The 229,481-nt window shown below is 70.1% G+C and carries 212 protein-coding genes, 1 tRNA gene, 1 pseudogene and 1 riboswitch (2 of these 215 cut by a window edge); of the genes and pseudogenes, 89 read left to right on the top strand and 125 right to left on the bottom strand.

Annotated elements, in window-relative coordinates:
* Positions 1-218 carry the end of a DMT family transporter gene (locus tag ACU6WY_RS04750; protein WP_483821312.1) on the top strand. Its footprint begins 718 nt before the window's first position, so only the last 218 of its 936 coding nucleotides appear in the window; the start codon falls outside the window, past its left edge; its stop codon occupies positions 216-218.
* 55 nt (positions 219-273) lie between these two features.
* Here ACU6WY_RS04750 and ACU6WY_RS04745 read toward each other — a convergent pair whose 3' ends face one another.
* The 3 genes from ACU6WY_RS04745 to ACU6WY_RS04735 all read right to left on the bottom strand — a co-directional run bounded on the left by ACU6WY_RS04745 (position 274) and on the right by ACU6WY_RS04735 (position 2,679).
* Positions 274-834, bottom strand: coding sequence for a YceI family protein (locus tag ACU6WY_RS04745; protein ID WP_483821311.1), 561 nt, complete (start codon positions 832-834; stop codon positions 274-276).
* Between the two features lie 146 nt (positions 835-980).
* Entirely contained in the window at positions 981-1,346 is a 366-nt protein-coding gene (locus tag ACU6WY_RS04740; RefSeq protein WP_483821310.1) for an FKBP-type peptidyl-prolyl cis-trans isomerase, read from the bottom strand.
* 163 nt (positions 1,347-1,509) lie between these two features.
* The gene (locus ACU6WY_RS04735; protein WP_483821309.1) at positions 1,510-2,679 is read right to left on the bottom strand and encodes a PrsW family intramembrane metalloprotease; all 1,170 of its coding nucleotides are present in this window, start codon (positions 2,677-2,679) and stop codon (positions 1,510-1,512) included.
* 81 nt (positions 2,680-2,760) lie between these two features.
* Between ACU6WY_RS04735 and ACU6WY_RS04730 the strand changes: the two genes are divergently transcribed.
* The gene (locus tag ACU6WY_RS04730) at positions 2,761-3,627 is read left to right on the top strand and encodes a fumarylacetoacetate hydrolase family protein (RefSeq protein ID WP_483821308.1); all 867 of its coding nucleotides are present in this window, start codon (positions 2,761-2,763) and stop codon (positions 3,625-3,627) included.
* Between the two features lie 21 nt (positions 3,628-3,648).
* Here ACU6WY_RS04730 and ACU6WY_RS04725 read toward each other — a convergent pair whose 3' ends face one another.
* Positions 3,649-5,112 (bottom strand): aspartate ammonia-lyase, encoded by a 1,464-nt coding sequence (locus tag ACU6WY_RS04725; protein ID WP_483821307.1) that lies wholly within the window; start codon positions 5,110-5,112, stop codon positions 3,649-3,651.
* Between the two features lie 124 nt (positions 5,113-5,236).
* Complete coding sequence (locus tag ACU6WY_RS04720) at positions 5,237-6,136, bottom strand: phosphodiesterase (protein ID WP_483821306.1); 900 nt, start codon at positions 6,134-6,136, stop codon at positions 5,237-5,239.
* 125 nt (positions 6,137-6,261) lie between these two features.
* On the opposite strand from ACU6WY_RS04720, the gene ACU6WY_RS04715 reads away from it, so the two are divergent.
* Entirely contained in the window at positions 6,262-8,376 is a 2,115-nt protein-coding gene (locus ACU6WY_RS04715; protein WP_483821305.1) for a S9 family peptidase, read from the top strand.
* A 195-nt stretch (positions 8,377-8,571) separates the two neighbouring features.
* Here the strand turns inward: ACU6WY_RS04715 and ACU6WY_RS04710 are convergent, their stop codons facing one another.
* The 3 genes from ACU6WY_RS04710 to ACU6WY_RS04700 all read right to left on the bottom strand — a co-directional run bounded on the left by ACU6WY_RS04710 (position 8,572) and on the right by ACU6WY_RS04700 (position 13,293).
* A complete protein-coding gene (locus ACU6WY_RS04710; RefSeq protein ID WP_483821304.1) occupies positions 8,572-9,417 on the bottom strand; it encodes a hypothetical protein in 846 nt (281 codons plus the stop codon).
* 414 nt (positions 9,418-9,831) lie between these two features.
* Positions 9,832-10,860 carry a 6-phosphofructokinase gene (locus tag ACU6WY_RS04705; protein ID WP_483821303.1) on the bottom strand — a complete coding sequence of 343 codons (1,029 nt, stop codon included), beginning with the start codon at positions 10,858-10,860 and terminating at the stop codon, positions 9,832-9,834.
* Between the two features lie 276 nt (positions 10,861-11,136).
* Complete coding sequence (locus ACU6WY_RS04700; RefSeq protein WP_483821302.1) at positions 11,137-13,293, bottom strand: DEAD/DEAH box helicase; 2,157 nt, start codon at positions 13,291-13,293, stop codon at positions 11,137-11,139.
* 243 nt (positions 13,294-13,536) lie between these two features.
* Between ACU6WY_RS04700 and ACU6WY_RS04695 the strand changes: the two genes are divergently transcribed.
* Positions 13,537-14,907 carry an MFS transporter gene (locus ACU6WY_RS04695; RefSeq protein ID WP_483821301.1) on the top strand — a complete coding sequence of 457 codons (1,371 nt, stop codon included), beginning with the start codon at positions 13,537-13,539 and terminating at the stop codon, positions 14,905-14,907.
* Between the two features lie 20 nt (positions 14,908-14,927).
* Here ACU6WY_RS04695 and ACU6WY_RS04690 read toward each other — a convergent pair whose 3' ends face one another.
* The 5 genes from ACU6WY_RS04690 to ACU6WY_RS04670 all read right to left on the bottom strand — a co-directional run bounded on the left by ACU6WY_RS04690 (position 14,928) and on the right by ACU6WY_RS04670 (position 18,137).
* Positions 14,928-15,872 (bottom strand): bifunctional riboflavin kinase/FAD synthetase, encoded by a 945-nt coding sequence (locus tag ACU6WY_RS04690; RefSeq protein WP_483821853.1) that lies wholly within the window; start codon positions 15,870-15,872, stop codon positions 14,928-14,930.
* The gene (locus ACU6WY_RS04685; RefSeq protein ID WP_483821300.1) at positions 15,869-16,288 is read right to left on the bottom strand and encodes a hypothetical protein; all 420 of its coding nucleotides are present in this window, start codon (positions 16,286-16,288) and stop codon (positions 15,869-15,871) included. Before ACU6WY_RS04685 ends, ACU6WY_RS04690 begins: the two co-directional genes overlap by 4 nt.
* Positions 16,289-16,369: 81 nt before the next feature.
* Positions 16,370-16,738 carry a hypothetical protein gene (locus ACU6WY_RS04680; RefSeq protein WP_483821299.1) on the bottom strand — a complete coding sequence of 123 codons (369 nt, stop codon included), beginning with the start codon at positions 16,736-16,738 and terminating at the stop codon, positions 16,370-16,372.
* Positions 16,735-17,628, bottom strand: coding sequence for a tRNA pseudouridine(55) synthase TruB (truB, locus tag ACU6WY_RS04675; RefSeq protein ID WP_483821298.1), 894 nt, complete (start codon positions 17,626-17,628; stop codon positions 16,735-16,737). Before truB ends, ACU6WY_RS04680 begins: the two co-directional genes overlap by 4 nt.
* Positions 17,628-18,137 carry a nucleoside/nucleotide kinase family protein gene (locus tag ACU6WY_RS04670; protein ID WP_483821297.1) on the bottom strand — a complete coding sequence of 170 codons (510 nt, stop codon included), beginning with the start codon at positions 18,135-18,137 and terminating at the stop codon, positions 17,628-17,630. The genes truB and ACU6WY_RS04670 overlap by 1 nt, the downstream gene beginning before the upstream one ends.
* A gap of 55 nt (positions 18,138-18,192) precedes the next feature.
* Between ACU6WY_RS04670 and ACU6WY_RS04665 the strand changes: the two genes are divergently transcribed.
* The gene (locus ACU6WY_RS04665; RefSeq protein WP_483821296.1) at positions 18,193-19,059 is read left to right on the top strand and encodes an HhH-GPD family protein; all 867 of its coding nucleotides are present in this window, start codon (positions 18,193-18,195) and stop codon (positions 19,057-19,059) included.
* A gap of 28 nt (positions 19,060-19,087) precedes the next feature.
* On the opposite strand, the gene ACU6WY_RS04660 is transcribed toward ACU6WY_RS04665, so the two are convergent.
* The 9 genes from ACU6WY_RS04660 to ACU6WY_RS04620 form a co-directional block, all read right to left on the bottom strand.
* Positions 19,088-20,083 carry a lysostaphin resistance A-like protein gene (locus ACU6WY_RS04660; protein WP_483821295.1) on the bottom strand — a complete coding sequence of 332 codons (996 nt, stop codon included), beginning with the start codon at positions 20,081-20,083 and terminating at the stop codon, positions 19,088-19,090.
* A gap of 135 nt (positions 20,084-20,218) precedes the next feature.
* Complete coding sequence (rbfA, locus tag ACU6WY_RS04655; RefSeq protein ID WP_483821294.1) at positions 20,219-20,683, bottom strand: 30S ribosome-binding factor RbfA; 465 nt, start codon at positions 20,681-20,683, stop codon at positions 20,219-20,221.
* A 67-nt stretch (positions 20,684-20,750) separates the two neighbouring features.
* Positions 20,751-23,561, bottom strand: a complete 2,811-nt coding sequence (infB, locus tag ACU6WY_RS04650; RefSeq protein ID WP_483821293.1) for a translation initiation factor IF-2 — start codon at positions 23,559-23,561, stop codon at positions 20,751-20,753.
* A 93-nt stretch (positions 23,562-23,654) separates the two neighbouring features.
* Complete coding sequence (locus ACU6WY_RS04645; RefSeq protein ID WP_483821292.1) at positions 23,655-23,906, bottom strand: YlxR family protein; 252 nt, start codon at positions 23,904-23,906, stop codon at positions 23,655-23,657.
* Between the two features lie 33 nt (positions 23,907-23,939).
* Positions 23,940-24,929: a transcription termination factor NusA gene (gene nusA, locus ACU6WY_RS04640; RefSeq protein WP_483821291.1), complete on the bottom strand. Its 990-nt coding sequence runs from the start codon at positions 24,927-24,929 to the stop codon at positions 23,940-23,942.
* A 282-nt stretch (positions 24,930-25,211) separates the two neighbouring features.
* Positions 25,212-25,814, bottom strand: a complete 603-nt coding sequence (locus ACU6WY_RS04635) for an HD domain-containing protein (RefSeq protein WP_483821290.1) — start codon at positions 25,812-25,814, stop codon at positions 25,212-25,214.
* Positions 25,815-25,924: 110 nt separating this feature from the next.
* Positions 25,925-28,429, bottom strand: a complete 2,505-nt coding sequence (locus ACU6WY_RS04630) for a glycogen/starch/alpha-glucan phosphorylase (protein WP_483821289.1) — start codon at positions 28,427-28,429, stop codon at positions 25,925-25,927.
* 96 nt (positions 28,430-28,525) lie between these two features.
* Positions 28,526-30,364: a lipase family protein gene (locus ACU6WY_RS04625; RefSeq protein WP_483821288.1), complete on the bottom strand. Its 1,839-nt coding sequence runs from the start codon at positions 30,362-30,364 to the stop codon at positions 28,526-28,528.
* Between the two features lie 49 nt (positions 30,365-30,413).
* The gene (locus tag ACU6WY_RS04620) at positions 30,414-31,235 is read right to left on the bottom strand and encodes an aldo/keto reductase (RefSeq protein WP_483821287.1); all 822 of its coding nucleotides are present in this window, start codon (positions 31,233-31,235) and stop codon (positions 30,414-30,416) included.
* Between the two features lie 152 nt (positions 31,236-31,387).
* Here ACU6WY_RS04620 and ACU6WY_RS04615 point away from each other — a divergent pair, with 152 nt between their 5' ends.
* From ACU6WY_RS04615 to ACU6WY_RS04605, 3 genes are all read left to right on the top strand, one after another.
* A complete protein-coding gene (locus tag ACU6WY_RS04615; RefSeq protein ID WP_483821286.1) occupies positions 31,388-33,958 on the top strand; it encodes a metallophosphoesterase in 2,571 nt (856 codons plus the stop codon).
* A 93-nt stretch (positions 33,959-34,051) separates the two neighbouring features.
* Positions 34,052-34,675, top strand: a complete 624-nt coding sequence (locus ACU6WY_RS04610) for a hypothetical protein (protein ID WP_483821285.1) — start codon at positions 34,052-34,054, stop codon at positions 34,673-34,675.
* Between the two features lie 95 nt (positions 34,676-34,770).
* Entirely contained in the window at positions 34,771-36,240 is a 1,470-nt protein-coding gene (locus tag ACU6WY_RS04605; protein WP_483821284.1) for a hypothetical protein, read from the top strand.
* Positions 36,241-36,306: 66 nt separating this feature from the next.
* On the opposite strand, the gene ACU6WY_RS04600 is transcribed toward ACU6WY_RS04605, so the two are convergent.
* The 3 genes from ACU6WY_RS04600 to ACU6WY_RS04590 all read right to left on the bottom strand — a co-directional run bounded on the left by ACU6WY_RS04600 (position 36,307) and on the right by ACU6WY_RS04590 (position 39,823).
* Complete coding sequence (locus ACU6WY_RS04600; protein WP_483821283.1) at positions 36,307-38,103, bottom strand: proline--tRNA ligase; 1,797 nt, start codon at positions 38,101-38,103, stop codon at positions 36,307-36,309.
* Between the two features lie 71 nt (positions 38,104-38,174).
* Positions 38,175-39,293 (bottom strand): hypothetical protein, encoded by a 1,119-nt coding sequence (locus ACU6WY_RS04595; protein WP_483821282.1) that lies wholly within the window; start codon positions 39,291-39,293, stop codon positions 38,175-38,177.
* Complete coding sequence (locus ACU6WY_RS04590; protein WP_483821281.1) at positions 39,290-39,823, bottom strand: RNA polymerase sigma factor; 534 nt, start codon at positions 39,821-39,823, stop codon at positions 39,290-39,292. Before ACU6WY_RS04590 ends, ACU6WY_RS04595 begins: the two co-directional genes overlap by 4 nt.
* 107 nt (positions 39,824-39,930) lie before the next feature.
* On the opposite strand from ACU6WY_RS04590, the gene ACU6WY_RS04585 reads away from it, so the two are divergent.
* Complete coding sequence (locus ACU6WY_RS04585; protein WP_483821280.1) at positions 39,931-40,746, top strand: NADH:ubiquinone oxidoreductase subunit 4 (chain M); 816 nt, start codon at positions 39,931-39,933, stop codon at positions 40,744-40,746.
* Between the two features lie 45 nt (positions 40,747-40,791).
* Here the strand turns inward: ACU6WY_RS04585 and ACU6WY_RS04580 are convergent, their stop codons facing one another.
* Positions 40,792-41,982, bottom strand: coding sequence for a benzoate/H(+) symporter BenE family transporter (locus ACU6WY_RS04580; RefSeq protein WP_483821279.1), 1,191 nt, complete (start codon positions 41,980-41,982; stop codon positions 40,792-40,794).
* A 26-nt stretch (positions 41,983-42,008) separates the two neighbouring features.
* A complete protein-coding gene (gene ispG, locus ACU6WY_RS04575; protein WP_483821278.1) occupies positions 42,009-43,160 on the bottom strand; it encodes a flavodoxin-dependent (E)-4-hydroxy-3-methylbut-2-enyl-diphosphate synthase in 1,152 nt (383 codons plus the stop codon).
* Between the two features lie 203 nt (positions 43,161-43,363).
* Here ispG and ACU6WY_RS04570 point away from each other — a divergent pair, with 203 nt between their 5' ends.
* Positions 43,364-45,301, top strand: coding sequence for an anthranilate synthase family protein (locus ACU6WY_RS04570; protein WP_483821277.1), 1,938 nt, complete (start codon positions 43,364-43,366; stop codon positions 45,299-45,301).
* Between the two features lie 81 nt (positions 45,302-45,382).
* Here ACU6WY_RS04570 and ACU6WY_RS04565 read toward each other — a convergent pair whose 3' ends face one another.
* Positions 45,383-46,699, bottom strand: coding sequence for a M50 family metallopeptidase (locus tag ACU6WY_RS04565; protein ID WP_483821276.1), 1,317 nt, complete (start codon positions 46,697-46,699; stop codon positions 45,383-45,385).
* Positions 46,700-46,787: 88 nt separating this feature from the next.
* On the opposite strand from ACU6WY_RS04565, the gene ACU6WY_RS04560 reads away from it, so the two are divergent.
* The gene (locus ACU6WY_RS04560) at positions 46,788-48,446 is read left to right on the top strand and encodes a Mur ligase family protein (protein WP_483821275.1); all 1,659 of its coding nucleotides are present in this window, start codon (positions 46,788-46,790) and stop codon (positions 48,444-48,446) included.
* A gap of 403 nt (positions 48,447-48,849) precedes the next feature.
* Here the strand turns inward: ACU6WY_RS04560 and dxr are convergent, their stop codons facing one another.
* Positions 48,850-49,932 (bottom strand): 1-deoxy-D-xylulose-5-phosphate reductoisomerase, encoded by a 1,083-nt coding sequence (gene dxr / locus ACU6WY_RS04555; protein ID WP_483821274.1) that lies wholly within the window; start codon positions 49,930-49,932, stop codon positions 48,850-48,852.
* A 9-nt stretch (positions 49,933-49,941) separates the two neighbouring features.
* On the bottom strand, positions 49,942-50,907 hold the full coding sequence (locus tag ACU6WY_RS04550; RefSeq protein ID WP_483821273.1) for an FKBP-type peptidyl-prolyl cis-trans isomerase: 966 nt from the start codon (positions 50,905-50,907) through the stop codon (positions 49,942-49,944).
* A gap of 158 nt (positions 50,908-51,065) precedes the next feature.
* On the opposite strand from ACU6WY_RS04550, the gene ACU6WY_RS04545 reads away from it, so the two are divergent.
* From ACU6WY_RS04545 to dhaM, 4 genes are all read left to right on the top strand, one after another.
* Positions 51,066-51,767: a lysophospholipid acyltransferase family protein gene (locus ACU6WY_RS04545; RefSeq protein WP_483821852.1), complete on the top strand. Its 702-nt coding sequence runs from the start codon at positions 51,066-51,068 to the stop codon at positions 51,765-51,767.
* A gap of 87 nt (positions 51,768-51,854) precedes the next feature.
* Complete coding sequence (dhaK, locus tag ACU6WY_RS04540) at positions 51,855-52,850, top strand: dihydroxyacetone kinase subunit DhaK (protein WP_483821272.1); 996 nt, start codon at positions 51,855-51,857, stop codon at positions 52,848-52,850.
* Positions 52,847-53,488: a dihydroxyacetone kinase subunit DhaL gene (gene dhaL, locus ACU6WY_RS04535; RefSeq protein WP_483821271.1), complete on the top strand. Its 642-nt coding sequence runs from the start codon at positions 52,847-52,849 to the stop codon at positions 53,486-53,488. The genes dhaK and dhaL overlap by 4 nt, the downstream gene beginning before the upstream one ends.
* Positions 53,485-54,210 carry a dihydroxyacetone kinase phosphoryl donor subunit DhaM gene (dhaM, locus tag ACU6WY_RS04530; RefSeq protein ID WP_483821270.1) on the top strand — a complete coding sequence of 242 codons (726 nt, stop codon included), beginning with the start codon at positions 53,485-53,487 and terminating at the stop codon, positions 54,208-54,210. Before dhaL ends, dhaM begins: the two co-directional genes overlap by 4 nt.
* Positions 54,211-54,226: 16 nt before the next feature.
* Here the strand turns inward: dhaM and ACU6WY_RS04525 are convergent, their stop codons facing one another.
* The gene (locus tag ACU6WY_RS04525) at positions 54,227-55,192 is read right to left on the bottom strand and encodes a sugar-binding transcriptional regulator (protein ID WP_483821269.1); all 966 of its coding nucleotides are present in this window, start codon (positions 55,190-55,192) and stop codon (positions 54,227-54,229) included.
* Between the two features lie 111 nt (positions 55,193-55,303).
* Here ACU6WY_RS04525 and ACU6WY_RS04520 point away from each other — a divergent pair, with 111 nt between their 5' ends.
* The 3 genes from ACU6WY_RS04520 (at position 55,304) to glpK (ending at position 59,500) form a co-directional block, all read left to right on the top strand.
* Positions 55,304-57,022, top strand: a complete 1,719-nt coding sequence (locus tag ACU6WY_RS04520) for a glycerol-3-phosphate dehydrogenase/oxidase (protein ID WP_483821268.1) — start codon at positions 55,304-55,306, stop codon at positions 57,020-57,022.
* Between the two features lie 122 nt (positions 57,023-57,144).
* Positions 57,145-57,903 carry an MIP/aquaporin family protein gene (locus ACU6WY_RS04515; RefSeq protein WP_483821267.1) on the top strand — a complete coding sequence of 253 codons (759 nt, stop codon included), beginning with the start codon at positions 57,145-57,147 and terminating at the stop codon, positions 57,901-57,903.
* A gap of 85 nt (positions 57,904-57,988) precedes the next feature.
* Positions 57,989-59,500, top strand: a complete 1,512-nt coding sequence (glpK, locus tag ACU6WY_RS04510) for a glycerol kinase GlpK (protein WP_483821266.1) — start codon at positions 57,989-57,991, stop codon at positions 59,498-59,500.
* Between the two features lie 87 nt (positions 59,501-59,587).
* Here glpK and ACU6WY_RS04505 read toward each other — a convergent pair whose 3' ends face one another.
* Positions 59,588-60,067: a hypothetical protein gene (locus tag ACU6WY_RS04505; RefSeq protein WP_483821265.1), complete on the bottom strand. Its 480-nt coding sequence runs from the start codon at positions 60,065-60,067 to the stop codon at positions 59,588-59,590.
* Between the two features lie 36 nt (positions 60,068-60,103).
* Complete coding sequence (locus ACU6WY_RS04500; protein ID WP_483821264.1) at positions 60,104-60,574, bottom strand: OsmC family protein; 471 nt, start codon at positions 60,572-60,574, stop codon at positions 60,104-60,106.
* 72 nt (positions 60,575-60,646) lie between these two features.
* On the opposite strand from ACU6WY_RS04500, the gene ACU6WY_RS04495 reads away from it, so the two are divergent.
* Complete coding sequence (locus tag ACU6WY_RS04495; protein ID WP_483821263.1) at positions 60,647-61,630, top strand: asparaginase; 984 nt, start codon at positions 60,647-60,649, stop codon at positions 61,628-61,630.
* A gap of 6 nt (positions 61,631-61,636) precedes the next feature.
* On the opposite strand, the gene ACU6WY_RS04490 is transcribed toward ACU6WY_RS04495, so the two are convergent.
* The 16 genes from ACU6WY_RS04490 to prmC form a co-directional block, all read right to left on the bottom strand.
* Positions 61,637-63,169, bottom strand: coding sequence for an APC family permease (locus ACU6WY_RS04490; protein WP_483821262.1), 1,533 nt, complete (start codon positions 63,167-63,169; stop codon positions 61,637-61,639).
* A 46-nt stretch (positions 63,170-63,215) separates the two neighbouring features.
* Positions 63,216-63,989 (bottom strand): PP2C family protein-serine/threonine phosphatase, encoded by a 774-nt coding sequence (locus ACU6WY_RS04485; protein ID WP_483821261.1) that lies wholly within the window; start codon positions 63,987-63,989, stop codon positions 63,216-63,218.
* A 216-nt stretch (positions 63,990-64,205) separates the two neighbouring features.
* Positions 64,206-64,901, bottom strand: a complete 696-nt coding sequence (locus ACU6WY_RS04480) for a large exoprotein (protein ID WP_483821260.1) — start codon at positions 64,899-64,901, stop codon at positions 64,206-64,208.
* A 102-nt stretch (positions 64,902-65,003) separates the two neighbouring features.
* Complete coding sequence (locus ACU6WY_RS04475; RefSeq protein WP_483821259.1) at positions 65,004-65,753, bottom strand: YaaA family protein; 750 nt, start codon at positions 65,751-65,753, stop codon at positions 65,004-65,006.
* A 70-nt stretch (positions 65,754-65,823) separates the two neighbouring features.
* Positions 65,824-66,084: a F0F1 ATP synthase subunit epsilon gene (locus ACU6WY_RS04470; protein WP_483821258.1), complete on the bottom strand. Its 261-nt coding sequence runs from the start codon at positions 66,082-66,084 to the stop codon at positions 65,824-65,826.
* A gap of 1 nt (position 66,085) precedes the next feature.
* Positions 66,086-67,534 (bottom strand): F0F1 ATP synthase subunit beta, encoded by a 1,449-nt coding sequence (atpD, locus tag ACU6WY_RS04465; RefSeq protein WP_483821257.1) that lies wholly within the window; start codon positions 67,532-67,534, stop codon positions 66,086-66,088.
* Between the two features lie 22 nt (positions 67,535-67,556).
* The gene (locus tag ACU6WY_RS04460; RefSeq protein WP_483821256.1) at positions 67,557-68,456 is read right to left on the bottom strand and encodes a F0F1 ATP synthase subunit gamma; all 900 of its coding nucleotides are present in this window, start codon (positions 68,454-68,456) and stop codon (positions 67,557-67,559) included.
* Positions 68,457-68,480: 24 nt separating this feature from the next.
* A complete protein-coding gene (gene atpA / locus ACU6WY_RS04455) occupies positions 68,481-70,112 on the bottom strand; it encodes a F0F1 ATP synthase subunit alpha (RefSeq protein WP_483821255.1) in 1,632 nt (543 codons plus the stop codon).
* A gap of 61 nt (positions 70,113-70,173) precedes the next feature.
* A complete protein-coding gene (locus ACU6WY_RS04450; RefSeq protein ID WP_483821254.1) occupies positions 70,174-70,965 on the bottom strand; it encodes a F0F1 ATP synthase subunit delta in 792 nt (263 codons plus the stop codon).
* Positions 70,965-71,522 (bottom strand): F0F1 ATP synthase subunit B, encoded by a 558-nt coding sequence (locus tag ACU6WY_RS04445; RefSeq protein WP_483821253.1) that lies wholly within the window; start codon positions 71,520-71,522, stop codon positions 70,965-70,967. The genes ACU6WY_RS04450 and ACU6WY_RS04445 overlap by 1 nt, the downstream gene beginning before the upstream one ends.
* Before the next feature lie 29 nt (positions 71,523-71,551).
* Positions 71,552-71,791 (bottom strand): F0F1 ATP synthase subunit C, encoded by a 240-nt coding sequence (gene atpE / locus ACU6WY_RS04440; RefSeq protein ID WP_055834851.1) that lies wholly within the window; start codon positions 71,789-71,791, stop codon positions 71,552-71,554.
* Positions 71,792-71,834: 43 nt separating this feature from the next.
* A complete protein-coding gene (atpB, locus tag ACU6WY_RS04435; RefSeq protein ID WP_483821252.1) occupies positions 71,835-72,638 on the bottom strand; it encodes a F0F1 ATP synthase subunit A in 804 nt (267 codons plus the stop codon).
* Positions 72,639-72,791: 153 nt separating this feature from the next.
* Complete coding sequence (locus ACU6WY_RS04430) at positions 72,792-73,253, bottom strand: Cg1360 family ATP-synthase-associated protein (protein WP_483821251.1); 462 nt, start codon at positions 73,251-73,253, stop codon at positions 72,792-72,794.
* Positions 73,250-74,404 carry an MraY family glycosyltransferase gene (locus ACU6WY_RS04425; RefSeq protein ID WP_483821250.1) on the bottom strand — a complete coding sequence of 385 codons (1,155 nt, stop codon included), beginning with the start codon at positions 74,402-74,404 and terminating at the stop codon, positions 73,250-73,252. Before ACU6WY_RS04425 ends, ACU6WY_RS04430 begins: the two co-directional genes overlap by 4 nt.
* Positions 74,401-75,141, bottom strand: a complete 741-nt coding sequence (locus ACU6WY_RS04420) for an L-threonylcarbamoyladenylate synthase (RefSeq protein ID WP_483821249.1) — start codon at positions 75,139-75,141, stop codon at positions 74,401-74,403. The genes ACU6WY_RS04425 and ACU6WY_RS04420 overlap by 4 nt, the downstream gene beginning before the upstream one ends.
* 39 nt (positions 75,142-75,180) lie before the next feature.
* Positions 75,181-76,065 (bottom strand): peptide chain release factor N(5)-glutamine methyltransferase, encoded by an 885-nt coding sequence (gene prmC / locus ACU6WY_RS04415; RefSeq protein WP_483821248.1) that lies wholly within the window; start codon positions 76,063-76,065, stop codon positions 75,181-75,183.
* A gap of 99 nt (positions 76,066-76,164) precedes the next feature.
* On the opposite strand from prmC, the gene cysK reads away from it, so the two are divergent.
* On the top strand, positions 76,165-77,103 hold the full coding sequence (cysK, locus tag ACU6WY_RS04410; RefSeq protein ID WP_483821247.1) for a cysteine synthase A: 939 nt from the start codon (positions 76,165-76,167) through the stop codon (positions 77,101-77,103).
* A gap of 1 nt (position 77,104) precedes the next feature.
* Positions 77,105-77,674 carry a serine O-acetyltransferase EpsC gene (gene epsC / locus ACU6WY_RS04405; RefSeq protein WP_483821246.1) on the top strand — a complete coding sequence of 190 codons (570 nt, stop codon included), beginning with the start codon at positions 77,105-77,107 and terminating at the stop codon, positions 77,672-77,674.
* A gap of 6 nt (positions 77,675-77,680) precedes the next feature.
* Here the strand turns inward: epsC and ACU6WY_RS04400 are convergent, their stop codons facing one another.
* Positions 77,681-78,088: a hypothetical protein gene (locus ACU6WY_RS04400; protein WP_483821245.1), complete on the bottom strand. Its 408-nt coding sequence runs from the start codon at positions 78,086-78,088 to the stop codon at positions 77,681-77,683.
* 39 nt (positions 78,089-78,127) lie between these two features.
* Between ACU6WY_RS04400 and ACU6WY_RS04395 the strand changes: the two genes are divergently transcribed.
* Positions 78,128-79,531 carry an amidase gene (locus ACU6WY_RS04395; protein WP_483821244.1) on the top strand — a complete coding sequence of 468 codons (1,404 nt, stop codon included), beginning with the start codon at positions 78,128-78,130 and terminating at the stop codon, positions 79,529-79,531.
* Positions 79,532-79,681: 150 nt separating this feature from the next.
* Here the strand turns inward: ACU6WY_RS04395 and prfA are convergent, their stop codons facing one another.
* The 6 genes from prfA to lysA all read right to left on the bottom strand — a co-directional run bounded on the left by prfA (position 79,682) and on the right by lysA (position 87,901).
* The gene (gene prfA / locus ACU6WY_RS04390; protein WP_483821851.1) at positions 79,682-80,758 is read right to left on the bottom strand and encodes a peptide chain release factor 1; all 1,077 of its coding nucleotides are present in this window, start codon (positions 80,756-80,758) and stop codon (positions 79,682-79,684) included.
* 18 nt (positions 80,759-80,776) lie between these two features.
* Positions 80,777-82,954 carry a transcription termination factor Rho gene (gene rho / locus ACU6WY_RS04385; protein WP_483821243.1) on the bottom strand — a complete coding sequence of 726 codons (2,178 nt, stop codon included), beginning with the start codon at positions 82,952-82,954 and terminating at the stop codon, positions 80,777-80,779.
* A gap of 154 nt (positions 82,955-83,108) precedes the next feature.
* Positions 83,109-84,041 carry a homoserine kinase gene (gene thrB, locus ACU6WY_RS04380; protein WP_483821242.1) on the bottom strand — a complete coding sequence of 311 codons (933 nt, stop codon included), beginning with the start codon at positions 84,039-84,041 and terminating at the stop codon, positions 83,109-83,111.
* Entirely contained in the window at positions 84,038-85,120 is a 1,083-nt protein-coding gene (gene thrC / locus ACU6WY_RS04375) for a threonine synthase (protein ID WP_483821241.1), read from the bottom strand. Before thrC ends, thrB begins: the two co-directional genes overlap by 4 nt.
* A 1-nt stretch (position 85,121) precedes the next feature.
* Positions 85,122-86,453, bottom strand: a complete 1,332-nt coding sequence (locus ACU6WY_RS04370) for a homoserine dehydrogenase (RefSeq protein ID WP_483821240.1) — start codon at positions 86,451-86,453, stop codon at positions 85,122-85,124.
* Positions 86,450-87,901, bottom strand: coding sequence for a diaminopimelate decarboxylase (gene lysA / locus ACU6WY_RS04365; RefSeq protein ID WP_483821239.1), 1,452 nt, complete (start codon positions 87,899-87,901; stop codon positions 86,450-86,452). Before lysA ends, ACU6WY_RS04370 begins: the two co-directional genes overlap by 4 nt.
* A 238-nt stretch (positions 87,902-88,139) precedes the next feature.
* Here lysA and ACU6WY_RS04360 point away from each other — a divergent pair, with 238 nt between their 5' ends.
* On the top strand, positions 88,140-89,246 hold the full coding sequence (locus ACU6WY_RS04360; RefSeq protein ID WP_483821238.1) for a hypothetical protein: 1,107 nt from the start codon (positions 88,140-88,142) through the stop codon (positions 89,244-89,246).
* 9 nt (positions 89,247-89,255) lie between these two features.
* Here ACU6WY_RS04360 and ACU6WY_RS04355 read toward each other — a convergent pair whose 3' ends face one another.
* From ACU6WY_RS04355 to ACU6WY_RS04315, 9 genes are all read right to left on the bottom strand, one after another.
* A complete protein-coding gene (locus ACU6WY_RS04355) occupies positions 89,256-90,026 on the bottom strand; it encodes an LmeA family phospholipid-binding protein (RefSeq protein WP_483821237.1) in 771 nt (256 codons plus the stop codon).
* A gap of 2 nt (positions 90,027-90,028) precedes the next feature.
* The gene (locus ACU6WY_RS04350) at positions 90,029-91,693 is read right to left on the bottom strand and encodes an arginine--tRNA ligase (RefSeq protein WP_483821236.1); all 1,665 of its coding nucleotides are present in this window, start codon (positions 91,691-91,693) and stop codon (positions 90,029-90,031) included.
* A 39-nt stretch (positions 91,694-91,732) separates the two neighbouring features.
* Positions 91,733-92,542 (bottom strand): transglutaminase-like domain-containing protein, encoded by an 810-nt coding sequence (locus tag ACU6WY_RS04345; protein ID WP_483821235.1) that lies wholly within the window; start codon positions 92,540-92,542, stop codon positions 91,733-91,735.
* Positions 92,543-92,586: 44 nt separating this feature from the next.
* Complete coding sequence (locus tag ACU6WY_RS04340; RefSeq protein WP_483821234.1) at positions 92,587-93,147, bottom strand: hypothetical protein; 561 nt, start codon at positions 93,145-93,147, stop codon at positions 92,587-92,589.
* Positions 93,144-94,268, bottom strand: coding sequence for a serine/threonine-protein kinase (locus ACU6WY_RS04335; protein ID WP_483821233.1), 1,125 nt, complete (start codon positions 94,266-94,268; stop codon positions 93,144-93,146). The genes ACU6WY_RS04340 and ACU6WY_RS04335 overlap by 4 nt, the downstream gene beginning before the upstream one ends.
* Before the next feature lie 35 nt (positions 94,269-94,303).
* The gene (locus ACU6WY_RS04330) at positions 94,304-94,558 is read right to left on the bottom strand and encodes a DUF6458 family protein (protein WP_483821232.1); all 255 of its coding nucleotides are present in this window, start codon (positions 94,556-94,558) and stop codon (positions 94,304-94,306) included.
* Positions 94,559-94,763: 205 nt separating this feature from the next.
* A tRNA-Arg gene (locus tag ACU6WY_RS04325) sits at positions 94,764-94,836 on the bottom strand.
* A gap of 87 nt (positions 94,837-94,923) precedes the next feature.
* Positions 94,924-95,094, bottom strand: coding sequence for a hypothetical protein (locus ACU6WY_RS04320; RefSeq protein WP_483821231.1), 171 nt, complete (start codon positions 95,092-95,094; stop codon positions 94,924-94,926).
* A gap of 85 nt (positions 95,095-95,179) precedes the next feature.
* Entirely contained in the window at positions 95,180-95,611 is a 432-nt protein-coding gene (locus ACU6WY_RS04315) for a hypothetical protein (protein WP_483821230.1), read from the bottom strand.
* Positions 95,612-95,746: 135 nt separating this feature from the next.
* On the opposite strand from ACU6WY_RS04315, the gene ACU6WY_RS04310 reads away from it, so the two are divergent.
* Positions 95,747-96,148 (top strand): DUF5684 domain-containing protein, encoded by a 402-nt coding sequence (locus ACU6WY_RS04310; protein ID WP_483821229.1) that lies wholly within the window; start codon positions 95,747-95,749, stop codon positions 96,146-96,148.
* A 60-nt stretch (positions 96,149-96,208) separates the two neighbouring features.
* Here the strand turns inward: ACU6WY_RS04310 and ACU6WY_RS04305 are convergent, their stop codons facing one another.
* From ACU6WY_RS04305 to ACU6WY_RS04295, 3 genes are all read right to left on the bottom strand, one after another.
* Complete coding sequence (locus ACU6WY_RS04305; protein WP_483821228.1) at positions 96,209-96,496, bottom strand: hypothetical protein; 288 nt, start codon at positions 96,494-96,496, stop codon at positions 96,209-96,211.
* Positions 96,493-99,084, bottom strand: coding sequence for a bifunctional lysylphosphatidylglycerol flippase/synthetase MprF (locus ACU6WY_RS04300; RefSeq protein WP_483821227.1), 2,592 nt, complete (start codon positions 99,082-99,084; stop codon positions 96,493-96,495). Before ACU6WY_RS04300 ends, ACU6WY_RS04305 begins: the two co-directional genes overlap by 4 nt.
* A gap of 168 nt (positions 99,085-99,252) precedes the next feature.
* On the bottom strand, positions 99,253-99,609 hold the full coding sequence (locus ACU6WY_RS04295) for a hypothetical protein (protein WP_483821226.1): 357 nt from the start codon (positions 99,607-99,609) through the stop codon (positions 99,253-99,255).
* A 171-nt stretch (positions 99,610-99,780) separates the two neighbouring features.
* Between ACU6WY_RS04295 and ACU6WY_RS04290 the strand changes: the two genes are divergently transcribed.
* Positions 99,781-99,936, top strand: coding sequence for a hypothetical protein (locus ACU6WY_RS04290; protein ID WP_483821225.1), 156 nt, complete (start codon positions 99,781-99,783; stop codon positions 99,934-99,936).
* Positions 99,937-99,957: 21 nt separating this feature from the next.
* Here ACU6WY_RS04290 and ACU6WY_RS04285 read toward each other — a convergent pair whose 3' ends face one another.
* From ACU6WY_RS04285 to ACU6WY_RS04250, 8 genes are all read right to left on the bottom strand, one after another.
* Positions 99,958-101,433 carry a phytoene desaturase family protein gene (locus ACU6WY_RS04285; RefSeq protein WP_483821224.1) on the bottom strand — a complete coding sequence of 492 codons (1,476 nt, stop codon included), beginning with the start codon at positions 101,431-101,433 and terminating at the stop codon, positions 99,958-99,960.
* The gene (locus ACU6WY_RS04280; RefSeq protein ID WP_483821223.1) at positions 101,430-101,933 is read right to left on the bottom strand and encodes an SRPBCC family protein; all 504 of its coding nucleotides are present in this window, start codon (positions 101,931-101,933) and stop codon (positions 101,430-101,432) included. The genes ACU6WY_RS04285 and ACU6WY_RS04280 overlap by 4 nt, the downstream gene beginning before the upstream one ends.
* A gap of 136 nt (positions 101,934-102,069) precedes the next feature.
* A complete protein-coding gene (locus ACU6WY_RS04275) occupies positions 102,070-103,251 on the bottom strand; it encodes a GAF domain-containing sensor histidine kinase (protein WP_483821222.1) in 1,182 nt (393 codons plus the stop codon).
* Between the two features lie 62 nt (positions 103,252-103,313).
* Entirely contained in the window at positions 103,314-104,639 is a 1,326-nt protein-coding gene (locus ACU6WY_RS04270) for a hypothetical protein (protein WP_483821221.1), read from the bottom strand.
* 128 nt (positions 104,640-104,767) lie between these two features.
* Positions 104,768-105,091, bottom strand: coding sequence for a DMT family transporter (locus tag ACU6WY_RS04265; protein WP_483821220.1), 324 nt, complete (start codon positions 105,089-105,091; stop codon positions 104,768-104,770).
* Between the two features lie 10 nt (positions 105,092-105,101).
* Positions 105,102-105,165, bottom strand: a riboswitch (guanidine-III (ykkC-III) riboswitch).
* Between the two features lie 47 nt (positions 105,166-105,212).
* Positions 105,213-106,085, bottom strand: a complete 873-nt coding sequence (locus tag ACU6WY_RS04260) for a CPBP family intramembrane glutamic endopeptidase (protein ID WP_483821219.1) — start codon at positions 106,083-106,085, stop codon at positions 105,213-105,215.
* Entirely contained in the window at positions 106,082-106,801 is a 720-nt protein-coding gene (gene trmB / locus ACU6WY_RS04255) for a tRNA (guanosine(46)-N7)-methyltransferase TrmB (RefSeq protein ID WP_483821218.1), read from the bottom strand. Before trmB ends, ACU6WY_RS04260 begins: the two co-directional genes overlap by 4 nt.
* A gap of 74 nt (positions 106,802-106,875) precedes the next feature.
* Positions 106,876-107,709, bottom strand: a complete 834-nt coding sequence (locus ACU6WY_RS04250) for a DUF3097 domain-containing protein (protein WP_483821217.1) — start codon at positions 107,707-107,709, stop codon at positions 106,876-106,878.
* A gap of 124 nt (positions 107,710-107,833) precedes the next feature.
* Between ACU6WY_RS04250 and ACU6WY_RS04245 the strand changes: the two genes are divergently transcribed.
* From ACU6WY_RS04245 to ACU6WY_RS04230, 4 genes are all read left to right on the top strand, one after another.
* On the top strand, positions 107,834-109,888 hold the full coding sequence (locus ACU6WY_RS04245; RefSeq protein WP_483821216.1) for a TPM domain-containing protein: 2,055 nt from the start codon (positions 107,834-107,836) through the stop codon (positions 109,886-109,888).
* 92 nt (positions 109,889-109,980) lie between these two features.
* Positions 109,981-110,733, top strand: coding sequence for a PspA/IM30 family protein (locus ACU6WY_RS04240; protein ID WP_483821215.1), 753 nt, complete (start codon positions 109,981-109,983; stop codon positions 110,731-110,733).
* Positions 110,734-110,794: 61 nt separating this feature from the next.
* Positions 110,795-111,610: an arginase family protein gene (locus ACU6WY_RS04235; RefSeq protein WP_483821214.1), complete on the top strand. Its 816-nt coding sequence runs from the start codon at positions 110,795-110,797 to the stop codon at positions 111,608-111,610.
* The gene (locus ACU6WY_RS04230) at positions 111,607-112,062 is read left to right on the top strand and encodes a Fe-S oxidoreductase (RefSeq protein ID WP_483821213.1); all 456 of its coding nucleotides are present in this window, start codon (positions 111,607-111,609) and stop codon (positions 112,060-112,062) included. The genes ACU6WY_RS04235 and ACU6WY_RS04230 overlap by 4 nt, the downstream gene beginning before the upstream one ends.
* Before the next feature lie 21 nt (positions 112,063-112,083).
* On the opposite strand, the gene ACU6WY_RS04225 is transcribed toward ACU6WY_RS04230, so the two are convergent.
* The 3 genes from ACU6WY_RS04225 to ACU6WY_RS04215 all read right to left on the bottom strand — a co-directional run bounded on the left by ACU6WY_RS04225 (position 112,084) and on the right by ACU6WY_RS04215 (position 113,848).
* Positions 112,084-112,548, bottom strand: a complete 465-nt coding sequence (locus ACU6WY_RS04225; protein WP_483821212.1) for an SIP domain-containing protein — start codon at positions 112,546-112,548, stop codon at positions 112,084-112,086.
* 83 nt (positions 112,549-112,631) lie between these two features.
* Entirely contained in the window at positions 112,632-113,342 is a 711-nt protein-coding gene (locus tag ACU6WY_RS04220; protein WP_483821211.1) for a tyrosine-protein phosphatase, read from the bottom strand.
* Positions 113,339-113,848 carry a carboxymuconolactone decarboxylase family protein gene (locus ACU6WY_RS04215; RefSeq protein WP_483821210.1) on the bottom strand — a complete coding sequence of 170 codons (510 nt, stop codon included), beginning with the start codon at positions 113,846-113,848 and terminating at the stop codon, positions 113,339-113,341. The genes ACU6WY_RS04220 and ACU6WY_RS04215 overlap by 4 nt, the downstream gene beginning before the upstream one ends.
* A 91-nt stretch (positions 113,849-113,939) precedes the next feature.
* On the opposite strand from ACU6WY_RS04215, the gene ACU6WY_RS04210 reads away from it, so the two are divergent.
* The 8 genes from ACU6WY_RS04210 to ACU6WY_RS04175 all read left to right on the top strand — a co-directional run bounded on the left by ACU6WY_RS04210 (position 113,940) and on the right by ACU6WY_RS04175 (position 121,473).
* Positions 113,940-114,857 (top strand): alpha/beta fold hydrolase, encoded by a 918-nt coding sequence (locus ACU6WY_RS04210; RefSeq protein WP_483821209.1) that lies wholly within the window; start codon positions 113,940-113,942, stop codon positions 114,855-114,857.
* Positions 114,858-114,994: 137 nt separating this feature from the next.
* Positions 114,995-116,506, top strand: coding sequence for an ABC transporter substrate-binding protein (locus tag ACU6WY_RS04205; protein WP_483821208.1), 1,512 nt, complete (start codon positions 114,995-114,997; stop codon positions 116,504-116,506).
* Positions 116,503-117,453 carry an ABC transporter permease gene (locus tag ACU6WY_RS04200; RefSeq protein WP_483821207.1) on the top strand — a complete coding sequence of 317 codons (951 nt, stop codon included), beginning with the start codon at positions 116,503-116,505 and terminating at the stop codon, positions 117,451-117,453. The genes ACU6WY_RS04205 and ACU6WY_RS04200 overlap by 4 nt, the downstream gene beginning before the upstream one ends.
* Positions 117,450-118,319 (top strand): ABC transporter permease, encoded by an 870-nt coding sequence (locus tag ACU6WY_RS04195; RefSeq protein WP_483821206.1) that lies wholly within the window; start codon positions 117,450-117,452, stop codon positions 118,317-118,319. The genes ACU6WY_RS04200 and ACU6WY_RS04195 overlap by 4 nt, the downstream gene beginning before the upstream one ends.
* Positions 118,316-119,140, top strand: a complete 825-nt coding sequence (locus ACU6WY_RS04190; RefSeq protein WP_483821205.1) for an ATP-binding cassette domain-containing protein — start codon at positions 118,316-118,318, stop codon at positions 119,138-119,140. Before ACU6WY_RS04195 ends, ACU6WY_RS04190 begins: the two co-directional genes overlap by 4 nt.
* Positions 119,137-119,928 carry an ABC transporter ATP-binding protein gene (locus ACU6WY_RS04185; protein WP_483821204.1) on the top strand — a complete coding sequence of 264 codons (792 nt, stop codon included), beginning with the start codon at positions 119,137-119,139 and terminating at the stop codon, positions 119,926-119,928. Before ACU6WY_RS04190 ends, ACU6WY_RS04185 begins: the two co-directional genes overlap by 4 nt.
* 185 nt (positions 119,929-120,113) lie before the next feature.
* A complete protein-coding gene (locus ACU6WY_RS04180; RefSeq protein ID WP_483821203.1) occupies positions 120,114-121,172 on the top strand; it encodes a M4 family metallopeptidase in 1,059 nt (352 codons plus the stop codon).
* A complete protein-coding gene (locus ACU6WY_RS04175) occupies positions 121,159-121,473 on the top strand; it encodes a protealysin inhibitor emfourin (protein ID WP_483821202.1) in 315 nt (104 codons plus the stop codon). Before ACU6WY_RS04180 ends, ACU6WY_RS04175 begins: the two co-directional genes overlap by 14 nt.
* 46 nt (positions 121,474-121,519) lie before the next feature.
* Here ACU6WY_RS04175 and ACU6WY_RS04170 read toward each other — a convergent pair whose 3' ends face one another.
* The 3 genes from ACU6WY_RS04170 to ACU6WY_RS04160 all read right to left on the bottom strand — a co-directional run bounded on the left by ACU6WY_RS04170 (position 121,520) and on the right by ACU6WY_RS04160 (position 123,394).
* Positions 121,520-122,131 (bottom strand): N-acetyltransferase family protein, encoded by a 612-nt coding sequence (locus tag ACU6WY_RS04170; RefSeq protein ID WP_483821201.1) that lies wholly within the window; start codon positions 122,129-122,131, stop codon positions 121,520-121,522.
* Positions 122,132-122,210: 79 nt separating this feature from the next.
* Positions 122,211-122,903, bottom strand: a complete 693-nt coding sequence (locus ACU6WY_RS04165) for a uracil-DNA glycosylase (protein WP_483821200.1) — start codon at positions 122,901-122,903, stop codon at positions 122,211-122,213.
* On the bottom strand, positions 122,900-123,394 hold the full coding sequence (locus ACU6WY_RS04160) for a phosphoribosyltransferase (protein WP_483821199.1): 495 nt from the start codon (positions 123,392-123,394) through the stop codon (positions 122,900-122,902). Before ACU6WY_RS04160 ends, ACU6WY_RS04165 begins: the two co-directional genes overlap by 4 nt.
* A 78-nt stretch (positions 123,395-123,472) precedes the next feature.
* Here ACU6WY_RS04160 and ACU6WY_RS04155 point away from each other — a divergent pair, with 78 nt between their 5' ends.
* Complete coding sequence (locus ACU6WY_RS04155; protein ID WP_483821198.1) at positions 123,473-124,972, top strand: MFS transporter; 1,500 nt, start codon at positions 123,473-123,475, stop codon at positions 124,970-124,972.
* A gap of 10 nt (positions 124,973-124,982) precedes the next feature.
* Here the strand turns inward: ACU6WY_RS04155 and ACU6WY_RS04150 are convergent, their stop codons facing one another.
* Positions 124,983-125,753, bottom strand: a complete 771-nt coding sequence (locus tag ACU6WY_RS04150; protein WP_483821197.1) for an SDR family oxidoreductase — start codon at positions 125,751-125,753, stop codon at positions 124,983-124,985.
* A gap of 151 nt (positions 125,754-125,904) precedes the next feature.
* On the opposite strand from ACU6WY_RS04150, the gene ACU6WY_RS04145 reads away from it, so the two are divergent.
* Positions 125,905-127,227 (top strand): bifunctional o-acetylhomoserine/o-acetylserine sulfhydrylase, encoded by a 1,323-nt coding sequence (locus ACU6WY_RS04145; protein ID WP_483821196.1) that lies wholly within the window; start codon positions 125,905-125,907, stop codon positions 127,225-127,227.
* A 98-nt stretch (positions 127,228-127,325) separates the two neighbouring features.
* On the opposite strand, the gene ACU6WY_RS04140 is transcribed toward ACU6WY_RS04145, so the two are convergent.
* A complete protein-coding gene (locus tag ACU6WY_RS04140) occupies positions 127,326-128,024 on the bottom strand; it encodes an SDR family NAD(P)-dependent oxidoreductase (protein ID WP_483821195.1) in 699 nt (232 codons plus the stop codon).
* A 96-nt stretch (positions 128,025-128,120) separates the two neighbouring features.
* Between ACU6WY_RS04140 and metX the strand changes: the two genes are divergently transcribed.
* Positions 128,121-129,326 carry a homoserine O-acetyltransferase MetX gene (gene metX, locus ACU6WY_RS04135; RefSeq protein WP_483821194.1) on the top strand — a complete coding sequence of 402 codons (1,206 nt, stop codon included), beginning with the start codon at positions 128,121-128,123 and terminating at the stop codon, positions 129,324-129,326.
* 61 nt (positions 129,327-129,387) lie between these two features.
* On the opposite strand, the gene ACU6WY_RS04130 is transcribed toward metX, so the two are convergent.
* The 4 genes from ACU6WY_RS04130 to ACU6WY_RS04115 all read right to left on the bottom strand — a co-directional run bounded on the left by ACU6WY_RS04130 (position 129,388) and on the right by ACU6WY_RS04115 (position 133,338).
* Positions 129,388-130,668: an MFS transporter gene (locus tag ACU6WY_RS04130; RefSeq protein ID WP_483821193.1), complete on the bottom strand. Its 1,281-nt coding sequence runs from the start codon at positions 130,666-130,668 to the stop codon at positions 129,388-129,390.
* An 86-nt stretch (positions 130,669-130,754) separates the two neighbouring features.
* Positions 130,755-131,081, bottom strand: coding sequence for a thiamine-binding protein (locus ACU6WY_RS04125; protein WP_483821192.1), 327 nt, complete (start codon positions 131,079-131,081; stop codon positions 130,755-130,757).
* 9 nt (positions 131,082-131,090) lie between these two features.
* The gene (locus ACU6WY_RS04120; RefSeq protein WP_483821191.1) at positions 131,091-132,395 is read right to left on the bottom strand and encodes a hypothetical protein; all 1,305 of its coding nucleotides are present in this window, start codon (positions 132,393-132,395) and stop codon (positions 131,091-131,093) included.
* A gap of 85 nt (positions 132,396-132,480) precedes the next feature.
* On the bottom strand, positions 132,481-133,338 hold the full coding sequence (locus ACU6WY_RS04115) for an ADP-dependent NAD(P)H-hydrate dehydratase (protein WP_483821190.1): 858 nt from the start codon (positions 133,336-133,338) through the stop codon (positions 132,481-132,483).
* Positions 133,339-133,367: 29 nt separating this feature from the next.
* Between ACU6WY_RS04115 and ACU6WY_RS04110 the strand changes: the two genes are divergently transcribed.
* Positions 133,368-134,426, top strand: a complete 1,059-nt coding sequence (locus ACU6WY_RS04110; RefSeq protein ID WP_483821189.1) for an NADH:flavin oxidoreductase/NADH oxidase — start codon at positions 133,368-133,370, stop codon at positions 134,424-134,426.
* Between the two features lie 39 nt (positions 134,427-134,465).
* On the opposite strand, the gene ACU6WY_RS04105 is transcribed toward ACU6WY_RS04110, so the two are convergent.
* Entirely contained in the window at positions 134,466-135,527 is a 1,062-nt protein-coding gene (locus ACU6WY_RS04105; RefSeq protein WP_483821188.1) for a hemolysin family protein, read from the bottom strand.
* Complete coding sequence (locus tag ACU6WY_RS04100; protein WP_483821850.1) at positions 135,524-136,855, bottom strand: hemolysin family protein; 1,332 nt, start codon at positions 136,853-136,855, stop codon at positions 135,524-135,526. Before ACU6WY_RS04100 ends, ACU6WY_RS04105 begins: the two co-directional genes overlap by 4 nt.
* A gap of 162 nt (positions 136,856-137,017) precedes the next feature.
* Here ACU6WY_RS04100 and ACU6WY_RS04095 point away from each other — a divergent pair, with 162 nt between their 5' ends.
* Complete coding sequence (locus ACU6WY_RS04095; protein ID WP_483821187.1) at positions 137,018-137,995, top strand: glycoside hydrolase family 76 protein; 978 nt, start codon at positions 137,018-137,020, stop codon at positions 137,993-137,995.
* On the opposite strand, the gene guaB1 is transcribed toward ACU6WY_RS04095, so the two are convergent.
* On the bottom strand, positions 137,985-139,439 hold the full coding sequence (guaB1, locus tag ACU6WY_RS04090) for a GMP reductase (RefSeq protein ID WP_483821186.1): 1,455 nt from the start codon (positions 139,437-139,439) through the stop codon (positions 137,985-137,987). The genes ACU6WY_RS04095 and guaB1 overlap by 11 nt on opposite strands.
* Positions 139,440-139,578: 139 nt before the next feature.
* On the opposite strand from guaB1, the gene ACU6WY_RS04085 reads away from it, so the two are divergent.
* Positions 139,579-143,247 (top strand): multifunctional oxoglutarate decarboxylase/oxoglutarate dehydrogenase thiamine pyrophosphate-binding subunit/dihydrolipoyllysine-residue succinyltransferase subunit, encoded by a 3,669-nt coding sequence (locus tag ACU6WY_RS04085; RefSeq protein ID WP_483821185.1) that lies wholly within the window; start codon positions 139,579-139,581, stop codon positions 143,245-143,247.
* 63 nt (positions 143,248-143,310) lie between these two features.
* Here the strand turns inward: ACU6WY_RS04085 and ACU6WY_RS04080 are convergent, their stop codons facing one another.
* The 4 genes from ACU6WY_RS04080 to ACU6WY_RS04065 form a co-directional block, all read right to left on the bottom strand.
* Complete coding sequence (locus ACU6WY_RS04080) at positions 143,311-144,615, bottom strand: alpha/beta hydrolase (protein ID WP_483821184.1); 1,305 nt, start codon at positions 144,613-144,615, stop codon at positions 143,311-143,313.
* Positions 144,616-144,760: 145 nt separating this feature from the next.
* Entirely contained in the window at positions 144,761-146,059 is a 1,299-nt protein-coding gene (locus tag ACU6WY_RS04075; RefSeq protein ID WP_483821183.1) for a GNAT family N-acetyltransferase, read from the bottom strand.
* A 59-nt stretch (positions 146,060-146,118) separates the two neighbouring features.
* Positions 146,119-146,361 (bottom strand): zf-HC2 domain-containing protein, encoded by a 243-nt coding sequence (locus ACU6WY_RS04070; RefSeq protein ID WP_483821182.1) that lies wholly within the window; start codon positions 146,359-146,361, stop codon positions 146,119-146,121.
* On the bottom strand, positions 146,358-146,951 hold the full coding sequence (locus tag ACU6WY_RS04065) for a sigma-70 family RNA polymerase sigma factor (protein ID WP_483821181.1): 594 nt from the start codon (positions 146,949-146,951) through the stop codon (positions 146,358-146,360). The genes ACU6WY_RS04070 and ACU6WY_RS04065 overlap by 4 nt, the downstream gene beginning before the upstream one ends.
* A 100-nt stretch (positions 146,952-147,051) precedes the next feature.
* On the opposite strand from ACU6WY_RS04065, the gene aroA reads away from it, so the two are divergent.
* Genes aroA through bcp form a run of 3 tightly spaced genes read left to right on the top strand, consistent with a single transcriptional unit; the run spans position 147,052 to position 149,927 of the window.
* A complete protein-coding gene (gene aroA, locus ACU6WY_RS04060) occupies positions 147,052-148,395 on the top strand; it encodes a 3-phosphoshikimate 1-carboxyvinyltransferase (RefSeq protein WP_483821180.1) in 1,344 nt (447 codons plus the stop codon).
* Between the two features lie 3 nt (positions 148,396-148,398).
* Positions 148,399-149,457, top strand: a complete 1,059-nt coding sequence (gene rsgA, locus ACU6WY_RS04055; RefSeq protein ID WP_483821179.1) for a ribosome small subunit-dependent GTPase A — start codon at positions 148,399-148,401, stop codon at positions 149,455-149,457.
* Complete coding sequence (gene bcp / locus ACU6WY_RS04050) at positions 149,454-149,927, top strand: thioredoxin-dependent thiol peroxidase (RefSeq protein ID WP_483821178.1); 474 nt, start codon at positions 149,454-149,456, stop codon at positions 149,925-149,927. Before rsgA ends, bcp begins: the two co-directional genes overlap by 4 nt.
* An 87-nt stretch (positions 149,928-150,014) precedes the next feature.
* Here bcp and ACU6WY_RS04045 read toward each other — a convergent pair whose 3' ends face one another.
* A complete protein-coding gene (locus tag ACU6WY_RS04045; RefSeq protein WP_483821177.1) occupies positions 150,015-150,395 on the bottom strand; it encodes a histidine kinase in 381 nt (126 codons plus the stop codon).
* Between the two features lie 214 nt (positions 150,396-150,609).
* Between ACU6WY_RS04045 and ACU6WY_RS04040 the strand changes: the two genes are divergently transcribed.
* Entirely contained in the window at positions 150,610-150,858 is a 249-nt protein-coding gene (locus ACU6WY_RS04040; protein WP_013583608.1) for a WhiB family transcriptional regulator, read from the top strand.
* A gap of 137 nt (positions 150,859-150,995) precedes the next feature.
* Here the strand turns inward: ACU6WY_RS04040 and ACU6WY_RS04035 are convergent, their stop codons facing one another.
* Positions 150,996-152,492: a sensor histidine kinase gene (locus tag ACU6WY_RS04035; RefSeq protein ID WP_483821176.1), complete on the bottom strand. Its 1,497-nt coding sequence runs from the start codon at positions 152,490-152,492 to the stop codon at positions 150,996-150,998.
* A gap of 213 nt (positions 152,493-152,705) precedes the next feature.
* On the opposite strand from ACU6WY_RS04035, the gene ACU6WY_RS04030 reads away from it, so the two are divergent.
* Positions 152,706-152,987: a helix-turn-helix domain-containing protein gene (locus tag ACU6WY_RS04030; RefSeq protein WP_483821175.1), complete on the top strand. Its 282-nt coding sequence runs from the start codon at positions 152,706-152,708 to the stop codon at positions 152,985-152,987.
* Positions 152,988-153,331: 344 nt separating this feature from the next.
* On the opposite strand, the gene ACU6WY_RS04025 is transcribed toward ACU6WY_RS04030, so the two are convergent.
* Positions 153,332-154,057 (bottom strand): hypothetical protein, encoded by a 726-nt coding sequence (locus ACU6WY_RS04025; protein WP_483821174.1) that lies wholly within the window; start codon positions 154,055-154,057, stop codon positions 153,332-153,334.
* A 60-nt stretch (positions 154,058-154,117) separates the two neighbouring features.
* Here ACU6WY_RS04025 and ACU6WY_RS04020 point away from each other — a divergent pair, with 60 nt between their 5' ends.
* Positions 154,118-154,291 carry a hypothetical protein gene (locus ACU6WY_RS04020; RefSeq protein WP_483821173.1) on the top strand — a complete coding sequence of 58 codons (174 nt, stop codon included), beginning with the start codon at positions 154,118-154,120 and terminating at the stop codon, positions 154,289-154,291.
* 130 nt (positions 154,292-154,421) lie between these two features.
* On the opposite strand, the gene ACU6WY_RS04015 is transcribed toward ACU6WY_RS04020, so the two are convergent.
* The 3 genes from ACU6WY_RS04015 to ACU6WY_RS04005 form a co-directional block, all read right to left on the bottom strand.
* The gene (locus tag ACU6WY_RS04015) at positions 154,422-154,643 is read right to left on the bottom strand and encodes a hypothetical protein (protein ID WP_483821172.1); all 222 of its coding nucleotides are present in this window, start codon (positions 154,641-154,643) and stop codon (positions 154,422-154,424) included.
* A gap of 89 nt (positions 154,644-154,732) precedes the next feature.
* A protein-coding gene (locus ACU6WY_RS04010; RefSeq protein WP_483820421.1) for an IS3 family transposase occupies positions 154,733-155,910 on the bottom strand; the annotation gives its coding sequence in 2 pieces (ribosomal slippage) (positions 154,733-155,641 and positions 155,644-155,910; 1,176 coding nt in all).
* A gap of 61 nt (positions 155,911-155,971) precedes the next feature.
* Positions 155,972-156,403 carry a hypothetical protein gene (locus tag ACU6WY_RS04005; protein WP_483821171.1) on the bottom strand — a complete coding sequence of 144 codons (432 nt, stop codon included), beginning with the start codon at positions 156,401-156,403 and terminating at the stop codon, positions 155,972-155,974.
* 323 nt (positions 156,404-156,726) lie between these two features.
* On the opposite strand from ACU6WY_RS04005, the gene ACU6WY_RS04000 reads away from it, so the two are divergent.
* A protein-coding gene (locus ACU6WY_RS04000; RefSeq protein ID WP_483821170.1) for an IS3 family transposase occupies positions 156,727-157,964 on the top strand; the annotation gives its coding sequence in 2 pieces (ribosomal slippage) (positions 156,727-157,012 and positions 157,012-157,964; 1,239 coding nt in all).
* A gap of 91 nt (positions 157,965-158,055) precedes the next feature.
* Positions 158,056-159,651 (top strand): hypothetical protein, encoded by a 1,596-nt coding sequence (locus tag ACU6WY_RS03995; RefSeq protein WP_483821169.1) that lies wholly within the window; start codon positions 158,056-158,058, stop codon positions 159,649-159,651.
* Between the two features lie 300 nt (positions 159,652-159,951).
* Here the strand turns inward: ACU6WY_RS03995 and ACU6WY_RS03990 are convergent.
* Positions 159,952-160,116: pseudogene (locus ACU6WY_RS03990) on the bottom strand (helix-turn-helix domain-containing protein); the annotation flags it as partial.
* Positions 160,117-160,195: 79 nt separating this feature from the next.
* Here ACU6WY_RS03990 and ACU6WY_RS03985 point away from each other — a divergent pair.
* The 3 genes from ACU6WY_RS03985 (at position 160,196) to ACU6WY_RS03975 (ending at position 162,995) form a co-directional block, all read left to right on the top strand.
* Complete coding sequence (locus tag ACU6WY_RS03985) at positions 160,196-161,260, top strand: peptidoglycan-binding domain-containing protein (RefSeq protein WP_483821168.1); 1,065 nt, start codon at positions 160,196-160,198, stop codon at positions 161,258-161,260.
* 104 nt (positions 161,261-161,364) lie between these two features.
* Positions 161,365-161,910 (top strand): ABC transporter ATP-binding protein, encoded by a 546-nt coding sequence (locus tag ACU6WY_RS03980; protein ID WP_483821167.1) that lies wholly within the window; start codon positions 161,365-161,367, stop codon positions 161,908-161,910.
* A gap of 32 nt (positions 161,911-161,942) precedes the next feature.
* Complete coding sequence (locus ACU6WY_RS03975) at positions 161,943-162,995, top strand: ABC transporter permease (RefSeq protein WP_483821166.1); 1,053 nt, start codon at positions 161,943-161,945, stop codon at positions 162,993-162,995.
* Between the two features lie 545 nt (positions 162,996-163,540).
* On the opposite strand, the gene ACU6WY_RS03970 is transcribed toward ACU6WY_RS03975, so the two are convergent.
* Positions 163,541-164,104 carry a hypothetical protein gene (locus tag ACU6WY_RS03970; RefSeq protein ID WP_483821165.1) on the bottom strand — a complete coding sequence of 188 codons (564 nt, stop codon included), beginning with the start codon at positions 164,102-164,104 and terminating at the stop codon, positions 163,541-163,543.
* Positions 164,105-164,946: 842 nt separating this feature from the next.
* Here ACU6WY_RS03970 and ACU6WY_RS03965 point away from each other — a divergent pair.
* From ACU6WY_RS03965 to ACU6WY_RS03940, 6 genes are all read left to right on the top strand, one after another.
* Entirely contained in the window at positions 164,947-166,038 is a 1,092-nt protein-coding gene (locus ACU6WY_RS03965; RefSeq protein WP_483821164.1) for a hypothetical protein, read from the top strand.
* A gap of 5 nt (positions 166,039-166,043) precedes the next feature.
* A complete protein-coding gene (locus tag ACU6WY_RS03960; protein ID WP_483821163.1) occupies positions 166,044-166,550 on the top strand; it encodes a hypothetical protein in 507 nt (168 codons plus the stop codon).
* Positions 166,551-166,618: 68 nt separating this feature from the next.
* The gene (locus ACU6WY_RS03955) at positions 166,619-166,924 is read left to right on the top strand and encodes a hypothetical protein (protein ID WP_483821162.1); all 306 of its coding nucleotides are present in this window, start codon (positions 166,619-166,621) and stop codon (positions 166,922-166,924) included.
* Positions 166,925-167,072: 148 nt separating this feature from the next.
* Positions 167,073-167,351 carry a hypothetical protein gene (locus ACU6WY_RS03950; RefSeq protein ID WP_483821161.1) on the top strand — a complete coding sequence of 93 codons (279 nt, stop codon included), beginning with the start codon at positions 167,073-167,075 and terminating at the stop codon, positions 167,349-167,351.
* 195 nt (positions 167,352-167,546) lie between these two features.
* On the top strand, positions 167,547-167,975 hold the full coding sequence (locus ACU6WY_RS03945) for a hypothetical protein (RefSeq protein ID WP_483821160.1): 429 nt from the start codon (positions 167,547-167,549) through the stop codon (positions 167,973-167,975).
* Between the two features lie 210 nt (positions 167,976-168,185).
* A protein-coding gene (locus tag ACU6WY_RS03940; RefSeq protein ID WP_483820421.1) for an IS3 family transposase occupies positions 168,186-169,363 on the top strand; the annotation gives its coding sequence in 2 pieces (ribosomal slippage) (positions 168,186-168,452 and positions 168,455-169,363; 1,176 coding nt in all).
* A gap of 74 nt (positions 169,364-169,437) precedes the next feature.
* Here the strand turns inward: ACU6WY_RS03940 and ACU6WY_RS03935 are convergent.
* Positions 169,438-169,719 carry a hypothetical protein gene (locus ACU6WY_RS03935; protein ID WP_483821159.1) on the bottom strand — a complete coding sequence of 94 codons (282 nt, stop codon included), beginning with the start codon at positions 169,717-169,719 and terminating at the stop codon, positions 169,438-169,440.
* Positions 169,720-169,979: 260 nt separating this feature from the next.
* Between ACU6WY_RS03935 and ACU6WY_RS03930 the strand changes: the two genes are divergently transcribed.
* The gene (locus ACU6WY_RS03930) at positions 169,980-170,441 is read left to right on the top strand and encodes a hypothetical protein (protein ID WP_483821158.1); all 462 of its coding nucleotides are present in this window, start codon (positions 169,980-169,982) and stop codon (positions 170,439-170,441) included.
* A 319-nt stretch (positions 170,442-170,760) separates the two neighbouring features.
* On the opposite strand, the gene ACU6WY_RS03925 is transcribed toward ACU6WY_RS03930, so the two are convergent.
* Entirely contained in the window at positions 170,761-171,465 is a 705-nt protein-coding gene (locus ACU6WY_RS03925) for a DUF3800 domain-containing protein (protein WP_483821157.1), read from the bottom strand.
* Between the two features lie 434 nt (positions 171,466-171,899).
* Here ACU6WY_RS03925 and ACU6WY_RS03920 point away from each other — a divergent pair, with 434 nt between their 5' ends.
* Entirely contained in the window at positions 171,900-172,667 is a 768-nt protein-coding gene (locus tag ACU6WY_RS03920; RefSeq protein ID WP_483821156.1) for a YfbU family protein, read from the top strand.
* Positions 172,668-172,780: 113 nt separating this feature from the next.
* Entirely contained in the window at positions 172,781-173,077 is a 297-nt protein-coding gene (locus ACU6WY_RS03915; protein WP_483821155.1) for an Rv3235 family protein, read from the top strand.
* Positions 173,078-173,096: 19 nt separating this feature from the next.
* On the opposite strand, the gene ACU6WY_RS03910 is transcribed toward ACU6WY_RS03915, so the two are convergent.
* Both ACU6WY_RS03910 and secA read right to left on the bottom strand, forming a co-directional pair.
* Positions 173,097-174,323 (bottom strand): pyridoxal phosphate-dependent aminotransferase, encoded by a 1,227-nt coding sequence (locus ACU6WY_RS03910; RefSeq protein WP_483821154.1) that lies wholly within the window; start codon positions 174,321-174,323, stop codon positions 173,097-173,099.
* A gap of 111 nt (positions 174,324-174,434) precedes the next feature.
* Positions 174,435-177,236: a preprotein translocase subunit SecA gene (gene secA, locus ACU6WY_RS03905; RefSeq protein ID WP_483821153.1), complete on the bottom strand. Its 2,802-nt coding sequence runs from the start codon at positions 177,234-177,236 to the stop codon at positions 174,435-174,437.
* A gap of 183 nt (positions 177,237-177,419) precedes the next feature.
* On the opposite strand from secA, the gene ACU6WY_RS03900 reads away from it, so the two are divergent.
* Positions 177,420-178,730 carry a hypothetical protein gene (locus ACU6WY_RS03900; protein WP_483821152.1) on the top strand — a complete coding sequence of 437 codons (1,311 nt, stop codon included), beginning with the start codon at positions 177,420-177,422 and terminating at the stop codon, positions 178,728-178,730.
* Positions 178,731-178,789: 59 nt separating this feature from the next.
* On the opposite strand, the gene hpf is transcribed toward ACU6WY_RS03900, so the two are convergent.
* The 5 genes from hpf to mtrA form a co-directional block, all read right to left on the bottom strand.
* On the bottom strand, positions 178,790-179,452 hold the full coding sequence (gene hpf / locus ACU6WY_RS03895; protein WP_483821151.1) for a ribosome hibernation-promoting factor, HPF/YfiA family: 663 nt from the start codon (positions 179,450-179,452) through the stop codon (positions 178,790-178,792).
* A 93-nt stretch (positions 179,453-179,545) separates the two neighbouring features.
* Positions 179,546-180,232 carry a ComF family protein gene (locus ACU6WY_RS03890; protein ID WP_483821150.1) on the bottom strand — a complete coding sequence of 229 codons (687 nt, stop codon included), beginning with the start codon at positions 180,230-180,232 and terminating at the stop codon, positions 179,546-179,548.
* Positions 180,233-180,323: 91 nt separating this feature from the next.
* Positions 180,324-181,982, bottom strand: a complete 1,659-nt coding sequence (locus tag ACU6WY_RS03885; RefSeq protein WP_483821149.1) for an LpqB family beta-propeller domain-containing protein — start codon at positions 181,980-181,982, stop codon at positions 180,324-180,326.
* Positions 181,979-183,664, bottom strand: coding sequence for an MtrAB system histidine kinase MtrB (mtrB, locus tag ACU6WY_RS03880; RefSeq protein WP_483821148.1), 1,686 nt, complete (start codon positions 183,662-183,664; stop codon positions 181,979-181,981). Before mtrB ends, ACU6WY_RS03885 begins: the two co-directional genes overlap by 4 nt.
* Before the next feature lie 7 nt (positions 183,665-183,671).
* The gene (gene mtrA, locus ACU6WY_RS03875) at positions 183,672-184,352 is read right to left on the bottom strand and encodes an MtrAB system response regulator MtrA (RefSeq protein WP_483821147.1); all 681 of its coding nucleotides are present in this window, start codon (positions 184,350-184,352) and stop codon (positions 183,672-183,674) included.
* 161 nt (positions 184,353-184,513) lie between these two features.
* On the opposite strand from mtrA, the gene ACU6WY_RS03870 reads away from it, so the two are divergent.
* From ACU6WY_RS03870 to ACU6WY_RS03835, 8 genes are all read left to right on the top strand, one after another.
* Positions 184,514-185,806 (top strand): glycerophosphoryl diester phosphodiesterase membrane domain-containing protein, encoded by a 1,293-nt coding sequence (locus ACU6WY_RS03870; protein ID WP_483821146.1) that lies wholly within the window; start codon positions 184,514-184,516, stop codon positions 185,804-185,806.
* Positions 185,803-186,477, top strand: a complete 675-nt coding sequence (locus tag ACU6WY_RS03865; RefSeq protein ID WP_483821145.1) for a DUF4129 domain-containing protein — start codon at positions 185,803-185,805, stop codon at positions 186,475-186,477. Before ACU6WY_RS03870 ends, ACU6WY_RS03865 begins: the two co-directional genes overlap by 4 nt.
* A complete protein-coding gene (locus ACU6WY_RS03860) occupies positions 186,474-187,652 on the top strand; it encodes a DUF4350 domain-containing protein (RefSeq protein ID WP_483821144.1) in 1,179 nt (392 codons plus the stop codon). Before ACU6WY_RS03865 ends, ACU6WY_RS03860 begins: the two co-directional genes overlap by 4 nt.
* 92 nt (positions 187,653-187,744) lie before the next feature.
* Positions 187,745-188,674 carry an AAA family ATPase gene (locus tag ACU6WY_RS03855; RefSeq protein WP_483821849.1) on the top strand — a complete coding sequence of 310 codons (930 nt, stop codon included), beginning with the start codon at positions 187,745-187,747 and terminating at the stop codon, positions 188,672-188,674.
* Positions 188,674-189,975, top strand: a complete 1,302-nt coding sequence (locus tag ACU6WY_RS03850; RefSeq protein WP_483821143.1) for a DUF58 domain-containing protein — start codon at positions 188,674-188,676, stop codon at positions 189,973-189,975. Before ACU6WY_RS03855 ends, ACU6WY_RS03850 begins: the two co-directional genes overlap by 1 nt.
* Before the next feature lie 130 nt (positions 189,976-190,105).
* Positions 190,106-191,128, top strand: coding sequence for a 3-oxoacyl-ACP synthase III (locus ACU6WY_RS03845; protein WP_483821142.1), 1,023 nt, complete (start codon positions 190,106-190,108; stop codon positions 191,126-191,128).
* Positions 191,125-193,770, top strand: coding sequence for an alpha/beta fold hydrolase (locus ACU6WY_RS03840; protein WP_483821141.1), 2,646 nt, complete (start codon positions 191,125-191,127; stop codon positions 193,768-193,770). The genes ACU6WY_RS03845 and ACU6WY_RS03840 overlap by 4 nt, the downstream gene beginning before the upstream one ends.
* Positions 193,767-194,726 carry an NAD-dependent epimerase/dehydratase family protein gene (locus ACU6WY_RS03835; RefSeq protein WP_483821140.1) on the top strand — a complete coding sequence of 320 codons (960 nt, stop codon included), beginning with the start codon at positions 193,767-193,769 and terminating at the stop codon, positions 194,724-194,726. The genes ACU6WY_RS03840 and ACU6WY_RS03835 overlap by 4 nt, the downstream gene beginning before the upstream one ends.
* 187 nt (positions 194,727-194,913) lie before the next feature.
* Here the strand turns inward: ACU6WY_RS03835 and katG are convergent, their stop codons facing one another.
* The 3 genes from katG to ACU6WY_RS03820 all read right to left on the bottom strand — a co-directional run bounded on the left by katG (position 194,914) and on the right by ACU6WY_RS03820 (position 198,699).
* Positions 194,914-197,172, bottom strand: a complete 2,259-nt coding sequence (katG, locus tag ACU6WY_RS03830) for a catalase/peroxidase HPI (RefSeq protein WP_483821139.1) — start codon at positions 197,170-197,172, stop codon at positions 194,914-194,916.
* Complete coding sequence (locus tag ACU6WY_RS03825; RefSeq protein ID WP_483821138.1) at positions 197,169-197,630, bottom strand: Fur family transcriptional regulator; 462 nt, start codon at positions 197,628-197,630, stop codon at positions 197,169-197,171. The genes katG and ACU6WY_RS03825 overlap by 4 nt, the downstream gene beginning before the upstream one ends.
* 73 nt (positions 197,631-197,703) lie before the next feature.
* Positions 197,704-198,699 (bottom strand): stage II sporulation protein M, encoded by a 996-nt coding sequence (locus ACU6WY_RS03820; RefSeq protein ID WP_483821137.1) that lies wholly within the window; start codon positions 198,697-198,699, stop codon positions 197,704-197,706.
* A gap of 16 nt (positions 198,700-198,715) precedes the next feature.
* Between ACU6WY_RS03820 and ACU6WY_RS03815 the strand changes: the two genes are divergently transcribed.
* On the top strand, positions 198,716-199,558 hold the full coding sequence (locus ACU6WY_RS03815; protein ID WP_483821136.1) for an RDD family protein: 843 nt from the start codon (positions 198,716-198,718) through the stop codon (positions 199,556-199,558).
* Between the two features lie 7 nt (positions 199,559-199,565).
* Here the strand turns inward: ACU6WY_RS03815 and ACU6WY_RS03810 are convergent, their stop codons facing one another.
* The gene (locus tag ACU6WY_RS03810) at positions 199,566-199,772 is read right to left on the bottom strand and encodes a DUF3499 family protein (RefSeq protein WP_022878762.1); all 207 of its coding nucleotides are present in this window, start codon (positions 199,770-199,772) and stop codon (positions 199,566-199,568) included.
* Positions 199,773-199,901: 129 nt separating this feature from the next.
* On the opposite strand from ACU6WY_RS03810, the gene ACU6WY_RS03805 reads away from it, so the two are divergent.
* Positions 199,902-200,333 (top strand): hypothetical protein, encoded by a 432-nt coding sequence (locus ACU6WY_RS03805; protein WP_483821135.1) that lies wholly within the window; start codon positions 199,902-199,904, stop codon positions 200,331-200,333.
* Positions 200,334-200,346: 13 nt separating this feature from the next.
* Here the strand turns inward: ACU6WY_RS03805 and ACU6WY_RS03800 are convergent, their stop codons facing one another.
* From ACU6WY_RS03800 to manA, 4 genes are all read right to left on the bottom strand, one after another.
* Positions 200,347-201,744: a DUF5719 family protein gene (locus ACU6WY_RS03800; RefSeq protein WP_483821134.1), complete on the bottom strand. Its 1,398-nt coding sequence runs from the start codon at positions 201,742-201,744 to the stop codon at positions 200,347-200,349.
* Positions 201,741-204,590: a glycosyltransferase gene (locus tag ACU6WY_RS03795; protein WP_483821133.1), complete on the bottom strand. Its 2,850-nt coding sequence runs from the start codon at positions 204,588-204,590 to the stop codon at positions 201,741-201,743. The genes ACU6WY_RS03800 and ACU6WY_RS03795 overlap by 4 nt, the downstream gene beginning before the upstream one ends.
* A 91-nt stretch (positions 204,591-204,681) precedes the next feature.
* The gene (locus ACU6WY_RS03790) at positions 204,682-205,005 is read right to left on the bottom strand and encodes a WhiB family transcriptional regulator (RefSeq protein WP_483821848.1); all 324 of its coding nucleotides are present in this window, start codon (positions 205,003-205,005) and stop codon (positions 204,682-204,684) included.
* A gap of 140 nt (positions 205,006-205,145) precedes the next feature.
* Positions 205,146-206,300, bottom strand: coding sequence for a mannose-6-phosphate isomerase, class I (gene manA, locus ACU6WY_RS03785; protein ID WP_483821132.1), 1,155 nt, complete (start codon positions 206,298-206,300; stop codon positions 205,146-205,148).
* 61 nt (positions 206,301-206,361) lie between these two features.
* Between manA and ACU6WY_RS03780 the strand changes: the two genes are divergently transcribed.
* Genes ACU6WY_RS03780 through ACU6WY_RS03765 form a run of 4 tightly spaced genes read left to right on the top strand, consistent with a single transcriptional unit; the run spans position 206,362 to position 212,037 of the window.
* Positions 206,362-207,762, top strand: a complete 1,401-nt coding sequence (locus tag ACU6WY_RS03780) for an O-antigen ligase family protein (RefSeq protein ID WP_483821131.1) — start codon at positions 206,362-206,364, stop codon at positions 207,760-207,762.
* Positions 207,759-209,105, top strand: a complete 1,347-nt coding sequence (locus ACU6WY_RS03775) for an O-antigen ligase family protein (RefSeq protein ID WP_483821130.1) — start codon at positions 207,759-207,761, stop codon at positions 209,103-209,105. Before ACU6WY_RS03780 ends, ACU6WY_RS03775 begins: the two co-directional genes overlap by 4 nt.
* Positions 209,106-209,155: 50 nt before the next feature.
* Positions 209,156-211,069, top strand: a complete 1,914-nt coding sequence (locus ACU6WY_RS03770) for a glycosyltransferase (RefSeq protein WP_483821129.1) — start codon at positions 209,156-209,158, stop codon at positions 211,067-211,069.
* Between the two features lie 2 nt (positions 211,070-211,071).
* The gene (locus ACU6WY_RS03765; protein WP_483821847.1) at positions 211,072-212,037 is read left to right on the top strand and encodes a glycosyltransferase family 2 protein; all 966 of its coding nucleotides are present in this window, start codon (positions 211,072-211,074) and stop codon (positions 212,035-212,037) included.
* On the opposite strand, the gene ACU6WY_RS03760 is transcribed toward ACU6WY_RS03765, so the two are convergent.
* The 3 genes from ACU6WY_RS03760 to glf all read right to left on the bottom strand — a co-directional run bounded on the left by ACU6WY_RS03760 (position 212,022) and on the right by glf (position 214,752).
* Positions 212,022-212,762 (bottom strand): ABC transporter ATP-binding protein, encoded by a 741-nt coding sequence (locus tag ACU6WY_RS03760; RefSeq protein WP_483821128.1) that lies wholly within the window; start codon positions 212,760-212,762, stop codon positions 212,022-212,024. The two genes, ACU6WY_RS03765 and ACU6WY_RS03760, sit on opposite strands and share 16 nt — an antisense overlap.
* Complete coding sequence (locus tag ACU6WY_RS03755) at positions 212,762-213,553, bottom strand: ABC transporter permease (protein ID WP_483821127.1); 792 nt, start codon at positions 213,551-213,553, stop codon at positions 212,762-212,764. Before ACU6WY_RS03755 ends, ACU6WY_RS03760 begins: the two co-directional genes overlap by 1 nt.
* A 62-nt stretch (positions 213,554-213,615) precedes the next feature.
* The gene (gene glf, locus ACU6WY_RS03750) at positions 213,616-214,752 is read right to left on the bottom strand and encodes a UDP-galactopyranose mutase (protein ID WP_483821126.1); all 1,137 of its coding nucleotides are present in this window, start codon (positions 214,750-214,752) and stop codon (positions 213,616-213,618) included.
* A 153-nt stretch (positions 214,753-214,905) separates the two neighbouring features.
* Here glf and ACU6WY_RS03745 point away from each other — a divergent pair, with 153 nt between their 5' ends.
* The 8 genes from ACU6WY_RS03745 to ACU6WY_RS03710 are packed head-to-tail and all read left to right on the top strand — an operon-like array spanning position 214,906 to position 224,623.
* Positions 214,906-216,822 (top strand): DUF6541 family protein, encoded by a 1,917-nt coding sequence (locus tag ACU6WY_RS03745; RefSeq protein WP_483821125.1) that lies wholly within the window; start codon positions 214,906-214,908, stop codon positions 216,820-216,822.
* Complete coding sequence (locus ACU6WY_RS03740) at positions 216,816-218,021, top strand: glycosyltransferase family 4 protein (protein ID WP_483821124.1); 1,206 nt, start codon at positions 216,816-216,818, stop codon at positions 218,019-218,021. The genes ACU6WY_RS03745 and ACU6WY_RS03740 overlap by 7 nt, the downstream gene beginning before the upstream one ends.
* Complete coding sequence (locus ACU6WY_RS03735; RefSeq protein ID WP_483821123.1) at positions 218,018-219,217, top strand: glycosyltransferase family 2 protein; 1,200 nt, start codon at positions 218,018-218,020, stop codon at positions 219,215-219,217. Before ACU6WY_RS03740 ends, ACU6WY_RS03735 begins: the two co-directional genes overlap by 4 nt.
* A complete protein-coding gene (locus tag ACU6WY_RS03730; RefSeq protein WP_483821122.1) occupies positions 219,217-220,353 on the top strand; it encodes a glycosyltransferase family 4 protein in 1,137 nt (378 codons plus the stop codon). Before ACU6WY_RS03735 ends, ACU6WY_RS03730 begins: the two co-directional genes overlap by 1 nt.
* Positions 220,350-221,615, top strand: a complete 1,266-nt coding sequence (locus ACU6WY_RS03725) for a lipopolysaccharide biosynthesis protein (RefSeq protein ID WP_483821121.1) — start codon at positions 220,350-220,352, stop codon at positions 221,613-221,615. Before ACU6WY_RS03730 ends, ACU6WY_RS03725 begins: the two co-directional genes overlap by 4 nt.
* Positions 221,616-221,661: 46 nt before the next feature.
* Positions 221,662-222,720: a glycosyltransferase family 4 protein gene (locus ACU6WY_RS03720; RefSeq protein ID WP_483821120.1), complete on the top strand. Its 1,059-nt coding sequence runs from the start codon at positions 221,662-221,664 to the stop codon at positions 222,718-222,720.
* A gap of 37 nt (positions 222,721-222,757) precedes the next feature.
* Positions 222,758-223,639: a glycosyltransferase family 2 protein gene (locus ACU6WY_RS03715; RefSeq protein ID WP_483821119.1), complete on the top strand. Its 882-nt coding sequence runs from the start codon at positions 222,758-222,760 to the stop codon at positions 223,637-223,639.
* Positions 223,640-223,681: 42 nt separating this feature from the next.
* Positions 223,682-224,623: a UDP-glucuronic acid decarboxylase family protein gene (locus tag ACU6WY_RS03710; RefSeq protein ID WP_483821118.1), complete on the top strand. Its 942-nt coding sequence runs from the start codon at positions 223,682-223,684 to the stop codon at positions 224,621-224,623.
* Between the two features lie 126 nt (positions 224,624-224,749).
* Here ACU6WY_RS03710 and ACU6WY_RS03705 read toward each other — a convergent pair whose 3' ends face one another.
* Together ACU6WY_RS03705 and ACU6WY_RS03700 are read right to left on the bottom strand one after the other, a co-directional pair.
* A complete protein-coding gene (locus tag ACU6WY_RS03705; protein WP_483821117.1) occupies positions 224,750-226,012 on the bottom strand; it encodes an ABC transporter ATP-binding protein in 1,263 nt (420 codons plus the stop codon).
* A gap of 2 nt (positions 226,013-226,014) precedes the next feature.
* Entirely contained in the window at positions 226,015-226,932 is a 918-nt protein-coding gene (locus ACU6WY_RS03700; protein ID WP_483821116.1) for an ABC transporter permease, read from the bottom strand.
* Positions 226,933-227,088: 156 nt separating this feature from the next.
* Here ACU6WY_RS03700 and rfbA point away from each other — a divergent pair, with 156 nt between their 5' ends.
* The 3 genes in view from rfbA to ACU6WY_RS03685 are tightly spaced (at most 2 nt apart) and all read left to right on the top strand, a layout consistent with a single transcriptional unit that may run on beyond the window.
* Positions 227,089-227,958 carry a glucose-1-phosphate thymidylyltransferase RfbA gene (gene rfbA, locus ACU6WY_RS03695; RefSeq protein WP_483821115.1) on the top strand — a complete coding sequence of 290 codons (870 nt, stop codon included), beginning with the start codon at positions 227,089-227,091 and terminating at the stop codon, positions 227,956-227,958.
* 2 nt (positions 227,959-227,960) lie between these two features.
* The gene (gene rfbB, locus ACU6WY_RS03690) at positions 227,961-228,956 is read left to right on the top strand and encodes a dTDP-glucose 4,6-dehydratase (protein WP_483821114.1); all 996 of its coding nucleotides are present in this window, start codon (positions 227,961-227,963) and stop codon (positions 228,954-228,956) included.
* Positions 228,956-229,481: the 5' end (the start) of a sugar nucleotide-binding protein gene (locus ACU6WY_RS03685; protein ID WP_483821113.1), read on the top strand. The gene runs 887 nt beyond the window's last position; the window shows 526 of its 1,413 coding nt (coding positions 1-526); its start codon is at positions 228,956-228,958; the stop codon falls past the right edge of the window. The genes rfbB and ACU6WY_RS03685 overlap by 1 nt, the downstream gene beginning before the upstream one ends.

The raw sequence follows: 229,481 nt of genomic DNA, 5'->3' as shown, positions 1-229,481 counted from the left end.
GCATCGCGTACGTCTGGAACCAGAACACGCTGCGCGCGTGGGGACCGACGCGGGCGTCGACCGTCACGTACATCACCCCCGTCGTGGGAGTGACCCTCGGCATCCTCGTGCTCGGCGAGCGACTGACGTGGAACGAGCCGGTGGGGGCCGTGGTGGTGTTCCTCGGCATCCTGCTCGTCCAGGAGCGGGTGCGTCTGCGGCGCCGAGTCGTCGCGTGAGAACGACAACGGCCCCGGATGCCACAGCATCCGGGGCCGTTGAAGAAGAAACGCGTCAGGCCTGGAGCGAGAGCTGCAGGTCGAGCTCGATCGTGACGTCCTTGCCGACGAGCACGCCGCCGGTCTCGAGGGCGGCGTTCCAGGTGAGACCGAAGTCTTCGCGGTTGATGACCGTCTTGGCGGTCGCGCCGGCCTTGTAGTTGCCCCACGGGTCGGTGCCGAAGCCACCGAAGTCGAGCGAGAAGGTGGCGGGCTTGGTGATGCCGCGGATGGTGAGGTCGCCGTCGACGAGCATGTCGCCGCCTTCGAGGCGCACACCGGTGGAGCGGAAGTCCATCGTCGGGTAGGTCTCGATGTCGAAGAACTCGGCCGAGCGCAGGTGCTGGTCGCGGCCCTCGTCCTTGGTGTCGACCGAGGTGACATCGACGGACGCCTCGACGGTGGCCTCGAGCGGGTTCTCGGGGGCCACGATCGTGGCGCTCTTCACGCCGAACGTGCCACGCACCTTCGAGATCATCATGTGACGCACCGAGAAGGTCACCTCGCTGTGCGAGGGGTCGAGGACCCAGGTGCCCGCCTTGTAGCCGGGGATGTCGAGGGTGGTCGTGTCAGTCATTTCACTCCTTGAGTCTGGGGAGCCGGTACGGCGTCCTGCCGAGGTCCAACTCTCATTCATCCGAATGTATTCCACCATCGTGCAAAAACACGAACCCGAGGGGCCGCAGCTCCCTCGGGTTCGTGAACGTCCGGTGAAACGACCGGTCAGCCGACCTTGAGCAGGTCGATGATGAAAATGAGCGTCTTGCCGCCGAGGAAGTGCCCACCCGCGGGGCCGTAGGCCAGGTGCGGGGGAATCACGAGCTCGCGGCGACCGCCGACCTTCATGCCCGGGATGCCGTCCTGCCAGCCCTGGATGAGGCCACGGAGGGGGAACTGGATGCTCTCGCCGCGTCCCCACGACGAGTCGAACTCCTCGCCGGACTCGTACTCGACACCGGCGTAGTGCACGGTGACGGTGTCGCCGGGCTTCGCCTCGTCGCCATCGCCGACGATGAGGTCGCGGATGACGAGGTCGGAGGGGGCGGGGCCGCTGGGAGCGTCGAACTCCGGCTTGGTGCGATCAGTCATACGTCCATCCAAGCACGCGCGAGGCCGGAGGCAAGCCCCCGTGACAAGACTCAGCGCCCGGTGCCGCGGCGATGCCTGCGTGTCTCCCGAGCGCTGAGTTGGTCTGTATCGATGGTGCTCCGCCCGCCGGGCGGTGTCAAGACCCCCTCGCGCAGGGGCGGTATTACGGCGCCAGGAGCGCCGCGCGGGCCGCCGCCGTGCGCTCGAGGAGCGCCCGTTCCTGGGCCGCCGCGGTGGCATCGCGCCCCGAGAGCGCGCGCTGACGCGCGGTGGCGAGAGCCGTGGCATCCCGGATGAACGTCTTCATCTCCGCCGAACGGTCACCGGGCAGCGTGCGCGCCCACGCCCGCGCCGAGCGGCGACCCGGCGCCGTAGCCAGCATGTCGACCTCCTGGGCCGTGAACCACCCCGCGGCCGCGTACTCGCCCAGTCGCGCGCGCGTGACCCTCGCCTCCTCGCGACGCAGCATCAGGATGCCGAGCAGGAACAGCACGAACAGCGGCACCTGAAGGGTCGCGTAGAGCTCGAAGAAATTGAAGAAGGTCGCCGACCCATTCCACAGCGCGTGCAGGACGATCGCGCCGATCAGCCCCGGAAAGGCGTAACGCAGCGCGGCGCCGGTCGGCAGCGACCGACGCGCGGCGAGACCGAGCGCGAAACCCGTGAGGCTGGTGAACATCACGTGGGCGAAGGGCGAGAGCACCGCGCGCAGGAAGAACACCCCGCCCACCTGCACGGCGCCGCCCTCGATGAAGCTGATCGCGAAGTACTGCACGTTCTCGGTGAAGGCGAAGCCCGCGCCGATCAGCGCGCCGTACACGATCCCGTCGACCGGGCCGTCGAACGACCGGCGCGCACCGGCGTAGAGCAGGAGGAGTCCCAGGGCTTTGGCTACTTCCTCGACGATCGGCGCCTGGATCACGGAGCTGAAGGCGTCGCCGAAACCGGCCCCGAGAAGCGACAGGAGGGCGTCGACCCCGAGGGCGATGGCCACCGACGCGATCGCTCCCCAGGCCACCGCGAACACCAGGAGCCGCCGCGGCTCGGGCTCCCATCGATCGATCAGATGCACCACGAACACCACGACGGCGAAGGGGACGGCCGCCAGCAACACGCCCACGATGGATGCCGCCGGCCCGAGGAACCGCACGAAGTAGACCACCAACAGGGCGAGGACCGGCACCAGGAGGACCGCGACGATCCACAGGACGATGCCGCCGCGGCGCACACGCGGAGGAGCGGCGGAGGCGCCGGCGACGGAGGCCGGAGGGGCGTCGGAGATGCGCGCGGGCTCCCCCGGGCCGGGCTGCCACAGCGGGGACGGGTAGCTCATGCGCTCAGCCTAGGGGCGGGGCACCGCTCGCCCCCGGGGTTGCGACGACACGCCCGGCGCCTCGTTCGGTAGCGTGGGGGCATGCGTTTCGCCCACGTCCGATTCCCGGAGGCGGCGGATGCCCCTCGTCTCGTCAGTGTCCATGGCGAGGAGTACGCGTTCGTCGACGAGTTCTTCGCCGGCGCTCCCGCGACGCTCGAGCAGCTCATCGCCGGCGGCGACGCCCTCCTCGAACGGGTGCGGGCGACGGCGGACGCCGCCCCGCGACACCCGCTCGCCGGCGCGCGTTTCGCCTCGGCCGTGCTCGCTCCCCCGGCGATCCTCGCGGTGGGGCTCAACTACGCGGCGCACTCGGGAGAGCTGGGACTGAAAACGGATGCCGGACCCACGGTGTTCGTGCTGTGGCCCAATTCGCTCACCGCGCACGAGGCCACGACCTCGTGGCCCCGCGCGCTGAGCGAAGCCGTCGACTACGAGGCCGAGCTCGGCGTCATCATCGGCCGGCCCGGTCGCGACATCGCCGAGGCCGACGCGCTCGACCACGTGTGGGGGTACACCGTCGTGAACGACATCACGGCGCGCAACATCCAGTTCTCCGAGGCGCAGTGGTCGCGCTGCAAGTCGTTCGACGGTTTCACGCCGACGGGGCCGTTCGTCGTCACCGCCGACGAGATCCCCGACCCGCAGAACCTGCACATCTGGACCGTCGTGGACGGTCACACGGTGCAGGACGCCTCAACCGGTCAGATGGTGCGCTCGGTCGCGACGCTCGTGAACCGGCTGTCCGAGTCGGCGACACTCCTGCCGGGCACGCTCATCTCCACCGGGAGTCCGGGCGGCGCCGGGTACTCCCGCGATCCCCAGATCTTCTTGCGCGACCGTTCCACCGTCACGGTGGGCATCGACGGCATCGGCGAGCTGACGACCCACTGCCGCATCATCGACTGACGGCCGAGGACGCCGCCGGGGTCAGTCCTCCACGACGCTGTCGGCGGCGCGGACGATCGGGATCGCCTCCGTGATCGCCTGGAGCCCCGACAGTCGTGCGGGCGAGAGCTGCTTCGTCACCTCGTCGCGCGTCATGAGCCCCGCCTCGACCACGAGGTCGGCGACGTTGCGGTGCGTGAGCAGGGCGGTCTTCGCCAGGGCCGCGGCGGCGGCGTAGCCGATGAACGGCGTCAGCGCCGTGACGACGCCGACCGACGACCCCACCATCGCTCCGAGGCGCGCACGGTTCGCCGTGATCCCGTCGACGCAGTTCACCCGGAGGGTCCACATGGCCTGCCGCATCCAGGTGATCGATTGGAAGATCGAGTGCGCGATGACCGGCTCGAAGGCGTTGAGCTGGAGCTGGCCACCCTCGACGGCCATCGTGACCGTCATGTCGGCCCCGGCGACGGCGAAGGCCACCTGGTTGACCACCTCGGGGATGACCGGGTTCACCTTGCCCGGCATGATGCTCGACCCGGCCTGCCGCGGCGGCAGGTTGATCTCGCCGAGGCCGGCCTGCGGCCCGCTGGAGAGCAGTCGCAGATCGTTGCAGATCTTCGACAGCTTGATCGCGTTGCGCTTGAGCGACGACGAGAACGACATGAACGAGCCGGTGTCGCTCGTGGACTCCACCAGGTCGGTCGCGGTCTCGAGGTCGAGGTCGCTGATCTCGCGGAGGTGCCGGAGGACCGCCGAGGCGTACTCGGAGTGCGCCGTGATGCCGGTGCCGATGGCCGTGGCGCCCATGTTGATCTCGTACAGCAGGTACGCGTTCTCGGTGAGACGGTTGTAGTCCTCGCCGAGGGTCGTGGCGAAGCCGTGGAACTCCTGGCCGAGCGTCATCGGCACGGCATCCTGCAGCTGGGTACGACCGACCTTGAGGACGTCGTGGAACTCCTCAGCCTTGCCCAAGAACGACTGTCGCAGCAGGCCGAGTTCTTCCAGGAGGCTGCGCAGCGTCAGCGAGAGACCGATCTTGACCGCCGTCGGGTAGACGTCGTTGGTCGACTGGCTGCGGTTGGTGTGGTCGATGGGCGAGAGAAAGGCGTAGTCGCCCTTCTCACGTCCGGCCATCTCGAGCGCGATGTTGGTGATGACCTCGTTCGCGTTCATGTTGGTCGAGGTTCCGGCACCGCCCTGCATGACCCCCACCGCGAACTCGTCGTGGAACTCACCGTCGATCACACGCTGTGCGGCACGATCGATGAGGTCGGCCTTGTCGGGGTCGAGCACGCCGATCTCGCGGTTGGCGCGCGCCGAGGCTTGCTTGACCATCGCCAGGGCGCGCACGAGATCGGGGTACACCGAGATCGGTCGTTTGGCGATGGGGAAGTTCTCCAACGCCCGGGCGGTGTGGATGCCCCAGTAGGCATCGGCGGGGATCTCGAGGGAACCGAGCGAGTCGGTCTCGGTGCGGGTGCGCGTCATTGCGTCCAAAGCCATGGGGGATGTCCTCGTGGGTCGTCACGGCGGTCAGGGATGCCACGAGCCTAACCACCGCGCCGGTGACCGTCGTTCGACTCCTCGGCCTGTCGCGGGGGTGAGACGCTCCCCCGCGTACAGCGGGTCAGCGTTTGCGCGAGAACGCCTCGAGGCGCTCCTCGGGGGTCAACGCCGCCATGCGTTCCCGCCACTCCGGGGTGAAGTACCCCGACGGCTCCGCGTCGACGACCGGGACCACCGCGTGCGTGATCGTGTCGTCCCAGACGTGCACGAGGTGGAAGGACTGCCCGGCATCCATTCCGTTCACCTCGTCGGCGGGGCGGGCGAGATCCATCGTGTAGCAGGAGGCGGCCGACACGCTCACCGGTACCCCGGCGAAGGTTCCCGAGGTGGAGTAGTGCAGGTGCCCCGCGAGGATCGCGCGCACGTCGCTGCCGGCGATGGCCGCCGCGAGGCCGGACTGATCGCGCAGCTCGAGGATGTCGAAGAACGGGATGTGGGTCGGAAGCGGCGGGTGGTGAAGGGCCAGGATCGTGCCCAGCGGAGCCGGCTCGGCCAGTTCGGCGCGCAACCACTCGAGCTGCTCCGCGTCGAGGTCGCCGTGGTGCCAGCCGGGCACGCTCGAATCCAGCGCGATGAGCCGCAGGCCGCCGAGATCCCACACCCCGGTCACGGGCTCTTCGGTGGCCTCGGCATCCAGCAGCCCTGCCCGCAGCGCCGGACGCTCGTCGTGGTTGCCGGCCACCCACACCACCGGCGCCCCCAGGCGCGCGGCCCAGGGTTCGACGGCGGCGCGCAGCGCGCGGTAGGCCTCGGGTTCGCCGAGGTCGGTGAGATCGCCCGTGAAAACGACGGCATCGGGCCGCACCCCGGTCGCCTCCGCCGCCTCGAGCGTGCGACGCAGGTGCGCGGCGACGTCGTACCGCCCGCCCAGCAAGCGGTCGCCCGCCAGCAGGTGCGTGTCGCTGAGATGGAGGATCACGCGCCGCGCGGGAGCGTGCTGACCGAACTGCACCGATGCCATGCGTTCAGCCTACGAGGGGGTGCCGACACCGCGCTGCCCGTGCGGCGGCGTCGGACGCGCGGCGGCGTCGGACGCGCGGCGACGGCCTCGGTCCCGCCGCGGCGCGAGCGGACTACCGTGGAGAGGTGACCGACACCGACGCCCGCCCCGTCCCTCCCGTCGCCGCCCGCCGCCCCGCGGCGCGCACGCACCACGGCGACACCTTCGACGATCCGTACGAGTGGTTCCGCGCGAAGGACGACGCCGACGTCGTCGCCCACCTCGAGGCCGAGAACGCCTATACCGACACGCGCACCGCGCACCTGGCATCCCTGCGCGACGAGATCTTCGGCGAGATCAAGGGCCGCACGCTCGAGACCGACCTGTCGGTGCCCGCGCGCCGCGGCGAATGGTGGTACTACGGGCGCACCGTCGCGGGCGCGCAGTACGGCATCCAGTGCCGCGCGCCGCTGGCCTCCCCCGACGACTGGACGCCGCCGCTCCTCTCCCCCGAGCAGCCGGTTCCCGGTGAGCAGGTGCTCTTCGACGGCAACGTCGAGGCCGAGGGCACCGACTTCTTCTCGCTCGGCAGCTTCGAGGTCTCCACCGACGGCACGCGCATGCTCTACGGCGTCGATGTCGCCGGTGACGAGCGTTACACGGTGCGCGTGCGCGACCTCGTCACCGGCGAGACGCTCGCCGACGAGATCCCGGACACCTTCTCGGGCGCGACGTTCTCTCCCGACGGCCGCTTCATCGTCTACACGACCGTTGACGACGCCTGGCGTCCCGACACCGTGTGGCTGCACGAGATCGGCACCCCCGTGGATGCCGACGAGAAGCTGTTCCACGAGCCCGACGAGCGGTACTGGGTCGGCGCGGACTTCACCCGGAGCGACCGGTACCTGGTGATCGGCGTGGGGTCCTCGATCACCTCGGAGGAGCGCCTGATCGACGCCGACGACCTGCGCGGGGAAGCCCGCGTGGTGTGGCCGCGGCGCGAGGGCGTCGAGTACTCCGCCGAGCACGCGATCGTCGACGGGGAGGACGTTCTTTACATCCTCCACAACGACGGCGCCCTCGATTTCGAGCTCGTGCGGGTCTCGGCATCCGACCCCGAAGGCGCCCGCGAGACGGTGATCCCGCACCGCTCGGGCGAGCGCCTGCTCGGGGTCGACACCTTCCGCGACTGGGGCGTGGTGGCCTACCGCCGCGACGGGCTGGCGCGCCTCGGAATGCTGTCGTACGACGACGGCGCGGTCAGCGAGATCGCGTTCGACGAGCCGCTGTACAGCGTGGGTACCGGTGGCAACCCCGAGTGGGCGCCGCCCCTGCTGCGTCTGGGCTACGGCTCGTTCGTCACGCCCGGGACGGTCTTCGACTACGTCATCGACACCGGCGAGCTGCTGCTGCGCAAGCGTCAGCCGGTGCTCGGCGGGTTCGACCCCGACGACTACGGCCAGGCCCGGGCGTGGGCGACCGCCGACGACGGCACCCGTGTTCCGGTGTCGCTCGTGTGGAAGCGCTCGTTCGGCGCACCCGGCGCCTCGGCGCGCCCCGTGCACCTGTACGGATACGGGTCGTACGAGCACTCCATCGAGCCCGGCTTCTCGGTGCCGCGTCTGTCGCTGCTCGACCGCGGCGTGATCTTCGCCGTCGCCCACGTCCGCGGCGGTGGCGAGATGGGCCGGCAGTGGTACGAAGACGGCAAGCTGCAGTCCAAGCGCAACACGTTCACCGACTTCGTCGCGGTGGCCCGTCACCTCGTGGCATCCGGATACACCACGCCCGAGCGGCTCGTCGCCGAAGGCGGCAGCGCGGGCGGCCTGCTCATGGGTGCGATCAGCAACCTCGCGCCCGAACTGTTCGCCGGCATCCTCGCCGACGTGCCATTCGTCGACGCCCTGACGACGATCCTCGACCCCTCGCTCCCCCTCACCGTGATCGAGTGGGACGAGTGGGGCGACCCGCTGCACGACGCCGACGTCTACGCGTACATGAAGTCGTACTCGCCGTACGAGAACGTGCGCGAGGGCGTCGAGTACCCCCGCATCCTGGCCGTCACCTCGCTCAACGACACGCGCGTGCTGTACGTCGAGCCGGCCAAGTGGGTCGCGCGCCTGCGCGAAGTCGGTGCCGACGCGATGCTCAAGTGCGAGATGGTCGCCGGCCACGGCGGCGTCAGCGGCCGCTACAACGCCTGGCGCGAGCGCGCGTTCGAGCTCGCGTGGCTCCTCGACGTGCTGGGGCTCGCGGAGTAAAGCGGTTCCCGGACGCCCCGTCGCTGCGCGCGGCGGGGCGTTCGTGTGCGGAGGGGCGAACCTCGTCCCACTTACCGCAGACCATGTCCCAGATACTGCTGCCTGGAGGCCTGCCAGACCGCCACAAGTGGGACACGGGGAACAGCGAGCACCGGCAGGCGGCAGGCGGCAGGCGGCAGGCGGCAGGCGGCAGCATCACAAGCCGGGGCGCCAGCCGGCACGGACGAGCGCTGCACGGACCAGGGCCACGGCCTGGGAACCGTCGTTTCGGAGGTGGTGGTTGAGGATCCGCACGTGGTCCCATCCGGCATCCCGGATCGCAGCCCAGCGATCTGCGTCTCGGGCGAATTGGCGTGCGTCTTCGGCGTGGACGCGGCCGTCGTACTCGACTGCGACGCCCCACGCACGGTAGGCCAGATCTATCTCGGCGACGAAGACGCCGCCGGCGGTGGCGATATCGACGTTGATCTCCGGTTCAGGCAGCTCGGCACGAATCAGGAGCAGTCTGAGGTGCGTCTCGCGCGGCGACCTCACTCCGGGCCGACTCAGCGAATGGGCGAGGCGAAGGATGCCACCGCGCACGTCACCCATCGTCGCGATCTCGTGTTCGAGGTCATCCAGGGTTGCCAGCGGCCGCGGGCCAGCAAGGAGCGAGTCCGCGCCGGCCACGAGATCCTCGAGGCGCCAGAGTCGGCCGCATTGCCGCCAGGCCCGGACGGCATTCTCCACCGGCATCCCGTCAGGCCCGGATTCGATCGCGGGTTCGCGGATCTGTAGACGGTGGCCGACCACACCGCGGGTCCGTGGTTCGCGCGCCGGACGGTGCGTGGAGACGTGCAGCCGTGGGACGTAGGGCCAGGAGGGCGTGCTGAGGCCCCGCAGAACGAACGCGGTTTCATGGCTGAAGAACTGCCCTGGCGCCAACCGCGGCGCATATTGCCGACACTGCTCGAGGAGATCGTGAGCCGCGGCCAGCGAACGCGAGCGGATGCCATGAAACGGCGCCGCGAGGTCGGAGGCGCGAAGGCGCGCGGGAGTCACCCCCTCCTGCCGCGCGGCGCGGACGTGGAAGGAAGCGGGAAGCGAGGGAGGAAGGGGGTGAAGCCGAGCCATGCTCCAGCGTCGCCGCCCCCGCCCGCACGGAGCCGCTCTCCACAGCGGAGGAACACGCCTCGCTCCCTGGGGAGGAGCCGCCCTTCCTCCCACCGCTCCGCGTGGGTCGCCCCACGACGCGACCTGCGCCCTCGACCGCGTCCCACATACCGCGTCCCACATCCCACATCCGCGTCCCACATATTGCTGCTCCGTGGCCTCGCATCCGACAAGGATGGGGACGCACTCTGTCGTAAGTGGGACGCGCAGGGATCGTCAGCCTGAATGACCGCACGCCCCAACCCCACACAGCACGATGCCCCGCCCCCGCGAGAGCGGGTCGGGGCATCGTGCGGACGTTGCTCAGCCGAACAGCGCGGCGGCCTCTTCGTAGCGGTAGAGGGGCACGGAGTTCAGCTCACCGAGAGCGTCGGCGAAGGGGACGCGCACGATGTCGGTGCCGTTCATCGCCACCATCTGCCCCCAGGCGCCGTCGTTCAGGGCGTCGGCGGCGTGCAGCCCCAGGCGGGTGGCCAGCACGCGGTCGAACGCCGACGGCGAACCACCGCGCTGGATGTGGCCCAGCACCGTGGCGCGCGTCTCGATGCCGGTGAGGCGCTCGATCTCGGGAGCGAGCAGCTCACCGATGCCGCCGAGGCGCGGGCGGTTGAAGGCATCGAGGCCCTTGTCGCTGAACGCCTCGTCCATGTCTTTGAGCTTGAAGCCCTCGGATACGACGACGAGCGGCGCCCGGCCGCGGTCGTGGGCGCGGGTGACCTGCTCGGTGATCTCCTCGATCGACATCGGCACCTCGGGGATGCAGATGACGTGCGCGCCCGCGGCGATGCCGGCGTGCAGCGCGATCCAGCCGACGTGGCGGCCCATGACCTCGGCCACCATGCAGCGCTGGTGCGAGTCGCCCGTGGTGCGTAGGCGGTCCATGGCATCCGTCGCGATGTTCACCGCGGTGTCGAAGCCGAAGGAGTAGTCGGTGGCGCGCAGGTCGTTGTCGATCGTCTTAGGCACGCCGAGGACGTTGATGCCGTCTTTCGACAGGCGGTCGGCAGCGGCGAGCGTGCCCTCGCCACCGATGGCCAGGATGCCGTCGATGCGGTGCCCGTACAGCGTCTTGGAGATGTTCTCGGCGCCGCCGCGCACACCCTCGTAGGGGTTGGTGCGGCTGGTACCGAGGATCGTGCCGCCGACCTTGGACAGCCCCTTCACCTCGTGCCGCGTGAGGGGGAAGAAGTCACCGTCGACGACGCCGCGCCAGCCATCGCGAATACCCACGAACTCGATGTCGTAGTTGGTGGTGCCCTTGAGCACGACACCGCGGATGACCGCGTTCAGCCCGGGGCAGTCGCCGCCGCTGGTCAGGATGCCGATCTTCATGGCTGAAATCCTCGCTGTGGTTCGGGTGGAGGGGGACGGCGCCGTTGCCGTCTTCGACCTTATCGCCGCGGGCGGGAACGGTGCCACACGGCGACGATCGGCACCGCGGATGCCGTGAACCGCGCGCTGCGGGGACGCGCCCTGCCCGAGCGGTGGGTCCGGACGTCGGAGGCGCGACCGCTCACCCCTGTTCGGGGCGCAAGCCGTGCGCCGGGGCGCACGACACGCGCCCCGATGCACGAGTCACGCCCCGGCGCCGCAACACGGACGTCAGGCTCAGCCGCCGAGCGCCTGCCGCAGCAGGTGCATGAGCGCGCTGAGCTGCACCGAGTCGCTCGAGCCGGGCTCGACGGCGAGGCCGTCGAGGGCGCGCTGCGCCAGGCCCTCCTTCGAGTCGATGAGCTCGGCGATCTTCGTGTCGATCGTGTGCGCGGCGATGATGCGCCACGCCGTGACGGGCTCACCCTGGCCGATACGGTGCACGCGGTCGATCGCCTGGGTCTGCTCCGCCGCGGTCCAGCTCAGCTCGGCCAGCACGACGTTGGAGGCCGCCTGCATGTTCAGCCCGACACCGGCCGCGGTGAGCGAACACACCGCGATGCCCACGTCGGGGTCGTTGTTGAACGCATCGATCGCGGCCTGGCGGACCGTCGAGGTCTGGTCGCCCCGCACCGACACCGCCCGGAGCCCGGAGGCTTTGAAGTGGGCCTCGGCGGCATCCATGACGTCGATGTGCTTGGCGAAGAACACGACCTTGCCGACCGAGCGCTGCAGCTGCACGGCGTAATCGGCGGCGAGCTGCGCCTTGGCCTGTCCGATGCGACGCACCATCGTGAAGACGTTCTCGGACCCGGCACCGGCGGCCTTGCTCTCTTCCAGCTCGCCGTGGGCGACCAGCCGCACGATGTCGTCGTCGATCTCGCCGGGCGCGAGGCCCCGATCGCCGCGCGCCTCGATGATGCGGCGGTACTTCGCGGCGAGGCGGGCACCGAGCTCACGCTCGGCGTGCCGGATCGAGCGGCCGTAGTCGTCGTCGAGCTCGACGGGGAGGTCGGCGACGAGCTTGTCGGGGAGGTCGGCGGCGACGTCTTTCTTCTTGCGCCGGACGATCCCCATCGAGATGACGGCCTCGCGCGCCTCGGGGTAGAACGCCTTGTCGGCGGGGGTCAGGCCCGTGGCATCCAGCTTCTCCATGAGCTCGGTGCCCGGCTTCTCGCCCGTGGTCCAGCCCAGGAAGCGCCAGATCGCGTCGAAGTCCTCGACGTCGTTGATCAGCGGCGTGCCGGTGAGCGCGAGCAGCAGCGGATCGCGGGTCTGCTGACGGACCCGGGATGCCAGAGCGAGCACGTTCTGCGAACGCTGCGACGACAGGTTCTTGATGAAGTGCGCCTCATCGACCGCGATGCCCTTGAGGCCGATCGACGACAGCCAGGACAGATGACGGTCGAGGATCTCGTAGTTGACGATGAAGACGTCGGCGAAGGCGTCGATGTCGGCGCCACTGCCCGAGATGACGGTGGCACGGCGGTGCGGCGTCCAGCGCTGCACCTCGCGGGCCCAGTTCATCTTGACGACGTTGGGCACGACGACCAGCAGCGGGTAGGCCTCGGCGACCGAGGCCGCGAGCACCGACTCGGCGGTCTTGCCCAGACCCGGCTCGTCGGCGAGCAGGAACGAGCGGTGCCCCTGGCGCACGGCCTCGAGGAACCGCGACTGGTGCGGCATGACCTCGAGTCCGCGCGGCGAAAGCCGATCGAACTCGGGGACGGGCGGAAGCTCCATGCTGGCCGCGGAGCCGCCGGCACCGGTTTCGAACGCCTTGTACAGGGGCCCCATGAGCTCCCAGCCGTCGAGGCGGCGGCGGGGGGCGTCGCCCGTGGCCCGCGGGGTGAGGTCGGGCGGGAGGAACGGGTTGGCCATCTGCCGGGCCTCGATCGAGGGCGGGATGACCTGCTTCTCGGCGAGCGCGGCGGGCACCACGGGAGCTGCGGCGGGAGCGGTGTCGGTGATGATGAGCTCGTCGGGCGGAAGCTCGGCACCGGACTCCAGCAGCCAGTCACGGCGCATGCGACGCGCGACCGGCGACGTGGCCTGGTCGACCTCGAGCAGCTGGATCAGCGAGGTGTCGCGCGCGGCGGTCTTGGCGAGGATCGTGGCCACACCGTCGAGACGCTTAAGCAGCTCGGCCCGCGCGGAATCGGTGATCTCGGTGTCGGCCTTCACCCGGGCACGCTCCTCGCGCACGAGGAAGGCGATCACCTGGAACTTGACGCGGTTGGTCGGGCCGAGTTTGCCGCGCTGGGCTTTGGCCTCGACCTCGCGCACCTTCCGGGCGAGGATCGGGATGACGGGTGCCTCGTCGTCGCGACGGGATGACGAGGTCTTCCTGCGCCGCTGGCTTGAGCCGCGGGCGGCGGTTGCCGTGGTCGGCATGCTCCTCCTGAGCGTGTCGTCCGGATCGAATCCGGAACGTCCCGGCGTAACGCCGGTGGATCAGTGACCCCGGAGAACGTCGCATGGCTCACCGCCGGAGCGGCAGTACCTACGACCCGCAACGCGTCTTCACCGGAACGGCTCGCAAGGGGGCGGGTGACGGGATCGCGACCAGTCTAGCGCCTCTGGGCACCGCCGACGTCGCCCGGATCCCCCCGACCCGCACCGCCGTACGCTGAGCCCATGGCCGAGCCGATGTCACGCGATCAGCGGGTGGTGCTGACCATCGCCGTCCTGGCATCCTTCGTGTCGTTCCTCGACGGCACCGTCGTGACCGTCGCGCTGCCCGCGATCGCCGACGAACTCGGCGGCGGACTGTCGACCCAGCAGTGGGTCGTGGACGCCTATCTCGTGACCCTCGGGGCGTTCATCCTGGTCGCCGGGTCGATGAGCGATCTCCTCGGGCGCCGACTCGTGCTGAACATCGGACTCGTGGGATTCGGCATCACCTCGATCGCGATCGCCGCCGCGCCCAGCGCCGAGTTCCTCATCGCCGCGCGCGCCCTCCAGGGCGTGGCCGGGGCCCTGCTCGTGCCGAGTTCCCTCGCGCTCATCACCTCGACCTTCCGCGGCGCGGCTCAGTCCCGGGCGATCGGTATCTGGACCGGCGCCACGACGGTGGCCATGATCGCCGGCCCTCTCATCGGCGGCGTGTTCGTCGACACGCTGTCGTGGCGGCTCGTGTTCCTGGTGAACGTCGTGCCGATCGGAGCGACGCTCTGGCTCCTCGCCCGCCTCGACCACCCCGACCATCGGCGCCCCGGCGCGCGGGTCGATGTGCTCGGGGCCGTGCTGTGCGCGGTGGGCCTGGGCGGGATCGTCTTCGCCCTCATCGAGCAGCCGAGCCTCGGGTGGGCCTCCCCCGTGATCTGGATGCCGGGCGCCGTCGGCCTCGCGGCATTCGCGGCGTTCCTCGTGCGCCAGCGCCGGTCACCCGACCCGATGATGCCGCTGGACCTCTTCCGCGCGCGCAACTTCTGGGCGGGCAACCTCGCCACCGTCTTCGTCTACGCGGCGCTGTCGCTGAACGGCTTCGTCGTGGGGGTGTATCTGCAGCAGGGTGCGGGGCTGTCCGCCACCCTCGCGGGGCTGGCGTCTCTGCCCAGCACCGTGCTCATGATCCTGCTGAGTTCGCCGATGGGAGCGCTGGCGGGCCGTTTCGGACCGCGCCTGTTCATGACGCTCGGGCCCCTCGTGATGGCCGCCGGTGCCCTGCTGCTGCTGTCGGTGCGGCCCGAGTTCGACTACTGGACGCAGGTTCTGCCCGGCGTGGTCATCTTCGGCCTCGGGCTGACCGCCACGGTCTCGCCGCTCACCGCGGCGGTCCTCGGTGCGATCGAGACCGAGAGGTCCGGCATCGCCTCCGCGGTCAACAACGCCGTCTCCCGGGTGGCGGGGCTCCTCGCGATCGCGGCGGTCTCGGCGGTCGCGGGCGGAGCACTCGACCTCGACGGGTTCCACCGCGCGGCGGTCGTCACGGCGGCGCTGATGGCGCTCGGCGGCGTGGCGTCGTTCCTCGGCATCCGCAATCGCACGCAGGCCCCGGCCGACTGATCGACGGGAACCCGCCCGGGTCAGCGCAGGATCTGGCGCGTGCGCTCGACGTCGTCGGCCATCTGCACGAGCAGGGCGTCGATGCCCTCGAACGCGACCATGCCGCGCACGCGCTCCACGAACCGCACCTCGACGTGGTGTCCGTAGAGGTCGAGGCCGGTCTCGTCGAGCACGTACGCCTCGACCTGTCGGTGGTGCACGTCGTCGAAGGTCGGGTTGGTTCCGATGCTGATCGCCGCCGGGTAGCTGACCCGCCGCGTCCCCTCGGCGTCGACGAGCCAGCCCGCGTAGACGCCGTCGGCGGGGACGAAGCCCTCGAGGTCGGCCGAGAGGTTGGCGGTGGGGTACCCGAGCGCACGCCCGCGCTTGAGCCCGTGCACGACCTCTCCCCACACCGAGGGAGCGCGACCGAGCAGACGCGACGCGGTCGCGATGTCGCCCGCGGCGAGCGCTTCGCGGATCCACGTCGACGACACGCGACGGTCGGCGTGCACCGCCCGCACGTCGTCGACGACGTCGACGCGGAAACCGTGCTCGGCGCCCATCCGCACCAGGAGATCGGGGTCGCCCGCTCCCCCGGCACCGAAGCGGAAATCGCGCCCCACGAGCACTGTCCGGGCGGCGAGGGCCTCCACGAGGATGCGCCGCACGAAGACGTCGGCCGGAACGGCGGCGAGGGTCTCATCGAAGGTCAGCAGCAGGGTGGCATCCACTCCGGCACGCTCGAGCAACTCGAGTTTCTGGTGCGGCCCGATGACGTCGGGCGGGCACTTCTCGGGCCGCAGCACGCTCAGCGGGTTTCGGTCGAAGGTGACCGCCACGACCTTGGCTCCATCGGCGGCCTCGACGCGCGCCCGATCGATCACCGCGCGGTGGCCGGTGTGCACGCCGTCGAACTTGCCGATGGCCACGACCGAGGGCCCGAAGTCCGCGGGCACCTCGCCCGGATCGCGGTAGACGATCACGACGACGTCTGGCGGTGCGTCACGAGCCACCACAGTCCGAGGAAGGGCAGCACGAGCGGGATGAACAGGTACCCGATGCCGTACCCCGACCACACGGTCGGGTGCTGGAAGAGCGCCGGCAGCAGGAGGCTGAGGGTGCCGACCACGATCACGCCGACGAGCTCGAACGCGATCGCGATCCACGCGACGCGGTACCAGGCGGAGCGCCCCGAGAAGATCAGCGCGAGGGTGGCGAGGATGTACACCACTGCCGCGAGAGCGGAGAGCGTGTACGCCACGGGCGCCTCGTCGAAGGCGCGGACGATCTGCACGAACGAGCGGCCGGTGGCGGCGAGCGCCATGATGCCGTAGACGATCACGAGGACGCGGCCGATGCCGGTCATCCCCCGGGTGCGGGTCGGAGTGCTGGATGCCATGACCTTCCGAGTCTAGTTCGCTCGGCGTCCGCTCTCGCGGTGTGTCAGCGCGTGACCCGTGCTCCGCGTCCGCCGGTGCGGTCAGGCCACCTGCACGGTCCAGATCACATGCATACGCCACACCATGACCGCCACGGCGAGCGCGGCGACCCCCATGATGACGGTGCTCCACCGGCTGCGTTCGATGAGCGCCCACGCCGCTCCCGCGGGGGGAAGGAGCGCGGCCGAGACGAGGTAGGTCCAGTACTCCAGGAGACTGCCCGTGGCCGGATTCCCGGCGAAGGGAGCCACGATCGCGACGACGATCTGCACGATCAGCAGCAGCTCGATGAGGGCGAGGGCGCCGACGGTGAGGTCGGACGGGCGGCGCCCGGCGAGACCGGCGATGATCGCGACGAGGCCGGCGAGCACGGCGACCCCCACCTGCGTGAGCGTGAACCAGAGGATCATTGGGCCGCCTCCCCGGGCATGTTCATGACGCTCTTGAGCTGCTGCCCGCGGCGTTCCACGATCCCCACGAGCGCCCCGTCGGGATCGATCGCCGCGGCGACGGCCCCGGTGAGCCGCCCTCCCCCGTCGATGCGCTTGCCGTGGCGGAGGTCACGCGCCTCGTCGGCGCCGACGGCCAGGGCGCCGACGACGGTCGCCGCCGCGGTGGCGGGATTCACCAGCGCGTCCTCGGCGATGTCGGCAACGGATGCCGCGGACCCGACGTCGAAGGCCCCGATGCGGGTGCGTCGGAGAGCGGTGAGGTGCCCGCCGACCCCGAGCGCGCGGCCGAGGTCACGCGCGAGGGCACGGATGTAGGTGCCGCTGGAGCAGTCGACCACCACGTCGAGAGCGATCGTCCCGTCCTGGCGGCGGGTCTCGCGAACATCGAAACGCGAGACGGTCACACGACGCGCCTTCAGCTCGACCTCCTCCCCCGCTCGCGCGAGGTCGTAGGCGCGACGGCCCTGCACCTTGATGGCGGAGACGGTGCTGGGCACCTGGTCGATCTGGCCGGTGAGGTCGGCGATGCCCGCGGCGATCGCCTCGTCGGTCACGGCGGCCACGACAGCGGCATCCGCTCGCCCTGTCTCGGTGCCGTCGGCGTCGTCGCTGTCGGTAGTGGCGCCGAGCAGAATGGTCGCCTCGTAGGTCTTGTCGGCACCCACGATGTAGGTGAGGAGCCGGGTCGCTCCCTCGACGCCGAGCACGAGCAGGCCCGTCGCCATGGGGTCGAGGGTCCCCGCGTGGCCGATCTTGCGGGTGCCGAGCGCGCGCCGCGCCCGCGCGACGACGTCATGACTGGTGATGCCCCCGGGCTTGTCGACCAGGAGGATGCCGGCGCGCACCATCAGCAGAAGTCCCCGAACACGCGGATCGGGTCGACCGGGTTCGAGTTCTCCACGATCGCGGCGGCGGCCACGCGCGGCCGGGCCTCGCGCAGGTAGTGGGTCTGGGCGTCGGTGCGGGCGGGGGGCTCCGACCCCACGGGCGGCGAGGACTCGAGCCACACCGACCAGTTCCACAGGCCGCGCAGGCCGGCTGTCAGAAGGAACGCTCCATCGACGACGAGCACCGCGTCGGCCGGGGCCGCGTCGGCGCTCACGGGCGGGAACGGCTCGCCCGACCGGAAGGGGACGACGAGCTCCGCCCGCACCGCCCCGGCCCGGTCGGCGGAGACCTCGCCGAGCGAGGCGCGGAAGACGGTACTGCCGTCGTCGCCGAGCGCCGCGGCGAGCCCCTCCGCGAACGCGGCCGCCCGCGCGGCGTCCAGCGCGTCGACGGCGACGACCACGCGTCCCGCGCGGGAGTTCTGACGCACCTCGTCGCGGAGGCTGCGGTGAAGGGACTCGAGCGACATGTCTCCAGCCTAGGCGCGGGCCCGGCGACCCTCGCGCCCGTTCTAGGCTGGAGGGATGCCAGGGATCGCCGCGCCGCTGATCGCGTGGTACCGCCACAACGCGCGCGACCTGCCCTGGCGCCGCACCGGCTTCGGGGCGTGGGGCACGCTCGTGAGCGAGTTCATGCTGCAGCAGACGCCCGTCGCCCGCGTCATCCCGCACCTCGAGGCGTGGCTCGAGCGCTGGCCGACCCCGGCGGATCTCGCCGCCTCGGCGCCGTCGGAGGCCGTCACGCGGTGGGCGAACCTCGGCTACCCGCGCCGCGCGCTCTGGCTGCACCGGGCGGCGGTCGAGATCCGCGACCGCCACGACGGGATCGTGCCGCGCGACGTCGAGGCGCTTCTGGCCCTGACCGGCATCGGCGACTACACCGCGCGCGCCGTCGCGGTCTTCGCCTACGGGGATCGGCATCCGGTCGTCGACACCAACACGCGCCGCGTCCTCGCCCGCTCCATCGACGGCGTCGCGCAGCCGGGCCCTCCGGGGAAGGCCGACCTGGCGCGCATGGAGGCGCAGCTTCCGACCGACATCGACGACGCCGCGATCGTGAACGCCGCGGCCATGGAGCTCGGCGCGATCATCTGCACGGCCCGGACGCCGAAGTGCGATGCGTGCCCGCTTGCGGCGCAGTGCGCGTGGCGAGCCGCCGGGTATCCGGCATCCGAAGACCGGCGGCGGCGCCAGCCGAAGTACGAGGGCAGCGATCGCCAGGCCCGAGGTGCGGTGCTCAAGGTGCTGCGTGACGCCGCGCCCGCCGCCGTGCGCCTCGACGACGTCGTTCCCGAGTGGCCCGACCCGGTGCAGCGCGATCGTGCGATCGACTCGCTCATCGCCGACGGGCTGGCCGAGGCCGAGGCCGGCGCCCTCTTCCTCCCGCGCTGAGCCTGCGGGCCCGGCCGGTGGCGAGGTGTCAGGAGTGCGGCATCCCCGACGCGGGCACCGGTGCCGCCCCGGGGCGCACGGGGTCGGGGCCGAGCCGTGCGTCGAGGCGGTCGGAACGGAACTGGCCGCTCAGGGCGAGCACCGCGATCACGACGACGAAGACGCCCCACATGACGATTCCGAGGGGGCCGGCGAGCACGGGCGACGGCGTCGCCGAGTCGGCCGCGACCACGAGGGCACCGAGACCGGCGGAGGCGTTGAACGCGCCGTGGGCGAAGACGGCCGGCCACACCGAGGCGGTCCGCAGCCGCGTCCACCCCAGCAGGATGCCGAACAGCACGCAAGCGACCATCATGAGCACGACGCCGAGAGGGTTGGGCTCGAGGAAGTTGTAGCCCAGCAGGATCAGCGGGGCGTGCCAGAAGCCCCAGAACGCGCCCGAGATCACCAGCGCCGGCCACACCCCGAGCGGCCGCAACGCCGGCAGCAGGAACCCGCGCCACCCGACCTCTTCACCGAAGGCGAACGGCGCGTTGATGATCGCTCCGATCGGAATCATCGCCAGTTGCAGGGCGACGAGCAGCTCCACCGGCGGCAGCGGAGTACCCGCGGGCACGGACGCCTCGAGAACCTGCCGGAAGCCCGAGAACGTCACGAGGTCGAAGCTCGCGCTCCCGAGGACTCCGACAACGACGAGTCCGACGGCCAGCAGCACCGGCGCGGCGACGATCACCGCCACGCACGTCCACACCGTGCGCGCGGCCGGACGCAGCGGCCACATGCCGAGTTCTCGCAGCACCGCTCGCGCCCCGCGACGACCGCGGGTCCGGCGCTGCACCCCGAGCGCCGCGAGCACCCCGAGGCCCGGGGTGAGCATCATCGCTGCGGCCGTGATGCCCAGGAGAGGGTCGGCGAGGCCCTGGCCGCGCAGCCACAGCGGGAGCGCGATCACCCACGACAGCACGACGGACGTGAGCGCGAAGACGAGGACGGCGGGCCAGTCGGGGCGAGACGAACGGTGCATGTCTCGACCCTAGGAAGGACCGGATGCCAGCACCTCCCCCGCGCGACGGAGACCGATGTGGTGAACCTCGCGCGAGAAGCGAACGGCCGGATGCCTCCCGCAGGGGTGGCATCCGGCCGTGTCGGTCGCGAAGGGTCAGGAGCGCTCGTCGTCCTCGTCGGTGTCGTCGTCCTCGTCGTCGAACTCGCGCGGCTTGACGTACGGGTCAGCTTCGCCGGCGTACGCGGCGCCCGCGGCGAGACCGGCGACCGACTGGTCCCGCTCTCGCGCCTCGCGCAGGAGAGCCGCGATGTGGTCGGCGTTCTCGGGGATGGCGTCGAGGATGAACTCCAACGACGGCGTGAGCCGGGTGTTGAGGTTCTTTCCCACCTCACTGCGGAGCATGCCGGTGGCCGACTTCAGCGCCGCGGCCGTATCGGCGCGGTGCGCCTCGTCGCCCATGACGGTGTAGAACACCGACGCGTGCTGGAGGTCGCCGGTCACGCGGACGTCGGTGATCGTCACGAACCCGAGCCGCGGGTCGCGCAGGCCCTTCTCGAGACGCTCCGCGAGAACCACGCGAATACGGTCGGCCACTCGGGCCTGTCTTTCCCCTGCCACTGCCTTCTCCTTCTCTGGGAGGACGGAGCGGGGGCCGCGCCCGAAGACGCGACCCCCGCTCGACGAATCAGCCGCGCGGCTTCTCGACCATTTCGGTGGTCTCGATCTCGTCGCCGATCTGGATGTCGTTGAACTTGCCCAGGCCGATACCACACTCGAAGTCCGTGCGGACCTCGGTGACGTCGTCCTTGAACCGGCGCAGCGACTCGATGGCCAGACCGTCGGCCAGCACCACACCGTCGCGGATGACACGAGCCTTCGCGTTTCGCGTGATCGTGCCCGAGCGAACGATGACACCGGCGATGTTGCCGAACTTCGAGGAGCGGAACACCTCGCGGATCTCGGCGACACCCGACTGGACCTCTTCGAACTCCGGCTTGAGCAGGCCCTTGAGCGACTGCTCGACGTCGTCGATCGCGTTGTAGATGACCGAGTAGAACCGCACGTCCACACCCTCGCGGGCGGCACGCTCGCGGGCCTTGGTGTCGGGGCGGACGTTGAAGCCGATCACGATCGCGTTGTCGATCGTGGCCAGGTTGATGTCCGACTCGGTGATCGCACCCACACCGCGGTGGATGATGCGCAGCTGGACGCTGTCATCGACCTCGATCTTGAGCAGCGACTCTTCGAGCGCCTCGACGGCACCCGACACGTCACCCTTGATGATGAGGTTGAGCGACTCGACCTTGCCCTCTTCGAGAGCACGGGTGAAGTCCTCGAGCGAGATGCGCTTGCGGGCCTTGGCCAGCTGGGCGTTACGCTCGGCGGCTTCACGCTTCTCAGCGATCTGGCGCGCGGTGCGGTCTTCCTCGGTGACGATGAAGACGTCGCCGGCACGCGGGACCGAGTTGAGTCCCTGCACCTGGACGGGACGCGAGGGGTAGGCCTCGTCGACCGCGTCGCCGTTCTCGTCGATCATCGCGCGAACACGGCCGTAGGCCGTACCGGCGACGATCGCGTCTCCGACGCGCAGCGTTCCCGACTGGATGAGCACGGTGGCCACCGAACCGCGGCCCTTGTCGAGCTTCGCTTCGATCGCGACACCGCGGGCAGCCTTGTTCGGGTTGGCCGTCAGGTCGAGCCCGGCGTCGGCGGTCAGCAGCACGGCATCCAGAAGCTCCTGGATGTTCGTGCCCTGGCGTGCCGAGACGTCGACGAACATGACGTCGCCGCCGTACTCCTCGGCGACCAGACCGTACTCGGTGAGCTGCTGGCGCACCTTGGCGGGGTTGGCGTCGGGCTTGTCGACCTTGTTGACCGCGACCACGATCGGCACGTTCGCCGCCTGGGCGTGGTTCAACGCCTCGACCGTCTGGGGCATGATGCCGTCGTCGGCCGCGACCACGAGGATCGCGATGTCGGTCACCTGCGCACCACGGGCACGCATGGCGGTGAACGCCTCGTGACCCGGGGTGTCGATGAAGGTGATCGCGCGCTCGATGCCCTCGTGCTCGGTCCAGACCTGGTACGCACCGATGTGCTGCGTGATGCCACCGGCCTCGCCCGCCACGACGTTCGTCTGGCGGATGGCGTCGAGCAGTCGCGTCTTACCGTGGTCGACGTGACCCATGACGGTGACCACGGGAGGACGGATCTCGAGGTCGTCCTCGCTCTCGGCCTCGAGTTCGGCATCGAGGTCGAGACCGAAGCCCTCGAGGAGCTCTTTGTCTTCGTCCTCGGGCGAGACCATCTGGATCTTGTAGCCGAGCTCGGCACCGAGGACCTCGAAGGTGGCCTCGTCGAGCGACTCGGTCGCGGTGGCCATCTCACCCAGGTTGAACAGGATGGTCACGAGCGTGCCGGGCTGCACGGTGTAGCCGCGCAGCGCCTCGAGCTTGTCCGCGAAGTCGGAGATGGAGGCACCGCGGCGGAGACGGATGATCTCGCCGTTGCCCTTCGAGACGTTGACGCCGCCGACGACCGGCGCCGACCGCATCTCGAACTCCTGCCGCTTCGCCCGACGCGACTTGCGCTGCTTGGACTTGCCGCCACCCTTACCGAAGGCACCCGCGGTACCACCGCCGGGGCCGCGACCACGGCCGCCGCCACCACCGGGGCGACCGGCGAAACCGCCGCCACCACCGGGGGCGCCACCGGGACGCTGGAAGCCGCCACCGGCACCGCCGGGACGACCGGGGCCGCCGGGACGCTGCTGGAACGGTGCACCGGGACGACCGCCGCCACCGGGACGACCGGCACCACCGGGACGCGGGGCGCCGGGACGCGGAGCGCCCGGACGCGGCGCCTGGGGACGCGGGATGTTCCCGGGCGTCGGGCGCTGGCCCATACCCTGCGCCGAAGCGAAGGGGTTGTTGCCCGGGCGCGGGCCGGCGGGACGCTGGCCCATGCCCTGCGAGGAAGCGAAGGGGTTGTTGCCGGGGCGCGAAGAGCCACCCGGACGCGGGGGCTGCGGGGTCGCACCAGCGGGACCGGGCTTGGGACCACCGGGCTTGGGGGGCGACGACGGAGCGGACTCCGCGGGGGTCGCCGGAGCAGAGGCCGCCGGAGCGGGCGCTGCCGGGGCCGCCGGAGCAGCCGGGGCCGGGGTGGATGCCGCGGGAGCCGGCTCCTTGGGAGCGGGGGCGCTCTTCGGGGCGGCGGGCTTCGCGGGTCCGGGCGTGGGGCCCGACGGACGCGCACCCGGGGTGGCCGCGGGACGCGCCGGACCGGGGCGGGCCGCGGGCGCGGCAGGCTTGGCATCCGACGAACCGGACGAGCCCTCGGCCGCGAGAGCGGCGCGGAGCTTACGGGCCACCGGGGGCTCGATGGTGGACGAAGGGCTCTTGACGAACTCGCCGAGCTCCTTCAGCTTCGCAAGCGCGACCTTGCTGTCGACGCCGAGTTCGGAGGCGATCTCGTGCACGCGTGGTTTTGCCACAATTCTCCTGTCTGAGGGCCTACCCCGGACAGGGCAGACCGTTAGTTGCGGACGGGTCTCATTTCGAGCCGTTCACTTCGTGTCCATAGCCGTTCAGCCGTTTCGCTGGAGGGTTGATTCGAAGGTCTGCGTGTCAAGCGGGCCTGACACACGCAATGCTCGTACGAAGGCGCGACGCGCGAGAGCTTTCCCCACGCACGCGTCCGTCTCGTGCACCCACGCACCCCGTCCCGGCAGGATCGCCCGCTCGTCTCTGACGAGCACCGACCCCTCCGCGACCACCCGCAGAAGCGAGGATCGGGGGGCACGTACGCGGCATCCGACGCACGTTCGTACTGGTTCCATCGTACACCTCGCCGTCGCCCGAGCGACGGACGCTCAGTTGTCTTCGAGGATGCTGTCGGGCTGGATGTCGATCTTCGCGCCGGTCAGCTTGGCGGCCAGACGGGCGTTCTGCCCCTCTTTGCCGATCGCCAGCGACAGCTGGTAGTCGGGCACGAGAGCGCGCACGGCCTTGGTCGAGGCATCGAGCACGAAGCTCGAGGTGACCTTCGCCGGAGACAGCGCGTTGGCCACGAAGCGCGGGAGCTCGGCGTCGTAATCGATGATGTCGATCTTCTCGCCCGCGAGCTCCTCGGTGACGGCGCGCACGCGGCGGCCGAGCTCGCCGATGCAGGCACCCTTGGCGTTGACGGTCGGGTCGTTGGCCTTGACCGCGATCTTCGAGCGGTGACCGGCCTCGCGCGCGAGCGAGACGATCTCGACCAGACCGGAGGCGATCTCGGGCACCTCGAGCGCGAAGAGCTTGCGCACCAGGCCGGGGTGCGTGCGCGACACGGTGATCTGGGGCCCCTTGGTGCCCTTGGAGACGGAGGTGACGTACACGCGCAGACGCGAGCCGTGCGCGTAGGTTTCGCCGGGCACCTGCTCCTCGGGCGGGAGGATCGCCTCGACCGTGCCGAGGTCGACGTGCACCATGCGGGGGTTCGGACCCTGCTGGACGACACCGGCGACGATGTCGCCCTCTTTGCCGCGGAACTCCCCCAGCACCGCGTCGTCGGCGATGTCGCGCAGACGCTGGCTGATGACCTGCTTGGCGGCGAAGGCGGCGATACGACCGAAGTCGTCGGGCGCCTGCTCCTCCTCGCCGATCACGACGCCCTGATCATCGAGGACGGGCGTGAAGATGCCGACGTGACCGCTCTTGCGGTCGAGCTCGGCGCGCGCACCCTCCGGGATCTCGCCGCTGGGCGAGATGTGCTTGGCGTAGGCGGTCAGGATCGCCTGCTCGATGATGCGCGCGAGTTCATCGAAGGGGATCTCCTTCTCGCGTTCGATCGTCTTCAGAAGTGCGAGATCGATGTCCACAAGACCCTCCGTATTCAGCTCTCGTCGGCACGAGCGGCGCCGACAACCCTCCTACGATACCCGGGATACCGCTCGCCTCGCGACCCGAGGAGCGGTTCCGGATGCCACCGCACAGGCGTTTCTCGGCATCCTGTCTCTCGCTCCCGCTGTGCGTAACTCCGGAGAGTCGGCGGGCACGTGGAGGCGGCCCCGCGTGATTCCGCGGACGGTGCCCGCAGGCCGACGAAGAACTCCGGAGTTCGGCACGCGGCACCCCGGTACCCGACCCCGCGCCGCACCGCGTCAGACGCGCTCGAGGGGATTCGCGGCCAGCTTCGCCCGCACTCCCCCGTCAAGGAGGCGCCGGGCGGCCGTGTCGGGCTTGCGGGCCGCCTGGTCCGCGACGCACGCGCCGAACTCCGCCGCGAGCGCTCCGCGCGGGTGCGCCCGGAGCACCTCCCGCACGAACTCCGGCGGGAGCGCGTCGGGCCGGGCGCCGGAGATGTCTAGCCCGGTCGCCGTCTCGAGCAGGTACCCCTCGGTATCCATCGCCGGATCCACCCGCGGCCAGTTGTGGCGCACGATCACCTCGAGCACGCGCTGGCGCCGCGCGGCCGCCCATCCCGCGCCCGCGGTGAGAGCGATGCCGACGTGACCGCCGGCGTGCTCGTACGACAGCGTGTGGTTGTCGAACTCGGTCACCGTGCCGATGTCGTGCAGAACCGCCGCGACGTACAGCAGCTCGTGGTCGATCCCGGTGATGCCGTCCACGCGGGCGAACGCCTCCGCCCACAGCCACGAACGCAGGGCGTGGTCCGTGATCGCGGGCGACTGGTAGAGCTGCGCCAGCTCCCGTGCACCGCGCGCGGCGGCGGTGTCGGGCGCGGACAGATCAGACAGACGCATGGCGGCTCCTTCGGGCGGGGCTGCAGGACCCCACTTCCACTCTGCCGACGCCGCCCGCGCGCCGCCGCCGCCCGACGGCCAGCCTCCGGCAGCTTCCTGCCAGAGCGAGCTCAGTTCACCGGCGAGGCGTGCCAAATGCGGTCGAGGTAGTCGCGCATCGCCCGGTCGGAGGAGAAGAAGCCGCTGCGTGCGACGTTGAGGATCGCCGAGCGCACCCAGGCGTCCTGATCGGCGTACGCCGCGTCGACGCGCTCCTGCGCGTCGACGTAGGAGCCGAAGTCGGCGAGCGCCATGAAGCGGTCCTCGTACAGCAGGTTCGACACGATCGGCTCGAACACCGAGCGGTCGCCGCCCGAGAACGCCCCCGAGGCGATGAGGTCGAGCGCGGCACGGAGCCGTTCGTCGCGCTGGTAGAAGTCGGCGGGGCGGTACCCCTCGGACCACAGCGCCTCGACCTCGGGCTCGCTCATGCCGAAGAGGAAGAAGTTCTCGTCGCCGACGAGCTGGCGGATCTCGACGTTGGCGCCGTCGTCGGTGCCGATCGTCAGCGCACCGTTGAGGGCGAGCTTCATGTTCCCGGTGCCCGACGCCTCTTTGCCCGCGAGCGAGATCTGCTCGGACAGGTCGGCGGCGGGGATGATGCTCTCGGCGAGGGTCACGTTGTAGTTGGCCGGGTACAGCACCTTCAACCGCCCCTGCACGCGCGGGTCGGCGTTGACCACCTCGCCGACGGCGTTGATGAGATGGATGATGCGCTTGGCCATCGCATAGCCGGGCGCGGCCTTCGCTCCGAAGAGGAACGTGCGCGGCTGTACCGTCTCGATCGGCACGCGGCCCGAGATGATGCCGTCGTACAGGCTCACGATGTGCAGCACCTTCAGCGTCTGCCGCTTGTACTCGTGCAGACGCTTGATCATGACGTCGAGGAGGTGGCTGTCGTCGATCGACGCCCCGTCGCGGGCCTCGAGCACCCGGCCGAGGCGACGCTTGTTCGACGCCTTGACCGCGGCGAACCGCTCGCGGAACTCGGGGTCGTCGGCGAGCGCCTCCAGGCCCCGCAGGCGCTCGAGGTCGACCGTCCACCCCGCGCCGAGCGCCTCGGTGATCAGGGTCGAGAGGTCGGGGTTCGCGAGGCGCAGGAAGCGCCGCGGGGTCACGCCGTTGGTGACGTTGGTGAACTTGTCGGGCCACATCTGCGCGAAGTCCTTCAGGACGTTCTCGCGCAGCAGCTGCGAGTGCAGCGCGGCGACGCCGTTGACCTTCGACCCCGCGACGGTGGCGAGGTAGGCCATCCGCACGGAGCGTGCGGGGTGCTCGCCGATGATCGACATGTTGCGGATCAGCATCTCGTCGTCGCCGAAGCGTTCGCGCACCTCGAGCAGGAAGGCGTCGTTGATGCGGTAGATGATCTCGAGGTGGCGCGGCAGGAGGCGTCCGAGCAGGTCGACGGGCCAGACTTCCAGCGCCTCGGGGAGCAGCGTGTGGCAGGTGTAGGCGAAGCACTTCTGCGTGATCGCCCAGGCGGCATCCCACCCCATCTTCTTCTCGTCCACGAGCACGCGCATGAGCTCGGGCACGCCGATGACGGGGTGGGTGTCGTTGAGCTGGAAGATCACGCGCTCGGGGAGCGCGTCGAGGTCGAACCCCTCGGGCAGCACGTTCTCGATGAAGTCCGCGATCGAGGCGGCGACGAAGAAGTACTGCTGCTGCAGCCGTAGCTCCTTCCCCTGGGGCGTGGAGTCCTCGGGGTAGAGCACCTTCGAGATGTTCTCGGCGAAGGTCTGCGCGCGCACCGACTGCACGTAGTCACCGGAGTTGAAGGTGTGCAGGTCGAAGGCGTCGGTGGCCACCGCGCGCCATAGCCGCAGGGTGTTGACGCGGCCGTTGTGATAGCCGGGGACCATCATGTTGTACGGCACGGCGAGGACGTTCCACGCGGGCACCCAGCGCGAGCGCTCGACGCCGTCGTCGTCGTAGGTCTCGGTGTGGCCGGCGAACGAGATCGTCTGCGCCGCCTCGGGGTGGGGGAAGTCCCACGGCGACCCCAGGCGCAGCCACGCGTCGGGCTGCTCCACCTGCTGCCCGTCGGCGAAGGCCTGGCGGAAGATGCCGTACTCGTACCGGATGCCGTACCCGATGGTGGGCACGCTCATCGTCGCGAGCGAGTCGATGAAGCAGGCGGCGAGGCGACCCAGGCCGCCATTGCCGAGGCCGGGCTCGATCTCGAGCGCGCGCATGTCATCGATGTCGATGCCGCACTGCGCCAGCGCCTCGGTCGCGATCTCGGTCAGGCGCGCCGCGAGCAGGTTGTTGTCGAGCTGGCGCCCCAGCAGGTACTCGGCCGAGAGGTAGCAGACGGTCTTGGCCTGCTGCCGCGTCTGCTGCGCCTGGTCGTCGAGCCAGCGCGCCATCAGGTAATCGCGAACGGTCCCGGCGAGTGCGAGGTAACGGTCATTGTCGTCGGATGCCGACAGCGCCACGCCCTGATCGAAGTTGAGGTTCTGCAGGAAGCGGCGGACGAATCCATCGACCGAGGCCGGCGGCGCGGCGACGGGCGCGAGCGCGAGCGGGTGGGTGGGGCGGAGCTCGGACGCGGAGGGAGTGTTCTCGGGCACGGTTCGACCGTAATCAGTCCCGTGCCCTCACGCCAAGGCACCACGGGAACGACACACGATCGTCACCGTCGCGCCGCACGCGCGACGCATCCGCGCTCAGCGCAGACCGCAGCCGTCGACGACCTGGGCGCGACGCTCGAACAGCCCCTTCGTCCAGTCGTAGAGCACCGGGAGGAACCGTGACTTCGGCAGGAGCGGACGGATGTGGTCGTAGCCGGCGTAGGTCGCCCAGCGCACCGCCTGCCCCTGGGCGCAGAGCCCATCGACGTAGTCGCGCTGCAGGCGCGGCGGGATCACCTCGTCGTCGGAACCCCATGCGACCAGCATCGGGCTGCCGAGCGGCCGGGTCATGGCGTTCTCGGCCAGGCGCCGTCCGAGCGCCCCGTCCGTGAGGTCGGCGCGGTAGAGCGGGCGGTCCTCCGAGACGCCGAGGGCGGCCAGCACCGAGACGACCACCCCGGGTTCACTCGGGCACCGCTGCGTCATCTCGAACACGATCGAGCGAGACCCCTCGGCGATGTAGTCGTCGAGGTCGACGTCGGCGTATGTCTCGGAGTAGGGCACGAGAACCCACGACGTCAGCACCGAGAGCAGGGCGTTCGGCGGCCCCGAGAGCAGTTCGCGGGCCAGAGCGGGCGGGTCGGCCACGGGGGCGATCACCGCGGTCCCGAGCACGTCGAGGCCGGGAGCGTAGTCCTCGGCGATCGCCGTCGTCCACAGCGCCGCGTGCCCGCCCTGCGAATGCCCCCACACCACGGTGTCGGGCGAGAGCACGAGATCGGTGCGCAGTTCGCCCGCGGCCAGCACCGCGTCGAGAGAGGACCGGGCCTCCCCCTCCCCGATGAGGTAGGGGTAGGTGCCGGGAGCCCCCTGTCCCGAGAAGTCCGAGGCGACCACCACCCATCCGGCCTTCAACGCCTGTTCCAGCGCCGGGATCGACCAGCGCGTGGCGGAGGCGTCGCGCAGGCTCGGGGCGCAGCCCTGCGCCACGCCGGTGGTGCCGTGATTCCACACGACCACGGGGCGGGGGCCCGGCGGCGGATCCGTCGGCACGATCACCAGGGCGCTCGCCACCGCCGGCTCGTCCACGGCGTCACGGGTCGTGTACAGGATGCGCGTCGCATTGCCGTTCTCGGGGGCGCGACCGAGGTAGTCGTCGGAGCGGATGAGGCGACCGTGGCCCGAGGGGAGCTCCGCGGGCGGATCGTAGAACGCGTCCACGACGGGCGCGCCGTCCTGCAGCCAGTCGTTGAGGAACCAGCCGCCGGCGGCCGTGACCACCAGCACCAGAGAAAGCGCGTACCGGCCCGCCGCAGCCCAGCGCGCACGCACGATCCGCCGACGCGCCCGGCGGGCGGCATCCTGAGACTCTCCCGCGGGACGCGGTCGACGGATGCCACGTGCTCCGCGCACGAACACGCCCAGGCCGAACACCACCGTGCGCAGACCGAAGATCACCGCCAGCACGAGCACCGTGACGTCGGGCCAGGTGAACGACAGCACGCCGAAGGCCAGCTGAGCGATCCCCCACGATCCCCGCAGCACACGCACGCTCGGAGCACCGCCGGTGAGCACACCACCGATCGAGGCGAGCCCGCCGATGATCAGCAGCACCGCCAGCACCGTCGGCAGCAGCTCCAGGCTGCGGCCGAGCCAGACCAAGACCCCGAGTCCGGCGACGATCCAGACCACCGCAACGATCCGGGGCCACCACCCCGCCGGGCGTCCCACGAGCCCGAGGACCCCGGTGACCACGGCGCTCACGCCGATGTAGAGGCCGAGCAGGACGATCGAGGTCAGCGGGCGCGTGACGATGAGGACGCCGAGAACCACCACGACCGCCCCCACGATGAGGAGGACGCGCGGCGGCGCTGTGCGCACGAGCTCGGGGAGAACGCTCCACCGCCGCGACAGAGATCGGGAGGGGGCGGGCATTCGGCAATGATAGACAGCCGCGCGGTCGACGAGCGCCGCGCCGGCACCGTCAGTCGAGGTCGGGGTCGCGTCCGGTGCGCTCGCCGGTCTCCAGCTCCGCGATGGCGGCGTGGTCGTCGGCGTCGAGCGCGAAGTCGAAGACGTCGCCGTTCTCGCGCAGACGCTCCAGCGAGACCGACTTCGGGAAGACGACGAGGCCCCGGTCGAGGTGCCAGCGGATCACGACCTGAGCCGGCGTCTTGCCGTACCGGGCACCGATGCGCGCCAGCGCGGGCTCGTCCAGCAGGCCGCCGCGGGCCAGCGGCGCCCACGACTCGGTGACGATGCCGCGGGCGGTGTTCCACTCCACCAGCTCGGACTGCGGGAAGCGAGGGTGAAGCTCCACCTGATTGACGGCGGGGGTCACCCCGACCTCATCACGGAGCCGGTCGATGTGGATCGCGGAGAAGTTGCTCACGCCGATCGCGGTGGCGCGTCCCTCCTCATGGAGGCGGACGAGGGCGCGCCAGGTGTCGACGTAGCGGTCGGCGCTGGGGATCGGCCAGTGGATGAGGTACAGATCGACACGGTCGAGCCCGAGCCGCCCGCTACTGGCGTCGAACGCGCGCAGGGTCTCGTCGAACCCCTGGTCGTCGTTCCACACCTTCGTCGTGACGAAGATCTCGTCGCGGTCCAGACCGCTTCGCCGTACCCCCTCGCCGACCTCTTTCTCGTTGCCGTAGAGGGCCGCGGTGTCGATGTGGCGATAGCCGGCGTCGAGCGCTCCGGCCACGAGATCCGCCGTCGCGTCGGCGGGCACCTTGTAGGTTCCGACACCCAGTTGCGGGATGCCGCGGCCGCCGGCGAGCGGGAGAAGGGGAGCGCTGATCATGCCTCCACGCTATCGCCGTCCCGTGACGGACGGGTCAGCCCTGGGTGACCTCGCGGCCACCCTTCGGACACCTGCGACCGGAACCGTCAGAGGGGTCACACCCGGACCTTCCTCATCTGTCGCACCCACCCCACACCGATCAAGGAGCATCCGTGGCACCCTCCACGCCCCACCCGATCACTCGATTCGCGCGTCGGTGCGTCGCAGTCGGCGCGACGGCCGGCCTCGCCGCCGGTCTGCTCGCCGCCGGGTCCGCCCCCGCGGCGATCGCAGCCCCCGTGGGCGAGCCCGGCGAAGACCTCGCCTCGCGGTTCACGCTCGCCGTCCTGCCCGACACGCAGTTCTACTCGCGGTACTCGTCCGACCAGTTCTTCCCGCGCTACGGCTCCGACCCCTTCGCCGAGCAGACCAAGTGGCTCGCCGCCCACGCCGACGAGCTGAACATCCCCTTCACGGCGCACCTGGGCGACATCGTCGACCGGGCCGGCACCCAGCGGGAGTGGGAAGCCGCCGACCGGGCGATGAAGGTGTTCGACGACGCCGACCTGCCCTACTCGATCCTCCCCGGTAACCACGACGTGCGCGACAGCGGCAAGTGGGACAACGAGCTGGATGCCGCCAATGAGCCGTTCACCCGCTGGTTCGGTCCGACGCGTGCGGCGCTGCAGTCGACCTACGAGGGGTCGGACCCGACCGGGCTGAGCCAGTACCACATCTTCGAGGCCGAGGGACAGCAGTTCATGTCGCTCGCGCTGTCGTGGCGCCCCTCCGACCAGACCCTCGCCTGGGCGCAGAGCGTGATCGACGCGCACCCCACCGTCCCGGTGATCCTGACGAACCACGCGCTCCTCAACGTCGCGGCCGACCAGACGTCGCCGCTGGAGACCGGGGACAGCGAGCGGATGTGGGAGAAGCTCATCAAGAGCAACGACCAGATCTTCATGACGCTGAACGGACACTTCCACGGCGCGACCCGCCAGGTGAAGACCAACGACTTCGGTCACCCCGTTCACCAGATCCTCATGGACTACCAGATGGCGTACGAGGGCGGCAACGGCTACCTCGGCCTGTTCGAGTTCGACCTCACCAACGACACCATCTCACTCGAGACGGCGTCGCCCTGGGTCACGTTCAAGCCGCAGGAGACGCTCACCTCATACGACCAGCCGCTCCTAGACGGAGTCCACCAGCGCTACACGCTCGACCTGGACTTCAGCGAGCGTTTCGCCGGCTTCGCGCCGACCTTCACCGCCGGGACGCCCGATGAGCCGTCGCTGAGCGCGGCGGCCCGTGGCATCCTGCTGGACGGCTTCGAGGGTCCTGACCCGATCACGACCGAACTCCCCGGCAACGAGCGCGACTTCGTCGAGGTCGACGGCACGCTCGCCCACTGGCGCTTCAACGGCACGGAGGGCGTCGTCACCGGCGACACCGTGATCGAGGACGTCGCCGGCGACAACGACCTCACCCGCCCCGACCCGGCCACCACGAACACCGTCGGCACCGAGTGGGCCGACCTCACGGTCGAGAACACCGACGTACACGGCTTCTCCTCCGACGGTGCCGCGGCGTGCTTCGACAACTCGTCGGGCTCGCGGTTCAGCTACCTCAGGACGGCCGCCGACGCCGCGATCAACGACGCCGATCTCTCCGACGGCTACACCATCGAGACCTTCGTCAAGATGGATGCCGACTGGACCGCCGCGGCCAACCAGTGGTCGAAGTTCCTCACCCGCACCGGCAACCGGTCGCAGATCGGCGTGCCGCGCACGCAGTGGGACTGGACCGCCTCCCCCAGCGCCCTGGGTATCTCGAACCTTCGCGAGTTCCAGTGGACCAGCCTCGACAAGAACGCCGGGCTCGGCGACCGCACGAACTGGTCGGGCGAGATCATGGTCGACACCTGGTCGCACGTCGCGGTCGTGAACGACCCCACCTCGCGCACGACGACCATGTACGTCGACGGCGCTCCGGTGCTGCGCAACGCCACCAACGTGGGCGGAATGGCCTGGCACGAGGGCCACTCCTGGATCCTCGGTGCCGACTGGGTCGACAACGCCGCTCGCAACGGCTGGCACGGCTGCGTGGGTGAGACCCGCATCATCGATCACGCCACCACGCCCGACCAGTGGCTGACCCAGCGCGCCGACCTCACCGGCCTCACGATCGACGAGGCCCCCGAGGGCACGCTCGGCTCCGACGTCTCGTCGGTCCGCTTCGCGGGCACCGGGTTCCCCGGCGCCGAGGTTCGCCTCGCCGCGGCCAACGGTGCGACGAGCGGAATCGCGCCGACCGAGACCGCCGTCCGGGCCGATGGCACGTGGGAGATGGAGGTGACCGACGGTGTCGCCGCCGGTCAGCACGACCTCGAGATCACGCAGGCCCTCGGCAGCCGCTCGGCCGAGGCACGTCCGGTGAGCTTCGCCATCGAGGAAGCCCCCGTCCTGGACGTCACCGCCAGCACGAGCACGCGCACCCTCGCCGGGAAGAAGTACCTCTCGGTGTCGGTGGTCAACAACGAGTCCATGCCCGTCACTATCACGATCGCGACGGACTACGGCACGAAGACCTTCCCCGCTGTGAAGCCCGGTGCGACGGCGAACGTGTCGCTGAACAGCCGCCTGGCCTCGCTCCCCGCCGGTGCGGCGACGGTCACCGTGACCGGCGTCGTCGGCGGCTCGCCCGTCACCCTCACTCAGACCCTGGCCTACGCCGCGTCCTGACACCCCGTGTCCGGGGGCCGGCCCATCGGGCCGACCCCCGGATCGAACCCCGCCCACCCCGGTGGGAACTTCGCATCCAAGGAGAAACCAGACATGAACACCCCTCGCGCACTGCGCTCCACCGTCATCGCCTTCGGCGCCGTCCTCCTCGTCGCAGCCGGAACGGCCGCGGCCTCGGCTGCCGAAACGAACCTGGGCGACCAGGACATCGACGTCAACGTCGAGATCAGCGAGATCGACCAGCCCGGCGTGCTCGCCATGACCGTCGCCGGTTCCGCGTCCACCGAGCTGAGCGAGAACGGCTCGACCGAGCTCGTCCGTCAGTTCACCGGCGCCCTTCCGACCGTCACCGTCACCGACACCCGCACCGCGGACGAGGTCCCCGCCGGGGCCGCCTGGTACGTCCTCGGATCGGCGAGCGACTTCGCCGGCCCCGACAACACGTCCATCAGCGCCGACCACCTCGGGTGGACCCCCGCGCTCGTCGAGGGTGCCGGCGAAGGTGAGCCGTTCATCTCGGTCGGCGGCGACGTCCTCGGCGCCGAGGACGGCGGCCTCGGTCTGGGCAGCGCCGACAAGGAGCTTCTGTTCCTCGGCGACAGCGCCGGCGCGGCCGGTGGACAGTGGAGCGCGACCGCCGGCCTGCAGCTGAAGGTCGGAGCCGACGTCGAGCCCGGCGCCTACTCGTCGGTCATCACCCTGTCCCTCTTCGAGTAAGCACACCGTTCGGCGGGGTCGGAGGGCTTCTGTGCCCTCCGACCCCGCCGCCCCATCCTGGCGCGCTCCCCGCGCCGTTCCGAGGTACTCCCCCCATGCACGCACTCTGGACTTCCGTCGCCGCCCCCGTTCTGGCGGCGTCTCTCGCGCTCTCCCCCCTTCCCGCCGCCGCCCTCTCCCCGGCGGCGTCCCTGATGACGGCCGCCCCCTCCGCCACTCCCGACTCGGCGGACGTGACCTGGTCTGTGCGCCCCGGTGACGCGGCCGGGTCCGACGGACGTTCGTGGGTCGAGTGGGAGGCTGACCCCGGGGCGGAGCGCACGGAGCATCTGGTCGTTTCGAACTTCAGCGACAGCGAGGTGGAGTTCCGCCTGACAGCCGCGGACGGCTACTTCACCGACACCGGGCGATTCTCCATGCTCCCCTCCGACCGCACCTCCACGGAAGCCGGCACGTGGATCACCCTCCCCGCCTCGGTCACGGTTCCGGCGGGCGGGTCCGAGGTCGTCCCGTTCACGATCGTCGTCCCCGACGACGCGAGCCCGGGCGACCACCCCGCGGGCGTCGCCGCGAGCATCCTGTCGGTCGGCTCCGGTGCGGTGGGTGTGGAATCCCGCATCGGCTTCCGCGTCATGACGCGCGTGACCGGAGAGCTCCGCGCCGAGATCGCGACGGGGATCTCCGGGGGCTTCGCGGGCTCGGTCAATCCCTTCGAACCGGGGAACCTCGAGGTCGCCTACGAGATCCGCAACACCGGCAACACGCGCCTTCGCACGCAGCCCACCGTCGCGGTCGCCGGCCCCTTCGGGCTGGCGGCGAGCGAGCAACTCGGCGAGGAGATCCTCGACATCGCCCCGGGCGAGACCCGCACCGGCAGCGTGCGGTTCGCGCGCACGTGGCCGCTGTTCTGGTACGACGCGCAGGTCACCGCCACTCCGGTCGCCGTCAGCGAGGAGCTCCGTGTCGCGGGAACGCAGACCTCGAGCGCGACGACCGGCGTCGCCGCCGTGCCGTTCTCGCAGCTGGTGACCCTGGCGATCGCGGTCGGCCTGCTCGTGTCGTGGCTCTGGCAGCGTCGGCGGAACAGGGCGAGCACCGCGCGTCTCATCGAGGCAGCGCGCGCCGAGGGCCGGGCCGAGTCCGCCGCCGACGGAACGGCTGGCGCCGCCACCGAGCCGAGCGTCGAAGCGGCCCCCACACCGGCGACACCGCCTCTGCGTCGACGGGACGCCCGCCCGTCTGCGTGGGCGATCGTCCTCCTGGCGATCGGCGCGTCCACACTGACGTTCCTCGGCACGTCCAGCACCGAGGCCTGGGCAGCGTCGCTGCACGATCCGGCGGGGGTGGAGGTGCGGGTCGACATCACACCGGCGCCGGCGGCCACCCCGTCGCCGGACTCCACGCCCACGCCCACCCCGACTCCCACGCCGGTCCCGACACGGTCGGATCCGGGATCGTTGCCAGCGACCGGCGGCGGGTTCGATCCGGGCCTGCTAGTGCTCGGCGCGACGCTCCTGGTCGCGGGGGTCGCCGGCACGGCATCCTGGCGGGCGCGTCGACGCTGACCAGAAACGCGTACGGCCCCCGCACCTCGTGCAGGGGCCGTACGACGTCGTACGCTCGTTCGATCCTCAGGCGGTCAGCCGGGCGACCGCCTCGGCCACCGGCAGCGTCTCGCGCTCCCCCGTGCGGCGGTCCCACAGCTCCACCTCGCCGTCGGCAGCACCGCGGCCGACGATGAGAATGCGCGGGATGCCGACGAGCTCGGCATCGCCGAACTTCACGCCGGGCGAAACCTTGGGGCGATCGTCGTAGAGCACGTCCAGCCCCGCGGTCTCGAGCTGGTCGGACACCGATGCCGCGAGATCGAAGGCCACGGCATCCCGGCCCGTCGCCACGACGTGCACGTCGAACGGGGCAACCGAGGCGGGCCAGATGAGGCCCCTGTCGTCGTTGTTCAGCTCGGCGATGATCGCGAGGATCCGAGTGACGCCGATGCCGTACGAGCCCATCGTCACGGTCGCGAGCTTGCCATTCTCGTCGAGCACCTTCAGTCCCAGCGCCTCGGCGTACTTGCGGCCGAGCTGGAAGACGTGGCCGATCTCCATGCCGCGCGCCAGCTCCACGGGGCCCGAGCCGTCGGGGGCCGGGTCACCCGGCCGCACCGTGGCAGCCTCGACGACCCCGTCGCCGACGAAGTCACGGCCCGCGACGAGCGAGTGCACGTGCTTCTGATCGATGTTGGCGCCGGTGATCCAGGCGGTGCCGTCGACCACGCGCGGGTCGAGGAAGTACCGGATGCCGGTCGCCGACTCCTCACCGAGCACGGCACCCTCGGGCGACCAGGGGCCGATGTACCCCTTCACCAGCAGGGGGAACTTCTGGAAGTCGGCCTCAGTGGCGGCCTCGACTTCGGCCGGGGCGAACGCCACCTCGACGCGCTTGTCGTCGATGTCGCGGTCGCCGGGGATGCCGACGACGACGATCTCGCGGGTGCCGTCGAGGTGCGTGAGAGCGAGCACGACGTTCTTGAGCGTGTGCGCGGCAGTCCACTCACCGGCCTCGGCGGTGGCGGGGCCCGCGATGCCGGGGGTCGGGGCGTCGAGATGCGCGTTGGAGTGGTCGACGAGCGTCGCGATCGTCGGGGTGTTCGGTGAATCGAAGATCACGGGCTCGGGCTGCCCCTCGATCGGCAGCGCCTCGGGCACGACCGTGGTGAACGCCTCGACGTTGGCGGCGTAGCCGCCGGCCGAGCGCACGAAGGTGTCCTCGCCGATCGGGGTCGGGTGCAGGAACTCCTCCGACTTCGATCCGCCCATGGCCCCGGCGTCCGCCGCAACGATGACGTATTCGAGCCCCAGACGCTGGAAGATGCGCTCATACGCGTCGCGCTGCGCCTGGTACGAGGCATCCAAGCCCGCGTCGGTCGCGTCGAAGGAGTACGCGTCCTTCATCGTGAACTCGCGGCCCCGCAGGAGGCCGGCGCGGGGGCGCGCCTCGTCGCGATACTTGTCCTGGATCTGATAGATCGTCAGCGGCAGGTCTTTGTACGACGAGTACAGGTCTTTCACCAGGAGCGTGAACATCTCCTCGTGCGTGGGCGCGAGGAGGTAGTCGGCGCCCTTTCGGTCCTGCAGGCGGAACAGCGCGTCGCCGTACTCGTCCCAGCGCCCGGTCTGCTCGTAGGGGTCACGAGGCAGCAGCGCCGGGAAGTGCACCTCGAAGGCGCCCGCGTTCGCCATCTCCTCGCGGACGACGGTCTCGATCTTGGCCTTGACCTTCAGTCCCAGTGGCAACCACGCGAAGATGCCCGGGGCGTTGCGACGGATGTAGCCGGCGCGCACGAGCAGACGGTGGCTCGTGACCTCGGCATCCGAGGGGTCTTCGCGAAGCGTGCGGAGGAAGTAGTTCGACAGACGGGTGACCACGGAGTCGAGTCTAGAGCGGTGGATGCCACGGACTCAGCCGAGCGCGGCGGAGGGAGTCGTCCAGACAATCCTTATACCGTCCGCAGAACGCGCTCGGCTACCGCAACCGCGCGCTGGAGGTCGAGGTCAAGGTCACCTCCGTGGGCGGCCACGTAGACGACGAGCACGTTCGTGCCGTCGCTGGCGACAAGGGAACGCCCACCGCCTCCATCTATGCCGTCGCTGGTGCTGACCCAGTACGCGGTTTCCGCGCCGGCAACCTCGACCGCCTCGCCTCCCGCTGCCGGAACAGTAGGCAGGTCGACTGCCCCACCGGGCACCACATGCGCCGACGCGGTCCACCGCGTGTCCCCGAAGAAGAATGCAATGTCACAGTCATTCGGAATCGATGAGAATTCCGCGGGCTTCACCGTCACAGAGTCGGCACCCAGCGCGGGGGCATCGAAAGCCGCGACCAAGTCTTCACACAGGAGTGGCGCCCACCAGTCCCCCGTTGGCGTCGCAGCGACGCCTACGGGGTAATCACCGATGCGCGAGACCGCAGCATCCAGCATCTCTTTCGAGCCCCGCTCAACGACGTCCAGGGGAGCCGACATCTCTACCCTCACAGTCATCGCGTTCACCGTCGCGATCCGGACGCACGTGATTCTGTCCACGAGATCGCAGCCCGGCTCGGCCAGCGGGCGGGTTGTCGGCCGTTCGACGCCCTCCGGAAAGACACTCACGGACAACAGAGCAGCCAAATACTCGCCCCGCGACGCCCATACACACGTCAGACCACCACGGACCGTCTCGATACCCGAACTCCAGCTGGAGCCGGCGAGGTACATGTCGTATCCCGTCGCGTTCGCAAGGATGCCAGGATCGGCGACGTTGTCGCACGCGCCGGCGAACGGCGCGATTCCGACGGGTACCGGCGTGGGAGTCAACGTGGGCGTTGGCGTGAACGTCCGCGTCGGCTCGGTCGTCGGAGTGAGACTTGGGCTCGGCGACGGAGTGGTCGCCACCGGCGGCGCGCTCAGCGTTGAGGTCGCGACCACTCCCCCGGCGATTGCGACCACCAGCACCGCGGCAATGGATCCCGCGATCCACGCGCCCCGGTGCGCACCGACCGGCGTGATCCCTCGCGCCCCGCCCACGATCCGTGCGCGCAAGGCGGCGCGCTCTTCGGGCGTCAGTTCGTCGTTCATGACCGTGCCCCTTCCAGAGCGATGTCGTTACGCAGCTTCGCTTTGGCTCGCGCCAGACGGGACTTCACGGTGCCCGCGGGGATGCCGAGAGCCTGCGCGACCTCGCGCTCCGCGTAGCCCTCCAGAACCGCCAGCACCACAACCGCCTGCTCCCGCTCGGGCAGCCGCTTCAGTGCGGCGAGGACGCCGCTGTCATCGTGCCCCGGCGGCGACACCACCGTCTCGGGCACCGGCGCGCGGTCCAGCAGCACCCGATACCGTCGGCTCGATCGCTCCAGGTTCCGCGCGCAGTGCGCCACTGTCGTCAGCAGCCACGGCAACGGGGATCCCTCGACCAGGCGCACCGACGCGCGCTTGCGCCACAGCTCGAAGAACGCCACCGCAACGGCATCCTTCGCGTCCTCCCGCGCTGTCAACAACCTCGAGGCATGCCGGAACAACCGCGCCTCGTGTCGATCGAACAGCGCGGCGAGCGCCAGCTCGTCGCCTTGGCGTACCCGGGCCCACAGCCCCGCGTCGTCATCATCCACACTCAGTAGTGTCCGCGTCCCGCGGATCGGTTCCCGCCGACACGGCCGGTTCGATAACGAATCGGCCACGCCCTCACCGCCCCCACCGCGCCCCCTAGGGTGAGCAGGTGCGCACCCGCTGGATCGTTCTCCTCACCGCCTCCCTCGCCCTTCTCGTGGGCGTGCTGACCTGGGTCGGCATCGGAGCCGTGGGCGGCGCGACCGGATGGTTCGGAACCGGAACACGCCAGCCCTCCGCGGAGTCCGGTAGCGACTTCACCGTGACCGGCACGTACGCGCTGCAGGCCGACGGCACTCTCGACCCCGAACCCGAAGGACGCGCACGCGAGGTGTGGGACGACTTCGTGCGCGTCGCGACGCCCGCCTTCGTGGCATCCGACATCACCGGGTACCAAACGAGCGACGACTCGGGTAGCGACACCCTGGCCTCTGTCACCAGCGACGAGGGCGACCCGACGAAATGGGTGTTCGCGGCGAACCTGGCCTACGCCGACGACGCCGACCTGCTGCTGTCGACGCTCGTGCACGAGTACGCCCATCTCCTGAGCCTCGGCATCGACGACGTCGACCCCGACGCCACCGAGTGCGACACCGAGTGGAGCGGGGCCGGATGCCTCCTCCCCGACTCCGACCTGGAGAGATTCGCCCAGCGATTCTGGTCCGGATACGACGACGCCCCCGCGCGCGACAACGTCGACTCCGACGTGGCCGGGGAGTTCTACGCGGCGCACGAGGGCGATTTCGTCAGCGACTACGCCGCGACCAACGCGTCGGAGGACTTCGCCGAGACTTTCGCCACCTACGTCCTCGAGCCCGACACCGACGCCGACTCGGTCATCGGCGAGAAGTTCGCGTTCTTCGCAGCCACGCCCGAGTACGCCGACGCGCGCGAACGCATCCGCGCCGAGTTCGGCCTGGACTGATCCCCCGCACTGCCGCGCCGACCACCGCAGCGCGCGAGCCGACGGTCAGGCCCGCCGCCGCCCGACGTGTTGAACGGTGCGCACGACGAGCCCGGCCACCAGCGCCCAGAACGCCGCGCTGACCCCGGCGACGGCGATCCCGGATGCCGCGACGAGGAAGGTGACCACGGCGGGGAGGCGCTCACCCGGGTCATCGATGGCCTGCTGCACCGCCGAGCCGAACGCGGCGAACAGCGCTACCCCGGCGACGGCGGGAATGACACCCGGCGGGGCGAGCAACACGATCGCCGCGAAGGCGGCGGAGAGCCCGCCGAGCACGAGGTACGTTCCGCCGGCCGAGACGCCGGCCACCCAGCGCCGTTGCGGGTCGGGGTGCGCGTCCGGACCGGCGGCGATGGCCGCGCTGATCGCGCCGAGGTTCACCGCGTGGCCGCCGGCGGTGGCGGCGAGCCCCGAACCGAGTCCGGTGACCAGCATGGCCGGGCGCCACGGGATCGTGTACCCGAGGCTCCGCATGACCGCGACGCCCGGCACGTTCTGCGAGGCCATGGTCACCACGAACAGCGGCAGGGCGATCCCGACGACCGAGCCGACGGTAAGCGTCGGGGCGGTGAACTCCAGGCGCGGCAGCAGGGTCGCGGCATCCGCGTCGACCCCGGTGCGGGCGAGCTCGATCGCGACGACGATGATCGCGGCGACGAAAGCCAGCGGGACCGCCCACCGGGGCACGAGCCGGGATGCCACGAGCCAGACGATCAGCACCGGCGCGACCCCCCACGGGTCGCCGACGAGCCCGACGAAGGGCGCGACGCACAGCGGCAGGAGCACGCCCGCGAGCATGGCCTGGGCGATCGACGGCGGAATGCGGGCGATGAGTGCTCCCAGCGGCGGGAACAGAGCGGTGCACAGGATGAGCGCCGCCGACACGAGGAACCCGCCCACGACGGCCGGCCACCCGCCCTCGACCGCGCCGGTGGCGGCCAGCAGCGCGACCCCCGGCGTCGACCACGCGATCGTGATCGGCATGCGGTACCGCCACGCCAGGAAAATACAGCCCACGCCCACCACGAGGGTGATCGCCAGCAGACCGCTCGCGGCCTGGGCGGGCGTGGCGCCGACGGTGCGCAGGCCCGTCAGCACGACGGCGAACGTACTCGTGAAGCCGACGAGCGCCGTCACCATCCCCGCGACGAGCGGGCGGGCGAGCGACACGGGGGCAACGGCAGTCTCCGACATGAGACTCCCGACGCTAGCGGACCGCGTCAGGCGGTGATGACCTGCGCCGTTCCCGGCGTGGCATCCGGACCCATCTCGTCGGCGAGGCGGTTGGCCTCCTCGATGAGCGTCTGCACGATCTCGGCCTCGGGCACGGTCTTGACGACCTGGCCCTTGACGAAGATCTGGCCCTTGCCGTTACCGGAGGCGACCCCCAGGTCAGCGTCGCGCGCTTCACCGGGTCCGTTGACAACACAACCCATGACCGCGACGCGGAGCGGCACCGTCATGTCTTTCAGTCCCTCGGTGACGTCGTCGGCGAGCGTGTACACGTCGACCTGGGCGCGCCCGCACGAGGGGCACGAGACGATCTCGAGCTTGCGCTCGCGCAGGTTGAGCGACTGCAGGATCTGGTGCCCGACCTTGACCTCTTCGGCCGGCGGCGCCGAGAGCGACACACGAATGGTGTCACCGATGCCCTCGGAGAGCAGGATGCCGAAGGCCGTCGCGCTCTTGATCGTTCCCTGGAACGCCGGGCCCGCCTCGGTCACGCCGAGGTGCAGGGGCCAGTCGCCGCGCTCGGCGAGGAGGCGGTAGGCCTTGACCATGACGATCGGGTCGTTGTGCTTGACCGAGATCTTGAAGTCGTGGAAGTCGTGCTCCTCGAACAGCGAGGCTTCCCACACCGCGCTCTCCACGAGCGCCTCGGGGGTGGCCTTGCCGTACTTCTCGAGCAGGCGACGGTCGAGGGATCCGGCGTTGACGCCGATGCGCAGCGACACCCCGGCGGCCTTGGCCGCGGCGGCGATGGCGCCGACCTGGTCGTCGAACTTGCGGATGTTGCCGGGGTTCACGCGCACCGCGCCGCACCCGGCGTCGATCGCCTGGAAGACGTACTTCGGCTGGAAGTGGATGTCGGCGATGACCGGGATCTGGCTCTTCTTGGCGATGATGTGCAGCACGTCGGCGTCGTCCTGCGACGGCACCGCCACGCGGACGATCTCGCACCCGGATGCCGTGAGCTCGGCGATCTGCTGCAGGGTGGCGTTGATGTTGGTCGTCGGCGTGGTCGTCATCGACTGGACGCTGACGGGAGCGTCACCGCCGACGAGGACCTTACCGACCTTGATCTGGCGCGTCTTCCGACGGGGAGCGAGGACCTCCGGTACGCGGGGCATCCCGATGTTCACTGCAGGCACGGGCCCAGCCTACGCCGCCGCACCCGGGCGAGGGCTGAGGGCGCTCTGTGATAGGTTCGGCGCCATGCACGCGTATACCTGCTGGTGGCCCACCGTCTAGGCGGTGAGCATGCGTGCGACAGACCGCCCTCCCTCGGGATCCGGGCGGTCTTCGTGTTTCCGGCGGCCGCTTTGGACCCTCGATCTCAGACGGAAGTACTTCGATGACCGGGCCCGACCCCTCCTCCCTGATCCACGACCTCCTCACCGGCGACGCACCGTTCGCGCTCATCGCGCGCGACGACGCGACCGTCGAGGTGCTCACCGGCACCGTGGTCGACGTCGATCTCTTGGCCGACATCCCGCTCCGTGACGCCCACGGCATCCCGCGCGAGGTGCTCGCGCTCGTCCCGTTCCGCCAGGTGCGCGAGCGCGGCTTCGTCTGCCACGACGACGGCGCGCCGCTGCGCTGCCTCGTGATCGACGAGCGGATGCCACTCCCCCGCGCCGAGGTCCTGGCATCCCTCCCGTCGGCCCCCGTGGCCCTCGAGGACGCCGGGTTCGACATCGACGACGAGGCCTACGCCGACATCGTCCGCCGGGTGATCGCCGACGAGATCGGCCGCGGCGAGGGGGCGAACTTCGTCATCCGTCGCGACTTCGTCGCCGGTGTCGACGCCGACCCGCGCGTCGCCGCGCTCACATGGTTCCGCGCGCTGCTCGAGCACGAGAAAGGCGCGTACTGGACCTTCGCCGTCGTGACCCCCGGCCACATCGCCGTCGGGGCGAGCCCCGAGGCGCACGTGAGCGCGCGCGAGGGCATCGTGACGATGAACCCCATCTCGGGCACGTTCCGTCACCCGCAGGGCGGCGCGACGTCGGAGACGCTCGCGGAGTTCCTGCGCTCGACCAAAGAGACCGAGGAGCTCTTCATGGTCGTCGACGAGGAGCTGAAGATGATGAGCGCCGTCTGCAGCGACGGCGGACGCATCACCGGACCGCACCTGAAAGAGATGTCTCGGCTGACGCACACCGAGTACATGCTGCGCGGGCGCAGCACGCTCGATCCGCGTGACATCCTGCGCGAGACGATGTTCGCGCCCACGGTGACCGGTTCTCCCATGCAGAACGCGTGCACCGTGATCGCCCGCCACGAGACGGCTCCGCGCGGCTACTACTCCGGCGTCGCGGCGCTCTTCACGCCGAACGGTGCTGCGGAGGGCGTGACCCACGACCTCGACGCCCCCATCCTCATCCGCACCGCGTATCTCGTCGACGGACGCCTGCGGGTGCCGGTGGGCGCGACCCTCGTGCGCCACTCCGACCCGTACGGCGAGGTCGGCGAGACGCACGGCAAGGCTGCCGGGGTGCTCGGTGCGATCGGGGCGATCCCCCGCGACACGGTCCCCGCACCCGACCCCGACGCCGATCCCGACGCGCCGGTCGCCCCGCGCCGCCCGCTCGCCGAGGATCCCGCGATCGCCGAGCTCCTGGCATCCCGGAACGAGCGTCTCGCGCCGTTCTGGATGAACCCGCAAGACCCCGACGGTTCGGGACCCTTTGCCGGGCGCACCGCACTGGTCGTGGATGCCGAGGACCGCTTCACCACGATGCTCGCGCACCAGCTGCGCCACCTCGGGCTCGACACCCGCATCGTGCACTGGTCCGAGACGACCGACGCCGACGTGGATGCCGCCGACCTCGTCGTCGCCGGCCCCGGCCCGGGTGACCCGCGCGACGACAGCGCCCGCATGGAGGCGATGCGCCGCGTCGTCTCCCGCCGTCTCTTCCGCCGCGCTCCCCTGCTGGCGGTGTGCCTGAGCCATCAGATCCTCGCCGATCAGCTGGGCATCGATCTCGCGCCCCTCGCGCAGCCGCACCAGGGTCTGCAGAAGAGCGTCGACGTATTCGGCGAGCCCGCCGCGATCGGGTTCTACAACACGTTCACGGCGCGCGTGGCCCCGGGGACGACCGAACGGGGCATGACGGTCGGTGCCGGATCCGACACGACCGACGTCGTCGCTGAGGTCGCCGCCGACGAGACCGGCGACGTGTACGCCCTGCGCGGCCCCGCCGTCGCGAGTGTGCAGGGCCACCTCGAGTCCATCCTGTCGCGCGACGGCATGCGCACCCTGGAGCGGCTGATCGCCCACGCGCTCTGACGCGCGCACATCTCCTGCAGATCCCCGTCGGGGAGCGGCCCAGCGCCGCGGACCGTGTCCGCAGCAGGAGTTGCGTGGCTCCTACAGCAGCTGGATCGGGTTGAAGACATCGGCGAGGAACAGGATGCCGCCCATACCGATGAGCAGCACGACGACCACGAAGGTCACGGGCACGAGCTTCGTGGCATCCACCGGCCGGGCGACCTTGCCGCGGATGCGCGCGAACCAGCGCTTCACCCCGTCCCACAGCGCCACCACGACGTGGCCGCCGTCCAGCGGCAGCAGCGGGATGAGGTTGAAGACGAACAGGGCGATGTTCAGCGATGCGAGCAGAGAGATGATCGCTTGCACCCGCGCGAGAACGGGCGCATCGACCGCGGCGAACTCGCCGGCCAGACGCCCGGCGCCCACGACGCTGAGCGGACCGTTCGGGTCGCGCGGCTGACCGGTGAACAGGTCGACCGCGGTGTCGTAGATGCGCACGGGGAGCTGCGTCATGATCTGCGCGACGGCGCCGACCTGCTGGATCGTCGCCTCGGGGCCGGCCCAGATCGGCTGCGGAACGAGCGCCTCCTGCGCGCGGAGTCCCGCGAAGCCCACCGTCTGGTACTCCGGGGTGCCGGCGGCGTCGACCACGGGCTGGCCGTTCTCGTCGGTCACCGCACGATCCGTGCGGGCGGGCGTGATCGTGACGGTCTGCTCGGCCCCGTCGCGCTCGATGACCACCGGCAGCGCCCGCTCCGGCGAGCGCTGAATGATCTCCGCCGCCTCGGCGAAGGTCGACACCGGGGTGCCGTCGACCGAGACGAGAACGTCGCCGGGAAGGATGCCGGCGGCCGCGGCCGGGGCGATCGGATCGGTGGGCGCGCACTCGGCGCGGTTCTCACTCGCCGGGATCACGCACTGCGACACCGACGCGACCGTGGTCGTGCCCGCCGCCACACCGATGGCGCTGACCGCGACCGCCGACAGCACGAAGGCCAGGAGGAGGTTCATCACCGGCCCGCCGAGCATGATGACGATGCGCTTCCAGACGGGGAGCTTGTAGAAGACGCGGTCGCCGCCGCCGATCATCGTCTCAGCGTTGGCGTCGCGGGCGTCTTGGATCATCGTCGCGAACAAACGCGAACGACGCGTGGGGGCCGCACCGTTCTCGGGTGCCGGCGGGTACATCCCCGACATCGAGATGAACCCGCCCAGCGGGAGGGCCTTGAACCCGTACTCGGTCTCGCCGATGCGGCGCGACCAGAGCGTCGGACCGAACCCGATCATGTACTGGCCGACCCGTACGCCGAAGAGCTTCGCGGGGAGGAGGTGCCCCAGCTCGTGCAGGGCGATCGAGACGGCGAGGCCGATCACGAGCACGAGCACGCCGATGAGGAAGGCGATCGCAGTCACCCGCCGACGATACCGCCACGGGCCTTGGAACCGCCCGTGCGGCGACGATGCGAAGGCTGTGGGGGGGGCGGGTGCGAGAATGGAGAGGATGCCGACCGACACGCCTTCCCACCTGCCGCCCGTCCTCCGGCCGGAGCACCCGCCGCGCCGCGATCTCGCGGAGCTGGCCCGCCGTTTCGGCGAGCGCAGCATCGGCGACGTCGAGGGAACCGTGCTCACCGGCATCACCCTGGCCACCGCCGACCTGCGTGCCGGAGAGGCCTTCGTCGCGATCCGCGGCGTGAACCGCCACGGGGCGGAGTTCGCTGCCACCGCTGCCGAGCGCGGCGCGGTGGCGGTCATCACTGACGATGCGGGCGCCGAGATCGCGGCATCCACGAGCCTGCCGATCGTCGTCGTCGACGATCCCCGCGCGCTCCTCGGTGACCTGTCGGCGTGGGTGTACGGCACGGGAGCCGACGACGACCTTCCTCAGCTGCTGGCCACGACCGGCACGAACGGCAAGACGAGCGTGTCGCACCTGCTCGAGGGGATCCTGGGGCAGCTCGGCGTCGTCACGGGACTGTCGTCGACGGCCGAGCGCCACATCGCGGGCGAGGTCATCGTCTCGCGTCTGACGACCCCCGAAGCCTCGGAGTTCCATGCCCTGCTCGCCCTCATGCGCGAGCGCGGGGTCGAGGCGGTCGCGGTCGAGGTGAGCGCGCAGGCGCTGACCCGGCACCGGGTCGACGGACTCGTCTTCGACGTCGCCGGCTTCACGAACCTCACGCACGACCACCTCGACGACTACGCCGACATGCGCGAGTACTTCGAGGCCAAACTCCCCCTCTTCCGCCCCGACCGCGCGCGCCGCGGCGTCGTGTGCCTGGATTCGGCAGCGGGGGCCGAGATCGCGGCGCGGGCCGAGATCCCGGTCGTGACGATCGTCACCCCCGCGATCGCCGACGACCCGACGGCCGAGGCCGACTGGACCGTCGACATCGTCGACGAGCGGCAAGACGGAACGGAGTTCACCCTCCGCGACCGCGCCGGCCGCTCCCTCACCACGGTCGTCCCGGTGATCGGACGCCACATGGCCGCCAACGCCGGCCTCGCGATCGTCATGCTGCTCGAGAGCGGCCACACGTGGGAGTCGCTGACGGCCGCCCTCGACGGCGGCCGGATCACGGCATCCCTTCCGGGTCGCACACAGCTCGTCTCGGGCCCCCAGGGCCCCGCGGTCTACGTTGACTTCGGTCACTCGCCCGACGCGTTCGAGAAGACCCTCGCCGCGGTCCGCCGCGTCACCCCGGGCAGGGTCGTGATGCTCTTCGGCGCCGACGGCGACCGCGACGCCACCAAGCGCCACGACATGGGACGGACCGCGGTCGACGGCAGCGACATCCTCATCGTCACCGATCACCATCCCCGCCACGAGAACCCGGATGCCATTCGCGAGGTGCTCATCGAGGGGGCGCGCCGCGCGCGGCCCGACGCGGAAATCCACGAGTTCTCGCCGCCCGAGCGGGCGATTCTCGAGGCCGTGGCCCTCGTGGGCGAGGGCGATGCGATCCTCTGGGCCGGTCCCGGTCACCAGGATTACCGCGATATCCGCGGTGTTCGCACCCCGTACTCGGCGCGCGAGCTCTCGCGCCGCGCTCTGCGGGCGGCGGGGTGGCCGGTGCCCGACCCGCAGTGGCCGGTTCCGTACCCCGCCGACGAGACGCCGTCCTCCGACCCCGAGCGTCCGGTCGACTTCCCCGCCTGACGGGGAGGCCGCGCCGTCACGGACGCCGCGGGTCCGCACAACTCCTGCGCCCCCAGCCCGCCGCGCACGCGGAGGGCTTCGGCATCCAATTCTGCCGGAGTTGTGCACGGGCCCGGCGTCCCGCGTGCCCGACGTCCCGCCGTCGCGCGGCCCGGCCCGGCCACCCGCACAACTCCTGCACGCCGGGCGCGGCGCGCGCCCCGGCCCGCCCGGCACCCGATTCTGCAGGAGTTGTGCGCGGGCCCGGCGTCCCGCGTGCCCGACCTCCCGCGTGCCCGACATCCCGCGGACCCGCCCGGCCCACCCCCACAACTCCTGCACGACGAGCGCCGCGCGCGCCCCGGCCCGCCCGAAACCCGATTCTGCAGGAGTTGTGCGCGATGCCGGTCGAGCCGCGTCAGGGTCAGTTCGCGGCGATGACGGCGTCCGCCGTGCGGCGGGCCCAGGACTCGGCCTCCGCGAGCGAGGCGCGGGTGAGGGCGGCGGGCGGCTCGTGGCGATCGACCACGCGCTCGATCACGTCGACAATGCCCAGGAAGCCGAGCCGCCCCTCGTGGAAGGCATCGACGGCTTGCTCGTTCGCCGCGTTGAACACGGCGGGGTAGGTACCGCCCGCCCGCCCGACCTTCTTGGCCAGGGCTACCGACCCGAAGGCCTCTTCGTCGAGCGGCTCGAAGGTCCACTGCGTGGCCGTGGTCCAGTCGAGCGGCGCCCCCACGCCCGAGATCCGGTGCGGCCAGTCCAGGCCCAGCGAGATCGGCAGGCGCATGTCGGGCGGCGAGGCCTGCGCGATCGTGGACCCGTCGAGGAACTCGACCATGGAGTGCACGATCGACTGGGGGTGCACGACGACGTCGATGCGCTCATAGGGCACGTCGAAGAGCAGATGCGCCTCGATGACCTCGAGCCCCTTGTTGACCAGGGTGGCGGAGTTGGTCGTGACGACCCGGCCCATGTCCCACGTGGGGTGCGCGAGCGCCTGCGCCGGCGTCACCTCGGTCAGGTCGGCGCGCGAGCGGCCCCGGAATGGACCCCCGGATGCCGTGAGCACGAGCCGGCGCACTTCTTCGGGCTCACCCGACCGGAGGGCCTGCGCGATGGCCGAGTGCTCGGAGTCGACGGGCACGATCTGCCCCGGGGCGGCGAGCGCCGTGACGAGGTCGCCACCGACGATGAGCGACTCCTTATTGGCCAGGGCCAGGGTGCGCCCCTCTTCGAGCGCCGCGATGGTGGGGCCGAGTCCGACCGAGCCCGTGATGCCGTTGAGAACCACGTCGGCATCGACATCGCGGACGAGCTGCTCGGCCTCGACCGCACCGAGAGCGACGTGTTCCACGGCGAACTCGGCCGCCTGTGCGCCGACGCCGGCACGGTCGCTCCCCGCGGCCAGCCCCACCACCTCGAAGCGATCCGCGTTCGCGCGGATCACCTCCAGGGCCTGGGTGCCGATCGAACCGGTGGAGCCGAGGATGACGACGCGACGCATCCGTTCAGCCTACTGAGCGGGCGTCTCCGCGTGCTGGACGCCGACGATGTCGACGACGAACACCAGCGGAGCGTTGGCGGGAATGTCGCCCTGACCGGCTTCGCCGTAGCCGTCCGACGCGGGCATGACCACGACGACCTGCGAGCCGACCTTCTGCCCTTCGAGAGCCTTGCGGAAGCCCGGGACGACGCCGGTGGTCGCGAACTGCGCGGGCGTGCCGCGTTCCCAGCTGGAGTCGAATACGGTGCCGCCCTCGTACAGGGCACCGGTGTACTGCACGATGACCTGGTCGCCCGGGTTCACCACGTCGCCGTCGCCACGGCGGAGGTTCTCGACCCGCGTCTCGGCGGGCGCCGGTGCGTCGGGCATCGTGATCGTGGGAGCGCCCGCGTCGTCGAACGTGACCGTGGGCATGCCCTCGGCGGGCGCGACCTCGTCGCCCTCGGCGCGGGTAGGCAGCTCTTCGATGGCGTCGGCCACCAGCACGAAGGCGGGCGACCCCTCGCCGAGCGCACCGGCGGGGAACGCCGAGACGGTCCGTGAGCCGATCGTGGCGCACTCGAGCGCCGCGCCGAAGATCTGCTGCGACGAGATGAGGGTGTCCATCCCCGCCGGCGACGTGGTCTGCGTCTCGAGCTGGACCTCGCCCGTGGACGCGTCGACGAGCGTGAAGTTGGCCCGCAGCACGTCGCCGGAGCGCACCTGCTCCCCCGAGCCCTCGATCAGCGTGCTGCGCTGAAGCCCTTCCGGCGTGAATCCGTCGGGCAGCGTGACGGCAACCTTGCCCTCGAAGTCGCCCGACACCTGCACGTCGCCGGAGACCGCCCCCTGGGAGAGCGCGCTCTGGCACTCGCCTGCCTCGGGCGAGCCGCTGGCGTCCGGGGTCTGGGCATCGTTCGACGAGCCAGTGCAGCCGGCCAGGAGGAGGACCGCGGCGGCGGCGACGGACAGGGAAGCGATCGGGCGGATGCGCACGGCGGACCTCTCGGAGACAACAGGGATGGCCCCATCATGCTCCATCCGGCTTTGGTGCCGCTGAGAGCCCTATGCGCGGCGACGCATGCGCCGCGCAGTAGCCTCTTCGGGTGAGTTCCGACGAGACCGAGGGCGTTCCGACCGTCCCCCCGAAGCAGATGGGCGCCGCGTACGGCCTCGGACGTTTCTTCATCGCGCCGCTCGCACGCGCGGTCTACCGTCCCCGCGTCGAGGGGCGAGAGAACGTTCCCCGCACCGGGCCCGTCATCTTCGCCAGCAATCACCTGTCGTTCATCGACTCCATCGCCATCCCCGTGGCCTCTCCCCGCCCCGTGCACTTCCTGGCGAAGTCCACGTACTTCGAGAAGTGGGCGTCCCGGCAGTTCTTCACCGCGATCGGCGCCATCCCCGTCGAGCGCGGCGCGGGAAAGGCCGCCCTCGACGCCCTCGACCAGCAAAGGGCGCTGCTCGAGGACGGGCGCGCCGTCGCCCTGTACCCCGAGGGCACGCGCTCCCTCGACGGGCGGCTCTACAAGGGCCGCACCGGCGTGGCCTTCCTGGCCCTGCAGACGGGCGCACCGGTCGTCCCGGTCGGTCTCATCGGAACCGACAAAGTCATGCCGGTGGGGGCGAAGATCCCCACGACGAAAGAGCGCATCACCGTGCGCTTCGGCGAGCCGCTCGACCTGTCGCCGCACGGTCCGGCGTCATCGGGCCGCGCGCGTCGGGGCGCCACCGACGAGATCATGGCCGCCATCCACGCGCTCAGCGAGCAAGAGCTCGCGAACGCCTACAACGAGGTCCCGGCGCAGAATCCCCTCGACCGCATCAAGCAGGTCTTCCCCCACGAACGCATCTGACCGGTCACCCTTGACGCGGCGGCTCGCGACGAGCATCGTCGGAAGGGGCGGGCCCGAACCCGCCACCGCCACGACGAGGAGGCACCCGTGAAGAAGTTCGTGAACGATCCGGCCGACGTACTGGCAGAGGCCCTGCGCGGAATCCACGCCGCACACCCCGAGCTGCGCATCGACACCGAGAACCGCGTGATCCTTCGCGCCGACCCCACGCCCGCGGGCAAGGTCGCGCTCGTCTCGGGTGGCGGCTCGGGGCACGAGCCGATGCACGGCGGGTTCGTCGGCCACGGCATGCTCGACGCGGCCGCCGCGGGCGAGGTGTTCACCTCTCCCACCCCCGACCAGGTGCTCGCGGCCACGCAGGCCGTCGACTCCGGGGCGGGGGTTCTGCACATCGTGAAGAACTACACCGGCGACGTGCTGAACTTCGAGATGGCCGCCGAGCTGGCAGCCGCCGAGGGCGTGCGTGTGGAGTCGGTCGTCGTCGCCGACGACGTCGCCGTGCAGGACTCGACGTGGACCGCGGGCCGCCGCGGCACCGGCACCACCGTCGTGCTGGAGAAGATCGTGGGCGCCCTGGCCGAAGAGGGTGCGGACCTCGACGCCGTCGCCGCCCTCGCCCGTCACGTCTCGGAGTCCGGCCGGTCGATGGGCGTCGCCCTGACCAGCTGCACGGTCCCGGCCGCCGGACACCCCACGTTCGACCTCCCCGACGATGAGATGGAGGTGGGGGTCGGCATCCACGGCGAGCCCGGGCGCTCGCGCGTGAAGCTCGCGACCGCCCGCGAGGTCGCCAAGATGATGGTCGATCCGATCGTCCACGACTTCGGCGAACCGGTCGGCCCCGCGATCGTGCTGCTGTCGGGCCTGGGCGGCACTCCCCTCATCGAGCAGTACCTGCTGTACGGCGAGATCGCGCCGCTCCTGGCCGAGGCGGGGGTCGAGGTGCAGCGCGTGCTCGTCGGCGATTACATCACGAGCCTCGACATGGCCGGAGCCTCGCTCACGGTGGTCAAAGCCGACGACGAGATGCTGCGCCTGTGGGATGCCCCCGTGGTCACGCCCGGCCTGCGGTGGGGCGCATGAGCGGGGCCGTCTCGACCGACGACCTGGTCGCCTGGATCCGCGCGTTCCGCGATGCCGTTCAGCAGCACCGTGACGAGTTGACCGCTCTCGACTCGGCGATCGGCGACGCCGACCACGGGTCGAACATGGCGCGCGGCCTCGATGCCGTCGTCGCCAAGCTCGACCCGCCGCCGGCCTCCCCCGCGGAGCTGTTCAAAACGGTCGGCATGACCCTCGTCTCGTCCGTCGGCGGTGCCAGCGGGCCCCTGTACGGCACGTTCTTCCTGCGAATGGGGCCGCCCCTGACCGAGGCCGACGGGGTGGATGCCGGAGCCCTCGGCGCCGCACTCCGCGCCGGGCTCGAGGGGGTCGTCGCCCGCGGCAAGGCCGAGGTCGGCGACAAGACGATGATCGACGCCTTGGACCCGGCCCTGACCGCCTGGGACTCCGCCGTCGCCGACGGCGCGGATGCCGCCGCGGCCGCCACCGCGGCCGCGGATGCGGCAGCCCGCGGCCGCGACGCGACCGAGCCCCTCGTCGCCCGCAAGGGGCGCGCGAGCTACCTCGGCGAGCGCAGCGCCGGGCACATCGATCCCGGAGCGTCGTCCTCGACCCTCCTGCTCGAAACGCTCCGCGACGTGTTGGCGGCGCGCGAGTGATCGGCATCGTCGCGGTCTCGCACAGCCGTCCGCTCGCCGAGGCCGCCGTCGACCTGGCCCTGCAGATGGGCGGCGACAGCCCTCCCGTCGTGCGGATCGCCGCGGGCGGCCCCGACGGTGACCTCGGGACGGATGCCACCGCCATCGCTGAGGCTCTCGACGCCGCCGACTCCGGCGACGGAGTCCTCGTGCTCATGGACCTCGGCTCGGCTCTGCTGAGCGCCGAGATGGCGTTGGAGTTCGCTTCCGCACCCGAGCGCGTGCGGCTGAGCCCCGCCCCCTTCGTCGAGGGGCTGGTGAGCGCGGTCGTGACGGCGGCGGCCGGAGCGTCCCTGACCGAGGTCGCCGCGGAGGTCGCGCGCGCCGCCGAGGCGAAGCGGAATCAGCTGGGTTACGACGACGAGGATGCCGTGACGGCCCCGACCGCGGAGCCCGACGCCGACGGCGAGGTCTCGTTCGAGACCACCGTCGTCAATCCGTCGGGGCTGCACGCGCGCCCCGCGGCAACGTTCGTCAAAGCGGCGTCGCGCTTCGAGGCCGACGTGCGCATCGCCGACCTCGACACCGGTTCCGACGCGGTCTCGGCGCGGAGCCTCTTGGCGCTCATGGCGCTCGGCATCCGCCAGGGCGCCCGCGTCCGGGTGTCGGCAACCGGCCCCGATGCGCATCCCGCGCTCGACGAGCTCCGCGCGCTGATCGACGACGGGTTCGGCGAGCGGTGACGAGGGCGGTGGCTGTTCAGCGCGTCACGCTGAGCAGTCGCCGCGCGAGGGCCTCCTCAACGACGAGCTCGGTGATCAGTCCCGCGGCGAGGGCACCGCGCAGACCATCGAGCTTCGACAGGCTCGACACGACGCAGAACCGGCGGGGGATGCGGCGGACGGTGTCGAGGTCCGGTCCGCTGGAGCGTGCGTTCAACTCGGGGATGTCGGACGACCCGTCGACGCGGTAGAACACCGTTGCACAATCGCCCACGACACCCTCGCGCTCGATGATCGCGCGGTCACGCTCGTCGAAGTAGTCGCCGCTGTAAACGTGCGAGGGCACGTCGGCGTGCGGGGAGCCGAGACCGAAGACGAAGAGCCCGACGCGCTGCTGGATCTCGAGCACGGACCGAACGGAGCGCTCGCGCCACATGGCCTGTTTCGTGCGCGAATCGTCGAACAGCGCGGGCACCGGAAACTGGTGCACCGACGACGACCACGCCGCCCCGAACCGCGACAGGATCTCGCCGGCGTACGGGATGCCGGAGGTGCGCAGGTTCGCCGCACCGTTCATCTGCACGATGTGGGTGTCGTGCACGTCCTTGGCCGGCACATGGCGGGCGATCGCCGACAGCGTCGATCCCCACGCGATCCCGACGGTCATCGATGACTCGATGCGTTCGACCAGGATGCGCGCCGCGGTCAACGCCGTGCGTTCGAGGCGCTCGGCTTCCGACGTGCGCGCGGGCGTCGGCACGACGTGAGCGGTGATGCCGAAGCGATCGGCGATGCGCTGGGCCATCTGCCCGCGGGCGTCGTCGGGCGGGCTGATGGAGATCGTCACCAGCCCCACGTCGCGCGCGTGCTGCAGCAGCCGCGATACCGAAGACCGCGAAACGCGCATCTCGTGGGCGATGGCATCCATCGTCAGGTCTTGCATGTAGTACAGCTGCGCCGCGCGCAGCGCGTCACGTGAGCGTTCTTCCGCCTGGGTCGCCATCACCCGTCCCTTCTCCTCTGCTCATTCTGCACGTTTGTTCAAGGGGCTTGCAACAACGTGCAGACGCGCGCATTCTGTTCGAGATACGCACAACGAAAGGTCGCAGTCGACATGTCGTCCCCCTCTTCTTCGCTTCGCGCCGATGTTCAGGCGCTCCGTGACGCCGAAGACCTCGACGTCCTCATCATCGGAGGGGGCATCAACGGCCTCGCCACCCTCCGCGACCTGGCCCTGCAAGGGGTGAAGGTCGCGCTCGTCGAGCGCGGCGATTTCGTCTCGGGTGCCTCTTCCGCCTCGAGCCACATGGTGCACGGCGGCATCCGCTACCTCGAGAACGGCGAATTCCGCCTCGTCAAGGAAGCGGTCACCGAGCGCAACGATCTCCTCAAGACCGCCCCGCACTACGTTAAGCCGCTCGAGACCACCATCCCGATCTACAAGACGTTCTCGGGCATCCTCTCCGCTCCCTTCCGTCTGCTCGTCACGCACGGCCGCGGCAAGCCGAACGAGCGCGGGGCCCTCCTGATCAAGGTCGGCCTCATCATGTACGACACCTTCTCGCGCGATGGTGGCACGGTTCCCCGCCACACGTTCCTCGGCAAGAAGAAGTCGCTCGCTGCGCTCCCGAAGCTCAACCCCGAGCTGGCCTACACCGCCACGTACTTCGACGCCTCGATGCACGACCCGGAGCGCATCGCCCTGGACGTGCTGCGCGACGGCATCATCGCCGGCGGCGGCCGCACGCAGGCGGTCAACTACGTTTCGGCCGTCGGCGCCGACGCGAACGGTGTCCGCGTGCGCGACGAGGTCTCGGGCGAGGAGTTCTCGGTCTCGGCCAAGGTCATCCTCAACACCTCCGGCCCGTGGACCGACCTCACCAACTCCGCCCTGGGCGCGCCCTCGGAGTTCATGGGCGGCACCAAGGGATCGCACATCGTGCTCGACAACCCCGAGCTGCTGGCGGCGACGGGCGGACGCGAGATCTTCTTCGAGCACTCCGATGGCCGCATCGTGCTGATCTACCCGCTGAAGGACCGCGTTCTCGTCGGCACCACCGACATCGACGCCGACCCGGCGACGCCCGTCGTGTGCACCGACGACGAGATCGAGTACTTCTTCGACCTCATCGGGCACGTCTTCCCCACCGTCGGCGTCGACCGCTCGCAGATCGTCTACACCTTCTCCGGCATCCGTCCCCTCCCCCGCCACGATGACACCGCGCCCGGCTTCGTCTCGCGCGACTACCGGATCGTCGACGACGAGATCGGCGGCATCCCCTCGATGAGCCTCGTCGGAGGCAAGTGGACGACGTTCCGCGCCCTCGCCGAGCACCTCAGCATGAAGACGCTGCAGAAGCTGCGCCGCCCGCACCGCGTGAGCACGCAGGGCCTGCCGATCGGCGGTGGCAAGGACTTCCCCGCTACGCCCGAGGCACGTCGCCGCTGGGTCGCCGCGCGCACGAATGCTCACTCCGCGGATCTCGTGGATGCCATGCTCGAGCGCTACGGCACGCGCGCCGACACGATCCTTGCGGCCCTGCCCGCCGAGCCGACGCCCCTCGAGAACGCTCCCGGCTACTACCGCGAGGAGCTCGCGTGGCTCGCGGCGAACGAGCAGGTCGTGCACCTGATCGACGTGCTGCTGCGCCGAACCCACCTCGCTTTCGTCGGCGGGATGACCGAGCGCACGCTCCGCGATGTCGCAGAGGCAATCGCGGAACCGCTGGCGTGGGATGCCGAGCGCATCGACGAGGAAATCGCGCGTACCACCGAGACTCTCCGCTCCGCGCACCGCGTGGACCTGTCCGAGGCGGGGGTCGCGCGAATCTGAGAGAACGTGCGGGCGTGCCATCTGTTGCACGCCCGCACGGCGGTCATAGGTTCGGATAAACCGAGCCGCACTACCGCCCGAGCCAAAGGCGATCGGGCGACAACAGAAAGGTCGATGACGACATGCAAGAAGTGAACTTGGGGCTGTACTTCCTCTCGGAGGTGGTTGGCACCGCCATGCTGCTCCTGCTGGGTTGTGGCGTGGTGGCCAACGTGGCCCTGGCCAAGACCAAGGGCAACGCCGGTGGATTCCTCCTGGTCAACTGGGGATGGGGCCTGGCCGTCTTCGCCGGTGTGATCGTCTCCGCCTACTCCGGAGCCCAGCTGAACCCCGCTGTCTCGATCGGCCTCCTCGTGGCGGGCAACATCTCGATCGTCCAGTTCTTCGTCGCCGTCGCCGCCCAGATGGTCGGCGCGATCATCGGTGCGGTCCTGGCCTGGGCCTCGTACAAGCAGCACTTCGATGACGAGCCCGACCCCGCCGCCAAGCTCGGCGTGTTCTCGACCGGTCCGGCCATTCGTTCGTACGGCTTCAACTTCCTCACCGAGGTCATCGCCACCTTCGTCCTGGTGTTCGTCATCTTCGGCTTCGCCGACTACGGTGTCGCCGACATCGGCGTCCCGGGTGGCCTCGGCGGCCTCTCGGCCGTCCCCGTCGCTCTGCTCGTGGTCGGTATCGGCGCCTCCCTCGGTGGCCCCACCGGTTACGCGATCAACCCGGCCCGTGACCTCGGCCCCCGCATCGCCCACGCGATCCTGCCCATCAAGGGCAAGGGTGGGAGCGACTGGGGCTACGCCTGGGTGCCGGTCGTCGGTCCCCTCGTCGGCGGCACGCTCGCCGGTCTCGTGGCTCCGCTCCTGCTCGGCCTGGGCGCCGTCTGATCTCCACGGGGGCGCCCACCGGCGCCCCCGCCCCGCCTGTCACCCACCCTCGAACCACCCGATAACCTGACAAAGGAGTCCATCCATGGCTGACTACGTCCTCGCCATCGACCAGGGCACGACCTCGACCCGCGCCATGATCTTCAACAAGTCCGGCGGCGTCGTGTCCGTCGGACAGAAGGAGCACGAGCAGATCTTCCCGAAGGCCGGGTGGGTCGAGCACGACCCGCTCGAGATCTGGCGCAACACGCAGGAAGTCATCGGCCTCGCGCTCAGCCGCGCCGACCTCACCCGCCACGACATCGTCGCGGCCGGCATCACCAACCAGCGCGAAACCGCGGTGGTCTGGGACAAGAACACCGGCAAGCCCGTGTACAACGCCATCGTCTGGCAGGACACGCGCACCCAGTCGATCGTCGACCGTCTCGCCGACGGTGACGTGGAGCGGTACAAGAGCATCGTGGGTCTGCCGCTCGCGACGTACTTCTCGGGCACCAAGATCGTCTGGATCCTCGAGAACGTCGAGGGCGCCCGCGAGAAGGCCGAAGCCGGCGACCTGATCTTCGGCACCACCGACACGTGGGTGCTGTGGAACCTCACCGGCGGTATCGACGGTGGCGTGCACGCGACCGACGTCACCAACGCCAGCCGCACCCTCTTCATGGACCTCGAGACGCTGCAGTGGCGCGACGACATCCTCGCCGACTTCGGTGTGCCGCGCTCGATGATGCCCGAAATCCGCTCCTCCTCCGAGGTGTACGGCACCGTCGAGTCGTCGTCGCTCCTGCGTGAGACGCCGGTCGCCGGCATCCTGGGCGACCAGCAGGCCGCGACCTTCGGCCAGGCCGCGTTCGACCCGGGCGAGAGCAAGAACACCTACGGCACCGGTAACTTCCTCATCTTCCAGACCGGTGAGGAGATCGTCCATTCTCAGAACGGTCTGCTCACGACCCTGGGCTACAAGCTCGGCGACCAGCCCGCGCGGTACGCCCTGGAGGGCTCGATCGCGGTCACCGGTTCGCTCATCCAGTGGCTGCGCGACCAGCTCGGCATCATCTCCTCGGCCCCCGAGGTCGAGGCGCTCGCCCGCACCGTCGATGACAACGGCGGCGTCTACTTCGTGCCGGCGTTCTCGGGCCTGTTCGCTCCGTACTGGCGTCCCGACGCCCGCGGCGCGATCGTCGGCATGACACGGTTCGTCAACAAGGGCCACATCGCCCGCGCGGCCCTCGAGGCCACGGCCTTCCAGACGCGCGAGGTGCTCGAGGCCGTCAACGCCGACTCCGGCGTCGACCTCACCGAGCTGAAGGTCGACGGCGGCATGACCGCCAACGACGCGCTCATGCAGTTCCAGGCCGACATCCTCGGCGTCCCGGTCGTTCGCCCGGTCGTCGCCGAGACGACGGCCCTCGGTGCCGCGTACGCCGCGGGTCTGGCCGTGGGCTTCTGGGACAACCTCGACGACCTCCGCGCCAACTGGCAGGAGGACAAGCGCTGGGAGCCCGACATGGACCCCACCGAGCGCGACCGCGAGCTGCGCCTGTGGAAGAAGGCCGTCACCAAGTCCATGGACTGGGTCGACGAAGACGTGCGCTGAGCACTCCCTCGCAGATCGAAACCCCGTCGGCTTCGCGCCGGCGGGGTTCCGTCGTTCCCACAGCTCAGGGCATCCGGATGCCAGAACTCAGCGCGCGGGCTTCGGGTAGGCCGCCCGCACGGCGTCGGACTGAAGGTAGTCCGAGACGCCGATGAGGAGGATCGCGAACAGGATCTGCTCGGTCACGACCCAGAACGGGTAGAGCCCGGGGATCGCCGCGAGCACGAGCGCGACGATCGGGAAGATGCGGCTGAACAGCTGCAAGCGCCGGAACGCCCAGTACCAGCCCGCTCGCGCCCGCCACAGGAAGTAGAACAGGGTCGTGGTGATGCCGAGCACCACCACGCAGCGCATCCACACGGCAAACCCGACGTCGTCGCCGCCCAGGGTCATCACGGCCGCGATGATGATCGTGGCGACTCCGAGGAGGAATCCCGCGGCGAGCAGGATCGTCACCGCGCGGAAGGCGCGGCGCACACGGGGATCGTCGGAGGGGGCGACGCGGTGATCGGCCTGACGACCGCCGGCCAGGCGGTCGAAGCGGCGCAGGGCGGGTTCGAGCTGCATGCGCTCACTGTACGACGGCTGCTCCCCGCCGCGGCGTCACGCCGCGGTGACCACGGGCTCGTGCCGAACCGGGAAGTTGACCGAGTTGGCGATGAAGCACCACTCCCGCGCCTGCCGGTGCGCGGCGACCGCAGCCTCGACCATCGACTCGTCGGCGACCACCACGCGCGGGCGCAGAAGGACGTCGGTGAAGGCTCCCCCGCTCTTGCCGTCCTCGAGGAGAGTGCCCGTGGCCTCGTCGCGGTAGGACACCACGACCACCCCCGTCGTCACGCACGCGTGCAGGTACGACAGCAAGTGGCATTCGCTCAGGGCCGCAAGCAGCAGTTCCTCCGGGTTCCACTTCGCTCCGTCGCCGCGGAAGGGCGTGTCGGCGGAGGCTTCGATCAGCGGCTTTCCGTCGACCTCCAGAGACACGGAGCGGTCGTACTCGCGGTAGCCGCTTGTGCCGGTCCCCCGGTCGCCGGTCCACGTCGCCTGCAGGTGGTAGTGGTGCTCACCGTTCATGCCTCCATCCTGCCCCGCCCGGGCCGCTCGGGCCCCCGACGCGACGAGATGACCGCCGGATACGATGGAGGGATGCCTGCTACACCCCCGGATGCCGTCGAACTCGCCGTCGTGGAACGGAGCGGTTTCATCGAATCGCGACACCACGGCGTCGCCGTCGTCCTCGCCCCCGACGGGTCGGAACTCCTCGCCCTCGGCGATCCCGCCGCCGCGTTTCTCCCCCGCTCCAGCATGAAGCCGCTGCAGGCGCTGGCGTGCCTGTCGGCGGGCGCCGATCTCGCGGGGGAGCGCCTGGCGCTGTCGATGGCGAGCCATGCGGGCACCGACCGGCACGCTCAGGTGGCGCGTGGCATCCTGCAGTCGGCCGGTCTCACCGAAGACGACCTCCGCTGCCCGGCCGCGTGGCCGAGCGACACGCAGACGCGCGACGACCTCGTGCGCGACCACGGCGTGCCGTCGCCGTTGCGCATGAACTGCTCCGGCAAGCACGCCGCGATGCTGCTGACCTGCGTCACCAACGGGTGGTCGACGGCCGACTATCTCGACGTGCAGCACCCGCTGCAGGCCCACATCCGCGAGGTCGTCGAGCGCCTCGTGGGCGAGCGCATCTCGACCACCGCGATCGATGGATGCGGTGCCCCCGTGTACGCGATGAGCCTCACCGCTCTCGCCCGCGCCATCCAGCGCATCGCGACGTCGTCCGAGCGCTCCCCCTTCGCCCTGCACCGCAGCGCCGGGGCGCTCGTGCGCGCGGTTCGCGAGAACCCGTGGACGATCGACGGCCCCGGACGGCCCGACACCATTGTGATCGAACGGCTCGGCGTGTTCTCGAAGATGGGCGCGGAGGGCGTCCAGGTCATGACCGCCCCCGACGGGACGACCGTGGCGCTGAAGATGCTCGACGGTTCGAACCGGGCGGGTCACGCCGTGGCGCTGCGCCTCCTCGAGCGCGCCGGTGGGCTCGAGGCCTCCGCCGTCGCCGACACGCTGGCTCTGCTGCCCCTGACGATCTCGGGCGGCGGACAGCAGGTCGGGGTCATCCGCTCCGCTGTCTGAGCGGGGTCAGATCCCCCCGTCGACCGACCGGGGATAGGTGATCGGCTCGTCGGGCACCAAGACCTCGGTCTCGCGGTTGAGGCTCTCCCCGCGGAAGAACGGCTTCGATCCCGGCATCAGATACCAGACGAGCATCAACACCACGCCGAGAGCGAGCGCCCCGATGCCGAGCACGAAGGTGCCACCGATCCCGAACAGCACGGTGTAGCCGTACTCGGGGTCGTACATGTCGATCGCGGACTGCACGAACGCGAACGTGAGCATCAGGGCACCCAGCAGGGGCAGGATGCCGCGGAAGAGGAGGTTCTTCCCCGACGTGAACAGATCGCGGCGGAAGTACCACACGCAGGCGTAGCCGGTGATGGCGTAGTAGAACGCGATCGCCAGGCCGAGCGACAGGATGGAGTCCTGCAGGATGTTGTCGCTGATGAGGGTCATGCCCACGTAGTAGACGCTCGCGACGATACCCATCACCAGGGTGGAGAAGGACGGCGTCTGGAAGCGGGGGTGCACCGTGCGGAACCGCGGCGGCAGGGCCTTGTACGCGGCCATCGAGAGCGTCCCTCGCGCGGTGGGGAGGATCGTGGTCTGCGTCGACGAGACGGCCGAGATGAGCACGGCCACCACGAGGATCCAGCCGAACGGACCGAACAGATCATCTTTCAGGGCGAGGAAGACGTCGTCGGCGTTCTCGGCGTTCGCCAGTCCCGCGCCGTCTTCCCCGACCCCGGCGTACATCATCGCCGCGACCGTGACCGAGACGTAGGTGCCGAGCAGGATCACGGTGGTCAGCAGCGCCGCACGACCCGGGATGCGCTTCGGGTCTTTCGTCTCCTCGTTCAGGGCGAGGCACGTGTCCCAGCCCCAGTAGATGAACAGCGCCAGGAGCACGGCCTCGGTGAAGCCGCTCCAGTCGGTGAACCCGAACGGGTTGAACCACTCCAGGTCGAGCGGGGTGGGGTTCGGCGCGGTGCCGTCGAAGAACTTCCACAGCGCCACCACCACGAACAGTGCCAGGACGAGGTACTGCACGCCCAGGAGCACGTTCTGGACCCGCTCCCCCAGCTCCACGCCCCGGTAGCTCACGTAGGTCATCGCCGCGATGAAGGCCACGCCGGTTGCCGTGACGAGCGGCACGTTCTCGGCCAGCGACCCGTCGCCGATGAGCGTCCAGAGATAGATCCCGGCGATCTGGGCGAGGTTGGCGAGCACGACCATTCCGGCCACGGCCACACCCCACCCTCCCATCCAGCCCACCCACGGTCCGAACGCCTTGGTGCCCCACGTGAACGTCGTGCCGCAGTCGGGCACGGCGTTGTTGAGCTCGCGGTAGGCGAAGGCGATGAACAGCATCGGGATGAACGCCAGGATGAAGGCGATCGGCGCCGAGGCGCCGACGGCGAGCACGACGAACCCAAGGGTCGCCACGAGCGAGTAGACCGGAGCCGTCGAGGCCAGACCGATCACGGTCGAGCCCCACAGTCCGATGGTTCCCGCGGCCAGGCCCTTGCCGGCCGTCCGTTCGGGTGCGGAGGTCATCTGCTGACCGTAGGAGCAGCGACGCTCCGCGGTCAAGTACCGGTTCTCAGGCGGCGCGGCGGGCGACGTCGAGCACCACGATGGTGATGTTGTCGCGTCCGCCGTTCTCGAGCGCCGCGGCCATCATGGATTCGACGGCAGCAGCCGGATCAGGGTTCGCCTCGAGGAAGTGACGGATGCCGAAATCGGTCAGTTCTTTCGTGAGCCCGTCGGAGCAGATCACGAAACGATCGCCGTCCTGCACCTCGAGGCGGAGGTAGTCGGGCTTCACACTGTCGCTGGGACCGACCGCGCGGGTGATCACATTGCCGTAGGGGTGGTTCTCGGCCTCTTCGGGACTGAGCCTGCCGGCCGCGATGAGTTCTTGCACGACCGAATGGTCGGTGGTGATCTGCACGATCTCCTCGTCGCGCAGCAGGTACACGCGAGAGTCGCCGATGTTCAAAGTCACCCAGTGCGGCTCATCGCCGCCGGTCTCGAGGTAGAGCCCGGTCAGCGTCGTCCCGGTGCCTTCGTCGGTGGTTTCGGGGTGCGAGACGATGTCTTTCACCGCGCGGCTGAGCGCCTTCTCGATGTGCTTGGGTGAGACGGTTCCGCCATCGACCACGGCACGCAGACGATCGACGGTGCTGGCGCTGGCGATCTCGCCGCCCAGATGACCGCCCATACCGTCGGCGACGACGAAAAGGGGGTACTCGGCCAGGACCGCATCTTGATTGACTTCACGACGCTTGCCGGTGTCGGTGCTCGCGGCCCAGGACAGGTCGACGGTGCCCCCGGCTACCGGAACGGTCCGTGTGTGCGTGGTCACCTCGGGCACGACAGATCCTCCGGTTGGCCGACAGCTGTGCCGGCGGGTGCGCACGGCCCTGCCATCCTAGTAGACGCCGAACCCTCGCCCGCCGACGCGCCGTGCCGGTCAGTGAGGCTCACCTCCACCGGGCGGGAGCGCAGGACGGTGCAGGGAGGCATTCCCCCACGCTACGCCCGAAACGCCGACGAGCTCCCCGGTATCGAGGAGCTCGTCGGTGCGTTCTTAGTCCTGGGGCGCGGGCGGCGGCGGCGTCGGACCCGCGGGAGGCGCAGGCGGCGGCGGCGTCGGACCCGCGGCGGGCGGAGCCGGCGGCGGAGTGGAAGGCTGTGCGGGCGGGGCGTATCCGCCCGCGGGGGCGCCATAGCCACCGGCGGGAGGACCCTGCACCTGCTGGTCGGGCTGCGCGGGGATCCCGTTCCACACCGTCTTGTCGGCGAGGAAGGTGTTCGCCCACGGGGAGGGGCGGATCGACGGGTTCCACGGCGAGGATCCGAAGGCCAGGATGCCGAGCCAGATGAGGTAACCGACACCCGGGATCAGCCAGAGCAGAAGGTACGGCCAATCCTTGCCGAACTTCAGGCCCAGACGGTAGGAGAACATCACCGTGGCCGCGACGCCGGCCAGGCCGATGATCCATCCGATGACCGGGATGCCCGTGAGCACGCCGGAGCCCACCGCGGCGATCAAATACGCCCACGGCGACAGGTCGCCCAGCTTCGCCGCGACGAGGGTGTTGTAGACGGGCACCCACGCGCGCCACTTTCCTTCCACACCGGCCTTTTCGAAGACCTTCATCAGCAGGAAGGACGAGATGATGTAGCCCGCCAGCGCGAAGATCAGGAGGAGGGGCAGGAACACGAGGAAGAACGCGAACGCTGCGAACCCGCCGCCATCGTCGTAGTAATAGGTGTCACCCATGTGGATTCCCTTTTCAGCGAGTGAGCGACGGGACATCCGCGTGCCCCGTACAGTGCCATCGTAGCGAACCTGAGTTTTCGCTGAAAGATCCAGGCCGGAACCTCAGACGACGAGAGCCATCTCTCCCGCGGAGAGGGTCCGGAACTCGAAGCCGTGGCCACCCGCCCACTCGCGAAGATCCTCGACGGACCGGAGATCGGCATCCGACCTCGACAGGGCCCGCGCGAGCTCGCCCTTCGCCTTCTTGTTGAAGTGATTCAGGGCCCGCACCGCCCCATCCGAACCCTCTGCCACCACGCGCACGTAGACAGCGTCGACCTCCGCGGGCAGCGGTCCGAGACCGACGTACGCCTCCGACCGCAGATCGAGCACGAATCCGGGGTCGCTCTCGCGGATCGCCCGGGTCACGGCATCCGCCCAGATCCGGCGAAGTGCGGCAAGCCCCGGGATCGACGTCCCCGCCGACAGCCGATACGCAGGGATCCCGTCGAGGGCCCCGACCGGGCCGAAGGGTGCGGAGTGGATGAGCACGTGTTCGCCCATCCACGCACGCGCATCGGAGTCGAGGGACGACGCATCGACGGCGTCGAAGAGCACTCCCGTGTAGCGGTCGATCGCGGGAAGCGTCGGCGCCGTCCACAGCGCCGCGTTGTCAGCGATCTCGTGGCGTCGTCGGGCGCTGAGCTTGAGCACGCGGGCGGCGGCCTCCTCGTCGGCGCTCAGAGCGACGAGCGCCTCGGTGACCTCGATGCGGTGCGAACGCAACGACGGCAGGGCGAGCGCGTCGAGGTCGAGCGGTGCGCCCGATCCGCCCGGGCGTTTGGTCTCGGACGGGGGAAGCAGGACAAGCATGGGACCTCAGCGGAAACGGCGACGCGCGTTGCCCGGCGAACCGGGCAACGCGCGTCGAACAGAAGGTGTGTCAGGAGACCAAGGAGGCGTGACCGGCGACGATCGTGAGCTCATCGTCTGCCATCGACAGGAACCCGTCCTGCGCGTTGGCGAGGATCTTGTTGCCGTCGACACCCGTGATGCGCACCTCGCCCTGGGCGAGGATCGCGAGCACCGGCTCGTGGCCCTGCATGAAGCCGATCTCACCCTCGACCGTCTTGGCGACGACGAGCGAGGCCTCACCGGTCCAGACCTCGGCGTCGGCCGAGACGAGGTTCACGCGAAGCGGCATGTCAGCCGTTCTCCTTCTGGATCTGCGCCCACTTGGCTTCGACGTCGGCGATTCCACCGACGTTGAAGAACGCCTGCTCGGCGACGTGGTCGAAGTCACCCTTGACGATCGCGTCGAAGGACTCGATCGTCTCCTTGATCGGGACCGTGGAGCCCTCGACGCCGGTGAACTTCTTGGCCATGTAGGTGTTCTGCGAGAGGAACTGCTGGATACGACGTGCACGCGACACGACGATCTTGTCTTCCTCAGAGAGCTCGTCGACACCGAGGATCGCGATGATCTCCTGCAGTTCCTTGTTCTTCTGCAGGATCTGCTTCACCGACGTGGCGACACGGTAGTGGTCGGCGCCGATGTACCGCGGGTCGAGAATGCGGCTCGTGGAGCTGAGCGGGTCGACCGCGGGGTACAGACCCTTCGACGCGATCTCGCGCGAGAGCTCGGTCGTGGCATCCAGGTGGGCGAACGTGGTCGCCGGAGCCGGGTCGGTGTAGTCGTCAGCGGGGACGTAGATCGCCTGCAGCGAGGTGATCGAGTGACCGCGCGTCGAGGTGATGCGCTCCTGGAGCACACCCATCTCGTCGGCGAGGTTGGGCTGGTATCCCACGGCCGAGGGCATACGACCGAGCAGCGTGGAGACCTCGGAACCGGCCTGCGTGAAGCGGAAGATGTTGTCGATGAAGAGCAGCACGTCCTGCTTCTGCACGTCGCGGAAGTACTCCGCCATCGTCAGCGCCGACAGCGCCACGCGAAGGCGCGTCCCCGGCGGCTCATCCATCTGACCGAACACGAGCGCCGTCTTGTCGAAGACACCCGCCTCTTCCATCTCGTGGATGAGGTCGTTGCCCTCACGGGTGCGCTCACCGACACCGGCGAACACCGACACACCACCGTGGTCCTGCGCGACGCGCTGGATCATCTCCTGGATGAGGACGGTCTTGCCGACACCGGCGCCACCGAACAGACCGATCTTTCCACCCTGCACGTAGGGGGTCAGGAGGTCGATGACCTTGATGCCGGTCTCGAACATCTGGGTCTTGGACTCCAGCTGGTCGAAGCTCGGCGCCTTGCGGTGGATACCCCAGCGCTCGGTGACCTCGATGGTCTCGCCGGGGGCGCCGTTGAGCACCTCGCCCGTGACGTCGAACACCTTGCCCTTGGTGACATCACCGACGGGGACCGAGATCGGGCCGCCGGTGTTACGCACCTCCTGGCCGCGGACGATGCCGTCCGTGGGCTTGAGGGCGATGGCGCGGACGAGGTCGTCGCCGAGGTGCTGAGCAACCTCGAGCGTGATCTCGGTCGACTGGTCACCGATGGTGATCGTGGTCTTGAGCGCGTTGTAGATCTCGGGGATCGCGTCGTGCGGGAACTCGATGTCGACGACGGGCCCGGTGACACGCGCGACGCGGCCGACGACAGCCGCGTCGGTCTTCTCGGCGGTGAGGCTCATGGCTTCTTCTCTCCTTGGGAACTTACTTGCCGGATGCCAGGGCATCGGCGCCGCCGACGATCTCGGCGATCTGCTGCGTGATCTCCGCCTGACGCGCGTTGTTGCGCAGGCGGGTGTAGTCGGTGATGAGCTTGTCGGCGTTGTCGCTGGCCGACTTCATCGCCTTCTGTGTCGCGGCGTGCTTGGCAGCGGACGACTGGAGAAGGGCGTTGAAGATCCGGCTCTGCACGTACACCGGCAGGAGCGCGTCCAGAACGGTTTCGGCGTCGGGCTCGAACTCGTAGAGCGGGTAGACGTCCGCGTGAGCCGGCGCCTCATCGGCCTCGAGCACCTCGAGCGGCAGCAGACGAACCGACTCGGGCGACTGCGTCATCATGCTGACGAAGCGGTTGTATACGAGGTAGATCTCGTCGACGCCCTCGTTCTCTCCCCCGGCGCGGTAGGCCTCGAGCACCGCATCCGAGATTTCCTCGGCGGTGGAGAACTGCGGAGTGTCGGTGTCACCCGTCCACTGCGCCACACTCGCCATCCGGCGGAACTGGAAGTAGCCCACGGACTTGCGCCCGACGAGGTAGAACACGACCTCCTTGCCCTGCGTCCGCAGCAGCTCGGCCAACTCCAGACCCTCGCGGAGGATCTGAGAGTTGAACGCGCCGGCCAGGCCGCGGTCGGAGGTGAAGATCACCACGGCCGAACGACGAATGTTCTCGCGCTCGGTCGTCAGCGGGTGGTCGATTGAGGAGTGCGTGGCCACCGCCGAGACGGCGCTCGTCACCGCCCGCGCGAAGGGCGACGCCGCGCGCACACGCGCCATCGCCTTCTGGATGCGCGAGGCCGCGATGAGCTCCATCGCCTTCGTGATCTTCTTGGTCGTCTGAGCAGAACTGATCTTCTGCTTGTAGACCCGCAGTTGTGCGCCCATGATTCCGTTCTCGTGTCGTCGCTGTTAGCGACGGCCCTTGACGATTCGCTCCTGGTTGACGTCGCCAGCCTCGGCCGCATCGACGTGCTCGGGCCCGACGACACCCTCGTCAGCACCCGGCTGGAACTCGAGGATGAACTCGTCGATCTTCTTCTCGAGCTCTGTGACCGTGTCGTCGCCCAGCACGTTGGTCTCGCGCAGGGTGTCGAGGACCGTGGAGTTGCGACGGAGGTAGTCCAGCAGCTCGCGCTCGAAGCGCAGCACGTCGGACACCTCGATGGTGTCGAGCTTGCCGTTGGTACCGGCCCAGATCGAGACGACCTGCTCCTCGACCGGATAGGGCGAGTACTGCGGCTGCTTGAGCAGCTCGGTCAGACGCGCACCACGGGCGAGCTGACGACGCGAGGCGGCGTCGAGGTCGCTCGCGAACATCGCGAACGCCTCGAGCGAACGGTACTGCGCGAGCTCGAGCTTCAGCGTTCCCGAGACCTTCTTGATCGACTTCACCTGTGCGTCACCACCGACGCGGGACACCGAGATGCCCACGTCGACAGCGGGACGCTGGTTGGCGTTGAAGAGGTCGGACTGCAGGAAGATCTGGCCGTCGGTGATGGAGATCACGTTGGTGGGAATGTACGCCGAGACGTCGTTCGCCTTGGTCTCGATGATGGGAAGACCCGTCATGGAACCGGCGCCGAGTTCGTCGGACAGCTTCGCGCAACGCTCGAGCAGACGCGAGTGCAGGTAGAACACGTCACCGGGGTATGCCTCGCGGCCCGGCGGACGACGCAGGAGGAGCGACACAGCGCGGTAGGCCTCGGCCTGCTTCGACAGGTCGTCGAAGATGATCAGGACGTGCTTGCCGCCGTACATCCAGTGCTGACCGATCGCCGAACCCGTGTAGGGGGCGAGGTACTTGAAGCCGGCCGGATCGGAGGCCGGGGCGGCGACGATGGTGGTGTACTCCATCGCACCGGCGTCCTCGAGGGCGCCCTTGACCGACGCGATCGTGGAGCCCTTTTGACCGATGGCGACGTAGATGCAGCGCACCTGCTTGTTGACGTCGCCCGACTCCCAGTTGGCCTTCTGGTTGATGATCGTGTCGATCGCGATGGCCGTCTTGCCGGTCTGGCGGTCACCGATGATCAGCTGACGCTGACCACGGCCGACGGGGATCATCGCGTCGATGGCCTTGATGCCGGTCTGCAGCGGCTCGTGCACGCTCTTGCGCTGCATGACGCCGGGCGCCTGCAGCTCGAGGGCACGACGCCCCTCCGTCGCGATCTCGCCGAGACCGTCGATGGGGTTGCCGAGCGGGTCGACGACGCGACCCAGGTAGCCGTCGCCGACGCCGACCGAGAGGACCTCGCCGGTACGAGTGACGCTCTGGCCCTCTTCGATACCGGAGAACTCGCCGAGCACGACGACGCCGATCTCGTGTTCGTCGAGGTTCTGGGCCAGGCCCAGGGTGCCGTTGTCGAAGCGGATGAGTTCGTTCGCCATGACGCCGGGCAGTCCCTCGACGTGAGCGATGCCGTCGGCCGCGTCGACGACGGTGCCGACCTCGGTCGCACCCGCGCCCGTCGGCTCGTAGGCGTTGACGAAGTCCTTCAGCGCGTCACGGATGACGTCGGGGCTGATAGAGAGTTCTGCCATTGTCTTCCTTCGTTCGTGGGGCGCGAGCCCCCAGATCTCCACCCGCTCGGGCGGCAAAGTCTTAGCCTGCGATGCGCTGGCGCAGGTCGGCGAGACGTGCGGACACGCTCGCGTCGATGACGTCGTCGGCGACCTGCACGCGCAGTCCGCCGACCACCGTCGGGTCGATGACGGTGTTCAGGGCGACCGCCGATCCGTAGCGCGCGCTCAGCGCGTTCTGGAGACGGGTCTGCTGTTCGGGCTGCAGAGGCGCCGCCGCGTACACGGTCGCGACGATGCTGGATCGCTGATCGGCAACGATCGCCGAGGCCCGGCGCAGCAGCGCGCGGACACGGCGTCCGTGCGCATTCTGCACGAGCGAAGAAACGATGAGCGCCGTCGCGGCACTTGCGCGGCCGTCGAGCAGCGTCGAGACGAGCGACGTCTTCGCGGACGGATCGCCCAGACGACCGCCCAGTGCCAGCTCGAGTTCGCCATTCGACGCAACCGTGCGGGAGAACTGGAACAGCTCACCCTCGATGTCGACGGACGAGTCCGCAACAGCGGCTGCGCGGACGGCGAGCTCTTCGAGCCCATCCACGAACTGCGAGGCCGAGGACCAGCGCTGCTGGGCCGCGCCGCGCAGGAGCGCAACGGTCGCCTCGCGGTAGGTGGAGCCGAAGACGGCCGTCACCAGGGCGGCGCGCGCCGCCGCCGGTGCCGACGAGTCGGACAGCGCGCCTCTCAGCTGCGCCGATCCGCTCACGGCGCCGACGGCCGCGAACAGCTCGCGGGCGACGTCGAGATCGACACCGGACGCCGCGGTGAGCGCCTCCGTCGTCGCGGTCCGCGCCTGAGTGGTCGCGCTGCCCATTACTGAGCCGCCTTCTCGGATGCCTCGAGCTCGGCGAGGAAGCGGTCGACGACGGCCTGAGCCTTGGCGTCGTCGGAGAGCGTCTCACCGATGACGTTGCCGGCCAGATCGACCGCAAGGGTTCCGACCTCAGCGCGCAGCGAGACCAGAGCGGTCTGACGCTCGGCTTCGATCTGCGTGTGCGCGGCAGCGGTCACGCGTGCCGCCTCGGAGGCCGCGTTCTCCTTGGCCTCGAGGACGATCTTGCGACCGTCTTCGCGCGCGGCTTCACGGATCTCGCCGGCTTCCTTGCGGGCCGCGGCGAGCTGAGCGGTGTACTCCTCGAGCGCGGCCTCGGCCTTGCGCTGAGCCTCATCGGCCTTGGCGATGTTGCCCTCGATGGCCGTGCTGCGCTTGTCGAGCACCGCCCCGATGCGCGGGAGCGCGTAGAACCACACGACCGCCGCGATGATGACGAAGCAGACCAGCGACCAGGTGATGTCATAGACGGCCGGCAGAAGCGGGTTCCCGCTGCTGTGGCCTTCTTCGGCAGCGACCGTGACAAGAGCGTTAAGCATCCTGTCTCCTTACTCGTGGATCGGGCGGATCAGAGCGCGCCGAAGATGAAGGGCGTAGCGATGCCGATCAGCGCGAGGATCTCGATGAAGGCGACACCGATGAACATGGTGGTCTGCAGGCGACCGGCGAGCTCGGGCTGACGGGCGGTCGACTCGATGGTCTTGCCGATCATGATGCCGAGACCGATGGCCGGGCCGATGGCAGCGAGACCGTAGCCCACGGTCGCGATGTTGCCCGTGACCTGAGCGAGAATCGTCGTTGCGTCCACTGAGGGTTTCCTTTCGTTGGGCGAACAGCCGGTCGGCTGCCCGTCAGTGCTCTTCCGCCACCGCGAGCTGGATGTAGACCGCGGTGAGGATGGTGAAGACGTAGGCCTGCAGGAGCGCCACGAACACCTCGAAGAGGGTGAACGCGAGCCCGAGCGTGAGGGTTCCTGCCGCCAACGGGGTCAGCCAGTTGAAGCTGAAGAAGAAGAAGTTGGTCGCCGAGAAGAACAGCACCAGCATGAGGTGGCCGACGATCATGTTCAGCAGCAGTCGCAGGAACAGAGAGACCGGGCGAGCGATGAAGACCGAGATCAGCTCGACGATCGCGATGATCGGCACGAGGTAGACCGGCACCCCGCTGGGCACGAGCGAGTTCTTCAGGAAATGACCGAACCCGTGACGCCGGATGCCGGCGTAGACGAACGCGATGTACGCCGTCAAGGCGAACACGAGCGGGGCGCCCGCGACCGAGGTACCCGGAATGTTCAGGAACGGGATGACGCCGGTGAGGTTGAGCGCGAGGATCGTGAGGAACATCGCGGTCAGCAGCGGCAGGAAGCGCTTGCCATCTTTCTCGCCGAGCACCTGGAAGGCGATCTGCTCGCGGATGAACCCGAAACCGAGCTCGATGACGCTTTGGAAGCGCCCGGGCACGACGGTGAGACGTCGCGTGCCCAGCACGATGATGAGCACCATGATCGCCGTCGCGAGCAGCTGCACCAGGGTGATGCGCGTGATCGCGAAGGGGGTGCCAGCGAACAGCAGCTCGGGCGGGAAAAAGTCCGAGATGGAGGGCGGGGAGAAGTAGGGCGCGTCAGCAGCGTGCGCGATCGTATTCGCCTGAGTCAACGGGGTGGCTCCAGCTTCTCGAACCGGGGTGAAACGGTTCGGGGAGGGTGGGAAACGGCTCTCCCCGGGGCCTCGGCGTCACCGCCGCACACCGGCCGAGGTGCGTAGGAATACCTTAGCAAAGATCCCGGGAATCGCGGCATCGAGACGTGGTCAGACCTCATCGGGCGCGCTCCGCTCGGGCAGAACGGTGTCGGATACCGCGGGAAGACGCATGCGCGAGATGACGACGACGTCGACGACGAGCGAGGCGACCGCGGTAGCGAGCAGGGCGAAGAAGAACACCGGCGCGACGACCCAGTCCATCCGAAGCAGGATGAGGAAGGCCACGATCACGAGGACGAACTTCAGCAACCAGCCGCCGAGCACCACGCCGAAGAAGATCTGCAACCAGGCGGGGTGACCATAGAAGCGGTTGGCCAGGAGAATGCTGATCGCCGTCAAGGCCGGGAAGATCGCGCCGACCGCCGCCCCCACTCCCCCACTCCAGGCGCCGTTCATGCCCGCCACGAGGGCACCGACGACCACGGCGGCGACGAGGACGACGACGGTCACGACGGCCGACCAGACCAGAGCGGCGCGCAGCACCGGGGTACTGGAGACGGGGGTGGTCATGAGGACTCCTCAGGGGCAGGGCGGCGCGCGAAGCGCCGGGACGGAAGCAGGGTGAGCACGATGCAGGCGGCGACGCCCACGATGCCGAAAGCGATGCCGATCGCGTAGTCTCCGGGCCAGCTCTGCTGCGTACCGATGTACATCAGCAGGACCGCCAGGCTCACGACCGCGGTCCAGCTGTAGAAGATGAGCACGGCATCCCGGTCGGAGTGACCCATGTCGAGCATCCGGTGGTGCAGGTGCTTGCGGTCGGGGGAGAACGGGGACTTCCCCGCCCACTGGCGCCGAACCACCGCGAGACCGAAATCGAGCAGCGGCAGCAGCACGATGACCACCGGCAACAGGATCGGAATGAACGCACCCAGGAGCTGGGAGCGGCCGATCTTCTCGGGGTCCAGCACCGCGGGGTCGAGCTGGCCAGTGATTGCGATGGCGGAACTGGCCATGAGCAGTCCCAGCATGAGCGCCCCGGCATCGCCCATGAAGAGCTTGGCGGGCGTCCAGTTCATCGGGAGGAACCCGAGGCAGGCCCCCACGAGGACGGCGGCGATGAAGGAGGCGAGGTTGAAGTAGGTGCTGGCTCCGGTGTCACGAACAAGGAGGTAGGAGTACGCGAAGAAGACGCCGTTCGCGATGAGGCACACGCCGGCGACCAGGCCGTTCAGCCCGTCGATGAAGTTGACGGCGTTCATGACCACCACGAGGGCGAACACCGTGAGGAGGAAACTCACCCAGCCCGACCCGACCGTGAGGGCGCCGATCGGCAGCGACAGGATCTGCAACTGCCCGAACCAGGCGATGATGCCGGCCGCGACGAACTGCGCACCCAGTTTGATCATCCAGTCGAGGTCCCACAGATCGTCGACCACGCCGACGACGACGATCAGCAGCACCGCGCCCAGGAGTGCCAGCACGGGACCGGGGTCGGTCCAGAAGATGGCGAAGTAGGGGTTGCGACTCGATAGAGCGAACGCCGCGACCACGCCGAGGAACATCGCCACCCCACCCAGGCGCGGCGTCGGCGTCGTGTGCACGTCGCGATCGCGGATGCCGGGGTACAGCCTGAAGCGCAGCGCGAGCTTCCACACCACCCACGACAGCGCGAGAGTCACCGCCGCCGTGAACAGGATGGTGAGGAGGTACTGGGTCACGGCCCGGGGGCCTCGGCATCCGGGGCGACGGTCGGAGCCGTCTCGACGCTCTCGGCGGGCGGAGCCGTGTCGGGGTCGGGCTCCAGCACGTCGCCGAGAACCTCCCTCAGGCGCGCCCGCGAGATCGCGCCCTCGCGCAGCACGCGCACCCGCGGCTCGGTACCGCCGACGAGGGTCGTCGCGTCGACGATGGTCGAAGCGATCCCCACGACGCTGGGGCCGGCGTCGAGGTAGACCGCGACGCTGTCTCCGAGCATGTCGCGGGCCTCGTCGATGCTCACCGCGGCCGTCATTCCGGTGCGGTTCGCGCTCGAAACGGCCAGCGGGCCCGTCTCTTCCAGGAGTTCGAGAGCGAGGTTCTGCGCGGGCATGCGAACAGCCACCGTGCCGTGCGTGTCGCCGAGGTCCCACGACAGCGACGGCTGGGCCGGGAGCACGATCGTGAGTCCGCCGGGCCAGAAGGCGTGCACCAGGTCGTCGACCGCGGGGGGGATCTCGGCCACGAGCGCCCGCAGGGTTCCGACGCCCGGGACCAGTACCGGCGGGGGCTGCTGGCGTCCGCGGCCCTTCGCCTCGAGCAGGCCCGAGACGGCACGCGCGTTGAAGGCGTCTGCGGCGATGCCGTAGACGGTGTCGGTGGGGAGCACGACGAGTTCGCCTCGACCGATCGCCTGGCGCGCGTGGCGCATCCCGGAGAGCAGTTGCGACTCGTCACGGCAGTCGTAGACGGGTGACATGTCGCGGCACAGTCTACCGACGCCGGGGACCGGCTGCGGTCAGGGACGGAGGGCGGTGGTGGCGCGGTCGCGGGTGGTGAGGTCGGGATGCGTCGCCGCTGCCCGCCATCCGTCGACGGTCAGGAGCTCGCGGATCGCGGCGCCCTGCCACTCGCCGTGCTCGATGACGATGACCCCTCCCGGGTGCGCGAGGCGGAGACCGACCCGGCTGAGCACGCGGACGGCATCCAGACCGTCCGGCCCGCCGTACAGAGCGGCCGGCGGGTCGTACAGGCGCACCTCCGGGTCGCGCGGGATCGCGTCGTCGGGCACGTACGGGGGGTTGGATGCCACGACCGAGACGGTGCCGTCGAGCTCGGGGAAGGCGCGGGCCAGGTCGATGAAGGCGAGATGGAGGTTCGTGGCGCCGACGCGAGCGACGTTCTCCTTCGCCCAGACGAACGCCTCGACGGAGTTCTCCGCCGCGTAGACGCGAGCGTGCGGGACCTCGGTCGCCATCGCGAGGGCGATCGCCCCGCTGCCGGTCCCGAGGTCGACCGCGATCGGCGCGGGCGAGGCCGCGGAGCCGAGGGCGTCGATCGCCAGCTGCGCCACCATCTCGGTCTCGGGGCGCGGGACGAAGACGCCCGGCCCCACGCCCAGCTCGAGAGAACGGAAGGGGGCGGTCCCGGTGAGGTGCTGCAGGGGTTCGCGCGCACAGCGACGCGCGATCAGCTCGTCCCACACGCGGGCGGCGGCTTCCGGCATCCGGTCGCCACGGATGGCGGCGGCCTGCACCCCGCCGCGCGAGGTGGACAGCACGTGGGCCAGGAGGAGTTCGGCGTCGACGCGGGGGTCGAGGATCCCGGCGGCGGCGAACCGGGCCGCGGCGTCGCGGACGACATCGGCGATGGGCGGGAGTGGGGAGGGTGCGGTCTCGGGCATGACGGCTCCCGAGCCTAGTCGTGCAGCGTCACACACGGGCCCGGCAGCCCCTGGCTCGCCTAGGATTGTCGCGTTCTGACCGACGGCGAAAGGCGAGCCATGCCCGGCATCCACTCCGACATCACCTCCGCGTTCGGCGACACCCCGCTGGTGCGCCTCAACCGCGTCGCGGAGGGCGCCGGGGGCCAGATCCTCGCGAAGCTCGAGTTCTACAACCCCGCCTCCAGCGTCAAGGACCGTCTGGGCATCGCCATCGTCGACGCCGCCGAGGCGTCGGGTGAGCTGAAGCCGGGCGGCACGATCGTGGAGTCCACGAGCGGGAACACCGGCATCGCCCTGGCCATGGTCGGCGCCGCACGCGGCTACAAGGTCATCCTCACCATGCCCGCCTCCATGTCGAAGGAGCGCCGCATCCTGCTGAAGGCGTTCGGGGCGGAGCTCGTGCTCACTGACCCGACCAAGGGCATGTCGCACGCGGTCGACGAGGCCAAGCGCATCGTCGCCGAGACTCCGGGCGCCGTCTGGGCGCGTCAGTTCGAGAACGACGCCAACCCCGCCATCCACCGCAAGACCACCGCCGAGGAGATCCTGCGCGACACCGACGGCAAGGTCGACTACTTCGTCGCCGGGATCGGGACGGGCGGCACCATCACCGGCGTCGGTCAGGTGCTCAAGGAGCGCGTCCCGGGCGTGAAGGTCGTCGCCGTCGAGCCCGCCGACTCCCCCATCCTCACCAAGGGACACCCCGGCCCCCACAAGATCCAGGGCATCGGACCCAACTTCGTTCCGGCGATCCTCGACCGCGACATCATCGACGAGGTCATCGACGTCGAGTTCGATGACGCGATCCGCCTCGCCCGCGAGACCGCGGCGAAGGACGGCATCCTCGTCGGCATGTCGTCGGGCGCCGCGATCTGGGCCGCTCTCGAGATCGCCCGCCGCCCCGAGGCCGCCGGCAAGAACATCGTCGTCATCATCCCGTCGTACGGTGAGCGCTACCTCTCCACCGCTCTGTACGAGCACCTGCGCGAAGACTGACGTGGGGGTCCTCTCGCGCGTCCGCGAAGACGTCGAGGCCGCCAAGCTCCGCGACCCCGCGGCCCGCGGCGGCCTCGAGATCGCCCTGCTCTACCCGGGGTTGCACGCGGTGTGGGCCCACCGCGTGTCGAACCGCCTGTGGCGGCGCGGTGTGCGGTTCCCCGCGCGCGCGATCTCGCAGGTGGCACGGTGGATGACCGGCATCGAGATCCACCCCGGCGCGACGATCGGTCGCCGTTTCTTCATCGATCACGGCATGGGCGTGGTCATCGGAGAAACGGCGGAGGTCGGCGACGACGTCATGCTGTACCACGGCGTCACCCTCGGGGGGCGTCAGCGCGAGGGTGGGAAGCGCCACCCGACCCTGCACGACGGTGTCGCCGTCGGCGCCGGGGCGAAGATCCTCGGGCCCATCACGATCGGAGCGCGCTCCCTCGTCGGCGCGAATGCCGTCGTGACGCGCGACGCGCCCGCCGACAGCGTCCTCGTGGGTGTTCCCGCCAAGGCCCGAGTGCGCCGAGTGAGCGAGGACACGCGCGCGCTGCTCACCGCCCCCGAGTACTGGATCTGATCGGGGTCAGCGCTTCTCGGGTGCGCTGGCCTTCGATCGACGGTCGATCAACACCACGGTCAGCACCCACGTGACGATCGCCGAGACGATCCACACCACGAGCGGCGCGAGGAACCAGGCGCCCACGGCGGTGATCCGGATGCCCGCGGACGGCAGGAAGGCGACGACCAGCAACGACGCGAACGTGGCGATGATCCCGATGCCGCCGAGTAGCAGCGGTGCGTGCTTCTCGGCGAGGCGGGTCGCCAGGGGTGTCGCGATGCTCTGCAGGATCGCGAAGACCACGATCGCCACAAGAAAGCCCCACCAGTCGAGCCACGAGATGCGGAATCCGTCGACGAGGAGGTCGGCGAGCACGAGACCCGCGGCCGCCGAGGCCAGATAGACGAGCACGCGCAAGAGCCGGGTCTTCATGATGCGAGGCTAGCGGAACGCCGGTCGTAGGCTCGATTCATGCCTGCGCTCCACGATCTGTCGCTCGTTGCCCAGGTCGAGGGACTCCAGCGGGGCGGGCTCTCCTCCGCCGAGCTCACCGACCATTACCTCGACCGCATCCGCCGGTTCGCCGACCTGGGCGCGTTCGTTGAGGTCACCCCCGACGCCGCCCGCGCGCGTGCGGGCGTGCTCGACGCGGGCGTCCCCGACGGCGTGCTCTGGGGCGTCCCCTCGGCCGAGAAGGACCTCGTCGCCCGGGCCGGGGTCGCGACCCGCTACGGCTCGCGCGCCCGAGCTCACCTCGTGCCCGCGGCATCCGACCCCCTCGCGTGGGCGATGGATGCCGCGGGTGCGGTGAGCCTGGGAAAGACGAGCACGTCGGAGTTCGGGCTGACCGGCTTCACCGAGCCGCTCATCCACTCCCCCGCGCGCGATCCCTGGCGTCTCTCGGCCGGCGCCGGCGGGTCGAGCGGCGGCGCGGCGGTCGCCGTGGCCGCGGGTCTGCTGCCGGCCGCGGTCGGATCGGACGGCGGCGGGTCGATCCGCATCCCCTCGGCGACGGTCGGGGTCGTGGGGCTGAAGCCGTCGCGCGGGCGCCTGCCGCTCGGGTCGGGCTTCGAGTCGCCCGACGGCCTGTCGGTCACCGGCCCCCTCGCGCGTTCGGTCGAGGATGCCGCCCTGCTCCTGGACGCCCTGGTCGGTCTCGCGCCGTTCTCGTACGCGACCGCCGCTCCCGGGGCGGGTCCCTTCGTCGACGCGGCACGCCGCGAGCGCTCGGGCCTGCGGATCGGGGTGACCACGGTGTCTCCCTGGGACGACGACGAGCACATCGTGCTCGACCCCGACGCGCGCGCGGCGTGGGACACGGCGGCCGCCTGGCTCGACGACGCCGGGCACGCCGTGGCGGAGGCGGCCTGGCATCCGTTCGGCTACGCCGCCCTGTTCCGCGTGCTGTGGCGCGCCAGCGCCGCACGCATCCCGCTGAGCGACGACGACATGACGCTCGTCGAGCCGCTGACCGCGTGGCTCGTCCGGGAGGGGCGCGCACTGTCGGCGCTCGACCTGCTCGGCGGGCTCTCGGCGGCGCGCGCGTTCGAACGGCGGACGATCGCCGACTTCGGGGCGTTCGACGCCGTGCTCACGCCCGCGCTCGCGCAGTCGCCGCGGCCGGTCGGGTGGTACGCCGGGCACGACCCGGAACGCACGTTCGCGATGCAGGTGGAGTACGCCCCGTACTCCAGCTTCGTCAATGTCGCGGGGCTCCCCGCGCTGACGCTGCCGGTGACGACCGACGCCTCCGGCCACCCGGTCTCAGTGCAGCTGATCGGCCGCCCCGGCGGGGAGGCGACGCTTCTGGCACTGGGGGCGCAGCTCGAGCAGCGCCGGGGATCCCTCCCCCACCCGCCCGTCTGGGACGCCTGAGGTTCCTCGGCCGATGAGGACCGCCGCGCCCGGGCCGGGGCGGTGTACCGCACAACTCCTGCAATCTGCGGGCTCCCGCGGCCGGAGCAGCGGCTCGCGACAGATCTGCCGGAGTTGTGCGGCCGAGACGGCCGATGCGAAGAGCGGGACTCAGCCCTCGGACAGAGCCGCGAGCCGTGCCTCTTCGTCGGCGCTGATCGCCGACTCGATAATGGGGCCGAGCGCGCCGTCCATGACCTGGTCGAGGTTGTAGGCCTTGTACCCGGTCCGGTGGTCGGCGATGCGGTTCTCGGGGAAGTTGTACGTGCGGATGCGCTCGGAGCGATCCATCCCGCGGATCTGCGAACGACGCGCATCGGCGGCCTGCGCGTCGCGCTCCTCCTGCTGTTTCGCCAGCAGTCGGGCGCGCAGCACGCGCATACCCGCTTCGCGGTTCTGCAGCTGCGACTTCTCGTTCTGCATCGACACGACGATGCCCGTCGGCACGTGCGTGATGCGCACCGCGGAGTCGGTCGTGTTGACCGACTGACCGCCCGGGCCCGACGAACGGAACACGTCGATCTTGAGATCGTTCGGGTCGATCGCGATCTCTTCCGGCTCATCGACCTCGGGGAAGACGAGCACGCCGGTCGTGGAGGTGTGGATGCGCCCCTGCGACTCGGTGGCCGGCACGCGCTGGACGCGGTGCACGCCGCCCTCGTACTTCAGGTGCGCCCATACCCCCTGCGCGGGGTCGGTCGAGGACCCCTTGATCGCAATCTGGACGTCTTTGTAGCCGCCGAGGTCGGACTCGTTGCGCTCGAGCATCTCGGCCTTCCAGCCCATGGATGCCGCGTACTGCAGGTACATGCGCAGAAGGTCGGCCGCGAACAGGGCGCTCTCCGCCCCGCCTTCGCCCGCCTTGATCTCCATGATCACGTCACGGGCGTCGTCGGGATCGCGCGGGATGAGGAGGCGCCGCAGACGCTCCTGACTCTCGTCGAGCCGCGCCTCGAGCGAGGGCACTTCCTCGGCGAACGCGGCATCTTCACGGGCGAGTTCGCGCGCGGCCTCCAAATCGTCGGATGCCGCCTGCCACGCCTCGTAGGCGTGCACGATGCGGTTCAGCTCGGCGTAGCGCCGGTTGACGCGTTTCGCGCGCGCCGCATCGGCGTGCACCGCGGGATCGTTGAGCTCGAGCTCGATCTCCCGGTGCTCGTCGAGCAGCCCGCGGACGGACTCGAGGATGCCGGAGTCGGACACGACTCAGCGGATGCCGTTGTCGTGCCCGTTGTCTCCGCGCGCGGGGGCCGGGATCGACTTCTGCATCTGGACGAGGAACTCGACGTTGGACTGCGTCTCTTTCATCTTGCCGAGCACGACCTCGAGCGCCTGCTGCGGGTCCAGGCCGGCGAGGGCGCGGCGCAGCTTCCAGGTGATCTTGACCTCGTCGGGCGAGAGCAGCATCTCTTCGCGACGCGTCGACGACGCGTTGACGTCGACCGCGGGGAAGATGCGCTTGTCGGCGAGCTGGCGGCTCAGGCGCAGTTCGCTGTTGCCGGTGCCCTTGAACTCCTCGAAGATCACGTCGTCCATCTTGGAGCCGGTCTCGACCAGGGCCGTGGCCAGGATCGTGAGCGAACCACCGTTCTCGATGTTGCGCGCGGCGCCGAAGAAGCGCTTGGGCGGGTACAGCGCCGAGGCGTCGACACCGCCGGTGAGCACGCGGCCGGAGGTGGGAGCCGAGAGGTTGTACGCACGGCCGAGGCGGGTGATCGAGTCCAGCAGCACGACGACGTCGCGACCGAGCTCGACCAGACGCTTGGCGCGCTCGATCGCGAGCTCGGCGACGGTGGTGTGGTCTTCGGCCGGGCGGTCGAAGGTCGAGGCGATGACCTCGCCCTTGACGGTCCGCTGCATGTCGGTGACCTCTTCGGGCCGCTCGTCCACGAGCACGACCATCAGGTGCACCTCGGGGTTGTTCTGGGCGATCGCGTTCGCGATCTGCTGCAGCACGATCGTCTTGCCCGCCTTGGGCGGGGCGACGATGAGGCCGCGCTGGCCCTTGCCGACGGGGGCGACGAGGTCGATGAGACGCTGCGTGAGCTTCTCGGGCGCGGTCTCCATGCGCAGGCGCTCCTGCGGGTAGAGCGGCGTCAGCTTGCCGAACTCCACACGGCCGGCGGCGTCATCGACGGACAGGCCGTTGATCGAGTCGACCTTGACCAGCGCGTTGTACTTCTGGCGGGTGGACTGCTCGGTCTCGCGCGGCTGCTTGATCGCACCGACGACGGCGTCGCCCTTGCGCAGGTTGTACTTCTTGACCTGACCCAGCGAGACGTAGACGTCGCTCGGGCCGGGCAGGTAGCCGGTGGTACGGACGAAGGCGTAGTTGTCGAGCACGTCGAGGATGCCGGCGATCGGGATGAGGACGTCGTCTTCACCGATCTCGGTCTCGAACTCGTCGCCCGTGGTGCCCTGACCGCGGCGCTTGTTGCGCTGGCGATTGCGGCCGTTGCCCTGGTTCTGCTGCTGCGCCTGCTGCCCGTTCTGCGCGGGCGCCTCGGCCTCGTCGGCGGCGGGGGCGGCCGCGGGGGCCTGCGGCTCGCTCTTCTCGGCGGCCTCGGCCTTGTTGCGGTTGCGGTTGCGTGAGCGGCTGCGGCTCCGGCTGCGCGACGGCGTCTCCGAGGAGTCCTCGGTGTTGTCACCCTCGGCACCGGATGCCGTGCTCTCGGCGTCGGCGGCGGGCTGCGGCGCGTTCTCGGCCGACGCGTCGGCGTCGGAGGTCGCGGCGGGCTCGACGTCGGCCGCAGCGGCGTCGGTCTCGACGGCCGGCGTCTCAGCGGCGGGAGCGTCCTCGGCGGGCGCAGCCTCGGCGGGCACGGCCTCGGCGGCGGGGGCCGCGGTCTCGGCGACGGGGGCCGCGGTCTCGGCGACGGCCTCGGTCGCGGTCTCGTCGGCGGGGGCGCTCTTGGCGCGGCGCGGTGCACGCTTACGCGGTGCGCGGGCGGGCTTGGCGGGTTCTTCCTCGGCAGCGGGGGCCTCGGCCGGCGCTTCGTCGGTCGTCGCCTCGGCGGCGGCAGCAGCGGCAGCGGGGCGCTTTCGGGGCGCGCGGGCGGGCTTCGACTCGGCCGCAGGTGCTTCCTCGGCCGCGGGGGCCTCGGGCGCCTCCGGGGCCTCGGGCGCCGACTCCTCCGACGCGGGAGCCTCTGCCGTGGCGGCGGAGTCCTCGGCCGGGGCGGACTCTTCGTCCGCGGGCGCCTCGTCTTCGGCGGGCGCGGCCTCGGCCGCAGGCTCCTCCTCGGCAGGGGCGTCGTCGCCCACGGCGGTCTCGACGGGGGTGTCGAACAGCGTCGGGTCGGTGGGAGCGGCGGACTGCTCCTCGGGGGTGGTGTCCGCGTCCTCGGACGCGTTGATGGGCTGGGTCTCGGAGATGGACTCCACGAGTGCTCCTCAGAATGAAACGTGATCAGATCGCGGGTCGTCGGTGCAGAAGGCAGACGAAGACACTCACCAGCGGTTCGGGAGACTGCAGCCGATACCGGGTTCGCGATTTGTTGCGGATTTCGCAGGTGTCACAGAGGCTCAGATTCGCGTGCTAAGCGGAACCCTCTGCGTCCCTCACTGTACCACCCTTGACGTCGACGGCCAGCATGAGGGCCTCCCACGGGGTGTCGACGAGGGAGGCGGCAAGGTCTGCCGCCGCCACGCGCTGCCCGGGACCGTCGGCCAGCACGAGCACGCTCGGACCGGCTCCCGACACGACCGCGGCGTATCCCTCGGCCCGTAGCGCCCGCACGAGGCGATCGGTCTCGGGCATGGCCTGGGCACGGTAGTTCTGGTGCAGCTTGTCTTCGGTGGCCGCCATCAGCAGCTCCGGGCTCTGCGTCATCGCCGCGATCAGCAGCGCCGATCGCGAGACGTTGAACACCGCGTCCTCGCGCGGCACCTGCAGGGGCTGCAGGCTGCGCGCCACCGCCGTCGACATCGTGAAGCTCGGCACGAGCACGAGCGGAGAGACCCCGCGGTGCACGATGAGCTGCTTGTGCTGCGGGCCCTCGGCATCCATCCACGCGATCGTCAGACCGCCGAACAGACCGGGGGCGACGTTGTCGGGGTGCCCCTCCATCTCGGTGGCCAGGCGCAGCAGGTCGACGTCGCTGAAGGCGACCTCTCCGTCGAGCAGCCCCTTTGCGGTGAGGATGCCGGCCACCACCGCGGCGCCCGACGACCCCATTCCGCGGCCGTGCGGGATGACGTTGTGCGCCACCAGGCGCAGGCCCGGCATCTCGCGTCCGACCGAGGCGTACGTGTGGGCGATCGCGCGCACCACCAGGTGCGACGCATCGCGGGGGACGTCAGCCGCACCCTCGCCGCTGACCTCGATCTCGAGGCGTCCGGGCTCGAGTGCCTCGACCGTGAGCTCGTCGTAGACGCTCAGCGCGAGCCCCAGGGTGTCGAAGCCCGGACCCAGGTTGGCGCTGGTCGCCGGGACGCGGACCGCGACCCGGCGCCCGGGGGCTGTCGTCACTCGGCCACCGGCTTCAGGTCGAGCACGGAGGCGACCTCCGACGTGGTCGCGTCGACGACGGTGGGCTGCACGTCGGTGCCGTCGGCCTTGCGCAGGGCCCACTGCGGGTCCTTCAGTCCGTGACCGGTGACGGTCAGCACAACCTTGGCACCGGCGGGGATGAGGCCCGCCTCGGCCCGGTCGAGCAGGCCCGCGACGCTGATCGCCGATGCCGGCTCGACGAAGACGCCCACCTCGCCGGCGAGGATCTTCTGCGCGGCGAGGATGCGCTCGTCGTCGATCGCGCCGAACCAGCCGTCGGTGGCATCCCGGGCCTCGAGGGCGAGGTGCCACGAGGCGGGGTTGCCGATGCGGATGGCGCTGGCGATCGTCTCGGGGTTCTTCACGACCTCGCCGCGCACGAGCGGGGCGGAGCCGGCGGCCTGGAAACCGAACATGCGGGGAACACGCGTGGAAACGCCGCGGTCGGCCTCTTCGCGGTAACCCCGCGAGTATGCCGTGTAGTTGCCGGCGTTGCCGACGGGGATGAAGTGGAAGTCGGGGGCGTCGCCCAGCTGCTCGACGACCTCGTACGCGGCGGTCTTCTGCCCCTCGATGCGGTCGGGGTTGACGGAGTTGACCAGGTGCACGGGGTAGTGGTCGGCCAGCTCGCGCGCGATCTCGAGGCAGTCGTCGAAGTTGCCGCGGATCTGGATGAGGCGACCGTTGTGTGCGACGGCCTGGCTCAGCTTGCCCATCGCGATCTTGCCCTCGGGCACGAGCACCGCGGCGGTGATCCCCGCGTGCGCGGCGTACGCGGCGGCCGAGGCCGAGGTGTTGCCGGTCGAGGCGCAGATGACGGCCTTCGCGCCGTGCTCGACGGCGCGGGAGAGGGCGACAGTCATCCCGCGGTCCTTGAAGGAGCCGGTGGGGTTCATGCCCTCGAACTTCACCCACACGTCGGCGCCGGTGCGGCGGGACAGCGCGGGCGCCGGGATGAGCGGGGTACCGCCCTCTCCCAGTGTCACGACGGTGGAGGCGTCGGTGACGCCCAGACGGTCGGCGTACTCGCGGAGGACTCCGCGCCAGACGTGTGCCATGTCAGTTCCCTTCCACACGCAGTACCGAGACCACGCGCTCAACGACGCCGCTCGCGGCGAGACGCTCGACGGTCTCGCTCAGGTCTTGCTCGCGGGCCTGGTGTGTTCCGATGACCAGACGCGCCGAACCGCCCGCGGCGGGGTCGTCGGCATCCGGTTCGATGACGGTCTGCTCGACGGTCGCGATCGACACGCGCCCCTCGCTGAGGATCCCGGCGACCGTGGCGAGCACGCCCGGCTGGTCGTCGACCTCGAGCGTGATCTGGTAGCGCGTGATGACGCGGCCGATCGGCACGGTCGGGAGGTTCGCGCGCGTGGACTCGCCCACGCCCACTCCCCCGGCGATGTGACGGCGCGCGGCCGAGACGACGTCGCCGAGCACCGCGGAGGCGGTCTGCACGCCGCCGGCACCGGCGCCGTAGAACATCAGGTCTCCGGCGGCCTCGGCCTGCACGAAGACGGCGTTGTTGGCTCCGTGCACGCTCGCGAGCGGGTGGGCGCGGTCGACCAGCGCCGGGTAGACCCGGACCGAGATCGACTCGGTCGCCTCTCCGTCGGTGGCGGGGAGGCGCTCGCACACGGCGAGGAGCTTGATGACGTAGCCCGCGTGACGCGCCGACTCGATCATCGCGGCGTCGATCTGCGTGATGCCCTCGCGGTGGACGGCATCCAGGGGCACGGTGGTGTGGAAAGCGAGGCTCGCCAGGATCGCGGCCTTCTGGGCGGCGTCGTAGCCCTCGACGTCGGCGGTGGGGTCGGCCTCGGCGTAGCCGAGCGCCTGAGCCTGGGCGAGCACGTCGCCGAAGTCGGCACCCTCGGTGTCCATGCGGTCGAGGATGTAGTTCGTCGTGCCGTTGACGATGCCCATGATGCGTACGACGCGGTCACCGGCGAGCGAGTCGCGCAGCGGCCGGATGATCGGGATCGCGCCGGCGGCGGCGGCCTCGTAGTAGACCTCGGCCCCCACCTGATCGGCGGCCTCGAAGATCTCGGACCCGTGCGTGGCCAGCAGCGCCTTGTTGGCGGTGACGACGTCGGCGCCCGAGGTGATCGCGTGCAGCACCTGCGTACGGGCCGGCTCGATGCCACCCATCAGCTCGATGACGATGTCGGAGCCGACGATGAGGGTCTCGGCATCGGTCGTGAACAGCTCGCGAGGCAGATCGGCGTCGCGCTTGCCGTCGAGGTTGCGGACGGCGATGCCGGCGAGTTCGAGGTTCGCTCCGGCACGGTCGGCCAGTTCAGCGCGGTGCTTGAGCAGCAGGTCGGCGACCTGCGAGCCGACGGCCCCGGCGCCCAGCAGCGCCACGCGCAGCGTGCGGTAGTCGGTCATTCGGTGTCTCCGTGGGGTGATGCGGCCGGGCCGCGGGAAGAGGACGAATCGGTGGATGCCACGACCCCGAGGTCGCGGGCGAGCAGATCGTCGACGGTCTCGCCGCGCACGATCACACGCGCCTCGCCCGCGCGGACGGCGACGACGGGCGGGCGGGGCGTGTAGTTGTAGTTGCTCGCGAGCGAGAAGCAGTAGGCGCCGGTCGCCGGAACGGCGAGCAGGTCGCCGGGGGTGACGTCGGCGGGGAGGTACTCGGCATCCACCACGATGTCGCCCGACTCGCAGTGACGCCCGACCACGCGCGAGAGCGTGGGAGCCGCGGGGCTGGTCCGCGAAACGAGCCGGGCCGAAAAGTCGGCGCCGTACAGGGCCGGGCGGGCGTTGTCGCTCATACCGCCGTCGACGCTGACGTACGTGCGCTCACGTTCGTCGTCGAGGGCGACGGTCTTGACGGTGCCGACCTCGTACAGGGTGACACCGGCCTGCCCCACGATGACCCTGCCGGGTTCGCAGGCGACGTCGGGCATCGGGATGCCGCGCACCGCGCACTCGTCGGCGATGGCGTCGAGGATGCCGTCGGCGATCTCCTCGATCGGGCGAGGGTCGTCGACCGAGGTGTAGGAGATGCCGAACCCGCCGCCGACGTTCAGGAGCGGGATGTCGCCCCCGGCGAGGAGGTCGGCGTGGAGATCGACCAGGCGCGCGGCGGACTCGCGGAATCCCGAGGAGTCGAAGATCTGCGAACCGATGTGGGCGTGGAGCCCCACGAACCGCAGACTCGGGAGTTCGCGGATCCGCGCGACGGCTCCGGAGGCGGCATCCAGCGAGAAGCCGAACTTCTGGTCTTCGTGGGCGGTGGCCAGGAACGCGTGCGTTTCGGCATGCACACCCGTGCGCACCCGCACGAGCACGGACTGCACCGCGCCCCGGCGCTCGGCGATCGCGGCGAGTCGTTCGATCTCGATCGGGCTGTCGACCACGACGGATCCGATCCCCACCTCGACCGCGCGTTCGAGTTCGCCGATGCTCTTGTTGTTGCCGTGGAATCCCAGGCGCGAGGGATCAGCCCCGCCGGCGAGCGCGACCTCGAGTTCACCGCGGGTGCACACGTCGACGGCGAGGCCTTCGGCGGTCACCCATCGCACGACCTCGGTGGAGAGGAACGCTTTGCCCGCGTAGTACACGCGGGCACGGACGCCGTGGCGCTCGGCGGCGGCGGTGAACGCGGAGAGAGCGCGGCGGGCGTGCGCGCGTACCTCGTCTTCGTCGAGAACGTAGAGGGGCGTACCGAAACGCTCACGGAGGTCGAACACCGACACTCCCCCGACTTCGACGGATCCGTCGTCGCGGCGGTGCGCCGACGACGGCCAGACGGAGGTCACGAGTTCGTTCGCGTCGGCGGGGGCGGTGAGCCACTCGGGCACGAGCGCGGAGTGCGAGGCGGACACGGAGGAACCAATCGGGGTTTGCAGCGACGCGACGGCCGCGGATCACGGCTCCTGCCTGCGCGGGGCGTCACGCGACAGGCAGTCCTTGCAGTCTAGGGCACGGCGTATGCCGCCCCCTTCCCCTGCCGTATCCACACCGCTCCAACCAGGTGAAGCACCGGGTGAACCACGTCCATTCGGACCCGGTGGCGCCGTCAGCGGGGGCCGCCCGGCGCGTCACAGGCTCTACGGTGAACCGGTGCCGTCGGCCTCCTCTCCCTCCGTGCTCGTCGTCGATGCGGTCGGCGCTGCCGTCGCCATCGATCTGACGGAGCTCGACGCTCCGGCCCGCGCCGCCGTACACCGCGCCTGGAGCGGCGCCGTGGCCGCGCCCGGCACCGCTCCCCGGCACACGGTGACACCTGCCGCGTCGACCGATCCCGACGCGATGCTCGCCCCGCTCTCCAGCGCCGTGACCCTGGGCGCGATCGAGGCCCGCCGCGGGGAGCTCTGGATGCTGCACGCCGCGGGACTCGCCGGGCCCGACGGCGGGGTGGTCGTTCTCGTCGGGCCGTCGGGCGCCGGCAAGACCACGGCGATCCACACCCTCGCGGCGTCGGCCGGCTACGTCTCCGACGAGACGGTCGGCATCGACGACCGCGGGGGGATCCTGGCCTACCGCAAGCCGCTGTCGATCCTCACCGACGGCCTCGACTACAAGGTGCAGCGTTCTCCCGACGAAGTACCTCTCGGGGCTCTCCCCGATCGAGGGCTGCGGCTGTCGCGCCTCATCCTCCTCGACCGCCGCCCCGACCACGGCACGGCCCGACTCGTCCCGGTGCCCACGGGCGAGGCGATCGCCGCGCTCGCCGCCCAGTCGAGCGGGCTCGCCGCCCTCCCCCGCCCCGTTCGGGCCATGGTCCGCTTGATCGAGCGCACCGGCGGTGTCCTGCGTGCCGAGTACACCGAGTCCCGAGACCTCGCGCCGCTCGTCGACGCCGTGCTCGCCGCGCCCGCGCAGCCCCCGCTCGACGACGAGGGGCAGCCGTTCCCCGCGGACGCCTCGTCCTCCCGCGCCCCGCGTGACGACGCGCCGGGTCCGCACTACGAGCGGACGGATGCCGTGGACTGGTGCGCTCTTCCCGACGGGCAGCTCGCCGTCCTCACCGCCCACGCCGACGGCAGCGGCACGTTGCGAATCCTCGCCGGCATCGCTCCGACCGTGTGGCGCGCGGCCGAGACCGCTCCTCGCGACGAGATCGTCGCCGCGGTCGAGGCTCGCTTCGCGTGCGACGACCCGGGGGATCTCACCGACCGCGTTCTCGCCGAACTCGTCGAGGCGGGGCTCCTCCGGATCACCGCGTGAGCGTCGATCTCAGCCGCACGAGCCGTTCTGCTGAAGCGCCGGGTCGCTGAGGAGTCCGCCGTCGACGTCGAACGTCGCCACGACGTCGTCTCCCTGCACGGTCACCGAGGTGAGCGTCAGGCCGGCGGGGAGCTGATCGGCGATACAGAGATTCCAGGTGCGGAGCAGGCCGGCGGCAACGCCGCCGAGCTGACCCCGCAGGGTGTCGGCATCGACGCGGTTACCGCCGAGTTCGAACGACGACGGGGTGAGCGTCAGATCACCGTCGGCGGCACCGGGGGCTACGGAGATCCCCACCGGGATACCGATCCCGAACACCGACACCTCGGTCGACAGCGTGAGGTCGGGGGCGGCGATGGCCACGGTCGCCGCGGGGAAGTCCGGGATCTGCGACAGCAGCGTGCGCAGCTGGTCGGGGTCGAGTCGCACGGAGGCCGCCCCACCCTCGGCGGGGGCGTCGGCGGAGATGGGCACGTCCTGCAGCTGCACGCGCACGTCGCCGGTGAGCGGGCCGAGGGCGACGTCGGGCGACGAGACGGTGACCTCACCGAGCCGACCGGCGATCACCTGCGGCACGACCAGGCCGGGCACCTCGACGTCGATCTGCTGGTCGGCGGGCAGGCCCACGTGCTTCACGATGAGAGACCGGACGGTGCTCGTGACGACCGACCGCGCGATCACCTCGGCGGCCACGAGAAGGCCGGCCACCACCACGACAGCGATCACCAGGATCGCAATCCACCGACGTGTCTTGCGGCGGGGGCGCTCGGCATCCGTCATGACTACATGCGCTCCGGGGCGGTCACGCCGAGCAGCGTCAGGCCGTTGCGGAGCACCTGTCCCGTGGCGTCGTTGAGCCACAGGCGGGTGCGGTGCACCGGCTCGACCGGAGCGTCGCCCAGCGGGATCACGCGGCAGTTGTCGTACCAGCGGTGGTAGAGCCCAGCGAGCTCTTCGAGGTAGCGCGCCACGCGGTGGGGCTCGCGAACATCGGCGGCATAGGCGACCACGCGCGGGTACTCCTGCAGCGCGCCGAGCAGCGCCGACTCGGTCTCGTGGTCGAGCATCTCGGGGGCGAACTCTGTCCGGTCGACGCCGGAGTCGGCGGCGTTGCGCGCGACGTTGTGCGTGCGCGCGTGGGCGTACTGCACGTAGAACACGGGGTTGTCGTTGGTGCGCTTCTGCAGGATCTCGGGGTCGAGCGTGAGGGGCGAGTCGGCGGGGTACCGCGCGAGGGAGTATCGCAGCGCGTCGGTGCCGAGCCACTCCTGCAGGTCGTCGAGCTCGATGATGTTGCCCGCGCGCTTGGACAGCCGCGCACCGTTGATCGACACCAGCTGGCCGATCAGCACCTCGATGTCATTCTCGGGGTCGTCGCCGGCCGCACCCGCGAGCGCCTTGAGGCGGTGCACGTAGCCGTGGTGGTCGGCGCCGAGGAGGTAGATCTTGTGCGCGAATCCGCGGTCGCCCTTGTTGAGGTAGTACGCGGCGTCGGCGGCGAAGTAGGTGTACTCCCCGTTCGAGCGGCGGATGACGCGGTCTTTATCGTCGCCGAAGTCGGTGGTGCGCACCCAGACGGCGCCCTCGTCATCGAAAACGTGCCCCTGCTCGCGAAGGCGGTCGACGGCCTCGTCGACGAGGCTCGGCTTTCCGTCGACGCGCGCGTGCAGGTCGCGCTCCGAGAACCACACGTCGAAGTGCACGTTGAAGCGCTCGAGCGAGGCCTGGATCTCGCCCAGCTGGAATCCGTAGGCGAGCTCGGTGGCGACGGCGATCTGCTCGTCGCGGTCGAGGCTGAGAATGTCGGGCCGCGCGGCCACGACGCGCTCGGCGAGAGCAGCGATGTACGCGCCGCCATAGCCGTCGTCGGGGGTCGGCTCCCCCTGGGCGGCGGCCACGACCGAGCGCCCGAAGCGCTCCATCTGCGCGCCGGCGTCGTTGATGTAGAACTCCCGCACGAGGGTGGCGCCGCTGGCCAGCAGCACGCGGGCGATCGCGTCACCCAGGGCCGCCCAGCGGGTGTGGCCGATGTGCAGGGGGCCGGTGGGGTTGGCGCTGACGAACTCGAGGTTGATCGTGTTACCGCGCTGGGAGTCGTTCGTGCCGAACGCGTCACCCTGCTCGACGATCGTCTTCGCGAGGGCACCCGCGGCCGCGGCGTCGAGGCGGATGTTGATGAAGCCGGGACCGGCGACCTCCACGTTCGCGATGCCCTCGACGCTCTGGAGTCCCGCGGCGATCTCGGCGGCGAACTCGCGCGGGTTCGCCCCGACGACCTTCGACAGCTTCAGCGCGGCGTTGGAGGCCCAGTCGCCGTGATCACGGTTCTTGGGGCGCTCGAGCGGCAGGTCGGCGGCGGTGAGTCCCGCGGCGGATCCCTCGCGTCGCGCCTCGGCGAGCGGGGCGATGACGGCGAGCAGGGCGGCGGAGAGGGCTGCGGGATCCATAACCCTCCAATTCTAGGCCGCGCGGGTACGCGGCCCGCGTCAGGCGATCTGTACCAGGGCTTCGTGGTCGTCGGGGGCGGCGGCATCCGGGGTCTGTTCCTCCAGAACCGCGTCGACGTACATGCGCTCGAGCCCCACGTACCCGCCGTGGTAGCTGAGGAACGCGCAGTCCGCGGCGTCGCGTCCGGTCGCGATGCGCACGAGGGAGCGCCGGTCGGCCAGACGGGTGGCGTCGATGACGTACCAGGCGCCGTCAAGGTAGGCCTCGGCAACCGCGTGGAAGTCCATCGGCTCGAGGCCCGGGGCGTAGCACGCGGCGTAGCGGGCCGGCATGTCCATCGCGCGCAGCAGCGCGATCACGACGTGGGCGTAGTCGCGGCAGACGCCCTGGCCGGTCATGAGGGTCGTCACGGCGCTATCGGTGCCGAGGCTCAGCCCGGGGGTGTAGGTGACGCTGGATGCCACGAACGTCGAGACCGCGGCGATGAGCTCGGCCCCGGCGAGTCCGCGGAACTGCCGGCGCGCCTGGGCGAACACCTCGTCGGACTGGCAGTAACGGCTGGGGCGGAGGTAGGTGATCGTCTCGAGGTCACTGGTGTGGAGGGTCGGCGACGATCCGGCCACGAGCGCCTCGTAGCGCACCGAGAGCGGCCCCTGCTCCCCCGTGAGGCGGTGCAGGCGACTCCCCGACTGGTCGACGATCTCGGTCGGGGTGTACACGCGATCGCCCTGGGAGAAGGTCAGCTGCTCGCTGGCGAGAGGGACGCCCTGAGCGGCGGTGATCTGGAAGATGAGGTCGACGGACGACCCCAGATCGAGGTCGAGTTCAGCGGTCACTCGGCGCGGCACCGGGCAATCCTCGCACGGCGGCGAGGGGGTTCGGTCCGCGCGGGTCATCCGTCTTTCTTGCCCGGCCCGCCGACACTGCCGGAGCGTCCGGGGGCGTCGTCACCCTTGCTCTTTTCTTCCTTGGTTTTGTCGTCCTTGTCCGGCCCCGGGTTGCCGGATCCCGGGGTGTCGGATCCCGATTTTCCGGGCCCCGTGTCGCCGGGATCCGCGGGGGCGGGCTGCTCGGGCTCGGGCTCCTCCGCGTCCTGCTCGTCGTCGGTGACCGTGCTCTGCGTCGGCTCCGGGGTGGACTCGGTCACCGGCGCCGTCGGTTCGGGGCTCGGAGCGAGAGACGTGAGATCGGCGCGCACGGTCGCGATCCGCGCCAGGATCGCCTCCGCCTCCGCCGCCGGGAGCGTTCCGTCGTCGCGTTGCGCCGTCACTTCGGCCTCGAGCTGATCGAGGGTCGCCAGCGCCGACGCGTAGTCGCCCCCGGAGGCCTGGGAGGCGAGGGTCTGCACGACGCCCTGCCACGCGGTGGGCTCGGCCGCCGGCGACGTGCATCCGGCGAGTGCGAGAGCCCCGGCGAGAGCGATCGAGAGGGAGAGGGACCGGCGGAGCCTCACGGTCCCACCTCCTTCCAGAGGTCGTCGACATGCTGGTCGAGGGGCTGCGGCAGGGTCGGGAGCACCGGGTCGGCGGCCGGCCCCGGTGTGCCCAGGGCCACCGCCGCGGTGATTCCGCCGAGCGCGAGCACGACGGCGACGACGGATGCCACGATCACCGTGCGTCGTTTCCCTCCCGGCCGCGCGGTGTCGGCGACCGGGGGCAGCACGCGGGTGCGCGTGAGCGCGTCCGGCATCGGCGCCGCCACGCCGCCGGGAACGGCAGACGGCGACACGGTCGGCAGGGACCGGAATTCGGACACGAGGCCGCCGGCATCCGGTCTCTCCGCCGGGTCCACCGCGGTCATGCGGGCGAGGAGGTCGCGCCACGGCTCGGGGAGATCGGCGGGCACCTCGGGGGGCGCGACCAGGCGTGCGGCGAGGGCCTCGTGCGGGGTGCGCGAGCCGAACGGCCGGCGACCCGTGATCGCCTCGAGCAGCACCAGCCCCAGGGAGTAGACGTCGCTGGCCGGCGCGGCCGGCATGCCCCGGGCCTGCTCCGGGCTGAGGTAGGCGGCCGTGCCGATGACCGTATCCGCGCGGGTGACCCGCGTGGCGCCGACGAGGGCGGCGATACCGAAGTCGGCGAGGGTCGCACGCGGCCGCTCCCCGGTATGGGCGGGCGGGCGCAGCAGGATGTTCGACGGTTTCACGTCACGGTGGACGATCCCGCGGGAGTGGATGACCGACAGCGCCTCGGCGATCTCGCCGCCGTACCGGGCGACGTCGGCCGCCGGCACCGGCCCACGCGCAATGAGGTCGGTCAGGGTCGGTCCGGCGATGAGTTCCATCGCGAGGTACGTCGGCGCTGAGGCCAGGCGCGCGTCGTACAGGGTGACGAGCGAGGGATGCGACAGCGAGGCCAGCAACCGGATCTCCGACCGCACCCGCGCGGCATCCGACGGATCCGCACCGTCACCCGTGATGACCTTGAGCGCGACGGTGCGGCCGAGTGACGTATCGACGGCCTCGTACACGCGCGCGTATCCGCCCTCGCCGAGCACCCGGCCGAGCCGGTACCGACCGTCGAAGAGGTCGACGGAGGCCGGTTCGTGGGGTTGGGTGGCGTCGATATCGGTCATGCAGGCCCTCGGGGTCGGGATACCCCGAACACGGGTCAGACGAGGTCGTCGTTCGAGGAGCGGGTGGTGGAGCGCGTGACGTTGGCTCCCCCGACTCCTTCGGTGCGGGTGACCGTGTCGGTCTGCCGGCGACGAGCGAGCAGCACGAGACCGATGAGGAAGACGACCGCACCCGCTCCCATCATGATGTAGCCGATGACGGTGAGGTCGACGTAGTCGTTGGGCAGGTCGACGGCGAACGCGAGGATGGCGCCGATGACGATGAGCGCGATTCCGGCTCCGATACTCATGACAGTCCTTTCCGAAGGTCAGCTCAGGATGTCATTCGCCTGCGAAACCGGTCGGAGGTCTTGACAACGCGGCCTCGGGGCGCATCGCGATCAGCTCCTCGAACGAGCGGTGCCACGGATCAGCGCGGCGATCGGTTGAGCGAGATCGGGCATACCGATGGGCACCCTCACCCGCCTGACGGCTGGCTACGCCGTGTATTTACTGTGCCCCCGACAGGAATCGAACCTGCGACCTTTGGTACCGGAAACCAACGCTCTATCCCCTGAGCTACGGAGGCGGACCGGTCAAGGTTAGCACCGCGACGGGCCCCCACCCGACGGGGCCGGGCGGGCCGGGGCGGTGCCCCGCCCGCCCGTCGCCGGGGTCACTCGTCGCCGATGACGCCGATGCCCGTGGCCTCGTGGTCAGCGTTCGGGTCGTCGGTCGACGGAGCCTGGAACTGCTCGTCGGGGTCTTTCGTCTGGCTGGGGGCGGTCGTCTCGTCGTCGGCGAGGTTCTCGTCGTCGGCGGGCGTGGAGTTCGGGGCGTCGCTCATGGTGAATCCCTTCGTTGCGGCGGACCGCCAGCCTTTCAGGCCCGGATGTGCCGCGGCAGAGGCTTGACCAGAGGGATGCCGGGGCTCAGGGCCGAGCGCGCCGGAGGCGCGCGGTCCACGGCAGGGTCAGCACGAGCACACGGCCGAGCGCCTCCACCCGGATCTTGTCGCCCGTCACCTCGGACGCGCCGCGGACGTGGGCGGCACCGGCGGCCAGATACGTGCGCAGCAGCATCGCGGCCTCGTCGCGCGTCGAGGTGGCATCCACCAGACGCGTGCGATGCCCGGACTCCACGCGGAGCGAGAACCAGCGCGTGCCCGGTGTCGACACGATCGCCCACCGCTCTCCGGAGGACAGCCGCACGGAGGCCTCTCCGTCGCGGAGTCCTGTCACGGGCGACAGATCGGCGTAGGCGTCGACCATCCCCTCGATCTCGGCGAGCGCTTCGGCAGCGGTGACGAAGTCGGACCGCCCGGAGCTCAGTCCACCCCACTCGAACCGCCGCTCCCCCGTCACGGCATCCCTCGTTGGTCGGCGGCGTTCAGCATGACGCGAGCGTAATCGGTCCGCGGCCCGGCCGTGTCTGCACAGGGGCGTTGCGCCCGACGATCCGCGCGAGATCCCTGAACGAACGCTGAGCGAGGCCCTACGATGAGCGACATGTTGACGTCCTCGCCGAACACCATCTTCGATCAGACCTCGTTCTTCGCTCTGAACACGTCCAATTCGCTTCTCGCGTTCGCGTTCTACGTGCTGATGGTCATCGCCCTCTGGCGCATCTTCAGCAAGGCGGGATACCCCGGGTGGCTCGCCATCATCCCCATCGTCAATGCGATCTACCTCGTGAAGGTCGCCGGCTTCTCGGGGTGGATGACGCTGCTCTACCTCATCCCGATCGTCAACATCGTGTTCCACATCATCGTCGCGATCCGCGTCGGCCGGGCGTTCGGGCACGGGTGGTTCTTCTCGCTGGCGCTGCTCGTGATCTTCTGGATCATCGGCTACCTGATCGTCGGATTCAGCGACGACGCTTACCGCCGCGAGCGCATCTGACGCTCCCTCTCAACGCCCCGCCGCGCCCTCGATGCGCCGGGGCGTCGGGCGTGGACAGGGTCATCCCGCGTGTGCGCCGGCACCGGGATGCAAGGACGACAACCGCACCGAGCCGTCGAGGATCGCGCGGAGCGCTCGAGGGCTCACTTCTACCTCGGCAGCCAGCCGCTCCACGCTGGCCCCCGCGGACAGCGCTCCCCGAAGGGCCGACTCCGCGGCTCCCGAGGTCGCGTCGACGCGGTCGAACGGACTGGCCACGAAGGCCGCGAGCAGGTCGTGAGCCTGGCGGATCGCCGCGCGCTGACGCTCGATCGCGAACGTGGCATCCGGAATCTCCGCCGTGGTCATGCGGACGCCGTCGCCTGCTGCCGTTCGCGAGCGCTGGCGCGCAACCCCGCCGCGAGACGCGCCGCGCGCGCAACGGTGAGCCCCGGCGCGTAGCACCGGAGGAGGGCGAGCCCCACCGCCGGCAAGTGGGCGGGATCGGGATACACCATCCACAGGGGTGAGAACTCGGGCTGGAACTTCTTCTTGAAGTGGGCCAGTGACCGGAAGCCGTAGGCCGGTTCGAGCAGCGCGCTCAGCTGTTCGAGGAAGCGCCCCACGGCGTCCCGCTCGGCGTCACCGGCGCCGCGGTGGAATGCCAGCGGAGAGCCCGACAGGCTCATCACGGTGAGACCGTCGGCGCGGAGCCGCTCGACGACGGCACCGATGACGAACTCCATCACCCCGTTCATGGCGTCGGTGCGGCGACGCATGATGTCGAGCGCGTAGCCCTGCAGCCGCCCGGCGCCGTACACCGGGATCCAGCTCGTGACCGCATTGATGCGGCCGTCGGCTTCGCGAGCGAGCATGAGGCGCACAGCCGGGTCGATGGCCTGGTCGACGCCACCGAGGGTGAATTCCATCTCGGGGATCGTCTTGTCGGCGACCCACGCCTCAGAGATCTCGCGGATCTGCGCACGGTCGCGGAACGACAGCGCAGACCAGGTGGTCCACTGCGCCCGGACGCCCTCGCGCTGCGCGCGATGTGTGGCGGTGCGCACGTCTTGGCGCTTCTTGCCCGTCGGCATCCACGTGGCCGGGTCGAGCCGCGCCTCTTCCGCGACCTGCGTCCGACTCCACCCGAGCGGCTCCAATGCCGCCCGCTCGTCGTCGTCGACGCTGTAGAACACCGGCGTCCATCCCCGCTCCCCGCAGAAGTCGACGAAGGCGCGCGCCACCTCGGGCAGCGCCCGATCGCGACCGATGGGACCACCGAGGGTGACCGCGATGCGTCCCTGGACTCGGTAGGCGATCGCGGCGTCGAGGCCGGGGGCGAACCAGTAGGCGTTACCGGCCCACGTGGTCATGAACGACAACGCCCCGCCCCCGCCGCGTTCGAGCACGCCGCGCGCACGGAGGCGATCGCCGAACCGGGCGACCGAGCCGGGGCTGAGCACGAATCGCACCGAGGCGAGCACACAGATGGCCCAGAAGACCGTCGACGGCGCGTACCACACCACCTGCGCCCACCCGCTCGTGGGAACGAAGGTGACCGATTCGGCCGGAAGGAGCGAGGGCGGGAGAAGTCGCAGCGGGAGAGTGCGCAGGATCGCCGCGAATCCCGGCTCGGGGGTGAATTGCTCGGACAGCGCGAGAGTACCCACGAGCGCCGACGCCAGAGCGCCGAACGCGGCGAAACCGACGGTCCCGAGGAAGAGTGCGCGAGCTCCGGGTGCCGATCCCACCCGCGCCGCCCGGCGGAAGACGAACAGCACCACGGCCACCCCGAGCGGCACGATCGCACCGACCGCTGCTCCCACCAGGTTGTGCCACACGTACGTCTCGACATCGGCATCGCGCGTGGTCGCGAGCAGAGCGAGCGTCTCGGGCTCGGTCACGAAGAACGCCGCGGCCATGCCCGCGAACACCAGAAGGTTCACCGCGATGGCGACGCCCAGCGCTCCCCGCCGACCGCGGAGAATGCCCCAGGATGCCACGAGCAGAACGGCCAGCGGCAAGACGGCGATCCAGCCGGCAGAGGTCTGCAGCTCGGCGTACGACCAGCCTCCGGGCGGGCACGGGACGACCGGGGAGCCGACCGCGCAGACGCGCCCGTCGACCACGGCGAGCGGGTCGAAGGAGAGCCAACCATAGACGGACAGGAGGCCGGCGCCGCTCCCCCACAGGGTCGCGATGACCGGGCCCACCGCCGTCACCGCGGTAAGGGCGGCGAGGAGGATGCGCTTCTCGTGGTGCGAGCTGCGCTGGACGCGCAGCGTGGCACGCTGCCCGCCTACGAGGGCGCCGACGGCGACGCCGATCGGCAGGGCGAGGAGCGTGTAGAGGTCGCTCGCCGAGGCCGAGTAGAGGAACAGCGTCACCGCGAGCACCCCGCTCGCCCAGCGCACTCGGCGGCGCCACAGGGCGCCAACGAAGCAACTCGCCGTCATCGCCACGACCAACAGGGCGGCGATCGGCGGCGCTCCGGTGAACGGCTCCGAGTTCAGCGGCACCCGGGAGAGGAAGACCGCCTCCACCGCACCGATCACGAGCCCCACGACCGAGGTCGCGACACCCCCGCCGACGAAGGCGAGGAGAGTGCGCCGCGGGCCCATCACGCGCTCGGCGCACGCGCCGACCACCAGCACCGCGCTCAGCACGACCGGGAGGAGTGGCGGGGCGTCGACCGTGAACAGGCCGAGCATGATCTCCCTCAGGTCGAACGGACCGTCACCGACGAACGCCCCGGTGCGCCACTGCACAACGCTGACAATGCCGATCATCGCGGCCAGCGCGATCGAGACCGGCGGCAGACGGAACAGCGCCCCTCCGCGCGGGCGTGCGGGATCGACGGGGGGAACCGCTGAGGAGGATGCTGCGGAGGGTGCCGCCTCCGTCGCGCGCGGGGCGGCCGACGCGGACGCGGCCGGGAGAACGGTGGTCGGCGGCATGAGTCTCCGATCGGGGTGCGCGTCGCCGATCGCGGTACGAGAGGCAACACCTCATCGTTGCGTCCACGCCCCGCCGGTGGCATCCACCTTCGGGTGTATTCTCCCCCGCCGACCGGCGGGAGGCCCCGTCAGAAATCTCGGCGCGAGCCGGGCATCCTCGTGATCTGCTCAGGCCCGAGTCGGCTGATCGAAATCCCAGTCGATGGGATCGTCGTCCTCCCCATCAAGGGCGCGATCGACCATGCCCAGCCGCGGACGCGGGAACAGGCGGTGGGTGCGCAATTCGCCCGCACCCTGAGCGAAGTTCGGCTCTTCTCCGCTCCACTCCACCGGCGTGGAGAGCACGTCGTTGCCGACACCGATGACGAGTTCCGCCTGGGCGATGGTCTCACCGTCGGTGACGATCGGGATGCTCACCGCCTCGGACTGGCCGTCCTTGGCGACCGCGGCCGTGAGCTCCACCAGCGATGCGGCCACGTCGTCGGTCGTGATCACGGTTCGTCCCGCGTAGGTCACTGAGCGCATGGGCCCCAGCCTGCGGTGCGCTCCCCTCGATGAGGGGCGGGGTTGTGCCCACGCCGGGGGTGGGATAGCGCTGCTCCGTCGCGCCAGCCAGCCCCTGGACAGTGTGTGACGGGTGTGGCACCGTCTCCCCCGTCGCCGATTTCCCGGCGAGCCACGACGACCGGAGGCCCCATGAACGATCGCGACGACGAACGACACGACGACGCCGCACCCGACGCCGACAGCAACGGAGCCGGGTCGGAGTCGCCCGAAGAGGGTGCCGCCGCCCAGCAGGACGCCGAGGAGGCGTCGGACACCGGAGCGTCGCCCGGAGGCGAGATCCACTAGCCGAGCGACACCCGGCTGCGGCTACGCCGACGCGAGGTCATCGTCTCGCGGCGTGAGATCGGGGCGCAGCCGGGTGCCGAACTCGTGCCGCAGCGCGCTCAATGCTGCCTGCCACCCCGCGAGCCCGTGCACGCCCGGCCCGGGACTCGTCGACGAGGAGCAGAGGTAGACCCCGGGCATGGGCGTCCGCCAGGGGTCGGGGCGATACACGGGCCGCCCGATCAGCTGAGGCAACGACGGCGCACCGGCCGAGATGTCGCCGCCCGGGAAGTTCGGATTCCAGTTCGCGACGTCCACCGCGGTGCGCGAGGAGCTCGCCAGCACGGTGTCGCGGAACCCCGGGGCGAAACGCTCGATCTGACGGACGATCGCCTCCTCGCGATCCGCCGGGCTACCCGCGGGAACATGCGTGTAGGCCCACAGCACGTGACGACCGTCGGGAGCACGCGTCGGGTCGAAGAGTGTCGGCTGCGAGGCCAAGACGTAGGGAGCATCGGGCAGTCGCCCGGCCACGACCGCATTCTCGGCCGCGGCGATCTCGGCGCGGGTCCCGCCGATGTGGACCGTGCCCGATCGGGCCACACCGGGATCCGCCCACGGCACGGGCTCGGAGAGTGCGAAGTCGACCTTCGCGACACCACCGCCGTAGCGGAACCGTTCCATCGCACGGCGGTAGCCAGTCGGCATCCGGTCGCCCGCCAGGCGCACCAGAGCGCGGGGTGTCACATCGAGCAGGATCGCGCGCGCGGGCGGGAGCTGATCGAGATCCTGAACGTCTACGCCCGTGTGCACGATGCCCCCGTGCGCACGCAGGTCGGCGATCATGGCGTCGGCGATCGCTTGACTACCGCCCACGGGGATCGGCCACCCGCGCCCGTGCCCATAGGTGGCCAGCACGAGTCCGGCGCCCCCGCCGGCGAGGCTCGGCTGGGCCAGGATCGAGTGCGCCGACACCCCGGTGATCAGCGCCGGCGCCACCTGCTCGCGGAACCGCGCGTTCCACCACGGCCCGCCCTGTTCGAGCGAGCGCAGACCGAAGAAGACCGCGGCGAGCGGATCTCCCGGAACACGCAGGAGCGCGTTGCCGGTGAAGTCGGCCACCCCGCGCAGGTGGTCCACCAGCGGGCGCAGGAGCCGCGCATAGGCCGGGCCGTCCCGGCCGATCGCCTCCGCCGTCCGCGCGAGGTCTCGGTAGGCCAGGCCCGCACGCCCGCCGTCCAGCGGGTGCGCGAACGATACCTCGGGAACCACGAACAGCACGCGGCGCTCGAGGCCGAACTCGCGGAAGAACCAGGACTCCAGAGCGAGCGGGTGCACGGCCGAGCCGACGTCATGGAGGAACCCCGGGAGAGTCAACTCGGCCGAGGAGGCCGCGCCTCCGAGAGTGTTCTGCCGCTCGTACAGAGCCACCGAAAGCCCGGACCGAGCGAGCGTGACGGCGGCGGCGAGACCATTCGGCCCCGATCCCACGATGATCGCGTCGTAGCTCTCGCTCATCGCTGAACGGGCTCCCGCTCCGCTGTCGACGCGCGGCCGATGGCCGAGGCGCCCCCCGCGGTACCCGGGGCGCCGCCTTCGGCGAGGTACGCGAGCCGATGCAGCGTCTCGGCGTTGCGCCAGCGCGTAATGGCATCGAACACGACGTCGGGCAGCAACCTCGTGGGCCCGGTGACGGGTTCCTCCTGGAGGCGCACGACGCACGCCTCCCCGCGGGTTTTGACGTCGATCGAGACGCGGGCGATTCCGATCGGACCGCCGTGCGGCTCGAGGACCGCGCGCCGGGGAGGATCCCAGACCCGCAACACCGTGGTGTCATCGATCAGCGCCGGCCACGAGCCGAACGAGTGGTGCAACTCGGCGCCCTCGCGCGGCCAGTCGTCGGCGACGTCGCGCATGCGCGAGGCGCCCACGACCCACAGCGGGTACAGCCATCCATTCGCCAGGACGCGGAAAACATCGTCGGGCGTGCAGTGCAGCAGCCGCACGTTGCGAGCCATCGTCGGGTCCCTCCTCGTCGGCGGACGGGAGCGGCCGCAGTCGGTTCCGGACTCCCGACCGGATGCCGTCTACGCTACGGGGCGCAGGCAGGACCGCTCACGGTGGTTGCGCGGACGCACCACGACCACTACGCGATCACGCGCCCGCCTCGGCGGGAAACACCACCCAGGCACGCGCCCCCCCGGCCGGGGACTCGTCGAGCCCGATGTGTCCGCCGTGCGCCTGCGCGATGCGGCGACACGTCGCCAGCCCAATGCCCAGCCCCTGCACATCGGCGTCGTGGCCACGCCGCATCGGCTCGAACATCTGGTCGCGCAGCGCGGGGTCGACCGCCGCGCCGTTATCGTCGACCGTCAGACGCCACCCGTCGGTGAGCTCGTGCACCGTCACCCAGACGCGGGGCGCGTGTCCGCTCGCCACGGTGAACTTCAGGGCATTGGCGATGAGGTTCTGCAGAAGAACGCGCAGCAGTGTTTCGTCCGCACGGACGAGCGTGGATGCCTCCACGACGACCTCGGCGCCGGCAGCGGTCACCGCCCCGTCGAGGTCCTCCAGGACCGCGTCGACGGTCTGGCCGACGTCGACCATCGAGAACCGCGGAGACGCGCCGCCCACCCGCGCGTAGTCGAGCAGATCTGTCACCATCGTGGTCATTCGCGCGGCGGCCGACTCCGCACGCGCGAGGGATCCGGCTGCCTGGGGCGCATTGACCATCTCGGGGCTCTCGGCAGCGAGCTCGAGGAAGCCAGACAGCGCGGTGAGGGGGTTGCGCAGGTCATGGCTCACCTGGGTGGCGAACTGCTCCAGTTGCGCGTTGGACTCGGCGAGGTCGCGGGTCAGCCGCCGTAGCTCGAGAACATCGATGACCTGGCGCGCCAGCAGGTCGAGCGCGTGAGCTGCGGCATCCGTCAATTCGCCGACCTCGTCGTCGAAGACGCACAGCGTGCCGATGGCGACCCCCGACGGGGTGATCAGCGGGCTCGCGGCGTAGAAACGGGTGGAGGCAATCTCTCCCGTCACGAAGGGGCTTCGACGGAACCGCGGGTCCTCCCGCGCGTCGGGCACCATGACCGGTCGCGGGTCGACGAGGACCGCGGCGCACATCGAGTCCTGCCGGGAGCAGGATGCCGCCTGGATCCCGACCGCCGCCACCTGGTGCTGCGCCCGATCGTCGAGGATATTGATCACCGCGGTCGTGACCCCGCAGACGCTCGCGGCCAACTCCACCAGGCCCTGCAGATCCGGTTGGGGAAGCGACCCGACGATTCGGTACTGATCGATCGCTGCACGCAGCGTCACGTTGAGGGCTGTCGACACGGTTCCCCCCTCGCGATCGTTGCAGGCCACGAGCCTAGCGGGCGGTCATGGCCCCGCTGACATTAGGGGTTGCCGCGCGTCCAGAGCAACAGGATGGCCACAACCTGCAACGCGATGCAGCCTGCCAGGATCGCCGCCCGTCGCCGTGGGGTCGACGACCACCGCTCATCGGCCATGAGCGGACTCATCGGCATGAGCAGACGGAAGGTGCTCTGCTGGGGCAGGAAGACCGCGAACAGGTACAGGCCGTAGCTGAAGGCGTAGGCCACCACCATGAGACCGAGGCGACGGACCGGACGCGACCACAGCAGGGCGACGAACGCGACGACCACGGCGATCACCAGCAGGATGCCGACGATGCCGAGGTGGGTGCCCGCCTGTCGGAACCACGGCGTGAAGGGCGTGAACTCGTCGTTGCCGACGTAGTCGAGCCACCACCCCAGCTCGGTGCGGATGTAGGCGTTGTGCGTACCCGTGAAGTACTGCGCGATGTGGTTCCACGACAGCCCCGCCACCGCGATCGTGAGGCCGGCGGCCATGAGCGACGCCCATTCCCGCACAGGGAAGGGGTCGACCCGCCGGCGGAAGAACCGCACGAGGAACACGATGCCCAGCGCCAGACCGAGGGCGAGGACACCGGGCCGCGTGTAGGCCGTGAGCAGACCGATCGGCAGGATCCAGAGGTACTTCCTCTTCATCGCCAGCAGCATGCCGCTGAACATGAGGAGCATGAAGAGCCCCTCGCTGTACCCGAGCACGAAGAGGAACGAGAGCGGGGCGAACGAGAAGAAGACGACGGCCCACCACGCGGCGCGCGGGGTCGTCACCGTGCGCAGCATGACGAACATCACCCAGGTGGCCCCGAGACCGGCCGCGAGGCTGATCAGCACGGCCGCCGGCTGCCATCCCAGTCCCGTCGCCCCCGAGAGAATGCGGACGAGGGTCGGGAACACCGGAAGGAACGCCCAGTTGTTGGGCAGGATGTCGCCGGAGACGTTCATCGGCAGCGACAGCGGGTAGCCCTCTGCGGCGATCTGCCCGTAGCGATCGGCATCCCAGCCGGTGAGGTAGTCGAAGAAGGTACCCAGCCGCTCACTGTCGGGGCCGAAGCCCCAGCGCGCCGCCTTGGCGATCGAGTAGAAGCCCCACAGCAGACCGAAGTTCACGGTGCGGGCGATCGCCCACAGCAGCAAAATGCGCGTGAAGGCCCCGCGCTCGATCGGCTGCACGCCCTGCGGCGCGCGCACGAGATCATTGCCGTACTGGCGCAGCGCCTGAGCGAAGCGCGAGTCGAGCAGCCGTCGCCCGCCGGCGCGCAGCGGCGCCAGGCGATCATCGACGGGGGACGGTCGTGTCGTCGGAATCAGCTCGCTCGGCGGTGCGCTCACTCGGAACCTTTCACAGGGGAAGAAGTGGGCTACTGACGACGGTGTCCGGCCCGGACAAGTGCATGTGGCCCAGATGTTACCGGATCAGTCCGTACGATCCTCCCGGTTGACTTTCAGGAAAACCCTGATCAGTGGGCATCGCCGACGAGTTTGAGACCCACGACGCACCCGACGAGACCGAGGATGAGCGCGATCTTCACCACCGACACGGGCTCGGTTCCCCCGACCATGGCCCACACGACGGTCAGGGCCGCCCCGATTCCCACCCAGACGGCGTACGCCGTGCCGACGGGAATGTCGCGCATCGCCCAGGCGAGCCCGCCCATGCTGGCCACCAGCGCGACAGCGAAGATCACGGTCGGCCAGAGCTTCGTGAAGCCCTCGGAGCGGCCGAGGGCGGTGGCCCACACGGCCTCGAGGACACCCGAGACGAACAGAATGATCCACGACATGACGGCGCTCCTTGGCCAGTCTTGTCGCTGTCCGGGTACTGATCCCTCGTCCGGAGACGCGGAGCGCGTCTGCCCGCCACGCTAGCCCGGCTCCCTGGGCATCCCCCGGGCACCGCGGGCCTCAGAGGAGGAAGATCGGCAGGAGTCCGGGGTTGTGCGCGTGCACGAGGACGCCGAAGACCACCGCGTCGAAGAGCAGGTGCACGGTCACGACGTACCAGAGCGACTGCGTGCGGAGGAACAGGAACCCCTGCACCAGCGCGAACGGAATCGTCAGCACGGGACCCCACGCCTGATACCCGAGCTCCCACAGGAACGACACGAACACGATCATCTGCAGCACGTTCGCGCTGAGGTCGGGGAAGTGCCGGCGCAACAGGGCGAAGACGGTGCAGACGAAGAAGAGCTCGTCCCAGATGCCCACCGCACCGACCCCCACGAAGAGGCGCGCGATGAGGGCCGGAGTGTCCACGACGGGCCAATTCGTGTACACGCCCGACGTGATGAAGTAGAACGGCAGGATCAGCCAGCCGAGCACGATGACGCCCGCAAGCCAGGCCCACTGCCACCACGCCCAGCGCCCGCCACCACGCCACGGGAAGCGGATCGCGTGATCGCGGAAGACCAGGCGCGAGAGCAGGTACGGCACGAGCACCGCCCCGCCCAGCGCGAGGGTGAAGCGGACGAAGGCGGCGTCGTCGAGTTCGGCCTGGAGCGGGATGAGACTGACGATGAACTGACCGAGCGCGATCAGGAACACGTCGCGCGCGATGCTCGGCACCGGCGTGCCCTCCCGGCTCGGCCGGAGGGCGACGCCGGCACGCCGATCGACGATCACGGCGGATGCCACGGCCAGTGCCAGCACGACCCATCCGAGCCACACGACTTGAGCGACGAAGAGCACCGGCGCCGCGAGGCACACCAGCGCCGCCGGCAGGAGCTTCGGCGTCCACGTGCGGCGGACGCTGTCGGGCACGGCGGCGTGGGTGGTCACGGGGCGATTCTCGTGTAGGTCAGGTCACGGATGTCGCGCCCGACGCGCAGTCCCTTGCGCTCGAACGCGGTCAGCACGCGCCCCTCGAACCGTTCGGCCCACTCTCCGGGGAACGCCCGCTCGAACTCGGCGGCCTCATCGAGGACCGCGCGCATTTGATCGGCGTAGTCCTGCCAGTCGGTCGCAAGCCGGAGCGTGCCGCCGGGACGGATCGCCTGGGCGGCCACCCGGGCGAACTCGGGGGCGACGAGCCGACGCTTCGTGTGCTTGTTCTTGTGCCACGGATCGGGGAAGAACACCCACAGCTCGTCAATGGATGCCGCCGGCAGCAGGTGCTCGAGCACCTCGGGGGCGTTGGCCTCGACGAGTCGGAGGTTGCGCGCACCGACGCGTTCGGCGTCGAGCATCGTCCGCGCGAGGCCCGCGGCGAAGACCTCGACGGCGAGGAAGTCGGTGTCGGGCCGCGACGACGCCGCCGCGACGATCTGATGCCCCTGTCCCGAGCCGATCTCCACGATCAGCGGCGCGGAGCGACCGTAGACGGCGGCCGGGTCGACGGGCGAGCCGGGTCGCACGCTCGTGGCCGCGGCATCCCTCTCGACCGGCAGCAGATAGAACGGCGAGAGCTCCGCCCACGCGCGGTCCTGCGCCTCCGACATGCGGCCGCTGCGGCGCACGAACGACACCGGACGGTCGCGGTAGACGGGGGTCTCCATGTCTTCCAGGCTAGGCGACGGCGACGCGGTGCCCGGCTGCTCGTCGCGCGAGGAGTCGCGCGGCTTCCGGCCGCTCACGGGACGGTCACGAAATCGATGAGTTCCTCGACCCGGCCGAGGAGGGCGGGTTCGAGGTCGCGGAAGGTCGTCACGCGCGACAGGATGTGCTGCCAGGCGCGAGCGAGGTCGGCCTGCTCCTCGGCGGGCCACCCGAGCGCGCGGCACACCCCGACTTTCCATTCGATACCGCGCGGCACCTCGGGCCACGCGGGGATCCCGACGGCCCGGGGCGTCACGCACTGCCACACGTCGACGAAGGGGTGCCCGACGATCCGCACGTGTGCCCCGTGCCGCCCCCGCGCGATCTTGTCGGCGATGCGCGACTCCTTGGAGTTCGGCACGAGGTGGTCCACCAGCACGCCGTACCGGCGCTCGGCGGTCGGGGGCTCGGCATCCAGGGTCTGCTCGAGGAGGTCGACCCCCTCGAGGAACTCCACCACGACGCCCTCGGCGCGGAGGTCCGCGCCCCACACCTTCTCGACGAGTTCGGCGTCGTGCTTGCCCTCGACGAAGATGCGACTCGCCCGTGCCGTGCGGGCACGCTGGTCGGGAGCGGCGAACGACCCCGAGGCGGTGCGGGTGCGCCCCTTCGGGGCGGCAGCCGGGGCGACGAGCACCACCGGCTCGCCGTCGACGAGAAACCCGCCGCCGAGGGGGAACAGGCGACGCTTTCCGCGGCGGTCCTCGAGCTCGACGTGCAGGCCCTCGATGCGGGTCACCGCGCCGCAGAATCCGTCTCCGGCAACTTCGACGACGAGATCGACGGATGCCGCGACCGGGGCCGCCTTCTTCCGTCCGGCGTCGCGCCAGCCGCGGGCGAGCACATCGGTGCCGTAGCGATCGTCCATGGGGGTACCTCCGAACGCCCGAGCCTATGCGGCGCCCGTGTGCGCTGAGGGCGGACGCGCCGTGCCTTCCCGGGTGTCGGACCCGCTTTATAGAGTGGACGCGTCCAGCGCCGAAGGGGGATGCATGCGAAAGCCGAAGGCGGCAGCGATCATGGCGGGGGTCGTGAGCGCGATGGTGTCCGTCCTCGGACTCCCCACCGTGGCATCGGCCGCGCCCCCTCCCCCGCTCGGGTCGAGCTACGTCCTCGACGAGGCCGACGTGCTGACCAACGCGCAAGAGGCCGAGGTCCAATCACAGCTGCTGCGACTGTCGGAACAGACCGGCCTCGACCTGTGGGTGGTCTACGTCGACGAGTTCACCCAGCCGACCGCCGCCGCCGATTGGGCGAACCAGACCGCGAACATCAACAACCTGGGGCCCCACCAGTACCTGCTGGCCGTCGCCGTCGACGGGCGCGCGTTCTACCTTTCCGGCGACGTCGACGACGGCACCCTCTCCGCCGAACAGCTCGGCGAGATCGAGCAACAGCGCGTGCAACCCGCGCTGCAGGCCGGCGATTACGCCGGGGCGGCGGACGCCGCCGCCACCGGCATCACAACGGCGGCGCGCGCGGCCGACCCGGCGCCGCCGCCCTCCCCCGCCGGGAGTGGCCCCGACGTCGCCCTCATCGCGCTCGTCGTCTTCCTCGTACTCGCGCTCGGCGGCGGGCTGCTGTGGCTGTGGCTGCGACGCCGGCGCAAAGCGGCAGCGGGGGCGACCGGCACCACCCCGGAGAACATCGACGATCTCGCTCGCCGGGCGGGTTCGGCGCTCGTCGCCACCGACGACGCGATCACCACGAGCGAGCAGGAGCTCGGGTTCGCCCGCGCGCAGTTCGGCGACGCGGCGGCCGCACCGTTCGCCGAGGCCCTCGCGCAGGCCCGAGCCGATCTCGACCGGGCGTTCACGATCTCGCAGCAGCTCGACGACGACGTCCCCGAGACGCCCGAACAGCGCCGTGCCGGGTACGCCGAGATCCTCCGGCTGTGCGGCGCGGCCGACGAGTCGCTCGATGCCAAGGCCGCCGCGTTCGACGAGCTCCGCGCCCTCGAGTCCGACGCCCCCGCCGCCCTGGCGCGTGCGCGCGCCGCCCACGCCGCGGCCTCGGCCGCCCTCGACGCCGCCGCGCGCGATCTCGCGCTCCTGCGCGAGCGCTATGCCGACGAGGAGGTGCGCACCGTCGCCGACAACCCGGCGCAGGCGCGCGCCCGCCTCGACCTCGCGACGGAGCAGTTCTCGGCGGCCGACACCGCGATCGCCGCCGGAACCACGGGAGAGGCCGCCGTTGCGATCCGCGCCGGCGAGACCGCGGTGGCCCAGGCCGACGGGCTCGAGAGGGCGATCGGCTCGCTCGCACGCGACCTCGCGGCTGCGGAGCAGCGCGCGACCCAGCTCGTGGCAGAGATCGAGGGCGACCTCGCGACCGCGTCCGCCCTCCCCGACGCCGAGGGGCGTGTCTCCGGCGCGATCGCCACGACGCGCACGCGCCTGGAGGCCGGACGCTCCGCTCTCGCGCCCCCGCGCTCGTCTCCGCTGGCCGCACTCGCGTCCCTCGAAGAGGGCAACGCCGCGATCGACGCCGTGATCAGCGCGGCCCACGACGCGGCCGAGCGCCGCCGCCGCGCCGAGTCCCAACTCGACAGTGCGCTCGTGCAGGCCCGCGCTCAGATGTCGGCGACCGAGGACTTCATCTCCGCCCGCCGCGGCGCCGTCGGGCCCACCGCGCGCACGCGACTGGCCGAGGCCGGTGCCGCCCTCGTGCGCGCCGAGCAGCTGAGGGGAGGGGATCCGGCCGCGGCGCTCGAGTCCGCCCAGCGCGCGGTCTCCCTCGCCGGACAGGCCAGCTCTCTCGCGCAGAACGACGTCAGCGCCTTCGGCGGCGGCGGAATGTCGCGCGGAGGTGGCGGCGACATGATGGGGGCCATCCTCGGCGGTATCGCGGTGAACGCCCTCCTCGGCGGCGGGTCGCGCTCGCGCGGCGGCTTCGGTGGCGGGGGCCTCGGCGGCATGATGGGCGGACTCGGCGGCATGGGCGGCGGCTCGCGCTCGAGCGGGTCCCGCGGCGGCGGATCCCGCGGGCGCATCGGCGGCGGGTCGTCCGGAGGATCGCGCTCCCGGCGCGGAGGGGGGCGCTTCTGACGCCCCCGCTTCGACGGCTCCGATCCGTCACAGAAAACTCGTAGCATTCCGCACCAGACTCGACACCGTCGCCCTCAGGAAGGAAATCCCGCATGGCCAAGCAGTCCATCTTCGGTCGCATCTCGACCCTCGTCCGCGCGAACATCAACTCGCTCCTCGACCAGGCCGAGGACCCGCAGAAGATGCTCGACCAGCTCGTCCGCGACTACTCGAACTCCATCGCCGACGCCGAGTCGGCGATCGCCGAGACCATCGGGAACCTCCGCCTGCTCGAGCGCGACCACCAGGAAGACGTCCAGGCCGCCGCGGAGTGGGGCAACAAGGCCCTCGCCGCGAGCCGCAAGGGCGACGAGCTGCGCGCCGCCGGCAACACCGGTGAGGCCGACAAGTTCGACAACCTGGCCAAGATCGCCCTGCAGCGTCAGATCACCGCCGAGAGCGAGGCGAAGGCCGCCGAGCCGACGATCGCCTCGCAGACCGAGGTCGTCGACAAGCTCAAAGACGGCCTCAACGGCATGAAGGCCAAGCTCGAGCAGCTGCGGTCGAAGCGCAGCGAGCTCCTCGCCCGCGCCAAGGTCGCCGAGGCGCAGAACAAGGTGCACGACGCGGTCAAGTCGATCGACGTGCTCGACCCCACCAGCGAACTGGGGCGCTTCGAAGACAAGATCCGCCGCGAAGAGGCCCTCGCGGCCGGCAAGCAGGAGCTCGCCGCCTCGAGCATCGACGCGCAGTTCAACGCCCTCGAAGACGTCGGCGAGCTCACCGAGGTCGAGGCGCGCCTCGCCGCGCTGAAGATCGGCGGACCGCAGCGCGCCGCGATCGACGCGCCCAGCCCCGACCTCTGATCGACACCGGGAGCGCACCGTCCGCCGGGGCGGTGCGCTCCCGTCTTCCGACAGGCTTCTCATGACGCGATTCGTGATCGCCCCGCAGTGGCAGGGCTCGTCATCGTCGCGCGCGATGCAACTCATCGACGGCGCCGAGGCGATCGCCGGCGACCTCCCCCGCGCCGCGACCACCGTGCTCGAAGCCCCCGCCGAGGCCGGCGATGCCCAGGGCTCGCGGGTCCTGCGCGCCAGTGCGCTCGTGCGCATGCGCCAGCGCATCGACGACGCCGTCTCGGCCGTCGAGGGCGAACACACGGTGACGATCGGCGGCGACTGCGGCGTCACTCTGGGCGCCGTTTCGGCGATCGCCGGCGACGACCTCGCCGTGGTGTGGATCGACGCGCACGCCGACCTCCACACCCCCGACTCCTCCCCCAGCGGAGCGTTCCACGGCATGGTCCTGCGGGCGATCCTCGGAGACGGCTGGGATCTCCTGCACCTCGACCCCGGCATTCCGGCCGAACGAGTGGTTCTCGCGGGCACCCGAGCCCTGGATGCCGAAGAGCAGCGCTACATCGACGATCGCGGTATGCGCACGCTCACGGCATCCGCCCTGTCCGACCCCGATGCCCTCGCCGATGCCGTCGTGGCGACGGGGGCGACGCGCGTGTTCGTGCACCTCGACCTCGACGTGCTCGACCCGGCGGAGTTCACCGGGGTGGCGTTCCCCGAACCCTTCGGGGCACGCGTGACCGATGTGGCGGCCTCGATCCGACGCCTGCGCGAGCGGCTGCCTCTCGCCGGCGCCACGATCACGGAGTTCTCCCCCTCCTCTCCCGCCGCGGCCATCGACGACCTGGGCGCGATCCTGCGCCTGGTGGGAGCACTCGCGTGAGCCCGATCCCGCGCCCGCCGGCGGGGTGGCGCGAGCGCGCCGACCTGGCCGTCGCGCGCGGACGCCGCCTCGACCGCTTCCTGCCGAGCTTCCTGACGGATTCGCCCCTCAGCCGGCTCGGCTTCCTCTACGGCTGCACCGTCGGCTGGGTGTGGGGCTCGCTGTGGAGCACGGGCCGCATCGAACGTCGGCACGGCCTCTGGGTGTTTCGGGGGCTTCCGGCCTGGGCGTTCCCGCGCGGCGGCGTGTGCGTCGGCGCGTGCTTCCTCACCGGCGACGTACCGCCCACCGACGCCGTGCTCAGACACGAGGCGGTGCACGTGCGCCAGTGGCGCCGGTACGGCTTTCTCATGCCGGTGCTCTACCTGCTGGCCGGCCGCGACCCGCTGCGCAACCGCTTCGAAATCGAGGCGGGACTCGTCGAGGGCAACTATGTACCCCGCGGGGCCTGACGCGTCGAACGCCGATTCTGATCAGCGGGCGGTGGCGAGGCCGTAGCGCTCGGGGGTGTGGATGGCCGTCGCGTCGACGCCGTGCCGCGAGGTGAGTTCCTCGACGATCTCGACCGTGCCGAGGTAGCCGCCCAGCAGGAAGGTGCGCGTGGCGTCATCGTCGCAGCAGAGCATCTCGCCCGCCCAGCCCGCGACCGCGCGCGCGAGTGCCTCACCGGGCGCGCACGCGCGACCCGTTCCGGGGGCGCCGCCACGACGCGATCGGTCGAGCCACGTCACCGTCATGCGCGCGGGAGCGGCGATCGTGCCGATCCACGACGCGTCGGGAACCTCCACGAAGACCCGACCGATCGAGCAGATCGGCAGCGTCGACAGCAGGGCCTCGAGGTCGACGAGAGAGGTCTCGTCGGCCGTGATGAGGTGCTGGACACGGGTGTGCCGCGACGCCCGGCAGGCGGCGTCGTTGTGCTCGGTGGAGGCGGTCATGATGGCATCCACTATACCCGCCACCAAGGGTTGCCTAACCTGTGTTGTGACCCTGTATTCGCGACCGTGGATGTGCCCCAGGGTCACTCGACCAGGGTGTGCCTCAGGTGCGCGAGCTCGTCGTCGGAGACGCCGTGCGCGCGGAGGAAGCCCGCGGGTGATCCGTACTCGGCGTCGAGTCGTTCCAGCAGCGCGCGCATGACCCGCGCCGGCGACCGCGTCGCGAGGTCTTCGGCGTGCCGGTTCTCGGGGTGGAGGGCCCGGATGGCCGATACCACCTGCCGATTGCGCTCGGCGGGCAGCAGCGTCTCGGTGCGCGCGTAGTCGGCGACGACGGCCTCCCGGTCGACGCCCGCCGCGGCCAGCGTGATCGCGACGGTCACCCCGGTGCGGTCCTTTCCGACCGTGCAATGCACGAGCACCGGCTGCGCCCCGTCGATGGCGCGCACCGCCTCGACGATGCGCGCGGCCGAGCCCGCGACCATCTCGTCATAGAGCTCCCCCAGGCTGACGTCGCGCTCGAAGAACGACGCGACCGACCCGAGAAACAAGGGAACCCGCCGCACCTCGATGTCGAGGTCGTCCAGCCGGCTCGGTGAGTGGCGCACCTCGTCGTCGTCGCGCAGGTCGACGATGCGCCGGAGCCCGAGCTCGCGGAGGCTCTGAATGCCGAGATCGTCGACCTGCACGAGGTTTCCCGACCGGTACAGCACGCCTGTCCGGGTACGACGGTCGCCGGCGGTGAGCCCGCCCACGTCGCGGAAGTTCATCGCCCCCGAGATGAGCGTGCTCACGCGTCGCTCCCGTGATCGTGGGCGAGGCGCTCCGCCGTGGTGGCGACACGGGGCGGAACGGGATAGCGCCCGGCGATCGCCACCCGGTTGAACGCGTTGATCGCCACGAGCACCCAGCTGAGCGCGACGTACTCCTCTTCGCTGAGGATGCCACCCGCCCGGTCGTAGACCTCGTCGGGGATGCCCTCGTCGTGGATGTACGTGAACGACTCGGTGAGTTCGAGCGCGGCGCGTTCCCGCTCGTCGAAGACCCCCGACTCGCGCCAGGTCGCGATCTGCGCGATGACGTCGGCGTCGAGCCCGGCGGCCACCGCGGCGTCGACGTGCACGCGCACGCAGAACGCGCAGCCGTTCAGCTGCGAGGCGTGGATCTGCACGATCTCGCGCAACCGGGCATCGATCCCGGCGGCGGCGGCGAGGCCACCCACCGTCTTAGAAAACGCGCGGAGCGCGGCATATGCCTCGGGAGCCTTCTTCGACAGGTGTACGCGTCGTTCCTCGCCCATGGCCTCAGCCTACGGCGACGGGACGGGCAGAAGGGGGCGGGGCGCGTGCCCGCGGGTAGCGGCATCACGCCCGTGATGCCAGGGTGGGTGCGTGGTCGAGACCGACGAATTCTCCTTCCTCCCCGCTCAGGCCCGGACCCTCGGCGTCGACGCGCCTCCGGTCGACCGGGTGACGCTCCCCCTCGCCGACGGCCGGACCCTCAGCGGGCTGCGGTGGGGCCCGGCGCCGCCGCAGGTCACGCTGCTGCACGGTGCCGGACTGAACGCCCACACCTGGGACACCACCCTTCTGAACCTGGGGATCCCCGCCCTCGCACTCGACCTGCCCGGACACGGCGACTCCTCCTGGCGTGACGACGCCGCGTACGTCGGCCGCGTCCTGGCTCCCGACGTCGCCGCGGCCCTCGACGCCTGGACCGACCGGCCCCAGGTGCTGGTGGGCCACTCGCTGGGCGGCCTTACGGCGGCTGCGGTGGCGGCATCCCGTCCCGACCTCATCGCGCACGTCGTCATCGTCGACATCACCCCCGGGATCGACCCGAGCGCCGGACCGGCGCAATTGCGGGCGTTCTTCGCGGGCCCCACCGACTGGGCCACGCGCGACGAACTCGTCGAGAAGGCGCTGTCGTTCGGCCTCGGCGGCTCGCGCGAGGCCGCCGAGCGCGGTGTGTTCCTCAACACCCGCGTGCGGCCCGACGGGCGCGTGGAGTGGAAGCACCACTTCGCCCACCTGGCCGCGGCCGCGGCCAACGCCGGCAGCGACACGAGCACTCCGGATGCCGTACGCGCCGTGCTCTCCACGACCGGGTGGGACGACGTCGCCGAGGTGCGCGCGCCCCTCACGCTGCTGCGGGGAGATCACGGTTTCGTCACAGCCGAGGATGCCGAGGAGTTCGCCCGCCGAGCCCCGTCGGCCCGGATCCACGTCGCCGCGACAGGCCACAACGTGCAGGAAGAAGACCCTTCCGGCCTGGCCGCCCTCATCCGCGAGGTCGTCGACGAGGGGTAACCCGCCGCGACCGGCGCGTCGCACGGTGTCACACGCGGCGTCCGGGTCGGCGGCGTGAAAGTAGGCTGTCTCCCACCCCACCACACGGCATCACAGCACACCCGGGTGCCGTCGGCCTGCGAAAGGACACTCCCGCAATGCTGCGCCGTACCGCCCTCGCCACGAGCGCGCTCCTGATCGGAGCACTCCTGCTCACCTCGTGCACCGGCACCTCGACCGCCCCCGCGTCACCGGGCTCCCCCGACCCCGACGCCACCCTCACCGTGCGCCTGTCGCTCGAACCGTCGAACCTCGACATCCGGCGCACGAGCGGCGCCTCGCTCGAGCAGGCCCTCATCGACAACGTGTACCAGGGTCTGGTGACCCGGGACGGCGACGACGACAACGCGATCGTGCCGGCCCTCGCGACGGAGTGGACCGTCTCGCCCGACGGTCTCACCTACACCTTCACGTTGCGCCCGGGGGTGACGTTCCACGACGGCAGCGAGCTCACCGCCGCCGACGTCGTGTCGTCGTTGCAGACCGCCAAAGACGACGCCACGATTCAGAACAGCGCCGACCTCGCCGGCGTCGCGTCGATCGCCTCGCCCGACGCCTCGACCGTCGTGGTGACGCTGGCGCAGCCGAACATCGACTTCCTGTTCGCACTGACCGGTCGCGCCGGTCTCGTCTTCCGCAGCGGCGACACCACCGACTTCCAGACCGCGACCAACGGCACCGGCCCCTTCACGGTCTCGTCGTGGAACACCGGGCAGAGCCTCACGCTCAGCCGCAACGACGCCTACTGGGGTGACCCGGCAGGTGTCGCCGAGGTCGTGCTCGACTACATTCCCGACCAGAGCGCCGCGATCAACGCCGCCGTCAGCGGCGATGTGGATGTCGCTCTCGAGATCGACCCCGAGCTGAGAGGTCAGGTCGAGGACACCGGGAACTTCCGGATCGACTCGGGGCTCACCACCGACAAGGGCACGCTCGCGTTCAACAACGCCCGTGCCCCCCTGAATGACGAGCGCGTGCGCGAGGCGCTGCGTCTGGCCATCGACCACGAGGCACTCATCGAGACCCTCGGTGCCGGCCAGGAGCTGTTCAGCCCGATCCCGCCGCTGGACCCCGGGTACGAAGACCTCTCCGACACGATCTCGTACGACCCCGACCAGGCCCGCGAGCTGCTCGCCGAGGCCGGAGCCGAGAACCTCGACCTCACGCTCACGATCCCGAGCGTCTACCCCAGCTCCATCCCGACGTTCCTGGTGTCGTCGTTCGCCGACATCGGCGTGAAGCTGCAGGTGAACTCGGTGGACTTCGGTACCTGGCTGCAGGACGTGTATCAGAACCACGACTACGACCTCAGCTTCGTCCGCCACGTCGAGGCCCGCGACTTCAGCAACTGGGCGAACCCGTCGTACTACTTCGGGTACGACAATGCCGAGGTGCAGAGCCTGTACGCGCAGGCCCTCGCCACGACCGACGCGACGCAGTCGGCCGAGCTGCTGAGCCAGGCCGCGCGCATCGTCGCCGAGGAAGATGCCGCCGACTTCCTGTTCCTGTCGACGCCCCTGACCGCGGTGGCCACGAACGTGGCGAACTTCCCGACCAACTCCCTCAACGTGCGCCTGCCGCTGGCGGGTGTGACGGTCTCGTCGGAGTGATCCGATACGCGCTGACACGGCTGGGCCTGCTCGTGCTGGGCCTGGCCGTGTCCAGCGTGCTGATCTTTGTGTCGCTCCGGGTCCTGCCCGGAGACGTCGCCCTTCTCATCGCCGGCACCCAGGCGACGCCGGAACAGGTCGCGGCCCTGCGCGAGAGCCTCGGGCTCACGGCCCCGCTCTGGCAGCAGTACCTCGACTGGATCGGGGGTCTGCTCCGCGGCGATCTGGGCACCTCGCTCGTGACCGGTGCATCGGTCAGCGCTGAGCTGGCCGACAAGGCCCGCGTCACCGTTCCGCTGGCCGCGATGTCGCTGACGGTCGCACTGCTGGTGGGGCTCCCCTTCGGCGTGCTGTCTGCGCTCCGCCGCGGGCGCGCCGACGGAACGGCGATGAGCGTGGGGGCGCAGGCGCTGGCGGCTGTGCCGGTGGTGTGGGCCGGCATGATGCTCGTGGTCGTCTTCGCCGTCTGGCTCGGATGGTTCCCGCCCCAGGGGTTCCCGCGCGCGGGATGGAGCGATCCGGCCGCGGCGACCCGCGCGCTCGTCCTCCCGGCGGTCACGATCGGCGTGGTCGAGGGGGCGATGCTGCTGCGGTTCGTGCGCAGCGCCACGCTCCAGGCCATCGGCCAGGATTACGTCCGCACGGCCGCCGCTAAGGGACTCACACGCACCCAGGCGCTGCTGCGCCACGGCCTGCCCAACGTCGGGCTGTCGGTGATCACCGTGCTGGGGCTCCAGATCGCCGGCATCATCGTGGGCGCGGTCGTCATCGAGCAGCTGTTCACCCTGCCGGGAGTAGGCCGAATGCTCGTCGCTGACGTCGCCGCCCGCGACCTCCCCAAAGTCCAGGGCGAGCTGCTGGCCCTCACCGGTTTCGTCCTCATCGTCGGCTTCCTCGTCGACCTCGTTCACCGCCTCATCGATCCCCGGCAGAGGGAGGCCTCGTGAGCACGCTCCGTCGGCTCTGGTCTCTCGGCACCGGGCGCTTCGGCATCCTGGTCGTCGCCGTCGTCGTGCTCACTGCGCTCGTCTCGCTCGTGTGGACCCCGTTCGACCCCGCCACGGTGGACGCCCGCGCGCGGTGGGCCGATCCGTCGTGGCCGCACGTGCTCGGCACCGACGGCAACGGCCGCGACATCCTGAGCCTGCTCATGGCCGGAGCGCGCACGACCGTCATCGTGGCCATCGGTGCGGGCGTCGTGGCCTCGCTCCTGGGCATCGCCCTGGCCGCTCTCGGGGCGCTGACGGCGCGCTGGGTGCGCGAGAGCGTGGCCGTGCTGGTCGACATCCTCGTCGCCTTCCCGGTGTTGATCATCGCGATGATGATCACGGCGGTCTGGGGCGGGTCGCTCGCCGTGGTCATCTGGTCGGTCGGCATCGGCTTCGGTGTCACCATCGCCCGTGTCACGCGTCCCGAACTGCGGCGAGTGCTGCAGAGCGACTTCGTGCTGGCGGGGCGCGCGAGCGGTCTGAGCCCGGCGCAGAACCTCGTGCGACACCTCCTCCCCAACGTCGCCCCGGTGTTCATCGTGCAGCTGTCGTGGAGCATGGCCGTGGCGGTGCTCGCCGAGGCGGGTCTGTCCTACCTCGGCTTCGGCGCACCGATCACCCAGCCGTCCTGGGGTGTCCTGCTCGCCGACCTGCAGGCCTACATCTCGGTGCACCCCCTCACGGTGGTGTGGCCGGGGCTGGCGATCACGCTCACCGTGCTCGGGCTCAACCTGCTCGGCGATGCCCTCCGCGAGGCCGCCGACCCCACGCTGTCGGAGCGCACGCCCCAGGCGCGCACGCACGTCCCGGGGGTGGTCGCGTGAGCCTCGAGGTGAACGACCTGCGCATCGAGATCGGTGGTCGCACCGTGGTCGACGGAATCTCCTTCGCCGTCCCGGACGGCGCGCGGGTGGGACTCATCGGCGAATCGGGCTCGGGCAAGTCGCTGACCGCGTTGGCCGTCCTCGGGCTGCTCCCCGACGGGGCGACCGTGTCGGGGAGCGTGCGATGGAACGGCCGCGAGATCCTCGGCCTCCCCGATCGCGAGCTCGCGCGCCTGCGGGGTGACGACATCGGCATCGTGTTCCAGGAGCCGCGGACGGCCCTCAACCCCATCCGCACCGTCGGACGCCAGATCGGCGAGTCCCTCCGCATCCACGAGGGCGTCTCGCGCCGAGAGGCCCTGCGGCGGGCCGTGGCCGAGGCCGAGCGCGTCGCGCTCCCCGATCCCGAGCGGATCGTCTCGCGCTACCCGCACCAGCTCTCCGGCGGCCAGCGTCAGCGTGTCGCCATCGCGATGGCGCTCGCGTGCCGCCCGCGCCTGCTCATCGCCGACGAACCGACCACGGCCCTCGACGTCACGATCCAGGCCGGCATCCTGTCGCTCCTGCGCTCCCTCGTGCAGGATGCCGGAATGTCGCTGGTCTTCATCACCCACGACCTCGCGGTGCTGGCGCAGGTCGCCACGCACGCGGTCGTCCTCGAGCACGGCCGCATCGTGGAGCAGGGGGCGGTCGACGACCTGTTGCGGGCGCCGTCCTCCCCGGTGACGCAGGCGCTGCTGCGCGACGCGACCGCGACGCTGTGGCATCCCGAGATCGACCGCCGGCACGGATCCGGCGCCGAGGGGCAGGACCGGGCATGAGCGACACGATCCTGCACACGCGGGGACTTTCCCGCACCTACCTCACCCCGCGCACGCGCGGGTTCGGCGGCGCCGAGCGCACCGCGGGGCTCGTCGACGTCGACCTGTCGGTGCGCGCCGGGTCTGCGGTCGGGATCATCGGCGAGTCCGGGTCGGGCAAGTCGACGCTCGTGCGCCTGCTGTTGGGCCTGGACACCCCCAGCGCGGGGGCCGTCGAGGTCGACGGGCGCCCGGTCGACGCCCGCGGCTCCGCCCGGTCGCTGCACTGGTTGCGCCGGGCGACGGGCGTCGTCTTCCAAGACCCCTACGCCTCGCTCGATCCGCGCATGAGGGTCGGCCGCATCGTCGGCGAACCGCTCTGGGCGCTGGGGATCGAGGGCGACCGCGGCGCGCGCGTGCGCGAGGTGCTCGCGCAGGTCGGGCTCGACGCCGACATGGCCGAACGCTACCCCCATGAGTTCTCGGGAGGGCAACGTCAACGCATCGCCCTGGCCCGCGCGATCGTGCACCGGCCGCGGATTCTCGTGGGCGACGAGCCCCTCTCGGCGCTCGATGTGACGGTGCGGGCGCAGATCCTGCGGCTCCTCGCGCGCCTGCGTTCCGAAGAGCAGCTGACGCTCGTGCTCGTCTCGCACGACATCGGTGTGGTGCAGAACGTGTGCGATCAGGTCGTCGTGATGAAAGACGGACGGATCGTCGAGCAAGGCCCCACCGAGAAGGTGCTCCTGCAGCCCCAGGCCGCGTACACGCGGCGCCTGCTGGCCTCGGTGCCGACGCTGCCCGCCTGACCGGCCGCGACCGGCCGCGCGACGCCGCCCGCACCGCGTCTGCGGCGCGCCCCACCGGTCACGAAGACAGGCCGTGCGCCCGGAACAGACCGAATCCGGCGGCGCGAACGCCCTGTTCTCGTGGCATCCCCTGTTCTCGTTGACAAGGGATGCCGCGTGTCGGTGGCCGCCGTTAGCCTCGCCCCATGACCCCCGGCATCGTTCCCCCCTTCCTCCTCGATCGGATCGCCTCCAGCGACGATCCGCGTCTCGCCCACGCTGCCGCCGCCGCGCGCAAAACCCTGGCCGTCCCGAGACCACCGCGTGCGGCACGCGCTCGGCTGCGGCTCTCGATCGACGCGGGTGCCCTGGTGGCCGAGACCGCCCCCGTGCCCGACCGGGTGATCTCCGACGCGCAGAACACCGAGCGGCTGCCCGGCCGCCGGGTGCGCACCGAAGACGACGGCCCCACCGGCGACCCCGCGACCGACGAAGCGTACGACGGTCTCGGCGCGACCTACGACCTGTTCTGGGATGCCTTTGCGCGCGACGGCATCGACGGCGCCGGGGGCTCGTTGCTCGCCACCGTGCACTTCGGCGACGACTACGACAACGCGTTCTGGAACGGCGAGCGCATGGTCTTCGGTGACGGCGACGGCGAGGTGTTCGTCGGCTTCACCCGCTCGCTCAGCGTGATCGCACACGAGCTCGGCCACGGCGTCATCGACGCGCTCGGGGGCCTGGAGTATCAGGGTCAGTCGGGGGCGCTGAACGAATCGGTGGCCGACGTCTTCGGTGTGCTCGCCGAGCAGCACGCGCTCCGGCAGCGCGCCGACGAGGCCACGTGGCTCGTGGGCGCGGGCATCTTCGCCGCGGGCGTGCAGGGCACGGCTCTGCGGTCGTTGTCCGCTCCCGGGACCGCCTACGACGACGATGTGCTCGGCATCGACCCGCAACCGGGGCACCTGCGCGACTACGTCGAGACCGACGACGACAACGGGGGCGTGCACATCAACTCCGGTATCCCGAACCGGGCCTTCCACCTCGTCGCCACACGGCTGGGGGGTTTCGCGTGGGAGCGGGCCGGGCTCATCTGGTACCTCACCCTCACGTCCGGCGATCTGTCGCCGACGGCCGACTTCACCGCGTTCGCCGCCGCCACACGCCGCGCCGCGGCAGCGGAGTACGGTGAGGAGTCGGAGGAGGCCGACGCCGTCCGCGCCGCCTGGGCGGAAGTGGGCGTCGGAGAGGATGCCACGACCTGAGGCCGCACGCGGCGAGCGCTTCGCCGTGATCGTGGTGCGCTCCGGCGGGATCGCCGGGCTGTCTCGGCGGTGGCGCGCGGAGCCCGAACCGGAGCGCGCGCCCCGCTGGCGCTCACTCGTGGCGCAGTGCCCGTGGGATGCCCCTCCCCCGCCCGCACGCGGCGCCGACCGCTACCAGTGGCGGATCGAAGTGCGCGAGGGCGGCACCGCGGTGCGCGAGGCGCGTCTCGGCGACGCGCAGGTCGAGGGGCCGTGGCGCACGCTGGTCGACGAGGTGCGCCGCGCCGACGCCGCGCAGTGACTCGCGATCCCGCTGAGCAGACGTCCGACGCGAACGGCCCCGCGCGTCAGCCGAACAGCTTCCGGCGCTTCTTCTTCGAGGGAATGCTCTTCTGCAGGTAGACCACGCCGAGCCAGCGCCCGAACTTGAACCCCACCCGGCCCATGCGGCCCACCTCGGTGAACCCGAGCTTCTGGTGCAGCGCGATCGAGGCATCCGCGCCCTTGTCGCTGATCGCGGCGACCATCTCGCGGATGCCTTTCTCTGCACAGGCGTCGATGAGGGCCTCCAGCATCGCCCGGCCGAGGCCCTTGCCCGCGGCCGCTTGCCCCAGGTAGATCGAGTTCTCGACGGTATAGCGGTAGGCCGACTTCGACTGCCAGGGCTGAACGAGGGCGTACCCGAGAATCTGCCCGCTCGGGGACTGCGCGACGAGGAACGGCAGCCCGAGCTTCTCGAGCGTCTCGAACTTCTCCCGCCACTTGGCGACCGACCAGGCCTTCTCGTCGAACGTCACGACCGAGTTGCGCACGTAGTAGTTGTAAATCTCGCGGATGTCGGGAATGTCCGCTTCCGTGGCCGGGCGGATCTCATACGAGAACGGCCGCTCCGGCTCGGGCGCACGCCGCAGGTGGGCGGGCAATCGCCGCCGGTTCTTCTCGTACTCCTCTTCCAGCACGGACGCCACTCTACGGGCCAGCCGTTTCCGCCGTGTGACGGCCCCGGGGGCCCGCACGGAAGGTGCCGGGCCAGCCCCGTCACGCGGGGGCGGGGAGTCGCCAGTCGACCGCGGGCGCGCCCTGCTCCTCGAGCAGCGCGTTGATGCGCGAGAACGGGCGGGAGCCGAAGAAGCCGCGGCTCGCCGAGAGCGGTGACGGGTGCGCGGATGCCACGATCGCGGTGTCTCCGAGGAGGGGCGTGAGGTTCGCGGCATCCCGCCCCCACAACACCGCCACGAGCGGCGCGTCACGGGCGACGAGGCAGCGGATCGCGTGCTCGGTGACCCGCTCCCATCCCCACCCGCGGTGCGACGCGGGGCTGCCGGGCGCCACCGTGAGCACGCGGTTGAGCAGCATCACGCCCTGGCCGGCCCAGGCCGACAGGTCGCCGTGCGGGGCGGGCGGGATGCCCAGGTCGTCGGAGAGCTCGCGGTAGATGTTCCCCAGGCTCCGCGGCAGCGGACGCACGTGCGGGTCGACGGCGAACGACAGGCCGATCGGGTGCCCCGGGGTCGGGTAGGGGTCCTGCCCGACGATGAGCACCCGCACGGCGTCGACCGGGGTGCGGAAGGCCCGCAGCACGAGGTCACCCGCGGGCAGGTACGGCTTTCCCTCGGCGCGCAGCCGCTCGCCGAGTGCGGCGATATCCCCCGCCACCGGCGCGAGAGGCTCCACCCACGAGACGTCGATGAGGCCCGCGTCGGCGAGCTCGGCGAGCGACCTCCCGCTCACACGGCTTCCTCGTCGCGCACCGACCCCTGGAACGACCACGGAAAGTCGATCCAGAGCGAGGTGTCCTTCCACGCGTAGTCGGGAGCGATGATCGTCGTCGGCTTGGTGTAGATCACGGCCGACCGCGCGTCCGCACCCTGCTGATCGAGAAGCTTCACGGCGAGGTCGAGCGTGCGGCCGCTGTCGGCGACATCGTCGACGAGGAGCACGCGGCGGCCGGCGAGGTACGACAGATCCAGGGCCGGCGGCAGCACCTCCGGTGCGTCGAGCACGGTCCCGACGCCGGTGTAGAACTCGACGTTCAGCGCTCCGCAGTTCTTCACACCGAGGCCATACGCGATCGCGCCGCCCGGGAGGAGTCCCCCGCGCGCGATCGCCACGACCACCTCGGGCTCGAACCCGTCGGCCACGATCGCCCGGGAGATGTCGCGCGTGGCGACACCGAAGTCGTCCCAGGTCAGCCGTTCGCGCTCGTCCGTCGTTTCCGCCACGCGGATCCCCTCTCGTCTTGTGCTTTTCACCCTAGGGTGTCGCCCGAGGGCCGACGCGCGGAGTGCTAGCCTCGCGCCATGTCGCGCGTCTCCGGCGCGGTCGGTCGGGTGCGCGGGTCCGCACTCGGGGTGACCGCGGGTCTCATCGGGTGGTTCGTGCTGGTGGAGCTCGCCAGCGGCATCCTGCAGGGGTATTACGTACCGCTGTTGCCCGACATCGTCGTGCACCTGGGTATTCGCGACGCCGACGTGAACTGGTTCGAGGCGGCGCAGCTGCTGCTCTCGGCACTCGTCCTCCCGATCCTGGCAAAGCTCGGCGACGTATTCGGCCACAAGAAGGTCCTGCTGGCCTCGGCCCTGGCAACGGCGGCGGCGAGTTGGTGGCTGGTGTTCGCCGACACGTTCCCGACCTTCCTGATCGCCTGGTCCCTGCAGGGCTTCTACGTCGTGTGGCTGCCGCTGGAGATCGCGCTGATCTTCGACCGCGGCCGGCGGCAGAGCCGCGGGGTGTCGCAGACCCGTCGCGCCGCGGGACTGCTCGTGGTGGGGCTGCAAGCGGGCGCGATCATCGGCGCGCTCGCGGCCGGGCGCCTCTTCGCGGCCACCGGCGGAGACCTCCGCCTCGCCCTCACGATCCCCGCGATCGCGGTGACGCTCGTGTGCCTCGTGATCTGGCTGGGCGTGCCCGAATCGGAGCGGATGCCGGGACGCCGCCGCCTCGACATCGGCGGGTTCGTCCTGCTCGCAGCGGCGCTGCTGTGCCTCACCGGGGCGCTGTCGTTCGTGCGACTGCCCGCCGGCCCGGGACCGGTCGTCATCGTGCCCCTGCTCGTGCTCGGTGTCATCCTCCTCGTCGTGTTCGCGCGCTACGAGCTCGGTCGCCCCGATCCCGCGGTCGATATCCGCGTGCTCCGCCGCCCCGAGATGTGGCCGATCCAGGCGACCTCATTCCTCGTCGGCATCAGCCTGCTCGGCGCCCAGGGGCCGCTGGCCACGTACGCCGGTACCGATCGCGCGCTCGGCTACGGACTCGGGCTGGATGCCACCGACCGATCGAACGTCATCGGGGTGTACCTCGTCTCGCTCATCGTCGGGGCCATCCTGTTCGCGGTGACCTCCCGCCGCGCGAGTCCGCGGGCCGTGCTCATTGGGGCCGCCGCGCTCGTCGGGATCGGGTATGCCCTGCTCCTGCCCCTCCACGTCGAGTTGTGGCACGTGCTGCTGTGCCTGGCGATCGCCGGGCTCGGATCCGGCGCCCTCGTGGCGGCGATGCCCGCCGCCGCGGCGGCCGCCGCTCCGCGCGGGCAGACAGGCGTGGCATCCGCCCTCACCAACACCACCAAGACGGTGGGCGGCACGATGTCGTCGGCCGTGTTCGGCGTGGTGCTCGCCGGTGGCGCCGGGGCCGCGGTGGCGGCGACGGCAGCCCCGCTGGCCGGCTACCTCACCGTCTGGGCGATCTGCGCGGCGGGCGGGTTCGTCGCCGCCGTGCTGCTGCTGTTCGTGCCCAAGGTCGCCTTCGCCGACACCGCGGAGGGCGAGGCGGCCGCCGGAGCCGCGCGCGGCGACGTGGCCTGAGCGATCCGGGTCAGCGCACCCGCAGCGGACCGCGCGCCAGCAGGTGCTGGGCGGACTGCGCGACCGGGCGCATCGTCACGAGATCGAGGTTGACGTGCGCCGGGGCGTCCAGCGCATAGGCGATGACGTCGGCCACGTCGTCGGCGACGAGGGGCGCCTCGACGTCCTCGTACAGCTTGTCGACGCCCTCGTGATTGCCGCGCAGGCGGTTCAGTGTGAACTCCTCGGTGCGCACCATGCCCGGGGCGATCTCGATGACGCGCAGCGGTTCGCCGTTCAGTTCCTGCCGGAGTGCGGCGACGAGCATCGACTCGCCCGCCTTCGCGGCGTTGTAACCCGCACCGCCGGGGTAGGCGGTCTGCGCGGCAGTGGAGGTGACGAACAGCGCGTCGGCGTGACCGACCCGTTCGGCGGCTCGCCGAAGGAGCGGAAGAAGGGATGCCACGAGCCGCTGCGACGACAGCACGTTGGCCTCGAACATCCAGCGCCAGTCGTCGGGATCACCGTCTTCGACGCGGTCGGCGCCGCGCGCTCCCCCGGCGACGTGGACGAGCGCGTCGACACCCCCGGTCTCGTCGAGCCACGCGGCGAGCGCCGCGACCGCGTCGGCGTCGGTGAGGTCGGCCGCGTGGGCGACGACGCCGGTCTCGGCCTCGAGCGCGGCCAGCCGCTCGGCGCGACGGGCGACCCCCACGACGTCCCACCCGCGTGAGCGGAGAGCACGCGCCGTCGCCTCCCCGATCCCCGAACTGGCCCCGGTCACCACTGCGCGTCGCGTCATGGCGTCCACGCTACCGGCGGGCGGTGACACGGGAGCGCCGCGAACGTTACGGCGCATGTCCACCCCTGTTGTCGGTGTCGGCGGCTCTCTCTACGCTCGCAGCAGGCCGTGGCATCCGTCGTCGGCCCCCGAGATTTTCGAAGGAGAAGCCGTGTCCGCACCCGAGAACTGGCGTTTCGAGACCAAGCAGATCCACACCGGCGCCCAGCCCGACCCGGTCACCAAGGCCCGCGCCACCCCGATCTACCAGACGACCTCGTACGTGTTCGACAACGCCGACCACGCCGCGAACCTGTTCGCGCTCGCCGAGTTCGGCAACATCTACACGCGCATCCAGAACCCCACTCAAGACGTCGTCGAGCAGCGCATCGCCGCGCTGGAGGGGGGCACCGGCGCCCTCCTGGTCTCCAGCGGCCAGGCGGCCGAGACGTTCGCGGTGCTGAACATCGCGCAGGCGGGCGACCACATCGTCTCGTCGAGCTCGATCTACGGCGGCACGTACAACCTGTTCAAGTACACCCTCGCCAAGCTCGGCATCGAGACGACCTTCGTCGAGAACCAGGACGACCCCGAGGAGTGGCGCGCGGCCGTCCGTCCGAACACGAAGCTCCTGTTCGCCGAGACCATCGGCAATCCGAAGATCAACGTGCTCGACATCCGCACCGTCGCCGACATCGCGCACGAGAGCGGCGTGCCGCTCATCGTCGACAACACCATCGCGACGTCGTTCCTCATCCGCCCGTTCGAGCACGGTGCCGACATCGTCGTGCACTCGGCCACGAAGTTCATCGGCGGTCACGGCACGACGATCGGCGGCGTCATCGTCGACGGCGGAACCTTCGCCTGGTCCGAGAACGTCGAGAAGTTCCCCGGCCTCACCGAGCCCGACCCCTCGTACCACGGCGCGAGCTACACCACCGCGGTCGGCGACGGGCTCGCGTACATCATCAAGGCCCGCGTGCAGCTGCTGCGCGACCTCGGCGCCGCTATCGCGCCCCACAGCGCGTGGCTGCTCATCCAGGGCCTCGAGACGCTGTCGCTGCGCATCGAGCGCCACGTGCAGAACGCGCAGGAGATCGCCGAGTGGCTCGAGCGCCATGACGACGTCGCGAGCGTGAACTACTCGGGTCTGCCCACGTCGCCCTGGTACGCCGCGGCCAACAACTACGCCCCCAAGGGCGTCGGCGCGGTGCTCTCGTTCGAGCTCAAGGGCGGTGTCGAGGCGGGCCGCGAGTTCGTCAACTCGCTGGAGCTGTTCAGCCACCTCGCCAACATCGGCGACGTGCGCTCGCTGGTCATTCACCCGGCCTCGACGACGCACTCGCAGCTCACCCCCGAGCAGCAGCTCACCTCGGGTGTCACGCCGGGCCTTGTTCGCCTGTCGGTGGGTCTCGAGAACATCGACGACCTCAAGGCCGACCTCGACCAGGCCCTCGCCGCCGCGCGTCGCCTGTCCGAGGCCGCCCGCGCCTGACGCGCTCCCTCGCCCGCGATGCGTGAGTCGCCAATTATTGTCGCTTCCCGTGGCCGACAGGCGACAATCTTTGGCGACTCGCGCGGAACGGCCCGGCCTCAGACGCGCTGGCGCGGCCGCAGGCTCCCGAGGCCCCCGTCCACACCGAGCACCTGTCCGGTGATCCAGTCGTTGGCGGGGTCGAGCAGGAACTCCACCGCACGCGCGACATCCTCGGGCTCGCCCAGGCGCCCGAGCGGATGCATCGCCTCCGAGACCGTGCGCGACAGGTCCGACGACGTCAGCCCCTCGGTGAGCCGGGTCTGCACCAGCCCGGGGGCGACGGCGTTGACCCGCAGCCCGCGGCTCGCATAGCTCGCGGCGGCCGACAGCGTAAGGCCGATGACCCCCGCCTTGGCCGCCGCGATCACGTCGTGGTTCGAGAGTCCGGCGAGGGCCGCGGCCGAGGTCAGCAGCACGAGCGAGCCGCCGCCGCGCAGGTGCTTCCCGGCCGCGCGTACCACCGCGAACGACGTCGTCAGCGACGCCGCGATGGTGTCGTCGTACTGCGCGCGCGAAACGAGGTGCGCGGGCTTCAGCAGCATCGATCCCGCGAACACGGCGATGCCGTCGACGTCGCCGGCCGCGGCCACGACCCGGTCGACGGCGTCGAAGTCGGTGGCATCCAGGAGGTGGTCGGGCTCGATCTGCGAGGAATCCCTCGCGGTCGTGATCACGCGGTGCCCCGCGTCGCGCAGTCGTCGTGCCGTCGCCCCGCCGATGTCACTCGAGGCCGCGATGAGGAGGTAGGTCGCCATACCGCGATTGTGCGCGACCGCGACCGGCCGGGTCGGGGGCTGGACAGGGCCGTAACAGTCGGTTCGGGGTGTACACGACCGGCGAGAATGGATGCCATGGACTGGCAGATCTCCGAAGACACGGTGCCCTCGGCACCGATCACGGAGGCCGACGCACGGCTGCTGCTCGGGCGTCCCCCGGCCACGGGCGCGTGGCGCGACGGCGATCCCGCGGGCGATCGGCAGTTCACCGCCTTCGGGGAGTTCCGCACCGAGAACGGTCAGAGCTTGCCCGGCTTCCGCCTGGCGTACGAGACTTGGGGAGAGCTCTCCCCCGCCCGTGACAACGCCGTCCTGATCCCGCACGCCCTGACCGGCGACAGTCACGTGCGCGGGCCCGCCGGCCCCGGGCACCCCACCGCCGGCTGGTGGGGCGACCTCGTCGGCCCGGGCGCCGCCATCGATACCGACCGCTGGTTCGTCGTGGCTCCGAACGTGCTGGGCGGATGCCAGGGCTCGACGGGGCCTGCCAGCATCGCGCCCGACGGGTACGAGTGGGCCTCGCGGTTCCCGTACCTGACGATTCGCGACCAGGTCCACGCGCAGGCCCTCCTCGCGGACGCCCTCGGAATCGACCGCTGGGCGGCCGTCATCGGCGGGTCCATGGGAGGAATGCACGCGCTCGAATGGGCGGTCGGGATGCCCGATCGGGTCCAGCGCGCCGCGATCCTCTCGGCCCCGCCCATCACCACCGCCGACCAGATCGCCCTGAACACGGTGCAGGCCGACACCATCCGCATGGATCCGCGATTCGCCGGTGGGCAGTTCTACGACGCGGGCGACGGCGATGGCCCGCACCGGGGTCTGGCCCTGGCCCGACGCATGGCGCTGTTGAACTACCGCAGCCCGACCGAACTGAACCAGCGCTTCCAACGCTCCTGGCAGTCGGGCGTCAGCCCCCTCGGCCATGGCGGGCGCTTCGCGGTGGAGTCGTACCTCGACTTCCACGGCAACAAGTTCACCCGCCGCTTCGATGCGAACAGCTACCTGACCCTCGTCGAGGCGATGAACTCGCACGACGTGGGCCGCGATCGCGAGGGGGTCGAAGACGCCCTGCGCCGGGTCACGGCCACGACGCTCGTGCTCGGCGTCGACAGCGACCGGTTGTTCCCCGTCGATGGGCAGCACCGCATCGCCCGTGGCATCCCGAACACCCTCGATGGGGATCAGGCGGTCGTGCTCTCGAGCGACTTCGGCCACGACGGGTTCCTCATCGAGACCGCCGCCGTCGACCACCACCTCCGGCGGCTCTTCGCGGCCTGAGCCCGCGGAACTGCCGCGCGCGCCGAGTGTCGACCCGACGCGGATGCCACCGCCCGGCGCCTCAGTCCTGCGTCGGGATCGAGCCGGTCACCGCGGTCTGCGCGGCCTCGGCCACCGGAACCCGGTGCGCCGGGTGGCGTCCGCTCCGGTCTTCGGCGCGGAACGAGAGGACGGCGACGATGAGGCCCCCGAGCGCGAGCACCGCCCCGACCCAGGCGGGGGCGACGAGCCCCAGGCCGCCCGCGATCGCCAGACCGCCGAGGAAGGCGCCGAGGCTGTTGCCGATGTTCAACGCCGAGTGGTTCAGCGCTGCGGCGATGGACTGATTGTCTTCGGCGACATCCATGAGCCGGGTCTGGATGCTGGGGCTGAGAGCCGCACCGCAGAACGACACCAGGAAGGCGAAGAGCGCGAGGCTCACGATCCACCCGGCGGTGAGGGCGAGACCCACCGACGCCGCCCCGAGGGCGACGAGACCGGTGAGGAGCCAGAAGCGGAGGTCTTTGTCGGCGAGAGCGCCACCGACGATGTTGCCGATCGTCATGCCGATGCCCACGAGCACCAGAACGAGCGACACGGTCCACTCGGGCTGGCCGGCGACGTCGGTGATCATCGGCGCGATGTAGCTGTACATCGCAAAGAAGCCGCCGAAGCCGATCGAGCCGATTCCGAGCGCGAACCACACCTGGCCGAGACGGAACACGCGGAGCTCGTCGCGGAGCCGGCGACCCGGCATCCCGGGGTGGTGCGGCACGAACAGGGCGATGCAGATCGTGGCGAGGAGGAAGATCGCGGCGACGACGGCGAAGGCCGCACGCCAGCCCACCTGCTGTCCGAGCAGCGTGCCCAGCGGCACCCCGACGACGTTCGCGATGGTCAGGCCGGTGAGCACGAACGCCACACCCTTGGCGCGGTTGCCCGGCCCGAGGGCGTCCGCGGCGACGAGCGCGCCGATGCCGAAGTAGGCGCCGTGCGGAAGACCGGCGAGGAATCGGGATGCCGCGACCAGCTCGAACGTGGGAGCGATCACCGTCAGCAGCGTGAAGAACGTCAGCGCCGCGGCGAGCACGATCATCACGCGATGCCGGGGGAAGCGTGCGACGGAACCCGCGATCGTCGGCGCACCGACGACCACGCCGAGGGCGTACAGCGAGATCAGCCAGCCCGCCTGGGCGATGGCGTCATCGGGCGAGGCGGCCCACGCGGAGGGAACGAGTTCGCGCGCGATGTTGGGGAGAAGCCCCATCACCACGAACTCCGTCATTCCGATACCGAAGCTGCCGATGGCGAGAGAAAGGAGCGCCCGCGTCGCCGCACCCTTCGAGGTCGTCGAAGAGGTCACTCGCCGATGCTAGCGGTGCCACGCCGGGCGTGTCGAATCGTTTCGAGAGGCGCGCTCGCGCGCAGCGGCGACGAGGCCGATACCCCTCAGCCGTCCGCGTCGTCGATCGCCCGCTCGAGCCGCTCGATCTTGCCGTCGATCTCGCCGGTGCGCCCGGGGCGGATGTCGGCCTTGAGCACGAGCGAGACGCGCGAACCGTAGGGCATCACGGCATCCGTCGCCCGCTTGACCACGTCGAACACCTCGTCCCACTCCCCCTCGATTTCGGTGAACATCGAGGTCGTGCGGTGCGGAAGGCCCGACGCGCGCACCACGGCCACCGCAGCGGCGACGGCGTCGTGCACGGAGCCGTCGGCGTTCTCCGCCGAAGCGGTACCGACACCGGACGGGGCGACCGAGAAGGCGATGAGCATGGTCCGAGGCTACTTCGCTGCCACCCGCACGGGGGCCGAACGGCGCCCCCGTACCCAGTCGTTGAGGCTCGCCGGGCGCGCGACCCGACCGATCGGCGCCCGCACGACGCGCACGATCGCCCACACCATCAGCGCTAGCCCGAGGAGGTTGCGAATCTCGAGCAGGAACACCGGGAACGGCGCCGGGTTCGTGGCCATGAGTCCGTCGTAGACCATCGGATACACCCATTGCGTGAGGCCGGCGATCAGGAGTGTCATCGCCGCGAAGCCGTACCACCGACGGCGGTCGATCATGAGGCCAAGCACCACGGGAGCGAACAGCCACACGTAGTACTGCGGCGACCCGACTTTGTTCAGGGCGATGAACGCCGCCACCAGGGCGAGCGAGAGCGGCGGGAACAGGCTCACGAACGTCGCCCCGCGCCACATCTTGCGCGCACCGAGCACGGCGACCCCGGCCATCACGAGGAGCATCAGCGGCGTCATCGCCGCAATCACGATGTCGGCGCCGGGACCGGTGACCTGGAAGGTGAGCACATCGCCGTCGTAGTAGACCTCGGAGCCGGGGACGTAAAAGGCCGCGAGGAACATGTAGAGCGCACCGACCGGCGCCTCCATCTGGATCCCGCGCGAAGTCTGGTCGCCCACGAAACCGAAGACGAACGGCGCGCCGCCGAGCGCCACCACCGGGATGATCGTGGCGAGCGAGACCGCCACCGCTCCCCAGACGAGGGCGAGACGGCGTCGGATCGCGACGAAGCCGGCGGCCAGGATCGCCGCGGGCCACACCTTCATCCACACCGCGATCGACAGCAGAACGGATGCCACGAACGGGCGGCGTACGAGCCAGATACTGCCGAGGATCGCGAACGGCACGGTGATCCCGTCGATGCGGTACAGGCCAACCGGGCCGATGAGGAGGATCGCGGCGAGCCAGAACCACGCGGCGGTCACGCGACCGCGCGAGCGGCCCGAGCCGACCAGGACGACGAAGGCGACGAGGTCGGCGAGAGCGACCGTGATCGCCCATGCGGGCGTGTAGCTGACGGCCCAGGCGAACACCCACGCGAACGTCATGGGGAGGAACGCGAGCTGCGGGTAGATCCACTTCTCGGTGATCCCGGGCCACGCCCACGCGTCGGAACGGGTGCACGAGGTGACGTCGACGCCGCCGAAGAGGGCACAGCGCGACCAGGGTTCGTACACCAGATACACGTCGCCCATGGGCTGATTGGGCTGCTGAAAGCCCAGGATGCCCACCGTGACGTGGACGGCGACGAACGCCACGAACAGAACGACGACACGCCTCACCACCGGATCATCCTAAGCGGGCGACCCCCGGCGTCCCCGACCGCGCGGAGTCCGACGACCGCCGCGCACGGGGCGCGCGGGGCAACCGTTACGCGATCGAGTCCGAGAGCGCCCCGGCTACGACGCCCGGAAGCGCTTCGGCCACATCGAGCGCGGCGATCGGCCCGCCCCGTCCGCCGTGCCGCGACGACGCCACCGTTCCCGCGGTGCCGTGCAGCCAGGCCGCGGTCGCCGCGCAGGCGGCCAGGTCGTCGAGGGTGCACCGGTCCGCCGCGACGGCACCCGCCGTCACGGCCCCGAGCACCCCGCCCAGCACGTCTCCCGTCCCCGCGGTCGCGAGCCACGGCGTGCCCGTCGCCACGCGTCGCGTCCAGCCGCCCGCGGCCACGACGAGGGTGACGGCTCCCTTCAGCAGCACCACGCCGCCGATCGTCTCGGCGGTTTCCCGCGCCGCCGCCTCGCGGGCGGCGACGTCTCCGCCGATGTCGGACGACAGCCCCAGCGTCTCGCGGAGCCGGGCGAGTTCCCGCGCGTGCGGCGTCACGATGACGGGCGCCGTGGCACCGTGCACGAGGTCGAGCGCGCCCGCGTCCACCACGACGGGCAGCTCCCCGGCCAGCAGTTCACGCAGCAGCGCGGTCTCGTCGGCGTCGCGCTCGGTGGCATCCGTGCCCGACCCCACGACCCAGGCCTGCACCCGGCCATCGGCCGTCACCGTCTCGGGGCGACGCTGCAGCACGAGATCCTGCGCGCGCTCGGGGCCGAGATAGCGCACCATGCCGGTGCCCGTACGCCACGCGGCCTCGACGCCGAGCACCGCGGCCCCCGGATATCGGGTCGATCCCGTCCGCAGGCCCACGACGCCGCGGGAATACTTGTCGTCTTCGGCGGTTGGCCTCCGCAGTGTGCGGGTGACATCGCGCCCGGTCCAGTCCCTCGCCGTCATGGCGTCACCTTAGAACGGAAGGCTTCGACGTGAGCACCCTCTTCACGCCCGTGACGATCCGGGGTATCGAGATCCGCAACCGACTCTGGGTCTCGCCCATGTGCCAGTACAGCGCGGTCGACGGTATCCCGAACGACTGGCACCACGTCCACCTCGCCCAGTTCGCCGCCGGTGGCGCGGGCCTCATCATCGCCGAGGCGACGGCGGTCTCACCCGAGGGGCGCATCTCCCCCGCCGACACCGGCCTCTGGAACGACGCGCAGGTCGAGGCCTGGATGCCGATCGTCGCGGCGATCCGTGCACGCGGCGCTCGCGCGGGCGTGCAGCTCGGCCACGCGGGACGCAAAGCGTCCACCACTGCGCCCTTCGGTGGCGGCCGCGGATCGGTGGCGCCGGAAGACGGCGGCTGGACCACCGTTGCCCCGTCCGCGATCGCCTATCCCGGCCTGGCCGAGCCGCTCGCGCTCGACGCGGCGGGGCTCGAGAAGGTCGTCGCCGACTTCGGCTATGCCGCCCGCCGCGCGGTGGCGGCCGGATTCGAGGTGCTCGAGGTGCACGCCGCCCACGGGTACCTGCTGCACCAGTTCCTCTCGCCGCTGAGCAACCACCGCGACGACGCCTACGGCGGCTCGTTCGACGGACGCGTCCGGCTCCTCGAGCGGGTCACCGCGGCCGTGCGCGAGGCCGCGCCGGACGCCGCCGTCTTCGTGCGATTCTCGGGAACGGATGCCGCCGAGGGCGGGTGGGACATCGACGACACCGTGCGCGCCGCGGAGCGTGTCGCCGCCCTCGGGGCCGACCTCATCGATGTCTCCAGCGGCGGCCTCGTGCCCCACCAGCGCATCGAGACCGGGCCCGGCTACCAGGTGCCCCTGGCCGAGAGGGTTCGCCGCGACACCGGTCTGCTCGTGGGAGCGGTCGGCATGATCGACGACGCCCGGCTGGCCGAGGCGGTCGTGTCCGAGGGACGCGCCGACGCGGTGCTCGCCGCCCGGGAGTGGCTCCGCGACCCGCACTACGCGCTGCGGGTCGCGGCGGAACTCGGCGCCGCTGTCCCCGCGCCCGCGCAGTACCTCCGCGCGTACTGACCCGGGGGAGGTAACACGCAGCGGCACCTCCCCCGGGGCTCAGACGAAACGGCGCCGAGCCGTGGCATCCTGCACTTCGCCCACGAGCTCCTCGATGACGTCTTCCAGGAAGAGCACCGCCCGCACGTCGCCGGCGTCGTCGCGCACCTGCGCGAGGTGCCGACCCGACCGCCGCATCAGCGCGAGCGCGTCTTCGAGGTCGGTCGACTCCCGCACCGACACCATGTGGTGGATGCGCTTGGACGGGATGGGCCGCGCCATGTCGGCCTCGTCGTCGGGCCCTTCGGCCACACGCAGCACGTCTTTCAGGTGGACGTACCCGGTCGGGTGCCCTTCGCCGTCGACGATCACGTAGCGCGAGTACCCGTGGGTGGCGACGGCCCGCTCGATCTCGGCGGGGGTCGTCTTCGCGGGCAGCGTCACCAGGGCGGCCATCGGCACCGCGATGTCGGCGGCCTTCTTCTCGGTGAACTCCACCACCGCCGTCACCGTGCCGGCGGCGTCGTCGAGCACGCCCTCGCGGCGCGACTGGTTCACGATCGTGGCGACCTCGTCGAGGGTGAAGGTCGAGGCGGCCTCGTCTTTGGGCTCGACTCGGAACAGGCGCAGCACGTGGTTCGCGATCCAGTTCAGCGCGACGATCACGGGGTAGAAGGCCTTGGACACCGCGACCAGGGGCGGAGCCAGCATCAGTACCGCCCGGTCGGGCAGCGAGAACGCCAGGTTCTTCGGCACCATCTCGCCGAAGACGACGTGCAGGTACGACACCACGAGCAGCGCCACGACGAACGCGGCGATGTCGACGGCCGTCTCCGACAGCCCCGTGAGCCCGAGCGGTTCGGCCAGCAGGTGGTGGATCGCCGGTTCCGAGACGTTCAGGATCAGCAGCGAACAGATCGTGATGCCGAGCTGACACGTCGCCAGCATGAGCGTCGCGTGCTCCATGGCGTACAGCGCGGTCTTGGCCGCTCGCGACCCCCGGTCGGCCAGCGGCTCCACCTGGGAGCGCCGCGCCGAGATGACCGCGAACTCCGCGCCCACGAAGAAGGCGTTGGCGGCCAGCAGAACGACGAGCCACGCGATTCCTGCCCAATCGCTCATCGCTGGTCACCTCCCTTGGCCGCGCGGACGAGGTCGGCGACCCCCTCCTCGACCGGAGTCGGGGTGAACTGCACGCGGTCGACCCGGCGTCCGTCCATCCGGTGGACGGTCAGGATGCCATCGTCGATGGCGACCGTGTCCCCCACCGCGGGAATGCGCTCGAGCTCGGCCATGAGGAAGCCGCCGACCGTGTCGTAGACCTCGCTCTCGGGCACGCGGACGCCGGCGCGGTCGAGCGCCTCGTCCGGACGCAGATCGCCCGGGAACGTGAGGGAGGCGGCGGTGCGCACGACGCCGGCGCGCGACCGATCGTGTTCGTCGAGGACTTCTCCGACGATCTCCTCGACGAGGTCTTCGAGGGTGACGACTCCCGCGGTGCCGCCGTACTCGTCGACGACGATCGCCATCTGGTAGCCGCGCGAGCGCAGTTCGGAGACGAGCGTGTCCAGGTGCACCGTCTCGGGGACCCGCAGCGGCTCGGTCGCCAACGCGGCCACCGGCACCTCGCCGCGCCGGTCACGGGGAACCCCGACCGCGGCCTTGAGGTGAACCACGCCGACGATGTCGTCCATCGATTCCCCGTAGACGGGGAAGCGGCTGTGGCCGGTGCGGCGGGCGAGCTGGATGACGGCGTCGGTGGGCTCTCCCGCGGCGAGCGCGTGCACGCTCGGGCGGGGCGTCATCACGTCGGCGGCGCTGAGGCGGGCGAAGGTGAGACTGCGGTCCAGGAGCGAGGCGGTGTCTTTCTCGAGCATGCCGGCGCTGGCCGACCGCTTCACCAGGCTCGACAGCTCTTCGGCGGTGCGTGCGCCCGAGAGCTCTTCCTTGGGTTCGACGCCCATCGCGCGGAGCACCCCGTTGGCGCTCCCGTTGAGCACCGCGACGGCGGGGCGGAACACCGCGGTGAAGGCCACCTGGAACGGCAGCACCAGCTTCGCCGTCTGCCGCGGGATCGCGAGCGCGAAGTTCTTGGGGACGAGTTCACCGAGGATCATCGAGAGCACGGTGGCGACGCCGATCCCGATGACGGCGGCGAGCGGCACCACGAACGCCTCGGGCAGCGACCACGCGAAGAACAGCGGCCGGAGCAGGTTCGAGATCGCCGGTTCCATCGTGTACCCGGTCAGCAACGTCGTGAGCGTGATGCCCAACTGCGCGCTCGACAGGTGCGTCGAGGTGATGCGGAGCGCGTCGATCGTGAGCGACAGACGCGTTTCACCCGCCTCCCGGCGCGCTTCGAGGTCAGCGCGATCGAGATTGACCAGCGCGAACTCGCTCGCGACGAAGAGTCCGGTTCCGACCGTGAGAAGGAGCCCCACGCCCAGCATGACGTACTCGGTCACGCGTCACCCCCGCTCGGGGCGGGAGAAGGTCGTCGGGGCTCGGGTCTACAACTGGGAGGGTCGTCCATCGTGTCCTCGATTCTATGACAGCGCGCTCCGCACGGCACCGGGTGCACGGCATCCGTTCAGCCCGGTCAGGATGGGGGGATGGATGCCGAACCCTCCGCGCAGGAGCGCGCCGCCGCCGCGGAGCGGGCGGTGCGGGCAACGTACGTGCGCCGGTATGGGCCGGTCGCGTGGGCGCACGCCTCGGCCGGGGACGGCCCGGGAGCGCGGACGTGGCACTACTGGTGGCACGCGCACCTCGTTCACGCGTTGACTGAGGCGGAGCGGCATCGCCCCTCGGCGTCGCGCCGCCGCCTGGTCACCGCCACGGTGCGCGGGGTGACCCTGCGCACGGCCGGCACGTGGACCACGCCGTTCTACGACGACATCGCGTGGATGGGCCTGGCGCTGGCCGAGGCACGTCCTCGTGGACACGCCCGTGCCCGGATCGCGCGGATTCTCGAGCGCGCGATCGACCCCGACGTCGGAGCGCTGCCGTGGCGGATCGGAAGCGCGCTCTACAACGCCCCCGCGAACGGTCCCGCAGCGATCGTGCTGGCGCCGAGCCGCCACCGGGAGCGGGCGCGATCGCTGAACGCCTGGATGACCGCGACCCTCGACGACCCGGCGACGGGTCTCGTGCGCGACGGCATCGAACACGGCGTCGTGCGTCCCGACCTGTGGACCTACAACCAGGGCGTCGCGATCGGGGCGGCCCTCGCCCTCGGCGATCCCCCGCGCGCCGCCGAGATCGTGCGCGCCGTCGAGCGCTGGTGTGCCCCCGACGACGGCCTCTTCCCCGCGGCCGGGGGCGGCGACGGCGGTCTCTTCTCCGGCATCCTGGCCCGCTATCTCGCGGCGGCCGCGATCGCGCTCCCCGCCACCGATGCCGCGGTCGCTCGCGGACTGGTCGAGCGCAACGCGGTGGCGCTGTGGGACGGCCGACGCGACGGCCGCTTCTCGGCCGACCCGCGCCGTGCCGCGCAGGCCGAGGGTCCCGACCGCGACCTGTCGGTTCAGCTCGGAGCCTGGATGACGCTGGAGGCCGCCGTCGAGGCCGGTCGCGCGGTCACCAGCTGACGGGGAGCGCCTTGCCCTCCTCGTACCCGGCGGCGGACTGCAGCCCGACGCGGGCGCGCTCGTGGAACTCGGCCACCGTCGACGCCCCGGCGTAGGTGAACGAAGACCGCACGCCCGAGGTGATCATGTCGAGGAGATCCTCGATGCCCGGGCGCTGCGGGTCGAGGTAGATGCGCGACGAGGAGATGCCCTCCGCGAAGAGCTCCTTGCGCGCGCGTTCGAACGCATCGAGCCCCTGAAACCGCCCCTGCACGGCCTTGGTGGATGCCATCCCCCACGACTCTTTGTAGATGCGGCCGTCGTCGTCGGTGCGCAGGTGACCGGGCGATTCGATCGTGCCCGCGAACCACGAGCCGATCATGACCGAGGCCGCACCGGCCGCGAGCGCCAGCGCGACGTCGCGCGGGTAGCGCACGCCGCCATCGGCCCAGACGTGCGCGCCGGCCGCGCGCGCGGCCTCCGCCGTTTCGAGCACGGCCGAGAACTGGGGGCGTCCGACCGCGGTCATCATGCGCGTGGTGCACATCGCCCCCGGCCCGACACCGACCTTGAGGATCGTCGCGCCGGCCGCGGTGAGGTCGCGGACGCCCTCGGCGGTGACGACGTTGCCCGCGGCGATCGGGATGCCGAGATCCAGCGCCGCGACCTCGCGCAGCGCGCGCAGCATCTGCTGCTGGTGGCCGTGCGCGGTATCGACGACGAGAACGTCGACCCCGGCCGCGGCGAGCGCCCGTGCCTTGCCCGCGACGTCGCCGTTGATCCCGACGGCCGCGGCGACGATGAGTCGGCCGTCGGCGTCGACGGCGGGACGGTAGACCGAGTCGCGCAGAGCGCTGCGGGCGGACAGCGTCCCGACGATGCGGTCGGCATCGACCACCGCCACGACGTCCGCCGACCCCACGAGGTCGAACACGTCGCGCGGGTCACCGACCCGGGACACCTCCACCATCGGCGCGTCGGAGCGGGCGATGTCGCCGAGGGTGGCATCCGGGAGCGCGGTGGCCAGGCGCGGCGCGGGCACGATCCCCCGGAAGCCGTCGAGGCCGATGCTGCCGTCCTCGCGCTGGTCGGCCACGACGATCCCCCGGCCGGCCACCGCGGGGAGCACGAGCCGGGCATCGGCGACGGTGGCGGACGGCGGGAAGACCAGGGCCGCGTCCCACGCGACCGGTTGCGTCTTCACCCACTGCACCGCCTCCACGAGCCGGGGCAGCGGCATGTCCTGCGGCAACACGCCGAGGCCGCCGCGCCGGGCGAGGGTCGCCGCGAGCCGCGGGCCGGTGACCGAATTCATGTTCGCCGACCCCAGCGGCAGGGTCGCCCCGCTCCCGTCGCCGGGGGCCAGGTCGACGCCGAGCCGGCTGCCGACGTCGGAATGACGCGGAACCAGGAAGACGTCCGAGTAGGTGAGGTCGACATCGGGCTGTGCGCCGGAGAACTCCATGGCATCCACCTCACCACACCGGACGGGGGCAAAGACCCCGGAGGATGCCCAGGATCCTCGGCTAGGCTGGAGAGAGTGCGCAACGAAGACGACTGCGTGCATCCACAGAATCTTCATCGAGGAAAGCAGGCGATCGACTGTGTCGAGCCAGGTGACGGGCGTCGGTACTTCGAGCGAGGGCGAGTTCGGCGCGAACGAGTGGCTCGTAGATGAGCTCTACGAGCAGTTCAAAGTCGACAAGCACTCCGTAGACAAGGCCTGGTGGCCGATCCTGGAGGCGTACCACCCGGTCGTCGACGGATCCGCCGCGGCAGCGGCGCCGCCGTCCGAGCCCAAGCCGGTGACCGCGCCGATCCCGGTGATCGGCCAGGCGCCCGTGGCCCGCACCACGGCCAAGCCCGCGGCTCCCCAGCCCATCCCCGCGCAGGCGCCCAACTCCGTGCCCTCGGCCGGCTCGGAGAGCACCGAAGAAGACCGCGTCACCGTCCTCAAGGGCATGCCCAAGGCGCTCGCGAGCAACATGGACGACTCGCTCACGGTTCCGACCGCGACAAGCGTGCGCACGATCCCCGCGAAGCTGATGATCGACAACCGCATCGTCATCAACAACCACATGGCGCGCACGCGCGGTGGCAAGGTCAGCTTCACGCACCTCATCGGCTGGGCCCTCATCCAGGCGCTGAAAGAGTTCCCGAGCCAGAACGTGTACTACGCCGAGATCGACGGCAAGCCGTCGGTGGTCGCGCCCGCCCACGTCAACCTCGGCATCGCGATCGACATGCCCAAGTCCGACGGCTCGCGTGCCCTCCTCGTGCCGAGCATCAAGCGCGCAGACACGCTGACGTTCGGCGAGTTCCTCGCCTCGTACGAAGACCTCGTCCGCCGTGCGCGATCGAACAAGCTGACCCCCGCCGACTTCCAGGGCACGACGATCTCGCTCACCAACCCCGGCGGCATCGGCACCGTCCACTCCGTCCCCCGCCTCATGCGCGGACAGGGCGCCATCATCGGCGCGGGCGCACTGGAGTACCCGGCCGAGTTCCAGGGCGCGAGCGAGAAGACGCTCAACGAGCTGGCCATCGGCAAGACGATCACGCTCACGAGCACCTACGACCACCGGGTCATCCAGGGTGCGGGGTCGGGTGAGTTCCTCAAGAAGGTGCACGAGCTGCTGATCGGGCAGCGCGGCTTCTACGACGACATCTTCGCGGCGCTGCGCATCCCCTACGCCCCCATCCACTGGGCGGCCGATATCAGCGTCGACCTCTCCGAGCGCATCGACAAGAGCGCCCGCGTGCAGGAGCTCATCAACTCCTACCGCGTGCGCGGCCACCTCATGGCCGACATCGACCCCCTCGAGTACGTCCAGCGCACCCACCCCGACCTCGAGATCGAGTCCCACGGACTCACGTTCTGGGACCTCGACCGGGAGTTCGTCACCGGCGGCCTCGGGGCGAAGCTCGTGGCCAAGCTCCGCGACATCCTCGGCGTTCTGCGCGACTCCTACTGCCGCACCATGGGCGTGGAGTACATGCACATCCAAGACCCCGCGCAGCGCCAGTGGTTCCAGCGCAACATCGAGGTCAAGTACACCAAGCCCGGCCACGACGAGCAGCTGCGCATCCTGTCGAAGCTCAACCAGGCCGAGGCGTTCGAGACGTTCCTCCAGACCAAGTACGTCGGTCAGAAGCGCTTCAGCCTCGAGGGTGGCGAGTCGCTCATTCCGCTGCTCGACCAGATCCTGCAGGGCGCGGCTTCCGCCGGCCTCGACGGCGCGGCGATCGGTATGGCCCACCGCGGGCGTCTGAACGTGCTCACCAACATCGCCGGCAAGACCTACGGCCAGGTGTTCCGCGAGTTCGAGGGCGCCGTCGCCGTGGGCAGCAAGCGCGGCTCGGGCGACGTGAAGTACCACCTCGGCACCGAGGGCACCTTCGTCGGCGACTCCGGCGTCGAACTGCCGGTCTACCTGGCAGCCAACCCCTCGCACCTCGAAACCGTCGACGGTGTGCTCGAGGGCATTGTTCGCGCCAAGCAGGACCGCAAGCCCATCGGCACCTTCTCGTGGCTGCCCATCCTCGTCCACGGCGACGCGGCCTTCGCGGGCCAGGGCGTCGTCGTCGAGACGCTGCAGATGTCGCAGCTGCGCGGGTACCGCACCGGCGGCACCATCCACGTCGTGGTCAACAACCAGGTCGGGTTCACCACCACCCCGACCGACGCGCGTACCTCGGTCTACGCCACCGACGTCGCCAAGACGATCCAGGCTCCCATCCTGCACGTCAACGGTGACGACCCCGAGGCCGTCGTTCGGGCCGCGGAGTTGGCGTTCCTCTACCGCGAGGAGTTCCACCGCGACATCGTCATCGACCTCGTCTGCTACCGCCGCCGCGGCCACAACGAGGGCGACGACCCGTCGATGACGCAGCCGCTGATGACCAACCTCATCGAGGCCAAGCGCTCGGTGCGTCGCCTGTACACCGAGTCCCTCGTCGGACGCGGTGACATCACCGAAGACGAGTACGAGCAGGCCAAGCAGGACTTCCAGAACCGCCTCGAAGTCGCGTTCGCGGACACGCATGCCGCCGAGACGGGATCGACACCGGTCGTGTCGATGGATGCCTCCGACGAGGTCGTCGTCGGTGCCCCCGAGACCACCGGCGTTTCGCGCGAGGTCGTGAACCACATCGGTGACGCGTTCGTCAACAAGCCCGACGGCTTCACGGTGCACAACAAGCTGCAGCAACTGCTCGAAAAGCGCTTCGACATGAGCCGCAACGGCAACATCGACTGGGCCTTCGGCGAGCTCCTGGCCTTCGGCTCCGTGCTGATGGAGGGCACCCCGGTGCGCCTGGCCGGGCAGGACTCCCGCCGCGGCACCTTCGTGCAACGGCACTCCGTGCTCCACGACCGCGACAATGGCCAGGAATGGCTGCCGCTGGCCAACCTCTCCGAGAACCAGGGGCGCTTCTGGGTCTACGACTCGCTGCTCAGCGAGTACGCGGCAATGGCCTTCGAGTACGGCTACTCGGTGGAGCGCGCCGACGCCCTCGTGCTGTGGGAGGCGCAGTTCGGTGACTTCGCCAACGGCGCGCAGTCGGTCGTCGACGAGTTCATCTCGTCGGCCGACCAGAAGTGGGCGCAGCAGTCCAGCGTCGTTCTCCTCCTCCCCCACGGCTACGAGGGTCAGGGCCCCGACCACTCGTCGGCCCGCATCGAGCGCTACCTGCAGATGTGCGCGCAAGACAACATGATCGTCGCGCGGCCGTCGACCCCCGCGTCGTACTTCCACCTGCTGCGGCGTCAGGCCTACCAGCGCCCGCGCCGTCCGCTCGTGGTCTTCACCCCGAAGGCCATGCTGCGTCTGCGCGGAGCGACGAGCCCCGTCGAGGACTTCCTGTCGGGCAAGTTCGAGCCGGTGCTCGACGACGACCGCGGTCTGGACCGCGGCGCCGTGACGCGCGTGCTGCTGCACGCCGGCAAGATCCACTGGGATCTGCGCGCCGAACTCGACAAGAACCCGAACCCCGAGATCGCCCTGGTGCGTCTGGAGCAGTACTACCCGGCGCCCGTCGACGAGCTCAACCGTGTGCTCGAGACGTACCCGAACGCCGAGCTGGTCTGGGTGCAGGACGAGCCGGAGAACCAGGGGGCGTGGCCGTTCATCGCGCTCGACCTCGCCGGTCGGCTCGAAGGACGCGGCATCCGCGTCGTGTCCCGCGCGGCCGCCGCGTCGACGGCGACGGGATCGCCGAAGGTGCACGCCAACGAGCACGCCGAGATCATGAAGGCAGCGCTCGCGCGCTGATCGTTCGAAACGTCTGAGGGGGCCCGGTCATCGACCGGGCCCCCTCAGACGTTCTACGGAAGGTCAGGATGCCGGCGGCGCGAGGCCCAGGATCGGCCCGAGCGCATCGATCCCGAACGCCAGTCCGCCATCGAGCGCCTCACCGGTGTGCCCCGCGCCCTCCACGACGTGCGTGAGCGTCGTGAAGCCGGCCGCTCGGGCGGCCTCGGCGTTGGACTGCTGCCCCGGACCATACGTGGTGTCCGCCCCGCCCCACGTGAAGATCGCGGTATGACCGGCGAACGTACCCGCGGGGGCTGCCGCCATGAGGGCGGTGGGTTTGGCCGCGTTGAACGCCGCCGGGTTTCCGCCGTAGACGTCGGCAATGGTCTGGTCGACGTGCTCGGACCCGGGGAACTCGTTACCCGACACGTCCAGCATCTGGCCCCAGGTCTGCGGGAACTGCGCGCCGTAGAGCACCGCGCACGCACCGCCGTTGGAGAACCCGCCGATCGTCCAGTAGCGCGTGTCGGTGACGATGTTCAGCTTCTGCGCGGCCCACTGCGGGACGAGCTGATTGATGTAGGTCGACACCGCGCCGTACCGCGGGGAGTCGACGCACACGGGATCCCTCTCGGGCGCGGTGAGTTGATCGACCACGATGGCGATCGGGGCGAGACCCCGATTCTTCGCCGCAAAGGCGTCCAGGGCCTTCGCCAACGCCGTCGGATCGGGCGACCCGGGCTGGCCCATCATGAACACCAGGAGCGGCAGAGCCGGGGGGTTCGGCACCAGGGCCGCGGGCGGAAGGTAGAGCGAGGCGTCGCGGGCGGCGTACGCCCCCGTGGGGATACGGGCGTTGCCCGTCAGCGCGCTCACGGTGCCCTGCGTCGGCATCCCGGCCGGCGCCTCCCAGCGCTGGTAGAGCGTGGCCGGATCCCCCTGGGCGACGTCGTCCTGGGCCGGCAGGTTCGCCGGGTCGAGTGCCTGCACCCCGAGGATCGCGGCGGGGGTGTGCGTCACACCGTAGGACGCGTTGACGCCGAGCGCGGCCGCGAGAAGAGCGGCCACCACCGTGACGGCCCCCACGACACGGCGCCCCCACGGGCGCCGACAGATCCCGACGATGCCGACGGCGGCCGCCGCGACACCCCCGGCCGCCCACAACCCGGCGCCGAACGGCAGCGGCCCCTGGAACAGGTCGAGACTCTCGAGCACCCGGGCGACGATGAACATCGCGACACCGGCGCCCACCCCGATGGCCAGGGTCCGCACGATCCGGCGCGGGGCCCACGCGAGGACGACGAGCACCCCCACGCCGGCCAGAGCGGCGCACACCGCGAGGAGAGGTGAGTCGATCAGTTCGATCGAGAGCACGAAACGGGTCATCGGCGCCCTTTCCCGGCGGTGTCAGCGAGAACGACGATCTCACGGCGTGAGGCATCGGGAGGGGAGACACGACCGGCGGCGCGGGCGGAACGCTCCCGGGAATCGGACCGGCGAGGCGACGATTCCGCCCCGTGCGCCGGGGCGATCAGTACCAGATGTCGAGCAGCGGGGTCACCGCCGGGGCGAAGGCCCCGTCGATCGCCCCCAGAACGGCGGGATCGCCGACGACCATTCCGGCGGCGGCCAGCTCGGTCGCGCGCACGCCGCCCAGCAGGAGGGACGCGAGCGCGTTGACCGGCAGCCGCACGTCGGCGGCGCTCTCGGTACGCGTGACCTCTGCCGTTCCCTCGTCGTCGATGCGCACCGACCAGGTGCCCTCGGCGAAGCCCAGGGGGTCGTCGACGGCGAGGACGACCTCGAGCGGGCCGGCGTAGGCCCGCGCCGTCAGCGCCCCGGGAACGTCGAGCACCCGCAGCCAGTGATGGTCGGTGAGGGTGGCCGTCACGGCCCGGCGGTCGGAGACCATCCACTGCACCGGCGGCACGGGCGGCTGCAGATCCGCCGTCACGCGGCTGACGAGGTCGTGCTCGAGAGCGAAACGCCACAGCGCCGCGAGCGCCTCGTCTCCGTCGGCGAAAAGGCCGTGGATGCGAAGCTCGTGCGCGGTGTAGTCGTCCTTCTCGGAGAGCGCGTAGATCAGGATGCCGCGCTCGACGTCGTCCTGATCGCGGTAGGCCACGGCGCGGATCTTCTTGGGATCCTTCGCGTCGGGGGTGAGGCCCGCGACGCCGCGCCAGCGGCCCTCCCAGCCGGGGACGGCTCCGGGACGGCGCACGCGGATCCGCTCGTGGACGGCGGAGAGACGATCGGGCAGGCTCTCCCGCGCGACGAAGTCGAGCCGTCCCGGGGCGACCGGGCCGATCCAGCGCGCACGGCGCGTGTCGACGACGACGTTCGAGGCCCACGCCGCGGGCGAGAAGCCCCAGCGCCCGTAGATGGTGGCTTCGGTGACGGTGAGCCCGGCCAGGGCGTACCCCGCCGCTGCCGCGGTGCGCAGTTCTCCCGTGAGCATCGCCCGCGCGATGCCGCGGCGGCGATGGGTGGGGGCAACCGTGACGGAACTGATCGACCACAGCGGCAGCGTGCGGCCGGGAGAGACCGTGAGGTCGCTCCCCCAGGAATCCACCGTGCCCACGGGGGCGACGCCGTCTACCCCACCCCGATCGAACACGCCCGTGAGGCGTCGCGAGCGCAACGTGCGCCGCGCGCTGTCGATCTCCTCGTCGGACGGCTCCTCGCCCAGGAATCCGCGCGACACGGCGCGCACGAAGGGCACGAAGCCGTCGCCGTCCGCGTCGACCAGGGCGTAGTCAAGGCCGGATTCGGCCAACATCGCCGAGGAAGTGGGGTCCAGGGGCAACGTGAGGGTGTTCGTGTCGGCCATACCCCCAGCCTACGGACTCCCCCGGCGCCGGCCGGGCCCGTCAGACCGGACGGGCGCCGTCAGTGCGTGGCCTGGATCGACCGCAACCGCGCGAGCACCTGGTCGCGCAACTCATCGGGGGCGGTCTCTTTGCAGGCCCGCGCGACCACATCGGTCAGCGTCCGTGCCACCAGCGCCTCGTCCTGGCATCCGGGGCAGTTCTCGAGATGCTCCCGGATGTCATTGTGCTCGGTCTTGCAGACTTCGTTCCGGAGGTACTCCTCCAGGTCGCGTCGTGCCTTGTCGCAGCCGCAGTCGCTCATTTCTTCACTCCCGTCGCGGCCTGGATGCCGCGCTCTTTCGCGTAGTCCGACAGCAGGTCGCGCAGCAACCGCCGGCCGCGGTGCAGACGGCTCATGACCGTGCCGATCGGGGTCTTCATGATGTCGGCGATCTCCTGGTAGGCGAAGCCCTCGACGTCGGCGAGGTATACCGCCATGCGGAAATCTTCGGGGATCGACTGCAGCGCGTCTTTCACGACCGACGCGGGCATCCGATCGATTGCCTCGGCCTCGGCCGAACGGGCGCTCGTGGCCGTCGTGGACTCGGCCCCGCCGAGCTGCCAGTCCTCGAGGTCGTCGATCGCGCTCTGGAACGGCTCGCGCTGCTTCTTGCGATACGTGTTGATGTACGTGTTCGTCAGGATGCGGTACAGCCACGCCTTGAGGTTGGTGCCCTGGGTGAAGCTGGACCACGAGCCGAAGGCCTTGACGAAGGTCTCCTGCACGAGGTCGGCCGCGTCGGCCGGGTTGCGCGTCATGCGCATCGCCGCCGCGTAGAGCTGGTCCATGAAAGGCAGAGCCTGCTCTTCGAACTGCGCGCGAGGCTCCGTCGCATCTGCCGTGTCGTCCATCACGGGCCAGTCTACGTCGGGCGTATCATCGGCCCACCGTGGCGCTGGGCGCTGGAGAAGTGCGGTCACGTGTCGCCCCCTTTCAGTAGGGTAGAAACCGATGAGCGACCACGGGTATTCCCTTTTCTCCCCCAGTGCTGCACCACGGGGGGAATGGGCCGCGCCCCTCGCCCACACCGCGCTCGATGCCACCGTGACCGTGCCGGGATCGAAGTCGCTGACCAACCGCGAGCTGGTGCTCGCCGCCCTCGCCGACGGCCCGGGTGTGCTGCGCGCTCCGCTGCACTCCGACGATTCGGCCCGCATGATCGACGCCCTCCGCGCGCTCGGGGTAGGCATCGAAGAGCTCGACGAGGGCACGCCCTTCGGCCGCGATCTGCGCGTGACCCCGCCCACGAGCTTCGGGGGCGACACGACGGTCGACTGCGGTCAGGCCGGCACCGTCATGCGCTTCGTGACGCCCCTCGCGGGTCTCGCGCAGGGCGACGTGTTCGTCACGGCGCACGAGAGCGCCCTGCACCGCCCCATGGGCGCCATGATCTCGGCGCTCCGCGACGTCGGTGTCGACATCGACGACGGCGGCCACTGGACGCTCCCCTTCACCGTCCGCGGGCACGGTCGCGTGCGCGGCGGAGAGGTCGAGATCGATGCGAGCCAGTCCAGCCAGTTCGTTTCCGGACTCCTGCTGGCCGCGCCGCGCTTCGACGTCGGGCTGCACCTGCGCCACGTCGGGAAGCGCCTGCCGAGCATCCCGCACATCGACATGACGGTCGAGGCGCTCGCGCACCGCGGCGTGCACGTCGAGCGCCCCGCCCCCGGCGAATGGATCGTGCCGGCCGGACCCCTGCGCGCGAAAGACGTCGCGATCGAGCCCGACCTGTCCAACGCCGCCCCGTTCCTGGCGGCAGCCATGGTCACCGGCGGATCGGTGTCCGTGACGGGGTGGCCCGCGCACAGCACGCAGCCCGGCGCGCTGCTCGTCGACATCCTCGGCGAGATGGGGGCGCACGTGCAGCGTCGCGGCGGCACCCTGACCGTCACGGCTGGTGACGGCATCCTCGGCGCCGAGCTCGACCTGTCGGCCGCCGGAGAACTCGCTCCCACGATCTTCGGCCTCGCCGCTTTCGCCGACGGCCCCACCACCCTGCACGGGATCGGGCACATCCGCGGGCACGAGACCGACCGCATCTCGGCGCTCGTGGGCAACCTCCGCGGCCTGGGAGGCGAGGCGCACGAGCTCGAGGACGGCATCCGTATCGTTCCCGCGCCGCTACGCGGGGGTCTGTGGAAGGCCCACCACGACCACCGCATGGCCACCACCGGCGCGCTGATCGGCCTGCGCGTCGAGGGCGTCGTCATCGACGACATCGGCACCACCGCCAAGACCCTCCCCCAGTTCGCGGCGCTCTGGCAGACGATGCTGGGCGCGGATGCCACGGACTGACGCGTGAGCTGGCTCGACGACGCCGACGACGACGAACCGGAGTTCGACGAATCGTCGGTGCGGGTGCGCCCGAATCCGAAGGCCAACCGACCGCGCACCAAGCGCCGCCCCGCGCACGCCGACGCCCAGATCGCGCGGGTAATGGGCGTGGACCGCGGCCGCTACACCGTGCTGGTCGACGAAGACGGCCCCGACGAGCGCCGCGTCCTCGCCTCGCGTGCCCGCGAGCTGCGCAAGCAGCCCATCGTCAACGGCGACCGCGCGCGCGTGGTCGGCGACCTGTCGGGAGTCGAGGGCTCCCTCGGGCGCATCGTCGGTATCGAGGAGCGCACGTCGCTCCTGCGCCGCAGCGCCGACGACACCGACCAGGTCGAGCGCGTCATCGTGGCGAACGCCGACCAGATGCTCGTCGTTGTCGCCGCAGCCGACCCCGAGCCCCGTGCCCGTCTCGTCGACCGGTATCTGGTGGCCGCCCTGGATGCGGGCATCCGTCCGCTGCTCGTGGTCACCAAGACCGACCTCGCCGACCCGCGCGAGTTCCTCTCCCACTTCGACGGCATCGACCTGCGCGTGTTCACCAGCGCCCAGGACGACATGCCGATCGAGCGCATCGCCGAAGCCCTCGTCGGCCACTCGACGGTGTTCGTCGGACACTCCGGCGTCGGCAAGTCCACTCTCGTCAACGCCCTCACGGGCTCGGAGCGGGCCATCGGACACGTCAACGGGGTGACCGGACGCGGACGCCACACCTCGTCGTCGGCGGTGTCGCTGCGCTTCCGCGGCCCGGCCGGGTCGGGATGGGTCATCGACACCCCCGGCGTGCGCTCCTTCGGGCTCGGGCATGTCGATCCCGCGAACGTCCTCGCGGCCTTCACCGACCTCGCCGAGATCGCCGAAGAGTGTCCGCGCGGGTGCACCCACCTCCCCGACGCCCCGGACTGCGCGATCGCCGAGGCCGTGGCATCCGGTCGCCTGGGGCCGGGCGGTGCGGCGCGATTCGACTCGCTCCAGCGGATGCTCACGACGTTCCAGTCGATCGAGCGTTCTAGGCTGGAGGGGTGACGATCCTCGAACCCGGCCAGGCCGCTCCCGATTTCACCCTGCTCGACCAGGATGAGCACCCCGTCTCGCTGAGCGACTTCCGTGGTCGTCGCGTGATCGTGTACTTCTACCCCGCGGCGCAGACGCCCGGGTGCACGACGCAGGCCTGTGACTTCCGTGACAGCCTCGCCTCGCTGCAGGGCGCGGGGTACACCGTGCTCGGTGTCTCGCGTGACACCCCCGAGAAGCTGCGCGCGTTCCGCGACAGCGACCGACTCACCTTCCCCCTGCTGAGCGACGCCGACCACGCCGTGCACGAGGCCTACGGTGCGTGGGGCGAGAAGCAGAACTACGGCAAGACCGTCACCGGCGTGCTGCGCTCGACCTTCGCCGTCGACGAAGAGGGCCGCATCGTCGTGGCGCAGTACAACGTCAAGGCCACCGGCCACGTCGCGCGCCTGCGCAAGGCGCTGGGACTCGCCACCGCCTGAGGCCGCGGCGCGGCTCGGCTCCCCCGTGGCGCGGCGCCCCGTTGCGCGGCGCGGCGCGTCGGCCTCGACGCGACCGGGCGGATGGCGTCAGGCTTCGTCGCGCCGCGGAGGAGCCGCGGCACGAACCGCCAGCACGAGCAGCGCGAGACCCACGACAGCCGGAGCGGCGATCACCAGCGCGGTGGTCGGGGCCGCCCACTCCCCCGTGACCGCGCCCAGCGCGACCGACAGGATCAGCAGCTGGGTGACGATGCCGCCCGAGCGTCCGGCGGAGATGCCGCGAGCCGTCGCGACGGCGAAGGCGGCGACGGCCACCGCACCGATGACGGTGAGGACGATGAGGGCGAGCGCGCTCACGAGCGAGTCGGTGTCACCACCCACGAGGGCGACGACCTGCCACCCGGCGAGCGCCAGCACACCCAGTGCCTCGAGGCCGAGCACGATCGCGGCCAGAACCCGAACCGGCATGACGGTGTCCTTCCCGACCATTGTTTCCCCGGCGTTGCAACCTGGAAACCTGCCGGTTACCTCTTGATCGGCCGGAAGCGCTGTGGGAGCATGGAAAAAGCCGTGTGCTCCCACAGCGACGTGGGGCGAGCGATCGCTCGCGTTTCCCACTAGGGTACCGGACCCGAACCCCGGCCCCTGCATTCGAACATCTTCCGCAACAAGGAGCACCCCCATGGATTGGCGCGACAAAGCAGCCTGCCTGACCGTCGACCCCGAATTGTTCTTCCCCGTGGGCAACACCGGCCCCGCGGTCGACCAGATCGAGAAGGCCAAGTCGGTCTGCGCGCGTTGCACCGTCACCGAGGTGTGCCTGCAGTACGCCCTCGAGTCCGGCCAGGACTCGGGCGTGTGGGGCGGCCTCTCCGAAGACGAGCGCCGCGCCCTCAAGCGTCGCGCGGCCCGCGCCCGTCGCGCCTCCTGACGCCACAACTCGCGAGACGAAGCCCACCCCTCGGGGTGGGTTTCGTCGTTTCCGGCCGTCCTCACCTCAGCGATCCGCACAACTCCAGAAGAGTGGGTCCCCCAGGCTCGGATCACGGAGGTGGTGACGCGCGAGCGTTACCCGGCCGTGCGGCCGATGTAACGCAGCGGGATCTCGATCGTCACCTCGGTGCCGTTGCCCATCAGTGTGTGCCAGTCGATGGTGCCCCCCAGCTCGCCCTGAATCAGGGTCCGCACGATCTGCGTGCCGAGCCCGCGGCCCACCTGTCCCTCCGGCAGCCCCACGCCGGAATCGCGCACGCGCACCTCGAGGGTCTCGTCGCTGCGCTCCGCGGCGATCTCGACGTCGCCCTCCTGTCCGGCGAGCCCGTGCTCGACGGCGTTGGTGACCAGTTCGGTCAACGCCAGAGCGAGGGGGGTGGCGTATTCGCTCGGGAGGGTTCCGAACCGCCCCGTGCTGCGCGTGCGAGCACGCGTCGTGGGCGCAGCGGCCACCTCGGCGACGAGCTTGAGTACGCGGGCGAAGACGTCGTCGAAGTCGACGTTCTGCGCCAGCCCCTCCGACAGCGTGTCGTGGACCACCGCGATCGCCGAGACCCGGCGCATCGCCTGGGTCAAGGCATCCCGTGCCTCGTCGGAGTGCGTGCGGCGCGCCTGAATACGGAGGAGGGATGCCACGGTCTGCAGGTTGTTCTTGACGCGGTGGTGGATCTCGCGGATCGTGGCGTCTTTGGTGATGAGCTCCTGCTCCTGGTGCCGAATCTCGGTCACGTCGCGGCTGAGCACGATCGCCCCGATCCGGGTGCCGCGGTCGCGGAGGGGAATCGTGCGCAGCGACACCTGGACCCCGCGCGCCTCGATGTCGGCGCGCCACGGTGCGCGGCCGGTCACCACGATCGGGAGCGACTCGTCGACGTCCTGGCGCTTGGCCGGAAGGATGCGCTCGGTGACCTCGGCCAGGGACTCGCCCTCGAGCTCGTCGTCGAAACCCATGCGGTTGAACGCCGAGAGCGCGTTCGGGCTGGCGAACGTCGTGATGCCGTCGACGTCGAGGCGGATGAGCCCGTCCGAGGCGCGCGGCGCACCGCGGCGCGGCGAGGTCGGCGCCTTCAGGTCGGGGAACTCCCCCGACGAGATCATGCCGAACAGGTCGTCGGCGCAGTCGTTGAAGGTGATCTGCTGGCGCGAGGGGGTGCGCGTCTCGCCGAGGTTGGTGTGGCGCGTCAGCACGCCCACGGTCGCCACGGCGTGCCCCTCGCGCGAGAGTTCGCGCACGATCGGCACCGCGCGCACGCGCGTGGGGGTCTCTTCGAACCAGTCGGGAGATGCCGAGTCGACGATGCGACCGCTCTGGAACGCCTCGCGCACCTGCGTGCGCCACTGCGGACGCACGCGGTCACCGACGATGTCGCGGTAGAACAGCGTCGCCGCACCGCCGGGACGGGTGTGGGCGACCGCGACGAACGAGTCGTCTGGGGTGGGGACCCAGATCACGATGTCGGCAAAGGCGAGGTCGGCGAGGAGCTGCCCGTCGCCAGCGAGGCGGTGCAGCCACTCGATATCGGCTTCGCTGGAGCGGCCCTGGGCGTAGACGAGTTCGCTGAGTGTCGACACCCCTCCACCCTAGAGGCCCGCATCAACCGGAGATCACCCGCGCCAGCACCTCTGCTTCGCCCCTCGGGGGCCGTCATCGCGCCCGCGACCCGGAATCGCGGGGCTCGCGGTCGCGTCCGTGCTGACCGGGCACGCGCGCGGCAGGATGCCATCGCGGGTGAAGATCCGGGGGTGAATGGCGCGCTTCGGAAGGTCGGCGGACATAATGATCGCGTGGCGGACACGACCTCACCCAGGGACCGGTTCATCGAGCCGGAAACGGTCGCCCGCCGCCTCGGCGTCGACGTCGAGACGGTGCTGGCGCTCGTCACGGCGGGCGAGATCCGGGGCGTGCGGATCGGGATGCCACCGGTGTGGCGGATCGCCCGGGGCAGCGTCGAGGACTACCTCGACGATCAGGCCGAGAACGCCCGTCGCGCCGCCCTGTGGCGGCAGTCGCAGACCGCGAGCTTCCCCGAGCTCTGGGGGCGCGGCGACGTTCGCACCCCCGACTGACAGCGGCCCCGTTCACCCCTGTCGTCACCGGGATCGCGATCGCCCGAGCCCGCTCGCCCGCGCCCCGCGCTGTCCTACGGTCGGTGCCACTGCTGCCCCCGCTGCCCCGCGACACCGACAGAGGGACCCATGCCCGCTCCACAGCCCCGCGATACCGCCGCCCCGTCGGCCGGTGCACATCCCGCAGTCCGCTCCGACACATCTGAAGCACTGCCCCGCAACTTGCAATCGGGAGGGGAGAGCTATTGCTCCCCTCCCGTTTTGCATCCCAATCTTCACGCGTGCAGGGAGATTGCCCACCTCCTCCGCAGCGGCCTTACCGCAGCGTCCCCGCATGCGTCACGTCAACGGTTCGGCCCGTCTGCGCCAGCGTCGGCGCGTCCGCGCTCATCCGGGTTCTCGACAGTGATCTGGGGTTGTTGCTCAGCAAGGAAACGAAGTGGTTGGTAGCGAGGGCGTTGTAACAGCTGTTCAAACGCTGTTACGCGTTCCTCCGGGGGCAGCGAATCTAGCGCCTCGGCCAACATCTCTCGAAAGGCCGCACGCTCGGCCTGACCCATCGGCTTAGGCCTGCGAAGGTCCGCGATCTCTGATCGAAGCTTGATCTCTTCACTCTCAAGCCGCCGCCTCTCTGCATCGAGCCTCCTGGTCTCCGCCCGTAGACGTTCGGTTTCCGCGATTATCCGGTCGGTTTCAGCGCGCGGCTGCCCGCGTTGACGGACCTTGTCGATCAGCACTGCCGCTGTTGAGCCGATCGCGGTCATCAGGGCCGCGGAAACGCCCACGATTGCGACCAGCATCTCGGCGTCGCTGCCGTAGTGCGCATACCTCAGACGGAGATCGCGCTTAAATCGATCGGGGGTGACGAACTCGGGGGGGGGGGCGACTGGCCCGAAATTGCGGTTGTTTCTTTCGATACTCGCCAACTGAGCGGCGAGAAGAAGCAGCTCCTCAACTCCCTCGATGAGATCCGCGTAATCGCGATATGCGATGTTCCCCGGCAGTGGAATCGTTACACGGACGAGCATCGTCATCGTGCGCTGCTTGGGCTCGGTCAGCATCATCGTCATACGCGAAGCATAGATAGCGCGTGAGCCAGCTTGCGAAACCGCGTCCTACTGGGGGCCGATGTGGCCAAGACCTCGATTGTTTTCGCGCCGCCGAAGCCAATCAGTATGAACTCCTCGCCGCCCAGGGGGACGCTCGAGCAGAGCCCCGCGCAACTGATGGAGCTGGCCTTTGACGCCCGCTCGCAAGCGCAGCTGCACCGCGACATCGACCACGGCTGGGACGCTGGCATATAGCGAGCGAGCTGGACGACCGAACCGAGCCGGTCCCGCACAATCGTGTTCGTGAGGTGAAGCCGCCAATGTACCTTACGTCAGTTCGTCTATTACGGTAGCAGCCCCCCTACTGAAGCCTGCCGCGACTCTCTCAAGAGTCGGTTTGGTCGCCTTCATCGCGCAGCGTAGCGTCGGCAGTTGCCTTAGATTGTGCGGCCCGGGTCGAATCTTTGGTGGCGTTCTTGGGCTGCTCGAGATCCACTTCGTAGCCTGATAGGTGTGAGGCGTAACCGCGCTTACGGACGCCCCAGAGATAGGTCGCGACGGCAACAATCACACGTCCGATCCACACAACGCCGAACAGGCCGATCACGGCGAGGAGAATCCCTGAGATCTGAAGCGGTGACGAGATCACCGTTTGCAGCGTCAGGGCGTGAGGAACGAACTGGTGACAGGTGTGGTTTAGGCCGCGAGGGTGAGCGGCTCGGTTAGCTTGGCTTCGAACTCGATGGGCGTCAACCCGCCGAGGGTGTCCTGGGCTCGCTGCCGGTGATACTTCCGCTCGATCCAGACGACGATCGCGAGGCGTAGTTCCTGCCGCGTCGTCCACCGCTGCTGGTTGAGCACGTTCGTTTGCAGCAGCGACCAGAAGCTCTCCATGGCCGCGTTGTCTCCGGCGGCGCCGACGCGGCCCATGGATCCGACCATGTCGTGACGGCGTAGCTCACGGGCCATTGCCCTGCTGCGAAATTGGCTGCCCCTATCGGCATGCAGGATGCACCCGGCGACCTCGCTGCGGCGGGCGACGGCGTTTCGGACGGCGTCGACGGCGAGCTTCGCGGTCATCCGATCGGAGATCGAGTATCCGACGATCCGGTTGGAGAATACGTCTTTGATCGCGCAGCAGTAGAGCTTGCCTTCGCTCGTCCAATGCTCCGTGATGTCCGTGAGCCAGACCCGGTTCGGGGCGTCGGCGCGGAATACCCGTTTCACGTGGTCGTCGAACACGGGCGGGCCGGCCTTCTTGCTCTTCCCGCGTCGCCGGCGTTGCGCGGACGAGAGGATCCCGGCCTGCGAGCACAGCTTCCACGCCGTGCGCCGGCTCATCCGCCACCCGGCCCGGCGTGCTTCGTCGGCCAGGTACCGGTAGCCGAACGTCGGGTCTTCAGTGTGAGCATCATGCAGGGCGTTGATGCGGTACGCACGGAGAACATCCGAGTCGCGGACCGGGTCGTTGCGCCACCGGTAGTAGGGCTGGCGAGCGAGCTTGAGGACCCGGCACGACACCGTCACGGGGATCCCCGCGTCGGCGAGCTCCGATACGAGCGGGTACGTCATTTTGGGGAGCCACCCAGTTTCAGGTTCGCCTGCGACAGATACGCCGCCGCACGCCTGAGGACCTCGTTCTCCTGCTCGAGCAACCGGATCCGCTTCTTCAACTCGCGCGCTTCCGCCGCGTCCGCGGCGGTCTGGCCGGGACGGTTGCCTTCCTCGATATCGGCTTGGCGGAGCCAGTTCTGCAACGTCGCCTCGCTGATCCCGAAATCGGTGGCGATCTGCTTGATGGTGACGCCGCTCTCACGGCGACGAGCGACCGCGACAACGTCCTCGCGGAACTCTCTGGGATAGGGACCGGGCATGATGACATCCTCCCCGCCAGCGCCTCCCGGCACTAACGATCAGCTGTCACCGATCCGTTCCTCACGCCCTCACCCACCAGCTGCTGCTGGGGTCGGCCTCACGCTGTGCTTCCACCAACTCAAAAAGTTGAGGTACTGCGGGAACGGCAGCGAAGGTTGCCACGGCCAAACCGAACAAGGCCACGTTCCGGGCGCCTCTTGCCACTCGGTCGCTTGCTCGCGCTGCGGCACGGTCGCTGGAGAGTGAGAGCCCTTTGGAGACGGTTTGCAGAATCTCCGGCACGCCCAGCGTCCCCACGACGTCCCGGAAGATGTCTCGTGCGCCTCCAGTGCGCACGAATACTCCTCTCGCCTCCGCGTCCATGAACAATGCCGTCCGGGAAAGCTCGGTGACTCGTCGACGTTTGGAGGGCACCGTTCGAACCTCGCGTTCCGCCCGCCTAGCCCGCCAATACAACAGCAAGGCGTGCTCATACAGCATCGTGAAGTTCAAGTCTTTGATCCCAGGCCGCCACGGCCGCCAGTTCACGATCGTGGCAGAGGCAAGCGTATGAAACATGCTGTGGTCATCGAAGGAGGCGAAGTCTCGCAATGTGACATCGCGAAGGCCGCGGCCGCCCGGAGTCGCCCCTTCTCGGGCTACGAGATCTGCCAGCTCGGTAGCGTGATGCTGCGCCCAGTCCGCGCAGCAACTGTCCACTTGCGTTATGACGACGGGGTATCCGTACCATCCGCCGCCCAAGCTCGCGGAAATGTGGCCGGTAACACTGAATCGGCCTGACTTTCGTTCCGTTCTTCAAGCAAGGATGGAACTCGATGAACAGGAAGTACTCGCCGGAGATGCGTGAGCGGGCGTTGCGGATGCTCGCGGAGACGCGACCGTCGCACCCGACGTTGATGAGCGCCGCGCGGCATGTGGCGGGGCTGTTGGGGATGAGCCCGGAGACGTTGCGGTTGTGGCAACGTCAAGCGGAGGTGGATGCGGGCGCTAACCCTGGGGTCACGACCGAAGCAGCGCAACGCATCAAGCAGCTGGAGAAGGAGGTCTCGGAGTTGCGGAAGGCGAATGAGATCCTCAAGGCTGCGAGCGTGTTTTTCGCGAAGGAGCTCGACCGCCCCTGACCGCGATGGTCCGGTTCATCAACGAGTACCGGGATCGTTTCGGGGTCGAGCTCATCTGCCGGGTTCTCCGACCCGCAGTCCAGGGATTCCTCACCTCCCGCGGCTACCGCGCCGCCCTCGGTCGAGCGCCATCGGCCCGGCAGCTGAAAGATGAGCTGCTGGCACCGGCGGTCGCGCGGTTGCATGCGGAGAACTACGGCGTCTACGGGCGCCGGAAGATGCATGCCCTCATGCGCCGGCAAGGGTGGGACATCGGTCGCGACCAGACGGAACGGCTGATGCGGCTCGCGGGCGTCCGAGGCGTCCGCAAGTCCAAGCGAGTGTTCACCACCCGCCCCAACAAGACCGCGGTTCTGCCGAGCGATCTCGTGAACAGACGCTTCACTGCGCCTGCGCCGCGGCGGCTCTGGGTCTGCGACGTTACCTATGTCGCCACGTGGTCCGGCTTCGCTTACGTCGCGTTCGTCACCGACGTCTACTCGAGACGCATCGTCGGCTGGAATGTTGCGTCGACGCTGCGGTCGGAAATCCTGCCGATGCAGGCGCTGGACATGGCCGCGTGGAACGTCGGCGGGCGCCTGGACGGGCTGGTCCATCATGCGGATCACGGGTCGAACTACACCGCGATGGTCTACACCGACCGGATCGTCGAACTCGGCGCCGTCCCCTCAACCGGAACCGTCGGCGACTCGTTTGATAACGCGATGGCGGAGGCGGTGAACAACCTCTACAAGACCGAGCTCATCCGCCAGCGCGGCCCATGGCGCACCGTCGAGCAGGTCGAGCTCGCGACCCTCGAATGGGTGTGGTGGTGGAACAACTCCCGCCTCCACGGTGAGCTCGACATGCGCACCCCCGCCGAGGTCGAGACGGCGTACTACGCTGACCAAGAATCAGCCAATCCGGCACCGGCCGGACAAGACTCCCGATAGGAACGAAAGTCAGGCCGATTCAATCGGTCGGGTCGACGTCCAGATCAAGGGCCGCACCGTCCCGCAGAAGCTCGCTCCAGGATCCTTCCCTATGACCCGAATCGACCTTGAGACCGTGCGTCGACACGGGACGATTCTGTTGCTGGTCGTCTTTGTACGCCCCGACGGGTCCTACATCGGTGGCCCGAAGTACGCCATCCTGGCGCCTTACACGGTCGCCGGCTACCTCAGGGAGATGAAGCGGAACGCGCGCAGCTTCTCTGTCCCACTGCGAGATCTACCCACCGACCTCTCCGAGGTGGAGAGCATCGTCCGCATCGCACACCGGACAAAAGCTCAGAGCTACTTCCCCGGATCCGGTAGAGGCATCCTCGAGCGCAGCACGGAGATCACCATCAGCAGTGCGCGAGATCTCGACTTCACTGAGCCCGTCGTCATCTCCGCACGAACGGGCGACTTCGTGGTGGAAGTGAAGACCCCCGACGGCCTCGTAGTGCCCCTCGCCGTTGAGATCCAGATCTTTCCCGCTTCCTACGCCGAGACTGCCTTCGCGGCGACCGTGCGGTGCGGCCCCAGCGCATACACGAGCGCGACCACGCGCCAGGTCGGACCGGACAAGTTCGAGTTAAAGCTGTCGGACGGTCTCACGCTGACGCACACCTTCGAGGACGGTCGCCTGCAGTACTGCTCGGCATCTCTGCACCTGGTCCCGAATCTGGTCGAGCGAATTCGTGACATCGATTTTTTCCTGGCGATGGCAGATGGGTTGCCCCTCTACCTCGACGACAAGGAGCTGATATCCGAGAACATCTCGAAGGGCGATCAAGAGGACCTCGAGGCCGTCCGCGCTCGCCTCGCGAGGCTCGTACGGCTCTTGGAGTTCCTCCACGTTGACTGCCGTTTGATCGATGTGGATGCCATCGACGATTACCGACGGAGGCAGCTCGGCTACCTCGACGGCGCGCTTTTCGAGGGCCACCGGGTCAAGGCCAAAGAAACAGAAGCCACCACCGCTCTCGTGTCATCAGAGATCGGACAGTGGCGGCTCTATATGCTGCTCCTTCCTCACCCTGACGGAGGCGGCGGCGTCGCCGTCGATCCGTTCAACCCCGCCAACCGAGACCGTTTCCATCTGTACAGAACGGACGAGAGCGGTAACGCCGTCGAAGCCAACGCGACCGTGTACGACATGCTCGATCGCGAGGAATTCCCCCTGGTCCTGAACCTGAACCTGCAATCGATCGTCGACGCTTACGAGCTGATCGCCGCCGAGCCGTCGACCAATTGGCTGGCCAACCGGACAATGCTCCGCCTGATCCACGCGGCCGACGGCTGCGAGCCACGGCGAGATGAATTCCTTGAGGCGGCAGAGGCGCTCAACGAGTGGATCGCATCACGCGAAGAACCGTCCGTCAGGACCACACTGAACCGGTACCAGATCAAGGCCCGCCGGCCCGGCGGGCTCACAGAAGACGACCGCACAGCAATCAGAGCCGTCCGCCGGACACTTCTCCGCAGCGACACAGAAGACGCGATTATGGGAGAGGCAGGATGCGCAATCCTGCTCGGCGAGACCGAAGAACTCTCCGACTGCCTCGCGAGACTCCCCCAGGAAACTCAAGACGAGCTCCGCGGGTACCCCATATGGTCCCTCCGCGAGCGAACACTTACATCTGAGCACGCATAGCTCGGCTCACATAGACACCCATCAGCAAGACCGATTGCAGACCACCTATGTGAGACACCAGGGCGCAGGCTGAGGCGATTGCAGAGCGGCTTCCGCGGCGCTCCCCTCACCGATCCCATTCGGACAGCTATCGCACCAGGGTTTCGCATCACGGCGACCGCCGAAGTACGGGACCTTGTCTGAGACTTTACGAGTGGTGCAAAACCGATCGGTTTCGCACGCTCGGGAGGCCCGTCGACCAGGTGCCGTGTGAACCGTGACGCTTTGTGGCGCGGTTAGGCGGCGACAAGTGTCGCGCGGTCACTCCGCGGGGAGGGCTCGCGATCGTCGGTAGAACGTGGCACGGGACATACCGAGGTCTCGGACGACCTGCGCGGCGGGTGTGCCCGCGGCCACGAGTCGCAGCGCACTCTTGATCTGTCTGTCCGTGATGCGCTGGGGCCGCCCGCCCAGGGCATGGCCGGCGGCCCCTTCGCCGCATCCCTAATCTCGAGCCGTATTCGTATACTTCAACGATGGAGCGCTGCACCGAAAGTACAGACGCATGAAGCGGGTATGGAAATGGGCGGCACTCGCGACCGCGTTCGTACTGGTTGGGGCCGCGGTGGGCTGGGCCGGCGCAACCGTGTTACGCCCATCGACTGACGGGTCGTCGAACGCGACCTTCACCCTGGTGTCCGTGGAGGAGGGCGTCGTCGAATCGGGCGTCAATCTAAACACCATCGCGCAGTGGAACCTCACCGTGACCGGAGCAAACCGGTCACAGGGCGTCGTCACCAGCGTCGCTACCTCGCCCGGCAATGAAGTGGGTCAAGGCGACATCTTATATTCGGTCGACGCGCGTCCCGTCGTCATCGCGCAGGGCGAAACTCCTTCCTACCGCGACCTGATGGCTGGGCTTGAAGGGGAGGACGTCAAACAACTGCAGACCATGCTCGCTGCACGAGGCTTCTACTCGGCCGCGGTGGACGGGGAGTTTGAAGCTTTGACCACCGCGGCGGTTCGAGAGTGGCAAAAGTCGCTCGGGCAGCAGGCAAGTGGAGTCGTACAAACCGGTGACATCATCTACGTTCCCGCCCTGCCTAGTCGGGTATCCCTCGATCAAACCGTGGTGACACGCGGTGCCTCACTCGTCGGCGGCGAGAACGTCTTGAGCAGCCTCGGCGGAACCCCCCAGTTCACTCTCCCACTCGCGGATAGTCAGGCAGGGCTTACGCCGGCGGGCACGCGAGTCGAGATTTCCGCACCCACCGGAGCGATCTGGAGCGCGCAGGTGGTTTCACAAAGCCGTGATGCAGAAAAGCAGATCACCGTCGCCACACTAGGCGCTGAAGGCGAGTCATCTATTTGCGGAAATGAGTGCGGCTCGGTGCCAGTTGGGGTTGCGACGACCCTCCCGGCACGCGTTGTCATTGTTCCTCGCACTGAAGGTCTCACAGTGCCGACAGCCGCGGTCGTGACAGCCGCAGACGGCGAAACAATGCTGGTGGCCGAGGACGGCGTACGAGTTCCCATCAGCGTCGTCAGGTCGTCTGGGGGCATGTCAATCATCGAGGGCGTGGATGCTGGCTTCCAGGCGCGCGTGCCGGCGGAAGCGCCCCAGTCGTGATGCCCCTTTCCGGCGTACTTTCTGCGACATCTGTACAGTTTCGTTACTCTAAGAACTCCGTTCCAGTAGTGGAGGACTTGTCCGTAGATTTTCACCCCGGCTCTATGACCGCTATAACTGGTCCTTCAGGTCGCGGCAAATCAACTGTTCTCTACCTGCTTGGTCTCATGCTGAGACCGACTTCCGGGCACATTTCCGTCGACGGCGAACGAGCATCGCATCTCCCGGATGCCCGACGAGCACGGTTCCGTGCCAATCAATTCGGCTTCGTGTTCCAAGATGCTGCTCTCGATCCCACGCGGTCGGTGGAGGACAACATCATTGAGTCAGCTATATATAGGAACGATCTTCTGGCTGACGCCCGCAAACGCGCATCGGAGCTGATGGAGCGTTTTGAGGTGAATGTGCCCCTCGCACGGAAACCGGCTCAGGTGTCCGGCGGGCAGGCGCAGCGTATCGCTCTGTGTCGAGCTCTGGTCGGGAGTCCGAGATTCATCCTCGCTGATGAGCCCACCGGCAACTTGGATCCATCGACCGCCAAGATCGTTATAGAAGCGCTTGCCTCGGAGGCCCGCCGCGGCGCAACCGTCATCGTGGTTACGCACTCATCAGATGTTTCCATGGCTTGCGACAGGCAGGTGAACCTGTGAGGCGGGCACGGTTGCTTATGAGAGAAGCCGCCTTGACATCGCGTTCGCATCCCATTCCGTCCTTGCTGACAATTCTGGTCGTTGCGACGATGATGGTTGCCGTACTCCTCACAGCTGGTCGCTCTGTGGGGGCGGAGCAGGCAGTTCTCCGATCCATCGATAGTGCAGGTGCTCGGACCATCGTCATCAGAGCCGAACTCGAAGCGGGAGTCACAGCCCAGGCGATCCGTCGTATCGCGAATCTTCGAGATGCCGCCTGGGTAGGCGGATTTGGTGCCGCCGAGGACGTCCGCAACGCTCGACTATCTGAGGGTAAGCAGGTCCCAGTGCGACTTGCATACGGAGATGCCGCTCTCCTGGCAGGAGAAAACGTCGGCGCGCACGACATCTACGGTTCCGCACAGTCCATTCGATTGCTAGGGCTGGCTGATGGTGTAGGAGGAGTCCGTTCCGTGGCAGGGCGGGAATACGACGTGCGGGGGGAAATCGAGGTCCCGGACTTTCTGCAACCCCAGGGTCCCTTCCTGCTTCATCCTGTGACCGACGAAACCGGCTCAGAGGAGATCACGCTAATCGTGATCGTTGCCAAACAGGCCGGGTCTGTCGACGTCGTGTCCACCGCAGCACAGTCAATGCTCGGCACGACCGATCCGACGCGTGTGCAGATCGAGAAAAGCGGCCCGCTTGTAGATTTGCGCAGCCTCATCTCGGACCAGCTCAGTTCCTTCTCCCGAGGAATTGTCCTCGTCCTGTTGGGCATCTCGGGAACCATCGTTTCAGCCCTCTTGTACGGGCTCGTAGCCATGCGCCGAAAAGACTACGGACGGCGCCGCGCGCTCGGTGCCACAAAGTCCTTCATCATCGTGATGTTGGTCGCGCAAACCACTGCCTTGGCCGCCCTCGGAGTCGCCCTCGGCGCCGTGACCGGTTACACCATCCTGACGCTTCAGGCGGACCCTCTCCCGGGACCTGATTTCTGTCTGGCCGTATCAACGCTCGCACTCTTCACAGCCACGCTGTCAGCCCTCGTGCCGGCAGTCGTTGCAAGTGGCAAAGAACCGATTCGAGAATTGCGGGTGCCCTAACCGGACCGAGCGTCAAGGCACGACGCGTCGCTTCGCCTGCACTTCAGGTGAGCCCAGCTCGGCCGAGCAAGCCCTCAGTGGTCAACCGACGCAGGTCACGTACGCGCTGCTGAACCCGCTGTACGCACCCCAGTTGCTACCAGATTGGTACTTGGCGTAGTAGGTGTTCGTCCCGAGCCGTGCGGGGTAATACGGGTCAACGCCACTGCTGTTTCCTGCGGAGAACCAAACGTATGCGTTGGTGGTCGTGTAAGCATTCGCGACCGCAGCAGGCGTCCGCGTGTTGTTGCACGAGTAGGGCACGCCTCCGAAGGAAGCGGCCGATGCCGGCAGCGGGGCGACGAGCGCAAGGGTCGCGGCCGCGGCGAGGGAGGCCAACGCAAGACGCTTAGTTTGCATGTTCTGTTCTCCTAGTTCCCTGTGCATACGTTGATGGTGAGCTGAACGTAGCATAGGAGAGTGCTTGAAGTGCAGACACCTCAGCCGAAGACGTACGCGCCAGCGGGGTAGCTCCCGCGTCGTCAGTTCGCCGAGCCGAGAAGCGCTTAGAAGCCGTCAATGTTCAGGAACATGAGCGGGGGCGGGCACTGCGTGAGCAGTTCGCTGTACTCGCTTGACTCAATGTTCCCATTCATCAGGTATGCGTTCACGGCCTGATACCAGCCCGACTCCGTTCCGAAGGTGTCGAGGAAAACGGCCTCAGACGGCGGCTGGTCACTAGGCAACCCCATCGCGGTGATGCAATTGTGGTTCTCCACTTCCAGCCGGTATAGCTCCCGCTTTTGTGTTTCAGTCCAAGCTGACGGGTTTTGCGTCTTCGCATATCCGCTCTCCTCAGCACACTTCGACGAAGCGGCTTGATACGCGCTGATCTGCTCCTGCGGGATGTCCGACACACCCGGCGGAGATGTGAGGGATCGCTCTACCTGCCAGCCTTCCTGTTGCAGGCAGTCGACGTACCGTTGCTCGGCAGGGTACGGAGGGATGTCGGCAGCATCGGACGAGCTTGGCTGCGGCGCATCAGCCGACGAACTACAAGCGCTGATCACGGTAGTCATCAACAAGAGCGTGGTCGCAACGATCCGTCTGCGTGGTTCGTTCAGTGCCATGGCCTCAACCTACAACTACCCGGGATGGCCGATGAAGACACTCAGGCCACCCTGCGTGTTCTTCGCGTTGCGTCAACTAGGTTCCCGCGCTATCGCGTCTCTAGACGCTTTAGCTGCTCTTCACATTCGTCTCTCTGGGAGTTGGGTCGTACAACATGACCCCTGGCGCGGTGCGCTCAGTGCGCGGCGGGTGTGCTCCCGGGGGGGGTCTTGGCTGGCGTGCCCCATCCTTGCCACAACGTCTCGAGACGGCTCAACCCCCACCCCGAGCAGATCGCGGTATGCATGAGCGCCGACGTCGACCAGGCGCGCCCCGCACAGGAAGCGTCACCACCCGCACTACCCCGAGCCGCGGCGGGCGCGGTGGCAGGGCGGCCGGCGGTCGCACCCGCGACCGCGACGACCGCTCCCCGCTGAGACCACCAGGCTTACAACCACGGCTCCTTGCTGGAACTTCGCTACCTGGTCAGCAGGCCTCGCGGGTGTGCGAAACCGATCGGTTTCGCACCAACCATTCGCCACCCATCGGGACGTAGGTCTCGAACACTCGCCCGCAGCACACCGCCAACTGATCAAAATCAAGGGGAGCATTCAGACATGCGTGATTGCCGAGCGCAACGCCCGATACGTTGGTCACGGGGGCCCGATGGTGGGTCGCAAACAACGCCTTTGGGGGGCAAATGCGCTGGTCCATTCGATCCATATCTGTCGCAGCAGTAGCCGTCGCGGTCTTGGCGGGAGCATCTGCCGCGACCGCCGCGACGTCGGAGGAGGCAAACGCCGCGACACCGAGTCCTGCACCGGCCGCACCAACCCATGTCGAACTGGATTTTGCACACCCGGTGAGCCTGGAATCAGCGGTCACTGTCCAGGAGGGAGCGGATTTGCCCATCCTCGGATATCACTTTGAGAGTGATTCCATCACCGGCGACTTCTGGAACGACTCAGAGTTGAGCGTCGCTGAGTTCCTGAGTGACGTCGCTGATCAGACAGGCACGGCCCCCGAGGTCGTTGCTGCGTACGTCGATGGAGCGGAGTACGAGAACCAAGCTGCTCGGTCTCGGTCGGCTGACGCCGTCGTTCTCGGAGCGGATTTGCCGCTGTTTGATGCACCGGACGCTGTGGTCCCTGATGAGGGGGTTCTGCCGAGCGCGCGAAAGGCTGGTGATGCAGCTACGGAGAACTTCGCGGCGCAAGCCGCCGCGGCCTCTCCGAGCACGTGGCAGCCGACTAGTGCTGAGGTCCAGATCCGCTCCATGGGCTCAAAGCTTGCGATTGTGAGCAAGTACAGCTGGTTCGGCTCAAACCCGTTCGCCGCGCCGTACGTCATGGCCGACAAGTGGGGCATGGAGTTTCAGATCGACTTCTACACCACCAACCGGGGCGTGTACGGCGATGAGAACCTGCCCAACTACGGGTCGCGCCCCTACTGCGGTGTGTTCGGCGATGCATACAAGAATTGGGCCGCTGCTTCCAATAAGCCGTTTGACTGGTTCGGTTGGGTGGTGGCTGGGCAGAACACCGTAGTCGCTCCGGGGAGTATCGGGCTTTACGGTGACTACAACGACTTGAGCGACCCCTGCACAGTGTCATCGATCGCCGTTGGCGCGGCCAATCCATGGCAGATCCCCAGCACGGCTGGCTCCACCCAGGAACTCATGATCACGATGTATCCCGACAAAGGTCTGGATGCTTCGAGCAAGATCGGTGCCCTAGTGCAACCGGTCAGCCGTGACTGGTGTGAATGGCACAGCTACATGCCGCTGACGGACTGCATGGGTGTCACCGCTGGCGCGTACCCCGGCCCGGGACCCTCGTCCAGCCGTCCGGTGCTGGGAGACTGGCGCAACAAGAGGGCGCCAGAACTCTGCTGGGTATCTGAGAACTACGGCAACGACGCCCCAATCTTCTGGGACTGCAACAGCGGGAGTTGAACGACATGGTAATCAAGCTGATCCAGCCGAAGATTCTAGCCCTCGGCTGGATCAGCTTGCTGCTCGGGCTGGTCATTCCCTCCATCGTTTCCGTCAGCGCGATGAGGCTGTTCTGGAATCTGCCGTGCACGGAGGGAGTTCGATGGACGGCCGCTCCGCTCCTAGTAGGTTGTGAGCCGATGAGTCGATCGCAGCTCGCGCTGGGGTGGATCGCAACGGTTGCTTCGATGCTGGCCTTGGCGTGCGCCGCCGGTGTGGCCGTGTACGCCTGCGTTATCTTTGTCCGCTCTCGCGACAAGCGGCGCACCGCTCCGTACGTTAGTTTTTCGACCGCTGCGTCCGTCGTCGCAGCTGTCATTACTCTGGTCCTCGTGAGCGACCCCGATGCCGCGTTTAATGCCACGGGGGCCTGGATAGTTTTGTCCTCCTTCGCCGGCCTCACCGCGGCGGTAGTAGCGGCGATTGCATCGTTGGCCGTGAGATTGGCCGTCGTCCGGAGCGGTCATCGCTAGCCGAGTCGGGGGGGCGAACCGATCGGTCTTACACCCACGGGCACGGGTGCAACTGGTTAACTCTCGCTATGACAACTCCTTGGGGCAATCCGCTCAAAACCTTCAAGAACAGAGACGACTTCTACGCCGCTTACCCGGAGCTGGCGGCGGGCTGGGACGTGGCTAAGGCTCCGGGGTCTGCTCCTCTCGGACTCGACGCGCTCAACCGCGACGGCTGGCTGGTCACCGTCTGTGCCCCCGGCGACAAGGTCACGGCCTACCCGATGGACGGCGTGACCGGCGTGGCGACGGCGTATGACCACAAGACCGGCGACATTCACGTCCTTACCGAGAACATCACCATCGCCGAAGCGGAGCAACGCTTCAGGTTGTAGGACCGGCATTCGGGTCGCGCAGCTCCTCCGGAGCGTCCCCGTAAGGTCAGGAGTGCCCGGTCGGTGCAGCCCCCGCGTCCCCCACGCGCCCGCGCCGGCCGGGCTCCCTCGACTTTCAACGATCGAACGCATACTCGTTACTGGCGGCATGCGTGACGACGGCCCCCGCTGGCATCCCCAGCTCCTCGCGCGCGAGACGTCGCCGGCTCACTGGGTAATGCTGGACGCTCGCGACAAGGTGGCCGGGACAATCGAGCTGCGCCGCACGGGCGACGGGCCGCGCTATCGGGTCGAGGTTGCCGACGGTGGGCTGCTCGGCTGGGCGACGTCGCTCAAAACGGCTACGGAGCGGCTGCACCGCGTCATCATTTCGGAGGGTGTGGCCCGGTGGCGGGATCCACGGTTCGTGACTGTCGACGAGGCGTGAGGGGCCGCGCGTGGTCCAAGTGTGGTCGCCCATGTCGCTACTGCAGCGCTCCCCCAGCCGGGGTGTGGTTCATCTTCGACAAGAGCAAGCGGATAGCGATCCCCATACGGACAGCCCCACACGGAACCTAAGCATTGGGAGAATGCTCGGGTGATGCTCCTAGGCCACACGATCGCGACAGACTCCCATGTAGCCGTGGCCTGGGCGAAGCTGCCGGACGACCTGACACTGCAGGAGTTCTCCGATCTCGTCGACGCGCTCGTGATCGTCGTCGACGCCGCCAGCGGTGAGCGACTAAACGTTCCGGCCGCAGCATGGCGGCTCGATATGCCGCTGAGGAAGGTTCAGTACGGAAGCGACTTCCTACTCATTGTCAGCACAGGCGCGGCAGCGGTGGACGTCCTACTCTCTCTCGCGAAGGTGCTCGACACCATCGCGGCGGCCGGCATCAAGAACGAAGAGCGCCTGGCGAAGAAGGCTGAACGTATGCGCGCCCGTCAGGAACGCGTCTCGAATGATCAGCAGGTTGGCCAGGCACGGCTCGCGGCCGCCGCCATTGTCACGCGCGACAGCGCGACCGACGACGAAAAGGATGCCGCTTACTACAAAGTTGCGAGAGGCTGAAGAAGCACTGCTTGATCGTCTCGTACCAAGGGCAGTGAGACGGATTGCAGAAGAAGAATTGGGGGCGCAAGCGGACGCCGTGGCTCAGCGACGACTACTTACCGCTCTGATGCTGCTCGGCGAGTACGGGGTGCAGCTCCGGGGCGTGAGGAACGGATCGGTGACAGCTGATCGTTAGTGCCGGGAGGCGCTGGCGGGGAGGATGTCATCATGCCCGGTCCCTATCCCAGAGAGTTCCGCGAGGACGTTGTCGCGGTCGCTCGTCGCCGTGAGAGCGGCGTCACCATCAAGCAGATCGCCACCGATTTCGGGATCAGCGAGGCGACGTTGCAGAACTGGCTCCGCCAAGCCGATATCGAGGAAGGCAACCGTCCCGGCCAGACCGCCGCGGACGCGGCGGAAGCGCGCGAGTTGAAGAAGCGGATCCGGTTGCTCGAGCAGGAGAACGAGGTCCTCAGGCGTGCGGCGGCGTATCTGTCGCAGGCGAACCTGAAACTGGGTGGCTCCCCAAAATGACGTACCCGCTCGTATCGGAGCTCGCCGACGCGGGGATCCCCGTGACGGTGTCGTGCCGGGTCCTCAAGCTCGCTCGCCAGCCCTACTACCGGTGGCGCAACGACCCGGTCCGCGACTCGGATGTTCTCCGTGCGTACCGCATCAACGCCCTGCATGATGCTCACACTGAAGACCCGACGTTCGGCTACCGGTACCTGGCCGACGAAGCACGCCGGGCCGGGTGGCGGATGAGCCGGCGCACGGCGTGGAAGCTGTGCTCGCAGGCCGGGATCCTCTCGTCCGCGCAACGCCGGCGACGCGGGAAGAGCAAGAAGGCCGGCCCGCCCGTGTTCGACGACCACGTGAAACGGGTATTCCGCGCCGACGCCCCGAACCGGGTCTGGCTCACGGACATCACGGAGCATTGGACGAGCGAAGGCAAGCTCTACTGCTGCGCGATCAAAGACGTATTCTCCAACCGGATCGTCGGATACTCGATCTCCGATCGGATGACCGCGAAGCTCGCCGTCGACGCCGTCCGAAACGCCGTCGCCCGCCGCAGCGAGGTCGCCGGGTGCATCCTGCATGCCGATAGGGGCAGCCAATTTCGCAGCAGGGCAATGGCCCGTGAGCTACGCCGTCACGACATGGTCGGATCCATGGGCCGCGTCGGCGCCGCCGGAGACAACGCGGCCATGGAGAGCTTCTGGTCGCTGCTGCAAACGAACGTGCTCAACCAGCAGCGGTGGACGACGCGGCAGGAACTACGCCTCGCGATCGTCGTCTGGATCGAGCGGAAGTATCACCGGCAGCGAGCCCAGGACACCCTCGGCGGGTTGACGCCCATCGAGTTCGAAGCCAAGCTAACCGAGCCGCTCACCCTCGCGGCCTAAACCACACCTGTCACCAGTTCGTTCCTCACGCCCCCGTGTCGAAAAGGAGCGAATCCGCGGGACAGCCTGTGCGGTCAGATCTTCATCTCGAGGGCAGCAGCAGCGGTCCGCGCTATGAAGATTCCTCCGAGCTCCGCGTTCTTACCGATTCGACCCTTGTTCTTCATGTCCCCGAAGATCCACTTGGCTTCGTCCGTGAGTTCAGCATCGTTGGGAGCTTGCAACGCACGCCCCCGATCGGCGGGCGTAAGAGGGCGATTCGGGAGCTGCACCTGGGGTCGCTCATACACGACCTTCTTCTCGACGCCCTCGTCAATGACGATGATGCAGACAGTGCACTCGGTGGAGTAATCCACGCCTCGATCGCGTCCGGTAGCCATACTCCGACCTAACCACCTTCCTCTCCCATTCTGAACATCATGGGACAAGGACGTTCCCACGACTTCTCTGACGACACTCCTGGTGCCGACCCGGCACAGCCCACCCCAGGGCGCGCTCTGCACCATGAAGTGGTACTACTCATGGACATCCACTGTGGTTCACAATCGATCTCAGACTGATGAGTTAAACTATTCGCAGAGCGCGGACGCTCGTTAGCGAACCTTGGGGGGAACCAATGAGCGTGACCGAATTGCTATCACGAGGTGATGTCGTCAACGTGGTGCTTACCGAAGAGGCATTTCCTTTCGCTCGCGACGAGGAGGAGAGCGCCCGCCTAGGCACCGGCCGTAACTCGCTGCAGGGTCGAGTGATCTTCGCCGATCAGGTTGGGCTGCATATGTACAGCCATGGTGGTCGCTGCATGCCTCTTTTTGCAGACGACAGCAGCCAGATCGAAGATGACGATCTCGACGAAAGCCGCGGCACGTTCTTCCCCTGGACCTCGGTGGTATCAGTGAAAAGAGTGGCGGATTCGGAGCGGTACGCGGTGGCCTGGCAGAGCCACGAACGCGATCAGCAGGCGTTTTACAACGCGAACGGATCGTGGGCGGAGTCCAGCCATGAGTTCTACCAGTGGCGAAACTCCATCTCTCCGACGGCATATGACGCCGCATACAACGGCCCACCGCGTGATTGACCATTGAGCACTTCGAGGGCGAGAACGACGGGACTGCTGCACCCCTTCACCGACGTGGACGGCCGCAAGGTGTGGGTGCTGATCAATCGAACCATTCGCGACTTCGTCGCTGCTGACCCTCGGCTGGGATGAAGCGACGCGAGCGTCATCCGTGCAACATGGACGAGTCATGCGCGCTGGAGAAGGCTCCGGCCGATCCGCCTGGGGTAGTGCATGGATGCTATACACGCGATACAATCGTTGAGCGACGGGCCGGCTACCGGAACGTTGCACGCCTAGGACCTCGCTGACGCGGGGTCCTAGTTTTTTGCGGAGATCCCTAGGGCGTCCAGACCCAGTCGTGTACGACCATCTCGTCGAGCCGCATGGAGAGACGGGTCATCGAACGTTGAGCCTGCGGGTGCGTTTCGACGTGCGTCGACCGGCGCCGATGAAGGTAGACAGCGAAGTCAGCGATCTGTAGCCCGTCGACAGCCTCCGACGACGCGAAAGCCATCGGTGCGTCGATGTAGGGCAGCAGCGATCTTCGGTAGCCGGGAGTCCCCCATGTCTGGTAGCCCTCGAACTGGCGGATGTGCTGCGCTTGAGTGGAGATCTCGTCGGCGACCACGACGACATGCTCACCGGAGTGGTGGTCGCGTGCCCGATCGTTGACCCGCTCGAGGGTGTGACCCAACACGATTCCGTGGGGTTGTTCGGGGTAGCTGTACCGAGTGCGCAGCCGCGGGATGTCGAGGCCGCGCAGGATGACCTCGATGCCGCAGCTTGCTGCGGCGTTGAGGACGGCCGCATAGATGCCTGCCGCCTCTCGGTGCTTGGTCTTGAGTGGCGCCCAGTTGCCGCGGCCGTTCATCAGCTCGTCGGCGTGGAACTCGATGTCCACGGGGGTTCCGTGCTCAGCGTGGGTTCGTTCGCGAATCGCCGTGAGCGCAGATGACACGCAGCTCCAGGCAGCCTCGGTACCGAGCGCGGCCGCGATGAAGTACCGGGTGTCGGTGTAGGACTCATCGATGAAGGCGCGCATCACACTTCCCGCGTCGAGAGAAGCGCGGACACTCCCGCGTCAGGGGAACGGCGGAGCCAACGCGGCTGGATACCGTCGTCGGTCGCGACGAAGGGGAGATGGGGCGGGGTGTCTTTCATGGGCGCGGAGTCTAGAGGCAGATGAGAGCCTCCAGACGCCCCGCCTCAGACCATTGGTCCGTGATCCCCGGATCCTGGTCAATTCCCTAACCGCGTTCTCTCCCCACGGGGCGGGGCAGGTGGCCATCAGACCTGCGTTTCGCATCCCCGCCTGCGTCCCATCCGGGATCCGCGATCGCTCTCCAGCTGCCAACTTCAATGCCACGCACGATTGGTCCGAGCCGCAGACGCGCGGCCGCCCACATCAGGGCGACCAAAATGCGTTACAGTGTATGACGCGGATACAAACCCGTCATAGATGAAGGAGGTAACACAATGGCAATGCTGAATGTTCGCGTGGATGACCACGTGCACGAACGCCTGAAGGAGATCGCCGATGGGGAGGGGGTAACTCTGAGTGACCTCGTGCGGGATCTGCTGCGCGAGGCAGTCGTGCCCATCTCGGAGCGGTCTGAGAGGCACGGCGACCAGCCAGCGCCAGAGAGCTTCACCCTGCGCGATCGACTCGTCCTCTCGCTCCTGCACCGGATCCTGGCCCGAGTTCTCCCGGAGGATGCCGATGGGGAGGATGGCGACGAGGCGTATCAGCTGAAGAAGGCGGAGATCCTCGAGTCGGGATACACGGGCCAGTACTGGTTCGAGGTGGCTGGTTTCGAGACGGAGCTGTCGATCAAGGAAAGCCGGCAGGTTGTCGACATCCTCGAGATGTATCGGATCATCACCTTCAGCATCGAGAAGCTCGAGAATTCGGGAACGCCGGTCGACCCTGAGCTTGTCGAGCGCCTGCGCTTCGAGGGCTTTGACCACAACGATTCTCTCGAGGGGCACATGGCCCGCTACGTGCGTTTCATGATGGCGGACGGCGAGCACTGGACCGAGCTCATCCCCCAGATCGAGAAGACGGACAGGGGAAACTCGCACATGCCCACGCTGGGCATGTACCAGAGGATGCTGACCGAGTACCGGCGAATCATGGACGGTCGCCCTCGGGACTACAGCACGGACAGCTGGCTGCTGAAGGCCGACGATCTGCGCCGCCTGCACGACGCGCAGATCCACCCCTCGCACCGCGGGCGTGCGTGAACCTACAGACACCCTCACGATGGTCAGCCGCGCGCGAGGCCCGCAGGTCAGACCTGCGGGCCTCCCTGCGCCCCCGGTCGGTCGTCACCGATTCGCACCGAAACGTGCGCGGCGTGCTCGAGGTCTTCGCCGGGGTACGCGAGGTCGAGCAGTTGGCGCGGTGGACCACCGAAGAGGTCTACCGCGCCATCGTCGTACGGGCCGGCCTCGCGGCGCGAGCGCGAAGCGCCCGCGGCGTGCCGGTTCCGCGTGACGTGCACCAGATCCGATCGGTGCACCTGTTCTCCCCCGCCGACGGGGTCGTCGAGGCCACGGTCACCGCGGCCGCCCGCACGCGCACACGGGCGATCGCCCTCCGGCTGGAAGGCATCGACGGCCGCTGGCGTGTCACCGCCCTCGCGTTGCTGTGACCGAGGCCCGAACCTGGCGTCAGGGCCGCCAGGACGCCAGGAAGTTCCCCAGTCGCTCGATGGCATCCGAGATCACTCGCGCCTCGGGCAGCGTCACGATGCGCACGTGGTCCGTGGCCGGCCAGTTGAACCCCGATCCCTGCACGAGCAGCACGTGCTCGGCGACGAGGAAGTCGCGCACGAAGACCGCGTCGTCGGGAATTTCGTACACCTCGGGATCGAAGCGCGGGAACGCGTACAGCGCACCGCGGGGCAGCACGCAGGAAACGCCGGGAATGGCCTCGAGACCCTGCCACGCGGCATCCCTCTGCTCGTGCAGACGACCCGTCGGGGCGATGAGCCCGTCGATCGACTGCACGCCCGAGAGCGCCGCCTGCACCGCGAACTGCGCCGGGACGTTCGGGCACAGACGGGTGGATGCCAGGAGGTTGATGCCGTGCAGGAACCCCTCGGCGTGATCCTGGGGGCCGGTGATCACGAGCCACCCCGAGCGGTAACCCGCAACGCGGTAGGTCTTGGACAGGCCGTTGAAGGTCAGGCACAGCAGGTCGGGGGCGACGGTGGCCATCGGGATGTGCACCTCGTCGTCGAACACGATGCGGTCGTAGATCTCGTCGGCGAGCACGAGGAGCGAGTGCTCCCGGGCGATCGCCGCGATCCCCTCGAGCACCTCGCGCGAGTAGACGGCCCCGGTGGGGTTGTTGGGGTTGATCACGACAATCGCTTTGGTGCGCGGGGTCACCTTCGACCGGATGTCTTCCAGATCGGGCTGCCACTCTCGCGACTCGTCGCACAGGTAGTGCACGGGCGTCCCGCCGCCGAGGCTCGTCATCGCCGTCCACAGCGGGTAGTCGGGCGCGGGGATGAGCACCTCGTCCCCCTCGTCGAGGAGCGCCTGCATCGTCATGGTGATCAGCTCGGACACACCGTTGCCGAGGTAGACGTGGTCGGGATCGACGTGCGGGAAGCCGGGCTCCTGCTCGTACCGCGAGACGACCGCGCGCCGGGCCGAGAGAATGCCGCGGCTGTCGCTGTAGCCGTGGGCGTGCGGCACCGAGGCGATCATGTCGCGCACGATCTGGTGCGGCGCCTCGAAACCGAAGATCGCCGGGTTGCCGGTGTTGAGCTTGAGGATCGAGTGGCCCTCGGCCTCGAGCCGGTCGGCCTCGACGAGGGCCTCCCCACGGATCTCGTAGAGGACATCCTTCAGCTTCGATGACTGATCGAGGGGGCGCAGCGGGCTCATCGCCTCAGGATATCCCCGGGCCGATCCAGCCAATCGACCACCCGTGGCCCTCCGTACGCATGGATGCCGCGCCCCGACGGCGTCGGGGGCGCGGCATCCATCCGGCTCGTTCTACTTCTTCTTGCCGGCGGCGCGGCGATCAGCACGGTTGACGGGCGCGGCCTCGGGCGCCGTCGTACGCTGACCGAACGCGCCGCGCGGACCGGTCGGGACGCTCTCGGCCGCGGGAGCCGCCGCCTGGTCGGCCTGGCGGAGACGGTTGGTCGCCGCCTGCTGCACCTGGCCGCGGTCGTTGCGCACCTCGACCTCGCCCGCGTCGTTCGCTGCCGAGTACTCCAGACGCTGACCCTCGACGGGGGCCGGCGCGAGGCCCTTGGCCTCGACCTGGGCACCGGCCTCGCCCTCGCCCGCGCGCACCTCGACCTCGAGGTTGTAGAGGAAGCCGACCGACTCCTCCTTGATCTGGCCCATCATCGACTGGAACATCTGGTACCCCTCGCGCTGGTACTCGATGAGGGGGTCGCGCTGGGCCATGGCCCGCAGGCCGATGCCGTCTTTCAGGTAGTCCATCTCGTAGAGGTGCTCACGCCAGCGGCGGTCGAGCACCTGCAGCACGACGCGGCGCTCGAGCTCGCGCAGGGCGGGGGCGCCGAGCGTCTGCTCCCGGTTCTCGTACGCGATCCGTGCGTCGGAGATGATCTCGCGCTTGAGCCCCTCGGGCGTGATGCGCCCCTTGTTGCCACCGGCCTCGGCGACGACCTCGTCGATGGTCACGCTCACCGGGTAGAGCGTCTTCAGCTCGGTCCACAGCGCGTCGAAGTCCCACGACTCGGTGTGACCGCTGCCGGTGTGGTCGTCGATGATCGCGGTGATGGCGTCTTCGATGAAGTGCTGCACGCGGTCGGCGATGTCGTCGCCCTGGAGCATGTGCCGACGGTCGGCGTAGATCGCCTCGCGCTGGCGGTTGAGGACGTCGTCGTACTTCAGGACGTTCTTGCGCATCTCGGCGTTGCGGGCCTCGACCTGCGACTGCGCGCTCTTGATGGCGCGCGACACCAGGCCCGACTCGATCGCGACGTCGTCGGGGAAGTTGGTGCGGGCCAGGATCGCCTCGGCAGCACCCGATTGGAACAGGCGCATGAGGTCGTCGGTGAGCGAGAGGTAGAACCGGCTCTCGCCCGGGTCGCCCTGACGGCCCGAGCGGCCGCGCAGCTGGTTGTCGATCCGGCGCGACTCGTGGCGCTCCGTGCCGAGCACGTACAGGCCGCCGGCCTCGGTGACCTTCGCGGCCTCCTCGGCGACCGTGTCGCGCTTGGACTGGTACACCGAGTCCCACTCGGCCTCGTAGGCGTCGGGCGTTTCGACCGGGTCGAGCCCCTTGGCCTTCATGTCTTGCACGGCGAGGAACTCGGCGTTACCGCCGAGCATGATGTCGGTCCCGCGGCCGGCCATGTTGGTAGCGACGGTGACGGCGCCCAGGCGCCCGGCGCGGGCGACGATCTCGGCCTCACGCGCGTGATTCTTGGCGTTGAGCACCTCGTGGCGCACGCCCTTCTTCGACAGCAGCCGCGAGAGGTACTCGCTCTTCTCGACGCTCGTGGTGCCGACGAGGACGGGCTGGCCCTTCGCGTGCCGCTCGACGATGTCTTCCACGACCTGCGCGAACTTGGCCGTCTCGTTCTTGTAGACCAGGTCGGGCTGATCCTTGCGGACCATGGGCTTGTTCGTGGGGATGGGGACCACACCGAGCTTGTAGGTCGACATGAACTCCGCCGCCTCGGTCTCGGCGGTACCGGTCATCCCGGAGAGCTTCTCGTACAGGCGGAAGTAGTTCTGCAGGGTGACGGTCGCGAGGGTCTGGTTCTCGGCCTTGACCGGCACTCCCTCTTTCGCCTCGATCGCCTGGTGGATGCCTTCGTTGTAGCGGCGTCCGACGAGGATGCGCCCCGTGTGCTCATCGACGATCATGACCTCGTCGTTCATCACGACGTAGTCGGTGTCGCGCTTGAACAGCGCGATCGCCTTGATCGAGTTGTTCAGGAACGAGATCAGCGGCGTGTTGGCCGACTCGTACAGGTTGTCGATGCCGAGGTAGTCCTCGACCTTCTCGATCCCCGGCTCGAGCACGCCGATCGTGCGCTTCTTCTCGTCGACCTCGTAGTCGACGCCGGCCTCGAGCGTGCGGGCGAGCTTGGCGAACTCGGTGAACCAGCGGTTCGCCTCGCCCGAAGCCGGCCCCGAGATGATCAGCGGGGTGCGGGCCTCGTCGATGAGGATGGAGTCGACCTCGTCTACGACGGCGAAGAAGTGCCCGCGCTGCACGAGGTCTTCTCCCCGCCACGCCATGTTGTCGCGCAGGTAGTCGAAGCCGAACTCGTTGTTCGTGCCGTAGCTGATGTCGGCGGCGTACTGCTCGCGGCGCACCTCGGGCGACTGGCCGGAGACGATCGTGCCCGTCGTCATTCCAAGAGCCCGGTACACGCGCCCCATCAGCTCGGACTGGTAGCTCGCGAGGAAGTCGTTGACGGTGATGACGTGCACGCCCTTGCCCGCGATGGCGTTGAGGTAGGCCGGGAGGGCCGCGGTCAGCGTCTTACCCTCACCGGTCTTCATCTCGGCGATGTTGCCGAGGTGCAGCGCCGCGCCGCCCATGATCTGCACGTCGTACGGGCGCTGGCCGAGCGTCCGCTTGGCCGCTTCGCGCACGGCGGCGAAGGCCTCCGGCATGAGCTGGTCGAGAGTCTCGCCGGCTTCATAGCGCGCACGCAGCTCGACGGTCTCGTTGCGCAGCTCGTCGTCGGTGAGCTGCTCGTAGTCCTCCTCGAGAGCTCCGGTCGCCTTGACCACGCCCTGAAGTCGTCGGAGGATGCGCCCCTCTCCGGCGCGCAGCAGTTTCTCGAGCGGATTGGCCACGAAGCATCTCCATCTGTCGGGTACGGCGTCCCCGTGGACGCCGGCCTGCGCACAGGCATACACCGCCCATGCTAGCCGTGTTACCCGTTCGTGACCTGCGAGCACACCCTCAGTCCCTCACCCCCCTGCCGCCCAGAGCGAACACCCGGCTGCGCCCGCGCGTTGCCGTCCTAGGATCGAGCCATGGCCGGTTTCTGGGGAAAGAGGAAGCGCGAAGAGCAGGATGCCGCGGATGCCGATCTGGCACGCCGCGCCGAGCTCGCGATCGTCGCGGCCGATGAGCGCGTGCGACTCACTTCCGACGAGCTGGATTTCGCCCGCGCCGAACTGGGCGACAAAGCGACCGAAGACCTCGCCGCAGCGCTTGCCTCGGTGAAGGTGCACCTGGCAGAAGCCTTCCAGCTGCACCAGCTCAACCACGACGAGATCCCCGACACAAAAGAAGAGCTGCGCACGCGCAACGCGCGCATCATTCAGCTGTCGCAGTGGGCCGAAGATCTGCTCGAGGAGCGCACGCTCGTGCTCCAGCCCAAGATCGACGCCGTGCGTCGCGCGCCCGAAACGCTCGCGCGGGTCCGGGCCGATCGCGACCGGCTGGCCGAGCGCGTGCCGCACGCCCGGGAGGTCGTCGAACGCCTCGCGCAGCGCTACAGCCCCTCCGCCCTGCAGCAGGTGTCGGGCAACCCCGACGAAATCCAGCAGCTCCTGGACTTCGCGGTGCACACCGCGGCGGTCAGCGAGCGCCGCCGCGAGGCCGGTCAGCGCGAGCAGGCCTCCGTCGCCCTCGAAGCCGCGACCGAGGCGGCGCGCCGGGCCGAATCCCTCCTCGACGCGGTCGACACCTTCGAGATCGAAGCGCTGCGGGCCGAATCGACCCTCGCGGCCGTCATCGAGGACTCGCGCGGCGACCTCGTCGAGGCCCGACAGGGCCCCCAGACCCCCACGGTCCTGCAGGCCATGGCGACCCTCGAGCGCGAGCTGTCCGCCCTCCCGAGTGCCGGCGCCCGCACCGATCCCTTCAGCGCCCTGTCGTCGCTGCGCCAGGCCAACGCCGGCCTCGACCTCGCGCGTGAGCGCGCGGCACGTCCGGTGCCCTCACAACAGCAGGTCGAGCACGCCATCGACGACGCCGATCGTCAGCTGGCGGTGGCCCGCGGCCTCATCACCGGGCACCGCGGGTGGATCGGCGCCGACGCGCGCACGCGTTTCGTCGAGGCCGAGCGGCTGCGCGCGACGCTCCCCCTCGGCCCCATCGCCGACGACGACCGCGAGACGGCCCTGGCGACGGCACGGCGCGCGGGGGGTCTGGCATCCGAATCCCTCCAGCTCGCCCAGCGCGACATCGAGCAGTCCCGGCCCGACGACTGGGGCGGCAACGGCTACGGCCGCGGCGGCTACGGCCGGGGTGGCGGCGCGGGCGGCGGCAACATGGTCGGCGGCATGCTGGGCGGCCTCGTGATCGGCTCGCTTCTGGGCGACATCTTCGACGGCTGATCCACCGACGACACGACGAGGGGCCCCGTCCGACGACGGGGCCCCTCGTGTGTGCGGTGTCAGGACGCCGCGCGGGCGGCCGGGGGCGCCTGGGTGCCGAGCGCGATCACGCCGTAGTCCCACCCCTTGCGCCGGTAGACGACACTCGGGTGGTCGGAGCGCGCGTCGATGAAGAGGAAGAAGTCGTGTCCGACGAGTTCCATGCGGTCCACCGCCTCTTCGACCGTCATCCACTCGGCGCCGAATTCCTTCTGCCGGATGACGACGGGCGAGTAGTCCTCTTCGGCGTCTTCGCCAGAGAGCACGGGCACTTCGCCGGTCGCCACGGCACGAAGCACGTCGACCGAGGCGGGCTCGACGTCGATGCCCGAGAGCTCCCCCGTTCCCTTCTCGAACTTCGCGCCCCGCGGATGGTTCCGGGCGTCGACCCGCTTCTGCTTGGCGCGACGCACCTGCTCCGAAATCTTGTCGACCGCCAGATCGAGAGCGGCGAATTTGTCGGTGTCGGTCGCCTCGGCGCGCACGACCGGACCCGTCCCGTCGAGGGTGAGCTCGACAGTGTCGTCTTCCATGCGCCCGTTGCGATAAGAGCGGTGGGTCACCTTGACCTCGAGCGTGGTCGCGCGAGGCGCGAGGTGCTCGATGCGGTTGACCTTCTCTTCGACCACCGTGCGGAATCGATCGGTGATACCGACTCCCACGCCGACGATGCTGGTGTCCATCCGTGACCTCCTTGTTCCGGGTTCCGCCCGGTCTAAGGGCGGAACAGCCGTCGCCTTCAGTCATCCCCACGCTAGTCCGACGACACCGGACTGTCACGTAGCAATCCCCTCCGATTCACGTACGGATGGGCTGTATCGCGGCGTGTGCGCCACCGCCACCCCGATGACCTCTCGCGCGCCGGCCGCCCGCAGGGCGCGAACGGCCTCGGCGAGCGTCGCCCCGGTGGTCACGACGTCGTCGACGACGACGATGGGCCCCGCGGGCGCGCCGCGAGCGACGAACGCCCCAGCGACGTTGGCGCGACGGGCGTCGCGCCCGAGTCCGCGTTGATCGGCGGGCGCGCGCTGCACGCGCAGGACGCGCTCGGATCGCACGCCCGCGTGCCGCAGCATCAGCTCGACCAGCCGGTACCCGCGCCTCCGGTCGGCCGTGCGGGAGGAGGGCACGGGCGTCACGATCGCACCGGCGGGGGCGACGGCCGCGAGCGCGTGGGCCAACGCCGGAGCCAGGGCACGGGCCAGCCCCGTCCTCCCCTCCTCCTTGAGCGCGCGGATCACGCGCGCGGCGGGCCCGGCGAAGTCCATCGCGCACGTCACCTCCAGACCGGGAGCCGCCGCGTGCCGGCGCAGTCGCGGCGCCAGGTCGGCACGGCATCCCCCGCACAGCTCGACGTCGAGCGCGCCGCACCCCGCGCACGCGATGGGGAACCAGAACGTCAGCGCGTCGGCGAGCGCCCCGCGCACGGGGTGTTGCGGGGGCGGGGCAGGATCGGTCGACATCGGGTCAGGATGCCGCGTCCGACGTGGCCGCGCGGGCCCCGGGGGCCGATCCGTGCAAGAAATCTCCGCGCACTCCCCCGGGGAGGAGGGGTCAGGAGGTGGTGCCCTGCTGCGCCGCGAGGACGCGGATATTGCTCGCGACCAGGGTCCACGAGCTCCCCCGACGGCTGAACAGACGCCCCTCGTCGTCGAGGATCCGTACGCTCGTGCTTCCCCCGGCGATCGCCCGCGCGTCGTCCGGTACCGGCCCGATGGTTCCCCGCCCGCCGACGTTCAGTTCCTCCAGGCGCGTCACGCCGTCGACGGCGGTGAGCACTCCGATCGTCGTGTCGTCGAGCCACGCGAGGTCGAGGGCACCCGGATCGGCGAACGAGAGCACGTGCGGCGGCCCGAGGTTGACCCCGGCCCCCTCGCGCACGATGCCGGCCAGCCACACCTCGCGCACGCCCGCGACCGTGACGATCGCGGCGATGCGCGTGCCGTCGCGCGAGATCTGGAAGGCGGTGATCTCGGACGCGTCGGGCCAGGCGTTGCCGATGTCGCGCGGCACACCCTGGGGAGTGTAGGCACGTAGCTGCGACGGGCTCGAGCGCGGCACGCTCCAGATCGCGCCCTCGGCGTCGATGGAGGGCGAGACCAGACCCGGGCGGTCGTCGAGGAGGAAGGTCCCGCCGTCGGCGAGGGCGCTGGCCACCGTCCCCTGCTCACTGAGGACGGCGGCGAGGCTGCGATCGGCCTCGAGTTCGATGCTCACGGGAGCGAGCGATTCGACGGCATCGGAGAGCGCGGGGATGGTCTCGATCGATTCTCCGCTGAGGATGCCGAAGCTCCCGTCGGCCGTGAGCACGGCCGGCGACGGGTCGATGCGCGTGACCCGGACGGGCAGTTCAGTGGCCGCGATGGGCGTGCCGTCGACGGTCATCTGCACCTCGCTGATCCCGGCCGTGGCGAGACTGCGCGTCAACTGCGTCTGCATCCGGTCGAGCGTCGTGCGATCGAGGCTCAGTGCCGCCCTCGGCAGCTGCACCTGCGCGATACCGCTCGACGAGAGAGTCACCGAGCGCCCCACGAGCGACAGGTCGTCGGGGAAGGCGTTGCGCACCGCGTCGATCAGCCACGCACTCGGAAGCCCGTCGACGAGAGCGGTCGCCACCCGGCTGGCCACCAGCGGGCGCGGGAACCAGCGCACGTCGGGAACGATGAAGCTCCAGGTCGGGTCGAAGTACGCAACGGATGCCGACTGGTACACGGTCGGGAAAACCTCTTCGTACAGCACGACACCGTCGGGCGCCGAGGTGATGCGCCACTGGTCATCGACCAGGGAAAGGCTGAACGACAGGGTCTCGGTGGCACCGGTCAGCGCCGGAGAGTAGGCGCCGTCGGCATCCACCCCGGCGACGGTCGAGAGCTGCACGCCGACGGAACGGCCGTCGGGGACGGCGGTGGCTCGGCGGTCGGCGAGGCGATCGATCGTCACACGGGCCCGCGGGTCCCACGGCGTGCCGGGCGCCAGGAAGAGCTTGGCCGTGGCCCAGTCGTCGGCGGGACCCGACCCGGCCCGCAGAAACCCCTCAACGATCTCGGTCGGTGACGCATCGTCTTGCGGACCGTCGGGGACGAAGGCGAACGCCTGACCATCGTCGCTCTGCGGGCCGCGGCCCGGGTTGACGTACCCGGTCGTGGGCAGACCGGTACAGGCGGTGAGCGCGAGGACCAGGAGCAGGCTCAGGGCGGAAAGTGCGCGTTTCATGCGGGAGTCCTCCCCGTCTGTCCGAGCGAAAGGGGCTGGGTCAGCCCGAGCGCCTCGAGCGCGCCGCCCTGCTCGTCGTCGGGCACGAGTGGAAGCGGCGAGCCGGTGAGCGGCCGCCCGTCGCGCGGGAGGGTGAGGAGGAAATTCGATCCGTGCCCGAGCTCCGACCAGACCGCCAGCGTCCCTCCGTGCAGGCGGGCGTCCCCCAGCGCGATCGAGAGCCCGAGCCCGGTCCCGCCGATCGTTCGGACCCGCGACGGGTCGGCGCGCCAGAAACGGTCGAACACGCGCTCGACGTCGTCGGCGCGCATCCCCAGCCCGAAGTCGCGCACGCTCAGGGCCACGGCATCCCGATCGCTGTCCACCGCGACGACGATGGGCCGCCCCTCTCCGTGCTCGATGGCGTTGCCGAGGAGGTTGCGGACGATCCGACGGACGCGGCGGGGATCCATGTCGATCGGGGTGTACCCGCCGGGGGCGACCAGCCGAACGTCGCTGCCGTGCTGCTGGGCGAGCTGCTCCATCGAGACGATCACGTCTTCGGCGAGGTACGCCATGCTCGTGGGCTCGAGCTCGAGCTGCACCGAACCGGCGTCGTACCGGCTGATCTCCAGCAGGTCGGTCAGGAGCACCTCGAACCGCTGCACCTGGGCGTGGAGGAGCTCCGCCGCGCGAGCGGTGGTGGGCTCGAACTCGTCGCGCTGATCGTTGATCATGTCGGCGGCGAGGCGGATCGTCGTGAGGGGAGTGCGCAGCTCGTGGGAGACGTCGGAGACGAACCTCTGCTGAACGAGCGAGAGGTCGGCGAGCTCCTTGATCTGTGACTCGATGCTGTCGGCCATGGCATTGAACGAGCGGTTCAGGGTCGCCAGCTCATCTTCGCCGCGCACGGGCAGCCGCACCCCCAGGTCGCCGGCCGCGAGCTTGGCGCTGGTCTCGGCGGCATCCGCGATCGGGGTGGTCACGGATCGGAGCACGACCCACGCGATGGCACCGATGAGCACGACGAGCACGAGACCCACCACCCACAGCAGGACCTGGACGAAAGCGAGGGTCTGGGCGGCGCTGGCGAGGTCGTACCCCATGTACAGCTCGTAGTAGTCAACACCGTCTTCGGCGGGGAAGCGCAACTGGTGACCGACCAGGATGCCGGGAACCTCCCGGCCGTCGTCGGAGGGCAGCGCCACGGACTGCCACCACTGGAGGTCGGGGGTGGACTGCACCTGGGTGCGCAACGCCTCGGAGACGATCCCGGACTCGAACGCCGGCGAAATGAAGGGCTGGGGCGCCAGGGGCGAGGGCGGTCCGATGCGGTAGAGCGCGATCAGGTCGCTGGAGGACTGTTGCGACAGGCGCGTGGCGATGCCGTTCATGAGGGTCTGAGCGGCGGCGGGGTCGGTGGAGTCGACCGCGGCGTCGAGGGTCGCCTGCGCCGACGTGGTGGCCCGTTGGGCCTCGAGGAGCACTTGGTCTTTTCGCGCGCTGAACAGCTCGTTCTGGATCACGAGCGCCATCGCCAGACAGGTGACCAGGATGGTGGCCGCGGTGAGGGCCACCGTGATGAGGATGGTGCGGAACCGGAGCGACCGGCGCCACAGCGTCGCCAGACGGTCGCGGGTGCGGCGCCAGTCGGTCGGGCGCCAGACCCGGGTGGCCGGGAATGTGCGCACCGCGCCCGTCATGAGGAGCTCACACCACCGCGCCGGCGCGATACCCGACCCCGCGCACGGTCGTCACGATGCGGGGGTTGTCGGGGTCGACCTCGACCTTGGCGCGCAGACGCTGGACGTGCACGTTCACCAGGCGCGTGTCGGCCTTGTAGTGGTAGCCCCAGACCTGCTCGAGCAGCATCTCGCGGGAGAACACCTGCTGCGGCTTCTCGGCGAGCGCAACGAGGAGCTCGAATTCCAGCGGCGTCAGCGCGATGGCGGTGTCTGCGCGACGCACCTCGTGGGCGGCGACGTCGACGACCAGGTCTCCGATGCGCAGGGTCTCGTCGGCCGGCGCCTGCCCGGGACGCAGCCGCGTGCGGATCCGGGCGACGAGCTCCTTCGGGTTGAAGGGCTTGACGATGTAGTCGTCGGCGCCGGATTCGAGGCCCTTCACCACATCGGCGGTGTCGGTGCGGGCGGTGAGCATGATGATCGGGATGCCGGACTCGGCGCGCACGCGCGTGCAGATCTCGATGCCGTCGACTCCCGGGAGCATGAGGTCGAGCAGGATGAGGTCGGGGCGCTCGGTGCGCCAGGACTCGACCGCCTGCGCGCCGTCGGCGCAGAACACGGTCTCGAATCCCTCGGTGCGCAGCACGATGCCGATCATCTCGGCGAGCGCGGTGTCGTCGTCGACAACCAGGATCCGTGAAGTCATCGGGTGTACGTCTTCCGTCTCGAACCCGTTCGACAACGGGCAGCGCGCCACGGGTGGGGCACGCCACACCGAGCGTAGTCGACCTGTCTGCAATGAGGCCGAGCGTGTCCGGGGTGTGTGAAACGATGAGGATCACAGCCGACCACCGAGGAGGCGTCACCGTGACCGCGTACCCCGCCTGGACCCCGGCCTCGCGCGCCGGCATCGTGCCCCTGCATCCGTATGGCTTCGGCACGATTCTCGGCCGCTCCTTCGTCGCCCTGCGCCACAACCCCCGGGTGCTTCTGGGGTTCGCCCTGATCGTGCAGACGGTGGCCTATCTCGTGCTCAGCGCGGCGCTCGCCGCCGTGGCCGTGGTCAGCTTCTCGCGGCTCGACACGCTCGTCGAGGGCAGCGACGACTTCGATGCGGTCCTGGCCGGCTCGGTCGCCCTGACCGCGGTCACCGCCCTCGTTCTCGGTGCCGTGGTCGGGGGGTTGAGCGTCCTCGTCCAGGCCGTCGTGGTCGCCGAGGTGTCGTCCGCGGTCGTGGCTGAGAAACCGACGCTCCGCGTCGCGTGGCGGCGGGTGCGACCGGTGTTCTGGAAGCTCATCGGCTACGCGCTACTCACCCTGCTGGCCACCATCGTCGTCCTCGCCCTTCTCGGCGGGATCGCCGTGCTGCTCGGTCTCGTCCTGCTCCCCCTGGGCATCGTGGCGGGCGTCCTGTTCGCCCTCGGGCTCGTCCCGCTGTACCTGTGGCTGGCGACGAAGCTCTTCCTGGTGCCCTCCGCGATGATTCTCGAGGGCGTCGGTATCGGTCGGGGCATCGCGCGCTCCTGGGTGCTCACGCGCGGACGCTTTTGGTCGACTCTCGGCGTGATCGTCATCGTCTCGATCTCGTTCGGCGTCGTCGCGCAGATCATCTCCGTGCCGCTGAGCCTGCTCTCGGGCGGTGTGTCGGCGATCGTCGCCCCCACCGGATCGAGCGATCCGAGCGGGGTCATCGCCTTCATCGTCATTCAGCTCGTGGGGCAGATCGGCATCCTTCTCGTGCAGTGCATCGCCCTGGTCGTCCAGGCGACCTCGGCTGTCCTCGTGTACGTCGACGCGCGGATGCGCACCGAGGGCCTCGACCACGACCTGCACGCGTATGTCGACGCGCGCGACGCCGGGGCCACCGATCTTCCCGACCCGTACCGTGTCGGCGCCGGCCGCCGGGTGGCACCCGCACCCGCGGGCGGAACCCCGGCCGCCGCGATGCCCCCGACGGCTCCCGCTGCGTGGGGACCGCCGGGAGCAGGCGCACCGGGCGTGTGGGGACCGCCGCCCACGACTGCACCCGGGGTACGCGCCCCGGGGTCCGACAGCCCGCCGTCCGCGCCCACGCCCAGCGCACCGGCGTCGACGCCCACCCCGGCACCGACAGACCCGACCCGGTGGGCCGCTCCCGGCGCACCGCCGCAGGACTCGTGAGCGCGACCCTGCATCCCGTCGCCTCCGCGGTGGTGCCCCTCCTCCCGGGTGTCGACGAGGCGCGCGAGTGGGCGGAGCGCGAACTCGCCGACCCCGCGTACCAGGCCGCCGAGCCGACGTTCTTCGACCGTCTCGTGCGCGCCGTGCTCGATTTCATCGAGAGCCTCCTCTCCGCCCCGGTGTCGGGAGACTGGGGGCCCCTGGCCTTCGTCGTGCTGGCGGTGCTCGTGGTCGCGGCGATCGTCGTCGGCATCCTCCTGTGGGGGCGCCCGCGCGCGATCGCGCGCGCCCGCCCCGCCGCCCGTGCCCTGTTCGACGACGACGACCACCGCACCGCGGAGACCCTCCGCACGGATGCCGCCGCGGCCGCCGCCCGCTCCGACTGGAGCGAGGCGGTGGTTCTCCGCTTCCGCGCCTTCGCCCGGGGCCTCGGCGAGCGCGGGCTCGTCGACCCTCCCCCCGGCGCCACGGCTCGCGCCTTCGCTCGCACCGCCGCGGAGGCGCTGCCGGTCCTCGGCACCGCCCCCGCCGACGGCGCGGTGACGTTCGACGACGTGCGGTATCTCGGCCGCCCGGGCACCGAGGCGGCCTATCGGCTCGTCGCCGGGCTCGATGAGGCCGCCGTGCGCGCTCGTCCCGTCCTCGCCAAGGCATCGGCGGTCCGCTCGTGAGTGCGACAGAGCTCGGGGCACCCCCGGTACGGTCGCGTCGGCGCTCCACCGCGGGATGGGCGATCCTGGTGGCCGCGCTCGCGGTGATCGCGCTGATGGGCACCGCCCTCGTGTACGGCGGCTGGAGCCAGCGCGACGCCCTCGACCCCGACTCCCCCGCCCCCGACGGCACCCGCGCGGTGGTCCGGATCCTCGAGCAGCAGGGGGTGCGCGTGACCGTCGCGCGGGATCGTGCGGCGGCCGAACGCGCCCTCGCGGACGGCGGGGCGACACTGGTCGTCCGTGACGCGCCGATGCTCTCCGACGAGACCGTGCGTCGCCTGGGCGAGGCGGCGAACGACGTCGTCCTCATCGAGCCGCGCTCACGCGCGCTCGACGTGCTGATGAACGGTTCGTCGCTCGGCGGCGTGGCCGACGATCGTGCCGTGGACCCCGCGTGCGAGGTTCCCGCGGCGGCCTCGGCGGGCGCGGCGCGGGTCGGAGAGCTCTACGTCCCCGGCGTCGGGGTGCGCGGCTGCTACCCCGTCGACGGAGAGTTCGGCGTGCTCGTGGCCGATGCCGGCGACGGCCGCACGGTCGCCGCGGTCGACGGGCTGTCGGTCCTCACCAACCGGGCCCTTCCCCGCGACGGCGATGCCGCGCTCGCGCTCGGTCTGCTCGGCCGCAACGCGACGGTCGTGTGGTACGTCCCGTCACCCGCCGACGCCGACACCGGGGCCGCGGTGCCCACGATCGGAGACCTCACCCCTCCCTGGGTCACGCCGGCGATGGTCCTCTTGCTCCTCGCCGCGGCCACCGCTGCGCTGTGGCGCGGCCGCCGCTTCGGTCCGCTTGTCACCGAACGGCTGCCCGTGACGGTGCGCGCGAACGAGACGACCGAGGGACGAGCGCGCCTGTACGCCGACTCCGGCGACGTCGCGCATGCGCTCGACGAGCTCCGACGCGCGACGCGCGGCCGCCTGCGGCGCGTGCTCGGTCTCTCTCCCCGCACTCCACCCATCCAGATCGCGGATGCCGTGGCCGAGCGCCTCGGCGCTGATCGCGCGCAGGTGCGCGGCATCCTGATCGATGACCTCCCCCGCAGCGACCGCGACCTCGTCGCCGCGAGCGATCGGCTTCGCGACCTCGAGACGAGTGTGCGCGCCACCCTCCGAACGGAAAGGACCCCCCGATGACCGACAGTCCTCTCGGATCTCCCGACTCCCTGGCCGCCGGTGTCGGGCCGGATGCCGCGCCCTCGCACGGCGATGCCGACCTGCGGGAGGCGATGCACCGGGTGCGCACGGAGGTGGGCAAGGCCGTCGTGGGGCAGGACGGCACGATCACGGGTCTGCTCATCGCGCTCCTCGCGCGCGGTCACGTGCTGCTGGAGGGCGTGCCGGGCGTGGCCAAGACGCTCCTCGTGCGCTCCTTCAGCCGGGCTCTCGGACTCGACACCCATCGGGTGCAGTTCACCCCCGACCTCATGCCCGGCGATGTCACGGGCTCTCTCGTGTACGACGCGCGCGCCGGCGAGTTCGAGTTCCGCCCCGGACCGGTGTTCACGCACGTGCTCCTCGCCGACGAGATCAACCGAACGCCCCCGAAGACGCAGGCCGCGCTCCTGGAGGCGATGGAGGAGCGCCAGGTGTCCTCCGACGGAGTGAGCCGCGCGCTGCCCGACCCCTTCCTCGTGGCCGCGACGCAGAACCCCGTCGAGCACGAGGGCACCTACACGCTGCCCGAGGCACAGCTCGACCGCTTCCTGCTGAAGCTCGTCGTCGAACTGCCCGGTCGCGACGCCGAGGTCGACGTCCTCCGCCGTCACGCGGGCGGCTTCGACCCGCGCCGCCTCGGCGACGCGGGGGTGGATGCCGTCATCAGCCCGGCCGAGATCCTCGCGGCTCAGCGGGCCGCGGCATCCGTCGCCGTCGCCGACGACGTGCTGGGCTACGTCGTCGACCTCGCGCGCGCGACCCGCCAGAGCCCGTCGGTGCTGCTGGGCGTGAGCCCGCGCGCGTCGACGGGGCTGCTCGCGGCGGCGAAAGCCTGGGCCTGGCTCGGCGGATACCCCGCGATCACCCCCGACCACGTGCAGACGATGCTCGTGCCGGTGTGGCGGCACCGCATCCGGCTGCGCCCCGAGGCGGAGATCGAGGGCGTCTCGGTCGACGCGATCCTCACCTCGGTGCTGCAGCAGACCCGCGTCCCCCTCTGATGCACGTCACCGGTCGCCTTCCGCTGCTCGTCGCCCTCGGCGTCGTGCCGCTGATCCTGCTCTCGACCGCCGGGGTGCCGGCCTGGGCGGCCGTGGGCGGCTGGGTGCTGCTGTGCGTCGTGCTGGCGTCGATCGACATCGCCCTGGCGGGTGATCCGCGCGCGGTCGAGATCACCCGGCGACTGCCCGAGCGGGCCCTCCGCGACGAACCCGTGGCGGGCGAGTTCCGGCTGCGCAATCTCGGTCGGCGCACGCTTCGCGCCCGCGTGCGCGACGCCTGGCAGCCCACGGCGGGGGCACCGGAAGAGCGGCTGCGCCTGGTCGTGCCCCCCGGCGAGCGCCGCTCCGCTCCGCTGCCCCTCCTCCCCCGACGACGCGGCGAGCTGCGGAGCGAGTTCGTCGTGGTGCGCTCGACCGGGCCGCTCGGGCTGGCGGGCCGCCAGGCCACGGTCGTCTCCCCGGCGCGGCTGCGCGTGCTGCCGCCCTTCACCGCGCGACGCCACCTCCCCTCGCGGCTCGCGCGCCTGCGCGAGCTCGACGGGAACACCACGCTGCAGGTGCGCGGCGCCGGCACCGAGTTCGACAGCCTCCGCGAGTACGTGCGGGGCGACGACGTGCGCTCGATCGACTGGCGCGCCACCGCCCGGGCCGGCACCACCATGCTGCGCACCTGGCGCCCCGAGCGCGACCGGCACGTCGTGATCGTCATCGACACCGGTCGCACCGCCGCCGCCCGCGTGGGCGACGGGGCGCGCCTGGATGCCGCGATGGAGGCGGCGCTGCTGCTGTCGGCCCTCGCCGCGCGGGCGGGCGACCACGTGCACCTGCTGATGTTCGACCGGATCCCCCGGGCGCGCGTGACCCGCGTCGACGGGCCGCAGCTCCTGCCCGCTCTCGTGGACGCGATGGCGCCGGTGGAGCCGCAGCTCATCGACACCGACTGGGATGCCGCCTTCGCCCAGGTGCGCGCGCTCGCTCGCACCCCCGCCCTCGTGGTGCTGCTCACCGCCCACGACGACCCCGAGGCCGCGCGCGCGTTCCTCGCGTCGCTGCCGGCGGTTGCGGCGCGCTCGCGCCTCCTCGTCGCCACGGCCACGGACGGCCCCGGCGCGACCCCGGAACGCTCGGATGCCGCGGCGGTGTACGCCGCCGCGGCGATCGAACGCGCCCGCCACGACGCCGACCGCGTCCGCGACGCCGTCGTGCGCGCGGGGGGCGACGCCGTGGCCGCCTCCGCCGACGATCTCCCGCCGATCGTGGCCGACCGCTATCTCGCCCTCAAGGCCGCCGGGCGGCTCTGAGGCGTTAGCACACCGCCCGCATGCAGCCACTCGCATACGTCGCGGCATATCCTGGGGGATACCCTTCGAGCCGCCGGTGCGTCCCTCCGCGCGCGGCTGCGCCGTCTACGCACAGGATGCGGGAGCTCTCTTGCCAGGAAACGCCACCACTCGCTTCGACGATGTGGCCCTCGTCTCGGTGGCGAGCGTGCTGCCCAGCCGCGTCACCACCTCCGATGAGATCGAGGAGCGTCTGGCTCCGGCCCTGTCGCGCCTGCGGCTGAAGCCCGGGCTGCTGCGCCGCGTCGCCGGGGTGAACGAGCGTCGCAACTGGGCAGAGGGCGAGTCCTCCGACGAGGCGACCATCGCCGCGGGCAAGCAGGCGCTCGCCGACGCCGGGGTCGACCCGAGTCAGATCGGGCTCATCATCAACACCTCGGTCACCCGCAAGCACCTCGAACCCTCCGTCGCCGTGCGCCTGCACCACGGTCTGGGTCTTCCGAGCTCCGCGATCAACTTCGACGTCGCCAACGCCTGCCTGGGCTTCATCAACGGCATGAGCCTCGCAGCGGGCATGATCCAGTCGGGGCAGGTGCGGTACGCCCTCATCGTCAACGGCGAGGATGCCGACGAGATCCAGGTCAACACCATCAACCGGCTCGTGCGCGAAGACCTCGATCGCGACGCGTTCATGCAGGAGTTCGCCTCCCTCACGCTCGGTTCGGGGGCCGCTGCCGCGGTGCTCGGTCGCGCGAGCGACCACCCCGAGGGTCATCGCATCGTCGGCGGGGTCACGCGGGCCGCCACGCAGTTCTACGACCTGTGCGTCGGGAGCGTCGACGGGATGTTCACCGACGCGAAGGCCCTGCTCAAGGGCGGGCTCGACCTGGTCGTGTCGGCCTGGAAGGAAGCCCGCGACGAGTTCTCGTGGACGGGCATGGACCGGTACATCACCCACCAGGTCTCGTCGGTGCACACGTCCGCGATCGTGCGCGCGGCCAAGCTCGACCGCAGCCGGGTGCCCGTGACGTACCCGCACCTGGGCAACGTCGGCCCGGCATCCATCCCCATCACCCTCGCCGACGAGCAGAAGACCCTGCGCCGCGGCGACCGCGTGCTGCTGATGGGAGTGGGCTCCGGACTGAACACCGGGATGCTGGAGCTGGCCTGGTGACGATCACCGGCGCGCAGGCCACCCTCCCGCCCCCGGGGCTGCCCGGTCTCGACCCCGCACTCTCCCGGCTCGTCGACGTCGCGGGAACCGGGGCCGACGCCGGCGCCACGCGCCGGTGGCACATTCTCGACAACGGGGCGGCTCTCGCCGCTCGGGGCCTCGCGCCGGTGGGCACGATCCTCGCCGTCCACGGCAACCCCACGTGGTCGTACCTGTGGCGCGCGCTCGTGAACGAGTCCCTCGCCCGGGCGACCGACGGCGGCCCCGCCTGGCGCGTGATCGCCGTCGACCAGCTCGAGATGGGCTTCTCCGAGCGCACCGACCTGCGGCGCACGCTGGCTCAGCGCATCGCCGATCTGTCCGCGCTCGTGGAGGCCCTCGGCATCCGCTCGCCGATCGTGACGATCGGGCACGACTGGGGCGGTCCGGTCTCGCTCGGGTGGGCGGTGGAGAACCGCGACCGGCTCGCTGCCGTGATCGCCCTCAATACCGCCGTGCACCACCCCGGGGACGCTCCCCTCCCGTTCCCGCTGCGCGTGGCGACCGCCCGCGGCGTGCTCGCCGCCGGGACGACCGCGACGACCGCGTTCCTCGACACCACGCTGGCCCTGGCCGACCTCGATCCGGCCGTGCGCGCCGCCTTCCGCGCGCCGTACGCCACCGCGGCCCGGCGTGAGGGGATCGGGGCGTTCGTCGCCGACATTCCCGCCACGGCCGGCGACGAGAGCACCCCGGCCCTGCGCCGCATGTCCGCCGGGCTCCGCGACCTCGACGTCCCAGCCCTGCTGCTGCGCGGACCGAAGGATCCGGTGTTCCTGGAGTCGCATCTCGACGACCTCGCGGACCGCCTCCCGCACGCCGACGTGCACCGGTTCGAAGGCGCGGGGCACCTCGTCGCCGAAGAGCGTCCGTACGCGGGCGCGGTGCTCGACTGGCTCGCCGAGAAGGTCGTCCCGGGCCCGGATGCCGGCTCCCCCGCCGAGGCCGCGCCCGCCGACGAACCCGCCCCCGCGCCGCTCTGGGCCGCCCTCGACGCCCGGCGCGACGACGACGGCGTGGCCGTGATCGATATGAGCACCGCGCGCGACGGTGCCCCGCTGCGCGTGAGCTGGCGGCAGTTGTCGGCGCGCGTCGACGAGCTCGCCGCGGGTCTCGACGTCCTGGGCATTGGGGCCGGCGACCGCGTCTCGCTGCTCGTTCCGCCCGGGCCCACGCTCACGGCCGTTCTGTACGCGTGCCTCAAGATCGGTGCGGTCGTCGTGGTGGCCGACCGGGGGCTCGGCATCCGGGGTCTGTCGCGCGCCGTGCGCGGTGCCGTGCCCGACGTCGTGATCGGCGAGGTCGCCGGGCTCGCTGCCGCGCGCGCCCTGGGCTGGCCCGGGCGCCGGATCTCGGCCGCCGCCCTTCCCGCCGCCGGTGCCCGCGCGCTCGGCGTCGAGGCCAGCCTCGCCGACGTCGCGCGCGCCGGACGCGGTCGCGACCTGCCGTCGCCCCCGCCGGCCGACGCCGACGCCGCCGTTCTGTTCACCTCGGGATCCACGGGCCCCGCGAAGGGCGTGGTCTACACGCACCGCCAGCTCACCGCCCTGCGCGACACCCTGGCCGCGCACTTCGACGTGACCGCCGACACCGGCCTCGTGACCGGCTTCGCGCCGTTCGCGTTGCTCGGTCCGGCCCTGGGAACGCGCTCCGCGACGCCCGACATGGACGTCTCGGCCCCGCGCACGCTCACCGCCGCCGCCGTCGCGGCCGCGGTCCGCGCGTCGGAGGCACGGATCGTGTTCCTCTCGCCCGCCGCCGTTCGCAACGTCGTCGCGACCGCCGACGCGCTCGGACCCGACGACCGCGCCGCCCTCGCGGGGGTGCGCACGTTCCTCTCGACGGGGGCGCCGGTCGGCACGCCACTCCTGCGCCAGGCGCAGGCGCTCATGCCGAACGCGACCGCGCACACGCCGTACGGCATGACCGAGTGCCTGCTCGTGGCCGACGTGACCCTGCCCGAGCTCGAGGAGGCCGCGGCCTCCGGCGACCGGGGAGTGTGCGTCGGTCGCCCGATCGGCGTCGGGCAGGTGCGCATCGCCGCGCTCGACTCGGACGGGCACGCGAGCGGTGCGCCGTCGACGGCGGCCGGGGTGACCGGCGAGGTCGTGATCTCGGCCCCGCACCTCAAGCGCGGGTACTTCCGGCTGTACCTCACCGACCGTGAGGCCCGGCGTGGCGTGCCCGACCGCTGGCACCGCACCGGCGACGTCGGCCACTTCGACGCCGACGGTCGGCTCTGGATCGAGGGGCGCCTCCCCCACGTCATCACCACCGCCGCCGGCCCCGTGACCCCGGTCGGCATCGAGCAGGACGTCGAGGCGGTGTCGGGAGTCGCCCGCGCGGCGGCGGTCGGTGTCGGACCCGTCGGCCGGCAGGTGGTCGTCGCGGTCGTGGAGCGCGAACCCGGCGCGCGGCGCCCGGGGCTGGCATCCCCCGGTCTCACCGAGGTCGTGCGCGCCGCGACCGCGCAGCCGCTCGCGGCCGTGCTCGTCGTGCCGACGCTGCCGACCGACATCCGGCACAACTCGAAGATCGACCGCTCGCGCCTGGCGGCGTGGGCCGAGCGGATGCTCGCCGGCGAGAGGCCGACGGCGCCGTGAAGGTACTCGCCACCGGGGCCTCCGGCTTCCTCGGCCGGGCGGTCGTCCGTGCCCTGCAGGACGCGGGGCACGAGGTACGCACGCTGCAGCGCCGCCCCTCGGGCGTCGCCGGGGCGGAAGACCGCCTCGGATCGGTGACCGACCCGGATGCCGTCGCCGCCGCCGTCACGGGCGTCGACGGTGTGGTGCATCTCGCGGCCAAGGTCTCGCTCGCGGGCGATCCGGCCCAGTTCCGCGCCGTGAACGTCGAGGGCACGCGCACCCTCTTGGATGCCGCGGAAGCCGCCGGCGTGACGCGGATCGTGCACGTCTCGTCGCCGTCGGTCGCCCATGCCGGACACGCGCTCGCGGGCGTCGGCGCCGAGCCCGCCGACCCCGCCGCCGCGCACGGCGAATACGCTCGCACGAAGGCGGAGGCGGAGGTGCTCGCCCTCGGCCGCGCCGGGAAGCCGGCCTCCCTCGTCGCGATCCGCCCGCACCTGGTGTGGGGCCCCGGCGATACGCAACTCATCGCCCGCGTGGTGGCGCGCGCCCGCCGCGGCACGCTCCCGCTGCTGGACGGCGGGACGGCGCTCATCGACTCCACGTACGTCGACAACGCGGCATCCGGAATCGTCGCCGCTCTCGCCCTCGTCGACGAGGTCAGCGGCCGGGCCTACGTCCTCACCAACGGTGAGCCGCGGCCGGTCGGCGACCTGCTCGCGGGCATCTGCCGGGCCTCCGGTGTGCGTCCGCCGCGGTTCTCTGTGCCGTCGGGTCTCGCCCGGGCCGCGGGCGGACTCGTCGAGCGGGTATGGGCCGTGCGGCCCGGGGAGGACGAGCCGCCGATGACGCGGTTCCTCGCCGAGCAGCTCTCCACCGCGCACTGGTTCGACCAGACCGAGATCCGCCGCGACCTGCACTGGACGCCCACCGTCTCGCTCGACGAGGGCCTGCGCCGCCTCTCCCGCGACTGAGCCGCGGCATCCGTCGACTCACGCCCCCCTCCGCGATAAACGGCTCCGGCGCGGGGAAACGCGCTCTGCACGCGTTTCCCCGCGCCGGACGCGTTTATCGCGCCCCGAGGTGGGGCCCACACGCACCCCGCAACGACGGACGGCCCGCCCCCGCGAGGGGACGGGCCGTCCGGACGGATGCCGTGGATCAGACCAGGTCGAACCGGTCGAGCTCGGTGACCTTGCGCCACGCGGCGACGAAGTCGCGGACGAACTTCTCCTTCGCATCGTCGGAGGCGTAGACCTCGGCGAGCGCGCGGAGCTCGGAGTTCGAGCTGAACACCAGGTCGACGCGCGTGCCGATCCCCACCGTCTCGCCCGAGCCGTCCTTCGTGCCCTGGAAGGCGTGCTTGCCGGAATCCAGCGGCTTCCACGTCGTGCCGAGGTCGAGGAGGTTCACGAACACGTCGTTGGTCAGCGCGCCGGGGGTGCCGGTGAACACGCCCCAGTCCGAGCCGTCCCAGTTCGCGCCGATCGCACGGAGCCCGCCGACGAGCACCGTCATCTCGGGGGCCGTGAGCGTGAGCAGGTTGGCCTTGTCGAGCAGCAGGAACTCGGCGGGCAGACGCGACTCGCGCGAGGCGTAGTTGCGGAAGCCGTCGGCGATCGGCTCGAGCCAGCGGAACGAGTCGACGTCGGTCTCCTCCTGCGTAGCGTCGGTGCGGCCGGGGGTGAAGGGAACCTCCACGTCGACGCCGCCCGCGCGCGCGGCCTGCTCGACACCGGCGTTACCGGCCAGCACCAGCAGGTCGGCGATCGAGACCTTCTTGCCACCCGGCGCCTGCGCGTCGAACTCGGCCTTGATGTTCTCGAGGACCGAGAGCACGGATGCCAGCTGCTCGGGGTTGTTGACCGTCCAGCTCTTCTGCGGCTCGAGGCGGATGCGCGCGCCGTTGACACCGCCGCGCTTGTCGCTGCCGCGGAAGGTCGAGGCCGCGGCCCACGTCGTGGTCACCAGCTGAGCGACGGACAGGCCGCTGTCGAGGATCTGCTGCTTGAGCGCCGCGGCGTCGGCGGCGTCGATCAGCGGGTGGTCGACGGCGGGCACGGGGTCCTGCCAGTCGAGCACCTCGGCCGGCACCTCGGACCCGAGGTAGCGGGCACGCGGGCCCATGTCGCGGTGGGTGAGCTTGAACCACGCGCGGGCGAAGGCATCCTGGAAGGCGGCGGGGTCTTCGGCGAAGCGGCGCGAGATCTTCTCGTACGCCGGGTCGACGCGCAGCGCCAGGTCGCTCGTGAGCATGCGGGGCTCGCGGCGGCCGTCCGAGTGCGCCTCGGGGACCATGTCGGCTCCGCCGCCGTTGACCGGACGCCACTGGTGGGCGCCCGCGGGGCTCTGGAAGAGCTCCCACTCGTAGGCGAAGAGGATGTGGAAGAACTCGTTGTCCCAGCGGGTCGGGTGGTAGGTCCAGGTGACCTCGAGACCGCTGGTGATGGTGTCGTCGCCCTTGCCCGTGCCGTGGCTGTTCTTCCAGCCCAGACCCTGGTCTTCGATGTCGGCGGCCTCGGGGTTCGGCCCGACGTTCGCGTCGCTCGCGGCGCCGTGCGTCTTGCCGAAGGTGTGTCCGCCGGCGATGAGGGCGACGGTCTCCTCGTCGTTCATGGCCATGCGGCCGAACGTCTCGCGAATGTCGTGCGCCGACAGCTGCGGGTCGGGGTTGCCGTTGGGGCCCTCGGGGTTGACGTAGATGAGACCCATCTGCACGGCAGCCAGCGGACGCTCGAGCTCACGGTTACCGGTGTAGCGCTCGTCACCGAGCCACGTGGTCTCGGGACCCCAGTACACGTCGTCGTCCGGTTCCCACACGTCGGTGCGGCCTCCGGCAAAGCCGAACGTCGGGAAGCCCATGTCTTCCAGCGCGACGTTGCCGGCGAGGATCATGAGGTCAGCCCACGAGATGGACTGGCCGTACTTCTTCTTGATCGGCCAGAGCAGGCGACGGGCCTTGTCGAGGTTGACGTTGTCGGGCCAGCTGTTCAGCGGGGCGAAGCGCTGCATGCCCGCGCCCGAGCCGCCGCGGCCGTCGGTCACGCGGTACGTGCCCGCGCTGTGCCAGGCCATACGGATCATCAGGGGGCCGTAGTGACCGAAGTCGGCGGGCCACCAGTCCTGCGAGGTCGTCATGACCTCCTGGATGTCTTTCTTCACGGCATCCAGGTCGAGCGCTTCGAAAGCGGCGCGGTAGTCGAATCCCGCGTCCAGCGGGTCGCGCAGCGCGTTGTTCTTCGCGAGGATCTTCACGTTGAGGCTCTCGGGCCACCACACGCGGTTGGCCGACCCCTGGGTCGGGTGGGGCAGCGCGCCCGCGGGCTCGCTGTCGGCGGGAGCTTCGCCCACCGGCAGTCGGTTGTCGTCGGGGGCAGGGCCGTCGTGGAAGACGGGGCATCCGTTCAGAGTGTCGCTCATCGGGATCCTCTCGGTTTTTCGGCTTCGGACTTCGCTCGACAGTCGGGACACACGCCCCAGAACGTCACCTCGGCGGTTTCGATGAGGAAACCGCTCCCCTCCGGCACGTGCAGGCACGGCGCCGAGCCGACGACGCAGTCCACGTCGTCGATGCGGCCGCACCCGGTGCACACCACGTGGTGGTGGTTGTCACCGACCCGCAGCTCGAACGTGCCCGCGTGACCGGCCGGTTCGATGCGGCGGGCGAGCCCCGCGTCGGCGAAGTCGCCGAGCGCGTTGTACACCGACTGCTTGCTGGTGCTGGGGAGGGTGCCGACGATGCCGTCGAAGACGTCGTCGGCGGTGGCGTGCGGGCGGGAGCGCAGGGCCTCGAGCACCGCGACACGCGTCGCCGTCACCCGGAGTCCGGCACCGCGGATGAGGTCATCCGCGGTGGCATCCGTCCGATCGTCGAGCATGCGTCCACCCTAGCTTGTTTTGAATGAATCAAAAATGACACGCCGGGGAACGCGGGGGAACGGGCGGATGCCGTCACCCGGTGGTGAGCGTCGGTGTTCCCGCCTCGTACTCGGACAGGTCGCCCGTCTCCCCCGCCCGCGCGGCGCGCCGCCCCACCCACAGCATGTAGACGAGGAAAACCGACAGCGCCGCGGCGCCGATGGCGATCTTCACCTGCCACGGCAGCGTCGAGGGCGTGACGAACCCCTCGACGAGACCCGACAGGCCCAGCGCGAAGACGAGACCCACGGCCACCGTCGCCAGCGCCCGCCCCTCCGCCGCGAGGGCGGCGGCCCGCGTGCGACGGCCGGGGGCGACCCACGCCCAGAAGATGTGGAGACCGGCCGCCCCGGCCACGAAGATCGCGGTCAGCTCGAGCAGACCGTGCGGAAGGATGAACTGGAAGAACACGTCGGCGCGATCGAAGGAGATCATGATCGCCGCCGATGACCCGACGCCCACGGCGTTCTGCATCAGCACCATGAGCGGCCAGAAGCCCGTGACCCCGAACAGCACGCACTGCGCGGCGATCCAGGCGTTGTTGGTCCACACCGTGCCGGCGAAGATCGCGTTCGGGTTCTCGCGGTAGTACTGCACGAACTGCTCGTCGGCGTAGTTCTGCAGCTCGCTGCGGGCGCCGAGGGCGGCCACGGCCTGCGGGTCGCCGGAGATCCACAGGGCCACCATCGTGCTCACCAGGAGGAACCCGAGGGTCACCGCCAGCGTCGTCCACCGCACGCGGTACAGCGCCGCGGGCAGCTGCAGGAGGAAGAAGCGGGGCACCTGGCGCAGCACGTTCTCGCGCACGCCCGTCAGCCGGAGGCGGGTACGGGCGAGCAGGATCGAGACGTAGTCACCCTCTGGCGTCCGCCCGGCCGACGTCTTGATGTCGGCGAGATCGGCCGAGGCGGCGCGATAGCGGGTCACCAGCTCATCGATCTCGGGCCCGGTCAGCCTCCGCGACCGGCCCAGCTGGTCCAGCCGCTCCCACTCCCGGCGACGGGCGGCCGTGAGGGCGTCGAGGTCCATGTGATCAACTGTACGCATGGCTTCCCCCGTGGCATCCGGCCGGGCACCCGTCTCCGGGGTCGTCTCCGCCCGCGCGGCGGCGGACGAGATCCTCACCGGGGAGGCCGTCGCCCTCGACGTGCAGCCGCTGGGGTTCTTCCTGCGCGCGGTCGGGGCCCTGATCGATTTCGTCGTCGGCGTGTTGTTGCTCGCGGGTGGCGCCCTGCTCCTCGCGGCGCTGGTCGCCAGCGGCACGATCCCCGACAGCGTCTTCCGCATCGGGGTCATCGTGCTCCTGGTGACGGTGATGGTCGTCGTCCCCACCACCGTCGAGACGCTCTCGCGGGGGCGCAGTCTCGGGCGGCTCGCGGTGGGCGGGCGCATCGTCCGCGTCGACGGCGGCGCCGCGGGCTTCCGTCAGGCGTTCATCCGCGCGCTCGTGGGGGTGCTGGAGCTGTGGTTCACCCTGGGCGGCATCGCGGCCGTCGTGGGGATGTTCACCCCGCGCGCGCAGCGCCTGGGCGACCTGCTGGCGGGCACGGCCAGCGAACGCACCCGCACCCGGCCGTTGCCGCCCCCGGGTCCCGGCATCCCCCCGGGGATGGAGGCCTGGGCGAACGTCGCCGATGTGTCGCGCCTCCCCGACCGACTGGCCGCCCGTATGGCGCAGTTCGTCCGCGGCGCCGACGCGCTGGAGCCGGCCGCCCGCGCGCGCGTCGCCGCCGGGCTCGCGACCGCGCTCACGCCCTTCGTGTCGCCGCTTCCCGAGGTCGATCCCGAGACGCTCGTGCGGGCGACCGCCGCGGTCCGCCGCGACCGCGAGTACCGCGCGCTGATGCTCGAGAACGAGCGCGCCGCGGCGCTGACCGCACCCCGCTGAGCGCCCGTCAGGCCCGGAGCGTCTCGTGCCGCACGACGACCCACCCGCGGGGCACCGACAGCCGATCGGCGTGCAGTGCGCACAGGTCATGGGCGTGGGGGTCGCCCGCCCGGCCCAGCGGACCGAGAGCGGCCATCTGGTCGCCGTAGTCGTAGGTGAGGGTGCTCATCGCCTCGCGGGCACAACCCACCTTCGAGCAGAGTCTGTCGCGCATCGCCCGCCAGCCTAGGCCGATGCCACCCCGCCGGGTCGGCGACCCGCCGCCCACCACCCCCGGAACGGGACACGAACGCCGTGTCCCGCCATGCCCGGCCGCCGCCCCGCCGACCGTAGGATGGGGCGCATGCGTCGTCGAACCCGTGAGGCCCGGCCGGTCGCCCGCCCCTCCCGTCACGGTCGTCACGGTCGCGAGTACCGCAGCCCGGTGGTGCGCCCGCCGCTGCCTCCCCTGGACACCCGCATCGAACGCTTCGACATCGCCGTCAGCGCGGCCGCCGAGTTCCTGCGCTCCGCCTGGACCGAACTGCGCGAGGTCTCGTTCGAGGTGGGCATCATGCCTCCCACAGCGAGCGGTGCAATCCCCCGCTGGCAGGTCGTGCGCCACGAGAAGCGCATCATCCTCTACCGCGTCCCGATCGAGCGGCTCGGGCATCCGCACATCGACGACGACCTACACCGGCGCATGATGATCGAGGGCGCCGTCTTCCGCGCCGCGGCCGAATACCTCGACCGCGACCCCTGGGACCTCGGTCCCGAGCGCTTCCGCTACTTCTGACGCGGCGGCACGCTCACGGCAGGATCGTGAGCGCTCCCGCCGCGGCATCCGCCGGCCACAGCGGGTACGACGCCAGCGCGCCGGCCGCCGCGTACGAGACGGCCGCGTGCACGGGCGCGTCGGTCGCGAGCTCGTAGACGCCCGCGGACACCGGGATCGATACCGATCCCCCGGCGGGCACCGCGACGGTCACCGGATCTCCCCCGCCCTGCGGAGTGAGCGTGACCGCGGCCGCCCCGGAAGCCGCGCCGGCCGCGACGACGAGAGTCGCGCCCCCGCCCGGGGCGACGGCGACGAGGCTGGATGCCGCGAAGTCCGGTGCCGGGGCGTACCAGGCGAAGTCCGCCCCCTCGCCGAAGCCGGTGGTCGACCACGCTCCGGCCACGATCGGCTGGGTCGCCTCGATCGTGACGGTGTAGGCGCCGGCCTCCCGGCCGGACAGCGCGAGCGAGGTGGGTGTGCCGGCGGGGAGCTCGAGCGTCCGAGGTTCGTCGGCCGCGCCCGTGCCGTCGACGCGCGCGAGCGTGACGGTCGCGGAGGCGTCGGACCCCGGCGACAGCAGCCGCAGGACGGTTCCCGCATCCCCTTCACCGGTGGTGAGGATCTGCACGCCGGGGATGGTCAGCTCCACATCGGCCTGCGCCAGCGGAGCGGCCTGATCGCTGCCCCCCGGCAACAGGACCCGGGTCAGGCTCGCCTGCAGGGACGCGTGCACCGGGGCTCCCGTGGCCACCACCCGCACGACGGGGCTCTCCTCCCCGAGCAGAAGACCGGCGAGCGGGAGCACACGCTGACCCCGAGGGGGAACGACGAGGTCGGTCCCGCCGGGCGGAGTCGACACGCCCTGCGCGCCGTACACCGACAGCTGGACCGTGGCCGGCACCTCCCCGGGGTTGCCGAGGACGACGAGGTCGTTCGCCCCGGTCGTCGCCGATCCGGCGACCAGCCACGATTCGGCGAGGGGCGGACGGCACGCCGAGGCACTGAACCCGGTCAGATCGGGCGAGGATGCCGTCACCGATCCCGCTGCCGCGAAGGGCGTCGCCACGCGGTCCCGCGGGGCGGCGCGGAAGGCCGCGGCATCCCCCGATCCGTCACCGGTCGCCCCGCTGAGATTCTGGGACTGGGCACCGGCATCAGAAGGACCGCTGACGATCTGCGGCGCCGCCGCCACGGCCAGAGATCCGGCGGACTCCGCCGCGCGTCCGAGCGCGAACAGGGGGCCATCACACGCCAGCACCGTGTCGGACGGTGCGGGGGTGACCTCCAGGCGCACGGGGTCGGCTGTCAGGCTCGGCCACGGGGCCGCGATGCCGGCGACGGTCCCGACGACCACGGCCGCGGCGACGGCGCCGCCGGCGAGGACACGGGCACTGGTGGTGGCCCAGCGGACCAGCCGACGATCGCTCATCGAGAACCTCCCGAGACGGGGCCGACGATGCGCGGGGTGCGGCGGGCGACCCGGCGCGACGCGGCGGTGGGGACGGCGAGCAGCAGCGCGATCAGGAGCACCGCGAGGGACCCCGCCGCCACGAGCTGCTGCAGACGGACCTGGTGCGCGTCGAGTCCGTCCCGCGGGTGCAGCTCGGTGGTGACGCGCCAGAGATCGCCGCGGGACGTGGCTCCCACCCCGTCGAGACTGTCCCGCTGGTCAAGGGAGGTCGCGGCGGTCAGGCGGGCCCCGCGGAGCACGTCGTCTTCACCGGCGGGCGCGGATTCGAGCAGGACGAAGTCGATGCCACGAGCGGCCAGCCCCGCGACGGCGTCCTCCGACGACGGGGTGACGAGGTCGGCGGCGAGCGTCGCGAGCTCCTGATCCGCGGGGCGGGCCTGGGTGCGGGTGGCCTCCACGGTGCTCTGCCCCGAGAGCGTGGCGCTCCCGCCCCACACGACATCGACCCGCAGACCGTCGGCGCGGGGGTCGAGCACGATCGTGCCGACCGACATGGATCCCCGCCCCTCGGCCGCGACGAAGGCGGGGAGGGTCGACACGGGGCCGTTCGTCAGCACGGTGCGCGGACGCTCGGCGGTCCCCCACGACGTGAAAGCCGTCAGCGACGGGGCGACGGCCACCGTGAGCGCGGCGAGGGTGAGGACCGCCGCGATCGGGCGTAGCGCCGCGGCCCGCTCGATGACGCCCGCGTCCAGGGCCACCACGGCCGCCCCCACGACGCCGAGCCAGGCCAGGCTCAGGCCCGAGCCGGGCCAGAGCGGAACGGGCGTCGCGTGGTCGAACGACACCGCGACACCCACCGCGGCGAACGCGGTGGCCAGCCCCGTCGCGGCGATGATGAGGAGGGCCGACGCGGTGATCCACCGGGGAGTGAACACCGCCAGCAGGGCCAGCACGGCCAGCGGGGCGGCGAGCAGCCCGACCCACCACACCGGTCCGCCGGTCAGCGCCGCCCAGCCACCCGGGTCGGACGTGGGGAACCCCGCGGCCAGCAGCGCACGGCCGAGCGCGTCGGCGGAGGCTTCGTCTCCGAGGAACGGCACCCCGGGGTCGGCCAGCAGCCCCCACGGGTTGCCCAGACGCACCTGCGTCCACACGAGGGGCGCGAAGATCACGATCGAGGGCACCAGCAGCCAGACCACGCGGGCAATCCCTCGCGGCGCCGCGAGAGCGACCACGACGAGCGCCGCCGACCACAGCACCACGACCGCCGGCGCGAGCGACGGCGCGCAGGCGAGCACGGCGACGAGCAGAAGGGATGCCGTGCCGGCGGGCGCCCACGATCGGTGGGCGACGCTGGCGGCGAAGAACAGCCACGGCAGCAGCAGGTGCACCAGCAGCGGGCCGGGTCGCCCTTCCACGAACGCGGCGAGGAAGGTCGGGGCCAGCGCCCAGGCGATCGCCGCGGTGATGCGCAGGAGCGACGACTCGGTGATGCGGGTGGCCGCGAACCATCCGCCGAGCACCGCCAGCGGGAGGGCGAGCACCCACAGGATGACGAGCGCGCGCGACGGGTCGTCGGGCGACAGCGTTCCCACCAACGCCACGAGCGCCGAGAACGGATCCGCCGGCCCCACCACATCGAGTCCGAGCGGACGCGCACCCCACGCCGCGTCCTGCCACAGTTGCCCCACGGTCGCCCGCAACGGCGCGAGACCGCCACCGCCGAGGACGGGCCAGGCCAAGAGCGGGGCGAACAACACGGCCGAAACCGCGAGAGCGCCGAGCACCACCCAGGCACCCCCACCGACGAAGAACCGCAGCTCCGAGCGGACGGGGGCGTCACTCTCTGCCGCGTCACCCTCCCATCGCAGGCGCAACTCCGAACGAGAGACCCGCAGCGGGGCGATGCGCGACCATCCGACGGCGCGCACCGCGCGGATGCGGCGCCGTGCGCGTGCCACGGCCGCGACCCGAGCCATCACGAGGAGCGTCGCACCCCACTCGGGCATGACGCGATACGGCACCTTCGCCACGAGGTGGGCGACGCTGCGCGCCAGCGCCAGGGGGAGGAACGACAGCCAGTGGAACAGCACCGCCGGCGCGGGCGCGTAGGCGAGGCGGCGGTGGAGCTGCGCGGTGCGCTCGGCGAACGCGCGGCGTCGCGCCCTCCGCCGTCCGCGGGCCATCGCGGCGACGCCGTCGCCGGCGACGGCGACCCGCGCGGCGGGGACGAGCGAGACGCGATCGCCGGCCAGGCGGGCGCGTACGCCGAGATCGAGGCCCTCGTCGGCCCCGCCGAGCGCGGGATCGAGGCCGCCGAGAGCCTTCCACGACTCCCGACGCACGAGCATGCCGCGCACGTCGGCGCCCAGGACGTCGGCGTCGCCGTCACGCTGGCCCTGGTCGAGTTCGCCGGCGGCGAGCTCGACCGTGCGGCCGTAGTGGGTGAGGCTCACCCCGAGCGAGACGATCTCGTCCGGCTCCTCCCACGCGACGAGCTTGGGCGCGGCCACGGCGAGCGACGACGAGAGCTCGAGGGCGCCCGCGAGCCGCCGCAGCGCGTCGGGGGCGGGAGCGGTGTCCTGGGCGAGGAGCCAGACGGCGTCACCGGTGAGCCGCGGGGTCGCCAGCGCCGTCGCGACGGCGAACGGCGTACCCGGCGCCGCGGTGATGACGCCCTCCGCACCGGACGCGGCCGCGATCCGGGTCAGGTCGGGGTCGGCGCCGCACAGCACGATGGTGAGGGCGTCCACCGGGCGGGTCTGAGCGGCGAGCGCGTCCAGGGTGCGCGTGAGGTGGGGGGCGGCGGGGATGCGTCCTTCGGGGCGAACCACGAGGACGGCGTGTACACGGGCGGGCATGGCGCAGTCAGCCTAAGCGGGCTCTCCATCGATGACGGACGCCGCGCCGGGGCGAGGAAGATCGCTCAGGAACGCGAAGGGATGCCGGGCCTCAGGCGCGGCGCTTGAGCTTGCGGCGCTCGCGCTCACTGAGGCCGCCCCAGATGCCGAAACGCTCGTCATTCTGCAGTGCGTATTCGAGGCACTCGGACTTCACGTCGCACGAGGTGCAGATGCGCTTGGCGTCGCGGGTCGAGCCGCCCTTCTCGGGGAAGAACGCCTCGGGGTCGGTCTGCGAGCACAGCGCGTCGGTCTGCCACGCGAGGGTGTTCTCGTCGACGGAGTCGATGTCGCGACGGACACCGGGCACGCCGAGATCGACCGGGTCGACGAACCAGTTGTCCGGGACACCGGACCGGTACTGCGATGCCGCCATCTCGTCCTCCGCCTCCATCGTTCCCCTGACGCTCCTGCGCTCACGAGTAATTACACCCGTGTCATTCGGATTGGTCAAGTCGCGGATCGTAAACCCTCAAGGCCGAGGTGAACCTTCACGACGCGTATCGGCGTGTCGCGTCACTCCCCCGGCATGGCGACGAAGACCTCGCCGCCCTCCACCGCCAGCGGCGACTCGTCGGGCGTGACGATCGCCGCCTGCCCGGGAGCGAGCCGGATACCGGTGCCCGAAGCGCCCGTGATCGTGGCGTCTCCGGCGACCCCGAGGGCGATCGAGAGGCCCCGCAGCGCGACGCTGCCCGACCCGCTCACGCGGGCGAGAGCAAAATCCCGGATGCCGGGGGCAAAGACCTCCACTCCGTGGCCGGCCGCGTCGGGCTGGAGCACGGGGGGTGCGGCGGGGTGGAAGTCGACCAGGGACAGCAGCTCGGCCACGTCGATGTGCTTGGGCGTGAGCCCGCCGCGCAGGACGTTGTCGCTCGCGGCCATGATCTCCACCCCGAGTCCCGCGACGTACGCGTGCAGCACCCCGGCGGGCACGAAAATCGCCTCGCCGCGGCGCAGGCCGACCAGGTTCATCAGCAGGGCGACGACGATGCCCGGGTCGGCCGGGTATGCCGCGGCCAACGACGCCGTCAGGGCGAGCTCGGCGGCGAACTCCTCGGACTGAGCGGATGCCGCCGCCTCGACGATCTGCTCGATCGCCGCGGAGTCGGCCTCGCCGAGCACCCAGCCGATCGCGGAGCGGAGAGCCGTGGACGGATCGGTGTGCTCGAGTCGCTCGCGCAGAGCGCGCACACCCTCGGCGTCGCCCATCGCCTCGACGAGGCGACGCGTGGCCGAGACGTCACGCAGACCGGCGAGGGCGGTGAAGGTGTCGCTGAGCGCGACGATCACCTCGGGCTTGTGATTGTCGTCCTTGTAGTTGCGGTGGCCGGCGTCGCGTGGAACGCCCGCGGCCTCTTCGCGCGCGAACCCCTCCACCGCCTGGTCGCGGGACGGATGGACCTGGATCGACAGTGGCGCGCCGGCGGCGAGGAGCTTCAGGAGGTAGGGAAGCCGCGCGGCGACGCCCGCCTCGTCGGCGTGATCGGCCAGCCAGGCGTCGAGGGCGCGGCCGGAGTCGTCGTGCACGAGGGCGGGCGAGCCCGGGTGATCCCCGAACCACACCTCGGCCTCGGGAGCCCCGGTGGGCGTGCGCCCCTCCAGGTCGGCGAGGAGCGTCGCGCTCCCCCAGGCGTAGTCGCGGGGCGTGTTCGAGATCGCAAGCAGCACGGGCGTCAGCCTAGCGGCGCCCCTCTCGTCTCGACACGGCGGACGGTAGCCTGAACGGACCATGGCGATGCACACCAGTCACCCCGCCTCGGCGCTGCCGACCGCTCCGCCGCGCGAGACGACCGGGCATCTGCTGCTCCGCGCCTGGTGCGTCTTCGTCCTCGTCCTCGCCCTCGGTGGCGTCGGCGTCGTCAACGCGATCGGCCCCACCCTCACCGGCGTCGTCGCCCTCGCCTCCGCGATCGTGTCGGCCGTCGTGTGGACGGTGGTGCGCCCGCCGATGGCCGTGCGGCGTCTGCCGTGGCTCGCCTTCGGATACGTGGGGTGGGCGGTGGCCTCCCTGGCATGGAGCGCCTGGCCCGCGGCATCCCTCCTCACGCTCCTTCTCTTGCTCGTCACCACGTTCCAGGGGCTGTTCGTCGGCGCCGTGTTGACCTGGCGCGACGTCGTGCGCGCGGTCGCCTCGGCAGCGAAGTGGATCGTCGCGCTGTCGCTACTGTTCGAACTGGCGGTGTCGGTGTTCGTGCGCGGCCCCCTCCTCCCGGGCTTCGCGCTCCCCGACGGACCCATGGATCCGATCGTGTACTGGTCGCGCGACAACCTCTTCGACGGCGGACGCATCCAGGGCGTGTTCGGAAACGCCAACCTGCTGGCCGCCGCCATGCTCGTGGCGATCATCGTGTTCGCGATCCGCTTCGCCGCCGGTGCCCCGCGCCGCTCGCTCCTGCTGGTGTGGATCGCGGCGGCCGCGTACCTGTTCGTGCGCGCCGGCTCGGCCACCGCCGTGGTCGCCGCCGCCTTCGTGGCGCTCGTCCTCGGCACGGTTCTGGTCATGCGCACCGCCCGCCACCCGGGCGAGCGCACCCGCTGGTACGTGCTGTACGCGCTGATCGGCGTCGGCGGGACCGCCGTGTGGGTGTTCGGTCGCGACACCGTGTTCGGCGCGCTCGGCCGCGACGCCGACCTCACCGGCCGTGAGGGGATCTGGGCCGACGTCCTCGCCCGTGCCGACCAGCATCCGATCGTGGGCTGGGGGTACTCGACCCCGTGGATCGCGTCAGAACCCCTCATCGACGGCTGGATCGTCGACCACGACCAGACGGTCGTGCAGGCGCACAGCATGTGGCTCGACGCGTACCTGCAGCTCGGTGGTATCGGCGTGGTGTTGCTCGCGCTGGTCGTCTTCGCGTACGTGTGGCGGTCCTGGTTCTTCGCTGTCGACCGGCCGCGGTGGGACCTGCGCGCCGACCGTTCCTACTCCCCCTTGACTCTTCTGCCCACGCTGCTGGGCGCACTGCTGGTGGTGCAGGGTCTCACCGAGTCGGCGCCGCTGCTGCTGTGGGGGTGGATGTTCATCGTGCTCTTCGGCGCCAAGATCTCACAGGCCCCGCTGGTCGGGGTCGGTCCCGCCGAGCAGAGCATGTCGATCGAGCGCGGCGAGCTGCAGAGCACGGAGTCGTGAGCGCCGGACGGCCCGCGGCGCGCCCCGACCCGCGGCCGTTCCTGGCGTCGCCCGAGCTGGCCCGGGCCTTCACCGCGGCCGCCTTCACCGCCGCATTCGGCGCGACGGCGATCCGGGCGCTCGCGGGCGAGGTGACCTTCGCAACGATCCTGGCGGGGCTCTGCGCCCTCGGCGCGGCGATGCTCGTGGCGCGGCGAAGCGAGATCGACCTCCTCCGGCTGGCGCCGACGACGCTGCTGCTGTTCCTGCTCTGGGCGGGCGCGAGCATCGCGTGGAGCACCGATGCCGCTCGCAGCGTCGCCGGCTGGACAGCGCTCGTCGGGGTCGCCTTCCTCGGCGTGGTGATCGGGCACGTGCGCGACGCCCACCAGAGCGTGCGCGCCCTGGGCGACGTGCTCCGGTGGCTGCTGGGCGCGTCGCTCGTGCTCGAGGTGTTCAGCGGCATCCTGTGGGACACCCCCCTCCCCGTACTCGGCATCCGGGGCGACATCACCGAGTTCGGCCCCGTCCAGGGGCTGTTCGGCACGCGCAACGACCTCGGCGTGGTCACGGTGATCGCCCTGCTGACCTTCCTGGTGGAATGGCGCACGCGGTCGGTGAGTCGGGGGACCGCGGCGGGCTCGCTCACGCTCGCGGCGGTGCTCGCGGCGCTCAGCGGGTCGCCGACGGTGGTCGTGGTGGCCGCGGCGACCGCGCTGGCGGCCGCGGCGCTCACTCTCGTGCGGGCACTTCGGCCGCAGCGCCGTCGTCCCGCCCAGATCTCGCTCGGGGTGGGCCTGGCCGTGCTGCTCGCCATCGCCTGGGCGCAGCGCGGCACGATCGTCGCCGTCCTCGGCGGACGGGCCGACCTGTCCTTGCGCACCGACCTGTGGCGGGAGGTGCTGGTGTTCTCGGACTACCGTCCCGTCGTGGGGTTCGGGTGGTTCGGCCCCTGGGCCGAGGCGACCGCTCCCTTCAGCACGCTGAACTTCCGTCTCGACCAGGAACACGACTCGGCGCTGAACGCCTACCTCGACGTCCTCCTGCAGCTCGGCTGGGCGGGGCTGCTGGTCTTCCTGGCGTTCTGCGCTCTCGCGCTCGCGCGCGGGTGGCTGGTTGCGGGCGAGCGTCGCTCGATCGTGCACGCCTGGGTACCCCTCACCCTCGTCGCCCTCCTCACGCTCTCGCTGCTCGAGAGTTCGGTCCTCTCGGGCGCCGGGCTGCTGTTGCTCGTGCTGTGCGCGGTGCGAGCGGGACAGTCACGATCGTGGCGCGAACGGCTCGAGCACGGGACGCCGCCGCACGATTCCCGCGCCGCCGACAGGCCCCCCGGCACTCAGGAGGGGCGCGAGAGCGCCGGGTAGACTGCGGGCTGGCCGCACGACGGCCGGCGCCTTCGACGAAAGATCTCTTCGTGACGTACACCCTTCAGAACGCGGTGCTGCCGCTCGACCGCGACCCCGATCTGCTCCCCCTGTACGTCGACCCCGAGACGTGGTCGACGATCGACGAGGAGCCGGTCCGCGTCACCAACGTCGCGCAGTTGAGCAACGTGCTCGACCGCCACCGCGCCCGCATCGTGGCGGGGCGCCGCGTGTCGTTCGGCACCTACTTCAACGCGTTCCCGGCCTCGTACTGGCAGCACTGGACAGCCGTGCGCAACGTCCGCCTGACGGTGCACACCTCGGGGGATGCCACGATCCTGGTGTACCGCTCCAACGGCAGCGGCACGAAGCAGCGGATCGAGACCCGAGAGGTGCGCGGCGACGCGGTGGACACCTCCTTCGACCTCGTCCTCGACCAGTACAGCGACGGCGGATGGATTTGGTTCGACGTCGCCGCCGACCGGTCGGACGCGATGTTCGAGGGCGCCGAGTGGACCACCGAGCAGGAGCCCGTGCGCGCAGGCAAAGCGAGCATCGGCATCACGACGTTCAACAAGCCCGATTACTGCGTCACGACGCTGCGCGCCCTCAGCGAGGCGCCCGACGTGCTCGATGTCGTCGACCGGGTCTTCCTCATCGACCAGGGGACCGACCTGGTCTCCGACCAGCCCGACTACGCCGAGGTCGCCGAGGCCCTGGGCGACACGCTGCAGATCATTCGCCAGCCCAACCTTGGCGGATCGGGCGGGTTCTCCCGTGCGATGGTCGAGACGCTGCAGCGCCCCGAGAGCGACTTCGTGCAGCTCCTCGACGACGACGTCCGCATCGAGCCGGAATCGATCCGCCGCTCGGTGGTCTTCGGTCGCTATGCCTCGGTGCCCACGATCGTCGGCGCCCACATGTTCGACCTGCTCGACCGGCCGAAGCTCCACGCGTGGGCCGAGGTCGTCGATGACGCCCCCTTCATGTGGCGCGCTCTGTTCCAGGAGCGCCTGCCGCACGACTTCAGCGTGGCGAACCTCCGCCAGTCGCCGGTGCTGCACATGCGTCTGGACGCCGACTACAACGGCTGGTGGATGTGCCTCATCCCCACGAGCATCCTCCGCGAGATCGGCCTCTCGCTCCCGGCGTTCATCAAGTGGGACGACGCCGAGTTCTGCGTCCGGGCACGGGATGCCGGCTACCCCACGGTCTCGATGCCCGGCGTCGCCCTGTGGCACGTGTCGTGGGTCGGTAAGGACGACTCGATCGACTGGCAGGCGTACTTCCACGCCCGTAACCGCATCGTCGCCGCGCTGCTGCACTCGCGCTCACCGCTGGGCGGAACGCTCATCCGCCACAGCCGCCGCGTCGACCTCAAGCACCTCATGATGATGCAGTACTACCCCGTGGAGCTGCGGCACCGGGCGCTGCGCGACATCCTGTCGGGCCCCGCGCACATGCGGCAGACGCTGGAGCGAGCGATGCCGGAGGCCCGCCTGATCGCGCAGAAGCACCCCGAGACCCGCATTTACAAGGACTCAGGCGTGCCGATGCGTGCGCGACACGGGCGCCAGGTCTTCCGGCTCCTGAAGAAGAACGAGTTCGACAGCCCCACGGGGATCGCGCTGCGCACCTTCACCGCCCGAACCCTGCTCTCGCACTGGTTCCACACCCCACGCCCCGAGAACGTCGCTCAGCCCGAGGTCGAGTTCGGCAAGGGCGACGCGCACTGGTGGCGCGTGCCCCGCTACGACAGCGCGCTCGTGAGCGCCGCCGACGGCTCGGGGAAGAACGTCTACACGCGCGACCGCGCGAAGTTCCGCCGCATGCTCGTCGACAGCGTGCGCCTGCACCGACGCCTGCAGCGGGAATGGCCGCGACTGTCGCACCAGTATCGCGAGGCGCTGCCCGACCTCGTCTCCGAGGAACAGTGGCGCGCGACCTTCGAGGAGCGTGCGTGACCATGGCATCCTTCGACCCGACGACCGCGACCATCGTCGTCGTCACGTACAACCGCACGCACCTGCTCACGCGCCTGCTCGAGAGCATCGAGCGCATGGACCCCGCGCCCGGTCACCTCGTCGTGATCGACAACGCCTCCACCGACGACACCACCGCGGTGGTGGAGTCGTTCCGCGACCGCCTCCCCACCGAGCTGGTGTACCGCCGACTCGACACCAACACCGGCGGCTCCGGCGGGTTCAGCGAGGGGATGCGTGTGGCGTACGAGCTGGGCTCCGAGTGGATCTGGCTCATGGACGACGACGTCGAGGTGGTCTCCGATGGGCTCGCGCGCATGGGCCGGTGGACCCCGCGCTTCCGAAGCATCCAGGGCCGTCGCTACGACTACGACGGCAGCGAGTTCTACTGGCAGTACCGCGTGGCCGAGTCGATGGCGATCCCGATCCCCTTCGCCCCCGCCGGGTTTGACGCGTCGGGGTACAAACCGATGAACTCGGGATGCTTCGAGGGTATGTTCATCCACCGCGATATCGTGGCGAAGATCGGCCTGCCCGACCCGCGCTTCTTCATCTACTGGGACGACCAGCTGTACGGCTGGCTCGCGTCCCGCGTGACCGATTCGGTCATCGTGAACGAGTTCGTGCTGCGCCGCACGCGCGAGATCAAGCAGTGGGACATGGGCATCCGCCACATGAACGCCTCCAGCGACGCGTACCGGTACTACATCATGCGCAACCGCGCCTACATCGCGAAGTACTACCGGGAGCTCGGCGTCTACCAGGCGGTGCCCTTCACCGCCGGGACGGCGCTGACCTTCGTCAAGGAGCTCATCCGCCTGGTCGTGGTCGAGCGCAAGCTCCGCGGCACGAGCCACCTGTTCCGGGGGCTCCGCGACGGCCGCCAGATCTCGCGCGACGCCTCGTGGAAGCCGATGCCGCCGCTGGAGCCCGCTCAGCCCGTGGTGTAGTCCGCGTTGTACCGGTCGAGCACCTCGGCGATCGGGGCATCGAGTGCGAGCGCGCCCCGATCGAGGTAGAGACCGCGTCGGCAGAACCGACGCAGGTCCTTTTCGTTGTGGCTGACGAAGAAGAGGGTGCGGCCGTCGGCGAGTAGCTCGTCGATGCGGCGGTAGCACTTCTCCCGGAACGATCGGTCGCCGACGGCGAGCACCTCGTCGACGAGCAGGATCGGCTCGTCCAGCTGCGAGACGACCGAGAACGCCAAGCGCACCTTCATGCCGTTGGAGAGGTGCTTGTACGGGGTGTCGACGAAGTCCTCGATCTCGGCGAAGGCGATCATGTCGTCGAAGCGACGCGCGACCTCGGCGCGCGGCATCCCGTGCAGTCCCGCCGTCAGGCGCACGTTCTCGCGCACCGTGAGGTCGCCAACGAAGCCACCGGTGATCTCGATGAGCGGGGCGACGCCGCCGCGCACCTCGACCTTCCCCTCGTCGGGCAGAAGCACACTCGCGACGAGCTTCAGAAGCGTCGACTTGCCCTGGCCGTTGCGCCCGACGACGCCGATCGCCTCGCCGGGCTGCACCGAGAACGACACGTGACGCAGGGCCCAGAACTCGTCGGGCCGCGAGCGCCGCTCCGCACCCCCGAAGAGGTCTTTGACCGAGCGGCCGCCGCGGCGGTTGCGGCGAAAGCGCACGCCGAGGTCCTGCACCTCGATAGCGGGACGATCCATCACAGCTCCTTCAGCACCGGGCGCTCGAGGCGCGGGAACACCCACATCCCCAGCAGAAGGATGCCGATGCTCAGCGCCGCACCGACGGCCACCGATAGCGCGTCCCACTGGTCGGGGAAGAACCCGACCCGGTAGAGCGTGAAGATACCGGCGAGCGGGTTGAACGCGGCGAGGTCGGCGAAGACCCCGGGGAGGTTGCCCACGCCGTAGATGATCGGCGAGGCGTAGAACAGCGCGCGCAGGATCAGCCGCGTCGTGCGTTCGAGGTCGCCGAACATCACGCACAGCGGTGCGACGATGAGCCCGAGCCCGACCAGCAGTGCCGACTGGAGGAGGACCGCAACGGGGAAGAGCAGCAGGCCCCACGACACCTGTGCTCCGCCGAACACCGCGAAGAGCACGAGCACGGGGAGGGAGAAGAGAAACTCGATGCCCTTGCTGAGCACGATGCGCGTGACCCAGATGCTGCGCGGAATCGAGGTGGAGCGCACCAGGCGGGCGTCTTTCTTGAACGCCCGCGTGAAGTCGGTCACCGCGGAGTTGAACCACACCCACGGCAGCAGGGCGGTGATGAGGAAGACGATGTACGGGTCTTCGCCGACCGAGCGCTGGAACACCTGTGTGAAGACGAACCAGTAGATCCCGCTCATCACGAGCGGGTCCAGCACCGACCACAGGTAGCCCAGCGCGCTCGTGGAGTACCGCACGCGCAGATCGCGCGACGACAGCAGCCACAGCGAGTGGAGGGAGCGCCGCACCGAACCGGGGGCGCCGACGGTGGCGGGGGTCACCGGAGAATCCTATGTGCCCGCCACCGTCCGAGGCTGGATGCCCCCGGAGAGGACGGCAGCCCTCACGCCAGCTGGTTGTTCCACATCGACAGCGCCGACCCGATCGCCATGTGCATATCGAGGTACTGGTAGGTGCCGAGACGCCCACCGAAGAACACGTCCTTCTCGCCCTGGGCGAGCTCGCGGTAGGCCAGCAGACCGGCGCGGTCGTCGGCGGTGTTCACCGGGTAGTACGGCTCGTCCGCCCGCGCGGCAAAGCGCGAATACTCCCGCACGACGACAGTCTTGTCGGTCGGGTAGCGGTCGGCGCGCTCGGGGTGGAAGTGCTTGAACTCGTGGATGCGCGTGTAGGGGACGTCGGCATCGGCGTAGTTCATGACGCTCGTGCCCTGGAAGTCGCCGATCGGCAGCACTTCCTGCTCGAAGTCGAGCGTGCGCCACGACAGCTCACCCTCGGCGTAGTCGAAGTACCGATCGACCGGCCCCGTGTAGACGACCGGCACCTGACCGACCGTGGCCTGCTTGTTCAGCGGCTGGGTCTGGTCGAAGTAGTCCGTCGACAGCTTCACCTCGATGTTGGGGTGGTCGGCCATCCGCTCGATCCACGCGGTGTAGCCGTCGACCGGCAGTCCCTCCCACGTGTCGTTGAAGTACCGGTTGTCGTAGGTGTAGCGAACGGGCAGGCGCGAGATGACCTCGGCGGGCAGGTCCTTCGGGTCGGTCTGCCACTGCTTCGCGGTGTAGTCGCGGATGAACGCCTCATAGAGCGGCCGGCCGATCAGGCCGATGGCGCGCTCCTCGAGGTTCGCGGCGTCCTTCGCGTCGAACTCTCCGGCGAGCTCCTGCACGAGCGCGCGCGCCTGGTCGGGCGTGTGCGCCGCCTGGAAGAACTGGTTGATCGTCCCGAGGTTGATAGGCAGCGGATACACCACGCCCTTGTGCGTCGTGTAGACGCGGTGCACGTAGGACGTGAAGTCGGTGAAGCGGTTGACGTACTCCCAGACCGCGGGGTTCGAAGTGTGGAAGAGGTGCGCGCCGTAGCGATGCACCTCGATGCCCGTCTCGGGCTCGGCCTCGGAGTAGGCGTTGCCACCGATGTGGTGGCGCCGGTCGATGACCGTCACCTTCCGGCCCGAGGCGGCCGCGCGCTCCGCGATCGTGAGACCGAAGAAGCCCGAACCGACGATGAGAAGATCCATGGAGAAGAAAAGGCTTTCGTGTCGACGGACGCACGGGTCTCGCCCCGCGCCCGACCAGTCTATGCGGGCACCCCGCCGCCGCCCTCAGGGGTGGGTCAGGTGTCGTCCGTTAGCATGGCGTGTCGAAATGACCGCGGACGGAGACGGGCTTGCATGGGTGACTGGATCAGCGCGATTCCGTCGTACCTCGTCGTCGCCGCCGTTCTGATCGTCCCCGGCGCCGCCGTCGTGGTCGCCGGCTGGGGCTTCCGCAGCCCGCAGCGACTGCTTCTCGCACCGGCGATCTCTGTCACGATCGCCGCCGTCGCGGCATCCCTCGCCCCCTTGGTGGGATTGAGGTGGAACCTGGTCCCCCTCGCCCTGACGGCCCTCGTCGTGATCGGCATCGCGATCGGCCTCCGTCGCTTCGCTGGTGCCGACGGAGCCCCGACCGGCCGTCGGGTCGGACTCGTCGCTCTTGTCTCGCTCGCTGCCGCCGCACTCGCGAACGCGCTCTTCTTCGCGCGCGCCTTCGGCTCGCCCGACAACATCGCGCAGCGGTTCGACAACATCGTGCATCTCAACGCGATCGCGCTCGGTCTGCAGAACGGCAGCGCCTCGCCGTTTCAGATCGGCTCGACCTCCGACATCGGCTTCTACCCGAACGCCTGGCACGCGCTGACGACCCTCGGCGCCGAGCTGACCGGGGCGGCCGTTCCGGTAGCCGTGAACGGATCGAACCTCGCGATCGTGTCGATCCTGTGGCCCGCCTCGACCATGGCCTTGGCAGGCGCCTTCTTCGCGCAACGGCGAGCCGCGTACATCGTCTCGGCCGCCCTCTCGACCGGTTTCGGCGCGTTCCCCGCCCTCTTCTTCAACTGGGGCGTGCTGTACCCCAACCTGGTCGGGTACGCGATGCTGCCGGCAGCCCTCGCGGTGGTCGTGACGATGCTGCGCGAGCGCGGGGCACCCGCTCTCGTCCGGTCCTCTCTGCTGGTCGCGCTTCTCGCGGGCGGCACCTTCCTCGGACATCCGAACGCCTTCCTCAGCCTCCTGTTCTTCGCCGCCGCGGTCGTGGTCACCACCCTCACGGTCCGAGCATCGACCGAACGCACACGAGCGTCGGCCGTTGGTCTCGCGATCGCCATCGCGGGTTTCGCCGTCGCGATCGCCGGGACGGTGGCCGTCTTCCGCACGGGAGCGGAGCATTCCGGCTGGGCTCCGTGGCAGCAGCTGGCCCAGTCGCTCGGCGAAGGGCTGTTCGCCTCGCCGCGCGGGTTCTCCCCGACCCTGATCGTCTCCGCCCTGCTGATCGCCGGGTTCATCGTCGTTGCCCGACGCCCCCGGGAACTTCCCGTCCTCGCCCCGTTCGTCGTCGCGGTGCTGTTGTTCGCGATCTCGTCGGGTCTGCGGGTCGACCACCCGCTGCGCCAGCTACTGACCAACCCCTGGTATAACGACTCCAACCGGCTGGCCGCGCTGCTGCCCCTCGTGGCGATCCCCGTGGCGACTCTCGGCGCCGTCGCCGTGGTCGATCTCGCGCGCCGCTGGGGCCGCGCGCGTCGCCTGCCCGCATGGACCGGCATCGTCGCGGGTGTCGCCGCGATCGCCGCCGTGTTCTCCGTGGCCATCGGCCCGAACGTGCGCATCGCGCTCGCTCAGGTGCACGAGGCGTACGCCTATACCGACAGCTCACTGATCCTCTCGGGCGACGAGCAGGCCCTGCTCGAGCGCCTCGAGGACGAGACGCCCGATGACGCTCTGATCGCCGGCAGCCCGCGCACGGGCACGTCTCTGGCCCTCGCGTTCGCCGATCGAGGCGTCGTCCAGAAGCACGTCTTCGGCTCCCCTTCTCCCGAGGTCCTGTACCTCAACGCGCACCTGCGCGACATCGACACCGACCCCGCCGTCTGCCGCACCGTGGACGGACTGGGCATCGACTACGTGCTCGACTTCGGTCGACAGGATGTCATCGATCCCGCGGGGGCAGCGGCCTACGACGGCATCCAAGACCTCACTCCGGGGACGCACCTCGTGCTCGTCGACTCCGAGGGTCCGAACGCCCGCCTGTTCCGCATCGAGGGGTGCTGACCGTGGCGCGCCGAGCGACCGTGGCGGTCGCGTACGACTGCCTGTTCCCGTACTCCACCGGGGGTGGGGAGCGGCAGTACCGTGCATTCGCCGAAGAGATGGTGCGGCAGGGGCTCGAGGTGGACTATCTCACCGCCGAGCAGTGGCCCGGAGCGGTCCCCGACGAGCCGTTCCGTGTGGTTCCGGTCTGCGGCCCGCTGTCGCTCTACTCGGCCGACGGGGTGCGCCGCATCCCCGCCGCTCTGCGCTACGCGGCTGGCCTGTTCCGCACGCTCCGGCGCCGCCGGGATCGCTACGACGCGGTGATGGTCAGCGGACTGCCGATCTTCAACGTCTTCGCCGCCCGCCTGGCGCTGTGGGGCTCCGGCACGCGCCTCGCCGTCGACTACCTCGAGGTGTGGCACCGCCGCCAGTGGGTCGAGTATTCCGGGCCCGTCACCGGCACGATCGCCTGGGTGTTGCAGCGCGCGGCGATCGCCGTCACCCCCGTCGCCACCTGCCACTCGCAGTTGAGTGCGACACGCCTGCGTCGTGAGGGTCTGCGCAGCGCGCCGATCGTCAGTCCCGGCCTCATCGACGGGGCCGTCGAGACGCCCGCGACCACGCCCGCGGCGACCCCGCCGTACGTGCTCTACGCCGGACGCCACATTCCCGACAAGCGCGTCGAGTCCCTCCCCGCGGCCGTCGCGGCAGCGCGCGAGACGCTTCCCGACCTCCGCCTCGTGATCCTCGGCACCGGCGCGAGCTCCGACGCCGTGCGCGCCGAGGTCCGCCGTGTCGGCGGCGAGGAATGGACCGACTTCCCCGGTTTCGTCTCGGATGCCGAGCTCGACACGCTCCTACACGGCGCGCTGTGCCTGGCCAACCCGTCGCGCCGCGAGGGGTACGGCCTCGTCGTCGTCGAGGCCAACGCCCACGGCACCCCGGTCGTGCTCGTCGCCGACGAGGGCAACGCCGCGACCGAGCTCATCGACGAGGGCGTCAACGGCGTCGTCGCCCCCAGCACCTCCCCCACCGACCTCGCCCGGGCAATCCGGGCCGTCGCCGACGGGGGTGACGACCTGCGCCGCTCCGCGCGCGCGTGGTACGACGCCGCCATCGGCACTCGAACCATCCGACGCACCGTGGAGGGGATCGTGTCGGCACTGAAGCTGCCGACGGTCCCCGCCCCGCGGATCACGAAAGAAGACACGCCGTGACCTCTCCCGCCCCGAACGACGCCGTCGAACTGACGATCCTCATGCCGTGCCTCAACGAGGCCGAAACCCTCGAGGTCTGCATCCGCAAGGCACAGGGCTTCCTCGAGCGCAGTGGCATCCAGGGTGAGGTGCTGATCTCCGACAACGGCAGCACCGACGGCTCTCAGGCCATCGCCGAGCGCCTGGGCGCGCGTGTCTCGCACGCCCCGCGCCGCGGCTACGGCGCCGCGCTCATCAACGGCATCGAGCAGGCGCACGGCCGGTACATCATCATGGCCGACGCCGACGACAGCTATGACTTCGAGAACCTCGAGCCCTTCGTCGAGCGCCTGCGCGCCGGCGCCGACCTCGTCATGGGCAACCGCTTCCGCGGCGGCATCGCCCCCGGTGCCATGCCGCCGCTGCACAAGTACCTCGGCAACCCGGTGCTGTCCTTCATCGGGGAGCTCTTCTTCCGCCCCGGCATCCGGGACTTCCACTGCGGGCTACGCGGCTTCAACCGCGCGCGCATCCGCGAGCTCGACCTGCAGACCACCGGTATGGAGTTCGCCTCCGAGATGGTCGTGCGCGCCTCGCTCGCCCGGTACCGCATCGAAGAAGTGCCCACGACGCTGAAGAAAGACGGCCGGTCCCGCCCGCCGCACCTGCGCAGCTGGCACGACGGCTGGCGCCACCTGCGCTTCCTGCTGCTCTTCGCGCCGCGCTGGCTCTTCGTCTACCCCGGCCTGGTGGCCTTCTTCCTCGGCGCGATCGCCGTGGGCGTGCTGTCGTTCGGAGGCGTCGAGATCGCCGGGGTCGGCTTCGATGTCACGACGATGGTCTACGCCAGCGCCCTGTGCGTGATCGGCTTCCAATCGCTGCTGTTCTTCTGGCTCACCAAGCTCTACGCCACGCAAGAGGGGTTCCTCCCCGCCAGCGAGCGGTACCGACGGATCGTGTCGAGGTGGTCGGCCGAACGCGGACTCCTCATCGGCCTCGGGCTGTTCGTGCTCGGCGTCGTCATCGGGATCGTGCAGGTCGCCCTGTGGGGCAGCCTCGACTTCGGTCGACAGGATGCCGCGCAGGCGGTGCGCATCGCCGTGCCCAGCGCCCTCACGATCGTCCTCGGCTTCCAGACGGTGATGATGAGCTTCTTCTCCGGTGTACTCACGACGCCGCGGCGCGAGCAGCGCCCCGAAGCCGTCATCGAGAGTTGATGCCTACCCGCCGCATCCTCGTCGACCTCCTCGGGTTCACTGGTTCGCGGGGAGGCACCGAGACGTATGTGCGCGAGCTCCTACCGCGCCTGGCCGCCCGGATGCCGGGCACGAGTTTCGCTGCGCTCACGGGGCGAGCCGGCACGGCGAAAGTCGCCGAGTTCTTTCCCGGCCCCGTGCAGACCGTGCCGTGGGTGGGCTCCGACCCGGCATCGTGGGCCCTGGGAGCGGTCGCCGCGACCGACCTGTTCGCGCGCCGCGCCCGTGCAGACCTGGTGTGGGCCCCGGCGAACTTCGGCCCCGTCTTCCGCGGGGTGCCACGCGTGGTCACCGTGCACGATGCGATCTACGACGAAGTGCCCGGCTCCCTCGCGCAGCGCGCCCAACGCGCCGTGACCTCCCTGCTCATGCGACGTTCGGCGCAGACGGCCGACCGTGTGCTCACGGTCTCGCACGCCGCCGCCTCGAGCATCCGAACGCACCTCGGTCTCGATACCGACCGCATCGCCGTCGTCCACAACGGCAGCGCGGAGCCCCGGCCCGTCGACGATCCGTCCGCGATCCTCGCCTCCCTCGCCCTCCCCGCCGACCGTCCGATCGTGTTCAGCGTGGGCAACCGGATGCCCCACAAGAACTTCCCCGCGCTGGTGGAAGCCGTGGCCTCACTCCCCGCGGGGTCACGACCGGTCACCGTGATCGCGGGCAGCCGTCTCCCCGACCCGCTCGCCGATCAGGTCGTCCGGCTGGGCCTCGAGCGCGACGTCGTGCTCCCCGGCTGGGTGAGCGACGCGCAGCTCGAGGCGCTGTTCCAGGTCGCCGACCTGTACGTGTGCCCGTCGCTCGTAGAGGGCTTCGGCCTCCCCGTCGTCGACGCCCTCCGGAGATCGGTGCCCGTGCTCGCCAACGATGTCGCGGTCCTCCGCGAAGTCGGCGGAGACGCCGCACGGTTCGCCGACGCGACGGATGCCACCGCCTTCGGTGCGGCCATCATGGCATCCCTCACGGCCCCGGCCGATGCCACCACCCGTGCCGCGGCCGCCGAATGGGCGTCGCGGTTCACCTGGGACGACGCCGCCGAGGAGACGGCCGCCGTGCTCTCCGACGTCGCGGCCGCCCCGAGGGGAGCGCGGCCGTGAGCGCCGCGGACGCCGCGCCGCTGAACGGGCCGTCGATGAAACGGCGCCTGCTGGGATTCCTGCTGGTCCCGGCGATCGCCGCGCTGTCTCCCCTCATCGCCCTTCCCGCCGTCGTCCAGATCGCCGGCGCCAGCGGGTGGTCCAGCGCCATCGCCGGCGAGGCCGTCGGCACGTTCATCGCCATCGCCATCGGGTGGGGCTGGGCCACGATCGGGCCGGCGCTCATCTCGATCGCCGCCGACGACGACGAACGCGCGCGTCTCTATCGCGAATCGATCGCCGTACGCCTGCTGATCTCGATCGTCGCGCTCCCGGCTCTCGGCATCATCTGTTGGCTCATCGCCTCTCCCGGCTCGGAATGGCTCACCGTGCTCATGGGTGCCCAGGGCGCCCTCATCGCTCTCTCGTTCACCTGGTTTTGCGCCGGCGTCGGCGATCCGCGCACCATCGTCATCTACGACGCCGCGCCGCGACTCCTGGCCAACCTCGCCGCTGCGGGTCTCGTGCTGCTCACCGGGTCCGTCGTGCTGTACCCCCTCGCGGGGATCGCCGTGACCCTCATCGGCACCGCCCTGTTCACGTGGCGTCTGCTGCATCGGCATCCCGGTCCCTGGCCCCGTCCGCGCGACATGCCGCGGCTGCTGCGCTCGAATCTGTCGGTCGCACTGAACGACGCCGGCCTGAGCGGGTACTCCAGCGTCCCGGCGCCGGTGGTCAACGTCACCGCCGCGCCCGCCGCCGCCGGAGGCTTCGCCACGGCCGACAAGATGCTCAAACTCGGCCAGTTCATCCCGATGACCTTGGCCAACGCCCTCCAGGCGTGGATCGGCGAGGCGCACGGCCCGCACCGCAGCCGCCGGATGGGGCTCGCGCTTCTCCTCGCCTCTGCCACCGGCATGATCGGGTGGGCGGGGCTGGCGTTCGTGGGGCCTTGGCTCACCGGCACGTTCCTCCCGGCCGCCCCCGCCCCGTTCGAGCTGCTCGTGGTGATGGGCCTGGTGTTCTTCTTCTTCTCCGTGCGCACCGCCGTCGCCCGCCTCATCCTGTTCCCCGCGGGGCAGGCCACCGCGGTGATGCGCGCGACGCTCATCGCCACCGCCATCGGCATTCCGCTGATGATCGGGCTCGGCATCGCCTGGGGTCCCGTGGGCGCCGCCCTCGGCTACGCCTTCACCGAGGGAGCCGCAACGCTCCTCCTGACCCGCCGCTGCTTCCGCGTGCTGCACGACCTGCGTCACGCCCCCTCCGAGGCACCCGCATGACGTCATCGCCCCGAACGGAATCGGCTCTCTCAGAAAGGACGATCGCATGAAGGTCGTGATCAACGGACGCTTCCTCTTGGACTCCTTCGGCGGCGTCCGGCGGGTCGCCATGGAGCTGAGCCGTCACCTCGCGGACACGCGGTCCGACATCGTCCTCGCCGTTCCCCCCGCCGCCGTCGCGCACGTGCCCGAGGGTGCGCCGTTCGAGGTCGTGGGGCGCGCGACGGGCGCACTGTGGGAGCAGGTCGATCTGCCCCGCTGGCTGCGCCGGAACGGCTCGCCGGTGCTGCTGAACTTCGCCAACATTGCACCGTTGACCTATGCGAACCAGATCACGATCCTCCACGACATCGCCCCCGCTATCCGCCCGCAGGACTTCTCGTTCCTGTTCCGCGTGCAGTGGCGCCTGGCGGTCCGCCTCGGCATGCGCCGCCGCGGCCAGCAGATGGTCACCGTCAGCCGCACGTCGCGGAGCGAGATCGCCGCGCATTTCCGGATGGATGCCGACAGGATCACGGCCATCCCCCTGGGGGCCGACACCCTGCCCCTCCCCGCCCTCTCCCCCGCTGCCGACGACGGTACCGTGCTTGTCGCCTTCGGCCGCCACGGTGCCGCGAAGAACGCCCGCGCCGTCATCGATGCCCTTGCTCTCCTCCCCGCCGATTCCGGGATCGAGGTGGCCTACGTCGGCGACCTCGACCCCGCGCTCGAGCCCTACGCCGCGGAGAAGGGTATCGCTCCCGGACAGATCCACTGGCTGGGTCCGGTGAGCGACGAGGGGCTCGCCGAGGCGTTCTCCGGCGCGACCGCCTTTGTGTGGCCCTCGCTACACGAGGGCTTCGGCCTCCCGCCCCTCGAAGCTCAGCGGCTCGGCGCCCCGGTCCTGGCATCCGACATCCCGATCAACCGCGAGATCCTCGGTGACTCCGCGCGGTACTTCCCGGCGACGGATGCCGCGGCCCTGGCGGCCCTGTTCACCGCGATCGCCCGCGACCCCTCGCTGCGCGCCGACCTGTCGCGCCGGAGCCTCGCCAATGCCGAGGACTTCACGTGGCTCCGGTCCGCGGAGCGGTGGAACGCGCTGATCGACGCGCGCGTGCGCTGATTCTCCGTCGCCGGGGTCGACGGGGCACAATCGAGGGGTGAACATCGGTTTTGTCGTGACCACCCTGGGGCGTCTCGACCCCCTCCGCGCCCTCCTGACCTCGCTCGAGGGTCAGCTGCAGGACGGCGACCACGTCGTGCTCGTCGCCCAGGGTGCTCAGGGCGACGTCGCCGCCCTCGCGACGGAGTTCGCCGACCGCGGCGTGGCGGTGACGGCGACCACGTCGGGGCGCGGCGCCTCGCTCGGTCGCAACACCGGCGTCGCCGCCCTGCCTGCGGGCGAGGCCGTGGTGACCTTCCCCAACGACAACACCACCTACCCGCCCGGGACCGTCGCGGCGCTGCACACCGCACTCGATGACCCCGCGTTCCTCGCGGGTGGATTCACCTCGTGGGACGAGCGGGGCCCGAAGACGACGCTCCCGACGGCGGGCACGCCGCTGGACAAGTACAACGTCTGGGCCGTGATCGAGATGGGCATCCTGATGCGCCGGTCGCTCTTCGACGCTGTGGGCGGCTTCGACGAAGACCTCGGTCCCGGATCTGCGACGCCCTGGCAGGTGGCCGAGGGCACTGACCTGCTGCTGCGCGCGATGCGTCACGAGCCCCGGCTGCTGCAAGAGTTCCGGTGGCTGCCCGCCGATGTCCACGTCGACGGCATCTCCACCGGCTTCGGGCTGTCGGATGCCGAACGCCGACGGAAGCTGCGCGCCTACGGGCGTGGGACCGGTCGGGCGTTCGCCGTGCACGGGTACCCGCTGTGGTGGCGTGCGGCCTTCACCGGCGCGGGACTGCTCTACGGCCTACGCAATCCGAAGCCGATCACGCTCGTCGACGGGTGGCCGATGTTCCTGGGCCGCCTCGAGGGCGCGCTCGGACGAACCTTCGGTCAGGCGCGCATGGTCTCCACGACGCGCTGACGCTCCGCGGGGCGGGCGGGACGCCGCTGGTAGGCTACGGAAGTGTCTTCGAGAGTTCTGATCACCGGCGGTGCCGGCTTCATCGGGTCCCATCTTTCCGAGCGTCTGCTCGACGAGGGCCACGAGGTCATCTGCGTCGACAACTTCTTCACGGGGTCACGCCGCAACGTCGAGCACCTCTTCGCGAACCCGCGCTTCGAGCTGATGCGCCACGACGTCACGTTCCCGCTCTACGTCGAGGTCGACCATATCTACAACCTCGCCTGCCCCGCCTCCCCTGTGCACTACCAGCACGACCCGGTGCAGACCACCAAGACGAGCGTCATGGGCGCGATCAACATGCTGGGCCTGGCCAAGCGCTTGCGCGTGCCGATCCTGCAGGCCTCGACCTCCGAGGTCTACGGCGACCCCGCCGTGCACCCGCAGACCGAGGACTACTGGGGCAACGTCAACCCCATCGGCACGCGGTCCTGCTACGACGAAGGCAAGCGCGCCGCCGAGACGCTGTTCTTCGACTACCGCCGTCAGCACGACCTGGCGATCAAGGTCATCCGCATCTTCAACACCTACGGCCCGCGCATGCACCCCAACGACGGACGCGTGGTGTCGAACTTCATCGTGCAGGCGCTTCGCGGCGAGCCGATCACGATCTACGGTGACGGATCCCAGACGCGCTCGTTCTGCTTCGTCGACGACCTCGTCGACGGCATGGTGCGCCTCATGAACACCGGCCACGAGGTGACTGGTCCGATCAACGTCGGCAACCCGGGCGAATTCACGATGCTCGAGCTCGCCAACGCCGTCCTCGAGATCACGGGCAGTTCGTCTACCATCGAATACCGCCCGCTCCCCCAGGACGATCCCAAGCAGCGCCAGCCCAACATCGATCTCGCCCGCCGCGAACTCGGCTGGGAGCCGACGGTCGCGCTGCGACCGGGCCTGGAGCGCACGATCGAGTACTTCCGCGGGGTTCTCGCGGCCTAACAGTCGGCTACTCTGCCTCGCACCGCGGGGGGCTTCAGCGCGTCCCGCGGAGCAGTCTACGAAGGACGAGCGCCATGGGCGGGGCCGCTCGCCTCGCGACCCCTCCCCGCAGCATTCGGGCCGCGCTCAGGCGACCGCATCGTCGGAACGTGACTCCTGCGTCACGGTCGCGATCGCGTGCACCATTCCGGACTGACGGAACTCGCTCGGAACGAAGAACATCGTCCCCTGGATCAAAACCGACCACGGAGTGTCCCACGCGTCCGCGATCTCGCAGTTGATGAAGTACTGCCCGCCCGCGAGGGGCAGCGCGGCGATCTCATACCGGATAGTCGTGAGTCCGGCTTGCGACGGCTCGTGAGTGGTCCCCATCCGCCGTGTGCCCGTGCCGAACACCTGGTGGCCCTGCGGGGTCTCGATACTGATGCTCGAGTTCCACTCACCTACGGAGGCCCCGAACTCGACGTCGAGTTCGACGGCCACGGAGGCGCCCGACTCGATCTGCTCGGCGATGTTGCCGGACGAGTCGAGGAGGCGCACCGCCGTGACCTTGGCCGGAGCGGGCGTCACTGCCTTGATGGCGCCGCCCTCGGCGGCGTCCTCTTCGGCGCGTACCTCACGGCGACGCCCCTCGAGAATCTCACGATGTACCTTTGTCGCCTCGCCCACGGATCCGGTGAATGCCACCTCGCCGTGGCTGAGGACGACGGCGACGTCGCATACCTCGGCTACTTGCTCGGGCGAGTGCGAGACGAGGATGATCGTGCGTCCCTCACGCTGGAACTGGCGGATCTTGTCCATGCACTTGCGCTGGAAGACTTCGTCACCGACCGCGAGCACCTCGTCTACGAGAAGGATGTCGGGGTCGGTGTGGATGGCTACCGAGAACGCGAGACGCACGTACATGCCGGAGGAGTAGAACTTCACCTGTGTGTCGATGAACTCGCTGATCTCGGAAAAGGCGACGATGCTGTCGAAGCGCGCGTCGGTCTCTTCCTTCGACATTCCGAGGATGGCCGCGTTCAGGTAGATGTTGTCACGGCCGGTGAGGTCGGGGTGGAACCCTGCACCGAGCTCGAGCAGTGCGGCCAAACGCCCGCGACGCAGGATCCGGCCCTCGCTGGGGTCGATGATCCCTCCGATGAGCTTGAGCAACGTGCTCTTGCCGGAGCCGTTGCTCCCCATCAGGCCGATGGAGCTACCGGCGCGGATCGCGAACGACACGTCCTTGAGCGCGTCGAAGCGCTCTTCGTGCACGCGGCCCTGCCGCCCGAGTGTGACGATGCGTTCCTTGAGGGAATTGTCCTTGCGGATGGTGAACGACTTCGAGACCCGTTCGACCACCACCACCTCGGGCAGGCCGGTCGACGTGATGTTATCGGTACTCATGATCACAGCTCCTGCGCGAAGTTGCCCTGGAGGCGAGCAAAGACACGTTGGCACACCCACAGCAGCAGGACGCCCACAAGGGCGGCGATCGCCATACGCATCGCCATTTGCGGCGGGAAGTCGGCCGGGCTCGCCGCAGTCCAGAAGGCCCGGTGAAAACCGAGGACTGCCAGGGTGAGCGGATTGTTGGTGTAGACCTCGAGGACCCAGGCGGGGAGGTTGTAGCGCGTCATCACGTCGTTGACCATGTTCCAGCCGTAGACGATGGGCGCTGCCCACAGCGAGAGCATGAGCACGATCTGCGTCAGGTACTGCACGTCGCGAAGGTAGACATTGAGCGCGGAGAGAAGGATGCCGAACGACCCCGCGAATAGCACGACCAAGAGGATGGAGGGAATCGCGTACAGCACCTCCCAGCCGAGCGGGGGCGCCCCGAGCGCGAAGCACGCGATGATGAGGACGATCATCTGCACACCCGACGTGAAGAGCGCCGAGCCGACGCTTGCGAGCGGGAAGATCTCGCGTGGGACGTAGACCTTTTTGACCAGTCCGCTGTTGGCCACGATCGAGCCCGTCGACGCCGAGAGCGTCTCGGAGTACAACGCGTAGATCGTCAGACCCGAAAAGACGTAGATGGCGAAGTCGGGTAAGCCGCGAGCGGCTCCGAGGATCTGCCCCATGACCAGGTAGTAGACACCGAGCTGGACGATGGGGTTGATGAGCGTCCAGAGCAGGCCCAGCGCGCTGTCTTTGTAGCGGGCCTTGATGTCGCGCCGCACGAGCAACGAGAGGAGCTCACGGTGCGAGAAGACCGCCCGGAACGAGCTCCACGTGCCGAGGAACGATGTCCCGCCGCCGCCCGTCTGGAGGAGAGGTTCGCGAGAGAGCCGCTCGAAGCGCGCCCTGGCACTGTCCGTCAAAGTGATACTCAGGCTTTCGGTCACTCGGAATGAGGAGCCCTCAGTATACGGTCGCTCGCTGATAGGCCCCCGGGCGGCGGAGCGAGCCGTCCGTTGACCTGTCACCCGGCGGGCGCCGGTCGCGGCCCGGAGGAATCGATGTGACAAGATCGCCGTGTGAAAGGCATCATTCTCGCTGGCGGTTCTGGGACGCGGCTGCATCCGATCACGCTCGGGGTCTCGAAGCAGCTCATCCCTGTCTACGACAAACCGATGGTCTACTATCCACTGTCGACACTCATGCTGGCGGGGATCCGGGACATCCTTGTCATCACGACGCCCCATGACGGCCCGTTCTTCGAGCGTCTGCTCGGGGACGGCGCGCAGTTCGGAATCAATCTCAGCTTCGCACGGCAGCCCTCCCCCGACGGGCTCGCCCAGGCGTTCACGATCGGCGCAGACTTCATCGGCGACGATAAGGTCGCGCTCGTCCTTGGCGACAACCTCCTCTACGGCCCCGGGCTCGGATCGCAGCTGAAGCGCTTTCAAGACGTCGACGGCGGGGCTGTCTTCGCCTACTGGGTGGCGGAACCGAGCGCATACGGCGTCGTCGAATTCGACGGGAACGGCCGCGTCCTCTCCCTCGAGGAGAAGCCGACGGCGCCCAAGAGCAATTACGCCGTCCCCGGTCTCTACTTCTACGACAACGACGTCATCGAGATCGCCCGCGGACTGGCACCTTCGCCCCGCGGCGAGTACGAGATCACCGACGTCAATCGCGCGTATCTGGACGCCGGCAAGCTTCGCGTCGACGTCCTGCCCCGGGGAACCGCGTGGCTCGATACCGGCACCTTCGACCAGATGACGGATGCCGCGGACTATGTCCGCACGATCGAGCGACGCACGGGCATGCGTATTGGCGTGCCCGAGGAAGTGGCGTGGCGGCAGGGATTTCTCACCGACGACGAGCTGCACGAGCGCGCCCAGGCGCTGGTGAAATCGGGGTACGGCGGGTACTTGCTCGAGCTCCTGGAAAGAGGCCGTTGACCATGCATCTACTCGTGACCGGCGGTGCCGGGTTCATCGGTTCGAATTTCGTGCATCATGTGATCGCCCACACCGACCACACCGTGACGGTGTTGGACAAGTTGACGTACGCCGGGAACCGCGTCTCGCTCGCGGGGCTGCCCGAGAACCGTGTGCGGCTGGTCGTGGGCGACATCGCCGACGCAACCATCGTCGACCCACTCGTGGCCGACGCGGATGCGGTCGTGCACTATGCCGCGGAGTCCCACAACGACAACTCTCTGCACGACCCGCGGCCGTTCCTGGACACGAACATCATCGGCACGTACACGCTGCTGGAGGCCGCCCGACGTCACGACGTCCGGTTCCACCACATCTCCACCGACGAGGTCTACGGCGACCTCGAGCTCGACGACCCGGCCCGGTTCACCGAGTCCACCCCGTACAACCCGTCGTCCCCGTACTCCTCGACCAAGGCCGGGTCCGACCTGCTCGTGCGGGCGTGGGTGCGCTCGTTCGGCGTGCGCGCCACGATCAGCAACTGCTCCAACAACTACGGGCCGTACCAGCATGTGGAGAAGTTCATCCCCCGTCAGATCACGAATGTCCTCCGGGGCGTTAGGCCCAAGCTCTACGGCACGGGTGAGAACGTGCGCGACTGGATCCACGCCGACGACCATTCCTCGGCCGTGTTGACGATCCTCGACAAGGGCGAGCTCGGACAGACCTACCTCATCGGTGCCGACGGCGAGAAAGACAACAAGACCGTCGTCGAGCTGATCCTGCAGCTCGCCGGACAGCCCACCGACGCGTACGACCTCGTCACCGACCGCCCCGGCCACGACCTGCGTTACGCCATCGACTCCACCAAGCTGCGCACCGAACTCGGCTGGACCCCCACCTACAGCGACTTCGAATCCGGTCTCGCCGCGACCATCGACTGGTATCGCGACAACGAGGCCTGGTGGGCACCGGCGAAAGACGGCGTCGAAGCGTTCTACGCCAGCAAGGGCCAGTGATGGCGGTTGACTTCGGCAAACAGCTCGCCCTCACTCCGACGCCCATCCCCGGGCTGGTCCTGTTCGACCTCTCGGTGCACGGCGACAGCCGCGGGTGGTTCAAGGAGAACTGGCAGCGCGAGAAGATGACGGCGTTGGGCCTGGCCGATTTCGGTCCGGTACAGAACAACGTCTCTTTCAACGACTCGGTGGGCACCACGCGTGGTATCCACGCCGAACCATGGGACAAGTGGGTTTCGGTCGCGACGGGACGCATCTTCGGGGCATGGGTCGACCTCCGCGAGGGCTCGACCTTCGGGGCCGTCTTCACCGCGGAGATCGACCCGTCCCGCGCCATCTTCGTGCCCCGCGGCGTGGGCAACGCCTATCAGACGCTGGAGCCCGACACGGCGTACACCTACTTGGTGAACGACCACTGGTCGCCGTCAGCGGAATACTCCTTCCTCAACCTCGCGGACGAGACGGTCGCGATCACGTGGCCGATCCCCCTCGCAGACGCCGAGCTCTCCGACAAGGACCGAGCGC

The organism is Microbacterium sp. ZW3a, assembly GCF_057167165.1.
Note: the sequence above shows the minus strand (reverse complement) of the source record. Positions and strands in the feature narration are given on the sequence as shown.

Bases quoted from the DNA above. Each gene is read 5' to 3' on its own strand.
- ACU6WY_RS04505 (WP_483821265.1), bottom strand. From the start codon at position 60,067: ATGCAGCTCGAACCCGCCCTGCGCCGCTTCGACCGCCTGGCCGGCGGT.
- ACU6WY_RS04705 (WP_483821303.1), bottom strand. From the start codon at position 10,860: ATGAAGATCGGCATCCTGACCAGCGGCGGCGACTGCCCCGGGCTGAAC.
- ACU6WY_RS04610 (WP_483821285.1), top strand. From the start codon at position 34,052: ATGAACACCCCTCGCGCACTGCGCTCCACCGTCATCGCCTTCGGCGCC.
- trmB (WP_483821218.1), bottom strand. From the start codon at position 106,801: ATGGAGACCCCCGTCTACCGCGACCGTCCGGTGTCGTTCGTGCGCCGC.
- katG (WP_483821139.1), bottom strand. From the start codon at position 197,172: ATGAGCGACACTCTGAACGGATGCCCCGTCTTCCACGACGGCCCTGCC.
- ACU6WY_RS04490 (WP_483821262.1), bottom strand. From the start codon at position 63,169: ATGACCTCCGCACCCGAACGGACGGCCGGCAAGGGCCTGGCCGCGGGA.
- ACU6WY_RS04635 (WP_483821290.1), bottom strand. From the start codon at position 25,814: ATGCGTCTGTCTGATCTGTCCGCGCCCGACACCGCCGCCGCGCGCGGT.
- ACU6WY_RS04305 (WP_483821228.1), bottom strand. From the start codon at position 96,496: ATGACCACGGCGGAGATTCCGGATGCCACGTTCGCGATCGAGCGTCAG.
- ACU6WY_RS04735 (WP_483821309.1), bottom strand. From the start codon at position 2,679: ATGAGCTACCCGTCCCCGCTGTGGCAGCCCGGCCCGGGGGAGCCCGCG.
- ACU6WY_RS03720 (WP_483821120.1), top strand. From the start codon at position 221,662: ATGAAGGTCGTGATCAACGGACGCTTCCTCTTGGACTCCTTCGGCGGC.
- mtrA (WP_483821147.1), bottom strand. From the start codon at position 184,352: ATGACTTCACGGATCCTGGTTGTCGACGACGACACCGCGCTCGCCGAG.
- ACU6WY_RS03910 (WP_483821154.1), bottom strand. From the start codon at position 174,323: ATGAGCCCGCTGCGCCCCCTCGATCAGTCATCGAAGCTGAAGGATGTC.
- atpA (WP_483821255.1), bottom strand. From the start codon at position 70,112: ATGGCAGAACTCTCTATCAGCCCCGACGTCATCCGTGACGCGCTGAAG.
- ACU6WY_RS04520 (WP_483821268.1), top strand. From the start codon at position 55,304: ATGTCGTCCCCCTCTTCTTCGCTTCGCGCCGATGTTCAGGCGCTCCGT.
- ACU6WY_RS04140 (WP_483821195.1), bottom strand. From the start codon at position 128,024: ATGGCGACCTACCTCCTCATCGCGGCCTCGAGTGACATCGGCGGGGCG.
- ACU6WY_RS04175 (WP_483821202.1), top strand. From the start codon at position 121,159: ATGCCACGACCTGAGGCCGCACGCGGCGAGCGCTTCGCCGTGATCGTG.
- ACU6WY_RS04355 (WP_483821237.1), bottom strand. From the start codon at position 90,026: ATGACGGATGCCGAGCGCCCCCGCCGCAAGACACGTCGGTGGATTGCG.
- prmC (WP_483821248.1), bottom strand. From the start codon at position 76,065: ATGCCCGAGACCGCACCCTCCCCACTCCCGCCCATCGCCGATGTCGTC.
- ACU6WY_RS03850 (WP_483821143.1), top strand. From the start codon at position 188,674: ATGCACGTCACCGGTCGCCTTCCGCTGCTCGTCGCCCTCGGCGTCGTG.
- ACU6WY_RS04025 (WP_483821174.1), bottom strand. From the start codon at position 154,057: ATGACGATGATGCTGACCGAGCCCAAGCAGCGCACGATGACGATGCTC.
- ACU6WY_RS04740 (WP_483821310.1), bottom strand. From the start codon at position 1,346: ATGACTGATCGCACCAAGCCGGAGTTCGACGCTCCCAGCGGCCCCGCC.
- ACU6WY_RS03810 (WP_022878762.1), bottom strand. From the start codon at position 199,772: ATGCGCGACAGACTCTGCTCGAAGGTGGGTTGTGCCCGCGAGGCGATG.
- ACU6WY_RS03925 (WP_483821157.1), bottom strand. From the start codon at position 171,465: ATGCGCGCCTTCATCGATGAGTCCTACACCGACACCCGGTACTTCATC.
- aroA (WP_483821180.1), top strand. From the start codon at position 147,052: ATGAGCGACCACGGGTATTCCCTTTTCTCCCCCAGTGCTGCACCACGG.
- ACU6WY_RS03885 (WP_483821149.1), bottom strand. From the start codon at position 181,982: ATGAAACGCGCACTTTCCGCCCTGAGCCTGCTCCTGGTCCTCGCGCTC.
- ACU6WY_RS04470 (WP_483821258.1), bottom strand. From the start codon at position 66,084: ATGCCGCTTCGCGTGAACCTCGTCTCGGCCGACGCCGAGGTCTGGACC.
- ACU6WY_RS03985 (WP_483821168.1), top strand. From the start codon at position 160,196: ATGAAGCGGGTATGGAAATGGGCGGCACTCGCGACCGCGTTCGTACTG.
- ACU6WY_RS04215 (WP_483821210.1), bottom strand. From the start codon at position 113,848: ATGGGCGAGGAACGACGCGTACACCTGTCGAAGAAGGCTCCCGAGGCA.
- ACU6WY_RS04730 (WP_483821308.1), top strand. From the start codon at position 2,761: ATGCGTTTCGCCCACGTCCGATTCCCGGAGGCGGCGGATGCCCCTCGT.
- ACU6WY_RS04080 (WP_483821184.1), bottom strand. From the start codon at position 144,615: ATGACCCGTTTCGTGCTCTCGATCGAACTGATCGACTCACCTCTCCTC.
- ACU6WY_RS03820 (WP_483821137.1), bottom strand. From the start codon at position 198,699: ATGGACCTCGACGCCCTCACGGCCGCCCGTCGCCGGGAGTGGGAGCGG.
- ACU6WY_RS04605 (WP_483821284.1), top strand. From the start codon at position 34,771: ATGCACGCACTCTGGACTTCCGTCGCCGCCCCCGTTCTGGCGGCGTCT.
- ACU6WY_RS04700 (WP_483821302.1), bottom strand. From the start codon at position 13,293: ATGCCGACCACGGCAACCGCCGCCCGCGGCTCAAGCCAGCGGCGCAGG.
- ACU6WY_RS04280 (WP_483821223.1), bottom strand. From the start codon at position 101,933: ATGGCTCGCAACGTGCGGCTGCTGCACTGCACGCCCGACGATGTTTTC.
- ACU6WY_RS04680 (WP_483821299.1), bottom strand. From the start codon at position 16,738: ATGATCCTCTGGTTCACGCTCACGCAGGTGGGGGTCGCCGTGCTCGCC.
- ACU6WY_RS04695 (WP_483821301.1), top strand. From the start codon at position 13,537: ATGGCCGAGCCGATGTCACGCGATCAGCGGGTGGTGCTGACCATCGCC.
- ACU6WY_RS04250 (WP_483821217.1), bottom strand. From the start codon at position 107,709: ATGGACGATCGCTACGGCACCGATGTGCTCGCCCGCGGCTGGCGCGAC.
- ACU6WY_RS04330 (WP_483821232.1), bottom strand. From the start codon at position 94,558: ATGAGTATCGGAGCCGGAATCGCGCTCATCGTCATCGGCGCCATCCTC.
- ACU6WY_RS04185 (WP_483821204.1), top strand. From the start codon at position 119,137: ATGAGCGACACGATCCTGCACACGCGGGGACTTTCCCGCACCTACCTC.
- ACU6WY_RS04075 (WP_483821183.1), bottom strand. From the start codon at position 146,059: ATGGCCGACACGAACACCCTCACGTTGCCCCTGGACCCCACTTCCTCG.
- glf (WP_483821126.1), bottom strand. From the start codon at position 214,752: ATGGATCTTCTCATCGTCGGTTCGGGCTTCTTCGGTCTCACGATCGCG.
- ACU6WY_RS04065 (WP_483821181.1), bottom strand. From the start codon at position 146,951: ATGGACGACACGGCAGATGCGACGGAGCCTCGCGCGCAGTTCGAAGAG.
- ACU6WY_RS04545 (WP_483821852.1), top strand. From the start codon at position 51,066: ATGGGCGCCGCGTACGGCCTCGGACGTTTCTTCATCGCGCCGCTCGCA.
- ACU6WY_RS03745 (WP_483821125.1), top strand. From the start codon at position 214,906: ATGGGTGACTGGATCAGCGCGATTCCGTCGTACCTCGTCGTCGCCGCC.
- ACU6WY_RS04660 (WP_483821295.1), bottom strand. From the start codon at position 20,083: ATGCACCGTTCGTCTCGCCCCGACTGGCCCGCCGTCCTCGTCTTCGCG.
- ACU6WY_RS03795 (WP_483821133.1), bottom strand. From the start codon at position 204,590: ATGCCCGCCCGTGTACACGCCGTCCTCGTGGTTCGCCCCGAAGGACGC.
- ACU6WY_RS04240 (WP_483821215.1), top strand. From the start codon at position 109,981: ATGGCCAAGCAGTCCATCTTCGGTCGCATCTCGACCCTCGTCCGCGCG.
- ACU6WY_RS04745 (WP_483821311.1), bottom strand. From the start codon at position 834: ATGACTGACACGACCACCCTCGACATCCCCGGCTACAAGGCGGGCACC.
- ACU6WY_RS04105 (WP_483821188.1), bottom strand. From the start codon at position 135,527: ATGAGCGATTGGGCAGGAATCGCGTGGCTCGTCGTTCTGCTGGCCGCC.
- ACU6WY_RS03855 (WP_483821849.1), top strand. From the start codon at position 187,745: ATGCACCGGGTGCGCACGGAGGTGGGCAAGGCCGTCGTGGGGCAGGAC.
- ACU6WY_RS04430 (WP_483821251.1), bottom strand. From the start codon at position 73,253: ATGACCACCCCCGTCTCCAGTACCCCGGTGCTGCGCGCCGCTCTGGTC.
- ACU6WY_RS04685 (WP_483821300.1), bottom strand. From the start codon at position 16,288: ATGGCATCCAGCACTCCGACCCGCACCCGGGGGATGACCGGCATCGGC.
- ACU6WY_RS03815 (WP_483821136.1), top strand. From the start codon at position 198,716: ATGGCTTCCCCCGTGGCATCCGGCCGGGCACCCGTCTCCGGGGTCGTC.
- ACU6WY_RS04225 (WP_483821212.1), bottom strand. From the start codon at position 112,548: ATGACCGCCTCCACCGAGCACAACGACGCCGCCTGCCGGGCGTCGCGG.
- ACU6WY_RS04095 (WP_483821187.1), top strand. From the start codon at position 137,018: ATGGATGCCGAACCCTCCGCGCAGGAGCGCGCCGCCGCCGCGGAGCGG.
- ACU6WY_RS04045 (WP_483821177.1), bottom strand. From the start codon at position 150,395: ATGCCGGTTCGGGTTCTGGCCGCGATCGTGCTCGGCCTCGAGGCACTG.
- dxr (WP_483821274.1), bottom strand. From the start codon at position 49,932: ATGCGTCGCGTCGTCATCCTCGGCTCCACCGGTTCGATCGGCACCCAG.
- ACU6WY_RS03800 (WP_483821134.1), bottom strand. From the start codon at position 201,744: ATGAGCGATCGTCGGCTGGTCCGCTGGGCCACCACCAGTGCCCGTGTC.
- ACU6WY_RS04285 (WP_483821224.1), bottom strand. From the start codon at position 101,433: ATGAGCGAGAGCTACGACGCGATCATCGTGGGATCGGGGCCGAATGGT.
- ACU6WY_RS04245 (WP_483821216.1), top strand. From the start codon at position 107,834: ATGCGAAAGCCGAAGGCGGCAGCGATCATGGCGGGGGTCGTGAGCGCG.
- ACU6WY_RS04265 (WP_483821220.1), bottom strand. From the start codon at position 105,091: ATGTCGTGGATCATTCTGTTCGTCTCGGGTGTCCTCGAGGCCGTGTGG.
- ACU6WY_RS03920 (WP_483821156.1), top strand. From the start codon at position 171,900: ATGGCAATGCTGAATGTTCGCGTGGATGACCACGTGCACGAACGCCTG.
- ACU6WY_RS04180 (WP_483821203.1), top strand. From the start codon at position 120,114: ATGACCCCCGGCATCGTTCCCCCCTTCCTCCTCGATCGGATCGCCTCC.
- ACU6WY_RS03980 (WP_483821167.1), top strand. From the start codon at position 161,365: ATGACCGCTATAACTGGTCCTTCAGGTCGCGGCAAATCAACTGTTCTC.
- ACU6WY_RS04115 (WP_483821190.1), bottom strand. From the start codon at position 133,338: ATGACGGCGAGGGACTGGACCGGGCGCGATGTCACCCGCACACTGCGG.
- ACU6WY_RS03825 (WP_483821138.1), bottom strand. From the start codon at position 197,630: ATGCTCGACGATCGGACGGATGCCACCGCGGATGACCTCATCCGCGGT.
- ACU6WY_RS04645 (WP_483821292.1), bottom strand. From the start codon at position 23,906: ATGGAACCAGTACGAACGTGCGTCGGATGCCGCGTACGTGCCCCCCGA.
- truB (WP_483821298.1), bottom strand. From the start codon at position 17,628: ATGGTGCGCGCCGGCATCCTCCTGGTCGACAAGCCCGGGGGCATCACC.
- ACU6WY_RS04125 (WP_483821192.1), bottom strand. From the start codon at position 131,081: ATGCTCATCGCCTTCTCGGTCGCCCCGTCCGGTGTCGGTACCGCTTCG.
- ACU6WY_RS04370 (WP_483821240.1), bottom strand. From the start codon at position 86,453: ATGACCGACTACCGCACGCTGCGCGTGGCGCTGCTGGGCGCCGGGGCC.
- ACU6WY_RS04400 (WP_483821245.1), bottom strand. From the start codon at position 78,088: ATGAAGACCCGGCTCTTGCGCGTGCTCGTCTATCTGGCCTCGGCGGCC.
- ACU6WY_RS04335 (WP_483821233.1), bottom strand. From the start codon at position 94,268: ATGACCGATATCGACGCCACCCAACCCCACGAACCGGCCTCCGTCGAC.
- ACU6WY_RS03765 (WP_483821847.1), top strand. From the start codon at position 211,072: ATGGCATCCTTCGACCCGACGACCGCGACCATCGTCGTCGTCACGTAC.
- ACU6WY_RS04070 (WP_483821182.1), bottom strand. From the start codon at position 146,361: ATGAGCGACTGCGGCTGCGACAAGGCACGACGCGACCTGGAGGAGTAC.
- ACU6WY_RS03960 (WP_483821163.1), top strand. From the start codon at position 166,044: ATGGTAATCAAGCTGATCCAGCCGAAGATTCTAGCCCTCGGCTGGATC.
- ACU6WY_RS03955 (WP_483821162.1), top strand. From the start codon at position 166,619: ATGACAACTCCTTGGGGCAATCCGCTCAAAACCTTCAAGAACAGAGAC.
- ACU6WY_RS04670 (WP_483821297.1), bottom strand. From the start codon at position 18,137: ATGTCGCTCGAGTCCCTTCACCGCAGCCTCCGCGACGAGGTGCGTCAG.
- ACU6WY_RS03790 (WP_483821848.1), bottom strand. From the start codon at position 205,005: ATGGCGGCATCGCAGTACCGGTCCGGTGTCCCGGACAACTGGTTCGTC.
- ACU6WY_RS04420 (WP_483821249.1), bottom strand. From the start codon at position 75,141: ATGTCACCCGTCTACGACTGCCGTGACGAGTCGCAACTGCTCTCCGGG.
- ACU6WY_RS04445 (WP_483821253.1), bottom strand. From the start codon at position 71,522: ATGCTTAACGCTCTTGTCACGGTCGCTGCCGAAGAAGGCCACAGCAGC.
- hpf (WP_483821151.1), bottom strand. From the start codon at position 179,452: ATGGACACCAGCATCGTCGGCGTGGGAGTCGGTATCACCGATCGATTC.
- ACU6WY_RS04720 (WP_483821306.1), bottom strand. From the start codon at position 6,136: ATGGCATCGGTGCAGTTCGGTCAGCACGCTCCCGCGCGGCGCGTGATC.
- glpK (WP_483821266.1), top strand. From the start codon at position 57,989: ATGGCTGACTACGTCCTCGCCATCGACCAGGGCACGACCTCGACCCGC.
- rfbB (WP_483821114.1), top strand. From the start codon at position 227,961: ATGCATCTACTCGTGACCGGCGGTGCCGGGTTCATCGGTTCGAATTTC.
- atpD (WP_483821257.1), bottom strand. From the start codon at position 67,534: ATGAGCCTCACCGCCGAGAAGACCGACGCGGCTGTCGTCGGCCGCGTC.
- guaB1 (WP_483821186.1), bottom strand. From the start codon at position 139,439: ATGGAGTTCTCCGGCGCACAGCCCGATGTCGACCTCACCTACTCGGAC.
- ACU6WY_RS04395 (WP_483821244.1), top strand. From the start codon at position 78,128: ATGCCTGCGCTCCACGATCTGTCGCTCGTTGCCCAGGTCGAGGGACTC.
- ACU6WY_RS04725 (WP_483821307.1), bottom strand. From the start codon at position 5,112: ATGGCTTTGGACGCAATGACGCGCACCCGCACCGAGACCGACTCGCTC.
- ACU6WY_RS04235 (WP_483821214.1), top strand. From the start codon at position 110,795: ATGACGCGATTCGTGATCGCCCCGCAGTGGCAGGGCTCGTCATCGTCG.
- ACU6WY_RS03705 (WP_483821117.1), bottom strand. From the start codon at position 226,012: ATGAGTACCGATAACATCACGTCGACCGGCCTGCCCGAGGTGGTGGTG.
- ACU6WY_RS03805 (WP_483821135.1), top strand. From the start codon at position 199,902: ATGCGTCGTCGAACCCGTGAGGCCCGGCCGGTCGCCCGCCCCTCCCGT.
- ACU6WY_RS04525 (WP_483821269.1), bottom strand. From the start codon at position 55,192: ATGGCGACCCAGGCGGAAGAACGCTCACGTGACGCGCTGCGCGCGGCG.
- ACU6WY_RS03995 (WP_483821169.1), top strand. From the start codon at position 158,056: ATGACCCGAATCGACCTTGAGACCGTGCGTCGACACGGGACGATTCTG.
- mtrB (WP_483821148.1), bottom strand. From the start codon at position 183,664: ATGACGGGCGCGGTGCGCACATTCCCGGCCACCCGGGTCTGGCGCCCG.
- ACU6WY_RS04515 (WP_483821267.1), top strand. From the start codon at position 57,145: ATGCAAGAAGTGAACTTGGGGCTGTACTTCCTCTCGGAGGTGGTTGGC.
- ACU6WY_RS03890 (WP_483821150.1), bottom strand. From the start codon at position 180,232: ATGTCGACCGATCCTGCCCCGCCCCCGCAACACCCCGTGCGCGGGGCG.
- ACU6WY_RS03780 (WP_483821131.1), top strand. From the start codon at position 206,362: ATGGCGATGCACACCAGTCACCCCGCCTCGGCGCTGCCGACCGCTCCG.
- metX (WP_483821194.1), top strand. From the start codon at position 128,121: ATGGACTGGCAGATCTCCGAAGACACGGTGCCCTCGGCACCGATCACG.
- ACU6WY_RS04620 (WP_483821287.1), bottom strand. From the start codon at position 31,235: ATGATCAGCGCTCCCCTTCTCCCGCTCGCCGGCGGCCGCGGCATCCCG.
- ACU6WY_RS03970 (WP_483821165.1), bottom strand. From the start codon at position 164,104: ATGGCACTGAACGAACCACGCAGACGGATCGTTGCGACCACGCTCTTG.
- ACU6WY_RS04570 (WP_483821277.1), top strand. From the start codon at position 43,364: ATGACCGGGCCCGACCCCTCCTCCCTGATCCACGACCTCCTCACCGGC.
- ACU6WY_RS04295 (WP_483821226.1), bottom strand. From the start codon at position 99,609: ATGCGCTCAGTGACCTACGCGGGACGAACCGTGATCACGACCGACGAC.
- ACU6WY_RS03930 (WP_483821158.1), top strand. From the start codon at position 169,980: ATGAGCGTGACCGAATTGCTATCACGAGGTGATGTCGTCAACGTGGTG.
- ACU6WY_RS04495 (WP_483821263.1), top strand. From the start codon at position 60,647: ATGCCTGCTACACCCCCGGATGCCGTCGAACTCGCCGTCGTGGAACGG.
- ACU6WY_RS04205 (WP_483821208.1), top strand. From the start codon at position 114,995: ATGCTGCGCCGTACCGCCCTCGCCACGAGCGCGCTCCTGATCGGAGCA.
- ACU6WY_RS04560 (WP_483821275.1), top strand. From the start codon at position 46,788: ATGCCGACCGACACGCCTTCCCACCTGCCGCCCGTCCTCCGGCCGGAG.
- ACU6WY_RS04450 (WP_483821254.1), bottom strand. From the start codon at position 70,965: ATGGGCAGCGCGACCACTCAGGCGCGGACCGCGACGACGGAGGCGCTC.
- ACU6WY_RS04100 (WP_483821850.1), bottom strand. From the start codon at position 136,855: ATGCTGGGCGTGGGGCTCCTTCTCACGGTCGGAACCGGACTCTTCGTC.
- dhaL (WP_483821271.1), top strand. From the start codon at position 52,847: ATGAGCGGGGCCGTCTCGACCGACGACCTGGTCGCCTGGATCCGCGCG.
- ACU6WY_RS04350 (WP_483821236.1), bottom strand. From the start codon at position 91,693: ATGGATCCCGCAGCCCTCTCCGCCGCCCTGCTCGCCGTCATCGCCCCG.
- ACU6WY_RS03730 (WP_483821122.1), top strand. From the start codon at position 219,217: ATGCCTACCCGCCGCATCCTCGTCGACCTCCTCGGGTTCACTGGTTCG.
- ACU6WY_RS04500 (WP_483821264.1), bottom strand. From the start codon at position 60,574: ATGAACGGTGAGCACCACTACCACCTGCAGGCGACGTGGACCGGCGAC.
- ACU6WY_RS04625 (WP_483821288.1), bottom strand. From the start codon at position 30,364: ATGCCCGCCCCCTCCCGATCTCTGTCGCGGCGGTGGAGCGTTCTCCCC.
- ACU6WY_RS04155 (WP_483821198.1), top strand. From the start codon at position 123,473: ATGTCGCGCGTCTCCGGCGCGGTCGGTCGGGTGCGCGGGTCCGCACTC.
- ACU6WY_RS04580 (WP_483821279.1), bottom strand. From the start codon at position 41,982: ATGTCGGAGACTGCCGTTGCCCCCGTGTCGCTCGCCCGCCCGCTCGTC.
- ACU6WY_RS04150 (WP_483821197.1), bottom strand. From the start codon at position 125,753: ATGACGCGACGCGCAGTGGTGACCGGGGCCAGTTCGGGGATCGGGGAG.
- ACU6WY_RS04290 (WP_483821225.1), top strand. From the start codon at position 99,781: ATGAACGATCGCGACGACGAACGACACGACGACGCCGCACCCGACGCC.
- ACU6WY_RS04595 (WP_483821282.1), bottom strand. From the start codon at position 39,293: ATGAACGACGAACTGACGCCCGAAGAGCGCGCCGCCTTGCGCGCACGG.
- ACU6WY_RS04300 (WP_483821227.1), bottom strand. From the start codon at position 99,084: ATGCCGCCGACCACCGTTCTCCCGGCCGCGTCCGCGTCGGCCGCCCCG.
- ACU6WY_RS03950 (WP_483821161.1), top strand. From the start codon at position 167,073: ATGCGTGACGACGGCCCCCGCTGGCATCCCCAGCTCCTCGCGCGCGAG.
- ACU6WY_RS04320 (WP_483821231.1), bottom strand. From the start codon at position 95,094: ATGAGCGACGCCCCGAACTCCACGCCCGCCGACGACGAGAACCTCGCC.
- cysK (WP_483821247.1), top strand. From the start codon at position 76,165: ATGCCCGGCATCCACTCCGACATCACCTCCGCGTTCGGCGACACCCCG.
- ACU6WY_RS04310 (WP_483821229.1), top strand. From the start codon at position 95,747: ATGAGCGACATGTTGACGTCCTCGCCGAACACCATCTTCGATCAGACC.
- thrC (WP_483821241.1), bottom strand. From the start codon at position 85,120: ATGGCACACGTCTGGCGCGGAGTCCTCCGCGAGTACGCCGACCGTCTG.
- ACU6WY_RS04040 (WP_013583608.1), top strand. From the start codon at position 150,610: ATGGATTGGCGCGACAAAGCAGCCTGCCTGACCGTCGACCCCGAATTG.
- ACU6WY_RS04460 (WP_483821256.1), bottom strand. From the start codon at position 68,456: ATGGGCGCACAACTGCGGGTCTACAAGCAGAAGATCAGTTCTGCTCAG.
- ACU6WY_RS03760 (WP_483821128.1), bottom strand. From the start codon at position 212,762: ATGGATCGTCCCGCTATCGAGGTGCAGGACCTCGGCGTGCGCTTTCGC.
- ACU6WY_RS04475 (WP_483821259.1), bottom strand. From the start codon at position 65,753: ATGCTTGTCCTGCTTCCCCCGTCCGAGACCAAACGCCCGGGCGGATCG.
- ACU6WY_RS04480 (WP_483821260.1), bottom strand. From the start codon at position 64,901: ATGGGTGACACCTATTACTACGACGATGGCGGCGGGTTCGCAGCGTTC.
- ACU6WY_RS03900 (WP_483821152.1), top strand. From the start codon at position 177,420: ATGGCCGGTTTCTGGGGAAAGAGGAAGCGCGAAGAGCAGGATGCCGCG.
- ACU6WY_RS04665 (WP_483821296.1), top strand. From the start codon at position 18,193: ATGCCAGGGATCGCCGCGCCGCTGATCGCGTGGTACCGCCACAACGCG.